Consider the following 230,686-nt stretch of genomic DNA (forward strand, 5'->3'; position numbering starts at 1 on the left):
ACGCGGACGAGAACCTCGGTCGGGCGGGGCGGGGCAAGTGTAACCTCTTCGAGCAGGAACGGCCCCGCAGCTTCGCGAACCAGCGCCGCGCGCATCGGGCGACCTTCGACTGTGTCTTGCATGATGTGTCTCCTGTCAGGCGGTCGGCCGCACCATGCGACTCTATCGCCGACCGCCGACATATGCGGATGATCATGGTTCTTCAATGCGTAACGTATTTGACATTGCGTAACTTGATCCTATTTGAAGACCCGGCCCCCGAGGGTCGACGACTCGTCGAGCCGCCTTCCTCGCTTGGCTGCAATGATCGGCGGCGCTGCCGCCCACGCGATGGAGAAGCGCAATGGACGTCCGTCTGGTAATCGATAACGAAGCGGTGGATGCCGGTTCGGGCCGCGTGTTCGAGCGGCGCAACCCGGTCTCCGGCGAGGTCGTGACACGCGCCGCAGCCGCCAACGTCGCCGACGCGGTGCGCGCGGCGGACTCGGCACAGCGCGCCTTCGGGCCATGGTCGAAGGCGGGGCCCACCGAGCGCCGTCGCATCCTGCTCGCCGCCGCCGACAGGCTGGAGGCCAAGCGCGAGGCGATCGCGGAGGCTATGGCCGCCGAAGTGGGCGCCTCGGCACTCTGGGCCAATTTCAACGTATCGGGTTCGGCGGCGCTGTTGCGCGAAGCTGCCGGCCTTACGACGCAGGTCCAGGGCGCGACGATCCCGACCGACAAGCCGGGTACGCTGTCGATGACGCTGCGTCAGCCAGTCGGCGTCGTGCTCAGCATCGTGCCGTGGAACGGCCCGATCCTGCTGGCCGCGCGCGCGATCGCCTATCCGCTCGCCTTCGGGAATACCGTGTTGTTCCGGGCCTCCGAGGCTAGCCCGCGGACCCACTCGCTGGTCGCAGAGGCCTTTTACGAGGCTGGCCTGCCCGCCGGCGCGCTCAACTTCATCGTCAACGCGCCCGAGGATGCGGCCGACATCATCGACACGCTCATCGCGCACCCCGCGGTTCGTCGCGTCAATTTCACCGGCTCGACCAAGGTTGGCCGGATCATCGCCGAGAATTGCGCGAAGAATCTCAAGCGCTGCCTGCTCGAACTCGGCGGCAAGGCACCCTTCGTGGTGCTCGACGACGCCGATCTCGACGGAGCTGCGAACGCCGCCACCTTCGGCGCGTTCATGTACCAGGGCCAGATCTGCATGTCGACGGAGCGCTTCGTCGTCGACGACTCGATCGCGGACGCCTTCCTCGAAAAGTTCGTGGCGAAGGTCGCGGCCCTGCCTGCCGGCGATCCGGTGATCAATCCCGGTACCGTCATTGGGCCCTTGGTCGATTCCCGGTCCGGCACGCGGATCAACGGGCTCATCGCGGATGCGCTGGCAAAGGGTGCTGTCCTCGCGATCGGCGGCAAGGCCCAAGGCGCTGTCATGCCCGCGACGATCGTCGATCACGTGAAACCCGGCATGGCGATCTATGACGAGGAGACCTTTGGTCCGATCACGACGATCGTCCGCGTCAAGGATACCGAAGAGGCCATCAGGGTCGCCAACGACACGCCGTATGGCCTGTCGTCGGCCGTGTTCGGCCGCGACGTGACGCGTGCGCTGGACGTGGCATCGCGGATCGAGGCGGGTTGCGTCCACATCAATGGCGCAACCGTCCAGAACGAGCCTCAGGCCCCGTATGGCGGCATGAAGCAGAGCGGCTATGGCCGTTTCGACGGCGATGCCGTGATCGAGGAGTTCACCGAACTCAAATGGGTCACGATCGAGCAGGCCAACCAGCCTTACCCGTTCTGATCCACCTGTTCTGATCGCCCGTTCTGATAACCTTGCGCGCGGCCGTTCGACACGGCCSCSCGCCACTTCACGATAAGAGACGACCCGAACCCCATGGCTCGCTGCGAACGCCATCTGTCCCCCATGCTCGCCATCACGGTTGCCTTGTTGGCAAGCGGTTGTGCCAGCGTGCCGCATGTCGCGCCCGGCCCGGTTATACTGGCGCCGTCGGATCTGCATGGGGGGAAGATGCTGACCGCGTTTGCCGTCGACTGGCCGACGGACACATGGTGGCAACGGTACCGCGATCCTCAACTCGACACGCTGGTCGGTGAAGCGATCCTGAGTTCGCCGACGCTGGAGGTCGCTGCCGCCCGCGTCCGCCGTGCGGAAGCGATGACCTATCAGGCGCGTTCCGCCGATCTTCCGCAACTGACGCTGGGCGCTTCGTTCGCCGAGGCCAAGGCGAGCTACTGGAACGGCGTGCCCTTTACGGGCGTGCCCAAGGGCGTGAACGATGCCGCGGGCGTACGGCTCGGGCTCGACTGGAACCTCGATTTCTTCGGCCGCAACCGCGCGGCGATCGCAGCGGCGCTTTCGGCGACCGACGCGTCGCGGGCCGACGCCGCGCAGGCGCGCCTCGTCCTGACGACCGCGGTTGCCAGTGCCTATGCCGATCTTCTCGGCCAGATGCGCGACGTCGATCTGGCGACCGACACCGTCGGCGTGCGCGAACGCACCGCCGATCTGGTGACCCGGCGCCGGGTGGAAGGCCTGGAGACGCTGGCGTCCCAGGGTCAGGCGCAGAGCGCGCTGGAAAGCGCTCGCCAATTGCTCGGTGCTTCCAACGAACTGGTCGACCTCACCCGCCTGCGGATCGCCACGCTGCTGGGGGCAGGACCGGACCGTGCCGAAACCATCACGCGTCCGGCCGACCCTGCGCTGGCGGTGTTCGGCCTGCCCTCGAACGTTCCGGCCGACCTCATCGGCCGCCGACCCGACGTCCGCGCCGCGCGCTACCGGGTCGAGGTGCGTGCGGCGCAGATCAAACAGGCGCGCGCGGGCTTCTATCCGAGCATCAACCTGTCGGCCTTCATCGGCCCGCAGGTGCTGGGGCTCGGACAATTCTTCAATTCGCAGTCGATCGCGGGCAACATCGGCCCGGCGATCAGCCTGCCGATCTTCCGCGGCGGCGCGCTGTCGGCCAATTACCGCGGATCGCGCGCCGACTATGACGAGGCGGTCGCAAGCTACAACGACGCGTTGATCCACGCATTGCAGGACGTCGCGCAGGTGACGACGAGCACGCGCGCACTGGCCGAGCAGCTGGGTCACGCGCAGGCGGCGCGCGATGCCGCTGGCACCGCCTACCAGGCCGCGACGCTGCGTTATCGCGGCGGATTGCTCAGCTACATCGCGGTGCTGTCCGCCGAAAATACGTTCATCTCGGCCCGTCGCGCGGTGTCGCAACTCGAAACACGGCGCTTCGCCCTCGACGTCGCGCTCGTGCGTGCGCTCGGCGGCGGCGCCTGATTACCAGGAAGACCGACACAGACATGGCCGACGCCGCACCTGCACACTCGAACGCCACCGAAACGACGTCATTGCCCGGCGAGCGCCGCTGGGTGCGCCTGGTTCCCTGGATCATCCTTGCCCTCGTGATCGGCGCGATCGCCTTGGTCTCGGTGCGCTGGAACAGCTTCGAGGCCGATCGGGTCATCCAGACGACCGACAATGCCACCATCCAGGCCGATTCCGCGGTCATCGACGCCAAGGTCTCGGGCTATGTCCGCGCGGTCAATTTCGTCGATTTCCAGAAAGTGCGGGCGGGGGAGCTTCTCGTCCAGATCGACGATCGCGAGTTTCGCGCCAGCGTCCTCCATGCCGAGGCGGCGCTCGCCAAGGCGCAGGCGATCCTCGACAACCTCGATCACGAGGTCGCGGCGCAGCGCGCGACGATCGCGCAGGCAAAGGCGAGCGTCGACAGCAGCACGAGCAAGCTCACGCTCGCGGTCGACGACGACCGGCGCTTTGCGGCACTGGCGAGTTCCGGCGCGGTCACGGGGCAGGAGGCCGACAGCGCACGATCGAACGCCGCCGTCGTTCGCGCAAGCCAGGCGGGCAACCTTGCCGCGGTCGATCTCGCAAACCGCCAGCGCGACGTCCTCGAAGGGCAGCGTGCCCAGCGCGAGGCGGACGTGCTCGCCGCTCGCGCCACCCTGGATTCGGCGAAGATCGCGCTGTCCTATACCCGCATCATCGCCCCGGCGGATGGAACCATCGGCCAGCGCGTCGTCCAGCCCGGAAGCCTGTTGAGCCCGGGCGCCGCGGTCGTGACCTTCGTCGCGAAGACGATGCCCTATGTCGTCGCCAACTATAAGGAGACGCAGCTGTCACGGATCGCGCCGGGACAATCGGTCGAGATCCTCGTCGACAGCCTCCCCGGCGTACGGCTGCACGGTCGCGTGTCGCGCCTGGCGCCCGCGAGTGGCGCGACCTTCGCCGCGCTGCCGGCCGACAATGCGACCGGCAACTTCACGAAGGTGACGCAGCGCATTCCCTTGCGGATCGACCTGACCCCGGCGCAGCCGATCGTCACGCGGTTGCGGGCGGGCATGTCCGTCACCACGCGGATCGATACGCGTGGCTGAACGGTCGGTGCGACCACACCGGTTGCCAGCCTTTGCCAGCCTGAACTTCTGGCGCGTGCTGGCGTCGGGCAACATCGAGGCGCGTCCGGTCGGCTGCGTGATCGCCGTCCTGCTCGGCACCTTCATGACGAGCCTGTTCACGCGCGATTTCGGCATCTCGCTGGCCGACATCCGCGGCGCCTACGGCCTCAGCGTCGACCAGGGGGCCTGGCTCAACACCGTCACCAACGCCGCGCAGCTGCTGTCCGCGCCGGCGGTGCCGCTGATGGTGGTGATGTTCGGCGCACGCCGGATCCTCGTCACGTCGGCGGTGGCGTTCATCGTCACGACGCTGCTGACACCGCTCGCCTCGGGCATTCCGGCGATCTTCGTGCTTCATGCGGTGGACGGATTCCTGCTCGGCTGCTTCGTGCCCGCGACGCTGGCGATCGTGTTCGGCAATCTCTCGCCGCGCTATTGGTTGATCGCGCTCGGCCTCTATTCGGTGCGCCTGACGCTGGCGCTGCACACCGGCGTGTCGCTGAGCGGCTGGTTCGTCGAGGATCTCGGCTGGCAGGCGATCTACTGGCAGGCGACGCTGTTCGGCGTGGCGTTCCTGGCGCTGTCGCTGGTCAGCTTCCCCGATCGTCCGCCCAATCGGGACCTCTGGCAGAAGACCAACAAGGGCGAAGTGATGATGTACTGCGTGGGGCTGACGTTGCTCTATGCGGGCCTCGATCAGGGCAACCGGCTCGACTGGCTCGCCTCCGGGCCGGTCATCGCGCTGCTGGTGGGCGGTATCGCACTCGTCGCCGCCGCGGTCGTCTGGCAGTTCATCTCGCCCGTGCCGTTTGCGCATCCGGCCGCGCTGCTTCGCCGCAACATCTATCTGCCGCTGCTCATCGTCATGATGTTCGGGATGATGAGCGGCGCGACCTCGCTGCTGATCCCGAACTTTCTGGCGACCGTGGGGCAGCTCAAGCCGGCGCAGTCGGGCCATGCGCTCTGGTGGATCGACCTGGTCCAGCTTGGCGCGATCCCGCTCACGATCTGGTCGATCCGGCGTGGCGACATCCGCCTCAGCCTGGCGATCGGGCTCGTCCTGGTGATGATCGGGTGCTGGCTCGGCACCGAACTCACGCATGTCTGGCGCGCCGACGACTTCGCGTTGATGAGCATGCTGATCGGTGCGGGAAACTCGGCCGTGCTGCTGACCTGCATCGCGATCACCGTCGCCAATTCCGCCCGCGAGGAACTGATCAGCCTGGTCGCCTATATCCAGGTCCCCCGCGTCGTCGGTCCCGAACTCGCCGCCGCGGTTCTCACCACGTTGATCCGGAAACGCGAGGCACTGCATTCGGTCCTGCTCGGTAGCGGGGTCGATCGGGTCCGCACCGGTGCGCTCGGCCATAGCGCTGCCTCGCTAGCTGGCGGCATCCGGCATGAGGCCTATGTGCTCAGCTACATCGACGCCTATCAGTTCTGTTTCTGGATCGCGGCGACATGCCTGCTACTTGCGGTTTTCCTGCGTCGCACGCCGCCTCATCCGCTGGCGAACTTTCCGCCCGTTGGGAACGCAGCTTGATGTGTTGCGTGTTGAAGCAGGGCGCGCTTTGCCGTTAGGCCGGTCTGATCGAGGAGTGCGACGAGTTGGCAGACGACGATGATACCGGCGGCGATACCGGGAGCACGACCCGACGTCGCGGCATACAGTCGATCGAGATCGGCATGCGGATCCTCGAGGCGCTCGGCGCGGCGGGAGGCGCATCGCCGCTAAGTGCTATCGCCCAAGCCGTCGGCATGCCCGCGCCGCAGGTCCATCGCTATCTGCAAAGTCTGATCACGTCGGGCATGGCGCGGCAGGATGCTGCGTCGGGACGCTATGATCTCGGCTCGGCCGCGCTGCGCCTCGGCCTTGTCGCACTGGCGCGAACCGACGCCTTCAAGATCGTCGATCGCGTGATCGATGGGTTCGTCGAACGAACCGGACAGACCGTACAGATTTCCGCGTTCGGTCCGATGGGGCCGACGATCGTGAGGCTCTACAATGGCCGCCCGGCGCTACTGACGACGTTGCATGTCGGGTCCGTCCTGCCGCTTTTGGCCTCTGCGACTGGGCGTGTCTTCCTAGCCTTCATGCCGCGCTCTGAAACCGCCAGCCTCGTAAACGCCGAGCAAGACCAGGCAGGCTCTGCCAGCCTGACGATCGAGATGCTCTGTGCCGCGGTAAAGGCCGATGGCATGGCGATCGAAACCGGCACCGTCATCCCGGGCCTTCACGCGACCGCATTCCCGATTCTTGATCTGCAGGGACGCGCGACGCTCGTCGCGACGGCGCTGGTGTCTCAGGCTGCCGAAGCTGACCGCAAGGACGCGGTCGCCGAACTGGGCGAACTATGCCGGCATATCAGCAAGGAAATGGGATGGCTGAACGCCCAGCCGCGGACGAGCTGATCGAGCGTTACCTTTCCAGAAGGCGGATATCGGAACGACCGTTGCTGCCGAATCCTTCGGTGGCCATCACCTGATAGTCCAGCGCGCCGAGCTTTAGGCCCAGCTTGCGCCAGGCGGCGACGTGATTGCCGAACGTGATCGTGGCCGTGCCGCCGACCGGACGCTTTACGCTTCGCACGCTCCAATATTGGGAGAAGGTCGCAGTGCCCGCGATAGACGGCTGATCGATCCGCCGTGTGCGATACAGGCGATACGTGCCGCCATCGCTGGTCACTGTACCGAGGGAAACGGCGTCGCCACCGGGCGGGGTGAAGTCGCCCCAGTTTTCCACGACGTAATATTCGACGAGAGGATCGGTCGACCAACCGTACAGCGCGAGATATCCGTTCGTGCCCGGTACGAAGGCGTTTGCCCGATACCGGACGACACGGTCGAGCGTGCCTTTCACCCAGCCTTTCCCGGCCACGAGATTGCCGCCCTTGCCCAGCTGCCACTCGACGCCGTACCGCCCGCCACGGTCGAGGGTCATGCAGCCCGCGCCCGTATCATGCCAGAAGGTATAGAAATGCCCATGGTCCGACCCGGTGGCGTTGCCGCATACTTTTGTCGCATCTGCGCCAAGCGACAGGCCGGCGATCACCGCCAACGCGGATCTAATAAGAAGCAGCATGTCGTGACCTTTCACTGGCGCAATAGCGTGAATGCGACCGCCTGACGGCGACCGAGCGGCAAATCTCGTGGGGATACATTATGGCAGGACCGCGCTGCGACTGGTGTCTCGGGCGCTCATCATCCCGACGATCCCCCGGCGAAATCGGACGGCGTCAAATTCAATGAACGGCCAGCCGACAGCGTTACCCTGCGAGCGACTCCATTCGATAGGATCGTGCGGGCGCCGTCTCGATCCGGGCGCAGCACGGCGCGATCCAGCCGCCCGGCACTCCACCACATATCCAATCCGCATGCGCCGCGAAGGCGAAGCCCGGTCACGCTGCCGGTCGGGTAGTCGCGCGGCAATGCCGGGAGCAGGTGCACGGTGTCGGCGTAACTGTGCACCAGCATCTCGAGGATCGCCGCGGCACCGCCGAAATTGCCATCGATCTGGAATGGCGGATGGGCGTCGAACATGTTCGGATAGGTGCGTTCGGGCGCAAGCAGCAGCTTCAAAATCTTGTGCGCACGCTCGCCATCGCGCAGCCGGGCCCACAGGTTGATCCGCCATGCGATCGCCCAACCGGTGGCCATGTCGCCGCGGATCTCCAGCGTGCGCTTTGCCGCCTCGGCGAGCGCAGGCGTGCGCTCGACGCTGATCTGGTTGGACGGATAGACGCCGTACAGATGGCTGACATGGCGATGATGCTGCTCGGGGGCGCCACCGTCCCAGTCGTCCTGCCATTCCTGAAGCTGCCCTTGCGCTCCGATCCTGTAGGGTGCCAGCCGGTCGCGGGCCGCCTGCATTTCGATGATCAGCGCTTGATCGACATGCAACACGCCGGCGGCGGCGATCGTCTGGTCGAACAGGTCGCGCAGGATGCCCATGTCCATCGTCGGCCCAGCCGCCAGCGATCCGCCGTGGCCATGTGGGTTTTCGGGGCTGAGCGAGGGATTGGTGACGAGAAAGCCGGTATTGGGATCGCGCTGCAGCGTGTCGAGGAAGAACCGCGCCGCGCCCGCCATCAACGGATACACCGAACGCAGGAACTCCAGGTCGCGCGTGTAGTCGTAATGCTCCCACAAATGCGTGCACAGCCACGCCCCGCCGGAGGGCCACAAGCCATATTGTGCGCCGTCGATAGGCGCGGTCGCGCGCCACAGATCGACATTGTGATGCGCGACCCAGCCGCGCGCGCCGTACATCTCCCGCGCGGTCCGCTCGCCGGTTTCGGCGATCTCGCGCACCAGTTGCACCAGCGGGGCGATGCATTCGGCAAGGTTTGCGGGATGGGCGGGCCAGTAGTTCATCTGGGTATTGATGTTGATCGTGTACTTGCTGCCCCAGGGCGGCTTGAGGCTGTCGTTCCACAAGCCCTGCAGCGTCGCGGCCTGACCGCCCGGCTGCGAGCAGGAGATCAGCAGGTAGCGCGCATATTGCAGGTACAGCGCGGCGAGCGCGGGATCGTCGGTCGATTGCGACGCGGCAATGCGCCGGTCGGTCGGTTCGGATGCCGCGGCGGACCGGCCGAGATCGATCGTCATCCGGCGGAAAAGCGTGCGGTGCCGCGCCGTCGCGTCGGCGGCGATACGCGCAAACCCGCGCCGGGTCGCGCGGGCGATGGCATCGGCGGTCAGCAGTTCCGGCTTGCCCGACACATCGTCGAAGCGACGATAGCTGGTCGCCATCGCGACGAGCACCGTGACCGCATCGGCACCGCGCACCTCGATCGCGGCGTCGTCGCGAACCGTCACGCGCCCGCCGTCTGCCTGCACCGACACCCGCGCGGCAAACGTCAGTCCTCCCGCGATCCCGTCGGCGGCGCCGTTGGTCCCGGTCATGAGCAGCTGTGCCGTCCCGATCGCGCGCGTAATGGCGCCGAGCTGGGGCGAGGAAAGCCGGATATCGACGTCCAGCCCGCCGCGGGGCGCCGTCAGGCGGACGGCGATGACGCGGTCGCCGGGCGAGGCGATCACGTGTCGCTCATGTTGCCCCCCTTGGGCCGTGAACTGCGTCGTCGCGATCGCGGAATCGAGGTCGAGTTGGCGATGATAGCCGGTCGTCTCGCCCAGCCCCGGAAAATCGAGCAGCAGGTCGCCGAGCGCCTGATACGGCATCTGGCGCAATGGCCGGGCCATCAGCTTGGCGTTCGCAAGCCGCTCGGCTTCGGCAAATTTGCCCGCGAAGATCAACGCGCGCACCTGCGGCAGTGCCGCCTTCGCGTCGGGATTGACCGGGTCGTAGGGCTGGCCTGCCCACAACGTCCCCTCGTTCAGCTGCAGGCGTTCGTGCCCGATTCCGCCGAACACCATCGCGCCGAGCACGCCGTTCCCGATCGGCAGCGCCTCGGTCCATGTGTCGGCGGGCTGGCGATACCACAGCGTCGTCGCCGATGGTGCCGGCGTCGCCCCGCGGGTAGTGCCAGCAAGCGTCGTCGCAAGCGCGCCCGCTGCCGTGGCCTTGAGCGTCTGACGGCGGTTCAATGCCATTCGACGGTGCTCCTTGGGATCGGCGGAAGGCGGACCATCGCCGTTACCGTGCCGGTCCGGCGGTGACCGTGAGCGGTCCGAAGGCGACGGTGCGGGCCTCGTCGTTCAGCTGCACGGATACGCGCGTCACGCCCGCTGCCTGGCTCGATCCGGCGGGGAACTGCACGCGAAAGGGCGTCCAGTCGGTTCCGACCGCGAAGCCTCCGCTGCCGATCTCGCTATAGGGCGCCTCGATCAGGGAGACCGCGACCTTCAGCGTCGTGGGCTTGCTGGTACGTGCTGTTCCCGACACCGTGATCGTCTCACCCTGCTGGTACGCGCTGGTCAGCCGGTAGGACACGTTGGCGGAGTATTTCGAGTTCTTGCCGGTCGAGGTCATCTCGATCGCCTTGCCGCCCGGGACCGCGGCGTCCTTGATAGTCTTGCTGGCCTGCTCGCTGCCGCCCGGCGTCCAGAACTTGCCGGCGTCCAGAAGCGCGSGGKCGCCAGACTGGGCGACCGCGACGGTGCCGGCCAGGCCTGTGGTGGCAACAGCGGCGGCGGCGGCAAGGATCATCCTGAACATGCGCTCTCTCCCTTTGGCCCGAGCGAGGTCGCCCGAGGATTGAAAACATACGGCCCGACCACCGTGCCGACGAACCCGCCCGCTCGCTCTGTCGTCAGCAATGCCGCATCCAGATCCGCCTTGAGCGTCACGGTGCGACCCTCGCCGACGCGGTAATCGAACGACCATGTGCCGGCGTTCGCGCGGATCGCCAGCGTCACCGACCCGGAAGGATCGACCGGAGCGGACGCGACCAGCGTGTCGATGTCGGTCTTGTCGCGGGTGTACAGCGCCACCATCGGTTTTCCGGCAATGCGGCTCAACCCGAAGAACAGGCTGCTCTGGTCGCTCTGCACCGCCGCCAGCCCGGCGCGCGCACCGTCCTCGGTCGGGACATAGCGGAGCGTCGTCGTGAAGGACGCGATGTGGTGCTGCTGGCGTCGCCCGACGAATGCCGGCACGCCCTTCAGGTCGCCGATCGCCGCGCCGCCGTCCAGTTCGAGCCCGCCGTTCGCCAGGCGGTAAACCGGCGTCTTCGGGGTGCGGATGCCGATCCACTGCTTGGGCAGGACGCAGCCGTCGAACGCATCGGTATAGCCGAAATCCCCGCTCGTCGGCGGCACGGACGGTCGTGCCGTCGGTAATCGAGGACGCTGAACGGCGAACGGGATTGCCTTGCCGTGCTCCAGAATACTCGGCCAGCCGTTTCGCCATGTAACCGGCAGCAGGAACGTCTCGCGCCCGATCGTGTAGCGATCGCCGGCATAGGGCCTGACCGCGAGGAAGGGCGCCCACCATTCGCCGTTCTGCGTCTCTATCAGGTCCGCATGTCCCGCCGCGCTGATCGGGTTTGCGCGATCACGCGGCAAATCGCGCTGCGTTAGGATGGGATTGCCGGGATTGGGCACGAACGGCCCGCGCAGGCCGTTCGACCGGAACACGACCTGCGAATGGTTCACGCCGGTTCCGCCCTCCGCCGCCGTGAGATAATAGAATGCACCGCGTTTGAAGATGTGCGGCCCCTCGATCCACACCGGCTTTTTCGCGATATCGGTCCCGCCATTGATCAGTTGCGTGCTCTCGCCCAGCATCCTGCCGGCACGCCAGTCATATTCCTGCAGCCAGATCGCGCGGTGTCCCTCGTAGCGGGCCGGCTCGTCGGGCGCGCGGTTGTTGACGATATAGGCGCGGTCTCCCTCCCAGTAGATCGACGGATCGATGCCCTCGACCGTGGGTAGCCAGATCGGGTCCGACCAGGGCCCCTGCGGGGTCTTGGCGGTGATGACGAAATTGCCTTTGCATCCGACACAGGTGGTGACGATGTAGAAAAGGCCGGCGTGGTAGGAGATGTCGGGTGCGAACACCCCCTGCGAGATCGCGCGTCCGGTCAGGTCGAGTTGTCCGGGGCGATCGATCGCGTTGCCGATCTGCGTCCAGTTCACGAGGTCGATCGAATGCCATATCGGGATGCCCGGAAAATAGGCGAAGGACGAATTGACGAGGTAATAGTCGCCGCCGACACGGGTGATCGAAGGGTCGGGATAATAGCCGGACAGGATGGGATTGCGGTATTCGCCGGCTTTCACGCTCACCTGCTCGGGCGAGCGGCCCCGATAGGTGAACCGTTCGAAGCGCGCGGTCTGCGCGGTCGCGGGAAAAGCCGCGGCGATGGCGAGCACCAGCGTGAAGGCACGTATCATCGTTGTGCTCCCTGTTGCGCCGCGACGGGGCCAAGGTAGCTCCGTGGCAGATCGCCGGTGTAGAGCACCAGCTTCTGGACCGGCATGTTGTCGTCGATCCGCCACAGCTTCACCGTGTGGCGGCCGGCGGGCAGGCCCGGGAACTTCGCTTCCAGTGCAACGGCGTTGTCGCGCACGGCCTGGCTCCAGGCCTTGCCATCGACCTTCAGGTCCATGGTCAGTATCTGGACCGGCCGCGCGTCGATCGACACGCCGATCTTCATGCCGTTGCCGCCGCGCGTGTCGAGCGTCGGAATCATGTAGAGCCGCAGCGTCGCGTCGCCCGCTTCGGCAAGGGTCATGTCGTAGTCGACGCGGACATCGTCGGTTGGCGTCGTCGCCGGCCGTCCCTGTGGCAACGCGACGATCGCGCCCTCCGTCCGACCCAGCCGGGGGATCGCGGACCATTGCAGTCCCCTGGCGACGGTCGCACGCGTGAAGCGTGGCGCTTCTGCGACCGCGATCCGCGGCCCTTCGGTTGGCGGCGTGCTGTGCAGAGCAATCGGCGGGGCGGTCCCGGCAGGCCCGGCGACCCGCTTCACCGCGGGCATCATGTCCGCTTTGGGATCGTTCCACGCGGTATAGCCGATATGGGTCTGCAGCATCATGCCGTCCCATTTGCCGCCGCTCACGGCGTGGTATGCCGCCGACAGCGCCTTGTCGTGCGCGAACGCGGCCTCGGCCCGGGTCGCGAAGACGTTGGCGTGCGGATCGTTGGCGGCCGCCAGCCTGCGGTTCCACGCCACCGCGTAGTAAAGCTGGTAGAAATTCGTCGCGGCCGCAATCGGATGCTCGACCAGCTGCAGGAAAGCGGCGCGCTGATCCGGAGCGATCCTCGCACGCACCGCGGTCATGCGCTGTAGCAGGGCCGTCCATGCGTCGACCATTGCGCCGAATTCGCCGCCGTCGAGCGTGGTGGCGGTCATCGCGCCCAATGCGAAGACGTCGGCATCGACCAACTCGGGCTTGCGGCGTGCAGCGAGGCGCGAATAGTCGCTAACCAGGTCGCCGATCGCAGGGGCGTCAGCGGTGCCGAACGTTTTCGATGCCCAGTCCCGCGGAAATGCCGTCAGCGCAGCTGGTGTCATGGCCTCCGGATTCCACGCCATCTTCAGGAAGAAGTCGATCGGGAATTCCATCGGCTTGATGTCGCCGACATTGACCACCCACAGCTGCCTCGCGCCGCGTCGGTACGACAGGTCCATCTGCTGCCAGGTCTTCTCGATCTGGTTGGTATTGAGCCACTTGTAGCTGCGCGGGCCACCGACATAGTCGAAATGATAATAGGCGCCGTAGCCGCCGGGGCGGTCGAGATCGCCGGTCGGCAGGCGCCGCATCGCGCCCCAATTGTCGTCGGCGAACAGGAGCGTCACGTCGTCGGGCACCTTCATGCCCTTGCTGTGATAATCCTGCACTTCCTTGTAGAGCGTCCAGACCTGCGGGGTCATGTTCGCAGGTCGCCCGGTCACGTCGGCGATGATCCGGCGCTGGTCGTCGACGATCCCCTCCAGCAGTTTGGTGGCGGTACCCTCGCTCATCGGCTCGTCGCCGTCACCGCGCATGCCGACCGTGACGAGCTGTTCCATGGGCTGGCCGCGGTGGCCCGCCTTCATCATCCGCTCGATCCCGCCGCGCCAGAACTCACGCAGAGTGTTCGCGTTGCTCGTATAGTCCCACTTGCCCCCGGCTCGACCGCCCTGGCCGTCGCCGCCTTGCCCATCGCGGTGCCATTCGGATTGGGCGCGCGTCATCGGTTCATGGTGCGACGTGCCCAGGATGATGCCTTTCGCATCGGCGAGCGGCATGGAGGCGGGATCGTCCGCGCCGATCGCCTTGCCCCACATCGCCGGCCACAGATAATTGCCCTTGAGCCGGAGGATCAGGTCGAACACGTGGGTGTACATCCTGGCGTTGATCCCGCCGAACTTGCGCCGCGCCCAGGTGCCGAAAGCGGGCTCCTCATCGTTGATGAAGATGCCGCGATACTTGACGCGGGGGGCGTCGGCGCGCTGGCCGGCTGTCAGCCACAGGTTCGCCTGGCGACGGACCGGCACGTCCGCCCACCAGCTCCAGGGCGACATGCCGATCTTTTCCGAAAGGTCATAGGTGCCGAACACCGCGCCGCGTCGGTCGGAACCGACGATCACCAGCGCGCGCGACACGCCGGGGAAGGGCTTGTCGACGACGATCTGGCGAAACGCCTCCCACCGGCCGGCGACATCGTCCGTGGGAATGCGGCCGGCCTTGACCAGCGAATCGATCAGCTGGCTCTGACCGAACACTCCGACAATTACCGCCTCGCCGCGCGAGGGAAGCGTTGTGATCGCCGGTCCGGGAGCTGTTCCACCGACGCGGGCGAGATCGCCTGCAAAGGCCGTGGCAGCGTCCCGCACGGCGGGGTCGGCGTTCGGTTCGACAACTACGGCCACGGCGTGCCCGTCTGCGATCAGCCGCAAGGCGCTCGACGTCGGCTTGCCACACACGCTGACCGGGCGCTCGCATGCCGCGGCGGGCGCGGCGCCCATGACCAGCATGGCCCCGATACCAAGCAAGGCGGGCGTGGTGCTGGTCATGCTGGCTCGCTCGCCCGCATCGCGGCTCTCGACCGGGCGATGCCCATTTCGAGCCCGCGCAACTCGGCCAGGCCGCGCAGGCGACCGATCGCCGTATAGCCGGCATTGCTGCCCGTCTTGCGCAGGTCGTCGAGCATCTGGTGGCCGTGATCGGGCCGCATCGGGATACGCCGCCCCTCCTTCACCGACAGCGCGTGGACCGCGGCCACCACCGCATACATGTCCGCCGATCCGTGCAGATGATCGGACTCGTGGAACGCGCCCGGTGCATCGCTCGCGACATTGCGCAGGTGGAGAAATCCGATCCGGTCGCCCAGCCGCTCGACCATGCCTGGCAGGTCGTTGTCGGGGCGCACGCCAAGCGACCCGGTGCACAGGCAAAGGCCGTTGGAGACGTTGGGCACTCGCGCGAACACGGCGGCGATCTGCTCTTCGGTACTCACCACGCGCGGCAGGCCGAACAGCGGGAAGGGCGGGTCGTCGGGGTGGACGACCAGCCGAATGCCGAGTTCGTCGGCAACCGGGCACACCGCCTGCAGGAACGCGACCTGGTTGTCGGCCAGCATGCCCGTATCGATATCGGCATAGGCGTCGAGGGCGCGGGCGAAATCGTCGGTGGTGAAGCTCTCCTCGCTACCCGGCAGACCGGCGATGATGGTGCGCTCCAGCAGGTGCACGGCAGCGTCGTCCATCGTCGCGAACCGGCGGGCGGCGCGCTCCAGTGTCGCGGCGTCATAACTGCGCTCCGCCCCCGCTCGCCTCAGCACATGCACGTCGTAGGCGGCGACGGCGTCGAGTTCGAAGCGCAGCGCCCGTGCCCCGTCGGGCAATTCCCAGGCAAGGTCGGTACGCGTCCAGTCGAGCACCGGCATGAAGTTATAGGTGACGACGGTGATCCCGCACGCCGCCAGATTGCGCAGGCTCTGGCAGTATAGTTCGATATACCGTTCATGGCCGGCACCACGGGTCTTGATCGCCTCGTGCACGGGCAGGCTCTCGACCACGGTCCAGTGCATCCCTGCGCGCTCGATATGCTCGCGACGCGCCTGGATCGCATCGAGGCTCCACACTGCGCCCACCGGCACGTCGTGCAACGCGGTCACCACACCGCTGCACCCTGCCTGGCGGATATCGGCCAGCCCGACCGGGTCGGATGGGCCGAACCATCGCATCGTCTGGATCATGAGCCCCTCGGAAGCGTCAGAGGCTGGTTGAATGCACGACACACTATTCTCGCAAGTTAAGGGGGAGGCACCGTGCCCGAACGGGACCGCGTCCGTGCTTGTTTCATGGGGCGGCCAGAAAAAAAGCGGGACGGCCTACCAGCATGGCCGTCCCGGGAGAGGAGCGTCAGAAGTTGGCGCGCAGGCCGACCACGTAATTACGCCCCGCATATTGCGCATTGTACGGACGCGCTTCCTGCTTGGCGTTCCGGCTCAGCGACACCTGCTGCAACACGTTCTGCGCCTGCAGCGTCAGCACCGCCTTCGGGTACCACGGCACCGGAATGGTGAGCTGACCGTCGAGATAGTTGGTCGCGACGGTGTACCGGTCGCCGGGCACGTTGTCGCACGGGCAAACCGTGTTGATGTTCTCGTCACGGTGCACGAACGACAGCCGGAACTGGAACGCCTTCGTCTCGTAATAGGCGGTCGCGTTGTAGGTCCATGGCGCCAGTCCGGCCAGCAGGGCGTTGGGACTGAGCCCCGTCGGGACGTTGCCCTGCAACGACTGCTTGATGTGGGTGACGTTGACGTTGAAGCCGGTGCCGCGGAGCAGGAAGTCGGTAGGCTGAGACCATGCCGCCTCCTGACCTGCGAGTTTGATCACGAGGTCGGTATTCTCGCGCTGCTCGACATTGATGACGTAATTATAGGGGTCGCCACCAACGCCAACGGCGTTCTGGATGTTGTTGCGCTGGACGTCGGTCAGCCGTGTGAAATCGAGACCGGTCTGACGCAGCGATTGCTGGGTCCGCAGGATATAGGGATAGTTGAAGAGATTCTTCCACCAGGCGTTGAAGGTGATCACGCTGCGCGAGCGGGGATACCATTCGATGCCGATATCGAAATTGTCGGCGTAGAACGGCTGCAGCTTCGGGTTGCCACGAGTGTAGGTCGATCCGTCCGTGGAGACCGAAAGGCCTGGCAACAGATCGGAAGGACTGACCCCGGTCACGGTCCGTGCTGCCGCGCCGCGCAGAAGCAGGTTCCGGGTCACGAAATAGGCCAGGTTCACGCTGGGCAGGAAATTGTCGTATTTGTTGCTGAAGCTCTGAATGCTGACGCCGGTTCCACCCAGCAGGATGGCGTCGTTGACGCGGCCGTTGGCGCTCTGGAACGTGCTGGCATAGCGGACGCCGACGTTGAACCGCAGCTCACGATCAAAGATGTCCTGCCGCCCCTCCGCCATCACGTAACCGGCGGTGGTATCCTCCTTGAGATCGCGGCGCGCATAGGAGTTGAGGTAATTGGCGGCGGTGTTGCCGGGATTGATGCCTTCCTGGAAATAGTCGACGTTCACGCGCGACCCGATCTTGTCGAAGTCGGGCGCCAGCCAGCCGCCGTTGAAGCCGGCGTTGAACGGTGCGCCCTTGAAGAGCGGAACCGACGGCAGCGGGCTCAGGATGCTCGCGATATCGCTGTTCGGGATGGCCTCGAGCAGCGACTTTTCCGAGTTGATGAAGGTCGAGCCGCAAACCCCGCGCAGGAAGCAGTTCGCCGTCAGCCCGCCGCCGTAAGACTCGATGCGGCGATCGAATATGTTCTTCATGAAGCCGGTCGACAGCTGGAACGTGTCGGCGTTTCCGCCAACCAGGTCGAACCGGTAAGCCTGTTGCTCCAGCCGCTGCCGCGAGACGCTCACGCTCGCCCCGTTCCAATAGTAATTGCTGAAGTTCGAGAAATCGACGTTGCTCTCGATCGATGGGGTGAGATCGCCCGCTGTGTAAGTGTAGATGCCGTATTGGCCGGTCGTGACCGGGACGAGGTCGACGCCGGTGATGTTGACCTGGGGCCGACCCGCAGGACTGAACCCGCCGGGTACAGCGACCCCTCCGGCCGTGCCATTGGGGACCCGGCCCGGCGCGGACTGCAGAGTATATTCCGTCGCTTCGTTCAGCAGCCGTCCGCTGTTGCGCATGCCGGATGCCGAGAACCGGAAGTCGGGCGCGATGTCCCATTCGACGCCGCCGGACCGATAGAACAGCTTCGACGGCGTGTTGCCCTGCTGGGCCTGATTGAGGAAATAGGTGTTGGCGAAGGTGCCAGACGTAATCACGTGGTCCTCGTTCTGCACGAAATCGACGGGGACGATGTTGTTGTAGCTGCGCGTCACCATCATCAGCTGGTTCTGACGGAAGCGGTTCTTGACGTCGCTGAAGAGCACGTCGGTATGGAACCGGAGCTCGGGGAACGGGCGGTATTCCAGATTGAACGAGCCACCGAGCCGGCTGCGGTTGCCGATCGTCTGCTCGGCCCGCATGAGGCGCGGGATCAGCAGGTAGCTGAGATCCTGGCAGCTGAGCCCGGACGTTCCGCCGGGCGTATTGTTGAGGCACGGAACCAGCCGTGATCCGGCGGTGCCCGCGTTCAGGCTTCCGGGAATATTGGCAGGCACGTTGGTCGGCACGCCCGCGCCGCCCCCATAGCCGCCCGTCAGGATGTTGCGCGTGTTGCAGCCCGAGATGGTCGCCGTCGCGACCGCCGGGCAAAACGTGTTGACGTTGAGCGTGGTCCACCCGATCGTATCGAAGCTTTCGCTCCGATAGTCGCGCTTGGCGTATGCGACCGAGCCGAGCACGCCGAACTCGCCGATGCCGGTCTGCCAGCGGTCGCTGACGATCAGCGCGCCGCGCGGCGTCGTGGTGCCGTTCGCGTCCTGATACTGGCCCTGCGCCTGGAGGCTGACATTGAAGCCCTTGCGGTCGAATGCGCGCAGCGGTTGCAGGTCGACGACCCCGGCGGTGCCGCCCTCTACCGTGCTGGCAGTCGGCGACTTGCTGAGTGTCAGCCGACGAAAGATTTCGTTCGGCAGTACGTCCAGCCCGGAGCCGCGCCCCTCGTTGCCCGAATAGGCCGAGGTGGTCGTGTTGAAGCCGTTGATCGTCGTGACGGTAAAGCCGGCGCTGAGGCCGCGGACGTTGATCGTCGTGCCTTCACCCCCGCGGTCGCGATCGATCTGGACGCCGGGGAGGCGTTGCAGCGACTCCGCGAGGTTGAGATCCGGAAACTTGCCGACGTCCTCCGCGTAGATCGAGTCGATGAAGTTCGTGGCGTTCTTCTTGGCGTTGGCGGAATCCTCCAGCGACTGGCGATAGCCCGTGACGATGATGTCCTGGCTGGATCCTGCCGCGTCGACCGGGGACGTGGGCAACCCACTGCTCTCCGCGGAACCGCTATTGTCCTGATTGGCAGGAGCGGGAACCGGGGCCGGCACGGGCGCCGCCTGTGCTCCCGCGCGCACGCCCGTCGCTGGCTTTGCCGTCTGTCCGCCTGCCTGTGCCGCGCTTGGCGATGCATTGAGGGCGATTGCCATCGATGCCGTGCCCAACCACAACGACGCGTTGAATTTCTTAATGCCCCTCAAGCGAATCATAGCCCTCTCCCTGTCGCTGTTTACCAGCCTGTCTGACAGGTGATGTCACCCTGTTTGACCAGAAGCAAGGAAATGTTGGTAGCGATATCATCGAGGGGCATTGCGAGAAGTGCGCGTCTTTGGAGCTTATGATGAAACGACTATACGAGACCGTGTTTACAGACCTCGCCCAGCGCATCTTCACGGGCGAGTTTCCGGTCGGCTCCCGCTTGCCAGCCGAGCGCATCCTGTCGGAACGGTACGGCGTATCGCGTCCCACCATTCGCGAAGCCATGATCGCGCTGGAGGTCGACGGCCTCGTCAATGTCCGCATGGGCCTGGGCGTCTTCGTCATCGCCGAAGCGCCGAAAGGCGGGAGTGCCGCGCCGGTGGACATGGGGCCCTTCGAACTGCTCGAAGCGCGGCGCGCCATCGAAGGCGAGGCATGCGCGATTGCGGCATCGCGGATCACCGATACCGAACTGGCTCTGCTGGACGAGCTATTGACCGTGATGCAGTCGAGCGATGGCGCGGTCAGCGAAGAGGCCGACGAACGCTTTCACCTCACGATCGCCCGGGCGTCCGAGAACAGCGGGATCAGTGCGGCAATCGATATGCTGTTCAACGCGCGGCATCGTTCCCCGCAATATCGGCTCATGAGCGATAAGGCGCATCAGGCGGGTGTCTATCCGCGTGTCGAGGAGCACCGGGCGATACTTGTCGCGCTTGGCGATCGTAACGGCCCGGCCGCGAGGGCGGCCATGCGAAAGCATCTGAACCGCGTCCTGGAAAGCTTCATGGAGACCACGAAGGTCCTGGAGATGGACAAGATCGACAAGACGCTCAAGGCGCACAAAATCCGATTTGTCGAGTGATCGCGCCATGGCGTCCCCACGCTTCCTGACCCGTCGCGGATAGGCGGCGAAAGTCGTCGGGCAGCAGGATGATTGCGGTAACTTTAATGGTGGCCGGAGCGTGCTCGCACACTCGAAATAGCGGGCGCCGACGCTCCGATCGCGAACCCGGCCGCGGCGCCAAACAGCGCCAGTGGCACCGCCTCGCCCATGACGCGATACCCCGTTTCCGAAGGGTGAAGATGGTCGCCTGAGTCGAACGCGGGCAACAGCCGGTCGAGGTGACTGGGATCGCGCATCACCTGATCGAAATCGATCACGGCGTCGAATATGCCGGATGTGCGGATGAACGTGTTGATCGCCTGCCGGTCGGCCTCGTTGGCGGCGTCGGGGTGGTAATAGGTGTTGCCCCCGAACGGCATGATCGTGCCGCCGATGACCGTGATCCCATGCGCATGGCCTCGCGCGACCAGCTGCATGAAGCCGGCCTTGAGCTGGGCGACCAGCGCGGCGTGCTGTGCAGGCGTGGCAGGCGCATCGCGGGTCAGCACGCCGAGATCGTTCACGCCCTCCAGCACGATCGCCCAGCGCACGCCGCTGCGCGCGACGACGTCGCGGTCGAAGCGCGCGAGCAGATTGGGACCGAGACCGTCGAGCAGCACGCGATTGCCGCCGATCCCCGCATTGACGACGCCGATCGCCTGCGTTGCAGGTCGCGCCCGCAGTCTTTGCGCCAGCACGTCGGGCCAGCGGGTGTTGCGTTCGGGCTTCACGCCATAGCCGTCGGTGATCGAATCGCCGATCGCGGCGATCGTCGCTGCGATCGGTGCCCCCGTGACCTCGACATCCGCGAGCGCATACCAGTGTATCGTCGGCGTCGCGCCCGCCAGCGTTGCGTCCGCGACCGCGTTGCCGGCCAGCGTGAAGCTCGTCGCGCGGGAGCCGGGATGCCCGGTCTGCGGGCTGGCGGCGTCCGGGAGATACAGGCTGACGGCGAGATCGGCCCCGGCGGCGACACGGAGCGCGATCGGGTCGCTGTAGATTTCCGCACCGGCCGGGATCACCGCGTCGTTCTGCCCCGAAAAGGTCAGCCGGGCGCCGCCCTCGATCCGCGGCGTGCCGGGAGCTACCGACCGGGCGAGGTGCGCCCCGCCGATCGCCAGCGGGCGCGTGCCGAACGCGTTGGAGAGCCGGATACGTACGCGCTCACCGCCGGCCGACACGCGTACGACCTGCCGCAGCGTGATCGCGCCAGCCCGATCGGCAGGGAGCGCGTTGTCGCCCTCGACGATCATCTGCGACGATCCCCAGGTCGCGATCCACCGCGTATCGCGCGCCGGCGCCGTGTCCCGCGCGCCTGCCGGCACAGTGTCCCGCGCGCCTGCGCCCGTCACGATCAGGGCGCTCAACATCAGCGCCAACGGCCACCGTCTCATCATCGCGTCCTCGTCCTTTTATCTAGTGTCAGTGCGCTGTTATTGCGGGTTGCCGGGCGCGTACGGAAAACGCTGCGCCTTGTACCATGCCAGGTCATGCGCTGGTGCCGCGACGCCCGCCGGCAGCGGCAGGTCGTTGACCGACATCCAATATGCTAGGCTCGCGTCGCGCCACCACCGCGCTTCGTGCTCCTGCACCGCCAGATACGTCGCGGTCTTCGCCCAGCGCTCGGTATCGACCTGCGTTTTGAGCCCATCCCATCGGCGGCGCATGTCCGCCACATAGCCGACGCCAGAGTCGTAATCATGGACCATCTCCGCCCACAGGGTCCGCCCCGAGGCCATCCGCCGATCCCAGGCGACATGGTGGAACCACAGCAACTCGCGCTCCGGCGTCGTTGCCGGATCGGCGAGCTTGCGGGCTAGCGCAGGGGCGTATTGCGCGACCGCGTTGCTGCCCGTCTTGGTCCGGTCGAAGCCGATCCCGGCCTTGTCGGCGCGGTGGTAATAGACCGGGTTCCATTCGGGACGCTTGAGGTCCGCGATCCACGGGCCTGGGCCGTAGTGGTGGCCCGTCGCCATGACGTGCGCCAACCCGAGCGGCGTCATGTAATCGACCACCGCCTCGCGCGATCCCATCATGATCGCGACCACCGGATCGACGACCCTGGGGGAGGGGGCAAAGGTCATCGCGGCCCATTCGCGCGCGACCGGTGCGGCGCCAAGCGTGGGGTCCCACGCCATCCGCCCGAACGCATACCAGTTCGCCTGGTTGAAGGTGGAGCCTGCCCAGTCGCGGTCGCGACCGATATTGGCGACGCCCGCCATGCCGGTCTGCGCGTGCCCCTCGACCGATCCGTCGACGACCTTGGCGACGGTCTCGCCGGGCGTCCGCATCGTCTCGCTCGCCAGCGTTTCGGCGAACATCGGCCCGAGATAGGCGAGGTGAGTCGCGAAGCCGAGATACTCCTTGGTGATCTGGAATTCGATCATCAGCGGCGTCTTGGGCATCGCCCCGAAAAGCGGGTGGAACGGCTCGCGCGGCTGGAAGTCGATCGCGCCGTTCTTGACCTGGACGATGACGTTGGGCGCGAACTTACCGTCGAGCGGCTTGAACTCGGTATAAGCCTGTTTCGCGCGATCCTCCGGGTCGGTCTCGGCATAGACGAACGCGCGCCACATCACGATTCCGCCATGCGGCGCGACCGCGGCGGCGAGCATGTTGGCGCCGTCCGCATGGCTGCGGTGATAGTCGCGCGGGCCCGGCTGGCCTTCGCTGTTCGCCTTGACCAGGAAGCCGCCGAAATCGGGGATCGCACGGTAAATCTCGTCGGTCTTCGCCTTCCACCACGCCGCGACCTGCGGGTCGAGCGGGTCGGCGGTCTTCAGCCCGCCGAGTTCGATCGGGGCGGAGAAGCGCGCGGCAAGGTACACCTTGATCCCGTACGGCCGGAACACGTCGGCGAGCGCCGCGGCCTTGGCGATGTGCGGCGCGGTCAGGCTTTCGGCCTTCGCGTTGACGTTGTTAAGGACGGTGCCGTTGATCCCGATCGACGCGTTCGCGCGCGCGTAATCGGTGTAGCGCGGATCGCGGAGATCGGGGAGCGTCCACCAGTCCCACAGCGACGCGCCGGCATAGCCGCGCTCGACCACGCCATCCAGATTGTCCCAATGGTCGAGCACGCGCAGCTTCACGCGGGGGCTCGAGGTGAGGTCGATCCGGTCGAGGCTGCCACCGGTCTGGAGATGCCGCAGCAGCGCGAAGCTGCCGTAGAGCACGCCGATGTCGGTATTGCCGGTGACCAGCGTCACCTTGCGGTTGCCGAGCGAGACCCGGCGGACGAGATACCCCTCGGCTCCCAGCGGCGCGAGCGGCAGATGCAGCATCGCTACGTCGCGATTCTGTGCCGTGGCGAGCATGATGGCCGGCGCGCGCGCATCGGCGACGGGCGCATTGCCGGACAGGCCCGCAAGGCCACGGCGTATCTCGTTGGCGCTGGCCGTCAGGGCCGGCGATGCGCCACGGACCTCTATCGTCCGGGCGCCGCCGACCCGCGCCGCAGCGTCTGCTGCCGGCAAGGTGCGATAGCGTAACCAAAGATCATATCCGTCCTCGGCATGCGCCGGGGCGGTCATGGACGTGGTCATGCCTAGTATTGTCGCGACCATCGTCGCGATCTTACCGATCCCTCGGCCGAATGCCGTCATAATCCTCTCCCGCCGTTCCGCGCTACATTGACAGCGTCGCGGATGATCAGCCATGTTATCGCTATCACGACGACGGCTTCGACAGCAATGCCGCGTTTCAGTTCAGGAGATGATGGTGCCCGTCAGACAGACAGCAACGATCGCGCCCGCCGATAGCCCGTCGATCACGCCCACGCGGCGCGATCTTCTGGGGTTGCTCGGCTCGGCTTCCTTTGTCGGGCTCATTCCCGGTGTCGCGCAGGCCGCGGCGGCGACCCCGATCTACCGCGACGCCCGCGCGCCGACCGATCTTCGCGTCCGCGACCTGATGGCGCGGATGACGCTGGAGGAGAAAGTCGGCCAGACCATTTCGCTGTGGGCGACCAAGGCGGACGTGATGACTGCCGGTGGCCTGACGTTCGATCCTGCGCGGGCGACTGCGGCGTATCCGGCTGGGTTCGGGCAGGTGACGCGCCCGTCGGACCTGCGCGGCGGGCCGTCGGTGGCGGCGGTGGCAGGCGGCACCGGTGCACGGTTCCGCGGCTCGGCCTCGACGATCGCGTTCGTCAACGCGGTTCAGCGCTGGGCACGCGGCACGCGGCTCGGCATCCCGGTGATCTTCCACGAGGAATCGCTGCACGGTTATATGGCGCCGGATGCGACGATGTTCCCGCAGGCGATCGGTATGGCAGGCAGCTTCGACCGCGACCTGATGCGGCGCGGACAGGCGATCATCGGCCGCGAAGTGCGCGCCCACGGCAGCCACCTCTCGCTGTCGCCGGTCGTCGACATCGCGCGCGACCCGCGCTGGGGCCGGATCGAGGAGACGTTCGGCGAGGACCCGTATCTGTGTGGCGAGATGGGCGTCGCCGCGGTCGAGGGGCTGCAGGGCGACAGCACGACGCTGGCGCCCGGCAAGGTCTTCGCGACGCTGAAACACATGACCGGCCACGGCCAGCCCCAGGCGGGCAACAATATCGGCCCGGCACCGATCGGCGAGCGCGAACTCCGCGAGAGCTTCTTCCCGCCATTCCGCGCGGTCGTGACGCGGACCGGGATCGGCGCGGTAATGCCGTCGTACAACGAGATCGACGGCGTGCCGAGCCATGCGAACCACTGGCTGCTCGGTGACGTGCTGCGCGGCGAATGGGGATTTTCGGGCGCGATCGTCAGCGATTACGGCGCGATCGAGGAACTCGACACGATCCATCACGTCGCGCGCGACCTGAACGGCGCGGCGCGGCTGGCGTTGGCGGCGGGCGTCGACAGCGCGCTGCCGGACGGGATGGCGTTCCGGACATTGCCGGCGCAGGTACGCGCGGGGACGGTGCCGATCGCGCAGGTCGACGCGGCGTGCGCGCGGATGCTGGCATTAAAGTTTCGTGCCGGGCTGTTCGAGGACTCGGCGGTCGATGCACGCGCCGCCGCTCGGCTGACCGGCAATGCCGAGGCGCGGGGCGTCGCACTTGAGGCCGCGCGGCAATCGATGTGCCTGCTGACCAACGACGGTACGCTGCCGCTCGCGCCCACGGGCAAGATCGCGGTGATCGGACCCAATGCGGCGATCGCGCGGCTCGGCGGCTATTCCGCGCCACCACGCCAGACGGTGTCGCTGCTCGATGGCGTTCGTGCGTTGGTCGGTGGCGGCGCGACCATCGTCCACGCGCAGGGCGTGTTCATCACGCAGAGCGAGGACAGGTCGCAGGACGAGGTGCTGCTCGCCGATCCCGCCAGGAACCGCGCGCTGATCGCCGAGGCGGTCGAGGTCGCGCGCGGGGCGGACACGATCATCCTGGCGATCGGCGATACCGAGCAGACCAGCCGCGAGGGGTTCTCGGCGAACCATCTCGGCGACCGCACCACGCTCGACCTGCTCGGCGAGCAGAACGCGCTGTTCGACGCGCTGCATGCGCTGGGCAAGCCGATCGTGATCGCCGCGATCAACGGCCGTCCGCCGAGCTGGCCGACCGTGATCGCGAAGGCGAACGCGGTGCTCGAATGCTGGTATCCGGGGCAGGAGGGCGGCACGGCGATGGCCGAGGCGCTGTTCGGGCGGATCAATCCGGGCGCCAAGCTGCCGGTCACCGTGGTGCGCGAAGTCGGGCAGGTGCCGTTATATTACAACCGCAAGCCGTCGACGCAGCGCGGCTATCTGTTCGCGGAGACGGCGCCGCTGTTCCCGTTCGGCCACGGGCTTAGCTACACGCGCTTCGACGTCAGCGCACCGCGGCTGTCGGCGGCGAAGATCGGCATTGCCGGCAGCGTCGGGGTCGAGGTCGACGTCGCCAATACCGGGCAACGCGCCGGCGACGAGGTCGTGCAGGTGTACGTCCGCGACCAGGTGTCGTCGGTCGCGCGGCCGGTGATGGAGCTGAAGGGGTTCGAACGCGTGACGCTGGCACCCGGCGAGCGACGGACGTTGCGCTTCACGCTCGGCCCCGACGCGTTCGCTTTGTGGGACGTCGACATGCGCGAGGTCGTCGAGCCCGGCCTGTTCACGATCATGGCCGGCCCGAGTTCGGCGCAGCTGAAATCCGCCATCCTCGAAATCGCCTGAAGGATCCGCGATGCCTAGAATCGTTTCCGCCCGCGTCATCGTCACCTGTCCGGGGCGTAATTTCGTCACGCTGAAGATCGAATGCGACGACGGCACCTATGGGCTCGGTGATGCGACGCTCAACGGCCGCGAGCTGAGCGTCGCGAGCTATTTGACCGATCACGTCGTGCCGTGCCTGATCGGCCGCGATGCGCACCGGATCGAGGACGTCTGGCAGTATCTCTACAAGGGCGCGTATTGGCGGCGCGGCCCGGTGACGATGGCGGCGATCGCTGCGGTCGACACCGCGCTCTGGGACATCAAGGGCAAGCTTGCGGGCATGCCGGTGTACCAGTTGCTCGGCGGCGCGTCGCGCGATGCGTGCATGGTTTACGCGCACGCCAACGGTACCACGATCGAGGATACGATCGCCGTCGCCAAGGCCGAGCAGGCGAAGGGGTACAAGGCGATCCGGCTGCAATGCGGCGTACCGGGGCTCGCCTCGACCTATGGCGTCGCCAAGCATGGCGCGCGCTACGAGCCCGCCGATGCCGACCTGCCGAGCGAGAGCGTGTGGTCGACGGAGAAATACCTCCGTGTCGTGCCCGAGCTGTTCAAGGCGGCGCGCGAGGCGATGGGCTGGGACGTGCACCTGCTCCACGACATCCACCACCGGCTGACCCCGATCGAGGCGGGGCGGCTGGGCAAGGCGCTCGAGCCGTATAACCTCTTCTGGATCGAGGATCCGACGCCGGCCGAGAACCAGGAGGCGTTCAGGCTGATCCGCCACCACACGACGACGCCGATCGCGGTGGGCGAGGTGTTCAACTCGATCTGGGATGCGAAGGACCTGATCCAGAACCAGCTGATCGATTACATCCGCGCGACCGTCGTGCATGCCGGCGGCATCACGCATCTGCGCCGGATCGCGTCGCTCGCCGACTTGTATCAGATCCGTACCGGGTGCCACGGCGCGACCGACCTATCGCCGGTGGCGATGGCGGCGGCGCTGCATTTCGGGCTGTCGGTACCCAATTTCGGCGTGCAGGAGCATATGCCGCACACCGAAGAGACCGATGCGGTCTTCCCGCATGCGTACACCTTCGACGACGGCATGATGCATCCGGGCGAAGCGCCTGGGCTCGGCGTCGATATCGACGAGGATCTCGCCGCGACCTACGACTATAAGCGCGCGTATCTTCCGGTCGCGCGGCTGGAGGATGGCACGCTGTGCAACTGGTGACCGCCGCCGCCGCGACCGAGAAGCCGCGCGGGAAAGTGCGGTGGATCGTCTGCGCGCTGCTCTTCGCCGCCGTCGCGCTAAGCTATATCGACCGGCTCGTGCTGCCGGTGCTCAAACCCGAACTCCAGGCGCGCTATAACTGGAGCGAGCAGGGCTATGCCGATCTCGCGATCGCGTTCCAGGCCGCATACGGCATCGCCTATGTCCTGTTCGGTCGGTTCGTCGACCGGGTGGGCGCGAAGATCGGTTATGCGGTTGCGGTGACGCTGTGGACGATCGGCCATGTCGCGCATGCGCTGTTCACCAGCGCCGGCATGATGATCTTCGCGCGTATCCCGCTCGCGATCGGCGAGGCCGGGGCGTTCCCGGCCGCGCTTGCCGCCGCCAACGAATGGTTTCCGCAACGCGAGCGTGCGCTGGCGATCGGCATCTTCAACGCCGGCTCGAACGTCGGGGCGATCCTCACGCCGTTGATCGTGCCGGTGATCGCGGTGACGTTCGGCTGGCGGATGGCGTTCATCGCGACCGGCGCGCTGACCGTGCTCTGGCTGGTCGCCTGGCTCGCCTTCTACCGATCGCCGCGCAAGCACCCGCGCGTCACGCCTGAGGAACTGGCCTGGATCGAGGCCGACCCTGTGCCCGCCGCCAAGCCGGTTCGCTGGCGCACGCTGCTGCGCCTGCGCCAGACCTGGGCGTACATGCTTGGACGGTTCCTGATCGATCCGGTGTGGTGGACCTTCCTGTTCTGGCTGCCCGATTTCTTCAACCGGCAATACGGCGTGAAGATGCTCGATTTTGGGCCGCCGCTGGTTGCCGTGTACGTGCTGGCCGATGTCGGATCGGTCGCGGGCGGCTGGTTCTCGTCGCGGCTGCTGGCGCGCGGCCAGACGCCCAACCGCGCGCGGAAAACGGCGTTGTTCGCCTGCGCACTATTCGCCTTGCCGATCATCTTCGCCGCGCAGGCACCCGGATTGTGGTGGGCGGTCGCGGCGATTGGACTAGCGTGCGCCTGCCATCAGGGCTTCTCCGCCAACGTCTATGCGATCCCCGGCGACCTGTTTCCGCGCGGCATGGGCGGATCGGTGATCGGTCTCGGTGGGCTGGCGGGCGCATTCGGCGGCATGCTGATGGCCAAGTTCGCGGGCACCATCCTCGCCGGCGTCGGCAGCTATGGTCCGATCTTCGCGGTCGCCGGGTGCGCCTATCTCGTCGCGTTGCTGGTGATCCACCTGCTCGTACCGCACTATACTCCGGTCGATCCGGAACGCCTTGGCTGATCGGTCCGCTATGTCTCCGCACCATCGCCACGAACAGCATACCCCTCGGCCTGGATGGTCGAGCCGCTCGCCAGCCGCGCGGCGATGAAGTCGACGAATGCCTTGATCCTGGGAACTGATTGACGGCTCGACGGCCAGAGGATGCAGAAGGTCCGATGGTCTTTCACATGATCTTCGAGGATCGCGACCAGCCGACCGTTCGCGATCGCGTCTGCGACCAGGAAGTCCGGCAGGAACGCGATGCCCAGCCCGGCCTCGGCCATGACCGACAGCGCGTCGACGGTATTGGTGGTCGCCGATTCCGGCAGGTCGACCACGACGGCCTCGCCATCGGCCACCAGAGGCCACGGCGCGAGCTTGCCGCTGGTGGGATAGCGGTAGCGCAGGCAGGCGTGGCCGGCGAGGTCCGACGGCGCGGCGGGCATCCCGTTTCGAACGAGATAGGACGGTGCCGCGACCAGGCGATGGTGATAGCCGTTGAGCTTGCGGATCGTCAGGCGGGAATCGCTGACCTCCCCGATCCGCATCACGGCATCGAACCCCTCGTCGATTAGGTTCATCAGCCGGTCGCTGAAATCCAGTTCCAGTTCGATCTCCGGATACTGTTGCTGAAAAGCGATCAGATGCGGCATCAGGTGGATGCCGAGCTGTGGCAGGCCGATCCGCAGCTTGCCGCGTGGCGTGCCTGCCGCCTCGGTCAGTTCCAACCGGGCCTGATCGAACTCGCCGATGATCCGGTAGCAACGCTGGAGGAACAGGCTGCCCTCCGCCGTCAGCCGGATCGACCGGGTCGATCGGTGGAACAGGCGCACACCCAGTTCCTCCTCCAGCCGCGAAACCGCCTTGCCGATCGCCGAGGAGGACAGGCCGAGCCGCTGTCCGGCCTGCGTGAAACTGCGCGTTTCCGCCGATTGCACGAACGCGCCGAGCGCCCCGAAATGATCCATCGCCGCTCCGACTCCAGCGTTTTATTCCGATATGATCGGAACTCTAGCCGGCTTTTCCAAGGCGGGCGAGGTCATATCTCTGGACTCGACGCAGCGCGCGAAGGCGCCACGCCGACGAAAGAGGAAGACCAGACCGATGCCGACGACTGCCGTTCCGGCGCTTGCGCCCGAACTCGCCGCACACCGCGGATATGGCCGCCTGTTCCAGCCGGGCCATCTGACCTTCGGGTTCATTGCGCCGCTGGAAAGCTATCCCAACAGCGTCGGGCCGACGCTTGCCGGGCACGCCGAAATGGCACGTAAGGTCGATGATGCCGGCTTTGCCGCGATCTGGCTTCGTGACGTCCCCTTCTACGATCCCAATTTCGGCGATGTCGGCCAGGTCCTCGATCCACTGATCTATGCCGGATATCTGGCGGCGGTGACGCGACAGATCACGATCGGGACCGCCGGTATCGTGTTGCCGCTGCGTGACCCGCTGATCGTCGCAAAGCAGGCGGCGACGATCGACCAGTTGCTGGGCGGGCGCTTCCTGCTGGGCCTGGCGACGGGTGACCGGCCGGTCGAATATCCGGCGTTCGGCATGGATTTCGCCAATCGCGCCGATCGTTTCCGCGACGCGCTGGCGCTGATCCGCGCGGCCACCGAAAAGGCTTGGCCGGTCCACGCCTCGCAATTCTACGGCACGCTCAACGGCGGACTGGATCTGATCCCCAAGCCGGCAGCGACGCGGCTGCCCAGCATCATCATCGGCCATGCCGGCCAGACGCTGGAATGGACCGCGCAGAATACCGACGGCATCCTGTCCTACATCGCCGATCCAGCGCGCATCCCGCTGATCATAGACCAGTGGCGCGCGGCGTGCGGTCCGGGCGTCTTCAAGCCCTATGGCTATGGCACCATGTTCGACCTCGACCGCGATCCGGACATGCCGATCCAGCCGGGCCGTATCCTGCGCGGCGGCCGCAAGGCGCTGCGCGAGTTGTGGCTTACCCAGCAGGAGCAGGGCGTGAGCCACGTCGCGCTCCACTTCAAGCCGCAGCGTCGGCCGGCATCCGAGGTTATCGACGAACTCGGCGAGCATCTGCTGCCGCTGTTCCCCAGCCTCGTTCCAGCACTCGAAGGCGCAGGCGAAGGAGCCAATGCATGACGGCCCCCCTCGATCATATGGACTTCATCTTCCAGACCAAGCTCGGCACCTATCCGCTCGCGGCGCAGTGCGAGATGATGGCCGAGCTCGGCTATCAGGGGATCACCGTCTCGGCGTGGAGCAAGGAACTCGCGCAGTTGCCGCGTGTGAAGCCGGACTACGGGCTCGACGTGGCGGGGATCTATCTGATCTACCGCGCGGGCCTAGAGGCGTTCGTGACCGAGATCTTTGAGAGCGTCGAGGGCTGCACCACCATAGAACTCGCGCTGCATTCGGGCGACCACGTGACCGATCCCGACCGGCGCATGATCGAGCAGCTGCTGCCGATCTGCGAGCGACGCGGCATCGACATCGCGCTGTATCCTCATGTTCGCTACGGCATGCAGACCACGTCCGAGGCGGCTGCGCTGTGCCGGCAGTTCGATCATCCGCGCCTCGGGATCGTGTTCAACGGCTATCACTGGTTCGCAACGCAGGAACAGGCGCTCGAGCAGCGGCTCGACGCGATCTGGCCGTGGCTGCGCAAGGTCAATCTCGCCGGATGCCGGATGTCGCCGCTCGGCTGGGGCGGCGTCGCGACAATCGAACCGCTCGACGAGGGCGAAATGGACAATTTCGTGCTGCTCGGCGCGCTGGCCCGCCGCAATTATGCCGGTCGCTTCGGCGTGCTCGGCTGGGAAAGCATGGGTGGCGACGTCTATGGCAATCTCCGCCGCTCGCAAGAAGCCTTCCGGTCGATGGAGACCCGGCTCGCCGCGCATCCCGACTGGTCGGTGATGACCGAAATGCCGCGCTGATGGCGCATCCGATCCATGCGCTCGACTCGTTCTTCTACACCTCGATGGGGGTGTACGCGTTCGAATCCCAGTGCGAGATGCTCGCCGAACTCGGCTATGACGGCATCACCGTTTCGGCCTGGAGCGGGCAGCCGCTTACCGACCTGTCGCTGCTGCCCACGGTCAAGGCGCGCCACGGCCTGAACATCGCCGCGCTCTACACGGTGCTGCACGAGGGGCGTAACGACGCGCTCCTGCGCCGCATCTTCGAGACGGTGGAGGGCGTCGAATTGATCGAGCTCGCCGTCCAGACCAGTGTCAACGGCGCCGATGCGATCAAGCGCAGCATCGCGTCGCTGCTGGCGATCGCCGAGCGCCGGGGGATGCGGATCGCGCTCTATCCGCATCTGCGGCATGTTACGCACACCACGCAGCAGGTGGTCGACCTGTGCCGCTATTTCAATCATCCGCAGCTCGGCGCGTCGTTCAACGGCTATCACTGGTATGCCGGGCAGGAAGGTCAGCTCGAACAGCGGCTCGCCGCAATGAAGCCCTGGCTGATGCAGGTCGTGGTGTCGGGCAGCGCATTGTCGCAGCTCGGTTGGGGTGGGGTCGCGACGATGGAGCCCCCCGACCGCGGCGAGCTGGACAATTTCGCGCTGGTCGGCGCGCTCGACCGGCTCGGCTACCAGGGCAGCATCGGCATCCTCGGCTGGGATTATGGCGGCGACGTCTATCTCAAGCTGCAGCGTTCGCTGGAGGCGATGCGCGCGATCGATTCACGCCTCGCGCGCCACCCCGACTGGGCTGTCGCGGCGACGTGAGCACCCACCATTTTCCACCGCAATCAACAATGGAGACTATCATGACTCGTTTTTTAGGAAAAACCGTACTCGTCACCGGTGCAGCCTCGGGCATGGGACGCGCAGCAGCCCGCCGCTTCTCCGATGAAGGCGCGAACGTCGTCGTCCTCGACCTCGACCGCGCAGCGCTGGAAAAGGCGTCGGCCGAACTGCCGCAGGACCGCCTGCTGATCCAGCCCGGCGACACCACGGACATGGCCGCAGCGACGGCTGCGGTGAAAGCCGCAGTCGACCGGTTCGGCGGGCTCAACGTACTTATCAACAATGCCGGGATCTTTCGCGCCGGCACGATCGCCGAGACGAGCGAAGCCGATTTCGAGCGGATGATGGCGGTCAACGTCTCCGGGTATTTCCACATGGCCAAGGCGGCAATGCCCGAGCTGGCGAAGACCAAGGGCTCGATCGTCATGACGTCGTCGGTGTCCGGGATCGGCGGCGACTGGGGCATGTTCGCGTACAACACCTCGAAGGGTGCGGTGACCAACATGGTCCGCGCGATGGCGCTCGACGCAGGGAAAGACGGCGTTCGCGTCAATGCAGTCAACCCCAGCCTGACCGACTCCGCGATGACCAAGGACATGCAGGCCAACCCCGAACTGCTCGCCAAGTTCAACGAGCGCATGCCGCTCGGCGGGCCGATCCCGTCGGAGGGTATCGCTGCGGTGATGGCGTTCCTCGCCAGTGACGACGCGCGCTACGTCACCGGCGTCAACCTGCCGGTCGATGCGGGCCTCACCGCTTCCAACGGACAGCCGGCGGGCTAAGGAGAAGGCGTTGTGCCGGTGCCGCGGAGCCTAGGGCTTGGCGGCACCGGCAAACGCGTGGACGGAGCGCTTAGCGCGGCGCGCTCTTCAGATGACCCTCGATCCACTGGTGAACGGTCGGGCGGCTCGGGCGCCAGCCGAGTGCAGGCGTGCGAACGCTGCGGACGCGGCTGTTGGATGCGAGCGAATAGCGCGTTCGCGCGCTGCCCCAGCGTTCTTCTGCGACACCGACCGTTATCGAGACGGGTTCGCCCAGATGCAGACCGTCGGCGATCGACTGCGCCATGTCGCGGAACGAGGCTTCGCCGCTTTCGACGAAGGCGAACGTCTCGGCCGGCGCCTGCTCTAGCGCAAGCAGGTAGAGATCGACCACGTCGGCGATGTGCACGGTCGACCAGCGGTTGAGGCCCCGACCGATATAGGCCGCGCTGCCGGTCTCTCGTGCCCAGTCGATCAGCAGCGGGAGTTGAACGCTCCGCGCTTTCGGACCGAGCGCGTCGCCGTACACCAGGGCGTTGCACAGCACGATGGACCGCACGCCGGGTGCCGACAGCACGGCTTGGTCCAACGCGACGCGCGCCGCCTTTTTCGGGGTCGGCGTCGGGAGATGATCCTCGTCGAAAACGGTATCGCTCGGTTCGCCATTGGCGTGATCCGCCACGATGCTGCTGCCGCTCGTATGCAGCAGCGCCTTGCCCGAACCGGCGAGCGCAGCGAGCATCGCGTCGATAGCAGGTCGATCGTCGCTGCTCGCGGCATTCACGACCGCATCGGCGCCGCGCGACTCCGCGGCCAGCAGGTCATGGTCGGCGAGCGTGCCGTGGACCGGAACGATACCGAACGCTTCACACAATCGGGCTTTTTCAGCGGAGCGCACCAGTCCACGAACCTCGTGGCCGCGCCGAACCGCTTCCGCGGCGAACGAGCCGCCGATAAACCCGCTCGCGCCGGTGACGAAAATCTTCACGTTGCATTCCTTTGCATCAAAAGCCTTCGATCACGGGTTCGGTGTCCTGGTCGACAGTTCCCGATCACACGCGGTAGCGCGTTTCCAACAGATCGAGTTCCCGGATGAGCTTCTGCGCGGTGACGCTGCCGATCTGTCGCTCGCGGACACGCTCGACCACCGCTGCGCGCTCCGCCTTGATGCCGGCCAGCCGAAACGTCCGTTCCAGCTTGTCCTGCAGCCGAGCCTCCGCGGTCGCCTTTGCCGAGCCGCTCCGGCTCTCGATACGTTCGCGGTACAGGTCCATCACGCGGGTCCCGGCGGCTGCGAAGAAGTCCGCATTGCCGTCCCGTTCCGCGAGATCGTGCTGGGCACGTTCGATCGCGCAGATCGCCGCCTCGGCAGCCGCGACCCGCGCTGCGTCCTCCTCGGCTTGCAACGAGGGTTCGGGAGGCATGGTCAGCCCGTTCAGGAGGATCGGCAGGGCGATGCTAGCGAGCACCAGCGACACGATGATGACCCCCGCCGCCAGGAAGATGGCGAGATCGCGGGCAGGGAAGGGGGATCCATCGGTCAGCGTCAGCGGGATGGTGAGCACGCCGGCGAGCGTGATCGCGCCCCGGACACCGGCCAGCGACATGGCCGCGACGAGCCGCCAGTCGGGGCTTTGCAGCGTCGCACCGCTTCTATGCCGGCGCCGAAGCAGCGTCAGGCGGAACGAGACCCAGACCCATCCGAAGCGCAGCAGCGCGAGACCGGCGACGATCGCCAGCACGTACAGGCCAAGCCACGCCGGTCCGTGATGCCCGGTCAGCAGAACGGTCGCCTTGGCACCGGCGAGGATGGCGGGAAGCTGTTCGCCGAGCAGCACGAAGATGATGCCGTTCAGCGCGAACTGGATCGTATCCCACACCGAATTGCGCCGCATCCGGGTCGTCGCCAGCGCCTGGCGCGAGCGCTCGGCAAAGGTCATCGTGACGCCCGCCGATACCGCGGCCAGGATGCCCGACGCATGGAGATGTTCGGCGAGGAGATAGGAGCCGAACGGGATCAGCAGGCTGACCAGGATCTGCGAGCCGGGTTCTTCACCGAAGCGCCGCGAAACCCACGCCTTGATGTTGGTCGCGACCAGCGTCACGACGATGCCGACGACGAGACCGGCGCCCGCCACCCAGACGAAGCTGGTGGCGGCGGTGGTGGCCGAGAACGTGCCCGTCAGGACCGCTGCGATCGCGAACCGCAGGCACACCAGCCCGGAGGCATCGTTGAGCAGCGATTCCCCCTCCAGGATGTGCATCATCCGCTTCGGGATCGGCACGCGCGCAGCGATCGCCGAGACCGCGATCGGATCGGTCGGCGACACCACCGCCGCGAGCGCGAAGGCGACGGCGAGCGGCATCGCCGGGATCATCCAGTGGATGAACAGGCCCATGCCGATCACCGTCAGCAGGACGAGGCCGAGCGCCAGTTCGACGACCGTCGACAGATCCTTGAGAAGCTCGTCCTTGGGTATCCGCCAACCGTCCAGAAACAGCAGCGGCGGCAGGAACAGCAGCAGGAAAAGCTCGGGATCGAGCTCGACGCGGTACGAGGTCGATAGTCCGATCACTGCGCCGAGGAGGATCTGAACCAGCGGGGTCGGTACCGATACCGGCACCATGCGGGACACTGCGCCGCTCGCCACGACGGCGAGCAGAAGGACTAGTACAATCGATACGGCTTCCAAGCGATACTCCCCGGGTTCACGGGTATCATTACCGGGTTTGGCATCCGAGAACACCCCGCGCTTCGCCGCGCATGAGATGACCGGGATCCGGTGCGCACCGGTCACCCGCGGTCGTCGCGCCATATTGCGCAGGCCTGCCGGGCGGTGGTCTCGCTTCGGGAGCGACAGAGATTGCCAAATCCGCAGGCCGCCGATATGTCCGAGTAATAGATGGAGGATGGTTTCGTAGACGGGCCCATACCCTCGCGGCGAACCGCAAAGCGGCGTCGATCATGGTGGAGAGAGAAGGATGATTTTGCGCGCCCCGCGGCATCGTCGGCCCGATGGCACGCGATCGGAGATTGGCAGCACCGCGCTCACCGCGGCGCGACCGTCCACACGGGTGATGATGGCGGCGTCGTGCGGGTGAGGGGGTTCGCGATCGCGGGTGCGATACTGGCGTTCGCACCGATGCTGGGGGCGGCAAACGCTCCCTCGCCGGCGTCGCTCACGGGCGATATCGCGCCGGTCCACGATCCGGTGATGATCCGCGAGGGCGACACCTATTACGTGTATGGCACCGGCCTTGGCGGGCAGATGCTGAGCATGCGGATGTCGCGGGACCTGATCCACTGGACGGCGGGCACGCCGCCGCTGGCGGGCCTGCCCGACTGGGCGCTCAGCGCGGTGCCGGGGACGAAGGGTATGTGGGCGCCCGATATATCGCGGGCGGCGGACGGCCGATACCGGCTCTATTATTCGGTCTCGACGTTTGGATCGAACCGGTCGGCGATCGGGCTGGCGACCAGCGCCACGCTGGATCCGGCAGCGCCCGGTTATGGCTGGCGCGACGAGGGGCTGGTGGTGGCATCGTCGCCCCGCGACGATTTCAACGCGATCGATCCGAACCATGTCGTGGACGCCGACGGCAGGCACTGGCTCGCGCTCGGCAGCTTTTGGACCGGGCTGAAACTGTTCGCGCTGAACCCGAAGACCGGCAAGCTGCTCGACCCCGCCGAAAAGCCCTATGCGATCGCACGCCGCCCGGCGCCTGTCGGCGGCCCGGCGCCGATCGAGTCGCCGTTCATCATCGGCCATGGCGGGTATTACTGGCTGCTCGCGAGCTACGACTATTGCTGCAAGGGCACGAACAGCACCTATTATACCGTCGTCGGCCGATCCAAGGCGATCACCGGGCCGTATCGTGGCAAGGACGGCAGCGCGATGATGCAGGGCGGCGGGACGATCTTCCTGCGCGCCGACCTCCAGGAAAAACAGCGGTTTCGCGGGCCGGGTCATCCAGGGGTCCTGCACGACGCGGACGGCACCGATTACGTCGTCTTCCATGCCTATGATTCGAGCAACAAGGGCACCCCTACGCTGCGTATCGCACCCATCGTCTGGGGTGCCGATGGCTGGCCCATAGCGGAGTATCGACCATGACCTATCTCACGCGGCGCCTGTTCCTGGCGGGTGCCGGCGCAGCCTCGGCCAGCGGCGCGCTTGCCCGCCTGCCCGGACGACCGCGGCAGGTCGATGCGACGGTTCCAAGCAACCCGCTGGTCCGCCAGCGTGCCGATGCGCAGGTGTTTCGCCATAGCGACGGCTGGTATTACATGACCGGATCGGTGCCCGAATACGACCGTCTGGTGCTGCGCCGGTCGCGCACCATCGCCGGGCTGTCGACCGCGAAGGAACGCGTGCTGTGGCGGCATCCGCCGACCGGGCCGATGTCGGGCTTTCTATGGGCGCCCGAACTGCATCTGATCGATGGCCGCTGGATCATGTATTTCGCCGCGGGGCCGAGCGGCGGCGGCGAGGACGTATTCCGTATCCGCACGTTCGCGGTCGTCTGCGACGGGGCCGACCCGATGGCTGGTACGTGGCAGGTGCTGGGGCAACTGCAGACCGCATGGGACAGCTTCACGCTCGATTCGACCAGCTTCGTGCACCGCGGCACGCGGTATCTTGCCTGGGCGCAGCGTGAGCCGGGGATCGACACCAACAGCAACCTGTATCTGGCGCCGCTCGCGACCCCGCTGACGCTGGCCGCCAAGCCGACCCGGTTGACGATCCCGACGCTCGATTGGGAAACCCGCGGGTTCAAGGTCGCCGAGGCGCCGGCGCTGCTCGCGCGGAATGGTCGCCTGTTCATGACCTATTCGGCGAGCGCGACCGACGCGCGCTATTGCCTGGGCATGCTGACGGCGAAGGACGATGCCGACATCATGGATCCGGCGGCATGGTCCAAATCGCCCGAGCCGGTGTTCAAGTCCTCGCCCGCGCACAAGGTCTGGGGGCCGGGTCACAACAGCTTCACGGTCGACGAGCGCGGCCGCGACATGCTGGTCTATCACGCGCGGGATTATGAGGCGATCAAGGGCGACCCGCTGTTCGATCCCAACCGCCACACGCGGGTGCAGCCGATCGCGTACACGGCGACCGGCGTCCCCGCCTTTGGTGAACCGGTCGCGAACGGAGCATCGCGATGAGCGGCCTCGATCGACGCGCGTTTCTCGCGGCCGGCGGTGCAGCGATCCCGGCAGCGGCGGTCGGCATGCGGCCTTCGGGGCGATCCGCGAAAGCGTCGCTCGCGCCGACACCACCGATGGGGTGGAACAGCTGGAACAGCTTTGCGGTGACGATCACCGAGGCACAGGCCCGCGAGACCGCGCGGATCATGGCGCGCGACCTGCTGCCGGCGGGGTATTCGATCTTCACGATCGACCTGCAATGGTATGATCCACGCGGCAAGGGATATGACTACAACACCGACATCGTGCCGGTGATGGATGGCTTTGGCCGGTGCCAGCCCGATCCGGTCCGCTTCCCGTCGAGTGTCGGCGGGCGCGGCTTCGCCCCGCTGGCGGCCGACATCCACGCGATGGGGCTCAAGTTCGGCATCCACCGGATGCGCGGGATTCCGCGGGCGGCGGTGGAGGCCAATCTGCCGATCGCGGGTACGCCGTATCGTGCGCGCGACATCGCCAACACCGCCGACATCTGTTCGTGGAACGTCGACATGTACGGCGTCGACATGCGCAAGCCCGGTGCGCAGGCCTATTATGACGGCGTGTTCGCCGAATATGCGCGCTGGGGCGTGGATTTCGTCAAGGTCGACGACCTGAGTCGCCCCTATGACGCGCATGCGCCCGAGATCGAGGCGATCGCGCGCGCCATCGCGCGTTCCGGCCGCCCCATGATCCTGAGCATGTCGCCGGGCGAAACGCCGGTGATCCGCGGCGAGCATGCCCGCACTTATGCGCAGATGTGGCGGATATCGGACGATTTCTGGGACGAATGGCCCATGCTCGAGGCACAGTTCACGCGGTTCGAGAACTGGAACCCGTTCATGGGCAAGGGTTGCTGGCCCGATGGCGACATGCTGCCGCTGGGGCTGCTCGCGATGGGCAAGCGCACCACGCGCTTCACGCCCGACGAGCAACGCACGCTGATGACGCTGTGGTCGATCGCGCGCTCGCCGCTGATCATGGGTGGCGATCTGCGCCGTCTCGACGCCGCGACCCTGGCGTTGCTGACCAATCGCGACGTGATCGCGGTCAATCAGGCTAGCACCGGCAACCGCCCGCATTTCGTCGAGGACGGAGCCCGGATATGGTCGGCACGCGAGCCGCGATCGGGCGATCATTATGTCGCGCTGTTCAATACGGGCAAGACGGCGCGCGTGGTCGGGATCGATCTGGCTATGCTCGGGGTGACCGGCCGGGTCGGCGTGCGCGATCTATGGACGGGCGGCAGCATGGCAGCGGCCGACTGTCGCTTCGTACAGACCATCCCGGCGCATGGTGCAGGCCTGTATCGGCTCACGGCCTGACCCGCCGATCCGCGGTCTCCGCGCGCCCTGTCGCTCAGCGCGGGGCGGGCACCACGCCTTTCGGGGCGGCGGCCAGCGTACGGATCAGGTCGGTCTCCGCACTGCGATAGGGCGTGCCGTCGCCACGGAACACCTCGTGGAACCAGATCGTCGGCTCGTCGAACGTGTAGGGCTTTTTCCAGCTGTCCCAGGGCAGCCGGGTCTGCGTCTTGCCGTCGACGAAGCCCCAATTCATCATCGCGATGTTCAGGGCCTTGGCGATCGGCAGCGATCCGTCGAAGGTCGAGCCGTTGCCGCGGGCCATATATTCGGTGCAGAAGACCGGCCGCCCATAGCTCAGCATCTGGCGGGCACGCTTCGCAAACGTCTCGGGCCAGCTGTAATCGTGGAAGCTCACCACGTCGGACCGCGATACCTGGATGCGCTCGACCGGATCGAGCGTCGCGGGCTTGTCCCAGCTGTCGCCGATCCACACGCCGGACGTCAGCGGCTGGATCGGATCGACCGACTGTGCCCAGTCGAACACCTGGCCAAGCAGCCCGGCGACCAGGATCTTCTTGTCCGGCGTGGCTGCGTAATTGCCGCCGCCTTCGTTGTTGGGCTCGTTCCAGACGTCCCAGCCGAGGACGCGCGTGTCCTTGGCAAAATGCCCGACCACGTCCTTCACATAGGCCTGCAGCGCACCGTATCGCGTGCGATCGGCAAGACGCGCGGCGCCGGGGCCTTGGACCCAGCCGGAATTGTGCACGCCCGGGATCGGCGGATGCTGTGGCCCTGCGACCGGGTCGGGGTCCCAGCAGCTGTCGAACAGCACGAACAGCGGGCGGATCTTGTGTTTGGCCGCGATCGTCAGGAACTGGTCCATCCGGCGCTTCAGCCCTTCCGGATCCTTTTCCCACACGAGGTTATGGATGAACACGCGCATCGTGTTCATGCCGATCGACTGCGCCCAGCCGAGTTCCTGATCGATCGTGGCAGGATCGAACGTGTCGCCCTGCCACATCTCGAGCTGGTTGATTGCAGTGCGCGGCGTATAGTTCGCACCGACCAGCCAGGGCTGTTTCGCATACCAGGTCGCGGCGGCCGGCTTGGTCCAGATCTCGCGGGCCTCAGACGGCGCCGCGATCGTCAGCGCTGCAATCGAGGCAAAGGCAAATCGCAGTGCGCGAGCCGGCGTCATGCGACCGGTTCCGCGTGTGTTCGACGACACTCTCGCCATCTCATCCTCCTCCATTGCGGCGTGACATTGTCCACGCTTCTCGTGAAACGGATACCAAAGCTCGGACTAATGCCAAGCCAATTATCGGGGTGGAGCGGTTCCGGGGCAGGGTTCTCCGCCGGGTCTGCGTGTCAGGATCAGCGTGACTATCGCGCGGGGCGGGGCGGTGGTTCCGCTGGCACAGGCCACGTTCCGGGTCGCATCGGTGACGAGCATCCGGGCCGTCCAGCCGCGCGGCAGAACCAGCCGGCGGGGCGTGATGCCGGCGTTGACATGGACCAGCACGAGCGTCCGCCGATCCGCAGACAGCGCCCCGGCGGTATCGAGGTCGTCGATCGGAACCAGCCGGTACCCCGGGCGGATGAAGCGGCTGAACTGTGCCATCGCGTAGTATTTGCGCGTGACATGGATCGGATGCGTGCCCGTCGGACCGGCGAGCAGGTCCGCCTTGACCAGACCCCAGTTCGATCCCTTGCCGCCCTTCAGCGTGCTGAGATGCTCGACCGCCTGCCAGAACACCCAGGCGGATGGTTCCAGACGCTTGAGGTCCATGACGACATGCTCGGCAAAGGCCAGCGGTGTGGCCATCCCGGTGAAATCCTCGGCATCCTTTTCGAGCGGGGTGTCGTCCTCGCTCATCCACAACCGGATGCCGGCAGCGCGGGCGATGTCACGCACCGCGGTCTGATGCGTGGTACCATAGCTGTGGACGTTGAGCTGTCCGATCCGCGCGCGCGTTGCCGGTGGATAGCCCGCCCAATCGGCGGCAAACAGCAGCGCGTTGGTCTCGTCCGGCGCGGCGACCGTCGTCTTCAAGCCGCGCGTCTGCAAGGCCGCATGCGTGGCATCGATCATGGCCGCCTGCCGCGCCGGGCTCCAGTGCGCGCCTTCCTGCGTATTGGCGGCGTACCAGTAATCGGTATTCGGCTCGTTGACGGGGGAGAGCGTGCGGAAGCCGATGCGATGGCGACGCTGCAGCTCGTCGACCGACCGCGCCAGATAGGCCGCGAACGCGCCTTCCTGGCCGGGGCGCAGGTTTTCGTCGGTTCGCGCTTCGGCACCCGATACGCGCCCCGAAACGGTCATGAACCAGGGCGGCGAATTCGAGAACGCCTCGAAGATGGGGTGTTTCACGCGCGCGCTGATCGCATCCAGCCACCAGCGCTGGTTCGTATCCTGCGACCAGTCCCACACCGCCTCGTCGTCGGCGCGCCACCAATCCTTGCAAGTCGCGCCGGACGGACGCCGCCAGAAGCCCGGCACCGCGGCACCCTGACGGAGATAGGGCGGCGTCTCGGCGCTGTTGCCGCCCCCGATATTGTACCGCGCGATCGTCCAGCCGAGCCCGTCGGGGCCATAGAACAGGTCCGCGAGCCGTTGCCGCTCGGCGTCGGGCCAGCCACCCGTGACGTTGGCGAACCAGGCCAGCGCGGTGCCCCAGCCTTCGAACACCGTCGATGGCCGGTCGATCGCGGGATGCAGCGCGACGGTGACGGCCGCGGGGGCCGCCGGAGCGTGCGTCTGTGCCAAGGCCCCTCCCGCAGACAGCAGCAGGGCGGCGGCGGTGGCGGCGCGGATCATGCTACCGGTGCCGTGGACGGCTCGCCGGCGTCGGCGGCCAGCATTCGCACTTCGTAGATATCGATATCGCCGCGCTGGCTGGTGAAGGTGACGATCGCCTGCGCCTTGCCCTGCTCACCCGCTGATCGCAGCGGATAGTCGACTTCGACGAACCCTTCGGTCGCCGGTACGCTGCGTGTTTCGGTGGCGAGCAAGGTGCCATCGACGCGGATCGCCAGCGACCGGTCACCGACATCGGTCCCCCAATAGACGATGCGGAGCAGGGCCGGGCCGGGGCGGCGCTGCAGCGTCAGGCTCAGCGTATCGCCGCGGCGCAGCTTGCGCGCCGAGCGGCCATGAAGCTGGACCGTCTCGGCGCGGGTCGCGGTGAAGCCGTGGTCGCGTTCGGGCTGCATTTCGCCGAGATAGACGACGTCGACGGTGCGCCGCGCGAACGCCTGGCGTTCGGACTGCGCTTTCAGATAGCCGTCTTTCGCCGACGCCCAATCGGCCGGGCTGAAGGTCGGCAGATACACCGCGGTGCGACGGTCATATTGCGCAAAAAACGGCTTGAACTCGAGGCGTTCGCCGAGCGCCGACTGCGCGAAAAACTGGTGCGGCGCCGACCCTGCACGCAATGCCGCGGTCGCCGCGCCATCGGCGATCAGGGCGGGGCCCAGCTCGTCGAACGGCTGCGACGCGGGACCCATATCGGCGGCGAGCACCAGCGGACCGTTGGTAAAGGCGACCAGCGTCGGATCGTCGGGTGTCGGCTCGGCGCGCAGCTGCATCGGCATTGTCACGCGCAGCCGATCGCCGGCCCGCCAGCGGCGATCGACTACCGCATAGCCGTCGCGCATGATCGGCACGATCGCTTCGCCGTTCAATTCGAGCGTCGGCCCGCGCGCCCATCCCGGCAGGCGAAGCGCGATCGCCTGCGATCCTTGCGGGGCACGACGGATGCTCAGCGTCGCCTCGCCCTCGATCGGCATGCCTGTGTCCAGATCGAGCGCAAGGCCGCGGTCCGCCCAGTCGAGCGTGCTCGGCACGTACAGGTTCACGTACAGCGTGCGCGCATCCTGCCAGAAGATCGAATCGGCGTGCTTGGCGTGGCTTTCCATCCCCGATCCGACACAGCACCAGAAGCTTTCCTCCGCGGTCGAATAGCTGCGCCGTGCGCCCGCCGACAATGGCATGAAATAGACGAACTGGCCGGTATCGGGGCGCTGGTGCGCGAGTATGTGGTTCAGCTGGACGCGTTCATAATAGTCGAACCAGCGCGCATGCGGTTCCCAGCCGTACAGATGCCGCGTCAGTTTCAGCATGTTGTAGCTGTTGCACGCCTCGCACGTCGCCTCGGTGACGCGTTTCGCCAACTGGTCCGGCGCGCCGAAATGTTCGCGCTCCGAATTGCCGCCGATCACATAGCTGTGATGGTTGGTCACCCGATCATGGAAGAAGCGCGCCGCCGCCGCATGGTTGGGGTTGCCGGTCAGCTCGTGCAGCCGGGCCAGCCCGATCAGCTTGGGAATCTGGGTATTGGCGTGCAGTCCCTCCAGCCGATCCTGTTGCGCGGTCAACGGGTCTAGCACCGCCTTGTGGCGGATCGTCTCCGCCATCCGCAGCCAACGTGTGTCGCCGGTGAGCGCATAGGTTTCGGCATAGCTTTCGTTCAGCCCGCCATGCTCGGCGCGGAGCACCTGCTGGACCTGCATATCCGACAGCGGCTCGAGCACGCCCGCGAGATACCCCGCGAGCGCCAGCGTGATCGGCAGCGCGCGTGGGTTGCCGGCCAGTACATGCGCATCGAGCAGCCCGGCATGGATCTTGTGCCAGGTATAGAGAGGGACCCATCCGCCGTTGAGGTCGAAGCCCTGGGTCCGGATGTCGCCGCGGCGGACCTCCTCGAACACGATCTTGCCGTCGATCGTCTTGCCGTCGCGCTCGACGGTGGTGCCGCCGAGATACCCGTCGCCATGCGCCGCTTGGATCCGCGCCATCTCCGCCAGCGCATGGTCGAGCGTCGCGGCCACCGCCGGATCGCCGGTATTGGCGACGACCAGCGCGCAGGCCGAGAGCCAGTGACCGAGCGAATGCCCCGCGATCCCCTGCGCTTCCCATCCGGTGTAGACCGGCTTCAGGGCAGGCAGCCCCGCGGACTGGTAGAAATTATGCAGCAGCCGCTCCGGATCGAGCGACAACAGATACCGGCGGTTGGCGGCGAACGCGTCGGCAAAGGGCGAAGGCTTCAGGCGGACATGCCGCATGGGGACCGGCGTGACCCGGCGGGCGGGGCTGGCGACTATCGGCTGCACCCGCCCGGCAAGCGCGGGTGCCGCGAAGACGAGCAGGCTGGCACTGGCTAGCAGGCGCCGGCGGGTGGGATGCATGACGCTCAATTCCCGGCACCGCGTGCCGGTTCGCGCAGGATTTCAGTCATCTTGGCACTCCACGATATGCCGGGGACGACTGCGATGCCGTCACATGTGTGATCGTCGCGCAGGCGTCGCGCGCCAACGAAGCGACTGGTATCGCCATTGCCTTCTCCTATCGCTGCCGCGTCATTCTTGGCGTCATGACGTCGACATATCTTATTATGTCAGACTAGATTTGGTGGATTGATCGGTCAACGCGCAATGCGATGGTTTCAGGACGTCGGTGTTCTCGACCTTTAGCGATTTTGCACAAGGGCCGGTGTTCGGTCCGCTATGCGGGCATTCGTCGGTGCTCGTTCGCGACAATCCGTTCGCGGATTTGCAGTATCGCTACCGCACAGCCCTCCAAGAAATTAGCCTTTGCATGCTTGCACAATCGGATCACTCCGGTATTGTCCGACAAGATGCGGAGCATACCGCACAGGGACTTTTTTGGGGGAATCGAGTGCAGGACGCGTTGGTCTCCGCAGGCGTGCCAGTCATTGCTCTGCCGCCACATGAGGCCAAGCGTGATAACGCATTGCCGATCCGTCCTGTGCAACTCTCCGACCTGATCCGTCCGGATTGCGGAACTCCTGTAGTCGCTGCGCACCGTGACGCGATCGCGAACGCGCGGCTACGAAAATCCCTGACATCTTCATCAATCCGCTTCGCGATCTCCACGCGGTCGCCGCTCGCTTTTCCTTTTTCGCCGGCGTGGGAGCGATCCCCGATAAGACGCGTCCGGCGCGCGCAACGGAGACTGAATAGATGCGTATGATGCTGAGTGCGCTCGCACTTGTCCTGGCCACGCCTGCGCTGGCGCAGCAGGCTCCTCCCGTCGATGGTGCCCCGGCGACGGTGACCGTGCACGGCGATGCGCCCGCGCCGAAGTTCGACAAGCGCCTGTTCGGCCAGTTCGCCGAGCATCTGGGCACCGGGATCTATGGCGGGATCTGGGTCGGCAAGGGCAGCCGCATACCCAATACGAACGGCTATCGCACCGATGTGCTCGATGCGCTGAAGGCGATCCGCACGCCGGTCATCCGCTGGCCGGGCGGCTGTTTCGCGGACGAATATCATTGGCGCGAGGGCGTCGGTCCGCAATCGAAGCGCAAGGTCAAGATCAACACCAACTGGGGTGGCGTGACCGAGGACAATGCCGTCGGCACGAACGAGTTCATGAACTATTCGGAGATGGTCGGCGCAGAGCCGTATGTCTCGGGCAATGTCGGCAACGGCACGCCGAGCGAGATGGCGGAATGGGTCGAATACATGACCTCGCCATCGGGATCGAGCCTGGCCAAGGAACGCGCCGCCAATGGTCGAAAAGCACCGTGGACGCTGCCGATGTTCGGTATCGGCAACGAGTTATGGGGCTGTGGCGGCAACATGCGGCCCGAATATGCGGCGGACCTGACCCGGCGATATTCGACCTTCATCAAGATGCCCGAGGGGCAGCACGTGATGAAGATCGCAAGCGGCGCGAACGTCGACGATTACAACTGGACCGAGGTGATGATGCGCGACGCCGGCAAGCATTTCGACGGCATCGGCGTGCATTACTACACGATCCCGTACGACTGGGCGAAGAAGGGCGCGGCAACCGGCTTCGACGAGGATGCTTGGGCACGGACGCTCGCCAAGACCGTGAAGATGGACGAGTATATCGCGGGCCATGCCAAGCGCATGGACAAATACGATCCGGGCAAGCGCATCGCCTTGCTGGTCGACGAATGGGGCACCTGGTACGATCAGGAGCCGGGCAGCCATCCGGGCTTCCTCTATCAGCAGAACAGCCTGCGCGACGCGCTGGTCACGAGCCTGAACTTCGACATCTTCGCACGCCACACCGATCGCCTGCGCGGCGCCAACATCGCGCAGATGGTCAACGTGTTGCAGGCGATGATGTTGACCGACGGCGCCCGCATGGTGAGGACGCCGACCTATTGGGTGTTCGATCTCTACAAGGACTATCAGGACGGCGTCGTGCTGCCGGTCGACGTGCAGTCGCGGTGGTACAGCAAGAACGAGTGGGTGCTGAAGGCGGTCAGCGCGAGCGCGGTGCGCGGCGTCGACGGCGCGGTCCATATGGGGCTGACCAACGTCGATCCGAACCAGCCGGCGACGGTATCGGTCAAGCTCGACGGCGTTGCGGGGGCCGGCGTGACCGGACGCATCGTCACGGCGGCGACGATCGATGCGCACAACACGTTCGACGCCCCCGACGCGGTGAAGCCCGCGGCGTTCACCGGCGCGACGCTGTCGGGCGGGACGCTCACCGTGACGCTGCCGCCGAAGTCGGTGGTGATGCTCGACATCCGCTGACTTGGAGCCCGGACCGCTCGCCCTCGTCGTGGCGGGGGCGAGCGGGCGGGCCATGGTGCATCCCTCGACATAGAGGCGCGCATCTCGCCCTGCGGATGCGCGCAAATGTCGGCCTGATGGTAAGCCGGCTGCCAACGACAAGCCGAGCGTCGATCGGATAGCGGTTTCCAGCGCGCGTCCTGCCGGGACGCCTGCGCGAAAGTCGAGATCATCGCCGGGTCGCAGCGCTTTCGCTGCCGTAGAGCTGATCCAGATCAAGCGCCCATACAGGGCGGAATGGGCATGTCGATCGCGGTGTCTTCGCGTCCCTCGATACGCACTTGACAGCATTTAACTAGTCGGACAAATAACGTTGGATTGCGGATCAGAACCGGCGCTAGCCGGTCACCGTTACAAAGGGGGAGGATATCATGACGCGCTTTTCGTTGCTCGTTTCCGTGGCACCGTTCGCACTGGTGGCGGCACCGGCCTTCGGGCAGGCTGCGACCAGCCAGGAGAAACAGGAGGCTGCCGCTCCCGATGCTTCGATCGAAGCCCAGGCGCCGGTCGCGCAGGAGCGCGCGACGAAGTCCGCCAAAGGCCGCAGTCCCGGTGTCGGCGCCACCGAAAACCTTCCGGCCGGTACGAATGCCGAAGCCGCGGACGCGAGCGCCAGTCCCCGTTCCGACAGTGACATCGTCGTCACCGGCTATCGCGCCAGCCTTGGCAGCGCGCAGGCGATCAAGCGCAATTCCGACGCGATCCTGGACGCGATCGTCGCGCAGGATATCGGCAAATTGCCGGACAATACCGCTGCCGAGTCGATCGCGCGCATCACCGGTGTCCAGGTCAATCGCTTCAGCGACGAAGTCAGCCAGGTGATCGTCCGCGGTCTGCCCGACGTAGCCACCACCTTCAACGGGCGCGAGATCTTTACCGCCGAACTTCGTCGGTCGCAGCTGCAGGATTTCCCGGCGGGCGCATTGGCGGGCCTCGAAGTGTATAAATCCGGCACCGCCGATCTGCTGGAGCCGGGGCTTGCCGGCCTCATCAACGTCCGCTCGCGGCGCCCGTTCGACTTCGCCGAAAAGTTCGTGGTCGCCGGCGGTATCCGCGGCACCTACAACGACCAGAGCAAGAAATACGACCCGCTCGGCAATATCCTGGTGAGCGCGCGCGCCGATACGGCGATCGGTGAGATCGGCGTGCTCGTCAATGCGTCCTATGCCCAGTCGCAATATCGCAACGCAGCCCGCTGGAGCAGCGGATTCGTCCCCACGACGATCCCCGACTCGGTGTCGGTCACTCCGGCATCGGCCGGTCGTGCCTTCCGTATTCCCGAGCGCGTCGGCGTCTATAACGACAGCGGCAAGCGGTGGCGTCCAGCAGTCAACGGCAGCGTGCAGTGGAAGCCCGCCGCCAATCTCGAACTCTATTACGACTTCCTCTATCAGGGGTATCGCGGTCGCGGCGCCAACGACCTGTTCGAAGCGTCGTTGCTCAACAACAACGCCGCGCTGTCGAACGTCGTATTGCGCGAGGGCAAGCCGGATCAGGTCCAGACCCTGACGAAGACGGGCGGCGAGCGCGGGCAGGGTTATCGCAGCACCAACGTCAACAACACCGATACCTACCAGGCGGCGGGCGGGTTCAAATGGGACGTCGGCCGCGCGCATATCTCGAGCGACCTTGCCTATACCCGCAGCCACTATGATTCGAACGAATACAGCTTCGACATGTCGCAGACGACCGCGCCGACGATGGACGTAAACTTCTTCGTCGATGGCGGCACCGCCTTTGCCTTGCCGGGCTATGCTCGCGACAACCCCGCCAACTATAAATGGCGCGGCTATTACGAAAGCGTCTACCGGGTGAAGGGCGCGGGCTGGCAGTGGCGCGGCGACGTCGACCTGGACACCGACGTCTCGCTGTTTCCCAAGCTGCAGTTCGGCGTCCGCTACACCGATCGCGATGCATCGCTGCAACGCGGCGGGCGCTACGCCTATACCGAAAACCTCAATATCCCGCTGGCCGACACCCCCGCCGGTGCGCTGGAACTGACTCCGAATGCGTTCCGTGGCGATACGCAAGGCTGGACGAGCTGGTTGATGCCGAGCCGTTCCGGGATCGAGGGCAATGCCGAAGCGCTGCGCCAGTTCTCGCTGCTGCAACTCCAGAAACTGGTGGCCGCCAATCCGACCGATGCCGGTTACCGCGATGCGTTGCGCCTGTTCTCGACGCCGACCGTTCAATATGATCCGCTCGCGGCCTTCCTCGCCAAGGAGCAGACCTATGCTTTTTATGGCCAGACGAAATACGAGTTCGATATCGGATCGGTAGGGATAGACGGCCTGATCGGCGTCCGCGTGGTCAACACGGTAGGCCGGTATAGCGGCCAGGGGACGGTGCCGGTGGTGGTGAACGGGGTGATCCAGCGTGACGCGAACGGCATTCCGATCACGTCGTCGCAGCCGGTGACCACTAATGCGAACTACGTCGACATCCTGCCGAATGCGAGCCTGCGCATCCGCCCCACCGACAAGCTGCAGATCCGCTTCGGCTTTACCGAGACCCGTACGAAGCCGGACTTCGGCGCGCTCAACCCCGCCGTGTTCCTGACCCCGAACGTGTCGCCGACCACCAATGCCGATGGTTCGCCGATCACGATCCTGAACGATCCGCGCTTTGCCGCCAGTCTTCAGGGCCGTCCGAACTATTACGGCAATGGCGGCAATCCGAACCTCGTCCCGCTGACGTCGAAGAACTACGATGCCACGATCGAATATTATTTCTCGAAGAACTCGTCGCTGACCGCAGCCGTCTTCTACCGCGATCTGTTCGGCTTCCTGTCGAGCTATACGCAGCGCTTCCAGGATCCGCTGTACGGCTTGATCGAGGTGAATGCCCAGGCGAATGCCGGTGCGGGCAAGATCAAGGGTGTCGAGGTCGGTGGACAGACGTTCCTCGATTTCCTGCCGGGTGCGTTCAGCGGCTTCGGTATCCAGGGCAACGTCACCTACCTCGAAGGCAAGCAACGGTTCCCGGTCGATTTCAGCGCCGCCAATACGACGCCGCCATTCGTCGGCATTCCACAGCTTTCGAAGTGGAGCTATAACGTCGCGCTGTTCTACGAGAAGGACAAGATCTCCAGCCGCCTGTCGTACAACGGACGATCGCGATTCCTGAACGGCAATCTGGTCGTGAACGGCGTGTATTTCGGCGAGGGTACGGAGAACGTCACCCGCCTGGACTATTCGTTCAACTATACGCCGATCAAGGCGATCACGCTGACCTTCGACGCGTCCAACATCCTGGCGCAGCCGTTCCGCAACTATGCGCAATATGACGACAACCGGTCCTACCCGCGCGATGTGCGCGACGAGGGACGGTATTATGGACTTGGCGCACGGTTCCGCTTCTAGCCGGTGGCCGGCGCGTGCAAAGGGGCGGCTTCACGGCGTTGCGGGTGATGGCGCGTGACCTGAAGCGCTCGTGTCACATTGGGCAGGTCGATGGCGACCTGCCCAACGGCCGCCGAGGGTGCCTGAGGCGTCACGGTAGCTGTTCGCGGTTTGGTGCACAGGCACCTTGCGGAAACCACTTATGGAGTTCGGTTTTGCACTCCCCCGGTCGCCGAGCGATTACGACACGAGAGTCTCAGCAGGTCGCCGAATGGGCGATCATAGTCCGCCGAGCCTAAGGTCAGCGTGTAGGCGCCGTCCTCGCCGCGTCGCGAGATCACGGTTGCCGGGCCTTGCGACGCGGTCGTGAACTGGCTGGGAGAGAGAGTCGTCACTGTGGCGTATCGCTCCAGCAGATAGCGTTCGGCCGTTGACGCGGTGCTTTCGCTGACACGGTAGAAGGGCCTGTCGAGGAGCGCAGGCGCGAAATAGATGATCGCGAGCGGATTGGTATCGTCCGTGAAGACTATCGGGCCGCGACATGCCGGCTCGTGTGCGATCGCACCGACCAGGCCGGGCCAATGCTCGTTATCCTGTCGGAGCAACTGGATCGCCAAGGCGGTGGTGAGACCGAGGATTGCTACGCCGATGGCCGCTTTGCGTAAGCGATCGAAGGGGATCGCCGACAGCCCGGCGGCTAGCGCCATCGTTCCCGGTATGCAGAGCCATTCGGCATACCGCGGTACGAGCAGCGGGCGGTGCAGGCTCATGATGGCCAGCAGGCCGAACGCGGTGCCGGGCAGGACGATCAGCGCCCAGAAGACCGGCGAGGAAACGCCGTAGCGTCGGACGATGCCGAGCGCGGCGAGCGCAAAGACGGCGACGACGCCCTCGCCGCGGTACGGGAACGCGGCCAAACCGAGAAATACGTTTCCGACGAAGTGCAGCAGGGCGCGCGGGGTGGTCGGCTGGATCCAGGCGATGTTGGCCGATTGCGACAACGACATGGCGGATATCAGCGGAACAGCGATGACCGCGGCGGTCAGTGCGCCGGTCCCGATCCAGATCGCCAGCGCCGATCGCGGTAGAGGGCGGCGGCACACGAGCGCGAGTCCGGTGGCGATCAGGGCCGCGGCGATCAGGAACAGCACGGTGTAATGGAGCACGAAGGCGACGACACAGCTGGCCACGAACACCGCGGCCCAGCCAACGAGCGCGCCGCTGCTCCGGCTGGGCCTGTATGCCGCGGTTAGAAACCCGGTGGCGCCCAGCATCACGAACGCCGCGGCCAGCTCGACCGCGCCATAGGGTCTCGCCTCATGCGCCATTGCGACCGATAACGGCGATACCGCGAGCAGAACCGCACCGAGCAAAGCGGTCGATCGATTCAGCAGGCGGCGTCCGATCGCATATTGCACCGCCACGGCGCCGGCCGACGCAACCGCGGACGGCAATCTGACCGACCACGCGGAATCGCCCGCGATCGCGATCCATGCCTTCAGGACGAGGAAATGAGCGGGCGGATTGGTTTCGATCCGCGTGCCCTCGCCGATCAGGAAAGGACTATCGAACCGCGACCACAGGATCGAGAACAGCTCGTCGCGCCATAGCGGCTGATGCCCGAGCCAGACCAGCCGGATCGCCAGCGCGAAACCGAAGATGCCGAGATAGGCTGGCCATACCCGATGCCGTGCGTGGCTTTCCCGGTGCGGATCGGCTTGAACTCGGGTCACCTGGCACTCCTTCGACGCCGCCGCTTAGGAAGCAACGGTTAACAACCGGCTTGCGGCGATGCGAGGGCAGGGCGTCGGTATCATGCCGGACGGTACGGTGCGGGGCTTCGGTGATTTGCTATGGCCGCCGGGAAGGGGCCGGCGGCCATAGCGGGGTAACAGGCGTGGGGGTATCAGGCTGCTTCTTCCCAGTCCTTGGTCTCTTCGGCGGGCAGGCGGATCAGGTAATCGAACGCCGACAGCCCGGCCTTCGAGCCTTCGCCCATCGCGATGACGATCTGCTTGAACGGCACGGTCGTGACATCGCCCGCCGCGAAGATGCCGGGCTGCGACGTGTGACCGCGGTGATCGATCTCGATCTCGCCGCGCGGGGTGAGAGCGATCGCATCGCGCAGCCATTCGGTGTTCGGGACCAGGCCGATCTGTACGAAGATGCCCTCCAGTTCGACCTGGTGCACCGTGTCGTGATTGCGGTCGCGGTACGACAGCCCGGTCACGCGGTCCCCGTCGCCGTGGACCTCGGTGGTCAGCGCCGAGGTGATGATGCGGACGTTCGACAGGCTCGCCAGCTTGCGCTGCAGCACCGCGTCCGCGCGCAGGTCGCTGTCATACTCGACCAGCGTGACGTGCGCGACGATTCCGGCAAGGTCGATCGCCGCCTCCACGCCCGAATTGCCGCCACCGATGACCGCGACGCGCTTGCCCTTGAACAGCGGACCGTCGCAATGCGGGCAATAGGCCACGCCCTTGTTCTTGTACGTGTCCTCGCCCGGCACGTTCATCTCGCGCCAGCGTGCGCCGGTCGACAGGATGACGGTGCGCGCCTTCAGCGACGCGCCGCTCTCGAACACGACCTCGTGCAGGCCGCCTTCGCCGGTCGCCGGGATCAGCTTTTCGGCGCGCTGCAGGTTCATGATGTCGACGTCATAGTCGCGGACATGGCGCTCCAGCTCGGCGGCGAGCTTGGGGCCTTCGGTGTGCGGCACCGAGACGAAGTTCTCGATCGCCATCGTGTCGAGCACCTGGCCGCCGAAACGCTCGGCGGCGATGCCGGTGCGGATGCCTTTCCGCGCGGTGTAGATCGCCGCGGCGCCGCCGGCGGGTCCGCCACCGATGACGAGCACGTCGAACGCATCCTTCTGCGAGATCTTTTCGGCGATGCGGGTGGTAGCGCCGGTGTCGAGCTTGGCGACGATCTGCTCCAGCTCCATCCGGCCCTGGCCGAATGGCTCGCCGTTGAGGAAGATCGTCGGCACCGCCATGACCTTGCGCTCGGTGACCTCGTCCTGGAACAGCGCGCCGTCGATCGCGGTGTGCGTCACGCCGGGATTGAGCACGGCCATCAGGTTGAGCGCCTGCACCACGTCGGGGCAGTTCTGGCACGACAGCGAGAAATAGGTCTCGAAGTGGAATTCGCCGTCGAGCGCCTGGACCTGTGCGATCAGATCCTGCGCGGCCTTCGATGGATGGCCGCCGACCTGGAGCAGCGCCAGCACGAGGCTGGTGAACTCATGGCCCATCGGCATGCCCGCAAAGCGCACACCGATATCGGTGCCGGCGCGGCGGATCATGAAGCTCGGCTTGCGCTTGTCGTCGGCTTTGACGACCGTGATCTGGTCCGACAGGACGGCGATCTCGTCGATCAGCTCGCCCATCTGCTGGGATTTGGCGTCGTCGCCCAAGCTGGCGACCAGTTCGATGGGCTGGCGGATGTTGACCAGATAGGCCTTCAGCTGCTGCGTCAGATTGGCGTCGAGCATGGGGTAAACTCCGATATTTCTATGTCTTGCCCGCGACCGGGTCATAAACGCGAACGGCCCGGGAGGATGCGTTCCGCCCCGGGCCGCCTTCACTCAATTCCCTGAAGGGAGCCGAGAAAGTTTAGATCTTGCCGACGAGATCCAGGCTCGGGGCGAGCGTCTCTTCACCCTCTTCCCACTTGGCGGGGCAGACCTCGCCCGGATGCGCGGCGATGTACTGCGCGGCCTTGATCTTGCGCAGCAGTTCGGTCGCGTTGCGGCCGACGCCTTCCGAGGTCACTTCGATCAGCTGGATGACGCCGTCCGGATCGACCACGAACGTGCCGCGATCCGCCAGGCCCTGGCCTTCGCGCAGGATGTCGAAGTTCAGGCTGATGCTGTGGTTCTGGTCGCCCAGCATGTAGTAGTTGATCTTGCCGATCGCCGGCGACGTGTCGTGCCATGCCTTGTGGCTGAAATGCGTGTCGGTCGAGACGCTGAACACTTCGACGCCCATCTTCTGTAGCGTCGGATACACGTCGGCGAGGTCCTCGAGCTCGGTCGGGCACACGAACGTGAAATCCGCCGGGTAGAAGAAGAACACCGCCCACTTGCCCAGCACGTCGGTGTCGCTGACGGATACGAACTTGCCCTGCTTGTAAGCCTGGGTGGTGAACGGCTTAATCTTGCTGCCGATAAGGGCCATGTGTCGTCTCCGGTTGATTGGGTCGTCCCGGATATAGGCGCAAATGCTGCATTGCAAAATTGATCTGTTTTAACGAAGTGATCGCTTAAGTCGATCACAGGTCCATTTTACCGAGGCGGGAAGGTCGCGGCGCCCGTCTGCTGGCCATGGCGCATTTTGCCGAACGCTGCGGTGCAACACGAACCAAGGCGCGGTCTCGGTCGCCATGGCTGGGTCGCCTGCAGCCAAGTGCTTGTAGTTTCAGGGTTTGGCGAGGCCGGGTTTTGCAGGGTTGATGTCGGCGGCGACGTCGTCGCCCGGGCCGCGGTCGCCTGGCTGATAGCGGATGGTCCATTGCGGATGGCCGCCCGGCGCCATGACGATGTCCGGCAGGCCGACCGGGTCGCTGCCCGTCTCGATCCAGCCGGCGCCGTGGCATCGGTCGCAGGCCATGCGCTTGCAGCGAAAACTCACCAAGTCGATCTCGGTGTTCCACTGGCCGCGCCCCTGGCAGACCGGGCACAGGGCATCGAGGCTGCCGTTGCGCGGCTGGAGCGGGACGATGTCGAATGCGTGAGGGCTGTCCGGACCGTCGCAATAGACGATGTTGCTGGCGTGAGGCATGCCGCCTCCCTCCTCATGATCGCCGTGAAAAGCAAGGCGGCCGTTAGTGTTCGCTGGGGCATCGGCATTCGCGCGCGGAAACACACCGCTCCTCATCGTCATCGAATAATATCGGAGCTCGGCAAACATGATATAGGGTAGTGTTATTACCCTAGCTCGACGTCTGAAAGAGAAGGCGTGAGATAGCCTGTGGCGTATCAAATATTTAGCGCGTAACGTACGCCGACAAGTACGTTTAAAACGACTTTCATTCGGTCAGAACCCTTGCCGATGGACGAAATCGTCTCCGGTCTAGGCTCATGAATATGCGCGATATATTCGCTTCGTCCGATCTCGATCAATGCGCGCGCGAGCAGATCGCGTTCCTCGACCATGTCCAGAGTTTCGGCTTTCTAATCGCGCTCGCCAACGATTGGACGATCACCCGCGCATCGGCAAACCTGCAGGTGTTCCTCGGCACCGAGGCGGCGCAGGCGATCGGGATGAAGGTGGATCGCCTGGTCGCGCAGACCGCCCTGCATGACGTGCGGAACCGGCTGGCCGGGCTGTCGGGGAATAACGGCACCGAACGTCTATACGGTGTCCGGCTGACGACCGATCGGCGGCTGTTCGACCTGGCGATGCATTATTCCGGCGACGTACTGATCCTCGAAGGGGAGCCGTGCAGCAGCGATCAACCCGCCGAAGCCGCGACGCTGGTCCGATCGATGATGGCACGTCTGCAAGTGCATTCGGCGATGCCCGCCTTCCTCCGCGATGCCGCCCGGCAGGTTCGGGCGATCACCGGGTTCGACCGGGCGATGATCTATCGCTTCCACGACGACGGGGTCGGCGAAGTCGTGGCCGAGGCCGCGCGCTCCCCGGCCGATTCGCTGCTGGGGCTGCATTATCCGGCCTCGGACATCCCGGTGCAGGCGCGGGCGCTGTACCTGCGCAATCCGTTTCGGATCATCGCCGACGTGCACGCCGAGACCGTCGCGATCCTGCCCCGGACCAAGTCGCTGCGGCCGCTCGACCTGTCGCTGGCGGTCACGCGCGCGGTGTCACCGGTCCATATCGAGTATCTGCGCAACATGGCCGTCGGCGCGTCGCTGTCGATCTCGATCATCGTCGAGGGGCGGTTGTGGGGGCTGATCGCCTGCCACCATCAAACCGCACGGACCCCCAGTTTCGTGATGCGCAGCGCCGCCGAACTGTTCGGCGCGATGTTTTCGCTGAAGCTCGAAAGTCGGCTGCGCTCGGCCGCGGTCGTCGATGACGATGATGCGAGGAGCCTCGCGGATCGCATCATCCTGACGGTTGCGAGCAACCCTGCGCTGCTGTCCGATCCAGCATGGCTGATGGATAGCATCGGCGACATGATCGATTGCGATGGCGTGGCGGTCTATCTTCGCGGCGAGTTGAACGCCGGGGGGATCACGCCCGATCGTCCGCGGCTGCTGGAGATCGCGCACTATCTCGACACGATGCCGGCCAGCCGCGTGTTCGATACCGACGGCATCGCCGCGAGCCTGTCCGACGATGGCCGGGTTGGCGGCAGCAACGGTGGCGACGATGAGGCGGAGTTGGCGCCAGGACTGGCGGCCGGACTGTTGGCGATCCCGATCTCGCGGACGCCGCGCGACTATGTCATGCTGTTCCGGCGCGAGCGTATCGAAGCGGTCCAGTGGGGCGGTAATCCCGACAAGCCCACGGTCACCGACGACACCGGCCGGATCAGTCCGCGCAAAAGCTTCGAGGCGTTCAGGAAGACCGTTCGCAACCGATCGGTACCGTTCACCGAACGCGATCGCCGGGTGGGGGAGACGATCCGCGCCGCCCTGATCGAGGTCATTCTGCGGCTGTCGGAGGAGACCGTCGGCGATCGGGATCGTGCGACCAAGCAGCAGGACGTGCTGATCGGCGAGCTCAACCACCGGGTGCGCAATATCCTGGCGCTGATCCGCGGGCTGATCACCCAGACCAATGCGCCCGGCATCACGACGGCGGCCTATGTCGAGGCGCTGAGTGGCAGGGTCCAGGCACTCGCGCGCGCGCACGATCAGGTAACGCTGCAGAATTGGTCGCCGGCGCCGCTTGCGACGCTGTTCGAGGCAGAGGTGGCCGCGTTCATGCCGGACCGCCACGATCGCTTTCGGATCGAAGGCCCGACGGTCCTGCTGCGGCCCGAAGCCTATTCCTCGATGGCGCTGGTCGTGCACGAGCTGGTGACGAACAGCATGAAATATGGTGCGCTGTCCGATGGCGGATCCGTCGAGGTGATGCTCGACTACCAGGCTGGCAAAGGCCTGTACCTGACCTGGCGCGAGGTGGGTGGCCCGCGGGTCCAGCCGCCGACGCGGGTTGGCTTCGGAACGGTGATCGTCGAGCGTACCGTACCGTTCGACCTGCAGGGTACCGCGGCGGTGCGCTATCCTCCCGAGGGCTTCGAAGCGGATTTCTTCATTCCCGCGCGCCACCTTGCCAGCCGGTCGGACGAAGCGACGACAAGGCTGCGGGATCCGCATGCGCCAAGTTCGCGGACCAAGAGCGACAAGGGTGCGCTGCCGCTGAAGGGCATGCGCATCCTGCTGCTCGAGGACAACATGATCGTCGCGCTTACCGCCGAGAATCTGCTCGAGGATCTGGGCGCGACGTCGGTCTGGACCGCCGCGCATATCGCGGGCGCGGAGGACATCCTGGGTCGGGAAACCATCGATCTGGCGATGCTCGATATCAATCTCGGCGAAGAAACCAGCGTCGGACTTGCGATGCGCCTGCGTTCGGCATCGATCCCGTTCTTCTTCGCCAGCGGCTATGGCGACGATTCCGGCTTGAACGCCGAACTGGCGGGGAGCGTCATCGTTCGCAAGCCCTATGGGCTGCAGGATTTGCATGATGCCGTCGTGACGGTCCTGCGGGCCTGATCCAGCGTCGCCCGGCGCCGCTTCCGGACCGCGATGGGCGTCCGGATCGTGCTGCCGATCGGCGATAAAACGAACGCCGGCGCTATCACCGCTTGCCATGGTGCGATTATTTATCATACCACGATGACAATCGTTTGCAGGCCGTACCGGACCATGCAGCACAGGGAGCAGGGCATGCGCAAGATGGGGTTCTTCCTCACGTCGGGGATATTGGCGACGTTGGTCCCCACCACGGCGCAGGCCAAGGTAACGGCCCCGGCCGGCGCGAAGATATTTCGACTGGATGGCGCGGGCGTAACCTACGCGATGGGGGTCGACGAGAAGGGCTATCTCCAGCCGCTATATTGGGGCGCGCCGCTCGCCGCCGGCGATCCGCTGGTCTCGACGGATCCGGTGAAGACCGGGGACCCGGTGCTGGTGAAGGCACCCGGCGAGCTGTCCGGCTTCGATCCGGCGGGTTCTGTCACGCTGCAGGAATATCCGGGGCAGGGTGAGGGGCTCGTCAACGATCCCGGCATCAAGACGATCTTTGCCGACGGCAACCGCGATCTCGTGCTCAAATACCGCTCGCACTCGGTCCGGGGCGAGACGCTGATCGTCGAACTGGCGGACATCAAGCGCCCGCTGACCGTCACCCTGCGGTACACGATCGATCCCGAAACCGGCGTCCTCGCGCGCTCGGCGTCGGTACGCAATGGCGACAACCGCCCCGTGCGTGTCGACCAGATCGCATCCGCCGTGTTCACGCTGCCGGTCGGCGACGATTACCGCCTTCATTACCTGACCGGCCGGCATGCCGCCGAATGGCAGAAGAAGGACGTCGCGATCACGCCGGCGCTGACCGTGCTCGAAAGCCGCCGCGGATCGACCGGCCACGGCAACAACCCGTATTTCGCGATCGGCCGGGAAGGCGTGACCAGCGAGGAGCACGGCCCTGTCTGGTACGGTGCGCTCGCGTGGTCGGGATCGTTCCGGATCAGCGTCGGCCAGGACAATCTCGGCCGCATCCGCGTGATGGGCGGGTATAATCCCTATGATTTCTCGTGGAGCCTGAAGCCCGGCGAAACGCTCGATACGCCGATCTTCTATGCCGGGTATTCGAACGCCGGCATGGGCGGCGCCTCGCGTACGTTCCACAAGTTCGAGGTCGCGCACATCATGCCGGGCGGCGAAAAGGCCAGGCTGCGCCCGGTACTCTACAATAGCTGGGAGGCGACCGCCTTCGACGTGACCGAGGCCGGGCAGGAGGCGCTTGCCGAGAAGGCCGCGCGGATTGGCGTCGAGCGGTTCGTCGTCGACGATGGCTGGTTCGGCGCACGCAACAGCGACAAGGCCGGGCTCGGCGACTGGACGGTCAACCGGACGAAATTCCCCAACGGGATGAAACCGCTGATCGACAAGGTGCATGCGCTCGGCATGGATTTCGGGCTGTGGGTCGAGCCGGAGATGGTGAACGTCGACAGCGACCTGTACCGCGCGCATCCCGACTGGGTGCTGAACTATACCGGTCGGCCGCGGACCGAGGGGCGCAACCAGCTGGTCCTCAACCTCGCGCGCAAGGACGTCCGCGACCATCTGCTCGGCGTGCTCGACAAGCTGGTCAGCGAGAACGACATCGCGTTCCTCAAATGGGACTACAACCGCAACTGGACCGAGGGCGGCTGGCCCGAAATGCCGGTGCAGGACCAGCAGCGCGTCTATGTCGACTATGTCCGCAATCTCTATCACATCCTGTCGGAGCTGCGGCGGCGGCATCCCAAGCTCGAGATCGAGGGCTGCTCGGGCGGCGGCGGACGCGTCGATCTCGGTATCCTCGGGCTGACCGACGAAGTGTGGCCATCGGACAATACCGATCCCGCCGACCGGCTGATGATCCAGGACGGCTTCACCCAGGCCTATCCGACATCGGTGATGATGGCATGGGTGACGGATAGTCCGAACTGGGCGAACACCCGCACGACGTCGCTCGACTACCGCTTTCTGTCGTCGATGCAGGGCGGACTCGGCATCGGCGCCAATCTCGACAAGTGGCAGCAGGAGGATTTCACGACGGCCTCGAAATGGGTCGCGGCGTACAAGACGATCCGCCAGACGGTGCAGCGCGGCCAGCTGTATCGGATCGACCCGCCCTCGAACGACAATGCATCGTCCGCGACCATGTACGTCTCGCAGGACCGCCGGCAGGGGGTGATGTTCCAAATGCTGCATTCGTCGATGTGGCGCGACAATCCGACGCCGAACCATCCGAAGGGCCTCGATCCGAGCGCGACCTACCGCGTGTCGGTGCTGGGCGGCGGGGTACTGCCGGACGGTGTGCCGGCAAGGGCGAGTGGCGCCTATTGGATGGAGCGCGGCCTTCGCGCGCCGCTGAAAGGCGACTTCGTGGGGACGGCGTTCGTGTTCGACGTAGCGGGGTGACGCGGTCGGGCGGTCCGCAGTTGGTGAGCGCGGACCAGCCTTGACCGCATAGGGCGGGCTGTCGTCCGGGCAACGCGCTTTCGCGGGGGAAGGCCGCCCGAGCCACCCCCTGACCGACGATGCGGACCGGCTCAGAGGCCGTCGTCGTGGGACAGGCGCGCGATGCGCAGCCCGCGCGGACTTCGGGCATTGTGCAGCTGGCACAGGCGCTCGACCTGGACGAGCGACGACGCCAGCAGGGCGGCGAATGCGAGTGCGCCGCTGCGGTGCATCTGCAGGACGCTGGCATCGGGCAACTGCATCAGCGCCTCGCTACCGATCGTGTACAGCCCGTCGATCACGTGATCCTGCCCGTCATCCTCCTGAACCACGAGGTGGAGCGGGCGGATCAGCCGCTGCGTGGCATAGCCATCGACCAGATCGCGCGCCGCGCCGATGTCGGCGATCAGGCGCTGCAGTGCCGTCGCGACGTTGGCCAGGATCGGCGCCGGTTCGCCGTCATGAAACAGGGGTTCGCCCGCGCTGCCGATCGCGGGATCGGCCTCGTCGACGGCCAGCCCTGCGACACCGGCTGCATCCAGCCGAAACCCGGTCAACTGCAGCGCGCGCGGGCAATAGGTCGCGTGGAACCGCTGCGCCTCGACGAACAGGTTGACCGGATCGACCAGCCCGACGAGCGCGACCAGGTTGAACCGGCCCGTATTGGCATCCTTGGCGAGGCAGAGCGGCATGTCCGCGGCGGCCAGCGCGATTTCGGACACGCCGATCTGGACGATCCGCTGGGCCGGGCCGACCACGCGGGGATCGAAGTGGAGCGTTCCGTGATCGGCGCGGTCGAGGGGGCGGAGCTGCGTCATACCAGTTGCAGCCCATGCTCGCGTACCGCCCGCAACAGATCGCGGTGCCGGGGCAATTTGTTCACCAGGTCCGCGCGGATACGATCGTTGCGGTTGACGAGCGCGGCGACCGAGGCGCCTTCCGCGGTGTTGGCCTGCCCCCGGTAGCGGCTTCCGAACCGCATGCCGTGGAGGACATACTGGTAGCTGGGCCAGGAGAAGACTTCGCGGGCATGCGCGAAATCCTGCGGTGCCGGCGAGTGGTGCGTCCACAGATCGAGCCGTTCGCGTAATCCCTCGGGGATCGACGCCGCCGCGACATGGTCCCGCCAGAAGTCGGTGTCGCGGCGCTGCGTGATCACATAATGGAGTTTCAGGAATTCGATGATCCGTAGCCAGTGATGGCGGAAGGTGACGTTGAACTGCTGCGCGACCGAATCCATCGTCGCCCTGGTCTGCGGCAATCGATCGACCAGCGCATCGAGCGAGGTTTCGATCAGCATCAGCGCGGACGCCTCAAGTGGCTCGAGAAACCCGGCGGACAGGCCGATCGCGACGCAATTGTTCTGCCAGAACGTCTCGCGGTGACCTGGATCGAAGGCGATCCTGCGGACGGGCAGGGCGTCGCCGGCGGGGCCGACATAGCGGCGCAGCGCGGCTTCCGCGGCGTCGTCGCTGGTGTGCGCGCTGCTATAGACATGGCCGACGCCGCGCCGCGTCCACAGGCCGATGTCCCAGATCCAGCCGGCATCCTGCGCGGTGGAAATGGTATGGCAGGCGATCGGATCGTCTTCGCTTGCATAAGGCACCTGCATCGCCAGCGCGCGATCGGCGAACAAGACGTCGCGACAGCTTCGGAACGGTATCTTGTAAACGCCCCCGATCAACAGCGCTGCAAAGCCCGAACAGTCGACGAACAGATCGCCCTGCAACACGCGCCCATCGGCCAGATCGAGCGTCCGGATATCGCCGTTGTCGGCCTGGTTCGTGCGAACGACATCGCCCACGATGTGCGCGACGCCCAGGTTGGCGATGGCATGATCGCGCAGCAGAGTCGCGAACTTGCCCGCGTCGAGGTGATACGCATAATTGGCCTGGCCGCCATATTCGGGCGCGGTGATCGCCTTGGGTGCAAGCCCTGCGTCGCACAGCGCCGCCTGGTAATCGACCCAGTCCGCAAAGCTCGCACCATCGGCGTCGGACTGGCCGAGCCAATACGGTGCGAGGTCTATGTCGCCCATGCCGACCGGGGGGTTGAGCGGATGATAATAGGCGTCGTCGGCGCTTCCGTCGGTCCACCCGACGAAGCGGGCGCCCTGCTTCAAGGCGGCGTCGCACGACCGGATGAATGTGGTTTCGCTGATGCCGATCTTGCGCAGCGTGTTGCGCATCGTCGGCCAGGTGCCTTCGCCGACGCCGACGCTCGGCACCGTCGCCGACTCGACCAGCGTGACCGAAACGCCACTGCCGGTCTGGCGCGATCGGGCCGCAAGCCGGCATGCGGAGAGCCAGCCGGCGGAGCCACCCCCGACCACCACTACGGACTGGACCGCGCCCTGCGTGCCCTCAGCGTTCGACATCACGTCTCCTGTTTCTGCAGCGTCGTGCAACGCTATTTTTCTCGATTGTATTTGTAAGATAATACTGTAGCAAACGATTTAAATTCGCCCAATCGAGGCGGGTCGAGAACTGGATAGAACGGGAGAGCGATGATGATCAAACAGGGTCGACTGAAATCGAGGCACCTTTACACCGCATGCGGACTCGCCAGCGCGCTTGGCGCATTGATCGCGGCCGTTCCGGCGATCGCGCAGACCGTGCCCGCTCCCAGCGGCCAGACCGCCGACGGCCAGCTGCCGCGTGACGAGACGGCGGTGCTGCCGAACCAGGGCGACGGCACCGAGGCGGACATCGTCGTGACGGGCATCCGGCGCAGCATCGAATCCTCCGCCGCCCAGAAGCGCGACGCGACCGGCATCCTCGATGCGATCTCGTCCGAGGACCTCGGCAAGTTCCCCGACGCCAACGTCGCCGAATCGCTCCAGCGTATCCCGGGCGTCGCGATCGACCGCAGCAATGGCGAAGGCCAGTCGGTCACGGTCCGCGGGCTCGGCCCGAACTTCAACACGGTGCTGTTCAACGGCCGCAGCTTTGCCTCGGACAATTACAACCGCGCATTCTCGTTCGATCTCCTCCCCGCCGAACTCATCAGCGGCGCGCAGGTCTACAAGAGCGCGCAGGCGCCGCTGCAAAGCGGCGGCATCGGCGCGACGATCAACCTGCAGACCCCCAAGCCCCTGGCGCTGAAGGGCTTCAAGGGCGTCTTCACCGGCAAGGCGAATTACGAGAAGAACAGCGACAAGTTCACGCCGCAGCTGTTCGGCCTGCTCAGCGACACGTTCGCCGACGGCAAGCTGGGCCTGCTCGGCTCGCTGTCGTACCAGCGCCGCAAGGCTGCGGTGACGTCGATCACCACCGACGGCTATATCCCGAACACGACCGTCGGGCCTGCCAACGCGCCGCTGTTCACCAACGTCTATGCCCCGCGCAACCAGGACGTCGGCACCACGACCGACGACCGGACCCGGCTCGGCGCGACGCTGGTGGCGCAATACGCGCCCAGCGACGAGCTGACCTTCACCGTCGACGGCCTGTTCAACCGCTTCAAGAGCGACACGACGCGCCGTGCGCTGGGCAGCTGGTTCGAGCCGTCGAACTACACCGCGGCGACGATCGACGACAATCGGTCCGTGACGTCGCTGACGACCAACGGCAATGCCGACTTCATCGCAGGCGGTTCGGTCCGCGAGACCACGACGTACGAGGCGGGCTTCAACACCGAGTGGCGGCCGAGCGACACGGTGCACATGGTGTTCGACGCCACCTGGTCGCGCGCGAAGAACGCCGGCGGCGGCAAGACCTATTTCACGGTCATCGGTACGCCGACACGCTATTCCTTCTCCGCGGCGGGGGAAAACGACATCCCCTCGACGTTCGGCTACGACGCGGGTGCGCTGACCGATCCGTCGCGCGGACGGACGCATGTCGCCGGGATCAACGGCAACGACGTGACCGAGAAGGTGACGGAATATCGCTGGAACACCGACTGGAAGCCCGGCTGGGGCGTGATCGATACGCTGCGCTTCGGCCTGACGCGCACCTCGCGCGACAAGAGCAACGTGCCGATCACCTCCGATCCGAACGTCGGCTGCCTGTACTGCGGCTATTCGACCGCGGTCGACCCGACGCTGTTGAGCCCGTACACGCTGAAGTCGCTCGGCGCCGGCAGCGGCTCGGTGCCGACCCAGTTCCTGAGCTTCGACGCCAATCGGTACTTCGCGTTCCTGACCAGCGCATCGGCGGCGGCGGCGCTGGACCGCGCCCGCAATCAGCCGATCGGCACCACCGCGGCACAGTTCGCGGCGACCAACGGCTATGCGGTGTCGCGCCAGCCCTCCAATCGCGTCAAGGAGGTGGTGTATGCGAGCTACGCCGACATGGACATCGATGGCGACGTTGCCGGCATGCCGTGGTTCGTCAACGTCGGCGCGCGGTACGAATATACCGAGCTGCAGTCGGGCGGCCAGCAGCTCCTGTTGACCGATCTGCTGCCGGTGCCGGGCGATCCGACCACCTATACCGGCGTCTTCGCCAACAACCGCGCTGCGCTGTCGGTCAACCAGCGCTCGTCCTACAATAATTTCCTGCCTGCGCTGAACGCGAAGCTGAGCTTCACGCCGAAGTTCCAGCTCCGTCTGGCGGCGTACAAGACGCTGACCCGCCCAGCGATCGGCGATCTCGCGCCGAGCCTCAACTACGACACGCTGCGCCCCGCCACGCTGACCGCGAGCGGCGGCAATCCGGACCTCAAGCCATATCGTGCGACGAATTACGACGCGTCGCTGGAATGGTATCCGACCCGCACCACCACGCTGTCGGCAGCCGTGTTCCACAAGACGATCGACGACTTCATCGTGCAGAGCTTCGGCGAGGAACTGGTGCCGATCGCCAATGCCGGCAACCTGCCCGTCGGCGGCCTGATCGTCGGCCCGAACACCGCCAAGTTCAGCGTTCGCCGGCCACGCAACGCGCAGTCGCTCAAGGTCAAGGGGCTGGAACTCAACCTCGTCCATACGCTCGACTGGTTGCCCGGCATCTTGAGCGGCTTCGGCGTGCAGGCGAACGCCACTTTCGTGAAGACCAATCGTGAGTTCGACGTCACGCAGGTCGGCCAGTCGTTCGCCGCGGAGGGGATCGGCAACTCGCAGAACGGCACGGTGTTCTACGAGAAATACGGCATCTCGGCACGTCTCGCCTATAACCGCCGGGAGCGCTTCCTGCAGACCTTGGCTGGCGGTCCCGGCAACGAGCCGATCTTCGTCCGTACCTACGGCCAGTTCGATGGCAGCGTCGCGGTCAACGTCACGCCGTTCGCGCAGGTTTTCCTCGAAGGGACCAACCTGTTCAATGCGAAGTACGTGACCACCGGGCGGTTCGACAATCAGGTGCTGACGTACCAGAATTTCGGGCCACGCTACGACGCAGGGGTGCGCTTCTCTTTCTGATACCAGAACGCGGGCGGGATCCGGTGACGATCCCGCCCGCGCCGTATAGGCTCGGTGTGCGAGCGGCTGACAAGGACCAGATCTCGGCATGAAAAAATTCGGTTTCCTAGGTGCGGTCGCGATCATCGCGATCGGTGACTTTGCCGCCATCGGTGCCGCCAGCGCACAGGTTCCCGCCGGCGTTCCTGCCGAACTTCCCGCCGAACTTCCCGGGGCCCAGCCGCCACGGGTCCAGCCGGTCCAGGTCGATCCGGCGCGTCCCGACTGGGAAAACCCCGCGGTATTTGCGCGCGGCAAGATGCCGGCACGCGCCACGGGCTTTCCGTTCGAGACACGCGCCGCCGCGATCGCCGGGGATCGCGCCAAGTCTGCGCGGTTCATGTCGCTGAACGGCGCGTGGCAGTTCCAGTTCTCGCCGAGTTCGGACGCGGTGCCGACCGGGTTCGAGCGGCCCGACTATGACGCTTCTGCGTGGAAGACGATCAAGGTTCCCGCCGACTGGCAGACCGAGGGCTATGACCAGGCGCGCTACAACAACATCACCTACCCGTTTCCGGCCAATCGCCCGCTGATCCCGCACGCGACCAACCCGGTCGGCTCCTATCGTCGCGACATCGAGATCGCGCCGAGCTGGCAGGGGCAGGACGTCATCCTCCATGTCGGCGCCGCGGGGTCGGCCTATCAGGTCTGGGTGAATGGCCAGAATGTCGGCTATTCGGAAGATTCGAAGCTGCCGAGCGAGTTCGACGTCACCCGCTATCTGAAGCCGGGCAAGAACACGATCGCGATCCAGATCCATCGCTGGTCCGACGGCAGCTATCTGGAGGACCAGGATTTCTGGCGCGTGTCGGGGATCGAGCGCGAGGTGTTCCTGATGGCCGCGCCGCGCACCCGCGTACGCGATGTCTTCGTCCATGCCGGACTGTCCGACGATTACCGCGACGGCGTGCTCGGCGTCGATGTCGCGGTGACGCCGGGTGCCGCGACCAGCGCACGCTATGTGCTGACCGATGGCGACCGGCAGGTGCTGGAGGGCCGCATTGCCGTGCCCGCGGGCAAGGAAGAGCGCACCGTCACGCTGAACGGCCGGGTGCCGGCGGTGAAGCCGTGGACCGCCGAGACGCCCAATCTCTACCGGCTGCTGGTCGAACTCTACGACGCCAAGGGGCAGGTCATCCAGTCGACCGCGCAGTCGATCGGCTTCCGCACCGTCGCGATCCGGAACGGGCTGGTCAGCGTCAACGGCAAGCCGATCACGATCCGCGGCGTCAACCGCCACGAGCATGATCCGGAAACCTTCCACGTCGTCAGCCACGAGTCGATGGAACGCGACATCAAGCTGATGAAGGGCGCCAACATCAACGCGCTCCGCACCTCGCATTATCCGAACGATCCCTACATCTACGAACTCGCGGATCGCTATGGCCTCTACGTGATGGACGAGGCGAACATCGAGAGCCACGCGTACATGGAGCAGGGCAACCGGCACCCTGAGGCCCGCGCGAAATTCCAGGTCGGTTTCGATCCTGCGTGGAAGGACGCGCATGTCAGCCGTGTCGCCAACATGGTCGAGCGCGACAAGAACCACCCGTCGATCATCTTCTGGTCGCTCGGCAACGAAGCCGGCATCGGCCCGAACTTCGAAGCCGCCGCGGCTGCTGCGAAGGCGCGTGATCCGAACCGCCTGATCAGCTATCTCGGCTGGGGCACGTGGGACGGCGTCAGCGACCACCGGCCCAACTGGTTCGCGGACGTCTATGCGCCGATGTACGACCCGGTCGTGAAAATGGAGGACTACGCCACCAACTGGACCTTCAAACAGCCCATGATCCAGTGCGAATATGGGCACATGATGGGCAATTCCGGCGGCAATCTGAAGGAATATTGGGACACGATCTACGCGCATCCGAACAAGCTGCAGGGCGGGTTCGTGTGGGACTGGGTCGACCAGTCGATGTATCGCTACACCAAGGACGGCAAGCGGTACTGGGGCGACGGCGGCGAATACGGCCCCAACCCGGGCGGCGACATCGAGTTCGGCGATGGCCTGCTGCAGGCCGACCGCACACCCAATCCCGCCTTCTACGAATTGCGCAAGGTGTATGCGCCGGTGCAGTTCGACGGCTTCGATCCGGCCAGCGGCAAGGTGACGGTGCGCAACCGGCATGATTTCCGCGACTTGTCGGGCTTCGACATGGACTGGACCGTGGAGGAGAACGGCGTCGCGGTCGCGTCGGGCAAGCTGCCCGGCCTGACCACCGCCGCGCGTTCCGCAGAGACGATCACGCTGCCGCTTTCGACGGTTACGCGCCGTCCCGGTGCCGAATATTTCGTCACGGTGACGGTGCGCGCCAAGGACGGTTCGGTGCCGCTGGTGGCCGGCGGCACGGTGATCGGGTTCGAGCAGTTCGCGATGGCGCCCGTTCCGGCACCCGTGGCGACCGCCCCGACGAACGCGGTCGCGGTGCGCCAGGCGGGTGGCAGCATGACGCTCGCCGCGGGTGGTGCTTCGCTCGAGATCGATCGCAAGACCGGCCTGGTGGTCGGCTACACCAAGGACGGCCGCACTCTTGCCAGTGGTGGCCAACCGCATTTCTGGCGGGCCCTGACCGACAACGACATCGGTATCGGCACCGACAAGCAACTGGCGATGTGGAAGACGATGAGCGACGCGCGCACGGTCCGCTCGGTCACCGCCGATCGCGGTACCGGCGGGATCGTCGTCGCGTACGACCTCGGCCAAGGCACGGCGGCCTTCGAGACGCGCTATACGATGGCGGCGGACGGATCCGTCGGGGTCGCGGGTCGCTTCACGCCGATCAAGCAGGACCTGCCGGGGCCGTTCCGCGTCGGACTGGCGTTTGCGATGCCGACCGAGATGAAGACGGTCGAATGGTATGGTCGCGGCCCGCACGAGAGCTATGTCGACCGCAAGACCTCGGCCCCGATCGGCCTGTGGCGCGGCGCGATCGCGGCGCAGAACCATGATTACATCCGCCCGCAGGAGACTGGCAACAAGGTCGACGTGCGCTGGATGGAGATATCGGGTGCGGCCGGCGGCGTTCGCGTCGAGGGCGACCGGCCGTTGATGATGAACGCGCTGGCCTTCCCCTATGCGGATCTCGACCGGAAGACGCCAGGCACCTGGAAGTCGACCGACGTGGTGCCGCATGGGCAGGTCACGCTGCTGGTCGATGCCGCGCAATGGGGCGTCGGCGGCGACACGCAGTGGAGCGAGTTCGGCAAGCCGCTCGTCGCCTACCGCATCCCGCACGCGCCGATCGCCGTGACGTTCCGCCTGACCCCGTTCGCCGGGCAGGGAACGACCCCCGACAAGGCTCGACCGGCGACCGCGGTGACGGGGGAATGAGGCACAGGGTCACGAGGTCGCCGGAGAGGGTGATCTCGTGACTTTACCTAGGGACACGGTGTTTTACTGCTGCTGAACTATCGGCAGTACCCGGGCGCGTCGAGCGGAGGGTGCTGCAGTCATGACGTCACCGCACTCGATCAATGCATCGACGCGCGCAAGAAGATGTAGCGTTTCGGCCTCATGGCAGTCGTGTGACGTCAATAGATCTCGCCGCCGGCAACTTTGCTTTCGGCAGGAGATCGTCCTGCCGTATTGATGCCGCCCGCGCCGGATCGACCAGACGGTGCCTTGAATCGTGCACGACTATTCCGCTTGAATGGAAGTGGGTTAGGGCGCTTAGAAGGCGGGAGCCCCGGGGGAGGGGGCAATGCCGGATGCTGGACCATGCGAACGACGTTGCGGCAGTCGGCCGTATCGATGCCGTGCCGACGATCCTGGAAACCGTGGCGCGCGTTACCGGCATGCGGTTTGCCGCGATTGCACGGGTGACCGACCAACGGTGGATCGCTTGCAGCGTCCGCGACGAGATCAATCTCGGCTTGGTACCGGGCGGCGAGCTCGACCTAAGATCGACGATCTGCCATGAAATCCGGACGTGCGGCGATCCGGTGTTTATCGAAGACGTCGTTACCGACCCGGTCTACGCCGCCCATCATACACCGTCGATGTACGGATTTCGCAGCTATGTGTCGGTGCCGATCCGGTTTCCCGACGGCCAGTTCTTCGGCACCTTGTGCGCGCTGGACCCGGAACCACGGCGGATCGGGCAGACCGAGATCGAGCTGTTCGGCCTGTTCGCCGAGATCATCGGCGCGCAGCTCGATCAGGCCGACCGGTTGAGCGCGTCCGAAGCGAGTGTGGTCCGGCACGTCAGCGACAGCGAATTGCGCGAGCAGTTCATCGCCGTGATCGGCCACGACCTGCGCAATCCGCTCGCCAGCGTCCAGGCAGGCGTCACGCTGTTGCGCAAGGGGCAGCCTGCGGAGCGCACCACGGCGATCATGGACGGCATGCAGACCAGCCTCGACCGGATGGCCGAGATGATCGCGAACATCCTCGATTTTGCGCGCGGCCGGCTTGGCGACGGGCTGACCCTGCAAACCAGGATGGTCGAGCTGGAACCGTTGATCGAGCAGGTGGTTGACGAGCTTCGCAGGGCGTATCCGAACCGCGAGATCGTCCACCACTGCACCACCGATGCGCGCATGGCGTGCGATCCGATGCGGATTGCGCAATTGCTGTCGAACCTGCTCGGCAACGCGCTGACGCACGGCGCGATCGATCGACCGGTCGAGGTGACGTGCGCGGTGGAGGCCGAGCGGTTCACGCTGTCGGTCAGCAACGGCGGCGCGCCGATCACGCCCGCGACGATGGAGCGGCTGTTCCACCCGTTTTCCCGCGGGCAGGTGGAAACGGACAGGGAAGGGCTCGGCCTGGGTCTCTATATCGCGTCGCAGATCGCCCAGGCCCATGGCGGAAAGCTGTCGGCCACCTCCGACGCCAGGCGTACGTGCTTCACGTTCGAGATACCGACGATCGTCTGATCGGACGGGCTATCCGACGGCGCGATCCGGTGGTCACGATCGGGTCGTCGCGCGCGGGTGGTCGCGATCCCGCTCGGGTGGTCGCGATCCCGCTCGGGTGGTCGCGATCCCGCTCGGGTGGTCGTTTTGGGCGGCTCGAAACCGGATGCCGTTCGTTTGCGCTCTCTGTCGGGAGTAACGCGTTGGACCACGTACTGATCATCGAGGACGAACCGCTGATCGCGCTGTCCATCCAGATGACGCTGGAGGACGAGGGGGTGACGAGCTTCGATATCGCCGCAACCGAAGCCGACGCGGTCATGCTCGCCAGCCGGCACCGTCCGACGTTCATCACCTCGGACGTGGCACTGCTCGAAGGCACCGGGCCGAGCGCCGTCACCGCGATCCTCGCACGGTTCGGGAGTATCCCCGTGTTGTTCCTTACCGGAAACCCCGAAGATTGCGTTCCGGTGACGCCGCCGGCGGTGGTGCTGACCAAGCCGTTCGATGCCCGGCAGGTCGCATTGACCTACCGGGCACTGACGTGACGAGGGTGCCTTCAAGGGTGGGCGAGCGGCGCCTCAGGCGGCCTTTGCGGCCGTACGTGCGGCGAGCTTCTCTTCCTCGGTCCAGACCTTCCGCTCGCGCGGTGCCTTGGCGGGCTTGATCTGCTTGACCGGGCCACCGCCGAGTACGGGTGCGCGCTTGGTCGAGTGGCGGGCGACTTCGCAGTGCCATTCGTGATCGTCCTGAACGGTCAGCGTGCGACCGATCTCGCGTTCCACGTCATGCAGCCAGGCACGCTGCTCGGCGTCGCACAAGGTGATCGCGAACCCGCTGCGCCCTGCACGACCGGTGCGGCCGATGCGGTGGACATAGCTTTCCGGCAGGCTCGGCAGATCGTGGTTGAAGACGTGCGTCACGGTGTCGACGTCGATCCCGCGCGCCGCGATATCGGTTGCGACCAGGACCTGCACGGTGCCCGCGCGGAACGCGTCGAGCGCGCGCTCGCGCTGGCCCTGCGACTTGTTGCCGTGGAGCGCTTCGGCGGTGATGCCCGCCTCGCCGATGAACGCGCAGACGTCGTTCGCGATGTTCTTCTGCAGCGTGAAGACGACCGCCTGGCCCATGTTCGGCGTCTGCAACAGTGCCAGCAGCGCCGCCTTCTTGTCGGCGGCGTCTAGGAACATCACCGACTGGTCGATCCGGTCGACGGTGGTCGAGGGCGGGGCGATCTCGACCTTGGCCGGATCGCGCAACAGGCTCTCGGCCAGCGCGGCGATCGACTTCGGCATCGTCGCCGAGAACAGCAGCGTATGGCGATCCTTCGGCAGCGTCGCGACGATCCGCTCGATCGGCTTGGCGAACCCCATGTCGAGCATCTGGTCGGCCTCGTCGAGCACCAGCGCCTCGAGTTGCGACAGGTCGCAGAGGCCCTGCTCGACCAGATCCAGCAGGCGGCCCGGCGCGGCGACTATGATGTCGACGCCGGCCTCGAGCGCCTTGACCTGGTGGAACTGGCTGACGCCGCCGAAGATCGTCATCACGCTCGGCTTGATGTGGCGGCCGAAGCTCTCGAAGCCGGCGGCGATCTGCGACACCAGTTCACGCGTGGGCGCGAGGACGAGCACGCGCGCGCCGCCTTTCGGCGCCGGGCGGGGGTTCGTGGCGAGGCGGTGGAGCAGCGGCAACGCGAACGCGGCGGTCTTGCCGGTGCCGGTCTGCGCCATGCCGAGCATGTCGCGACCTTCGAGCAGCATCGGGATCGACTGTGCCTGGATCGGCGTCGGGTGGGTATAGCCTTCGTCTGCTAGCGCCTGCAGCAAGGATGGCGCGAGCGAGAGATCGGCGAAAGTCATGGTCATCGTAACGCGGCGCCTCCAGCGCTGAGCAAGGCTGCGCCGGAACGGGCTTAGCGTCGTGAGCGCGCGCTGTTAGGTTTTATGCTGCACTGCGTCAACGCGGAAAGCCGTGGCGGGTCGATCGGCCTTACGAAAACGGCCGATCAAACGGGGCGATGGATCCGCCCGCGCCCCTTATTGGTAGCGCCCGGTCTTCTCGAAGCCGTCGTTCGTCTTCACCATCTTGATCAGCTTGCGGATGTACGCGCGCACGTGACGGTCGAAGCGCGTATCGTCGTACACCCCGCGGCAGACGTATTCGTCACGATCGAGCAGCGCACGAAGGTCTTCGGTTAACGCCTTCGGATCGTCGGTCGAGGGCTTGGCCTGGAACATCGTGCAGACCATCTCCTCGGCCGTTGCGACATCGCAGGCATCCTGCTGCCCCCATCCGGCGCGTTCGGCCACGACCTGATCGGAGCGAGCGGCGGCGACGCGACTGGCGAGCCATGTACGAACGATCGCGCCGTCCCATGCCTTCGGAACCGGTTTCGTCATTGCATGACTGTCCGTCGATCGGCATGGCGCGGACCTTGCCGGGCCGGTCGAGCCGATGTCGTTGCCACGGAAATCATCGCTGTTTCTTCGTCGTCGTGGCGGTGAAGTCGGGATCCTTGTTCGCGACCCAATCGACGAATTTGCGCACGGCGGGATTGGCCAGCAGGCCCTCCACATCCAGCGCATGACGCTGGAGCTCGGAATTGGTGAAATTCGCGGTCAGCGTCTGCTGGCAGATCGGATGCATCGGCACGACGTCGCGACCGCCCCGGCTCTTCGGCACGGGGTGATGCCAGACGACGATCTTGCCGGTCGGTCGGCCGCAGAGCCAGCATGGCGGCACGACCACGGGAGCCTCGTCGTCGACGTGCAGGTCTTCGCCAAGACCGTGTTTCGAATGCTTGCGCGCCATTATGTGTCGAATTCCCCGTTTGCAGTGCCGCCTCTAACGGCGCGATAGCAGATTACCAGCCGATGCGACGTGCCAGCGCGATCGTGGGCAAACGATATCCGGCGCTTGCGGCAACACTCGCCGCATCCTACCCCCGGGCCGTCGCATCCGAAGGAACCTGCCTTGTCCGCGAAACTGTTGCTCGCTGCCGTATTGTCGTCCGTTCTTCCCACTGCTGCCACAACCGCGCAGGCGTTGCCGCCGCCCGTCGCGCAACGCGGCGAGAGCGCTGACGATACGCGGCTCAAGCGGCTGTTCTACGACAGCGACGAGGCGAGCCTGAAGCGCAATCCGATCGAGGCGATCTTCCGCGGCGACCTGCGCTATGCGGACCGGCTCGGCGATTATCTGACCGATGCGTATCTCGCCGCCGAACGTGCGGCGATCGAGCATGACCTCGCGGCGCTGAAGACGATCGACCGGACCAGGCTGACCGCGACCGACCAGATCGCGTACGACGTGTTCAAGACGCGCAACGAGACCGATCTCGCCGGCTACACGCCTGCGATCCTCAAGGTACAGCGCGACCTGCCGATCGACCATTTTCAGGGGTTCCAGACTTTCTATCCGGACTTCGCGTCGGGCAAGGGCGCCGCGCCGTTCAAGACGCTCGCCGACTATGAGAACAATCTCAAGCGCAGCGCGCAATATGCGGTGCTGCTCGACCGTGCGATCGGCCTGTTCCGCCAGGGCATGAAGGACAGGATCGTCCAGCCCAAGCTGGTCGTCACCAACATGATCCAGGAATTCGACAATTTGATCGCGGAAGGGGTCGAGGGTTCGACCTTCTATGGCCCGGTGAAGACCTTCCCGGCGACGATCCCGGCGGCTGATCAGGCGCGCCTGAAGGCGGCCTATGCAAAGCAGATCCGCGACGTCATCACGCCCGCGCACCAGCGGATGCGCGATTTTCTCGCCAAGACGTATCTGCCGGTCGCGCGCGACACGGTCGGACTATCGGCGCTGCCCGGCGGCGATGCCTATTACACCTATCTGATTCAGCAGCGCACGACGCTGCCGATGACCGCGGAGCAGGTTCACCAGCTCGGCCTGTCCGAAGTCGCGCGGATCCTGAAGGGGATGGAAGCGCAGAAGCAGGCTGTCGGTTTCAAGGGCGATCTGCCCGCGTTCTTCACGTTCCTGCGCACCGACAAGCAGTTCCAGCCGAGCTCGGTTGCGCAGCTTCGCGACGGCTATCAGGCGATCGAGAAGCGCATCTATCAGCGGATTCCCGAGCAGTTCTCGCTGACGCCGAAGACCGCGCTCGAAATCCGCCCGGTCCCTGCATTCAAGGAAAAGGGCTCGGCTGGCGGTTCGTACGAAGGCGGTACGCCGGACGGATCGCGGCCGGGCGTGTTCTATTACAACAGCTACGACCTGCCCTCGCGCTACATGTGGGAGATGGAGACGCTGTTCCTGCATGAAGGCGTGCCGGGGCATCATTTCCAGATCAGCCTCGCGCAGGAGAACACCGCGCTGCCCGCGTTCATGCGGTTCGGTGGCAACACCGCCTATGTCGAGGGCTGGGCGCTCTATGCCGAGAGCCTCTGGAAGGAGCTCGGCATGGAGACCGACCCGTACCAGCGCATGGGTGGGCTGAACGACGAGATGCTGCGCGCGATGCGGCTGGTGGTCGACAGCGGCATCCATGCCAAGGGTTGGACGCGCGATCAGGCGATCGACTACATGCTCGCCAATTCGCCGATGGCGCGGACCGATGCGACCGCCGAGGTCGAGCGCTACATCGCGATTCCGGGGCAGGCGCTGGCCTACAAGATCGGCCAGCTGACGATCGCGCGGACCAAGGCGAAGGCGCAGGCGGCACTCGGCGCGAAGTTCGACCCGCGCGATTTTCATGCGCAGGTGCTCGACACCGGATCGCTGCCGATGCCGGTGCTCGAACGCAAGATCGACGCCTGGATCGCGGCGGGCGGCGGGGCTGCGCGCTAACGTCCCCAAGGAAACGGTGCGCAGGCAATTGCGCAGAATTGAACAGCACCCGAATGTGCGATCGACAGGAGATTTACATGCGCCTCGCCCTTACTCTCATGCTGCTGTCGACGGTCCCGATCGGTCAGGCAGGCGCCCGATTGCCGGTGCAGGATCAGCGTCCGGCCGCCACGCCGGGCCAGGATACGGCGGCGCAGGACCGCGCGCTGCTCGCATTCCTCGATACGGCCTATGACCAGCAGCTCGATCTCAGCCCTGAATCGCTGACGCAGCTCGGGTTGAAGACGCATTACGACCGGCTCGACGATTATACCGAGGGTGCCGCCGTCCGCGCGCAGGCGCTGTCGGAACGCCAGTTGAAGGCGATGCGCGCGCAATTCCGCCCTGCGCTGTTGGGGGAGAGCGCGCGGGTCAGTTTCCGGCTGTTCGAATATGAGGTCGAACGCGGCCGCCAGTCGCTCCAGTTCCGCATGCTGCGCTTTCCGGTATCGACCAACGGCAGCCCGGCCGGCGACATCCCGGTGCTGCTGATCAACAATCACAAGGTCGACACGGTCGCCGACGCGCAGGCCTATATCGCCCGCCTGCGCGAGACCGAGCGCGTGATGCGCGAAGTGACCGCGACGATGCGCCAGCAGGCGGCGGCGGGCATCATCCCCAACAAGGTGAACTTCGCGCCCGCCCGGGCGGATGCACGCGCGGTCGTCACCGGGGCGCCGTTCGATACGGGCGCGGATTCGACCGTCATGGCGGATTTCCGCAAGAAGGTTGCCTCGCTGGACGCGCCAGCCGCGACCAAGGCGGCGCTGTTGCGCGATGCCGGCGCGGCCCTGACGGGGCCGTTCAAGCGCGGCTACGACATGCTGTTCGCGGCGCTGGACGAGATCGAGCCCAAGTCGAAGGGCAATTTCGGCGCGTGGAGCCTGCCCAACGGTGCGGCCTATTACGCCGACCGGTTGCGGAATTCGACCACCACCGATCTGACCGCGGACCAAATCCACGCGCTCGGCCTGAAGCAGGTCGCGGCGATCCGGCAGGAGATGGAGGCGGTTAAGCGCGAGGTCGGCTTCACCGGCACGCTGGAGCAGTTCTTCGATAAGATCCGTACCGATCCCCAGTTCAAATATCCGAACACCGCAGCGGGTCGCGAACAGTATCTGGAGGATGCGCGCGGCGTGATCGCATCGGTCATGGTGGCGGCACCGCGCTATTTCCGGACCTTGCCCAAGGCGCCGCTGGAGGTGCGCGCGGTCGAGAAATGGCGTGAAGGCACCGCGTCGACCGCATTCTACAACCCGCCATCGGCGGACGGATCGCGACCGGGAATCTATTACGTCAATCTGGTCGACATGACCCAGACGCAGAAGGTGCAGGTCGCCGGCATCGCCGCGCACGAGGGCGCGCCGGGGCATCATTTCCAGATCGCACGCCAGCAGGAGCTGACGGGGATTCCAAAGTTCCGCAAGTTCGGCGGGTATGGCGCCTATGTCGAGGGCTGGGGGCTGTATTCGGAGCGGCTGGCGAACGAGATGGGGGTGTACAAGGACCCCTATGCGCGGTTCGGCATGCTGTCGCTGCAGGTCTGGCGCGCGATCCGGCTGGTGCTCGACACGGGCATCCATTCCAAGCGGTGGACGCGCGAACAGGCGATCGCGTATTTCAAGGCGAACAGCTCGATCTCCGACACCGATATCGCGCGTGAAGTGGACCGGTATTTCAACTGGCCGGGGCAGGCGACCAGCTACATGGTCGGCCAGCTCAAGATCGCCGAACTGCGCGCGCGTGCGGAACGCGAGCTGGGACCGCGCTTCGACATTCGCGACTTCCACGAGGCGGTGCTGGATCAGGGCGCGCTGCCGCTGGACGTGCTGGACGAACAGATCGGGCGCTATATCGCCGCGCATCGGCAGTAAGCGGTACGGTAGCGCAGACGTCTTCGGTCACCGCGGTATCGCCGGCGTGATGCCGCGGGGCCGCGAGCGCCTCGCCGATCAGCAACAGCGAGGGATCGTCGTCGCTGATCGTCTCGACCAGGAAGGCGAGCGCGGACAGACGGCCGCGGAGGATACGTTCGGTCGGGAGCGAGACGTTGACCGCGACCATCACCGGCGTATCGGGTGCGCGACCCGCGGCGATGAGTTCGCGCGAGACTTCGGCGGCGGCGGCGCGGCCCATATAGACCGCCAGCGTCGTATCGGTGGCGGCGAGCGAGCGCCAGTCGAGGTCGAGCGTCTCGCCGGCGCGCGCGTGCGCAGTGACGAAGGTGAGTTTTCGCGCAAGGCCACGCAGCGTGAGCGACGCGCCGCCCGAGGCCGCGGCGGCGCTGGCGGCGGTGATGCCGGGGCACACGCGCGCTGCAACCCCGAGCGAGGCGAGATGCGCGATCTCCTCCGTCGAGCGGCCGAAGATCGATGGGTCGCCGCCCTTCAACCGGACGACGCGCTGGCCCGACAGGGCGGCCGCCGCGATCAGGGCGTTGATCGTGCGCTGATCCTTCGAATGGCGGCCGGAGCGTTTGCCGACGCCGACGCGCTCGACATGCGCCGGGATCAGGTCGAGCACGCCGGGCCCGACCAGCGCGTCGTAGAAGACGATATCGGCGGCGGCGATCAGGCGTTCGGCCTTGCGGGTCAGCAGGTCCGGGTCGCCGGGCCCTGCGCCGACCAGCCAGACCATTCCCGGTGCGAAGTCATGCGGCATGGGTCGAGCCTTCCGGTACGAGGAGCTTGGCGAGCGCGGGGCGGCACGAACCGCAATTGGTGCCGGCACCGAGCGCGGCACCGATCGCGGCGACGTCGGTGAGGCGCTGTTCGGCGATGGTGGCGAGGATCGTCTTCATGCCGATATCGAAGCACGCGCAGACGATCGGCCCGCGATCGACCTGCACGCCGGGTGCGCGGCCGGCGAGCAGCGTCGGCGCGGCGACCGCTTCGGCGAGTTGCGCGACGAGCCAGTCGCGCGGCGGGAGCGTGCCGTCGCGCGTGACGAACAGCGCAGCGGCCAGCCGTCCGTCGTCGAGGATCGCGATGCGGCGGCTACCCCGGGCGGCATCGATCGCCTCGATCCGCTCGCCGTTCGGGAGCAGCGCGTCGAGCGCCGCCGGATCGCCGTTGCCCGCCAGATCCCAGGCGGTGCCGCAGGGGACGGCGACGCGCGTTGCCCACAGGCAATCGGGACGCGCAAGCGCTTCGCCGCGCAGGATGACGAAACCGCGCCATGCCGTCGCCACCGCCGCGATGCGCGCAGGGGTGGCCTTGAACCCGGGCTGGCCGGAAACCGGGTCGGCGAGGGGGCGGGGCAGAAGGCCGGAGCGGCCGCCGGTCGAATTGCGGTCGGTCCAGTGGATCGGCACGAACAGGTCGCCCGCGCGCTGCGTCGTGACGATCGTCGCGCGGTAGAGGCTTTCGCCTTGGGGAGTGGCGACGCGGGCGAGGCCGCCGTCGACGATGCCGAGCCGGGTGGCGTCATCGGGGTGGATCTCGACCAGCGGCTCCTCGCGGTGGCGGGCGAGTTTCGGCGACAGACCGGTGCGCGTCATCGTGTGCCACTGGTCGCGGTAGCGCCCGGTATTGAGCGTCATCGGCCAGCGTTCGAGCGGGGCGGAGACCGGCTTTTGCGCGACCGGGATCAGTCGCGCGCGGCCGTCGGGTGTCGAGTAACGGCCGTCCGCAAACGGCGTGCCGCCCCAGCGGAACGGGGTCATCTCGGCATAGTCGGCGTTGCCGCGCGAGGCCTGGCCGGGCAGCGCGAACAGGCGGGCGCCGTCGTTCTGATAGGTCGAGAGGCGGCAATGTTCGCGCCAGATCTCAGCGGGGCGATCGTAGGAGAACGCGCTTTTCCAGCCCATCCGCCGGCCGACCTGCGCGACGATCCACCAGTCGGGTCTGGCCTCGCCCGGCAACGGCAGGAACGCGCGCTGGCGGCTGACGACGCGTTCGGAATTGGTGACGGTGCCGTCCTTCTCGCCCCAGGCGGCGGCGGGCAGGCGAACGTGCGCGTGGACGCCCGTATCGGTCTCGGCAATCACATCGGAGACGACGACGAACGGGCACGCCGCCAGCGCCTCGCGGACCTTGCCGGCGTCGGGCATCGAGACCGCGGGGTTGGTCGCCATGATCCACAGCGCCTTGATCCGCCCGTCGCCGACCGCGCGGAACAGGTCGACGGCCTTCAGGCCGGGTGCGGTGGCCATCGTCGGCGCGGCCCAGAAGCGGCCCACGCGCGCGACGTTGTCGGGGGCGAAGTCCATGTGGGCGGCGAGGCTCGAGGCGAGCCCGCCGACCTCGCGGCCACCCATCGCGTTGGGCTGGCCGGTGATCGAGAACGGCGCGGCACCAGGCTTGCCGATGCGGCCGGTGGCGAGGTGGAGGTTGGTGATCGCGTTGACCTGATCGGTGCCGGCGAGCGACTGGTTCACGCCCTGGCTGAACAGCGTGACGGTGCGCGGCGTCGCGGCGAAGAGTTCGTAGAAACGCTTGAGGTCGGCGGGCGGCACGTCGCAGGTGCGCGCGGTCGACCAGAGATCGTTGCCGTCCGCGATCTGGTTCCAGAAGGCGTCGGGCGTCGCGACGTGCCGCGCGAGATACGCGTCGTCGACCACGCCCGCGTCGCGGCACCAGGCGAGCAGGCCGTTCATCAACGCGACGTCGGTGCCGGGGCGGAGTGCGATGTGGACGTCGGCTTCGTCGGCGGTTTCCGTGCGGCGCGGATCGATCACGACGAGCTTTGCGCCGGCGTCACAGCGTGCGCGGATCCGCTGGTAGACGATCGGATGGCACCAGGCGGTGTTCGATCCGACCAGCACGATCAGGTCGGCATGGTCGAGATCGTCATAGCTGGCGGGGACGATGTCCTCGCCGAACGCACGGACGTGCCCGGCGACCGCGCTGGCCATGCAAAGCCGCGAATTGGTGTCGATGTTGGCCGAGCCGATAAAGCCCTTCATCAGCTTGTTGGCGACGTAATAATCTTCCGTGAGGAGTTGCCCGGAGACGTAGAAGGCGACGCTGTCGGGGCCGTGCTGCGCGATGGTGTCGCGGAAGCGCCTGGCGACGAGGTCGAGCGCCTTGTCCCACGATGCGCGGCGCTGGCCGATCATCGGGTGGAGCAGGCGGCCGTCGAGACCGATCGTCTCGCCGAGGTGCGTGCCTTTGGAGCAGAGCTTGCCGCTGTTGGCGGGGTGGTCGAAATCGCCCTGGATGCGCGCGGTGCGGTCGCCGGTGGGGGTGGCGACGATGCCGCAGCCGACTCCGCAATAGGCGCAGGTGGTGCGGATATCCTCCCCGGCACGGGGAGGGGGACCATCCGAAGGATGGTGGAGGGGGGCTTCCACAGGCGCCTCCCTTCGTGGAGGCCCCCCTCCACCGCCTGCGGCGGTCCCCCTCCCCGTGCCGGGGAGGATCACGCGGCCGCCTTCATCGTCGAGGTGCGGCAGATCAGTACCCGGCCGCCACTCACCTTAACCGGGATCACCGGCGTACACCCCTTGTCCTCGCCTAGCGCCTCGCCGGTCGACAGCGAAATCCGCCAATTGTGCAGCGGGCACGCGACCGCGCCGCCGTGGACGATGCCCTGGCTCAGCCGGCCATGCTTGTGCGGGCAGCGATCGAGCAGCGCGAAGACCTTGTTCTCGCCGGTGCGGAAGATCGCGATGTCGTCGCCGCCTGCGACCTGCACCGTACGACTGCCGCGGACCGGGATTTCGCCGACCCAGCCGATATCGAGCCATTCGCCGGTCATGCCATTTCTCCCCCGACCAGGTCTTTCCGCGGACTGAACACCGCCATCGGCGCGTGCTGTTCGCGGTCGGCGCCTTGGACGCGCGCTGCCCAGGGATCGTCCTGCATGAACTGCTGCGAGAACAGGAAACGCGCCGCCAGCGCATCGCGCAACGCCGCGTCGTCGGCGATCCGCTCGCGGATATAGGCGACGCCGACGCGCTCGATCCACGGCGCGGTGCGCTCGAGATAGCGTGCCTCCTCGCGGTACAATTGCACGAACGCGGCGCAGTAATGCATCGCCTCGGCCTCGGTCTCGACCTTGCAGAGGAAGTCGGTGGCGCGGACCTTGATCCCGCCATTGCCGCCCACCGACAGCTCGTAGCCGCTGTCGACGCAGACGATGCCGAAATCCTTGATCGTCGCCTCGGCACAGTTGCGCGGGCAGCCGCTGACCGCGATCTTGAACTTGTGCGGCATCCAGCTGCCCCAGGTCATCCGCTCGACCTTGACGCCGAGCCCGGTCGAATCCTGCGTGCCGAAGCGGCACCACTCCGAACCGACGCACGTCTTCACCGTGCGCAGCGACTTGCCATAGGCATGGCCGGAGACCATCCCGGCGGCGTTGAGATCGGCCCAGACCGCGGGCAGATCCTCCTTCTTGATGCCGAAGATATCGAGCCGCTGGCCGCCGGTGACCTTGACCATCGGCGCGTTGAACTTGTCGACGACGTCGGCGATCGCGCGCAGCTCCTTCGGCGAGGTCAGCCCGCCCCACATCCGCGGCACGACCGAATAGGTGCCGTCCTTCTGGATGTTGGCGTGGAGGCGTTCGTTGACGAAGCGGCTCTGCTGGTCGTCCTTGTAATCGCCCGGCAGCGCGCAGAGCAGATAGTAGTTGAGCGCCGGGCGGCACGACGAACAGCCGTCGGGGGTCGACCAGTGCAGCTTCTGCATCACCTCGGGGATCGAGCGCATGCCCTGCGCGACGATCTCGCGGCGGACGTCGTCGTGACCGAAGCTGGTGCATTTGCACATCGTCTTCGGCCCCGCCTCGACCTCGCCGCCGAGCGTCAGAGACAAAAGCGTCTCGACCAGCCCGGTGCACGCGCCACAGCTGGCCGACGCCTTGCACCCGGCACGCACCGCGTCGAGGCTGTGCGCGCCCGCACCGATGCACGCGACGACCGCGCCCTTGGTCACGCCGTTGCAGCCGCAGATCTCCGCCGAGTCCGCCAATGCCGCAACGGCCGCCTTAGGGTCCGAAGCGCCCCCTCCCGAGGCGAAGGACTGGCCGAAGATCAGCATGTCGCGGATCGGCGCAATGTCCTCGGCCCGTTTGAGCAGGTCGAAATACCAGCCGCCATCCGCAGTGTCGCCGTACAGCACGGTGCCGACGATGCGGTCGTCCTTGACCACGACGCGCTTGTAGATGCCGCGCGACGCATCGCGCAGGACGATGTCCTCCGCGCCGTCGCCGCCGGAGAAATCGCCCGCCGAGAACACGTCGAGTCCGGCGACCTTCAGCTTGGTCGAGGTCACCGAGCCGCGATAGCCGGTGTGCGCCTCGACCAGCCCGTCGGCGAGCGCGCGGCACATGTCCCACAAGGGGGCTACGAGGCCGTAGACGTTGCCGTCATGCTCGACGCATTCGCCGACCGCGAGAATGGCGGGGTCGGAGGTCACCATGTGATCGTCGACCTTGATCCCGCGGCCGATCTCCAGGCCTGCATCGCGGGCGAGCGCGACTGAGGGACGGATGCCGACCGCCATGACGACAAGGCTTGCGGGGATCAGCGTGCCGTCCTTCAGGCGAACGCCCTCGACGCAGGTCTCGCCGACGATCTCGGCGGTGTTGGCCTCGGTGAGAATGACCTGGCCGCGCGATTCGAGCGCGGATTTCAGCAGCCACCCCGCCGCTTCGTCGAGCTGACGCTCCATCAGTGTCGGCATGAGGTGGATCACCGTCACCTTCATGCCGCGCAAGGTGAGGCCGTGCGCCGCCTCCAGCCCGAGCAGCCCGCCGCCGATCACGACCGCACTGCCACCAAGACCTGCCACGGCGAGCATGTGGTCGACGTCCGCCATGTCGCGGAAGGTGATGACGCCGGGCAGGTCCTTGCCCGGCACCGGGATGATGAACGGGTCCGAGCCGGTCGCGATCAGCAGCCTGTCATAGGATACGGTCAGCCCGGACCGTGCGGTGACCGTCTTCGCGGCGCGGTCGATCGCCTGCACCGGATCGCTGACGATCAGCTCGATTCCGTTGGTCGCGTACCAGGCGCGGTCGTTGATGACGATCTCGTCGAAGGTCTTCTCGCCCGCCAGCACCGGCGACAGCATGATGCGGTTATAGTTCACATGCGGCTCGGCCCCGAAGATCGTCACGCGGTAGCGGGTCGGATCGCGCGCGATCAGTTCCTCGACCGCGCGACATCCGGCCATGCCGTTGCCGATCACGACGAGGTGTTCGCGGGTACAGATGGGGTTGGTATCGATGGTGGTCATCAGCTTGCTCCGTTCGCTCGCGTTCAGATCCGGACGCCGTCGGCGGCGGTCCAGGTCCTGCGCCATCCGTTCTTGACCAAGGTCAGCCCGGCGAGGGCGAGCACCGCCAGCGCCGCGAAGATCAGGAAGCCGGCCTGAAAACTGCCGGTGAGTTGCTTGGCGATGCCCAGCGACGAGGCGAGGTAGAAACCGCCTATCCCGCCGGCCATGCCGACCAGCCCGGTCATCACGCCAAGTTCTGCGGAAAACCGCTGCGGTACGAGCTGGAACACCGCGCCGTTGCCGGTGCCGAGCGCCAGCATCGCGATCACGAACAGGACGAGCGCGGCGGTGACGCTGGCGGCGCCGCCAACCCCGGCCAGCGCGACCGCGGCGACCAGGAACAACGCCGACAGCGTCTTGATGCCGCCCACCTTGTCCGCCAGCGCGCCGCCCATCGGCCGCACCAACGATCCGGCGAACACGCACGCCGCGGTGCAGTAGCCGGCGGTCACAGTCGACAGGCCGAACCGGTCGGTGAAGTAGATCGGCAGCGATGCCGCCAGCCCGACGAACCCGCCGAACGTGACCGCGTAGAACCCCATCAGCCACCACGCATCGGCCTGTTTCAGCGGCGTGAAATACTGGCCGAGGCTTTTCGGCGGCGGTGCGTTGGGCGCATCCTTCGCCAGGATCAGGTACGCGACCAGCACCAGCGACAGCGGGATGCAGGCAAGCCCGAGCACCGTGTTCCAGCCGAACAGCTTGGCGAGCGTGGGCGCGAACAAGGCGGCGAGCACGGTGCCCGAATTGCCCATCCCGGCGAGCCCCATCGCCTTGCCCTGATGCTCGGGCGGATACCAGCGGCTGGCCAGCGGCAGCGCGATCGCGAAGCTCGCGCCGGCAAACCCGAGGATCACGCCGAGCACGAGCGTGCCGATGAAACTGTCGACGCCGAGCAGCCAGGCGGAAAACATCCCGCCGATCACGATCATCTGGCTGATCGCGCCCGAGCGCTTCGGCCCGATCCGGTCGACCAGCAGGCCGTTGACCACGCGGAGCAGCGCCCCCGCGAGCGTCGGCACCGCGACCATCAGGCCCTTTTCGGTGGGCGTCAGCGCCAGCGACTTCGCGATATCGGGCGCGAGCGGCCCGAGCAGCACCCAGACCATGAAGGCCAGGTCGAAATACAGGAACGCCGCGATCAGCGTCGGCGTGTGGCCGCTCGCCCAGAACCCGCTGCGGCCTTCGGTCTTTTCGTCGCTCCAGAAACTGGTCGCCATGTTCGTGCCCCCATCTGCGATGGACAAAGAAAAAGCCGCCCCGACGGCGGCCTTGCGGGCGCATCGGAGCGGCTTCGTTGCCGGTGACGACCATCCGGTCGTCCGACGCGAACTGATCCCGCCATTGGAATCGGTTCGCGGCTATATCGTGTCGGGCTTCATCGCCTGACTAGCCGAAGATGACCGATTCGGTCCCAATGCGCAAGCGGCATTTCGCAAGTGCGAGATGAGAGGCAAAATCGAGCTATAGTCGACAACCCCGCCGACAATTGCACACCACCTCGGCCTGCGCAGGTGTGATTGACTTGACGCCAGCCCGTCAGGGCAACGAAGCGAGATACTGCGGGATGTCGTCGGGATCGAACGCGCGGCCGTCGAAGAACTGGTCGCGACCGAGGATCAGCCGGCCCTGCGTCGATCCGGCACCAAGCGAGGTGCCGTCGATCGCGCCCTCCAGCTTCGAACTGGCGCTCGGCAGCGGCGCGCCCGAACCGGCGAGCGCGGCGCGGTAGATATCGGGACGGAACACGCTCTCCGCTGCGGCCGCGTCTTCCGGCGAATAGGGCGTGCCGTCCCAGCGGACCATCTGCGAATAGAGCCACGCCGCCTGGCTGCGCCACGGAAAGTTCGCCGCTTCGCGGTACTGGAACATGAAATCGGGAATCTCGACGGGTGCCGCGCCCTGGACGAGGCGCACCCAGTCGCTGATCGCGCGGGCGATCGGATCGACCGGGGCATCCAGGTATTCGGGGCGGGCGAGGATCGCCGCACTGTCGTTCCGCGTCGCGGGATCGATGAAGTGCGCAGCCGCGGCGTGCAGCGCGCGGACCAGTCGCCGGACGAGGTCGGGATCGCGGTCGACCGTCTCGGCGCGCATCGCCAGCACCTTCTCGACGCCGCGTCGCCAGATCTGCGCGGTCACCAAGGCGATCCGGCCGACCCCGCGATCGACCGCGATGCTGTTCCAGGGTTCGCCAACGCAGATCCCGTCGATCTCGCCCGCCGCCAGCGCATCGGCGGCGAATGGCGGGCTGGTGGTGACGATCTCGACATCGACATCGGGACGGATGCCGACCGCGGCCAGCCAGTAGCGGAGCATGTAGTTATGGCTCGAATAGCGATGCACCACGCCGAACCGCAGGCGCTTGCCCGCCGCCACCCGCGCGAGCGCCACCGCCCGCAGGCGTCCGCCGAGCATCACCGGGTCGCCCAGCGAGTCATCGTCGAGCACCTGTTCCGCCAGCGGCACCGCCAGCGTGATCGCATTGCCGTTCAGCCCCAGCACGAACGGCACCGCCATCGGTACGGCCGGGCGCCCCCGTCCCAGCGCGGTGGCGATCGCGAGCGGCGCGACGAGATGCGCGGCATCGGTATGCCCGTACAGGAGACGATCGCGCACCGTCGCCCAGGTCATGTCGCGGACCAGTTCGATCGCCAGCCCCTCGGCCTCGCCAAACCCCTGTTCGCGCGCGAGAATGGGCAGGGCTGCATCGACCAGCGGCAGGAAGCCGATGCGGATCGTGTCGAGGCTCACGGCAAATCTCCCATCAGCGCATCGCTGGTGATCAGCGCATCGGCCACCTCGGCGATCCGGCGGTTCGATCGCATCGCGTGCGCGCGCAGCAACGCGTAGGCGGCGGGTTCGTCGACGCCGCGGCGCTTCATCAGGATCGCCTTCGCCTTGTCGATCGTGACGCGATCGGCCAGCGCGCTCTTCGCCTCGTGCAATTCCGCCTGCAACCGTGCGAACGCCTGGAAGCGACGGATCGCGAGGTCGATGACCGGCTTGATGCGCTGTTTGGCGAGGCCGTCGACGATATAGGCCGATACGCCCGCGTCGACCGCGGCGGCAGTGGATTCGGCATCGCTCTGGTCGACGAACATCGCGATCGGTCGTGCCAGCGCGCGTGAGACTGCGAAGAACTCCTCGAGCACGTCGCGGCTGGGATTTTCGAGGTTGATCAGCACGACTTCGGGGGCGGCCTGCTCCAGCGCGGCGACCATGCCCAGCGTATCGTCGATCACGACGATATCGGTCAGCCCAGCCTCGCGCAGGCCATCCGAGATGATCGCCGCCCGCGTCGTGCTGGTGTCGATGATCGCGATCCGCATGACGCGCTTTTACGCGACGCCGCACCGGATGGCGAGCCGTCTTGAGCCGGATCGACGCCTGTCCGACCCGTAAGACGGCCGAAGATGGGATATCGTATATTATATATTGACTCGACAGCGTGGTCATGATGGATTGCCGCCACACGAAACACGGGGCGGGCATCCATGAATCACAGGGTCGGAAACTATCGTCATCGGTCGGGCATCGGTGCGGTGCTGGCGATGCTGCTGTCCACGGCGGCACATGCGCAGGTTGCTCCGGAGCAGGTGGCTGCACCGACCCCGACGCCAGCTGCGACAGGTTCCGATACCAGCGAGGAGGCGATCACCGTCACCGGCACGCGCATCCGGCGCCCCGACCTGGCGAGCAACAGCCCGATCACGTCGGTGACCGACCAGGAGATCAAATATCAGGGCGCGGTCAACGTCGAGAGCGTGCTGAACCGCCTGCCGCAGTTCACCGCCGACGCGAACGAGAACGTCTCGAACGGGTCGGACGGCACGGCCAATATAAACCTGCGCAACCTGGGCTCGAACCGGACGCTGATCCTGCTCAACGGCCAGCGGTTGCTGCCGCAGCAGGCGATCGATCTGAATTTCGTGCCGTCGGCATTGATCGACCGGGTCGACGTGGTGACCGGCGGCGCGTCCGCCGTGTACGGGTCCGATGCGGTCGCGGGCGTCGTCAACTTCGTGTTGAAGGATCATCTCGACGGGTTGCGCATCGACGTGCAGTCCGGGCTTGGCGTGCACACCAACGACAACAGCGCGGTGCGTGATATCATCACGACGCGCGGCTATGCCAACGCGCCGCACCGCGTCGCCGATGGCGGCAAGCAGGATATCAATGCGGCGTACGGCAAGAACTTCGCCGATGGCCGCGGCAACGTCACCGTCTATGGCGGGTATCGTCACACCGAGCCGGTGTTGCAGGCGAACCGCGACGTTTCGGCCTGCGCGTTGAACCAGGCGGACGATGCCGGCACAGGTCTGGTCTGTGGCGGATCGAGCAATTCGCCCTATGGTACGTTCGCGCCGCTCGGCGGGCCGAATGCCGGCAAGACGCTGACCAACAACATGAACGGCACGCAGACCTGGGTGCCCTACACGTCGACCTACGCCTATAATTACTCGCCGACCAACTACCTCCAGCGGTCCGACGATCGTTACATCGGCGGCGCGTTCGCCAAGTTCGAGATCGCGCCGATCGCCGAAGTCTATGGCAGCTTCATGTACATGAAGGATCACACCTTCTCGCAGGTCGCGCCATCCGCGCTGTTCCTGGGCACGAGCTTCACCGTGCCGTGCAACAATCCGTTGATGAGCACGGCGCAACAACAGTCGCTATGCGGACCGACCGCCGGGACCTCGGCGACGCAGGACACGCTGATCGGCTACCGGCTCGGCGACGGCCAGTCGCGACGCGACGACCTGCGGCACCAGGATTATCGCTATTCCGCCGGTGTGCGCGGCGATCTCGGCCACGGCTTCCAGTACGACGTGAACTACCTGCATTCGCTGGTGAAGTTCAACGAGACGTACATGAACAACGTGGACAACGTGAAGGCGCAGCGCGCGCTCGACGTAGTCAACGTCAACGGCGTGGCGACCTGCCGATCGGTGATCGACGGCAGCGACCCGGCGTGCGTCCCGGTCAACGTGTTCCAGCCCAATGCGATCACCGACACGCAGGCCGCCTATCTGTTCTCGGAGAGCAACACCGCGTCGCGCAATGCGCTCACGGTGATCTCCGCGAACGTCAATGGCGACCTCGGCACGTTCGGCATCACCAGCCCCTGGGCAAAGCGCGGCGTCAACATCGCGCTGGGCGCGGAACGTCGCCGCGAGACGCTCAACTACACCGCGGACGCGGTCGCCGAACAGGGCGGCGTGACCGACTCCGACGGGCGCATCACCGTCAACGAGGCTTACGGCGAGATCGAAATCCCGATCCTGCAGGACCTGCCGTTCGCGCATGCGCTGACGATCAACGGCGGCCTCCGCTATTCGGCGTATCGCAACGATCAGCAATCGACTGGCCTGAAGTCGAAATACAACGTCTGGACCTACAAGGGCGAAGCGAGCTGGGCGCCGTCGCAGGATGCGCGCCTTCGCTTCAGCTACAACCGCGCGATCCGCGCACCCAATATCGCCGAGCTGTTCGGATCGCGATCGATCGGCAACGTCGCCGCACAGGATCCATGCTCGGGCGCATCGCCGACCGCGTCGTTCGACGTCTGTCGGCTGACCGGCGTGACGCAGGCGCAATATGGCAGCATCATCGAATGCCCCTCGGATACGTGTTCGGCACAATATGGCGGGAACGTCGCGCTGAAGCCCGAAAAGGCGGACACCTATACGGCGGGTATCGTGCTGACACCGCGGATGCTGCGCAACTTCACGCTGACCGTCGATTATTTCCACGTCAAGGTGAAGGACTATATCAGCTCGGTCGATCCGTCGCTCGCGATCAGCCAATGCGTGGCCGGTGGCGATCCGTTCTATTGCGGACTGTTCACGCGCGATCCGCGCTCGGGCGCGATCTTCGGGACCAACGGCTATATCGTGTCGACGACGTACAATACCGGATCGCTGACGACCTCCGGCGTCGACATCACCGCCGATTACACGCTCGGTATCGGCGCGCTCGGCAAGCTCAATCTCAATATGGTCGGCACGCGCCTGATCGAGCAGGCCGCCGAACCGCTGGCGGGTCTTGGCAGCTACGACTGCAAGGGGTTGTACGGCTATACCTGCGGCCAGCCAAATCCGACGTGGCGGCATGTGATGCGGACGACATGGCAGATGCCGCAGGGCGCATCGGTATCGGTGTCGTGGCGTCATACCGACTCGGTCAAGCTGTCGTCGCTGTCCGACAATACGTTCCTCGCCGGCACGCCGAGCGTCATCAACAAGAAGATCTCGGCCTATAATTACATCGATCTTGCCGGCACCGTCGCGGTCGGGGAGGGGCTCCAGCTGCGGGCGGGCGTCAACAACCTGTTCGACAAGGATCCACCGGCGATCGCGGCCGGCATCCTGTCATCGTTCGGCAACGGCAACACCTATCCGGGGGTGTACGATACGCTGGGGCGGACGCTGTTCGTCGGCGCCACGGTGAACTTCTGACGGTGACGACTAGGGTAATGACATGACGAGCTTGGTCCGCCGCGACGTTTTGAAGACGGGCGGCGTGACCGCGCTTGCCGCGATCGTCCCCGCAGTACCGATCGGCGCGGCGGGGGCGCCTCCCTCGGCCGGTCCGCGCGAGATCGTCCCGCTCGGGATCGGGTGGCGGTTCCATCTCGGCCATGCGAGCGATCCGGCGAAGGATTTCGGCTTCGGTCGTTCGCACGATACCTATGCCAAGTCGGGCGACGTCGGCACGCCGGTTGCCGAAGCGAAATTCGACGACAGCGCCTGGGACGCGGTGACGCTGCCGCACGACTGGGCGGTCGACCTGCCGTTCGAACAGTTCGGACCGGCGGGGAGCGAGGCGGACCGCACCGGGTCGTTCCAAGGGTTCAAGCCGGTCGGGCGGATGTGGCCGGCGACCAGCGTCGGCTGGTATCGCCGGGTGATTGGGTTGGCCAAGGCGGATGCGGGGCGGCGGTTGTTGCTCCAGTTCGATGGCGTGGCGCGCGACTGCATCGTGATCCTCAACGGCTTCGTCGTGGGATCGAACGAGAGCGGCTATGCACCGTTCGAGATCGACGTCACCGACTTCGCCAAGCCGGGCGAGGACAATGTTCTCGTCATCCGCTGCGACGTGAGTCTCGGCGAGGCTTGGTCGTACGAGGGGGCTGGGCTCTACCGCGACGTGCGGCTGGTGAAGACCGCGCCTGCGCATTTGCGGCGCTGGGGCGCGACGGTACGCTGTTCGGTCGACGCCGATGGTGCGACCGTGCGGGTCGCTACCGAGATCGACAATGACGGTCCCGCCGCCAGCGTGCGTGTCCGGTCTACGGTCGTGGGGCCCGATGGGAAAACGGTCGCGGTGCTGTTTGCAGACGCGCTGAAGTTGCCCGCGTGGGGAAAGGCGACTGCGGCGCAGGAAACGCGTGTCGGTTCGCCTGCGCTTTGGTCGCTGGAAACGCCGCATCTCTACACGCTGGTCAGCGAGATCCTCGTCGACGGCGCGGTGGTCGATCGCGACACGTCCACCTTCGGTATCCGCACGATCCGGTTCGACGCGGACCGCGGCTTTTTCCTCAACGGCAAGCCGGTCAAGATCAAGGGCACCTGCAACCACCAGGATCACGCCGGGGTCGGCTTCGCGGTGCCCGACAGCCTGCACGTCTGGCGGCTCGAACAGCTGAAGGCGATGGGCAGCAACGCGTATCGCTCGACGCATCATTCGCCGTCGCCCGCGATCCTCGACGCGTGCGATCGGATGGGCATCCTGATGATCGACGAGACGCGGCAGATGTCGAGCAATGCCGAAGGTTTAGGGCAACTCGAACGGATGGTGCGGCAAGGGCGCAATCATCCGAGCATCATCCTGTGGAGCATCGGCAACGAGGAAATCCATCGCGGCACCGAGACCGGCGCGCGTATCGCCGAGACGATGAAGCGCAAGGTGTACGAACTCGACCGGACGCGGCCGGTGACGGAGGCGTTCAACGGCAAGTTCGGCGAGGGGGCGTCTCGCGTGCTCGACGTGATGGGGTGCAATTACTACCTCGACGCGATCGACCCGTATCACGCGGCGTACCCCGACATGCCGATGATCGGCACCGAGACGGGCAGCACGGTGATGACCCGTGGCGAATATGCGCGCGACGACAAACAGGGCTTCGTACCCGCGTATGATCGCGAGTTCCCCAAATGGGCGACGACCGCGGAGACCTGGTGGAGTTTCTACGACGCGCGGCCGTTCCTGAGCGGCGGGTTCGTCTGGACCGGGTTCGACTATCGCGGCGAGCCTACCCCGTTCGAGCGCTGGCCCGAGAACGTCTCGAACTTCGGCCAGATGGATCTGTGCGGCTTCCCCAAGGACAATTATCATTATTACCGCGCGTGGTGGAGCGAGGAGCCGGTGCTGCATCTGTTCCCGCACTGGAACTGGGCGGGGCGCGAGGGCCAGCTGGTATCGGTGTGGGTCCACAGCAACTGCGATGCGGTCGAGCTGGTCCTGAACGGGCGAAGTCTCGGGCGGCAGTCGGTGGTGACGAACACGCATCTCGAATGGCAGGTGCCCTATGCGCCGGGGCGGATCGAGGCGCACGGGTATCGCGGTGGCAAGCGCGTGATGCACGCGGTGCGCGAGACGACGGGGGCGGCCGCGCGGATCGGGCTGACGAGCGATCGGCGGCAATTGGCGCCGGGTGAGGTCGCGGTCGTCCGTGTCGCGATTCTCGATGCGAAACGTCGCGAGATGCCGACAGCGTCGGATCGCGTGACGTTCACGCTGTCCGGCGATGCGAAGCTGCTCGGCGTCGGCAATGGCGATCCGCGGAGTCTGGAGCCCGATCATGCGACGTCGCGTTCGGCGTTCAACGGCTTGTGCATGGCGCTGGTGCAGGCGGGTGCGAAGGGCGGACCCGTTCGGCTCGAAGCGCACGGGGCGGGGCTCGCACCGGTGATGCTGCCATTGATTGGTCTGACCAAGGAAACCCGGCCGCTCTAGGGTTCGAAGATGGCGTAAACGGTGAGTTGAGAGTCGCCGGTGGCTTCATGGATTGGAGCTTCATGGCGAGCCCCCTCGATAACCGCTGGGCGTTCCTAGCTAGAGCCGCGGAGGCGAACCGCTTTGCCCACACTAAACCCCGAGAGCCATGCAAACCGTTCCGCGAGCGCGGCCTCTCGCGCAAAGGGACATACCTTGGGAAGTCCATCAGCGGAGCGCCCAATTTTCAGACCGGCTTCGTAAGCAGCGCGGAGTTTTTCCGTGTGGGGCATTGAAGCCCAACGCGTCAAAGCTATGGCGTGACCCCCCGGCTAGATAAAATTTAGGACCAGGTCTGCCTAAAGTCCCGGATAGCTGTCGGATATCATCACGCTCGCCGTTTCGGCATACACCTTTTCCCAGGCTTGGCGGGCTTCGGCCGTGAAAGCAGACCCGAGAATTTCCGCAAACGTGTCGATCAATACCGCTCCCACGGCCGCGTATTGGTACGCCTTCACGCCATAGGTAACGTGTCTTTTTGCTAAATCGGTCAGCGCCGGACGCAAGGACGGGAAATTCTCAACGTGCTCGACGAGGGTATCGATCGTCTTTTCAAACACGAAAATCTGGTGCGTCATGTCGTCGGGAAACAGTGCCCGCGCAAAGGGGTGTCGCAAGAGCAGCTGATCGTAGAACATCTCCGAGTATCGAGAGGGTGAGCGTCCGATCAACGCATAGCTTTCCGTCACCAGTCTAACCTGTTCTGCCGTCAAAGACACGTCACCCCTCCCGACGGGAACTTGCTTGAATCGCCAGTTATTTTGGCTGACACGGCATATGCTGCCGTCTCAGCGTCATGAAGCCAAGCGCAATCGGTTTCTACCGGCGTTTTTCGCCTCGTAGAGTGCGACATCGGCCCGCTTGAGGATCACCTGCCCCGCTTCCCCCACCTTTGCGGATGCGATGCCCAAGCTCACGGTAACCTTCGGCTGTCGGTCGGCGCTGGAGGATTCGATCCTCGCCCGCACGCGTTCGGCGATCTGCAATGCCATATCCGCGTCGGTTTCAGGCAGGATGATGACGAACTCTTCGCCGCCATAGCGGCCGATGAGGTCGGTACTTCGCAGCCCCTCGGTCGCGGACGATGCCACGCGTTTCAGGACCTCGTCGCCGACGTCATGGCCGTACCGATCATTGACGGCTTTGAAATGGTCGATGTCGAACAGCACGACCGAGAGCATGGCCTTTGCGGTATCCGTGCCTGCCAGCGTCACATCGAGGCATTCGACGATCCGGCGACGGTTCGCAAGGCCGGTCAAAGCATCTGTCGAAGCAAGGACCATTGCTGCCTCCGCGCTTCGATCAGCGGCATCACGGGCATCTTGCAGCACTTGCCGTGCCTCGATCTGCTCGGTGACGTCACGGATCAGGCCGAAGAGTCCGATAGCGTCGTCACGCGAGGAGTAATCGCGCTCACCCCGCGACGCGACATGCCGGACGGTGCCATCGGGGCGAACGATCCGCGCCTCGAACGCAAAGGGGTGCCCATCGGCGAGCGCGTGTGCGACGATCTGCGAAACACGCTCTCGATCATCTTCGTGATACAGGGCGATAGCTTGATCCAGCGCCGGCGGCTGGCCCTCTGCAAGGCCGTGCATACGGAAGATTTCCGGCGACCAGAACACAGCCTGGTTCACCGGATTGATACGCCAATGCCCGATCTGGGCGGCGGCCTCCGCCTGATCGAGAAGGCGAATACGCTCGAGGAGATTGATCCTCAAACGATCACGCGCCGCCAGCAGCGTTGCCATTGGCAGTGCCGACACGAACAGCGACAAGAGATAGAACTGAAAAAACAGGATCCGCGTCTCTTGCGCCGACCGGATCAGAAAGATCGGTCCGGTACCCCACCCGAGAGCGATCGATCCAAAAATGACGACCACGATCATGCTGATGATCCCGCCCAGCATGCCGCTGCGCAGAACGGCGATCACGATGACCATCATCGGCACGAACAGCATCGGGTAATGGTTCTGACCGAAGGTTGCGCCAGCGGCGAGCATCGTCAGCACGACTATGCCAATCAGGTTCAACGCGTCGCGCTTCGATACCGGCTGTCTTGCCGATCCCGATATTTCAAATATTGCGAGCAACAGCGGCGTGACGAGCAACATGCCCAGCCACACCGTACTGAACCACGAGAGAATAAACCCGCGGCCCGACTCGGGGGAGATACAGGCCGCCGCTCCGGCACTCACCAATGCCGCGATCAACGAGGCAAAGAAGAACGCCGATAGGCCCGTCGGGTTTATGAAGGACACGCGCCCTCCCGAACGCCGTCGCAGAAGAAGCGCGGCGACCATCGACTCGAGACCGTTGGCCGCCGTGAATCCGATGGAAAGGCGAAGACCGGACCCGGCGAGGAAGTTCGCCACGAAACTCGCGACGATCGCTGCCACGACGAACCGCCAGACCGCACGGCGGGGCACCGTCAGCAGCGTGGCCAGGAGAATGCCGCTCGGCGGCCATATCGCAGCGATGCCGTGCGCGCCGCGCGTCGCCAAGAGGGACAGCATCGCAAAGGCGAAATAGGCAATGCCGAGAAACAGCGGACCGAGCGGCGAATCTCCCAACCGTGCAAACATTCCTCGCATTGCAATCGATTAGCACAAAATCGTTAACGACGAGGGTAGCGTTCAAGCTTCGCATTGAGCGGGCGGCTCGGTTGGCCTGGACATGGATGCCATAGGATTCTGGAAAATTCGTCGGCGGTTGAACGTCGAGTGATGTGACGGCGTACAGGGGGCCGGCATAGTCATAGCTAGGCGCAATCCAGATCGGTCTTGAAGAACATTGCAAGAACACCGTCGTCGTGCGAGTGTTGGGACGACGATTTGAGGGACGCCAATGACCGAGCATTACGACGACCAGCAGGAGCCGAAGCCGACGTTCGGCCAGTGGCTTATCACGCAGAAGGACCGAAGCGATCTCGTTGGTCAGCTTGCGATCGGGGCCGTTGCCGACCGCCGTTTCCCGCGTAACGGGGATCCGGAAGCCGTCCGTAAGCACCTCAGTGCCATGCAGGCCGAAGGCGACATGTTCGCTGCGGTCGACGACGCCGAGTCCGACTGGCTGTCGGCTTGATGCAGGACGCATGGGAACAGGCCTTCGCGCTAATGGCGGATCATGGCCAGATGGGTGCCTGCAAGATCGTAGCGTCCGGTATGCAGAAGACGCCGCCAGGGCAGCCGGAGCAGTTCCGGCAATGGGAGGTGTTGGCCGACTGCCTGAACGCCGTCGCAGATGCGAGCCGGACGAAACACTGATCCGCGTGGCAGATTCCCGAAGGTATTTTTAGGGCCGATGCAGGGACATGCGTTCTGCGACATGCGTTGTACGACATGCGTTGTGCCGTGCGTTCAGTTGGCCCGACTTTTGAGGACATCCTTTGCCTAAATTCCTAGTCGCCGAGAGCGAGACAGCAATCGAACGTGACGAACGGCGCAAGCATGCCGGTAAAAGCTCCGGTGAGACCTACGCCGCCACGCTCAGCGAGTTGCGGCCAAAAGCCGACATCACGATCGTCGCGCCGGCGGATGCGGATGCGACGCCGCTCACCCCATCCGATCTGGCTCGATACGACGCCGTGTTCATCACTGGCGCCCCCCTCCACGTCTACGACGATAGCCCGGAAGTTCGGCGACAATTGGCTTTCATGACGAGCGTCTTTGCCTCCGGAACGCCATCGTTCGGCTCGTGTGCCGGGTTGCAGCTGGCCGTCGCTGCTGCGGGCGGGACAGTCCGGAAAATGGAGCGGATGGAAGCGGGCATTTCGCGCCGCATCGTTCCGACCGAAGAGGGTCGCAGTCATCCGCTGCTGAGCGGACGGGGGCCTTGCTGGGACGCCCCTGCGATTCACGGCGACGAGGTGGCAGCGCTGCCGGTGGATGCAACGCTGTTGGCGAGCAACGCGGTCAGCAAGGTACAGGCCGTCGAGATACGGCATGCCGGTGGTATCTTTTGGGGCGTTCAATATCATCCGGAACTGGCACCCGGCGAGATTGCGGTGGCGCTACGTCGCCAGGCCTCGGAGATTGTCGATGCCGGGCTTGCGGAGACGGTGGAAGATGTCGAACGCCGCGCGGATCAACTCGATGTGTTGCAGCATGACGCGGGCCGAACGACGGCGCTTTGGGCGCTCGGGGTAGATCACCGGTTTGCGGAAGAGGAAAGCCGCCGACTTGAGCTGGCGAACTTTCTCGAGCACCTCGCCAGATGCTGATTGTGCTTATCGCTGCCGCGTGATTCTCCTGCACGGTGACGCGGTTCGCCTTCACGATGACGCGCGTTCGTGACGGCGTCAGGCTTCGAGAGCGCATCACCGTTTCAAACCGCCTCGGGAGCATCACCTATTGCCGGTCAGCGGACAAAACGCCGACATCCCGACCATGGGCGATCATTGCACACGGATAACCAGCCGCGGTGACGAAGATCCTGAGTTACCCTGCCGCCCAATCGAACTCCGAAGATCAGAAAGGATAGGCAGGCGGCGTGCCCTTGATCGTCGTCCACTGCCAGTGCGTGAATTCTTCCCAATTGGCGGGACCGCCGATCGAGCTGCCGTTACCCGATGCCCCGACGCCGCCGAACGGATTGACCACGTCGTCGTTGACGGTCTGGTCGTTGATATGGACCAGCCCCGCGTGGAGGCGGTCGCCAATCGCCATGCCGCGCCCGACATCGCGGGTGAGTATCCCGGCGGACAGGCCGTATTCGGTGTCGTTGGCCAACGCGACTGCCTCGTCGTCGGTCTCGAACGGGACGATCACCGCGACCGGGCCGAAGATTTCCTCGCGGAAGGCCGGCATGTCCTTCGTCACGCCGGTCAGGACGGTGGGTTTGAAGAACAGCCCATCGGACGTTCCGCCCGCGGCGATCGACGCGCCGGCGCTGACGCTGCTGTCGAGCAGTTTGCGGGCATGGTCGACCTGCGTCTGGTTGATGATCGGGCCGACCGCGACCTGTCCCGACATCGGATCACCGACGGGGAGCGCGTCGGCATGCTGCGCGAGGCGCTTGGCGAAGTCTTCGGCGATTGTGGACTGGACGAGGATACGCCCCGCCGACATGCAGATCTGCCCTTGGTGAAGGTAGCTCGCCCAGGAGGCGTTGCGCGCCGCGAGATCGAGGTCGGCGTCCTCGAGCACGATCAGCGAGTTCTTGCCACCGAGTTCGAGCGATACCTTCTTCAGGTTTTCGCTCGCCGTCCGGCCGACCATCCGACCCGCGGCGGTCGATCCCGTAAACTGGATCATCGCGATGTTGGCATCGCTGCAGAGCGCCTCGCCCGCGTCGCCGCGCCCCGGAAGGACGTGGAGCACACCGGCTGGCAGCCCGGCGAGCTCGAAGAGGCGGGCGATGACGAAGCCGCCGCAGATCGCGGTGCGTGGGTCGGGCTTGAGTACCACCGCGTTGCCGACCGCGATCGCCGGTGCGACCGCGCGCATCGCGAGATAGAGCGGGAAGTTGAACGGGGAGATCACGCCGACCACGCCGAGCGGCCGACGCCGGGCAAGACTGATCCGGCCGCGCTCGCTCGGCAGCACGAGGCCCTGCGCCTGATGCGGCATCGCGCCGGCGAGGTTGAGCGCCTTGATCGTGATCGACAGCTCGAATTCCGCCTTGGCGCGGACCGATCCGCTTTCGCGCATGATCCATTCGACGATCTCGTCCCAGCGCTCGGTCGCGACCCGGACTGCCTTGGGGAAGATCGCCGCGCGCGCATCGGGCGCATCGGCCGCCCAGTCGCGTTGCGCGGCTCGTGCCGCGGCGGCGGCGGTGGCGATACCCGCAGGCGTCGTCATGCCGATCCTGCCGAGGACCGCGCCGGACGCTGGCTCGATCACGTCCGCGCTGTCGGCCGGACGTGACCAGCCACCGTCGAAGATCGACCCATCGAGCTGCGCGTCGCCGATCAGCTGCGTACCGTCCGTCATCATCGCTCTCCTGCGTTTATCGCTTTACGCTGATCTAGGAGCGGCGGGTTTGTGACGCAAAGACCGTTGCGGTGAAATGCCGATACCCGTTTGGTATGACATGAGGTTTCCGGCGCAAACGCAATCAGGTTGATCGCGATGTCCCCCAATGTCTCGATCGGTCCGGCGATCCGCCAACCTTCAGGGTATCGATCGAATACGGCATCTGTATTGGACTGCCGAACTTTTCGCTCGGAAGTTCCGTGGCATCGACACGCTCACTGGCGGCGATGCGGTCGGCTTGAGCCGGTCGACACTAACGACGTGGCCTTGAAGCCGCGAGGGAGAGGATCGATGACAGACACCACAGGCCCGTCGGCGCTCGATGCCGTACTTGCGGCCGAGAATGCGCTGATCCAGGGTCGGATCGAGCGCCGCCAGTTTCTCCACATCGCAGCCCTTGCCGGGATCGCGTCGAGCGGCGCGATCGGACGAGCCGCCTTTGCGGAGGCCGCGCGCGACAACCAGATGCAGCTCGGCGCTGCGCTCCGGAAACAATATGACTATATCATCTGCGGTGCGGGCTCGTCCGGGTCGGTCGTCGCGCGTCGTCTTGCCGAGAACCCTGCGGTCCGGGTGCTGTTGCTCGAAGCCGGCGGCAGCGATCAGGTCCCCAGCGTCACCAACCCCGGCATCTGGTTCACCAACCTCGGCAGCGAGCGCGATTGGGGCTTCAAGGGCGAGCCGAACCCGAAGATCAACAACCGCCAGATCCCGCTGTCGATGGGCAAGGTGCTCGGCGGAGGCTCGTCGATCAACGTCATGATCTGGTCGCGTGGCCACAAGAACGACTGGGATTATTTCGCGAGCGAATCCGGGGATCAGCGCTGGAGCTACGAGAACGTGCTCGGCATCTATCGCCGGATCGAGGACTATCAGGGGCCCGCGGACGCGCTCCGTCGCGGCAAGGGCGGGCTCGTCTATGTCGGCGAGACCCCGAACCCGTCGCCGATCGCGCCGGCGATGCTGGAATCGTGCCGCGGCGTCGGCATCCCGACCTTCCCCGACCAGAATGCGGTACTGATGGAAGGGGTCGGCGGCGCGGCGATCCCGAACGTGCGGTACAAGCCGGGCGAGCGGCTCAACGTGTTCGGCACCTATGTCCGTCCGATCCTCGATCGTCCCAACATCACGGTGCTGACCCATGCCGCGATCCGCAAGCTGACGATCAAGGGCACGCGCGTCACCGGCGTCGAATTCACCTATGGCGGCAAGCTGGTGACGATCGCGGCGTCGCGCGAGGTGATCCTGTCGACTGGCGCGATCAACACGCCGAAGATCCTGATGCAGTCCGGGATCGGCGAGGCGGCGCAGTTGCGCAAGCATGGCATCCCGGTGGTCGCGGACCTGCCCGGCGTCGGCAAGAACTTCCAGGATCACGTGATGGTCGCGGGCTGCGTGTGGGAATATAACCAGCCGATCGCGCCGCGTAACAATGCCGCCGAGGCGACCTTCTTCTGGAAGAGCGATTCCAGGCTCGACACGCCCGATCTGCAACCATTCCAGATCGAGATCCCGTATGTCAGCGAGGTTACCGGCAAACAATATAACCCGCCCGCCGGAAGCTGGTCGCTGTCGCCCGCCGTGGTCCGGCCGAAGAGCCGCGGCGAGGTGACGATCTCGGGGACGAATCCCGACGATCCGGTGCGGATCGCCGCCAACACGTTCGCCGAGCCCGACGACATGACCGCGATGCTGCGGTGCATCGAGCTCTGCCGCGAGATCGGCAATTCGGGCCCGCTCGCCAAATTCAACAAGCGCGAGGTGATGCCAGGGAAGATCACCGGCGCCGACCTGCAGAATTTCGCGCGCGATGCCGCCGTCACCTACTGGCACCAGAGCTGCACGGCAAAGATGGGGCGAGACGCGATGTCGGTCGTCGACGGGCAATTGCGTGTTCACGGAATCCAGGGACTGCGGATCGCGGACGCCTCGGTGATGCCGCGTGTCACCACCGGCAACACGATGGCCGGCTGCGTCGTCATCGGCGAGCAGGCCGCGACCTTCATCAAGGGCACAAGCGCATGAAATCGGGCAATAAAAGGGGAGTATCGATGGCGATCAGAACGATGATCCGACACGCACTGGTAACGTCGGCGGTGACATCGGCGGCCGTGCTGGGTCTTGTAGCAGCAATGCCTGCCCAGGCGCAGACGGCAGTCGATCCGGGCGACTACACGCCGCTTCCGCCAGGAACCGATCTCGCGCTGGTCTATGGCCAGTTCATCAACCGCGACGAACTCAAGCTGCCCGGTGGGACGACGTTGAAGGACGACACCAACCTCAACACCTCGGTCGCGCTGTTCCGCTATGTCCACTTTACTAAAATCGGGCCGTTCGTGGTCGATCCGCAGATCATCGTGCCGGTTGGATCGGTCCACAACGCGCATGTCGGCGGCCAGGATCTCGGCTCGTCGACCGGTATCGGCGATGCGGTGGTCTTCGCGACGATCTGGTTCGTCAATAAGCCATCGCCCGACCACGCGACGTTTTTCGGCTTCTCGCCGATCGTCGGGATCCCGACCGGAACCTATGATCGCAACAATGCCGTGAATTTCGGCAACAATCGCTGGTCGTTCGATCCGCAGATCGGCTTCATCCAGGGTCTCGGCCGGAACGTGACGCTCGACCTGTACGGCGACGTCAATTTCTTCACCGCCAACGACGATGTCGGGCGGCTGAGCCAGCGGCTGACCAAGAAGCCGGTGTTCCATGTCCAGAGCTGGCTGCGCTATGCCTTGCCCGACAAGAAGACGAGCCTCTCGATCGGCACGGCGAGTTTCTGGGGCGGCAAGGAGTCGCTCGACGACGTCTATACCGGCACCCGCACCGAGCATCAGCAGATCCGCGTCGCGGTTCAGAAATTCGTCGCACCCAAATGGCAGCTCGAACTGATCGGCGGTCGCGACGTCCAGGCGCGCGAGGGCTTCCGCGAAGCCGCCCGCGTCCAAGTCCGCGTGCTGAAGATACTGTGATCGCCGGAGAATGATTACGGAACGTGCAGTCCACGCATACGTGGGCGGTCGCGCAACGAGGGTGGCATGAAATGCCAAGTCTTCACGCCACGTCTGCGCTGGTCCGTATCGTGCGTCGCACTTGGCGGGAGCTTCGGCGGCGACCGTCCAGAACGCGCCCGCCTCGCCGTCGGTGGAGGCGGGAACTTCCGCCGCGCATGTTCACGATCGAGGAGATTTTCAATTTCTGAAGCGCCGCTTCGACCGACCCGTCCCAATCTCGTCACGGTCGCTCCGCTGCTGTTCGTCAGCATCGGGGCGACCGGTTTCGCGATCGTGACGCGCTCGTGACGAACCCGGAAATATCTCATGATGGAGACCCGAGATGAAGATCGCGATTATCGGTGCCGGGATCGGCGGACTGGCGTTGGCGCTGGCGTTGCGAGAGCGCGGGCTCGAAGCGACCGTCTTCGAGCAGGCGTCTCGCCTGACGGAGATCGGGGCCGCCATCGCGCTGTCGGCCAACGGGACGCGCGAACTGCGTCGCCTTGGCCTACTCGACGACCTGCTGGCGCTCGCAATCGAGCCGACCGAACTGATCTACCGCGACGGCATGACCGGTGACCGGCTGGCGGCGCATCCGATGTCCCTGGAGCATGCCTATCAGGACCGCTTCGGCGCGCCGTATCTCGGCATCCACCGCGCCGACCTGCAGAAGGTCATGGGGGCCGCGGTCGGTGTCGAGACCATCGCGCTCGATCATCGGCTCACGCGTATAGAGGAGTCGGCTGATGGCGTGATGCTCCATTTCACCGATCGCGACCCCGTTTTCGCCGATGTCGTGGTCGGGGCCGACGGCGTGAGGTCGATGGTGCGCGATCATGTCACCGGCGGCCGTCAGGCGGTCTATTCGGGTACGAGCGCGTATCGCGGGATCGTCCCGACCAGCCGATTGTCCGCGCTGCCCGATCCCCAGGCCATCCAGTTCTGGATCGGCGAAAACGCCCATATGCTGCATTATGCGATCGGGCCGGAGGGCGGGGACGTCAACTTCTTCGCCGTCGTCGAGGGGCCGACGACATGGCCGAGCGAGACGAGCTGGGTCGTGCCGGCGACCCTGGCGGAGGCGCATGCGGGGTTCGCGAGATGGCATCCGGCGATCGCCCAGATGCTGGAAGAGGCCGCGGTCGACAAGCGCTGGGGACTGTTCGTCACGCCGCCGCTCCGCCAGTGGCACAAGGGTCCGGCGGTGCTCATCGGCGATGCCGCGCATGCGATGCTCCCCCATCACGGGCAGGGGGCCAACACGTCGATCGAAGACGCCTGTATCCTCGCGGGGATGCTCGAAGACCTGACCCCACTCAACCGGGAGGAGCGGTTCGCGCGCTACGAAGCGCTGCGCAGGCTCCGGACGCGAAAGATCCAGCGGAGCGCCTGGGATGCAAACGCCGCGCTGCATACGGTGGCAGCAGGGGCTTCCAAGCGACGCCAGGCCACTTTGGCGAGGTTTCCGGAGCGGTTCGCGTGGATCCATGGATATGATGCGCGCACCGTCGATGGTCGCCTCGATCCAGTACCGGAATGACGCCGCGAGGAAGCTTCAGGGCAGATCCACCGTCAGGTTAGGCTCGGTATAAGGGCCCTGACCCACGCCGATGCACATGAAGGCCATCGCATAGCGGCCCCCGGTGCGGTGCAGTTCCTCCACCGCACTCATCACGATACGCGCACCGGACATGCCAAGGGGATGGCCGAGTGCGATCGCGCCGCCGTTGCGGTTCACCCGCGGATCGTCCGGCGCGATGCCCAGATCACGCAGCGTCGCGATCGCCTGCGAGGCAAACGCCTCGTTCAGCTCGATCACATCGCGCTGGTCGAGGCCGATACCGGTGATATCGGGATCGCGGCGAGATCGTCGGCGCGTACCGTGGCTAGGGTGCCGTTGAGCCGGCCGATGGGCGCGCGGATCGCGTCGCAGATGAAGGCGTCGGGCATGGGACCTCAGGCGGCTAAGTCGATGATGGCGGCGGCGAGCGCATCGGGTACCTCGAGCGGTGCGAGATGTGCGGCGTCGAGCGCGATATGCCGAGCCCCGGGAATGCGGCTGACGAGATGCTCGCCATGCCCTTCGAACGGCGTGGAGGTGTCGCGGTCGCCGCTGACGACGAGGGTGGGGCAGGCGATGTCGCCAAGTCGGTCCGCCAGCCGCATGTCGCGAATAGCGGCCGCGCAACCGGCATAGCCCTCGGATGGCATGTCGATGAGCCCGCGGCGTATCGTCGCGGCGACGTCCGGTTGCGCATCGCAAAAGTCTGGCGACAGGAAACGCGACATGGCGAGATCGACGATCCCTTCGACACCGTCGGTGCGAACCTTTTCGACGCGCGCGGTCCATGCCGTGCGGTCCATCGTCGCCGAGGTGCAGACAAGCGCCAAGCCATCGACCCGTTCGGGCGCGTCGAGCGCCAGTTGCATCGCGATCATGCCGCCGAGCGACACGCCGGCGATCATGGCTGCGTCCAGCTTCGCGGCATCCATCGCGGCGCCGACATCGCCGGCCAGGATGGCCATGTCATAGTCGCCGGCCGGTGCATCGGATGCGCCGTGGCCGCGCGTATCAATCCGCAGCACGGTGAAATGACGGCGCAGTGCGGGCAGGGCGGCCGCCCACAAATCCATGTCGGTGCCGATCGAGTTCAGCAGCACGAGCGGTGGATTGCCGGGCTGGCCCTCGACCTTCCAGTAGATGTCGGCACCATGCGATCGGACGAAGGGCATCAGGCGGCCTCTTCCAGGATGCCGTCCGCCGAAAACGGCGCACCGGTCTTCGCGCGTATTTCATCGAGCGTCACGCCGGGGGCGAGTTCGATCAGCCGCAGGCCCGGCTTGTCGCAGGCCATCACGCACAGGTCGGTGACGATCAGGTCGACGCACGCCTTGCCGGTCAGCGGCAGCGTGCAGGCGGGCAGGATCTTCGGCTCGCCCGCCTTGTTGGCGTGGTCCATGACGACGACCACACGCTTGACGCCCGCGACCAGATCCATCGCGCCGCCCATGCCCTTCACCATCTTGCCGGGGATCGTCCAGTTGGCGATGTCGCCGCCCGCGCTCACCTCCATCGCGCCGAGCACCGCCATGTCGATATGGCCGCCGCGGATCATCGCGAAGCTGTCCGCCGACGAGAAGAAGCTCGACGTCGGCAGCGCGGTGATGGTCTGCTTGCCCGCGTTGATCAGGTCGGGATCGACCGCGTCACGAGTGGGGAAGGGGCCGATGCCGAGCATGCCATTCTCCGACTGGAGCGTAACATCGAGGCCATCGGGAACGTAGTTCGCCACCAGTGTCGGAATACCGATGCCGAGGTTCACGTAGAACCCGTCCTGCAATTCCTGCGCGGCGCGCGCGGCCATCTGTTCGCGGGTCCAACCCATCATGCGGTCTCCGTTTCGCGAACCGTCAGCTTTTCGATGCGCTTCTCGTTGATGGTCGACAGCACGATCCGGTCGACGAAGATGCCCGGCGTGTGGATGCAGTCGGGGTCGAAGCTGCCCGCCTCGACGATCTCCTCCACCTCGACCACGGTCACCTTGCCGGCGGTCGCCATGTTCGGGTTGAAGTTGCGCGCGGTCTTGCGGAACATCAGGTTTCCCGCAGGATCTGCGCGCCACGCCTTGATGATCGACAGGTCGGCGCGGAGCCAGGTTTCGCGGACATACTCCTCGCCGCCGAACGTCTCGACCGGCTTGCCTTCGGCGACGACGGTGCCGACGCCGGTCTTGGTGTAGAACGCCGGGATGCCCGCACCGCCCGCGCGGATCCGCTCGGCCAGCGTGCCCTGCGGCGTCAGTTCGAGTTCGAGATCGCCGTTCAGATATTGCTGCTCGAACAGCTTGTTCTCGCCGACATACGACGAGATCATCTTGGCGATCTGCCGGCTTTCCAGCAGCATCCACAGCCCGAAGCCGTCGGCACCGGCATTGTTCGAAATGACGGTCAGGTCCTTCACACCGGCCGCGCGGATCTCCGGGATCAGGCTTTCGGGATTGCCCGACAGGCCGAAGCCGCCCGACATGATCGTCATCCCGTCGAACAGGACACCCTCCAGTGCGGCGGCGGGGTTGTCGTAGATCTTGGACTTCATGAGGTTTCCTCGCGCGCGACCTGGAATCCGGCGAACGACTGGCTCACCGGCATGATCTCCAGCCGATTGACGTTGAGATGGGGTGGCAGCGTCGCGATCCAGAGGATCGTCGCGGCGATATCCTCCGCGGTCATCGGGTTGGCGCCGCCATAGATCGTGTCCGACGCCGCCCGGTTGCCGCCGGTGCGGACCAACGTGAACTCGGTCTCGACCATGCCGGGATCGATCACGCTCACCCGGACGCCGGTACCGTGCAGATCGGAGCGCAGCCCGAGCGACAATTGCTGCACGAACGCCTTGGTCGCGCCGTACACGTTACCGCCGGTGTAAGGGTAGGTGCCCGCGACCGAGGCGATGTTGACGATCGCGCCCTTGCGCGCGATCAGCTGCGGCAACAGGTGATGCGTGATCGTCACGAGCGCGCTGACGTTGGTGTCGATCATCGTATGCCACTGGTCGAGGTCCGCGGATTGCGCCGGCGCGGTGCCGAGCGCGAGGCCGGCGTTGTTGACCAGCAGGTCGATCCCGCGAAACCGCTCGGGCAGTCCGGCGATCGCGGCCTTGATCGCGTCGGCATCGCGGATGTCGAACACTGCCGCGTGGACATGATCGCCCAGCTCGCCAGCCAGTGCTTCGAGGCGGTCCGCCCTCCGGCCGGTCGCGACGACCTGCCAGCCGGCGCTGGAGAGCGCGCGCACGGTCGCCTCGCCGATACCCGACGTCGCGCCGGTCACTATTGCTGTCTTCATGATGCGGTCCTCAGCCCAGATCGCCGCCCGCGACGGGCAGCACCGATCCGGTGATATAGGATGCTTCGTCGGATGCCAGAAACAGGATCGGGGCGATCTGTTCATCGAGCGAGGCGTAGCGTTTGACGAAGGTGGACGCGGTCACCTGATCGACCGCGTCCGCCATCCATGCCTGCTCGCGTGCGTCGTCGCCATCCGGATTGCGCGGCACGATCCGGGCCGGCGCTTGTGTGCCGCCCGGCGCGGTAGCGACGACGCGGATGCCGGCCTCGCCATATTCCATCGCCAGGCTCTGGGTCAGCGCGTTGATCCCGCCCTTGGCCGCCGAATAGGGGACTCTGCGGATGCCGCGCGTCGCGTTCGACGAGACGTTGATAATCGTCCCGCCACCCTGCCGCAGCATGAGGGGGAGCACCGCGTGGCAGCAATAGAGCGTCGGCATCAGCGAGCGGCGGATCTCCGCGTCGATCTGGTCGGGTTCGAACTCGGCGAACGGCCGCATGCGGATGGCGCCGCCGACATTGTTGATCAGGATGTCGACGCGCCCGAACGCCGCTTCGGCTTCGCGGATCGCCGCCGCTGCGCCGGTGTAGGTTTCGAGGTCGCAGCTGAAGGCCCGCGCGCCGTTGCCGGCTTCCGCAGCGACATCGGCGACGAAGTCTACCTTGTCGACCAGCAGCACCTGCGCGCCTTCCGCGGCTGCGCGCAACGCGATGCCGCGGCCGATCCCCTGCGCCGCGCCGGTGACGACGATGACCTTGTCGCTGAAACGGCCGGCGAAGATCATGCCGCCACCGTCTCGCTGGGCGCGAACTTCTCGTAGTGGAAATGCTTCGGTGCGACGCCCTTGTCGCGCAGGAAGGTCCGTACCGCCTCGACCATCGGCGGCGGACCGCAGAGATAGATGTCGCAGTCGCCTGCGTTCAGATGCGCGTCGGTCAGATGCTGCGTGACATAGCCTTTCAGCGGCTGGCCGGTCTCCGGATCGGCGACGCACGCCGCCCAGGTCATCGTCGGCAGACGTGCCGCAAGCGCCTCGATCCGGGCAAGCTCGACCAGATCGCCGTCCTTGGTAACGCCGTAGATCAGGTGGACTGGATGCTCGGTGCGCTGGTCCGCCAGCACTTCGAGCATCGACAGGATCGGGGCGAGCCCGGTGCCGCCGGCGAGCATGATCGTCGGCCGCTCGACCGCACGCAGGAAGAAGCTCCCCTGCGGCCCGACGAATTTCATCGGCGAGCCCTCGGCGCCATCGCTCGCAAGCCACGTGCTCATCGCGCCGCCGGGAATATTGCGGATCAGGAAACTCGCTTCCTCCGCACCGGGCTTCGAGCTGAACGAATAGGCGCGGTGCTGGCCGGTGCCGGGGACGGTGAGGTTGACGTACTGGCCCGGCAGGAAGCCGAGCGCGGCGGGATCGTCGGGGCGTAGCTTCACGATGATCGTGCTGTCGGAGACGAACTCGACGCTCGACACCGTGCCCGTGTGTTCCGCAGGCTTGACCTTGCATGCCGAGGCCGGGACCGGAACCGCGATGACGCAGTCGGACGACACCTCCATCTGGCAGGTGAGCACCAAGCCCTCCTCGGCCTCGTCCTCGGTCAATGCGTCGTCGATATACTCGTCGCCGAGATCGTAGTCGCCCTGCTCGCAGCGGCATTTGCACGTGCCGCACACCCCGTCCGAACAGTCCATCGGCAGGTTGATCTTGTTGCGGAAGGCGGCGTCGAGCACCTTCTCGCCTGCGTTGCAGTCGATGAAGCGCGTGGCGCCGTCCTCGAAATTGAGTGCGATGCGGTAGCCCATGCTGATCCTCTCGCCGCCAGGCCGCTCAGACGTGGTAAACGTCGATGACCTGGCGGATATAATCGTTTTTAAGGATGATCTTCTTGTTCGTGATGCGCGGCTGATCACTGGTCGCATCGATTGTGTAGAACGACGTTCCGAAGAAGCTCAGCGTCTCCTTGTAGCGATGGCTGAGCGTGTGCCAGTTGAACCGCAGCTCGATGCTCCCGTCGCGCTCGCCGAGAATCTCGACGTTGTTGATCTGGTGGATCGTCCGCGGCTCGGGCATGCTCGCACCCGACCGTTCGGTCTTGATGCGGAAGACACGATCCTCCAGCCCGTCGCGGTTGGGATAATAGATCAGCGAGATCTCGCGCTGCGGATCCTCGACGAGCGTGTCGTCGTCGTCCCAGGCCGGAATCCAGTAGACCGCGTCGGGCGCATAGCATTCCAGCCACGCGTCCCAGTCGCGATCGTCGAGCAGCCGTGCCTCACGGTAGAGAAAGTCGACGACCTGCTGATAGACCATTGTCATGCGGCCACCTTCAGCCGGTCGACGGGGCGGGCGCTGCTACCACCATTGCCGTCATCGTCCTTGTCGAGGCCGGCGATCAGCGTTTGCGCCCAATATTCATGCTGGCGCACGAACAACCCTTCGTCTTCGCTGCGCTCGCCGCTCAGGATCGGTTCGAGACCCATCGCGCGCGCATTCTCGTCCGGACCGGCGATCCAGTGCGTTGCGCCGCGGCTCAGGTCGTTCCAAAGGTCGCCGGCACCCTCATACGCGGTCTGGCAGGCGCGGAATTCCTCGAGGTCGTCAGGCGTGCCGAGGCCGCTGACATTGAAGAAGTCCTCATACTGCCGGATGCGCAGTGCGCGCTCGGAATCCGCTTCGCCCTTCGCGGCAAAGCAGTAGATCGTCACTTCGGTGCGATCGACGCTGATCGGGCGGACGACACGGATCTGCGTCGAGAACTGGTCCATCAGATACACGTTGGGGTAGACGCACAGGTTGCGCGTCTGCTCGACGATCAGGTTCGCGCGCTCCTGGCCCAGTCGTTCGGCGAGTTCCTCGCGGTGCGCGTAGACCGGGCGAACCTCGGGGTTTAGCAGCCGCGTCCAGAGCAGGATGTGGCCGTTGTCGAACCCGTAGACGCCGCCCACGCTCTTCGACCAGCCGTTCGGGTCGACCGCCTTGGTCGCCTCTTCCTTGCGACGGCCGGTGGTCGCCGAGTAGTTCCAGTGCACCGCGCTGACGTGATAGCCGTCGGCGCCGTTCTCCATCTGGAGCTTCCAATTGCCGTCATAGACGTAGGACGAGTTGCCGCGCAGTACCTCGAGCCCCTCGGGTGCCTGATCGACCATCTGGTCGATGATCACGCGAGTGGTGCCGAGATGCTCCTCCAACGAGACGACGTCGGGATTGAGGCTGCCGAACAGGAAGCCGCGGTAATTCTCGAACCGCGCGACCTTGGTCAGGTCATGCGAGCCTTCGGTGTTGAACGTCTCGGGATAATCGCCGGTCTTGCCGTCCTTGACCTTCAACAGCTTGCCCGCGTTGCTGAACGTCCAGCCGTGGAACTGGCAGGTGAAGCTGCTCTTGTTGCCATGTTTGCGGCGGCACAGCATCGCGCCGCGGTGCGCGCAGGCGTTGATGACCGCGCTGAGCTCACCGCCCTTGTCGCGGGTGATGATGATCGGCTGGCGACCGATGAAGGTCGTGAAATAGTCGTTGTTCTCGGGGATCTGGCTCTCGTGCGCGAGGTACACCCAGTTGCCCTCGAAGATGTGCGTCATCTCGAGCTCGAACATGTCGGGATCGGTGAACACGTCACGACGGCAGCGAAAGATGCCGGCATCGGCGTCTTCGACGACGGAGGTTTCGAGGCGTTCGCGCAGCGCGCTAGTGGACTGGGTCATCACAGGTCTCCCGTGGAAATTTTAGGCAACCGCCAGGCGGGCGCGATGGGAAAGGGCTTCGTCGCCGCGTTCGTCGGCGCGCTGCAGCTGGAAATCGAACGCGATGTGCGCCGTGTTGCCCTGCCGGTTGGGTACGGGGAGCAACCCCTCGCGCGTGCCGAACGCAAAGTCGTCGGCCGCGAACGGATCGTCGCCGAAATTAATCTGCGTCGTCAGCTGGCGATAGCCGGGTGCCTCGATGAAGAAATGGACATGCGCCGGACGATTACCGTGGCGGCCGAGCATCGTCATCAGCTTGTCCGATGCACCACCGGGCGGCACGCTGTAGCCACTCGGCATTTTCGAATGGAAGGCGTAGCGGCCGTCGCTGCCAAGGCGAAGCCGGCGGCGATTGTTGAATGGAGTCTGGTCGCCGGTCGGATCGAAGTGCGAATAGAAGCCCTTCGAGTTGGCGTGCCAGACATGAAGGATCGCGTTCTCGACCGGCTCGCCGTCCGGTCCCGTGATCCGGCCGGTCATGTAGAGCGTCTCGGTGTCGTCGGGGTCTGACGTCAGATTGGCGTCGTTATCGACCAAGGGAGCGCCCTCGACATAGAGCGGCCCCTCGATCGTCCGCGGGGTGCCGCCGGTCTTGCCGGCTTCCGCGTCCTTGGCGTCGAGATACAGATCCATGAAATGCTCGAGACCCGAGCCGGGCATCAGCAAGCCGAACTCGCCCGCACTGTTCTGCAGGAAGTTGACCGCACCCCAGGCTTCGTTCTCGGTGATGTCGTGGCGGACGATCAGGGTCATGAGCGACTCAACCAGATCGCGCATGATAGCCTTGACCCGTGGGTTGCCAGCGGACGATTCCGCGCCAGCGACGCGATCGAGCAACGACTGGATTTGCGGCGTCTCGACAAAGCTTACGTCCATTATACTCTCCTAAGTCGCTTTAAGTGCGCCGCCTTGGGACGGTCGCTTTTGGATCGCGTCTCAGCGATCGTCGTCATGCAGGGACGAGGGATGTCGGCACAGCGCAGTCACCCGGATCGTCATGAAGGGGTAGAGCGGCAGGCTCATCAGGATGTCGTGCAGGTCGGCATTGCTGCCGACGTCGAAGATGCTGACGTTCGAATATTGCCCGACGACGCGCCAGATGTGGCGCCACGTTCCGGCGTGTTGCAGTTCCTGGAACCGCGCCTTTTCCGCCGCCTTGAGCCGCGTAGCCTCTGCGGGATCGAAGCCCAACGGGATATTCACGTCCATTTCGACCTTGAACAACATGGCGATCAGGCCCTTTCTGCGACGACGTGGAGGGCCGGCGCGGTGCGATCGCGCCGGAAGAAGGCGAGCCGGTCCTCGTCGAGCGATATGCCGAGCCCTGGTCCGGTCGGCACCTCGAGTTCGAAATCCGCATAGCGAAGTGGTTCGGCAAGGATGTCTTCGGTCAGCAGCAGCGGGCCGAACAATTCGGTGCCCCAGGCGAGCGATGGCAGCGTCGCGCACAGATGCGCCGACGCGGCCGTTCCGACACCGCCTTCGAGCATCGTACCACCGTAAAGACCGATCCCGGCAGCCTGCGCGATCGTCGCGACGGCATGCGCGGGCAACAGCCCGCCCGACTGCGCGATCTTCACCGCGAAAATGCGCGCGCCCGCGCGTGCCGATATGGCGAACGCATCGGCGGGGCCGTGCAGTGCCTCGTCCGCCATCAGCGGGACGATGTGCTTGGCGGACAGCCGCGACATCGCCGCCAGATCGTGTCGCGCTACCGGTTGCTCGACCAGATCGACGCCCGCATCCTCCAGCAGCCGCATGCCGAGATCGGCCTGCGCCTCGCTCCAGTTCTGGTTGACGTCGACGCGGACGCTGCCGCGGTCACCGACGGCGCGCTTGATCGCAGCAACGTGCGCCACGTCGTCACGGACCGCGCGCTTGCCGATCTTGAGCTTGAAGATGTTGTGGCGGCGCAGGTCCAGGACGCGCTCTGCTTCCTCGATATCGCGTGCGGTGTCGCCGCTCGCCAGGGTCCAAGCGACGGGGAGCCGGTCACGCACGCGCCCGCCGCCGATCAGTTCGGACACGGGCACGCCGAGCCGCTTGCCCGCCATGTCGAGCAGCGCCGTCTCGACCGCGCATTTGGCGATGTGGTTGCCGACGACGCTTTTCGCGACGCACGCCATCGCAGCGCCGATCCGCGCCGCATCGCACGTCTTGAGGATCGGCGCGATATAGGCGTCGATCGCAAGCTTGATGCTCTCCGGGCTTTCCTCGCCATAGCTCAGGCCACCGATCGTCGTGCCTTCGCCGATCCCTTCGATCCCGTCGGCATCGCGCATTCGCACCAGCACGATCGACTGGTGATGCATCGTCGCCATCGCCAGCACGTGCGGACGGATCGTCGGTATATCGACGATGAAGGTATCGATCCGGACGATCGCAACCATGACCTTGGCACATCCTCGCTTTTCTAGTTTGCAAGGCTAAGCTATGCCTTACGCCCGAGTGCCGCAAAGATCATTGTGGTCTATGGCCGATACTCTGAAGGTATATCGACATGGATCTGCGGCAATTGCGCTACTTTGCGATGGTCGCCGCCGAGCGGAATTTCAACAAGGCCGCGGAACGGCTGCACATGGCGCAGCCGCCGCTGAGCCGGTCGATCCAGCAACTGGAGGCCGAACTCGGCACCGATCTGATCGACCGGACCAGCCGCCCGTTGAGCCTGACGCCGATGGGCCAAATCTTCCACGATCAGGCGATTCAGGTGCTGCGCCGGATGGACGACATGCGGGCGATGATGCAGGCGGCGGTGGCCACCGAAAAGCGCCGCTTCACGATCGGCTTCGTCGCTTCGACGATCTACGCACGGCTGCCTGCGCTGATCCGTGAGTTCCGCGCCGCGTTGCCCGACGTCGAACTGACGCTGGTCGAGAGTACGACGCTCGACCAGATCGCCGCATTGAAGGAGGGGCGGATCGATATCGGCTTCGGGCGTATCCGGTTCGAGGATCCCGCGGTCCGCCGGACGGTGCTGCGCCGGGAACCGCTGATCGCCGCGGTGCCGCTCGGCAGTCCGCTCGGGCGGGACGGCAACCCGGTGTCGCTGTCGGTCCTCGCGCGCGAGAAGCTGATCCTCTACCCAAGCGCCCCACGCCCGAGCTATGCCGATCAGGTCCTGTCGCTGTTCCATGACAACGGCTTGACGCCAAACGTCGTCCACGAGGCGCGCGAATTGCAGATCGCGATCGGGCTGGTCGCCGCCGAAGAGGGGATCGCGATCATCCCGGAATCGGTACGGCGAGCCCGAACCGACGACGTCCGCTATCTCGAACTCGCCGAGCCCGCCTATTCGCCGATCATCATGAGCCACCGCGTCGGCGACTTCTCGCCCGAGATCGTCGCCTTCATGCGGATCATTGCGCGCAAATACAGCGACTGGAATTATGCGGTACCGGAAGCGCTGATCGCCGAATAGCGCGCGAGTGCAAAGATGAACTAAGCGCCAATCAGCACCGTTGGAACATGCTTCTCAATTCCCCCGAAGGCCGTCGTTCAGCAGTCCGGCTCGTCTTTACGTTGGCCGGTTTTCTGGTTGGGCCAGACAACTTCCAGACGGGAGCGGCTGATACGCCAGTCGCCATCGATCCGCTTATACTCGTCTCTATAGAGGCCGAGCAGCAGCAAAGGGTTTGGATCGGGCTTCGACGCGGTCTCGAAGTCGAGGAGGTAGCAGCTGCCTTCCGCAGCGTCCGGCCCGGTGAATCGGATCCAGTGATTGGCGATCGCATGAAGGAACGGGTAGCGCCCTGCGCCGTCGCGATCATATAGCGCGAACGCGTCGGTCAGGCCCGCCCGGATTTCGTCGATCCCTTGCAGGACTCCTACCGTCACTTCCACAACCGCGTCGGTCGTGAAGACTTGGTCGAGCGCGGCGATGTCGTTGCCGTCGAGATGATGCGAATATAGGATTCGCAGATCGCGGATCGCTTCCTTGTCGAGAAGCGCCTGAAGCGGGTCGGTCATCGCAGTGTGTCCATGATTATGGGTGTAGTCCGACGGGCCGGACGCATCCGGCCCGCTCGATCCTTCAAGCTGCGGCGTATGGAGGATAGTCGATGAACCCGTGCGCACCGCCGCCATAATAGGTGCTCTTGTCCGGCGTCGTCAGCGGCAGGTCGTGACGCAAGCGCGCGACCAGATCGGGGTTGGAAATGAACGGCTGGCCGAAGCCCGCGAGATCGATCGTCCCGTCCGCGATCAGGCTGTCGGCGCGTTCTCGGGTCATGCCGCCGGCAAGGATGATCGCGGTGGCCGGCAGGCTCGTCCGGAAGACGCGGAGTAGCCGCTGGATCTTGGCCGAAACCGATTCGCCCTTGGCATCGCCCATGCCGAAGCCGGACTGGTCCATCACGTGGACATAGGCGATGCGGCGCTCGCCAAGCGCGGCCACCAGCGCGGTATAGGTCTCCTCGATCTCGTCGTAATGCGCCATGTCGAAGAGTTGGCCGAACGGCGATAGCCGGATGCCGACCCGCTCGCGACCGACTCTCGCGATCGTCGCGTCGACCACCTCGAGCGCGAAGCGCAGCCGGTTCTCCATCGTGTCCGCGGCATAGTGATCGCCGCGATCGTTGACCGTCGGGTTGAGAAACTGCTCGAGGAGATAGCCATTGGCGCCGTGAATTTCGACGCCGTCGAACCCGGCTTCGACCGCATTGGCGGCAGCCTGCGCGAAGTCCTCGGCGACGCGCGATACCTCGTCGGTGGCGAGCTGGCGCGGTGTGGAGGCCGCAACGAAGCCGGGCTTGCCTTCCTCGTCATAGCCGAACGCGGTCGCGCCTGCGGCAATCTTCGAACTGCCACTGACCGGCGCTTCGCCGTTGGCCTGGATCGACGGATGCGACACTCGCCCGACGTGCCAGATCTGCGCGAAGATCCGCGCGCCGACCGCGTGGACAGATTGCGTGGTCAGGCGCCACCCGGCGATCTGCAGCGTCGTGAAGATGCCGGGGTTGAACAGATAGCCCTGGCCCTCGCGCGAGATCGGCGTGCCCTCGCTGACGATCAGCCCGGCGGTGGCGCGCTGCGCATAATAGAGCGCGATCGTCTCGGTGGCGACGTCATTGGGCGCGCGAGACCGGGTCATCGGCGCCATTACGACGCGATTGGCGAGCGGTACGCCCGAAAGGTCGAAGGGAGAGAATAGGTCGGTCATGGTGCGATCCCGTGCAACGATGTTCGACGATCCATGTAGCGGACGGGTGACGAATAATTCAGAGGCTGCAATTCCGATCATTGCGGCGCATAGCGCTCCAATGCCCGAACCGATCGACAGCCTTGCTGCACTCCGCGGCTTCGTCGCCGCAGCCGACACGCGCAGCTTCAAGGCCGCGGGGCAGATGCTGGGGGTTTCGTCCTCGGCGATCGGCAAGGCGATCGCCCGGCTAGAGGTGCAGTTGGCCGTCACATTGTTCCATCGCACGACGCGGACGATATCGCTGACCGAACCCGGTGCACTCTTCCTCGTGCGCGCACGCCGCATGCTGGAGGAACTCCGCGAAGGTGAGATCGAGCTCGCCGAGGCCTCGGGCAGCCCGCGCGGTCGGCTGCGCGTCGCTCTGCCACAGGCGGGAAATCTATTGACCAGGGGGCTAGCGGCGTTCGTCGCGGCCAATCCGCTGGTCGATCTTGACCTCGACTATAGCGACCGCCTCGTCGACATTGTCGAGGAAGGCTTCGATGTCGCGATCCGGACCGGCGATACGGGGGATTCACGACTGTTGCACAAGACGCTGTGTCGGTTCGGCTGGAAGCTCGTCGCCTCGCCAGCCTATCTTGAGCAGCATGGCCGTCCAGCGGCAGTCGAGGATCTGTCGAGCCATATCTGCTTGCGGCAAAGGTTCTCGTCTGGTCGACTGGTTACATGGCCGATGGCGTCCGCGTCCGGGGTGGAGGTGCCGGTCAGTCTGGTGAGCAGTTTGATCGATCCGTTGTTGGGCCTGGCGCTTGCCGGTGCAGGGATCGCGTCGTTCCCCGAATTCCTCGTTCGCGATGCACTCCGTACCGGCTTGCTGGCCCCGGTCCTTGAGGGGCATAAGAGCATGGAGGGCGTGATGACGATCTTGTGGCCCGCCAGTCGGTTCCGCGTACCGAAGGTCCGGGCCTTCGTGGACTGCATCGCCGAGCACATAGACATGTGATCGGCGACGTAGCGGCTCTCGATCCACGTCGCGCGACACACCGTCGGCCAATCTGCTGCCGCTCAAACCTGGCCGTACGAACTCAGATTGTCAGCCCCGGAAGCCACCGCACTCTCCTCAAGATCGGAGGTCCGGGTATCTGAACTCAGGCCTCAGCTTCGATCGGCAGACATCGCCGCCTCGCGCTGCTGCTCGATCTTCTCGAGCCGATCCGCCAGCGCGGACATGATCGAAGCATAGGCGGTGCTGCCCAACGCAAGCCGGAGCGCTGGCCGTTCGGCATCGGCGGCGGCGATCATGGCATCGGCGCATTTCGCGGCATCGCCCTTGATCGCGAAGCTGCCGTCGGCAACGCCGCGCCGGACCGCGCCGGCGGGCGTATCGTCGTAGATCTGCATCGGTACGGCATCGTCCATGGTGGTGGCGAAGCTCGTAGCAGTGGGGCCCGGCTCGACCAGGATGAAGTCGATCCCGAACGGCGCCACTTCCTGGGCCACCGCTTCGACGAAGCCCTCGATACCCCATTTGGTCGCGTGATAGACGCTGAAATTGGGATAGGCGATCTGGCCGCCTTCCGACGAAACCTGCATGATGCGGCCGCCGCCCTGCTCGCGCAGGTGGGGCAGGCTCGCGCGGATCACCTGGATCGATCCGGTGAGATTGGTGGCGATCTGTCGGTCGATCTGCGCATCGCTGACCTCCTCGGCTGCTCCCAACAAGCCATAGCCGGCATTGCTGACGACGACGTCGATCCGTCCCATCGCGATGAACGCGTCTGCGATCGTGGCGCGCACCGCAGCGGTATCGGTCACGTCGAGCGTCACGATCCGCAGGCGATCGCCGTAGCGCGTCGCGAGATCGTCGAGCGCCCCGGCACGGCGCAGCGTACCGACCACGCGGTCGCCGCGCTCGAGCAATTTCGCCGTCATCAAACGGCCGAGTCCGGCCGAGGCGCCGGTAATGAACCATGTCTTCTGCATCTGCGTAACTCCTGAGCAACTGCGGACGGAGATAGGCTGGCGCGATTGATCGGAGTAGGGAGGCCAATCGGCATGACCTAGTGAAAGATCTGCACCAATGTCCAAGCCAAGCCTGGCCGATCTCACGGCCTTCGCCAGCATCGCCGAGCACCGCAGCTTCCGTCGCGCCGCCGATGCGCTGGGGGTGTCGCGCTCGTCGCTCAGCCACGTGATGCGCACGCTCGAGCGGACCCTGGGTGTACGGCTGCTTCATCGCACGACCCGCAGCGTCGCGCCGACCGAAGCGGGGGAGCGTCTGTTGCAACGCCTGGCGCCGGTGCTTCGCGACCTCGACGAGGCGCTGGATGCCGTGTCCGACGACAGCGGTCAGCCGAGCGGTACGCTGCGCATCAACGGCAACGAGGCCGCGGCGCGCCTGCTGCTGGGGACGGTCGTTCCGCTTTTTCTCGCGCGCTACCCGCAGATGGCGCTCGATCTGGTAAGCGAAGGGCGATTGATCGACATCGTCGAGCAAGGGTTCGATGCGGGCATACGGCTCGCGGAGTCGGTGCCGCAGGACATGATCGCGGTGCGCTTGGGTGGCGACATGCGCTTTGTCGCGGTGGCGTCCCCTGCCTATCTCGCTGCGAACTCGACGCCAATTCATCCTGACGATCTTCGTCGGCACCGCTGCATCCGGCAGCGATTACCGAGCGGCAAGCTGTATCGCTGGGAGTTCGCCAGATACGGCCAGGAGATTGCGATCGACGTGCCGGGGGTGCTGACGCTCGATCACAGCGGCCTGATGGTGGAGGCGGCGATCGACGGACTCGGTATCGCTTTCGTTCCCGAGCACGTTGCCCGTGCAGGGCTGGATGACGATAAGCTGGCCATCGTGCTGGCGGACTGGTCGCCAGCGATCCCCGGTCTGTGCCTCTATTGCCCGGGCAACCGGCACGTTCCGGCTGGGCTTCGTGCGTTCATCGACATGGTGAAGACCTTCGCCTTTGAGCCAAGTGCCGTGGGTATGTGACGGAGCGGCTGAAGATCGGCTTCAAAGCGATGGGTTTCCGGCAAAACCGATCCGGCCGGGCGCGGTCGTGCCCCGATCATGATACCCTGAGTTAAGTTTCCAAGTCATTTTGTCAAAGCGCCGCGCGCGTCCCCGATCTCCAGCCAATAGCCGTCGGGGTCCTGCGCATAGATCTGGCGGACGCCGTCGAACCGGACCTGCATCGTGCGCGGCTTGCCCGCTAGATCGGTCCAGACGATGCCATGTCGGTCCAGCCACGCTGTGACGGTAGCGAGATCGTCGACGTGCAGCGCCAGATGCTCGTTCCGGTTCGACGGCTTCGGTGCGGTGCGCCCGTCGAGGATGTGGAGCGCCAGCCCGTTGCCGAGGTCGAGCCAGCGGCGGTTCTTGAGCGGCGTTGGGATGATCCGCAAGCCGAACGCCTCATGGTAGAAGGCTGCGCTGCGATCGATATCCGCCGCCTGGATCGCGACATGCTCGGCTTTGGCGACGGGCGCGACCGCCGCTTGCGGTGCTGCCAGTATGAGAAGAACGGACTGCACGATCATGAGCGGTGATCCTCGAAACGAGTAGGAGTGGTATGGGCCGATGTTCGGGGGATCGTCATCTGCCTCTGCACGACGTCAGTTCGGTTGCGCATCTTCCAGGTTCGGCAGCAGAAGATGGGCGATGGCAAGCGCGACGAAATAGGCGATGCCGGCCCAGACGAACACCGGGACGTAGCTGCCGACCGTTTCGAGCACGTGCCCGACATAGCGCGCCATGATCATCCCGCCGACCGCCCCGGCGGCACCGCCGATGCCCATGACGGACGCGACCGAGCTCTTGGGAAACGTGTCGGAGACCATCGTGTACAGGTTCGACGACCAGCCCTGGTGCGCGGCAGCGGCGACGCCGATGATCGCGACCGCGGCAAACAGGCTGGAGACGGTGCTGGCCAGCATGATCGGCAGCACGAGTATGGCAGAGGCGAGCAGCGCCAGCTTGCGGCCGGCATTGACGCTGTAGCCGCGCTTGATCAGCGCCGACGACAGCCACCCGCCGCCGATGCTGCCGACGTCCGCCAATAGGTAGACCGCGATCAGCGGCGGACCGAAGGTCTTGAGGTCGAGGCCGTGGCGCTTGGCGAAGAAATCCGGCAACCAGAACAGGAAGAGGTACCAGACCGGATCGGTCAGGAACTTCGCCACGACGAAGGCCCAGGTGCCGCGATAGCGGAACAGGCGACGCCACGGGATCGGCGCGGTGCCCGCATCATTGTCCTGATCGGCGCGGATATAGGCAAGCTCCTGCGCCGAAACCCGCGGGTGATGTTCGGGCGCGCGGTAGAAGATCAGCCACGCCGCGAGCCACACGAACCCGAGCATGCCCGTCACGATGAACGCCGCGCGCCAGCCATAGGCGAGCGTGATGATCGGCACGACGATCGGCGTGGCGATCGCGCCGACATTCGCGCCGGCGTTCAGGATGCCGGCCGCGAGCGCGCGTTCTTTCTTCGGAAACCATTCGGCGACCGACTTAATCGCGGCCGGAAAGTTCGCCGCCTCGCCCAGCCCGAGTGCGAAGCGGGCGATCGAGAAACCGCCGGGGTTGCGGACGAAGGCATGGAACAGCGCAGCCACGCTCCACACCGTGATCGCCGCGGCATAGCCCATCTTCGAGCCGATCTTGTCGATGATCGGCCCGCAGGCGAGCAGGCCGATCGCATAGGCTGCCTGGAACCAGAACACGATCATGCCGTAGTCGACCTCGGACCAGCCCAGTTCGCCCTGCAGCGTGGGCTTCAGAATGCCGATGACCTGGCGGTCGATATAGTTGATCGTCGTCGCGAAGAACAGCAACGCGCAGATGACCCAGCGGACGTTGCCGCCGGCCTTTGGCGGGCCGGGATCCGTCGCCTGTGTTGAACCGTCCACGCTCGCTCTCCCCTCGCGGTTTGTCCGCTTTTATCGGCTGTCGAATGCTGCCACTTTGTCGGCCAGCGTCACGCGGCCCTGCAGGCACGTACGCCAACCACCGAATCGACGATGCCGTCGCGCCCTGCCGAGTCCCACGCCGCTGGAGAACAGTCGATCGCGCGAGAGGCGAAGCGGGCGGCTCAAGCGCGCGCCGCCATATACGCGATCCCGCGCTCGAGACCGCGCAGTTCGGCAAGGCCGCGCATCCGCCCGAGCAGCGAATAGCCGGGCAGCGTGTGCTTCGAGAGGTCGTCGAGCATCTGGTGACCATGATCGGGGCGCATCGGAATCGAGCGGCCCTCGCGCGTCTGAAAGGCATGAATGGCGGCGACCAGTGCGACCATGTCGGCATCGCCGTCGAGATGCGCTGCCTCGTGGAAGGCGCCGTTCGGCTCGCGCTGGACCGATCGCAGGTGAAAGAAGCCGATCCGGTCGCCAAGCCGCTCGATCATGCCGGGCAGGTCGTTGTCCGCACGGGCGCCGAACGAGCCCGCGCAGAAACACAGACCGTTGGAGCGGTTGGGCACTCGCGCGAACAGCGTGGTAACATCGGCCTCGGTACTGACCACGCGGGGCAGGCCGAACAACGCGAAGGGCGGGTCGTCGGGATGCACCACCAGCCGCATGTCGAGTGCGTCGGCCAGCGGACAGACCGCCTCCAGGAACGCGATGTGGTTGGCGCGAAGTCCCTCGGCATCGATCGCGTCATATTGCGCCAGGGCGTCGCGAAACCGATCGGCGGTGAAGGTCTCCTCGCTGCCGGGGAGCCCTGCGATGATGGTCTTCTCGAGCAGGCGGCGCGCGTCCGTATCCATGGCAGCGAACCGGCGGCCGGCGCTTTCGACCAGCGCTGGGGAATAATCCTGTTCGGCCCTCGCGCGCCGCAAAATATGGATGTCGAAGACCGCGGCCGCCTCGAGTTCGAAGCGAAGCGCACGCGCGCCGTCGGGCATCGCCCAGGCCAGGTCGGTGCGGGTCCAGTCGATGACCGGCATGAAGTTATAGGTGACCGTGCGGATGCTGCACGCGGCCAGGTTGGTCAGGCTCTGGCGATAATTGTCGATCAGCCTGTCCCGGTCGGGGCCGCGCGTCTTGATCGCCTCGTGCACCGGCAGGCTCTCGACCACCGACCAGACGAGCCCCGCCGCCTCGATCTCGGCTTGCCGCGCGGCGATCGCGTCCTGCGGCCAGACGTCGCCATTCGCAATCTCGTGCAGCGCCGTCACGATGCCGGTGGCACCAGCCTGGCGTATATCGCGCAACGTTACCGGATCGGAGGGGCCGAACCAGCGCATCGTCTCGATCATCGGCACCTAGCGTCCTCTCTTGATTGCGCGGACCTCATGGCCTCGCTGTCGTTCGTTCCTGTCTAGCGATCCGGAATCTAATAGGCCAGATGCAATAAAGTGGTCAGGCCATTTTGTAGTGCGACAATCGGTCAGTTTCGGCAAAGGTTGCGGCCGCCAAGGGAGGCTGATCGGAGGGACGCGATGGCGCCAAAGTGGCTGCTCTGAGGCCGCGGAAATCGCCGCTGCGTCGCGCTCGAATAGAAAAGCGGGTGCGCCGCGATACCGTGCGGCGCACCCTGAGTTGGTCGGCATCGGCAGGGGGGCGCCGATGTCGATGGGGGGAAGGGGGTATTCAGAACTGAAAGTTGACCGCCAAGGCGTAGGTGCGGCCGAAATAGGAGGTGTAGAGCGGATCCTTGCGCACCGTGTCGACGGTCAGGCGATTGGTCTCGTTTGTGACGTTCGAGACTTCGGCGATCAGCTTGATATGCTCGTTGAGATTATACGAGGCCGATGCGTCGACGAAGATCGAGCTCGCGTTCGACGTCGAATCCGCGTCGACCGAGCCGCTGGGAACCGCCGTCAGGAACGCCGCGCGATAGTTCACCGTCGATCGGATGCTGAACTTGTCATCCTCGTAATACAGCGTCCCGCTTGCCGTTTCCGGCGACAGCCCGACCAGCGGCGCCGTGCGGGACAGCGTCGGCGATATGACGTAGTTGATGTTCGAACGGACGCGCGTGAAGTTGCCAAGTGCGCCGAAATTGCGGAGCACGCCGGGCAGGAAGGTGAAGGGCAACTGGACGTTCACCTCGAACCCGCGCAGCGGCCCGCCCTCGGTATTGTTGCTCCGCTGGACCGTGAACACGTCGGTCGGGCGAAGCTGCGTACCGTTGAGCAAAGTCAGCGGCAGGCCGATATCCTGGAACGCCACCGCCTGGCTTGTCGTCTGGATGTAGCTCTCGATATTCTTGTAGAAATACGCGACCGAGATCAGCGAACCCTTGGCGAAATACCATTCGAGCGCCGCGTCGAACGTATTGGCGCGGATCGGTTCGAGGAAGGGATTGCTGAACGCTGCGGTCTGGATCACGAGGTTTGCGGAGCCTGCGGGAATCAACTGGCCGTAGGCTGGCCGTGACATGACCCGCGCCACCGAAGCGCGCGCGATCAGATCCGGCGTGATGTCCAGCGCGAGGTTCGCCGACGGCAGCCAGTCGTCATAGCTGCGGCTGACCTCCGATATCACGAAACGCGAGGGATAGAGCGATCCGGCGGGGGCGGCCGAGGTGATCGGGCCATAGGTGCTGAGGCTGGTATGGACATAGCGGACGCCGGCATCGCCGCGCAGCGCGAAGGGCAGGGTGTCGGCGGTGTTGAACTTCACCATTCCATAGCCCGAGGCGTATTTCTCGGAGACGCCGCCAAACGTGCCCTTTGCGCATTCGATGCTGCAATAGACGTAGCTGTCGAGGCCGACCGCATCGCGGAACTTGTCCGGATCGATCGAGACGAAATCCTGCAACAAGCCGTCCAGATTGCTGCCGACGCCCTTCGTCACATTGGTCAGGCTCGCGAGCGTGACCCCCGTCGGCAGGGCGAGCGGCGTGTTGGTGGCAAGCTGCCGCTCGCGTGCGGTATATTTGTTCGTGCGATACTGGCCGCCGACCTGGAGCGTGAAGCCCTGCGCCGCCTCCCATTCGCCGTTGAGTTCGAAGGTCTTGCTGGTGATCGTGTTGCGGCGGATGAAATTCGACAATTGTCCGCGCTGGTCGCCGTTCGCGAGCGGCGGCCCGTATTGGAACAGCGCGGGATTGGTCGTGTCGATCCCGTAGCCGATCTTCGGAATGTCGGGATTGTCGCGAAAATCGATCGAGAAATTCCGCGTATCGTTCGCATCGATCGCGACTTGCAGGCGGTCGACATCGAGCCGCGACTGGTTGATGCCGGCCAGGCCGTAAACCCGAACCGTGTCCGAGAAGCGCTGGTCGAAGTTCAGATTGACCTGGCGATAGGTCGAGGTGAACTTCTCCTGCTGCATTTCCGACCGCAGATCGACGCCGTCGAACAGGCCGTGGACCAGCGACCCGTTATCGTCGACTTCGATCTCGCGGACCGAGGTCAGGGGCTGGCCGTTGTTCGAGATCGCGCGCCCGAACGAGCGCGCATCGAACATCTGGTCTAGCCGGTCGACCTTGAAGCGCGAATACAGGCCGTCGAGCGATATGTCGGTATTCGCGCTGGGCTTCCACTGCAGCGTCAAGGTGCCGGCGAGACGCTCCTGATCCTGGCTGCTTTTCACCGGGCGCGGCAGGCGCGGCAGATAGACACCGCCGCCCGGGCGACCGTTCACCCCGGTACGGCTCATGATATAGTCATAGGCCGCAGCCGTGCTGGTACGCGGATTGCCGGTGCTGCAATTGTTGGCGTCGGCGCCGATCGGCGTCCCGTTGGGCTGGGTGTAGCCGCCGACGGGGCTGTTCGTCGCGGCCCCACGATAGCTGTAGCCGACGGGCGTGCAGAATGGGAAGATCACGCCGGCGTTCGCAGTGCCGGCGGGCTGCGCCTGACCGTAAACCGTGGTCGGCACGACATCGACCGCCGAATAGGCATATTCGTCGATATGCCGCTTCGAATAGGCGATGCTGCCAAGTATGCCGAACGTGTCGCCGAACTTCTTGGAGACGAGCGCGGACAGGCGCGGATCGGCCTTTTTGCTGATGTCGTTGTAGATGCCGCGCGCGGTACCGGTGAGGACGAAATCCTTTTTCTGGTCGAACGGCTTGGGCGCGCGAAGATCGACCGTCGCGCCCAGCGAGCCTTCCTCGACATCCGCCGACAGCGTCTTGCGGACCGAAAGCGCGGAGAAGATCTCGGTCGGGAAGGTCACGAAGTCGAACGAGCGACCGGTCGCGACGCCGCCGCGGATGTCGCTGCCGCTGACCTGCGACACGCCTTCCATCCCGTTGATGCGCACGCGCGTGAACTGCGAACCAAGACCGCGAACCGAGATGTTCCGGCCCTCGCCGCCGTCGCCGCGCGAGAGCGCTACGCCGGGGATGCGCTGCATCGATTCGGCAAGGTTGGAATCGGGGAACTTGCCGATATCCTCCGCGACGATGCTGTCGATCGCGGCGGTTTCGTTACGCTTCTGGTTCAGCGCGTTGTTCAACGCGGCACGAAAGCCGGTAACGACGATATCTGCGTTATCCGCCTCGTTCTCGGGTGCCGCCTGAGGGGGGCTGGCGGGATCGGGCGGGCTCGTCTGGCTGTCCGCAGGCTGCGGCATCTGGCTGCCCGCGGTCTGCTGGGCCATGACAGGCGCGGCGATGAATAGGCTGACGATGCTCGTCGAGATAAGCAGTTTCCGCTTATCGAAGCTCTTACGGCTCAAAGACCCTCTCCCGATAGGCCGGGCGCATTGAGTTGACGCTTCCCGACATTTTGCCGCCCTAGCTTTCTAAGGTCGGCGTAATTCGTCAGGTATCATTGCTATTTTAGTATGACAATGCAGAATCATTTGGTCAGGCAGATTGTTTGGCCACTAGGATCCCGGTCTGGCCCTATCATACTGTGATAGGCTGAAAACAAAGATGACAGGCATGTCCCGGCGGCGGGCACGGCTGGTCGTCAGGTCAGACCGAGCGTCGGGCCAGCGCGCGGCGGCGCTGGTCGGTGGCAGCGCGTGCGCGCTCCACGGCTTCGGTTTCGGTAACGTCGAGCAGGTGATCGATCACGCGGGCGAGATGATCGCGCATCGCATTGCGTGCGTCGATCGGCGAGCGGGCCTCCAGCGCACTCAGGATCCGGCCATGTTCGATCATGCGGTTCTCGGTGCCGAGGCTTCCCGCCTTCGCCAGCACCTCGCGCGCCAGCGGCGAGCGGAACCGCATGTCCCAGAAGTCGGTGACGGCGGAAATGATGACGGCATTGCCCGTCGCCTCCGCGATCGCGATGTGAAAACGACGATCCGCGTCCTCCGCCGCCACGGTATCATCTTGGTTCATCTGCCCCAGCAGGCCGCGCAATTCGAGCAGCTGCTGTTCGGTTATCTCGGTCGCGGCGACCGCGGCAACCTCGCCTTCGAGCATGCGACGCGCCTCGGTGATCTCGAACGCGCCGATGTCGAGCTCTTGCTCCGAGTCGTTCGACGAGGAGGCGAGCACGAACACGCCCGATCCCTTGCGGGCCTCGACCATGCCCTTCATCTCGAGCGCGATCATCGCCTCCCGGATGGTCGGGCGACTCACCTGGAACCGCTCGGTCAGGTCGCGTTCGGCGGGCAGGCGCGCGCCGACCTGGTATACGCCGGCCGTGATGTCCGCGATGATCGCCTGCACGATCTTGCGATAGAGTTTGCCGCCGCCTTCAGTGCCTTGCATTGCATTCCTCGTTCGATCCGCGCCCGCTAGAGCGATGGCGCCACCTTTTACTTCGCGCTGCGTAAAGCATCGTCAAGCCTGGTGCAGCCGAAAAGCGTGCGCTGGTCGGATTAAAATGCCTTACAATCCTGTTGCATGTGGCCCGACCACAATTTAAGACCTAGTTCAGGAGAGGCCGTACGACAGCGACATGTCGGCGGGAAACGATGCGAGACGACCGGACCCGTCCGGATAGGGTTGCCCGACCCGCGCTCGCAGAAAAGAGAAAAGGGGAGGCGAATGGCTCGAGCGCTCGCAATTCTGACCTTGGCGGCCGTGCCGTTGATGGCGCAGTCTTCGGTCAATGCTGCACCGACGCAGCAATCCTCCACCCATCAGGCCCTCACCAATCAGGCAAAGGCGCCGTGGCGCGATGTTACTCCGCGCGAAGGCTTGGCCGGCTGGCGCGCGACCGGCGGCAAGGCGAGCTATGCGTTCGAGAATGGCGAAGTCATCGGACGCGCCGAGCCCGGCAAGACCAATAGCTGGCTCGTATCCGAGGCGCAGTATGGCGACTTCATCGTCGAATTCGACGCGAAGACCGATCCGGCGCTCAATTCCGGCATGATGATCCGCGGCCAGAGCCGACCCGATTATCGTGACGGCGTGGTGTATGGGTACCAAGCGGAGATCGATCCGTCGTCGCGCCGCTGGAGTGCCGGGCTGTACGACGAGCAGCGGCGGCAATGGCTCTATACGCTGGGGCGTAACGAAGCGGCACGGCAGACCTTCCGCTCGGGCGACTGGAACCACTACCGCGTCGAGGCGATCGGCACCCGGCTGCGGACGTGGATCAACGGCGTACCCGCCGCCGATGTGGTCGACGACATGGACTCACGCGGTTTCATCGCCTTCCAGGTCCATGCGATCCCCGACGCCGAGGCTGCACGGCACCCTGAAGTGCGGTTCCGCAACGTCCGGATGATCACGGATTCGCCGGCCCGGTTCGCGATGCCCGCGACGGCTCTCCCGGAACAGGGATGGTTGACCAATCGCCTGTCCGGCGGTGAACAGCGCGCTGGTTGGAAGCTGCTGTGGGACGGCAAGACCGGCGCCGGCTGGCGTAGCGTCAAGGGCCAGAAGTTTCCGGCATCGGGGTGGTCGATGGCCGATGGTGCATTGCGTGTCGATGGTGGCGGTGGTGGTGGTGGCGGCGATATCGCGACGACCCGCGACTATCGCAATTTCGAACTGTCGATCGATTTCAAGCTGACGCCCGGCGCCAATAGCGGGATCAAGTATTTCGTCGATGGGGGCCTGCTCAAAAAGGGCGAGTCGATCGGGTTGGAATACCAGTTGCTCGACGACGAGCGGCATCCCGATGCCAAGATGGGACGCGATGGCAACCGGACGCTCGGGTCGCTCTATGATCTGATCGCTGCGAAAAACCTCTCCGATCCCGACAGCCCGGGCAAGCGGATCAATCCGCCGGGCTCCTGGAACCGCGCGGTGATCGTGGTGCGCGGGGCGCATGTCGAGCATTGGCTGAACGGCTTCAAGATGGTCGAATATGACCGCGGATCCCCGGCGTTCCGTGCGCTGGTGGCGCAGAGCAAATACGCCGGCGTGCCCGGCTTCGGCGAAGGCAAGCAGGGACCGATCCTGCTGCAGGATCACGGCGACCGGGTCGAATTCCGGTCGATCAAGCTGCGCGAACTCTGAGGGGGATGGATCGATGGACCGTCGGACGATGATCAAGGGCGCGGGCGCCACGGTAGGGCTGGGGCTCGGCGTGGCGATGAGCGCGCGCAGCTATGCGCGGATCAAGGGCGCGAACGATCGGCTCAGCGTCGGCATAGTCGGGGTGAACGGGCGCGGGCAGGCGCATATGGGCGCGTTCACGAAGGTGCCGAACGTCGAGATCACCCATTTCTGCGACGTCGATTCGGTGGTGCTCGCCAAGCGTGCAGGTGAGTTTGCGGCGCGCGGCAATCCGGCGCCGAAGACCGAAGGCGATTACCGCCGCCTGTTCGACAACAAGGCGGTGGACGTCATCACGATCGCGACGCCGGACCATTGGCATGCCAAGCTCGCGGTCGATGCGATGAAATCGGGCCATCACGTCTATTGCGAAAAGCCGATCGGCATCGCGCCTGCCGAGGGCGAGGCGATGATCGCCGTGCAGAAAAACACCAAGCGTGTCTTGCAGGTCGGCAACCAGCAGCGATCGAGCCCCGAGACGCGGCAGCTGCTCGCGCTCGTCCAGGCCGGCGAGCTGGGCGACATCTACGAGGCGCAGACCTGGTACGCGAACGATCGCAAGACGATCGGCAAGGGCCATGTGACGACGCCGCCGGCAAATCTCGATTGGGACATGTGGCAGGGGCCACGGCCGCGCGCGCCGTATCGGTCGAACCTGGTCCCGTATAACTGGCACTGGTTCTGGCAATACGGGACCGGCGAACTCTGCAACAACGCGATGCACGAACTCGACGTCGCACGCTGGATGATGGGGCTGACCTATCCGAAGACGGTGTCCGCGCAGGGGGCGAAGCGCTTCCACGCCGGCGACGATTGGGAAATGTACGATTCGCTCGCGCTGGACCTGACCTACGACAACGACCGGGTGATCCGCTGGAACGGCGAGAGCTGCAACGCGATGCTGACCTATGGGCGCGGACGCGGCGTCCTGCTGCTCGGCACCAAGGGGTCGGCGGTGGTCGATCGCAACGGCTTCGAGCTCTACGATCTGGCAGGCAAGTCGATCCGGCAGGTGATGGCCAAGGCAACGTCGGAGACGACCGGCACGGTCGGCGAGGGCATCCTCGACGTCTATCACGCAGCCAATTTCGTCGACGTGATCCGCGGCCGCGCGTCTGCGCTCAATTCGCCGATCGCCGAGGGGCATATCAGCACGACGCTCTGCCACCTGGGCAACATGGCCTATCGCACCGACAGCGTGCTGACCCTCGATCAGACGACTGGCAAGCCGAGCAGCGCCGAGGCGATGAAGCTGTGGTCGGTCGCGTATGAACCGGGCTGGGAGGTCAAGGCCTGACGTGAGCATCGCCGCGCAGGTCGAGCGCTTCGGTGCGATGGGAACGCGGGTCGAGCTGCACGTGTTCGGCGGCGGGTTTGCGCATGCACTGGTCGCGGCGCGGCGGGCGATCGAGAACGTCGACGATGCGTTGACCATCCATCGACCGTCGCCGACAACCGTAGTCAATGACGAGCTTCTCGCCGGGCGAGACGTCGCGATCGACGATCCGGTGCTGACCGAGGCGCTGATCGCGATCCAGGACGTGCACGCGCTGACCGACGGGTTGTTCGATCCCGCCATCGATCACCGGTTCGCCGGGGCGGGATGGGGCGACATCGTTTTTGATCCGCGCACGGCACGGATCGCGGCGACGCGGCCGCTCGCGCTGGATTTCGGCGGCTTCGGCAAGGGGTTCGCGCTCGACCGGGCCTGCGCGGCGTTGCGCGATGCGGGCATCGTCTCGGCGTGTCTTTCGGCAGGCGAGAGCTCGCTGGCGGTGATCGGCGAGCATCCGCTCGGCGGTGGCTGGCCGTTCGCGATACCCCATCCGTCTCAGGCCTGCGCGGTGCTGGTCGAGCTCGAACTCCTCGACGAGACGCTGTCGATCTCGACGACGGTGGGCGCGGGCACGCACGCACCCGAGCGTGCGGCGATGATCCGCCCCGGCGACGGTGCGATCGTCACCGCGGCACGCTGTGCGGTGGCGGTCGATCGCAGCGGCGGCAGGGCGGAGGCGCTGAGTACGGCGCTGCTGGTCGCGGACGACGCTGGCGCGCGACGACTGCTGGAGGGCGGGCCGACCCGGCGTTTCCTGTTCGATCTTTCCCAAGAGGCGGCGCCGACCGTCGACGTAGCGAGGATGCACGCGGCATGACCGACAAGGATTTCGACCTCACGCGGCGATCGTTCATCGATCGCGTGATGATGGCAACCGCGGGCGCGGGGATGGCGGCGGCTGCGCCCTGGGCGGCATCCGCGGCATCGGCGGCGGATGCCGATCCGGTGAAGACCAACCCGGTCCGGATCGGCGTGATCGGCACCGGCGACCGCGGCCGCACGCTGATCCAGAACATCGCCAAGACGCGCAACTGCACGGTCGTGTCGATCGGCGACACTTATGCGCCGAACCTCGCCAAGGCGCGGCAATGGGTCGGTCCGACGACGCGCAATTTCAGCGATCACCGCGCGATGCTCGACGCGGGCGGGATCGATGCGGTGGTGATCGCGACGCCGCTCCACCTGCACGCACGCCACAGCTTCGACGCGTTCGACGCGGGGCTGCACGTGTGGTGCGAAAAGGCGATGGCGCGCACGATCGCGGATTGCGGCGCGATGGTGACCCGCTCGCAGGCCGCCAACAAGGTACTCCAGATCGGCCACCAGCGGATGTTCCACCCGACCTATCTCAACGCCCTGAAGCGCGCCAAGGCCGGCGAGATCGGCTCGCTGACCCAGATCCGTGCGAGCTGGCACCGCAACAATGCCTGGCGTCGTGCGGTGCCTGCCGACGCGACCGATCGCCAGATCAACTGGCGCCTGTACCGCGACAGCTCGGCGGGGTTGATGACCGAACTGGCGACGCACCAGCTTCAGGTCGGCAACTGGTTCTTCGACGCGCCGCCGACGCGGGTAATGGGGTCGGGCAGCATCTGCTTCTGGAAGGACGGCCGCGAAGTCTACGACCATGTCGCGCTGATCTACGAATATGCCGGCGGGCGGAAATTCATCTACACTTCGCTGCTGAACAACGCGCGCTACGGCTGCGAGGAGCAGATTCAGGGTAGCAAGGGCACGATCGAGCCCGAACTCGGCCGGATCTATCAGGAAGTACCGGCCAAGGTGCTGGCGCTGCAGCGGATGCAGAAGGACGTCGCGCGGGGGCACAAGCGCACCGTGCCGATCGGCGGCGCGACTTGGTTCCCCGAATTGCCCGTGACGACGCCGGGCGAGTCGCTCGGCTGGGGCGAATATGACGAGACGATGCTGCAGTTCGAAGGGTTCGGCGCCGCGGTGCGTGCGGGCAAGCCGCTGCCCGGCCTGCTGCGGCAGGCCTATCAGGCGAGCGTCGCGTCGTTGCTCGGCGAACAGGCGATGGACCGCGGCGAAGCGATGACCTGGCCGACGAATCTGGTCGCGATCTGACAAGGGGAATAGCTGTGACCGATACCAACCGACGCGGGATCCTCGGGCTTGGCCTGACCGCGGGCCTAGCCGCCGGGTTCGCCGCCGACGCGTTCGCGCAATCCGCTACGCGGGGCGACGCACCGACCGAAGGCGCAGTCGCGCGCCCGGCACCGGAGGCGAAATACCGCCTGCCGTTCGCGGTGATCGGCATGGATCACAACCATATTTACGGCATCACCGATGCGATCATCCGCGGCGGCGGCGTGCTCACGACCTTCTACGCAACCGATCCCAAGCAGATCGCGATGTTCCGAAAGCGCTACGGCGACGTGAAGCTCGCCCGGTCCGAGCAGGAGATCCTCGACGACCGCGCGATCAAGCTGGTGTGCAGCGCGGCGATCCCCAGCCTGCGCGCACCGCTGGGCATCCGAGTGATGCGTGCCGGCAAGGATTACCTCAGCGACAAGGCGGCGGTGACGACGCTGAAGCAACTCGCCGACGTCCGCCGCGCGATCAAGGAGACCGGGCGCAAATACGGGATCATGTATTCCGAACGGCTCGAGGTGCCTGCCGCGGTGATGGCGGGGCAACTCGTCCATGACGGCGCGATCGGGCGGGTGATCCAGACCGTGAACCTCGCACCGCACCGGCTGTCCGCCGCGAGCCGTCCCGACTGGTTCTGGGACCCGGCGCAGAATGGCGGCATTTTGACCGACGTCGGCAGCCACCAGGCCGACCAGTTCGTCTACCTGACCGGCAGCAAGCGCGCGCAGGTGCTCGCCTCGCAGACCGGCAATTTCGGCAATCCCGCGCATCCCAAGTTCGAGGATTTCGGCGACATGATGCTGAGCGGCGATGGCGGCGCCGGCTATGTCCGCGTCGACTGGTTCACCCCCGACGGCCTGCCGACCTGGGGCGACGGCCGCCTCTTCATCCTCGGCACCGAGGGCTATATCGAACTGCGCAAATATGTGGACATCGCCGGGCGGCCGGGCGGCAACCACCTGCTGATCGCCGACAAGAAAGGCACGCGTTATCTCGATTGCTCGAAGGTGCCGTTGCCGTTCGGGCCACAGTTCGTGACCGACCTCGTCGAACACACGTCGATCGCGCAGGATCAGGAGGGTGCGCTGCTCGCGGCCGAACTCGTGCTGACCGCGGAGGCACGCGCGACGCCGGCAAGACGCTGAACCGATAGGGGGCGCTGGCCGACCGGTGCATGGCGTCCCAAGGTGTCGCTATGGGCGATCGGTTTCGGCGCAGCGCCGCACAGGCACGGCCCTGGATCGGCCAGGACGCGTTCCGTTCAGCCAGCATCTCGATCCGATAGTGTGTCTGCAGGTCGTGCTCAGGCAGCCGCGCGCATCGCGGCAATTCCTTGATCCCAACTCGTTACGGGCGCGTAGCCAAGCTCGGTGCGGGCGCAACGATCGGAGATGGTGAAGTCATAGCCCACCATCCGCAGCATCTGCCGCGTCAGCGGCGGCTGGCCTGCGCGCCCGAAGGTCCGCCAGACGAACTCCATCACGCTCGCCATGAACCATGCCACCCCAAGCGGCGCGCTGCGGGCCTTGATCGCGACGCCCTTGGTCTCGACCAATGCGGTGATCACCGCACGCATCGACTGATCCTGTCCGTCGGTGACGAAATAGGCCCGGCCGCCGGGCGATTTCTCGGCGGCTAGGATCGCGCAAACGCAGACATTGTCGACATGAGCAGTCGACATGATCTGCTGGCCGCCGGCGGGCCACGCGAAACGGCCTGCCTCGACATCCTCGGCCATGTGGTCGAGCATCGGCATGCCTGCACCCCAGATGAGTGGCGGCAGGATCACGGCCGTGCGCATCCCCCCGGCTTTGTCTGCGTCGAGAACCAGTTTCTGGGCGCGCGCCTTGGAGCTGAGGTAAGGTGCCCAGGATGGATAGGCGAGCGGCGTGTCTTCGGAGATGTCGGTCATCGGCCTACCGTCGCCCATCACGACGCCTGCAGCACTTATGTAGACGAAGCGCGTTACGTGCTCCGCCTGCGCGGCTGCCAACATATTGCGCGTGCCTTGCACATTGGCGCGTTCGAAGTCGGCTGCCGGTGCCCACAGCGTGAACAAAGCGGCCGCGTGAAACACGACATCGGCATCGACCATGCCCTGCCGAAGCATGGCGGGATCATCGAGATCGCCAGCGATTGGCTCTGCGCCAATCGCGTGCAGCTTGGCTGCGTCATGAGGACTGCGATGCAGCGCACGGACCGTCCAGCCTTCCTGCACAAGCCGTTTGACGAGGTTACCACCGAGAAGCCCCGTAGCGCCGGTTACGAATGCAATCGCCATTGCCATCTCCTTGCGAGTCGATGGACGTATCACACCGGTTTAATTGAATTACAACATATGAAATATGTAACCTGAATATTGTCAGGTCGTCTAGCTATGGCTATGGATCAGGCATGCGAGATTTACCCGTGCAGCCGCTTTCGGCCTCGAACATCCTGGAAAGCGCCAAGGCGCAGGTTCGTCGGTTTGGCGAGGGCAAGACCAACGTGACCGATGTCGCGCGTGACATGGGGGTGAGCCACGCTGCGCTGTACCGGTTCTATCGCTCGAAAAGCGGCATGATGGACGCCATCGTCCAGGAGGCGATGGACGACGAGGGCAGACTGGCAGAAAGGCATGTGACGGCCGAAGGACCGCCCGCCGAACGACTGGCGGCGATGCTGCTCGATCTGCACCGGCACAAGCGCGCGCGCTTTGTCGGCGACCGCGAGATTCACGATCTCTATCGCCGCATCGTCGTCGAGCGACCCGACATGATCGCGACCTATGCCGATCGGATCACTGCGCTGATCGCACGGGTCATCGAGACTGCGGTTCTGCGCGGCGAATGGACCGTCGACGACATCGGCATTGCAGCCGGCGTGGTTCGGGACGCGGCCATGGTCTATGTTCATCCCGCCTTCGTGGCTCAGCTCGTCACTGCGGGCGCGCCGGTCGAGGATATGTTGCGCGCAACCGTCACGACGCTCGCTCGCGCGTTCGAAAGCGGCGTGATTTACGGCCGCCCGGAAGAAAGCGCCGTCGCAGCGCAGGCAGAGGTCTGACATGGCACGATCGAATCCCTATTATAACGGACCCCGGAGCGACCATTTCGACGGTCTGCGTTTCTTCAACCCAGGCGAACCCGACACCGACCGTGGTCTGCGCGACGTGCTGCGGTGGCGACGGGCGGCTCCAGACCATCGCTGGCCGCAGGTGGTCGAGGTCGTTCCGGTGATTCCGGAACAGCGGATGGAACCACTGACGGTGACGATGGTCGGCCACGCGACAATGCTCATCCAGGTCGCGGGGCTCAACCTGCTGACCGATCCGGTATGGTCGGATCGGGCAAGCCCTTTCCAGTTCGCAGGTCCAAAGCGCGTCACGGCGCCGGGGATCCGGATGGACGACCTGCCGCCGATCGACGTGATCCTGCTGTCGCACAACCATTACGATCACCTCGACATCGCTACGCTACGCGAACTCGAGACGCGCCATTCGCCGCGTATCGTGACCCCGCTGGGCAATGACGCGATCATAAAACGGCATATCCCCCAGGCGCGGATCGAGACGGGGGATTGGGGCGACGCTATCTCCCTTGGCCAGAATACGGATATCCATATCGTCCGGGCAAACCACTGGTCGTCTCGTGGATTGAACGACCGGCGCATGGCGCTATGGGGCGGCTTTATGATCAGGGTGGGCGGAACGCTGATCTACTTCGCCGGTGACACGGGATATGGCACCGGAGCGATCTTCCGAGACCTGCGCCAACGGTTCGGATCGCCCGATCTCGCCATCCTGCCGATCGGTGCCTATGATCCGCGCTGGTTCATGGCTGCCCAGCACGTCGATCCAGAGGAGGCCATCCAAATTCTGTGCGATCTGGACGCTCGCCAGGCACTTGGCATGCACTGGGGGGTATTCAAGCTGACGGACGAGACGAGAGACGCCCCGGAAAATCGCTTGGCGGCGGGACTTGCAGCCCGTGGCATTGCCCCCCGGCGTTTCAAAGCGATGCGGCCTGGCGATGAGGTACGCATCGCTTGAAATGAGTCACTGGCTATTGGCCACCTGGACCCAAGTTTGCAGGCAATGGTCGTTCGCCGTTAGGTTTTCGGGAACTCACGCGCCAGTTGATAAGATCGATCGCCCGGCCGCTGCTTGTCGGCCAATGGGCAGAGATATTAGCTGGCCGCAATCGGCGGCGGTCTCAGCGCGCGGACAGTCCCAGCAGCGCGCGGGTCGAGTGGAGGGCTCGCTCGAACGGATCCTGCGTGCGGCCGATCTTGACCATCACGCTGGCGCCCAGCCACAGATAATATAGCGCTGTCGCAAGGTCTGCCGGTGCTTCTTGCACGCCGACCGAGCCGTCCTCGATGCCGCCCTCGATCGCCCGGGTCATGCGCGCGATGATGCCGCTCGTTCCGGTCTTCAGCGCAAGCCGCATCGGCTCCGACAGATCGGCCACCTCGGCGCCGAGCTTTACCGCGAGACACCGCCCCTGACAGTCGAGCGCCCCCTGATTCTCTCGCCAGGCTGCGAAATACAGCATCAGCCGTTCGGCCATGGTGAGGCCCGGCTTTGCGAACAGCGCATCCATATCGGCATGATAGCCCTCGAAATAGGCCAAGAGCATAGCTTCGCCGAACGCATCCTTGGAGGCGAAATAATGGTAGAACGATCCCTTGGGGACGCCGGCGTCCTTCAGGATTTCGGTCAGACCGACCCCGGAGAATCCCTTCCGGCTCATGATCCGCTGGCCAGCAGCCAAGATCGTCGACCGCGAATCATTGTCTTGAACTGCGAGTACCATGCCGCTTCATACGGCTGATTAGACCAGTCGTCTATATAAAGAGGTGGCTGCCGTCTCGCAGTTTACGTGGCACCAAACTTCCGAAAATCTAGGCATAGGCCAAAACCCCCTCGCGCAAAAAATCACTAGACGACCGGTCTAATCAACCCTAGATGAGGGGTATCGGCGCTGCAGCGGAGATACCTCCGGGCGGCAAACCGACCCAAATCAGTAGACGACCGGTCCACTGAAATCGCTTCACCCGTCGGCCGTTCGGTCGCCTGCCAATTCGAAGGAAGTCTCATGAAGATCCTGATGGTCCTGACCTCGCACGACACGCTCGGCACCACCGGCTGCAAGACCGGCTTCTGGCTCGAGGAACTCGCCGCACCCTATTACGCGTTCAAGGATGCCGGCGCCGAGATAACCCTCGCGTCGCCCAACGGTGGCCAGCCGCCACTCGATCCGAAAAGCAACGAGCCCGACAGCCAGACCGACGCCACCCACCGTTTCGAAGCGGACGCCGAGGCTATTGCAGCGCTGGCGAAGACCGTGAAGCTGTCGGACATTTCCCCGGCCAATTTCGACACCGTATTCTACCCGGGCGGCCATGGTCCGCTGTGGGATCTCGCCGAGGACAAACTCTCGATCGATCTGATCGAAGGCTTCCTGGCCGCCGACAAGCCGGTGGCGCTGGTGTGCCATGCACCCGGTGTCCTGCGCCACGTCAAGACGCCCGCGGGTCGTCCGCTGGTCGAGGGCAGGAAGGTCACCGGTTTCGCCAATTCGGAAGAAGAGGCGGTCGGTCTCACCGACGTGGTGCCGTTCCTGGTCGAGGACGAATTGACGGCCCTCGGCGGGGTCTATTCGCGCGGCCCGGACTGGGGCTCGTACGTGATCGAGGACGGCCTGCTCATCACCGGCCAGAACCCCGGTTCCTCGGCCGCCGCCGCCCGCGCGCTGATCGACGCGCTGAAGGTAAAGCAGGCCAGGTAAAAGCAGCCGCCGAGGTCGCGCGCCTTATCGAGTCTGCCGGCGATCAGTTGCCCATGCGGATCGAGCATGCGTCTGGACCAAAATTGACACCGTACGAGGGCAGTTGTACTGAAAGGTACAACTGCCCTCGGTATCAAGGTTCAGCGATGTCACGCGCCCCGTTTCCACCGTTCACGCTCGAAACTGCAACGCAGAAGGCCCGCATGGCCGAGGACGCCTGGAACAGCCGCGACGCCGAAAAGGTATCGCTCGCCTATACCCCCGACAGCGTCTGGCGGAATCGTGGCGAGTTCCTGGTTGGCCGCGACGCCATCGTCGCGTTCCTGACGCGCAAATGGGAGACGGAACGCGACTATCGGCTGATCAAGGAAGTGTGGGCGCATCACGGCAATCGGATCGCGGTGCGGTTCGCGTATGAATGGCATGACCGCAGCGGCGCCTGGTTTCGTTCCTATGGCAACGAGAATTGGGAGTTTGACGAGGTCGGGCTGATGGCGCGCCGCATCGCCTCGATCAACGATCGCCCGATTGTAGAAAGCGAGCGCCTGTTCCACTGGCCGCTCGGCCGCCGGCCGGACGATCATCCCTCGCTCAGCGACCTCGCGCTCTGAGCGCAAAACGAACCCTGACCGATCGCGCCGCCGCGCTGCCTGCGTTGGCAGAGGCGTTTCGCGCGCACGGCTTCGAAGGCGCGAGCCTGTCGATCATTGCCAAGGCGACCGGGCTGGGAAAGGGCAGTCTCTACAATTTCTTCCCCGGCGGGAAGGAAGAGATGATGGCGGCCGTCCTCACCGACATCGACCAGTGGTTCGACCGCGTCGTCTTCGCGCCGCTGGAGCAGGCCTCCAATCCGGCGGCGGCGATCGTCGCGATGATGCGCGACGTCGAACGCTATTTCCAATCCGGCGGCAGGGTCTGCCTGGTCGGCTGGATCGGGTTGGGCGCCGCCCGCGATCCGTTCGCACAGCAGGTGAAGGGATATTTCACCCGCTGGATCTCGGCACTGACGCATTGCCTGGAAGCTGCACACGTCCCGGCATCTGCGGCCGCGCAATTGGCCGAAGAGGCCGTGGCCGGCATCCAGGGCGCGATCATTCTTTCGCGGGCGTTGGACGATAGTGGTGCGTTCACCCGGCTTGCCCGCCACCACCAGGCCTGCCTGCTCCAGGCCGTGGCAGGTCGGATCTCGGCTTAGCGGCAGTCGAGCATGGCTTCGTCCAGCCGCTACGGCTACTGCTCGTCGCGATCAGCCGCGTCCGCAAAGTTGCAGCAGTCGCACCATTGCCAGCACGATCAGCACGACGCTCGCGACCGCGCCGATGCCCATTTGCTTCACCACGCCGGTCAGTCTTTTTCCCGGCGCGGCGATGCGCAACGCACAGATCAGCGTACCGGTGACCGAAAGCGCGCTGAGCATCGTGCCGAACAGGAACCACAACAGCTTGCTCGGCAGCCCGCCCCAATTGCCGAAATGGAGCGGGTCGGCGGCTTCGGATACGCGCTGATAGGCGGACATGCCGGTTGCATCGTGGGTGCCCAGCACGCGGCCGTCGCGGGCGTCGAACCACGCCTGGTTGGCGCGGTCGCGGACCAGCATAGCGCCCGCCTGGCCCTGCAAGGTCAGGCGGCCGTTATCGAACGCGATCCCGCGCACGTCGAAATCGGGCCAGCGTGCGATCGCCCCTGCGATCATCGCGTCGATCGCCACGGCCGAGGGCGGGCGCGCCGTCGCCGCGACGGCAGGGCCTTCGGGTTCGGGCGGTCCGGCGCCGAGCCGGTCCGCGAGATACCACAACCCCGTCACGCCGATCAGCGCGATGAACCAGATGCTCCATAGCCCCGCCAGCCGGTGCAGATCGCCGATATAGCGGCGCGCCTCCCTGGGGTGCCGCATCGGCCGCGGCCAGCGGACAAAGCCGCGCCACCATTTCTTGTAGACCTTGAACGCGGTGGCGAGCGTCAGCAACAGCGGCACGGACAGCACGGTGACCAGGATGATCCCGATGTCGGTCGGCAGCATCAGCGCGCGGTGCAGGTCGCGCACGACGTCCTGCACGGTGCCGGTCGAGGTCACGCCCTGTACCCTGGCGGTCCACGGATCGATGTGAACGAGCCGTGCTTCGCCGTCGGCGTCCTCGCCCTTGGCGCGCACCGCGAACCCCGGTTCGATCGGCGCCGACACCTCCTCGACCGTGAAACCGGGGACGCCGGCGGCGGCGGCGTGCCAGGCACCCCAACTCGCCATAGGCCCTGCCTCGGAACGCGCGCGCATCGCCGGCTGCACCATCCAGTCGATCTCGTCGGCGACGGTGGCGATCGTACCGGTGATCAGCACGAAGCTGAGCAGCAAGCCAAGCTTCAGCCCGGCCCAGTGATGCACGATCCACCAGGCCGATCGATGCGGCTTGGCTCGCGGGGGCGGAACGGCGGCCATCAGACGTGGAATTCGACTGGCACCACGAGTTCGATCCGCTGCCCTTTTACGTCCTCGGGTGGCCCGGGCAGGGGAGAGGCACGTTTGGGCAGCGCCAATGCTTCGCGGTCGAGGAGCGCGAAACCCGAGCTCTGCTCCAGCGTAACGGCCAGTACCGTGCCCGCGCGGTCGAGCGTGAAGCGGATCAGCACCACGCCCTGCTGGCGGCGTGCGCGCGCGGACGACGGATAGGATTTTACCGCATTCAGCCGTCCGAGCACGCGCGACTGCCAATCGGCCGGCCGTTCGGATGGGGCGCTCGCCACGGGGCGCGGCGGCGGGGTCGGTGCCGGCGGTGCGGCAGCCGGCGCGGACGGCGTTGGTGCGATGGTGGCGGGAACGGGAACGGTCGGCGCTGGAGCGGCCGTCGGTGCCACCTCCGGCGTTGCGATGGACGGTGCTGGGGACAGTGCTGGGGACGGCGCTTCGACCGGCTCCACAAAATCCTCGGGTACCGTCTCTGCAGGTGCTTCGGGCGCGGGGACGTCGAACACCGCGAGCGGGGCGGTGGGCGCGATCTGCACCAGTGCGGGTTGCCACACCCATAGCGCGATCACGACCGGGATCGCCTGCACGAGCAGCGTCAGCCCGAGCGACAGCGGCGACCACCGCCTTTGGCGATAGCCGCTGGGCATCGCATCCACCGTCGTGTCCGTAGTCGGGGAGGCGACTGGTCTTGCGATCGTCATGTGCACGCTCATGCCGGCACTCCTAGAAGCGCGTCCGGATCGTGCCGACGACGCGCCGCGGCGTGCCCGGGTAGAGGTTGCTCTCGCTCTGCACGCCTTCGATGTAGAAGCTGTCTGCGAGGTTCTCGGCGTTGACGGAGGCTTCCCAATGCTCGTCGATCGCGTAGCGGAGCGATGCGTCGAAGGTCTCATAGCCCTCGATGGTGAAGCTGTTGGCGAGATCGATCTGCCGCTTGCCGACCACGCGGATGCCGCCCGCGAGCGACAGGCCCTTCAGCGCGCCGCCCTGGACACTGTAGCTGGTCCACAGCCGCCCGCTGAGTTCGGGAACGCCGGTCAGCTGGTTGCCGACCGCAAAGACGTTGTCGCGGGTGATCCGGGTGTGGAGATAGCTCGCATTGGCGATCACGCTCCAGCCGGGCAGGATGTCGCCGGTCAGATCGAGCTCGACGCCGCGCACTCGTTGCTCGCCGGTCAGGATCGAGAAATCGGAATCGGTGGGATCGTCCGTCGCGACGTTCTGCTTGGTGATCTGGAACACCGCGCCGGTCAGCGACAGGCGATCGGGGACGACGTCGAGCTTTACGCCCCCCTCGAACTGCTCGCCCTTTTCCGGGTCGAGCGGCGAGCGGTCGACCAACTGGCCCTGCTGCGGCCGGAAGCTCTTGGTATAGCTGCCATAGAGCGAAACGGCAGTTGTCGGCTGATAGACGAGCCCCGCGCGCCAGGTCAGCGCATCGTCATCGGTACGGGTCTGTTCGGCGTTGAACAGGTCGTCCGTGAAACTCTTGGCGCGATCGTAGCGCAGTCCGGCGAGCGCTTTCCATTTCTCGCCGAGGCTGATCTGGTCCTGAAGATAGAAACCCCAGTTGCGGACCGCGTAGTCATAGCGCGCATTGGCACGCGTCACGGGGATCGGCGTCGTGCCATAGACTGGCGCGTACAGGTCGATCGCCCCGATGTTCGCGCGCGCCGAGCGGAACAGGAAATCGCCGCGGCTGCGCTCCACGCCCATCATGATGCGGTGCTCGATCCCGGCGGTGAAGACGTCAGCCAACGCGTCGAGGCGCATGGTCAGGTCTTCAGGCGCCTCGGTGCGCGTCGTCACGCGGCGGCGCAGCGTGCGGCCATCGTCTTCCAGGCCCTGGAGGTCGACGGCGTTGCTGTCGTTCGAGGTCGCATCGGTATACCGCCCGGTCGCGCGCAGCATCAGCCAGGGCGTCACCTGCCGTTGCGCCGCAAGCCCCAGCACCAGCTTGTGCGCGGCGGTGATCGACCAGCGCTCGCCAAGATAATTCCCCGCATCGTGCGGATAGTCGCCGTTCTCGTCGGCATAGAGGCCGCGATCGAACGGCTGCTTCTGGTTCACATAGTCGGCGGTCAGATCGACGCGGGTCAGCGCATCGGGCTCCCAGCGCAGCGCGCCGGCACCGAACACGCGTTCGCTGGCGCGTGCTTCGTCGCGAAAACCACCATTGGTCTGGATCGCGCCGGTCGCGCGGGCGCTGAGCGTCCCCGAGGCGTTGAGCGGTCCGCTGACCGACAGTTCGCTGCGGAAGAAATCGAAACTGCCGCCCTGCACCGCGGCGTCGAACGAGAAGGTCCGGCTCGGCGCGCGCGTGACGATGTTGATCACGCCGCCGGGATCGGTGAGTCCGACCATCACCGATGCCGGCCCCTTCAGCACCTCGACGCGCTCGACATTGGCGAGATCGAGAAAGGCCTCGGGCCGCTCGGCGGCGCTGCTCAGGGGGAACCCGTTTATCGCATATCGCGACGCGACGAAGCCGCGGATAGTGTAGTTGTCGGCACGATTGCCCGCGGTACCGTTCAGCTGCACGCTGGATACGTTCTGCAGCACGTCGGTCAGCCGCGTCGCCGCCTGATCCTCGATCACCGAGCGCGGCACGACCTGGATCGACTGCGGCACGTCACGGATCGCCGTGTCCGTGCGGGTGGCGGTGGCGGTCAGCGTCGCGCGGTAACCGGGGACGGCGCCGATGGCGGTCTCGATCGGCGTGCGGGCGGAGCCGGTGCCGGCATCGGCCTGGACCCGGACGGGGCCGAGTTGTGTCCCGCTGCTGGCGCGCGAGATGCGCTGCAGCCGCACCGCGGTGCCGCCGGTCGAGCGATAGGTCAGGCCCGCGCCGCCGAGCAGTTGCGACAGCGCTTCGCCGGTAGTCCGTGCGCCGGACACTGCGGCAGACGTCTGCCCTGCGACGTCGGCGGGCTCGTACCCGACCTGGACGCCGGACTGGCGCATATAGGTGAGCAGCGCGCTCTCCAGCGACTGCGCGGGAATGTCGAAGCTGCGCACGGACTGCGCCTGCGCGGTACCGGCGACGAGCACAGCGGCCGGCGCCGCTCCGCCCAGCAGGAGTGCCGGCAGAACCGACCGTGAAAGCGAAACCATATATCCCCCGAGAGCGTCTTGATCCTGTGTTGCATTCGCAACAGCGTCATGGCTCTGACGATCGGCGGAGGGGGGTACCCAAGCATATGCGCGAATTTATTTGTCTGCGGTCCCTGCGCGTACGATCAGGATGCCGCCGGGCAGGCGGATCGTGTCCAGCCCGCGCATCACGACCAGCGTCGCCAACGCATCGTCGGCCCGGCTCGCGCGAAAGCTGCCGCTCACCGGTGCTAGCGCGGAGAGATCACCCCAGACATAGACGGGCGCCGCGCGATATCGCGCGATAGCGTCGATTGCGGCGGGCAGGGGCGTGGCACGGAACAGCAGTTCGTCATTCCGCCATGCCGCGATCGTCGCGGGATCGGTGTTCGCCGACCGTCGTGCGGGCTCCCCGGTGCGATAGCGCGCCTGGTTTCCCGCCGACAGGAGGAGCGATCCGCCCTGCTTGGTTGTCACGCGGACCAGCCCCTGCGTCACGCCGACGCGCACCGCATCGTCCGTGCGGTCGACGGCGAAGGCCGTGCCGACATCCTGTATCACGCCGTCCCGGGCGAGGACGCGGAACGGTCGGCGGTCATGCCGCACGTCGAACCACACGCGCCCCTCAAGCAAAGTCACCAACCGCCCGCCACTGTCGAACGCCACGGACACCGCGGAATCGGCATCGAGTATCGCGCGCGAACCATCGGCGAGCGCGATCGCCTGGGGCCGGGTGGCGGGGCTACGATAGTCAGCCTGGAGCCAGAGCCACGCTGCCGGTATCGCTATGATCGCGGCCAGCCCCGCAGCGACGGCAAGGCCGGCATGGACCGGACCAAACGCGCGGAGTGGCCGGTGCGCCGGGGCCATGGCCAGTGCGTCGGCGGCGAAGGCATCTTCGATCGCGGCTAGGTCCTGCCAGGTGCGGCGTTCGCGCTGGAACGCGGCACGATGCGCGTCGTCGGCGTCGAGCCAGGCGTGCAACTGTGCAAGGTCTTCGGTCGCCACCGCCGCCGACGCCAATCGGGTGATCCAGCGGCGGGCTTCCCCGGCTGCATCGTCCCGATCATTGGCGGCGTACTGCTCCATCGATTACCCTCTCCCTGCGCACCGCTTAGGTGTTCCATTCTATGACGTGTGTCACCCGACCGGACCCCAATATGTGAGCGAAAAATTCTTTCGCCCGCGGACGTTAGCGGTCGCCGTCGCGCGCCTTCGCCAACAGATCGAGCGCGCGGCGGACATGGTTTTCGACCGTCGTCGTGCTGATGCCCTGGCGTTCCGCGATCGTCGCCTGGCTCAATCCTTCAAACCGGTTCAGCCGAAAGATGGTGCGCGCTGGTTCGGGAAGCGCCTGCGCGGCGGCACGAACGCGCCTGAGAGTGATGATCGAGTCGACGATCCGATCCGGTCCGGGCGCATCATCTTCTTCCATCAGCAGCGTGCGGACCTGCGCATGGACTTCTGCCTGCCGCGTGCGGCCGCGACGTAGGTCGAGCGCGAGGTTGCCAGCCAGGCGGAACAGGAACGCCCGTTTACGCAGGATCGGCGGATCGTCGCCGACCCGCTGCACCCGAAACCACAGCGTTTGCGTCACCTCTTCCGCGTCGGCACGATTGCCGACAATGCGCTCGACCCGTCGCAGGAGAAACGCACGCTCGCTGATCATCAGGCTGGAAAGGTTGGCGGCGGTTGAACTCATGGCAAGGTCAGCGGCTAGGGTATTTGCAAACGGCTCGCAACAGTCGGTTACGATTGGGCAAGTTTGCTCGTCAGATGGAGACGAGTGATGCGGCGAGGCCGATTCACCGATGTTCAGATCATTGGCGTGCTTTGCGAGCATGAGGCAGGCGTGAAGATCGCCCAACTGTGCCGGAAGCACAGGGTCAGCGACGCGCCGTTCTACAACTGGCGTCTGAAGCTGATTCACGGTGGGCCAGTCGGATGATATGTAGCGTTAAGACCTACGAGCTCGAGCCTTCCGGCTTTCATGCAAGGCCCGGCCGCCATGAGCGTTGAGGAGGATCTAAATTTTGCGCAACCTGGACTTCAGTTCCTGGCAGAGCCTTCTGGCGACGCTGTTCGGCATCATCCTGGTCACGCTACTCGGTGTCGGCATTCGCCTGCTGACGCAGATGACGTTCCAGCAGCGCCGCGAGCGGATGAACCGGCAGATCAACGAGCGTCTGCGCACCTTGATCGCGGCGTACAAGGTCTTGGGTGGATCATTCACAGGCGATCTGACCGTCGATCCGACCCACAAACGGGACCTCAGGAGCTTCGATCCTCCGGCACCTGCCGAGCCGATGGCCCAGCTCGACCTCAGCGCCGAGACCGCGTCGAAATCAGACCGGACGCGGCGCATACGAGACGCGGTGGAAGCGGCACTTTCTGACATCATTCTTCTGGGTACGGAAGAGCATGTGAGACTTGCCGACACAGCGGTTCGGGAACTGGTAGCCGGGCATCCCGTGCACACCCATGATCTCGTGGTGTCGCTCCGCAATTTCGTTCGGGAGGCCCTCGATCTCGACCCCGTACCTGCTGACCTCGAGATACCGATGCAGGAGCCGACACGGCCGGCGTCATCGGGAGGGGGGGGCTAAAAACGCTGGCGGAAGAGGCGAAGGTGCCAAAACAGGCGGTGGCGGTGGCGGTGGCGGGATGGCGCTGCAGGATCCGGTGATACCGGTATTGGCAGTCTCGATGCGTCCCATACCGACCCACATCACCAGACCTGACCTAATCCGCAGCAAACGACGCCCAGCATCGTCGCCATAGGTTGTCACGGAACAACCGACATCTGTGGCGACGATATCGGGCGCGGCGGCGGGCGGGCGGAGCACGCTCAACGCGCTGCTGTTCCACGGCGATTTCTACAAGGTCGGGGTAGCCTATGCCGGGTGCTACGACAACCGGATAGACAAGATCAGCTGGAACGAACAGTGGCTCGGCTGGCCGGTCGACGCTAGCTATGCCGCGGCATCGGGCGTCGATCATGCCGCGCAACTCACGGGCAAACTGCTGATGATCGTTGGCGAGCAGGACAGCAACGTGGACCCGGCTTCGACGATGCAGGTTGCCGATGCGCTGATCCGCGCGGGGAAGGATTGCGAGCTGCTGGCGGTGCCGGAGGCGAGCATAGCGTCGGGCGCTCGACCGGGCCGGTCGATTATGGCGCGCGGCGGCAGTTCGGGTTTTTCGTGCGGGAGCTTGGCGGTGAGGCTTTGCCGGATTGGAATGGGGTGAAGTGAGGGGGAGACGTCCCTAGCTCGTGAGCGCTCCACCCCAGCGGAGGCCGGGGCCCAATTGGGCGACGTTGCTAACGTAGGGCACCGCTTCATCACGTTGACATTTCCAATTGGGCCCCGGCCTTCGCCGGGGTGGTATTCCAGCTATCGAGGCGCCAAACTGACCTCGACTGGTGTCGATCCCAGTGGAACGGTGTAGCCGCCGCGTTCGATGTGCGCTCCCTTTGCGGTGTACGGGCGGCCGGTTTTGGTCGTTGTCTCTGCGAAGACACGGGCTACCGGATTGATCTTCGTCGCTGCATCGAGCGTCAGCGTGATCGCCCCCGTAGCCGGCACAAACGTCACGCTCGCGATCTTTCCCGCCTCCAGCGTGATCCACAACCCGGCGGGGGCGATGAACAGGCGGGTGCGGGCGCCGTCTTTCGGGATGATGCTCACTGCCCCAGCCGACTGGGCGACATTGCCGCCGAAGCCGAGCCAGCCGAAGGTCGGGTCGTTCACCAGATAGCTCGCGGCGGTGATCGCGTGGCCGTAGAAGCCCATGCCGTAGTCGCCGCTATACGGATCCCACCGCATCATGTCGGGCGCGGAGTGGAACGCGGCCGACGAGAAGCCGTCGCGGTCGATGTTGGTGATGCCGCCCATCATGCCGCCATACGCTATCCGCAATAGCCGCAGGTCGGTCGGGTCGGCGCGATAGGCGTCGAACAACGGTACGGCGTTGAGCGTCGAGCCGTAGTGATGCAGCTGGCGTTCGATCCGCGGGTATTTGCCGCCGTAGAGGAAGTCCCAATAGCGGCGGGCATTGCCGTTATAGCCCCAGCTCGGAATCGTCGGATCATAGGCCAAGATGACTTGGCGCGTGACGTCGGCCTGTGGCTGGTATCCGAAATAGCGCATCCAGGCGTAGACTTCGGGCTGGCCGGTGGAGTCCCAAGCCATCTCGCTGCCGAACGGATAGCGCAGCGTCCGCCAGTGATCGGCGCGCTGTTTCATCAGGCGTTCCATCTCGGTCGCCTCCGCGGTCAGGCCCTCGCGCTTCAGGTCCTTGAGGATATCGACGAACACGTCGCCCTCCATCAGCCCGAACTGCGTGTAATAGGGCGCGTCACGCATCATCGCGGTGGTTGTCTGGTACGCGTGGTCGAGATACCAGCGCCACGGATGCGCGGTGACGAGGCCGGGGTGGTTCCGCGCGACGCGGTACAGCACCCAGTGGCCGATCGCGACGTGCGGGTAATTGTACGCGCGACCGAGATCGCCGGCATCCTTCTTCGACCAGGAGGTCCAGGTCTTCCAGTCGACGGTCGGGTCGTAATAGCCGGGGTATGCGGCGGGGTCGTAGTAGAACAGGCTCTTCCGGACCGCGCCGGCGTGCGGGCCGTCGGGAACTTGCAGGTTGCCCCGGATGGTCTCGTCGGCGAGGCGTTGCAGCTTGGCGATCTCGGCCGGGTCGGGGTTGTCGAGCTGCTTCGCAATCGCCGCGACCCAGCTGCCCGCACCGCCTTCGTCGCTCATGCCCGAAATCCAGACGCGCGGGTCCTGCGTCACGACTTTCCCGGCCTCGCGGTCGTAGGTGAGGATCGCGGGGTTCCGACCGAACGGGTCCGCCTTGTCCTCGTACCATTGGTTCGTCGTCGAGAAGCGGCCGAGGTCGGCCATCGTCTGGTCGAGCGGTTTGGTGATGTAATAGCTGACCGTCTGGACGCTGCCGTCGGCGTAGGTGATCGCGAGACTCGCACGGCCCCAGCCCTTGCCGCGGACGGTGTAGCGGGCCCAGCCTTTCGCGCTAGCGATCGGCGTTGCGGTGAGCGCGCCAGCGGGCAGGCTTTCGACCTTGGCGATCGGTTGCGGGGTCTTGAGGAACAGCGACGCTTCCTGGTCGGTCGGGACGACGTAGCCGGGGATGCCGACCGCGACCGGGCGGTGGTTGGCGATGAGCGTGTCCTCGATCGCGGCGATCGATGGCGCGGTGACGAAGCGGACGCCGATCGTGCGCGCTGCGCCGGGGGCGAGCGTGAAGCTGGTCGGCGTGTTCCATTGTTCGCCGGCCTTCGCCCATTCCTTCTCGGCGAAGGCTTTGCTGGCGACGGTCCAGTCATAGAAGCCTTCGGAGGTCTGGCTGCGCTTGCTTCGATCGGTGAAGATGTCGCCCTTGGGCGCCTTGGCGGCTTCGAGGATCGGGCGATAGGCTTCGAGCGGGGTGCCCTTTTCGGGGAGGACGAGCAGCGCGGGGCCGGCGCCGTTGAGCCGGGTGACCTGGAGGTAGCCGGCGTCGCGGCCGATATAGGGGTCGACGAAGCTCGCCTGCGCATGCGCCTGTTCGAGGCTGCGGTCGGTGATGATGTTGTCGAACACCATCGGCAGCCCAAGCGCGCCGATCTCGACGGGGGCGCTCGTGGTGTTTGTCAGCGTGAAGCGGAGTGCGAGGACGCCGTGGTCGTCGATCCAGCGGCGCTCGACGCGCAACGGGCTGGCGGCCCCGAGCGAGGCTGTGATGTCGGCGGCGGCGAGCGTCGGACCGGTCGCGGGCAGGCGGCGAATCGCCTTGCGGTGCTGCGCGGAGGCGAAGTCGGTCCACGCGCCGCCGGGCTGCCGCACGCGGAGGTGGATGTCGCCGATATGGACATAGCCGTCGCCCACGCGCTCGGCCTCGCGGGCGCCGGGGACGAAGTCGAAGCCGGGCTCGGCGGCGGGCGACAGCCGGGCGAGCGTCTGGGTGTCGGCACGGAGCGCGAGGCGGAAGGCGGGGGTGCGGAGCGCGGTCTGCGCGATCGGGCGGAATATTGGCTTGGCGGGCTTCGGCTGCGCATAACCGGGCAGCGTGGCCGTTCCGAGCAGGAGGAGCGCGAGGACGGGGCGGAATGCGGTCATGAATGGCTCGCTCGGGCTCGACGGTGGGTGCGAAATGGCGCTTGCACCACTTCCCTGGAGGTATAGTATACGATATCCGAATGGAGATAAAGATGTTCGCAAACCGCCGGGATGTATTGATGGGGACGACGGCGGTGGCGCTGTTGTCGGTGGGCGAACAGGCGTTTGGCAAGGGGGCGGTGACACTGCCGGCTAGCGCGAAACCCTTGCCATTGTCGGCGGTGCGCTTGCTCCCGTCCGCCTATGCGACGGCGGTCGAGGTCAATCGCGGCTATCTGCTGCGGTTGAGCGCAGATCGGTTGCTGCACAATTTCATGGTCTATGCGGGCCTGCCCGCGAAGGCGCCGATCTATGGCGGGTGGGAAAGCGACACGATCGCCGGGCATACGCTAGGCCATTACCTGACCGCGCTGGTGCTGATGCATGCGCAGACCGGCGATGCGGAGTGCCGTACTCGCGCGGATTATATCGTTGCCGAACTGGCGCGGGCGCAGGCGAAGCGCGGGACGGGATATGTCGGCGCGCTCGGGCGCAAGCGGAAGGACGGCGGGATCGTCGACGGCGAGGAAATCTTCCCTGAGGTGATGCGCGGCGAGATCAAGTCGGGCGGGTTCGATCTCAACGGGTCATGGTCGCCGCTGTATACGGTGCACAAGGTGTTCGCGGGGCTGCTCGACGTGCATGCCGCATGGGGCAACACGCAGGCGCTGACCGTGGCGAAGGGACTCGCGACGTATTTCGCGAAAGTGTTCGCGGCGCTCGACGATGCGCAGATGCAGATTTTGCTCGGGTGCGAATATGGTGGGCTGAACGAGAGCTATGCCGAGCTGTCGGCGCGCACCGGGAACAAGCAATGGCTCGACGTTGCGGAGCGGCTCTACGACCGGAAGATGCTCGATCCGATGGTCGCGGGCGAGGATAAGCTCGCGAACTTCCACGCCAATACGCAGGTGCCGAAGCTGGTCGGGCTCGCGCGGATTCATGAACTGAACGGCAAGCCCGCGCCCGCCAACGCCGCGCGGTTCTTCTGGAACACCGTCACGCAGCATCACAGCTATGTGATCGGCGGCAATGCCGACCGCGAGTATTTCTCCGGGCCCGATACGATCGCGAACCACATCACCGAGCAGACGTGCGAGCATTGCAACAGCTACAACATGCTCAAGCTGACGCAGCATCTGTACGGCTGGCAGCCCGACGGCGCGCTGTTCGATTATTACGAGCGTGCGCACCTGAACCACGTGATGGCGGCGCAGAACCCGAAGACGGCGGGGTTCAGCTACATGACGCCGCTGATGACGGGCTCGGTGCGCGAGTATTCGACGCCGAAGGACGATGCGTTCTGGTGCTGCGTCGGCAGCGGGATGGAGAGCCATGCCAAGCACGGCGAGGCGATCTTCTGGGAGGGCGACGGCACGCTGCTGGTCAATCTCTACATCCCGGCGGAGGCGCGCTGGCAGGCACGGGGCGCGGTGCTGACGCTCGACACGCGCTATCCGTACGAGCCGGAATCGCGGCTGACGCTGACAAAGTTGGCCAGGCCGGGGCGTTTCCCGATCGCACTGCGCGTGCCGGGGTGGGCTGCCGGGCGTGCGACGGTGACGGTCAACGGCGCGGCGGTCGAGCCGGTGCTGGCGAAGGGCTATGCGATCGTCGAGCGACGCTGGAAGGTGGGCGATGTTGTCGCGATCACCGTACCGCTCGATCTGCGGCTGGAGAGTGCGCCGGGCGATATCGATACGGTGGCCGTGCTGTGCGGGCCGATGGTGATGGCTGCCGATCTCGGGCCGACCGAGGCGAAATGGGAGCAGGCGGATCCGGCGATGGTCGGCGCAGACCTGCTCGCCGCGTTCACGCCGACCGATCGCGCGACCTATGCGACGAAGGGGATCATCCGTCCGGCGGACCTGAACTTCGTGCCGTTCTACAGCCAGCATGACCGGCGCAGCGCGGTGTATTTCAAGCGCTTCAGCGAGGCGGCGTGGAAGACCGAGGAGGCGGCGTTCCTGACCGAACAGGCGCGGCTGAAGGATATCGCCGCGCGGTCGGTCGACGTGATGCACCTTGGCGAGATGCAGCCCGAGCGCGATCATGCGCTGACGTCCGAAATATCCTATCCGGTCAGCTATCGCGGGCGGAACGGGCGCGATGCGCGGTCGGGCGGGTATTTCGAGTTCGCGATGAAGACGCGCGCCGGGCCGCTGGTGTTGCAGGCGACTTATTGGGGCGACGAACGCGCACGCGATTTCGATATTCTCGTCGACAATGTGAAGGTGGCGACGCAGCATCTGGAGGCGGACCAGCCGGGCAAGTTCTTCGATGTCGACTATCCGCTGCCGATCGGGCTGACCAAGGGTAAGGCGAGCGTGAAGGTGCGGTTCGTGCCGCATGACCGCTCGTCCGTCGGGCCAGTGTTCGGGGTGCGCATGGTGACCGCCAAGCCGGGTGCGACCGCGTGAGCGACGACGTGCGGATGACGCTCGACGAGGTGCGGGGGCTCGCGCGGACAGTGCTGCTCGGGGTGGGCCTGTCGCGTGTGCATGCCGAGGCGGTGGCGGAGACGATGGTCGCGGGCGAGCGCGACGGTTGCGCGAGCCACGGGATCTACCGGTTGCTCGTCGCGGCGAACAGCATCGCCAAGGGTGTCGTTGCGGTCGATGCCGAGCCGGTGGTGAGCGAACCGGCGCGCGCGCTCGTGCGGGTCGATGGCGGCGGCGGGTTCGCGCAACTCGCGTTCGAGCGGGGCCGGCAGCGGCTGGCGGTGAAGGCGCGGGGATATGGGATCGCTGCGCTGGCGCTGAACAACGTCGTGCATTTCGCCGCACTGTGGCCCGAGGTCGAGGCGCTGGCGGAGGAGGGGCTGGTTGCGCTGGCGGTGACGCCCAGCCACGCCTGGGTCGCGCCGGCGGGGGGAACGCAGCCGGTGTTCGGGACCAACCCGATCGCGTTCGGCTGGCCGCGCGCTGGCGGGCATCCTTTCGTGTTCGACTTCGCGACGAGTGCGGTTGCGCGTGGGGAAATCGAGCTGCATCGGCGCGCGGGGAAGGCTGTGCCCGACGACTGGGGTTATGATGCGGGCGGGCAGCCGACGACCGAGGCGGCGGCGGTGTTGAACGGTGCGATGCGGACGTTCGGGGGGCATAAGGGATCGGCGCTGGCGGCGATGGTCGAGCTGCTCGCGGGGCCGCTGATCGGCGACATGACCAGCCGGGAATCGCTGGAAGCCGACGCCGCGCGTGGCGGATCGCCGATTGGTGGGGAGTTGATCATCGCGATCGATCCTGCCGGGTTCCTCGGCGATGCGGTTGCCGAGCACCTTGCGCGGGCGGAAGCGATGTTCGGGGCGATCGAGGGGCAGGGGGCGCGCCTGCCGTCGCAGCGACGGTACGCGGCGCGGGCGCGCAGTCTGACCGAGGGTGTGGTGATACCCGCCGCACTGTACCGCGACATCATGGCGCTGGTTCCAGGAGAATGACGATGAAGGCTTTGATCCTGTTGCTCGCGCTCGGTTCGACGGCTGTGGGGGCGGTGCCTCCAAGGGCTCCGAAGACGGCGGCGGCGACGTCTGCGGATGCGCGGTTCAAGGCGCTCTACACGGCGGAATATGCGTGGCGGCAACTCCAGTTCGCGCAGGGCGAGGACAATCCGACCGCGGCGGCGCGCCTGCCCGATGTCGGCCCTAAGGCGCAGGCGGACCGGCTCGCGCGCTGGACCGACGTATCGCGGCAACTGGCGGCAATCGCGCCGGCCAGCCTGTCGCCCGCCAACCGCATCAACTACGTGGTCTATGCGCAGCAGATCAACGCCTTGCTTGCCGAGCAGCGCTTCCGCGATTACGAGAAGCCGCTGACCGCCGACACCAGCTTCTGGGGCGACGTTGCGGAGAGCGCGCGCGACAATTTCAAGTCGGTGAAGGACTATCGCGACTACATCGCCGTCATGCGCCAGATCCCGCGCTATTTCGACCAGCAGACCGGCAACATGCGTGCGGGGCTCGCGCGCGGGTTCACGCCGTCGCGCGTGACTTTGACGGGGCGCGACAACGGGGTCGCGCAGGTCGCGGAGGCGAAGACGCCGCAGGAATCACCGTTCTACGAACCGTTCAAGAGCTTCCCGTCGACGATCCCCGCCGCCGATCAGGCTGCGCTGAGGGCGGAAGGCACGGCGGCGATCTCGCAGGCGGTTGCACCGGCCTATGCGACGCTGCTGAAGTTCCTGCGCACCGAGTATATCCGGCACGCCCGCGAGGGGCTGGCGGCGTACGACCTGCCCGACGGCAAGGCGTACTATCTGTCGAAGGTCCGCGAATACACCACGCAGGATATCACCCCCGAGCAGATCCACGCGCTCGGGCTCGCCGAGATCGCCAAGATCCGCGGCCGGATGGACGGCGTGATGCGGAGCGTGAAGTTCCAGGGTGATCTGCAGGCGTTCTTCGACCACCTGCGGACCGATCCGCAATTCTATCCCAAGACGCCGAGCGAACTGCTCTACCGCGCGGCGTGGATCGCCAAGACGTTCGACGGCAAGGCTTCGTCGTGGTTCGGGCATCTCCCGCGCAGCCGGTTCGCGATCAAACCGGTGCCGGCCGACATCGCGCCGTTCTACACCGGCGGGCGCGGCGGGCCGGGAATCTATCTGGTCAACACCTACGACCTGCCGTCGCGGCCCTTCTATTCGCAGGCCGCGCTGACGTTGCACGAAAGCGCGCCCGGCCACGCGTTCCAGATGCCGCTCGCGTCCGAGAACAAGACCCTCCCGGCATTCCGGCGCGACACGTACCTGTCGGTGTATGGCGAGGGCTGGGCGCTGTATTGCGAGACGCTCGGCGAGGACATGGGGATGTACGAGACGCCGTACGACCTGTTCGGGATGCTGAGTTACCAGGCGTGGCGTGCCGCGCGACTGGTGGTCGATACCGGCATCCATGCGAAGGGCTGGAGCCGGAAACAGGCGCAGGATTATCTGCACGACAATACCGCGCTGTCGAACCACGAGATCGAGACCGAGGTCGATCGCTACATCGCGTGGCCGGGGCAGGCCTTGTCCTATTACATGGGGCAGATCGCGTTCCAGACCGCGCGGAAGAAGGCGCAGGACAAGCTAGGGGCGAAGTTCAATATCCGCGCGTTCCACGACGCGATGCTGGAGATGGGATCGGTGCCGGTGCCGGTGATCGAGGCGCGTACGGATGAGCTGATCGCGGCGGGTGGCAGGGGCCTTATCCCGACGAGGAGTGAGTGCGGGCTCCCCATCATCCCGGCCCCGTTATCTCCGCCCCGTCATCCCAGCGAAAGCTGGGATCCAGAGCCACGAACGCTGGCTTGCGTGGCTCTGGATCCTGGGTCGAGCCCAGGATGACGGAGGGGTGCGCGCTGCTCGCGATTAGCCGAACGGGCGGTCGATCGAGGGTTGCGGGTCGGTGAACCAGGCGGCGCCGGTGTCGGTGACGTGGAAGTGATCCTCCAGCCGGATGCCGAAGCGGTCCGGCACGACAATCATCGGTTCGTTCGAGAAACACATCCCCGGTGCCAGCGGCGTGCGGTCGCCACGGACCAGATAGGAGGGTTCGTGGATCGACAGGCCGATGCCGTGGCCGGTGCGGTGCGGCAGGCCGGGGAGGCGATAGTCGGGTCCTAGTCCGGCCTTTTTCAGCACCGCGCGGGCGGCGGCGTCGATCGCTTCGCACGGGATTCCGGGTTGGACCGCGTCGAACGCGGCGGCTTGCGCTTCGTGTTCGATGTCCCAGATCGCGCGTGCCTCTTCGCCGACTTGGCCGAAGGCGTAGGTGCGCGTGATGTCGGAATGATAGCCCTCGACCTGGCAGCCGGTGTCGATCAGCACGAGTTGGTCCTCCTCGAGCAGTTGATCGCCGGGCAGGCCGTGCGGGAACGCCGTCGCGCGACCGAATTGGACGGCGCAGAAATACGAGCCCGACGAGCCGATCGCTCGGTGTGCGTCGTCGATGAAGCGGATGACCGTGCTGGCTGCGATGCCGGGGTGGAGGATGCGCGCGGCGCGGCGCTGGATGTCCAGCGTCATCGCCTTGGCCTGCGACAAAAGCGCGAGTTCGGCGGGGCTCTTGATCATCCGGCACCCGTCGATCACCGATGCGCCATCGCGGATATCTAGCGCGGTGGCAGCGAGCGCGGTTGCCATGCCGTAGGGGAGTTGCGGGTCGAGCAGCAGGCGGCCGCTTACGGCATCGGCGACCAGCGCATACGGGCTCTCGTCCTCTTCCCAGAGGCGCAGGTCGGCGTCGATCTCGACCGCGGCCTCCAGCGAACCCTGTTCGAACCGCGGGCAGATCAGGATCGGCTGGCCCTTCACCGGCAGCAGCAGCGCGACCAGCCGCTCGGTCGCGCCCCAGGGTACACCCGCGAAATAGCGCAGGCTCGCCCCGGCGGCGATCAGCAGCGCGTCGGCGCCCGCCGCCTCGGTCAGTGCGCGCGCCTTGTCGAGACGCGCGGTACGCTCCGCCGACGTGATGCGCGGCGCGCGGTCCGCCCAAGGGGCGACGGTCGCGAGTTCGTCGGCTATCGAAGATCCGCCGATGGTCATGCGTGAGGTCCTTTTTTACCGAAGCGGTCGAGATCGAACGGCGCGAGCGGCACCGCCGGGGTCTCCCCCGCCAGCATCGCTGCGACGAGCATCGCGGTCACCGGCGCCAGCGTCAGCCCGAGATGTTGATGACCGAACGCATAAGCGAGATTTACGTGATGCGTCGAGCGGCCGATCGCGGGGAGATAGTCGGGCAGCGTCGGCCTGGCCCCTATCCAGCGTGTGAACGGCCCCTCGATCGGCAGGCCGAGCGACCGGACGTGATGCTCCAGCCGGTCCCATTTGCGCGGATCGGGCGGACCGTCGGGTTCGCCGAGTTCGACGAAGCTCGCCGCCTGCACGCAATCGGCATATTGCGTGACGATCATCGAGCGGTCCTCGAACACGACCGGCGGCAGGTCGGCGGGCCAGCCGTTGGCGCGCGCACGGATATGATAGCCGCGCTCGGCGATCATCGGCACGCGGTAGCCGAGCGGTTCGAGCAGCGCGCGAGACCGGACGCCTGCGGTTACCAGCACCTGATCGACGTCATGGTTAGGGATGAGGATCCGATCGGCGTCTTCCACCAATCGCGCCGCCTGGCGGACGATCTGGCCACCCCGGGCTTCGACCGCGGCCTCAAGCGTCGTCGCAAGCTGGCGCAGGTCAGTAATCTGGCCGCTGCCGGTGAAGCGGATCGCGCCGCCGACCGGATCGGCGAGGAAGCCGAGCCGGTCCAGCAATTCGGGTTCGGCATCGACGATTCGCGCGGTTCCGATCGCGGTTTGCGACCAGCGCTGCCGGCCGGTTCGTGCGCTCGCGGCCGAATCCCAGATGACGATGTTGCCGTCTTCCCGCAGCAGATCGGTGGCGTCGAGCGCTCTAACCAGATCGCGCCACGCTGGCATTGCTCCGGCGAGCAAGGGGGTCAGCGCAGCCGTTCCCGCTATGAACTTCGCCGGTGTCGACGCCGCGATCAGCCGCGCGGCGAACGGCAGCCATTGCGCTGCCATCGACAGCGGCAGCGCGAGCGCACCACCCGCACTGAACAGTCGCTTCGGCACCGATCGCAGCGCGGCGGGCGAGGCGAGCGGCTCGACCTGTTCGACCGCGATGTGCCCGGCATTGCCCCAGGATGCGGCGTTGTAATCGGTGTCGCGTTCGAACACACTCACGCCATACCCGCGATCGAGCAGCGCGGCGGCGCAACTGAGGCCGACCACGCCGCCTCCCACGATGCCAATCGTTTTCAACCCATTTCTCCTGTTGCACCGCACCCATCGATTTCGTATACGGTATATATATTGAAACGCAGGAAGGTCGATACCGAATGTCTGTCGAATGGAAGGGCGTATTTCCGGCCGTAACGACGCAGATCCGGGAGGATATGAGCGTCGATCTCGCTGACACCCAGCGCGTCGTCGACGACCTGATCCGCGACGGCGTGACCGGGGTGATCGCGCTCGGCACGGTCGGCGAGAATAACTCTTTCGACTATGATGAAAAGGTCGAAGTGCTGACCGCGATCGTCGAGGCGGTTGCCGGCCGCGTGCCGGTCATCACCGGTGTCTCCGAATATGATACGCGCCGCGCGGTGCGTTACGCGCAAGCGGCGGAAAAGGTCGGTGCGGATGGCCTGATGCTGTTGCCGCCGATGGTCTATGTGCCCAAGTCGCACGAACTGGTCGAGCATTTCAGGGGCGTGGCGACCGCGGTCGGCCTGCCGATCATGCTCTACAACAACCCGCCTGCCTATCGCACGCTGATCGACAACGACGTGCTCGCCGCGCTGGTCGATGTCGCGAACATCGTCGCGGTGAAGGAATCGGCACCCGACACGCGGCGTTTCACCGACGTGAAGACCGCGTTCGGTGATCGTTACGTGCTGTTCGCCGGGCTCGACGACGTCGCGCTCGAGGGGCTGTATCTGGGTGCGCAGGGCTGGGTCTCGGGGCTTACCAATGCATTCCCGCGGGAATCGGTAGAGCTGGTCAACGCATTCGCGCGCGGCGATCATGCCAAGGCGATGGAGATCTATCGCTGGTTCATGCCGCTGCTCCATCTCGATGCCGAGCATGACCTGGTGCAGTCGATCAAGCTCGCCGAGCAGGTCATGGGGCGCGGCTCCGAGCGCGTTCTGCCGCCGCGCTATCCGCTGATCGGCGAACGGCGCGCCGAGGTGATCGCGATGGTCGAGAAGGCGGCCGCGACGCGCCCGACTCTCTCGAACTGATGCGCCACACCTTCTTCTGCATCGACGGCCACACCGCCGGCAATCCGGTCCGCCTCGTCGCGGGCGGGGCGCCGTTGCTGAAGGGCGCGTCGATGTCGGAGCGGCGGCAGGATTTCCTGACCCGGTTCGACTGGATCCGCACCGGGCTCTGCTTCGAACCGCGCGGGCACGACATGATGTCGGGTGGGTTCCTCTATCCGCCGACGCGCGACGATACCGATATCGGCATCCTGTTTATCGAGACGAGCGGTTGCCTGCCGATGTGCGGGCACGGCACGATCGGAATGGTGACGTTCGGGCTCGAACATGGGTTGATCCAGCCGGCCGTGCCAGGCCGGTTGCGGATCGAGGTGCCCGCGGGCGTGATCGACGTGGCGTACGAGACCGAGGGCGCGAAAGTGACGTCGGTGCGGATCATCAACGTGCCGGCATATGTCGCGGCGCGCGGGATCGCGGTGGACATCGAGGGTATCGGTCCGCTCCGCATCGACGTCGCCTATGGCGGCAATTACTACGCGATCGTCGAGCCGCAGGGGCGCTATACCGGGCTCGACGACCTCGGCGCGGCGGAGATCATCGCGCTCAGCGGCCGTGTCCGCGAGGCGGTGCGGGCACAGTTCGAGCCGGTCCATCCGCTCGACCCGACGATCCGCGGCGTCAGCCATGTGCTGTGGGCGGACGTGCCCCGGGGTGACGGGGCGGACGGTCGCAACGCGGTATTCTACGGCGACAAGGCGATCGACCGCAGCCCGTGCGGCACCGGTACATCGGCACGGCTCGCGCATCTGGCGGACAAGGGCCGCTTGGCGGTCGGCGACCGGTTCGTCCACGAAAGCTATATCGGCAGCCGCTTCATCGGCCGCGTCGAGGCGGAAACGTCGCTCGGTGACACCGCCGCGATCATCCCGTCGATCGAGGGATCGGCGATCGCGACCGGGTTCAACACGATCTGGATCGATCGCGACGATCGTTTCTGGAACGGTTTCCAAGTTTCATGACATTTCGGCTATGCTGGTGCGGTATTCCCGTTTTCGGAGCCGTCCATCCATGAGCATCGTCGTCCGCACCCTGTCCGAGCAGGTGTTCGAGATCGTCCGCGAGCAGATCGTCACCGGCAAGCTCGCCGGCCATACCGCGATCCGCCAGGATGCGCTGGCGACCGAACTCGGCGTCAGCAAGATCCCGCTCCGCGAAGCACTCGCAAGGCTCGAGCAGGAGGGCCTGCTGACCAGCCACGCGAACCGGGGGTATTCGGTCCAGCCGATGTCGGCGGACGAGGCGGACGATATCTTTGCGCTGCGCCTCAGCATCGAACCGCAGGCTGCCGCCTACGCGTCCACGGTTGCGAACGATGACGACCGGGCGACCGCGATCCTAGCGTTCGAGGAACTCGACAGCGCAGCGAGCGAGCGGCTCGCCGAGGTCGCGATCCGCAACCGCGTGTTCCACACCGCTTTGGTCCGGCCGGGCCGTCGCCTGCTCACCACGCAGATGGTCGAGCGGCTGGCGATCCTCGCCGAGCGCTATGTCGTCGCGCATCTGCGGCCGGCTGGGCGCGAGGACCGCGCGCATCTGGAACACCGCCAGCTGCTCGACGCCTGGCTCGCGCGCGACGACGATCGCATGCTGACGCTGCTGACCAGCCATATTCAATCGACGCTGACCGATCTGCGTGCGCAGTTCGATTCCGCGCGCGAATAACGATCATATCACCGGGGATGGGCAATGTTTGGACCGCGTAAATCGTTCGAATCGTCTGCCCATAGCCGCGAACACAGCCTCGCCAAGACGCTGAGCTGGCCGCATCTGATCGCGCTCGGGGTGGGTGCGATCGTCGGTACCGGGATCTACACCTTGGTCGGCGTTGGCGCCGAGCGGGCGGGGCCGGGGGTGATCCTCGCCTTCGTGATCTGCGGCGTGATCTGCGCGTGCGCGGCGCTTGCCTATACCGAACTCGCGACGCTGATCCCCGCCGCGGGGAGCGCGTATACCTTCAGCTATACGGCGCTGGGCGAGGGTATCGCCTGGGTGGTCGGCTGGAGCCTGATCCTCGAATATTCGCTGGCGTGCTCGACCGTCGCGGTCGGCTGGTCGGGCTATCTGGTCGGCTGGATCGAGGCGGCGGGGATCCATTTGCCGCACGCGTTACTGGTCGGGCCGCATGGCGGCGGCCTCGTCAACATGCCCGCGGTGCTGGTGTCGCTCGCGGTGATGGGGATGCTGATCCTCGGCACGCGGCAGAGCGCGACGCTCAACATCGTGCTGGTGCTGATCAAGCTCGTCGCGCTGACCATTTTCGTCGTCTACGCGGCGCCCGCGTTCAAGGCCGACAACCTTCACCCGTTCATGCCGTACGGCTTCGGCTCGACCGAGATCGGCGGGCACAAGCGCGGCGTGATGGCGGCGGCGGCGATCGTGTTCTTCGCCTTCTACGGCTTCGACGCGGTCGCGACCTCGGCGGAGGAAACCAAGAACCCCAAGCGCGACCTGACGATCGGCATCGTCGGCTCGATGCTGGTCTGCACGGTGATCTACATGGCGGTGGCGGTCAGCGCGATCGGTGCGCTGCCGTTCACGCAGCTCGCCAATTCGCCCGAGCCGCTCGCACTGGTGCTGCGCCAGTTGAGCCAGCCATTCGTGGCGCAAATCATCGCGCTGGCGGCGGTGATCGCGCTGCCGTCGGTGATCCTGGTAATGATGTACGGGCAGAGCCGGATCTTCTTCGTGATGGCGCGTGACGGGCTGCTCCCGCGCGGTCTCGCCAAGGTGAGCAAGCGGACCGGGTCGCCGACGCTGATCACGCTGCTGACCGGGCTGTCGATCGCCGCGGTCGCCGGGTTCTTCCGGCTCGACGAGATCGCCGAGCTCGCCAATGCGGGCACGTTGATCGCGTTCATCTCGGTCGGCGTGTGCCTGATGGTCCTGCGCCGGTCCGCGCCGCACCTGCCGCGGCTGTTCCGCTGTCCGGCCGCCTATTTCGTGGGCACGGTCACCGTGTTTGGCTGCCTGTATCTGCTGGCGAGCCTGCCGACCTCGACGCTCGTTCGGTTCGTCATCTGGAATGCCGTCGGGCTGGGGCTCTATTTCGCCTATGGCCGCCGCAACAGCGCAGTCGCCGACCCTGCGCCGTGATACGCGCCGGCGCGATCAGGCGATGATAGCGGCGAGCGCCTGTCCGGAGAGCCAGGCCGCCTCGACACGCGGACCACCGACCCAGTCGCCGCATACCCCCAGGCGGCGATCCGCCAGCCACACCGGCCCCTGGTGGGGTACGCCGGCCTTGGCATAGCGCCAGCGGTGCGTGCTGGTCGCGATCGTCGAGGGCATCGCTGCGCCGATCTCCGCTGCGAACAGGGCGAGGATCGCAGCCTCGACGCTGGCCGGATCGTCCTCCAGATGCGCGCGCGACCAGTCCGCGTCGGCCTGCAGCACCCAGGCCTCAGGTCCGCTGCGGCCCGGCTTCGCCGAATTCCGGACGGCGGAGGCCAGGCCGTTGCGGTCGACCAGCCGGTCCCGATCGATCGGCACGCGGCCGTCATAGGCGGCCATCACCGTCCAGCAGGGATCCGAGCGCGTCGCACGGGCCATCGCCGCCGTCGCCGGGTCGTGCGGCTCGATCAGCGGCGCCACCTGCTCGGCCGGCACCGCGACGACCGCGGCATCGAACGAGCCCGCATCGATGCCGTCGCCGCGCAGGTGCCAGCCAGCCTCGTCCAGCTCCAGCATGTCGATCCGCGTGTTCCAGCGCACGTCGGCATCGTCCGCCATCGCCCGCACCGGCGCGTTCATCGCCGGCGTACCGACCCAGCCATCGCTGCCGGCATCGGGCCAGCGCGCGACATGACCGGCCTGCGCCCATGAGTCGACCTGTGCGACGAACGCGGGGTCGCGCGCGGTCAGGAACTGCGCGCCGTGATCGAAACCGACCTCGCCCGAAGCGGTCGTCAGCCGGCGCGTCGACATGCGCCCGCCGGGGCCGCGCCCCTTGTCGAACAGCACGACGTCATGCCCCCGCCGCTTCAGCGCCGCCGCGCAGGACAGACCGGCGATTCCCGCCCCGATGATGCCGATCCGCATGTCCGTTCCTTCGTCCTTTTGCCGCGGGATCGCGACGTGCCGCGCTTAGCGCAAGGCGATCCCGCTTCCCAAGCCGCAAGGTGTTCGAAGACCAGCGAAGTATCGTGCGATGGCGCGCGCGAAGGGTCAGTCCGCGGTAGTCAGCGCCTCGAACCAGGCGGCATAGGGTGTGTTGGCCACCATGTGGCGATTGAGATCGGGCGCGCCGTCATTCCACCACACGGGGCCGCGTTCGCCGAGCGCGACCTTCGCGCGGTCGACGGCCGCGCGTGCTTCGGCGAGATTGGGTGTATCGCCGGCCCGCAGTGCAACACCGACCGCGCGTCTTGCCCGCATGAGATCGGCCACCAGCGCAGCCCGCCGATCTTCAGCCAGCGCCGGGTTCGATCGCCGCCACAGCCGTCCGCGCACGACGAAATAGCGCCCGTCGGGGGTCACGGGATACGCATCGCCACTCATCCTGGCGGACCGATCAGAGCATGTCGAGCGGGCGACGCGCCCGTGGACGCGGGAACGCGGTGTCGAGCGCGGCGAGGTCTTCGGTGGAGAGGACCAGATCCGCTGCCGCTCGGTTCTCCTGCACATGCACCACGGTGCCGGCCTTCGGGATGGCGATTACATCGCCGTGGTACATGACCCAGGCGAGGGCGACCTGCGCCGGGGGCGCACCGATCGTCTTCGCCACCTGCGCGAGCGTGCGATCCGCGAGCAGCCGCCCCTGTTCGACCGGGCTATACGCCATGACCGGCATCGCCCGCGCCCGCAGCCACGGCAGAAGATCATGCTCGGGCCCGCGCCGGCCGAGGTTATAGAGGATCTGGTCGGTCGCACAGCCGTCGCCGCCCGCCGCGATCAGCGCTTCCATGTCGTCGGTATCGAGGTTGCTGACACCCCAGTGGCGGATCTTGCCCGCGGTCTTCAACGCCTCCATCGCCTCGATCGTCTCGGCAAGCGGTACCGATCCGCGCCAGTGGAGCAGATACAGGTCGAGTCGATCGGTGCCGAGCCGCTTCAGGCTGGCCTCGCAGGCCGTTGCGAGCCGCGCGCGCGAGGCGTTCTGCGGATAGGCCTTGCTGACAAGGAACAGCGAATCCAGAACCGGTCCGAGCGCCTCTCCGACCAAAGTCTCGGCCGCGCCGTCGCCGTACATTTCGGCGGTGTCGATCAACGTCATGCCAAGCTCGACGCCGGCCCGCAGCGCGGCGATCTCATCCGCGCGGCGGGCGGCGCGCTCGCCCATCGTCCAAGTGCCCTGGCCGAGCGCGGGCACCGTCTCGCCATCCGTCAACGTCACGATTTTCATGTCCGTCAAACGCCAGGCGGACAATTACGCCGCATCAACCCATTCGAAATCGCGCAAATACACGTCAGGCTAGCGGCACCCGGTGGTCAGGCGATCTCTTCGAGTGGCCGTTCGGGCTTGCCGGCGATCGCGCGGAACCGCTTCACGCTCGCCTGTTCGAAGGGTTTCGTCAGGACCGTCGATACGGTTCGGAAGTCGGCGATCGCCTCGGTCGGGGTCAGCGTCAGGAGGATGAACCCCTTGCGATCCTGATCGCAGAAGCGGACTTCGTCGTTCGCGTCGGCGATATGCGCGCCGATCCCGGGCAGGAGCGATCCGTAGGACGGGCTGGTGATCGCCGTCGCGCCGAACTCGACCGCGACCAGGCGACCGGAATCGTCGTGCAGGTCGTTCGCCCACGCCGCATGGCTGTCGCCCGAGAGCACGATCGGCCGCGATTTCGCCCGCCGGAATGCCGCATACAGCCGTTCGCGGGCGGGCGGATAGCCGTCCCAGCTGTCGAAGTTGAACGGCAGGCCGGCGCGGTAGGAGGCGATCCCCGCCGCCAGCCGGTCGCGCCACATCTCCGGCAGTTTCGCCATCGTCGCGGCAAAGCGTTCCGGGCCCATCTGGCGCTCCAGGTCGGGTCCGGCGACCTTGGCCATGACGACCTGGTTGCCGAGCACCTGCCACGGCTTGCCCGTCGCGACCGAACCGGCCATCGTCCGCTCGACCCAGCCGAGCTGTGCCGGCCCGAGCAGTTCGCGATCCGACTGCGCGCGCTCGGCCATCATCGGCGCGTATTCGGCAGGTGCGATCGTGGCACCTTTGCTCGCGACCTGCTTGCTGCGCGCGAGCAGCCGGGTCTCGACCATCACGATCGTCGCGAGATCGCCGAAATCGAAGCTGCGGTTGATCGCCTCCCAGGGCTGGCCAGGTTTGGGATCGCGGATCGGCATCCATTCGAAATAGGCCTGCATCGAGGCGGCCTTGCGCGCCTTCCAGTCGCCTTCGGTGGCCGGATCGTGATTTTCCGCGCCGCCCATCCAGTCGTCGTTGGCGACCTCGTGATCGTCCCACACGCAGATGAAGGCGGCACGGGCGTGCGCGGCCTGCATGTCGGCATCGCGCTTCACCTGCGCATGGCGGGTGCGATAGTCGGCGAGCGACAGGATCTCGTGCGCAGGCTCGACGATCCGGCCGATCTTCTTCGCGACGTCGGCACCGAAGCCCTCGGGGCCGTATTCGTAGATATAGTCGCCGAGATGGAGGACCGCGTCGAGCCGGTCGAGCCTGGCGATCGCGTCATAGGCGTTGAACAGCCCGCCGCCATAAAGCTGGCACGATACCGCGGCGATCACGACGTCCGCGGTGCGGCCCTTGGGCAGCGTGCGGAACCGGCCGGCGGGAGAGCGGCTGGTGCCCGCCGTGAACCAGTAATGATAGTCGCGGCCGGACTGGAGGCCGGTCGCTTCGACCTTGGCGGTGAAGTCGCGCGCGGCGCGGGCCTTGATGCGGCCCGAGCGGATCGACGGACCATCCGCTGTGTCCGCGACGTGCCATTCGAGCGCGATATCGCCGGTGTGGGCCGGATCGGACGGCGTCGCGCGGGTCCACAGGATCGCACCGTCGGCGCCGGGATCGCCGCTCGCCACGCCGTGGACGAACCGGACATCGGCTACCGCTGCGGCCTTGACCGCGGACATCGGCAGACTGGCGGCGCCCGTTCCCAGAAGAGCGAGTGCATCGCGGCGGTTGATCGTCATGGCAGGCACCTCAAGAATGAAGCCGCCTGCTAGCGCCGCTTCGCGACAGCCGCGTGGCAGTGATGTTACGCGATCGTAACGTAAGCGTCACAGGGATTTCATCGCCGTGACGCGGGGGCGTCATCCGGCCAGACTAGGTCGGCGACAACGACACGGGGGACACAATGACACGCATCTTCACGCGGCTCGCGCTTGCGACGCTCGCCACTACCTGCTCGACCATGGCGTTTGCGCAAGCCAGCATGCCGGCCGCGCCTCAGGCCGCTACCCCTGCCGACGACTCTGCCGCCAACGACGAGATCCTCGTCACCGCGCAGAAGCGCGAGCAGCGGATTGCCGACGTTCCCGTCACCGTCACCGCGGTGACGGGGGCCAAGATGGCCTCGATCGGCGTCAATTCGCTGTCGGAAGTCGCCGCCTATATTCCCGGCCTCCAGATCCAGGAGCAGAGCGCGAACAACCCGGGCTTCGTCATCCGCGGCATCACCTCGGACAATGGCTCGTCGCAACAGGGCGCGCGGGTCACGCTGTATTATAACGGCATCGATATCAGCCGGTCGCGTGGTGCGTACCAAGACCTGTTCGACCTCGAGCGGATCGAGGTCGTGAAGGGCCCGCAGGCAACGCTGTTCGGCACTGCCGCTGCGGTCGGCGCGATCAGCCTCGTCTCGGCGAAGCCCGAGCCCGGGTTCTCGGGGGCGATCAACGGCTCGTACGGCAATTTCAACCGCACGCAGGTGTCGGGCTTTCTCAACGCTGGCAACGACGTGCTCGCTGGGCGGATCGCTTTCGGCTACAAATACCGCGACGGCTATGTCCGCAACATCGCCGGCGATGCCAACGTCCCCAACCAGAACCAGGGCGGCGTCGATCAGGACGATCTGAACGGGCAGGACCAGCGCGGCCTTCGCGGCTCGCTGCGCTATCGCCCGAGCGACAGCATCACCGCCGACCTCGTCCTCACCTATGACGGCCAGCGCAACCCCGGCACCGCGTTCAAGAGCCGCGCGCACGCCCCGACCGGCGGCCAGACCGGCGACTATGGCTATGCCGAACTGTCGGGCTCGCCGTACAGCGAGGCCGTCCTCGGCGCGCGCAAGCTCGGCCTGACGCGGAACGTCTACGACGCCAACCTGACGATCACCGCGGACCTGTCGCCGGGGATCACTTTCACCACCGTCAACGGTTATCGCCGGTTCGATTCGAACGAGGTGTTCGACGCGGATGGCGGCCCTGCCGCCTATCTGGAGTTCGCAGAGGACGCGAAGGGCGACCAGTGGAGCCATGAGAGCCGGTTCGCGTTCGAGGGGCCGAAATATCGCGCCTCGGTGGGCTGGAATGCGTTCTTCGAGAACGGCTTCCAGCGGGTGCCGTTCGCGACCGAAGAGGGGACGTACCTCGCCTGCTCGGTCGCCCCTGCCTATGTGAAGATCCGGGACGCCCTGAACGGCGCGGGCCTCCCGACCGGTACGGCGTGCGTCGCGGCCAACCGCACGATCCCCGCCACCCGCGCGACTGGCCTGCTGACAGGAGGACGTGCAACCGCAATACCTTACGCCGCGGAGTTCACGAACTACGGCAACAATGACACTTACTCGATGTTCGCCGACGCGACCTATATCCCGGTGCCGGCGCTCGAACTCACCGCGGGCGCGCGTATCCTGATCGAGGATCGCCAGTCGGGCTATTCCTCGATCCAGCCGAACTCGGTGATCCTGGCCGGTCTGGGCACGCAGACCAGCCTGCTCGGCACCGTCAATATCAACGGTAACAAGTTCGTCGCAGAGAAGAGCTTCACCGCGATCCTGCCGCGCTTCAATGCGCTGCTGAAGCTGAACGATGGCGTCAATCTCTACGCGACGATCAGCAAGGGCCGCCGTTCGCCGGTGGTCCAGCTTGCCGCGCAACGCACTGCATTCGGCGTCGGTCCCAATCTGCAGATCGTGCCCGAGGAGAAGGTCTGGAACTACGAGGGCGGGATCAAGGGAAGCGTCGGACCGTTCAGCGGTGCGGCTTCGGTGTTCTACCAGACCTATGACGGCTTCCAGGTATCGGTGACCAACAACGGCGTCACCACCACGCAGAGCGCAGGATCGGCGAACAATCTCGGCGTCGAGCTGGAAGGTAATCTGAAGATCGCTTCGTATCTATCGGTATTCGGGACATTTGCGTACATCGATGGCGGCATTGGCGACGACGCCGCGAACGGCGTCTTTGCAGGCAACCGCTTCCGTCTCCAGCCCGAGACGACCGCATCGGGTGGCGCCATGCTCCGCCTGCCGGTCGGCAGCGCGATGCTCTATGCCACGCCCAGCGTCAATTATCGCACCAAAGTGTTCTTCGAACTGCCGAACAACCCGGCGATCAGCACGCCGGGCTACACGCTGGTCAACGTCCGCGCCGGCCTCGAGTTCGCGCAGGGCCGCTACAGCGTCGGCGGGTTCGTCCGGAACGCGACCAACAAGCGCTACCTGATCGACGCGGGCAACACCGGCGGGGGCTTCGGCATCCCGACCTACATCGCCGGCGAACCGCGCTTCTACGGCGTCGAGCTGGGCGCCAAATTCTGAAGCCACATTCGATCGCTACCGATTTCTCATCCCCGGGGGGACACCACATGACGTTCGAAACCATCTATACCGACGGCGATATCGACGCCAATCCGACCGCCAATCCGCATCTGAACGACCTGATCGACGTGCGCTATTCGCGCCGCCAGACGCTGCTCGGCGGCATGTCGGCAACAGCTGCGGCAGTGTTCGGCGGGATGCTGCTGACCGGATGCGACGATGATGATGACGGCAATGGCGCAAGCCCGGTCACGGTGACGGCGACCGCCGGCGGCAGCTCGTCCGCCGGCCGCGTCGCGACGCTGACCGGCGCCGCGATCGGGCAGGTGGACAGCGTTAGCTGGACGCAGACCGCCGGTCCCGCGGTAACGCTCGCCGGCGCGACGACCACGGTCGCGACGTTCGTCGTGCCGGGTGCCGCGACGGGCACCGTGCTGAGCTTCTCGTTCACCGCCGTCTCGGCAAGCGGATCGGTCGTCGCAACCACCAGCGTAACGGTCGGTGCGGCCTCGCTCGGGTTCACGGCGGTTGCCAAGAGCCTCGCGGATGTCGTTGCTGTACCTACCGGATATGCCGTGACGGTGCTCTACCGGCTCGGCGATCCGATCGGCAGCGGCGTCGCCGCTTATGCGAACGACGGCACCGACGCGACCTTCTCGAAGCGCGCGGGCGATCATCATGATGGCATGAGCTATTTCGGCCTGTCCGCCAGCGGCACGCCCGATGCGAACGGCAACACGCGTGGGCTGCTCGTGCTCAATCACGAGAACATCACGCAAGGCTATCTGCACCCGAACGGCCCGACCACGACCGGTGGCGTCCGTCCCGAAGCCGAGGCGCTGAAGGAGATGGAATGCCACGGCGTCTCGGTGATCGAGGTCAACCGGACGGCCGCGTGGAGCTATGCCGCCACCTCGTCGTTCAACCGCCGGATCACGCCGCTGACGCCGATGAGCTTTTCCGGCCCGGTGCGCGGTGCCGACAGCCTCAAGACGCGTTACTCCCCGGATGCGACCGCGGGGCGGGGCACGATCAACAATTGCGCCAACGGTACAATGCCTTGGAACACATACCTCACGAACGAAGAGAACTGGGTCGGCTATTTCAAGCGTGAAGTCGGTGACGGGGCGCGGCGCGCAGCCTCCGGTCCGGTCGGCGTGAAGGCCAACACCTCGCTTGCACGCTACGGCAAGAGCGAGAGCAATACCGGGGGCAATTACGGCTGGTCGACCGTCACGCCGGCGGACACGACAAGCACCGCCTATTCGCGCTGGAACATCACCGCACAGGCCGGCGCTCCCGCAGACGGTACCGGCGACTTCCGCAACGAGATCTTCCAATATGGCTGGGTGGTCGAGATCGACCCGTTCGATCCTGCGTCGACGCCGCGCAAGCGGACCGCACTCGGTCGCATGAACCATGAAGGCTGCGAGATCGGCCGGACCATCGCCGGCGTGAGGCCTGCCTTCTATATGGGGGACGATGCGCAGAACGAATATATCTACAAGTTCGTGTCTGAAACGCCGTGGTCGGCGGCCGATGCGACCGCGACCAACCGACTGGCCGTCGGGGACAAATATCTCGACAAGGGCACGCTTTACGTCGCGAAGTTCGCAGCCAATGGCAGTGGGCAATGGCTCCCGCTGACGTATAATGTCGGGCCGCTGACCGCCGCCAATGCCGCTTATCCATTCGCCAGCCAGGTCGACGTGCTGATCAACACGCGGCTCGCGGCGGATGCGCTGGGCGCGACGCGGATGGATCGGCCGGAATGGACCGCGGTGAACCCCGCGACTGGCGAGATGTACTGCACGCTGACCAACAACTCGTCCCGCACCGTGGCCACCGCCGACGCACCGAACCCGCGGGCCTATGTCGATCCGAAGACCACCGGGGGGCAGACGACGGGCAACGCCAATGGGCACATCATCCGCCTGCGCGAGACCGGCGATACATCCGAAGCGCTGACCTTCGCATGGGACATCTACGCGTTCGGTTCGGGCGCCGATCTCGACGCTACCAACATCAACCTGTCCGGTCTGGATGCGACCAACGACTTCTCGTCGCCCGACGGCCTTTGGTTCGGCCTGCCGAGCAACGCCTCGGGCACGGTCGCACCGGTGATGTGGATCGAGACCGACGACGGCGCCTATACCGACGTCACCAACTGCATGCTGCTCGCGTCGGTGCCGGGGATCGTCAACGACGGCGGCACGCGGACCGTCACCAACACGATCGGCGCGACCACGGGAACCGTGGCGACGCGGATCGGCAAGGCGCCGGGTGCGACGCTGCGCCGCTTCCTGGTCGGGCCGAAGGAATGCGAGATCACCGGCATCCACTCGACCCCCGATGGCCGCTCGCTGTTCGTCAACATCCAGCATCCGGGCGAAGGCGGCGGGCCGACCAACATCACCAGCAGCTGGCCGGCGAACCAGGCGGGTGCGGTCGCGACGCCCTCGCGCCCACGCTCGGCGACGATCGTGATCACCAAGACCGACGGCGGCGTCGTCGGGCTCTGACGCGGGGGGAGACCGGGTTCGCCCGGTCTCCAACCCGTCTGGCCGTCCGTGGCTGGCGGCAGGCGGAAGCCGTTCGCGTCGATTGCCTGGCGCGGCTCGTCCCGGAGTCTAGAGCCGGCTACTTGGTCGTGGACGCCACGTGATTTTTCGGGGTTCGATACCGGGAAACCCGATAAAACGGCAATGGTCGGGGCGATAGGATTCGAACCTACGACCCCTGGACCCCGAGACCAGTGCGCTACCAGACTGCGCCACGCCCCGACAACATTGCCGGTGAGCCCACTAGCCGCGACACGGAATCCGATCAAGACAAATATCGGATGGGTTAGCGATCTATCGCGTACGAACTGTCACTGCTAGGAGCGCGCCATGACTCCGCTCGACCGCATCCGCAATTTCTCCATCATCGCCCATATCGACCATGGCAAGTCGACGCTCGCCGACCGGCTGATCCAGGAAACTGGCGGCCTGACCGCGCGCGAAATGTCCGAGCAGGTGCTCGACAACATGGACATCGAGAAGGAACGCGGGATCACGATCAAGGCGCAGACCGTGCGGCTTGCGTATCACGCGAAAGACGGCCTGGATTACGTCCTGAACCTGATGGACACGCCGGGGCATGTCGACTTCGCGTACGAAGTGAGCCGCAGCCTCGCCGCGTGCGAGGGCGCGTTGCTGGTGGTGGACGCCGCGCAGGGCGTCGAGGCGCAGACGCTCGCCAACGTGTACCAGTCGATCGAGCACGACCACGAGATCGTGCCGGTGATCAACAAGATCGATCTGCCCGCGGCCGAGCCCGAGAAGGTCCGTAAGGAGATCGAGGATGTGATCGGCATCGACGCGTCCGAAGCGGTGCTTGCGTCGGCGAAATCGGGGATCGGTATCGTCGAGATCCTAGAGGCGATCGTCACCAAGATCCCGCCGCCCAGCGGCGACCCGGAGGCGCCGTTGAAGGCGATGCTGGTCGACAGCTGGTACGACCCGTATCTCGGCGTCGTCATCCTCGTCCGCGTGATCGACGGCGTCCTGAAGAAGGGGCAGCAGATCAAGTTCATGCAGACCGGCACGATGCACCTGGTCGACCGGGTCGGCTGTTTCCGCCCTAAGATTGAGCAGCTGACCGAACTCGGTACCGGCGAGATGGGCTTCATTACCGCGCAGATCAAAGAGGTTGCGCAGACCCGCGTCGGCGACACTATCACCGATGCGAAGCGGCCTGCGCTCGAAGCTCTCGCGGGCTTCAAGGAAGTCCAGCCGGTGGTGTTCTGCGGGATGTTCCCGGTCGATGCCGCCGAGTTCGAGAAGCTGCGCGAGAGTATCTCGAAGCTGCGGCTCAACGATGCGAGTTTCTCGTTCGAAATGGAAACGTCGGCGGCGCTCGGCTTCGGCTTCCGCTGCGGCTTCCTGGGGCTGCTCCATCTGGAGATCATTCAGGAGCGCCTGACGCGCGAATATGACCTGGACCTGATCACGACGGCGCCCTCCGTCGTCTACGAGATCGAGCTGACCCACCCCGATCCGTCCGGCACGACGCATATCGAGCTGCACAACCCCGCCGACATGCCTGAGCCCAACAAGATCGCGACGATCAGCGAGCCGTGGATCGAGGCGACGATCTACGTTCCCGACGAGTATCTCGGTAGCGTCCTGAAGCTCTGCCAGGATCGCCGCGGGATTCAGAAGAACCTCACTTATGTCGGTGGTCGCGCGCAGGCGACCTACGAACTGCCGCTGAACGAAGTCGTGTTCGATTTCTACGATCGGCTGAAGTCGATGTCGAAGGGCTATGCGAGCTTCGATTATCACCAGATCGGCTACCGCGAGGGTGATCTCGTCAAGATGGGCATCCTCGTCAACGAGGAGCCGGTTGACGCGCTGAGCATGATCGTCCACCGCGGCACCGCCGAGGTGCGCGGTCGCGGTATGGTCGAGCGGTTGAAGGAGCTGATCCCGCGCCATCTGTTCAAGATCCCGATCCAGGCGGCGATCGGCGGCAAGGTGATCGCGCGCGAGACGATCAGCGCGATGCGCAAGGACGTGACCGCCAAATGCTATGGCGGCGACGCGAGCCGCAAGAAGAAGCTTCTGGAAAAGCAGAAGAAGGGCAAGCTAAAGATGCGCGAATACGGCTCGGTCAGCATCCCGCAGGAGGCGTTCATCGCCGCGCTGCGGATGGGTGACGACGCCTAGCGGGCACGGGTCGCGTTATGCCGGGTTGCGCCGTAACCTGACGGGGCATCGACCTTCCCAATCTGCTTCGTTATACCGGATCGGCTTGGCTGCGAACCCTTCCAGCATGGAAGCTTGTTTTCCCGCGAAGGCGGGGACCCAGACTGGGCTCCCGCCTTCGTGGGAGAACAAAAATATGGCAGCGACCGAGTTGGCACGCCTGACAGGCATCGCTGCCAGCAGGTTTCGGGTGGCAGCGGTTCCCAAACCCGATTGTATCGATCTCTCGGGTCCGTGGATGCCGGAACCAGCCCGCCTGACGGACATCGATCGGTCCGTCGATCCAAATGGTATGTCGATCCGTCTAAGCGTTGTTGCGGTGGGTGTCAGGGGGGCAGCGCTTTCGCGGCATGCCCCCCGTCAAGTCACGCGTGGATCAGCTCGACCGCTACTGCCGTCGCCTCGCCGCCGCCGATGCAGAGCGCCGCGACGCCTTTGCTCAGGCCGCGCAGTTTGAGTGCGGCGACCAAGGTGGCGATGATCCGCGCACCGCTGGCGCCGATCGGATGGCCGAGCGCGGTCGCTCCGCCGTTGACGTTCAGTTTCTCGCGCGGGATGCCGAGCTCGCGCATCGCGATCATCGCAACGGTCGCGAACGCCTCGTTCACCTCGAACAGGTCGACGTCCTCGACGCTCCAGCCGGCGCGATCGAGCACTTTCCGGATCGCCGAAACAGGCGCGGTCGTGAACAATGCGGGGGCATGCGCGTGCGCGGCGGTCGCAACGATCCGCGCCTCCTGCGACAGGCCGAGCTTTGTCGCGACGCTGGCGCGCGTCAGCACAAGCGCGGCGGCACCATCGGAGATCGAGGCGGAGGTGGCTGCGGTGATCGTGCCGTCCTTGGCAAAGGCGGGGCGCAGACCGGGGATCTTCTCGGGCCTGGCCTTGCCGGGCTGCTCGTCCTCGCTGACGACGACGTCGCCACCGCGGGTCTTGACGGTGACCGGCACGACCTCGTCGGCAAAGCCGCCGCCGGTGATCGCGGCGCTGGCGCGTGTGAGGCTCTCGATCGCGAACGCGTCTTGGTCCTCGCGGCTGAACTGATAGTCGCGTGCGGTGTCCTCGGCGAACGCGCCCATCGGCTTGCCCTTGTCATAGGCATCCTCGAGGCCGTCGAGCATCATCGAATCGGAGACGACGTCATGGCCGATCCGAGCGCCGGAGCGGTGCTTGGCAAGCAGGAACGGCGCGTTGGTCATGCTCTCCATGCCGCCCGCGATCACGACGTCGACGGTGCCGGCCATCAGTGCCTCGGTCGCCATGATGGTAGCCTGCATGCCCGACCCGCACATCTTGTTGACGGTGGTTGCCTCGACCGAATCGGGCAGGCCGGCACCAAGGGCGGCCTGGCGCGCGGGGGCCTGGCCGAGCCCGGCGGGGAGGACGCAGCCCATGTAGATGCGGTCGATGATCGCGGGATCGACCTTCGAGCGATCGACTGCGGCGCGAACTGCGGTGGCGCCCAGCTCGACCGCGGTGACGCCGGACAGCGCGCCCTGGAATCCGCCCATCGGCGTACGGGCATAGCTGGCGATGATGATGGGATCGTCGGACATCGGTCTTCCTTCGTCGATTCAGGGCGCGGGGGCGATCGCCGCCCGCTGGATACCAGCCCTGCAGGACCGAGGCGGATGCCCGCGGACATCACGCACCGGGTAAGTGGCTGCGAAGTCGAGGTCGGTGCGCGTCATTGCCGTACGATCCGGGCTGCATGCTGAGGCTCTCAGCTGTGCCCGATGCCGTCCTCTGTCAAGAACACGGACGCCCGCCCGGCCCGGAAAACCGGGCCTTGCGGGGTGTCCTTCGTTGCAACCTCTAACGCCCATGCGGGGGTCAGAGCTGCACGTTAACCCCGAACGTCACGGTGCGTCCGATCCGTGTCTCGAACAGCGTGTCCTGGCGGACGCTGTCGCTGTATAGCCGGTTCTGCTGATCGGTCAGATTGGTACCCTCGACGATCAGTTTCACATTGTCGGTGACCGCGAACGAGGCGGAGGCGTCGACAAACAGCGTGCTGTCGTTACCCTGCAGGTCGCTGCCGGGGGAGGCGGGGATGCCGCGGATGAAGCCCGAGCGATAATTGGCGGTGCCGCGGATGCTGAACTTGCTGTCCTCGTAATACAGCGTGCCCGATGCGGTGTCCTTCGACAGGCCGACGAGGTTGGCGGTGGTCGTCACGGTCGGCACGCCGTTCACGCTGGCGAGGATATAGTCGATCCGCGAGGTTACGTGCGTGTAGTTCGCCAGCGCGCCGAAATTCCGGAGGAAGCCCGGCAGGAAGGTGAAGGGCACCTGCGCGTTTACTTCGACCCCCTTCAGCGGACCGCCCGGCGTGTTGAGCGGCTGCGCGATCGTGAACAGTTCGCTCGGCAGCGTGTTGGTGCCGGCCAGCAGCTCGTTGGGCAGACCGAGGTCGCTGAACGGAACCAGCGTGTTGACGTTCTGAACGTACGACTTCAGGTCCTTGTAGAAGAACGCCGCCGACAGCAGTGCGCCGGGGCGGAAATACCATTCGATCGCCGCATCGAAGGTGTTGGCGCGGATCGGGTCGAGCTGCGGGTTCTGGATGCTGCCGTTGCGCGTGATCGCGTTGACGCCGCTGGTGGGGGTCAGCACGCCCAGCTCGGGCCGGGCAAGCACCTTGGCGCCCGAGAAGCGGAACAGCAGGTCGTCAATCGGCTCGATCACCAGGTTCGCGGACGGCAGCCAGTCGCTGTAGCGCTTGGTGGCGGTCGCGAACCGGCCGGTCACGCCGGTCGGCGAGCTCGCCAGCGCGACCGAGATGAACCCCGACGACAGCTGGTCGGTGTGCACGAAGCGGACGCCAGCGTCGCCGCGTACGCCGATCCCGCCGAGCCGGTCGCCGAGATCGAACGCCGCCATCGCATAGGCCGACGACACCTCCTCGAGCACGCGGCTCGACTGCGCGCCGCATTCTGTGCCGCAGTAGCGGACTGCGGTGAGGTTGAACGTGCTGATCAGCTTGTCCGGATCGAGCGATACCCAGCTTGCCGGGGCGCCATCGCCCCACAGATTGCCGACCCCGGTGATCTGGTGCGTGATGCTGGCGAGCGTGGTGCCGGCGGGAAGCGCCTTGGTGATCGTGTCCGCGGTGTACGGAATGACGTTGCGGATCGTGAAGTCGCTGCGGCGATACTGGCCCCCGGCCTTCAGCGTCAGCACGTCGGCGACCTTCCAATGGAGGTTGGTTTCTGCGGTCAGCCCGTTGTTGATGTTGGTCGAGGGGCGCCCCTGGAAATTATAGCCGCCGCGCACCGTGCCGTCGGCCAGCGCGGGCGCATAGTTGAAGCGGGTCGGATCGGCCACGTCGAACCCGAAGCCGAGCTTGGGCGTGCTGCCGCCGTCACGATAGTCGATCGAGAAATTGGGCGTGTCGATCGCATCCATGAAATACTGGAAACGCTGTTTGCCGAACGACTTGGCCTGGTTCAGCCCGACGAGCGTGGTGATGCCGAAGCTGTCGTTGAAATCGTGCTTGATGTTGAGATTGGCCTGCTTGAACGTCGAGGTGAAATCGTCGACTAGCCCCTCGGAGCGGATGTCGACGCCGTCGAACAGCCCGTAGACGAGCCCGCCCTGCGGGGTGAGCACGACGTCCTTGATTGACGTCACCGGCTGGCCGTTGTTCGCCGCCGACCGCCCGAACGAGATCGCCTCGATGTAATTGTCGCGGCGGACGACGTGGAAGCGCGAGTAGAGCAGGTCGAGCGAGATGTCGGTCGCAGCATCGGGCTGGAACTGGAAGCTGAGCGTGCCGCCGAGGCGCTTCTGCTTCTGCTCCGAATTCAGATAGCGCGGGATGCGCGGGAAGAACGCGCCGCTGCCCGCGACATTGGGCAGATCGGGACGACGCGCGGCGAGAACGGTGTTGAACGCCGCCGCCGTGCTGGTGCGCGGCGTGCCGGGATAGCAGTTTGCCGCGTCGGCGCCCTTGCTGCCGATCGCGGGCGTGGCGGGGGCGAAGCCGACCGGCGAGCAGAACAGACCGTTGGTGTTGGCGGAGAGGATGTCGACCGCGGAATAACCGACCTCGCGGATGTCCCGTTCCTGGTAGGCGACCGAGCCGAGGATACCGAACCGCCCGTCGTCGAACTTCTTGGCGACCAGCAGCGATGCGCGCGGGTTCACCTTCTTGGCGAGTTCGCTGTAGACGCCGCGGACGGTGGCGCTGAGCGTGAAATCCTTCTTGCCGGACAGCGACTTGGGTGCGGACAGGTCGACCGTGGCGCCGAGCGAGCCCTCCTCGACATCGGCGGACGGGGTCTTGCGGACCGCGAGCGACGAGAAGATCTCGGTCGGGAAGACGTTGAAATCGAAACTGCGACCGTTGTTGCCGCCGCCATAGATGTCCGACGATCCGGTCTGCGACGTGCCTTCCATGCCGTTGATGCGAACGCGGGTGAACGCCGCGCCGAGCCCGCGCACCGAGATGTTGCGGCCCTCGCCACCGTCACCGCGGGCAAGCGCAACGCCGGGAATGCGTTGCATCGATTCGGCCAGGTTGGAATCGGGAAACTTGCCGATATCCTCGGCGACGATGCTGTCGATCGCCGCAGTCTCGTTGCGCTTCTGGTTGATCGCGGTGCTGAGCGACGCGCGGAAACCGGTGACGACGATATCGGGCGCGAGCGCATCGTCGGTCTGCGGGGCCGGGGAGGGGGCCGTCTCGGGGGGCGGGGAGGAGGCTGGGGCATCTTGCGCGAAGGCGGGACTTGCGAGCCCTGCCAGCATGCCCGCCAGAGCGAGCGCGAGCGGCGATACGCCGCGTCGGATATGAGCGTGATGACGTGAATGGTGCATTCCGGTCCTCCCCTTTGGTGTAGAACCGCTCTATGGCGTTTTCCACATTGTAAGATGAGTCGCCACATAGCATAGTTGTGTCGCTGGCGTATCGGCTTTTCTCGTTCGCATGGTGGGATCATCTCCAAATTGTGCAGAACGCCGGAAATTTCACCGGCTGGATGCAGTCGGCGTTTGACGCGAACCTTCCCATCAGATAATTGCCTGTCTCATAAAATGAGAATTATGCCCGGTTGAGCGGGGTGACGAGGAGGGTCGAGAGTGCCGATTACGTCTTTGCCGAAAATCAAGCATGTCCGCGCGTTTACGGTTCGCGGCGGCGGGGCGGATTATCACGACCAGGGTGCCGGCCACTGGATCGACGATCATATCGCGACGCCGATGAGCCGCTATCCCGAGTACCGCCAGTCGCGACAGAGCTTCGGCATCAACGTGCTGGGCACGCTGGTCGTCGAGATCGAGGCGGAGGATGGTACGGTCGGCTTCGCGGTCACCACCGGTGGCGAGCCCGCGGCGTTCATCGTCGAGAAGCACCTCGCGCGTTTCCTCGAAGGGCGATCGCCGACCGAATACGAGAAAATCTGGGACCAGATGTACTTCTCGACGCAATATTACGGCCGCAAGGGGCTGGTCGTGAACGCCATTTCCGGCGTCGATCTCGCGCTGTGGGACCTGCTCGGCAAGCTGCGACAGGAGCCGGTCTATCACCTGCTCGGCGGTGCAGTGCGCGACGAACTGCAATTCTACGCTACCGGTGCGCGGCCCGACGTCGCCAAGGAGCTGGGCTTCATCGGTGGCAAGATGCCGCTTCACCACGGCCCCGCCGAGGGCGCCGAGGGCATGAAGAAGAACATCGCGATGATCGCCGACATGCGCGAGAAATGCGGGCCCGATTTCTGGCTGATGCTCGATTGCTGGATGGCGCTCGACGTCGACTACGCCACCCGCCTCGCGATCGCCGCGCACGAACACGGCCTGAAGTGGATCGAGGAAGCGATCAGCCCCGACGACTACTGGGGCTATGCCGAACTGAAGCGCAACGTGCCGAAGGGCATGCTGGTCACCACCGGCGAGCACGAGGCGACGCGCTGGGGCTTCCGCATGCTGCTCGAGATGGACTGCTGCGACATCATCCAGCCCGACGTCGGCTGGTGCGGCGGCGTGACCGAGTTGCTCAAGATCAGCGCGCTGGCCGATGCGCACGGCAAGATGGTCGTGCCGCACGGGTCATCGGTCTACAGCTATCACTTCGTCATCACGCGCCACAATTCGCCGTTCGCCGAGTTCCTGATGATGCATCCGGGACCGACCGAGGTGGTGCCGATGTTCCACCCGCAATTGCTCGGCGAGCCCGTGCCGCAGAACGGCCGGATGAAGGCGAGCGCGCTCGATGCGCCGGGGTTCGGCGTCAGGCTCAATCCCGAGATCGTGATGCACCGCCCCTACACGCATTGATCCAGTCTCTCTCTTCGCCATTCTCTTTTCCGAAAGCCTCCTCATGAAACTCTGCCGCTACGGCCAACCCGGCCAGGAAAAGCCCGGCATCGTCGATGCCGACGGCGCGATCCGCGACCTGTCCGGCATGATCGACGACCTTACCGTCGATACGCTGGCGCAGGCGCTCGCGGCTGATCCTGCGTCGCTCCCGGTCGTCGAGCGAACGCCGCGCTACGGCGTGCCGATCAAGGGCATTGGCAAGATCGTCGCGATCGGCCTCAACTACCGCGACCACGCGATCGAATCCGGCCTGCCGATCCCGACCGAACCGATGATGTTCATGAAGCCGCTGTCCAGTCTCAGCGGCCCGAATGACGACGTCGTATTGCCGCGCGGTTCGACGCATGGCGACTGGGAGGTCGAGCTCGGCGTGATCCTCGGCAAGACGTGCCGCTATGTCTCCGAGGACGAGGCGCTTGACAAGGTTGCGGGCTATGTGCTGGCCAACGACGTGTCGGAGCGTTTCAACCAGAAGCAGCGCGGGTCGCAGTGGAGCAAGGGCAAGGGGCATGATACCTTCTGTCCGGTCGGCCCGTGGCTGGTGACGCCCGACGAGATCGGCGATGCGCAAGACCTCGACATGCATCTCGACGTCAACGGCACGCGGATGCAGACCGGCAACACCAGGACGATGATCTTCGACCTGAAGCAGCTCATTTCGTACGTCAGCGAATACATCACGCTGTATCCGGGCGATCTGCTGATCACCGGCACGCCGCCGGGCGTGGGCGAGGGCAAGAAGCCGGAGTCGATCTACCTGAAGGCCGGCGACGTGATGGAACTCGGCATCGCCGGGCTCGGCACGCAGCGTCAGTCGGTCGTCGAATGGCGCCATCTGGGTGAGGGTTCGATCGCATGACGATCTATGGGGGGCGGTTTGCCGGTCGCTGCGCGATCGTCACTGGCGGCGCGTCGGGGCTCGGCAAGGATGTCGCCAAGCGGATCGTCGCGGAGGGCGGCAGCGTCGTGCTGTGGGATCTCGACGCCGCCAAGCTCGCGGTGGCGAAGGACGAGGTCGGTGCGGTGCACGTCGTCGCGCTCGACGTGTCCGACGTCGATGCGGTCGTCGCGGCGGCAGAGGAAAGCGCGGGCGTGCTCGGCAAGGTCGACATCCTGATCTGCTCGGCAGGCATCACCGGGGCGACCGCGCCGGTCCACGAATACCCGCTCGACAGCTGGAAGCGCGTCGTCGACATCAATCTGAACGGGCTGTTCTATTGCTGCCGGACGGTCGTGCCGCTGATGCTGGCGAATGGGTATGGGCGGATCGTCAACGTGTCGTCGGTGGCGGGCAAGGAAGGCAACCCGAATGCGTCGGCCTATTCGGCGACCAAGGCGGCGGTGATCGGGCTGACCAAGTCGCTCGGCAAGGAACTCGCGGGCAAGGGCATCATCGCCAACGCGCTGACCCCGGCGACGTTCGAAAGCCCGATCCTGGAGCAGCTTCCGGCGAGCCAGGTCGAATATATGCGCTCGAAGATCCCGATGGGGCGGCTGGGCGAAATCCCGGAATCGACCGCGATGGTGTGCTTCATGGCGTCGGAGGAGTGCAGTTTCACGACGGCGTCGACGTTCGACACGTCGGGGGGACGGACGACGTTCTAGGGGGGTGTTTTGTATCCTCCCCCGCCGGGGGAGATGGCTGGCTCTTGCCAGACGGAGGGGGAGGAAAGGGAGAACCGCTGTTCCGCATCCTCCCCCTCCGTCGCCTTCGGCGCCACCTCCCCCTGGCGGGGGAGGATCGTTCGGACGGTAATCCCCCTTCCTCAGCCAAAGCCGCCCGGTACGAGGCGGCATGGCGATCATATCCCAGGAGAGAAGGCGATGATCCCGTTCGTAGATGCGCACATCCATCTGTGGGACCTGAACCACATCCGCTATCCGTGGCTGTCGCCGCCATTCGCCGATGACGGCCCCAACGGCAGCGTCGAGCCGATCGCGCGCGACTTCGGAATCGCCGAGTACCGTGCAGCGCTCGCGCGGTGGAATGTCGTCGGCGCGGTGCATATCGATGCGGGCGCGGACCCGGTGCAGGCACTCGACGAGACGCGCTGGCTGGAGGGGATCGCCGCCGAGCACGGCTTGCCCAACGCGATCGTCGCGTACGCACCGCTGGACGATCCCGACGTCGACACGCATCTCGCCGCGCAGATCGCGTTCCCGCACGTCCGCGGCATCCGCCAGATCGTCAACTGGCACGCCGATCCGGCCCGCAGCTACACGTCGCGCGACCTCACCCAGGACGCCCAGTGGCAGGTCGGCTACGCATTGCTCGGCAAGCACGGCCTGTCGTTCGACCTGCAATGCTATCCCGCGCAGATGCTGGGCCTCGCGTCGCTGATCGCGCGCCATCCCGAAACGCCAGTCATCATCAATCACCTCGGCATGCCCGTGCTCTCCAATCCCGATGGCATCGCCGAATGGCGCGACGGTCTGCGTGCGCTCGCCGCGCTGCCGCATGTCGCGATCAAGCTGTCGGGGCTTGGCTTCATCGCTCGCGACTGGACCTTCGAAAGCGTGCGGCCCTTCCTGCTCGAAGCGATTGACCTGTTCGGCACCGATCGCTGTCTGTTCGCCAGCGACGCGCCGACCGACACGCTGTTCGCACCGATCGATCGCTATCTCGAAACCTACCACGCGCTGGTCGCCGATTTCTCCGAAGGCGAACGTCGCGCGCTGTTCGGGGGTAATGCGAACCGGATCTACCGGCTGGGTCTCGACCTGTGAACCCGCTGCTCGGGGTGTTGTATCACTGGCTCGGCGGGCTCGCGTCGGCCAGCTTCTACGTGCCCTATCGCGGGGTGAAGCGCTGGTCGTGGGAGATTTACTGGCTGACCGGCGGCGTCGTGTCGTGGCTGGTCGCGCCGTGGTTCTTCGCGAGCCTGCAAACGCACGACCTGCTCGGCGTGCTCGGTCGCGCGCCGTCCAGCGCGTTCTGGTGGCCGATGGTGTTCGGCGTGCTCTGGGGCTTCGGCGGGCTCGGCTACGGGCTCGTCATGCGCTATCTCGGGCTGTCGCTCGGCATGGCGGTGGTCCTCGGACTGTGCACGGTGTTCGGGACGCTGATCCCGCCCGCGTTCACCGGCGAGTTCCACGAAAAGCTGCTTGCGACCACCTCCGGCAACATCGTCCTCACCGGCATCGGCCTGACGCTGGCCGGCATCGTCGTCGTCGCGATCGCCGGCGCGATGAAGGACGCGCTGCTGACGCCCGAGCAGAAGCTGGCGGTCGTCGCCGAGTTCGATTTCCGCAAGGGCATCGTCGTCGCGATCGGCGCCGGGATCATGTCCGCGTGCTTCGCGTTCGGGCTGGCTGCGGGCGAACCGATCAAGGCGCTGTCGGCAAGCGCGGGCACCGGGCCGCTCTGGACTGGGCTTCCCGTGTTGTGCCTGATCATGGCGGGAGGGCTCGTCACCAACGGCGCGTGGTGCGCGTGGTTGATCGTCAGGAACCGCAGCGCCGCGCAGTGGATCGGCCGCACCACCGACGGCGACCGCCCGCCGCTGATGCGCAACTACGCGCTCAGTGCGCTCGCCGGCGTCACCTGGTATTTCCAGTTCTTCTTCTACACGATGGGGGAGAGCCAGATGGGCCGCCTGGGCTTCTCGAGCTGGACGCTGCACATGGCGAGCATCATCATCTTCGGCACGCTGTGGGGCTTTGCGTTCCGCGAGTGGAAGGACGCCGGTGCGTGGATCAAGGCGGTGGTCTGGGCCGGCGTCGCGCTGCTGCTGATCGCGACCGTGGTGATCGGCTATGGCAACAGCATCGCGGTGGAGACAGTGGCATGACCCGGATCGCACATCTGATCGCCGTCGGTCTGCTCGCCCTCGCGGGTGCGGCGCCGGCAACCCCGCCGCCGGCTTTCGACGCACCTTTGGTGATGACCGCGATGCACCTCCACGATCCGTGGATCGTCGCCGACAAGTCCAGCCGCACCTATTACCTCTTCACCCGCAACGAAGTCGCGATGACCGGCGACACGCGGCTGGGGACGATGATGTATGCGAGCCGCGACCTGAGGCACTGGACCCGGCCCAAGCTCGTGTTCGTGTTGCCCGGCGACGTCTGGGCGAAGGCGGGAAGCTGGGCGCCTGAAGTGCACCGCTGGAAGAACCGGTGGTATCTCTTCGCGACGTTCCACGATCCCGCGTCGCCGCTGACGCCCAATGGCAAGCGCGCGACCTATCGTCGTGGCACCGTCCTCGCGGTCGCGGACAAGATCGACGGGCCCTATGCGCTGGTCCGGAACGGCGAGCCGATCGTGTCGAAGGACCGGATGACGCTCGACGGCACGCTGTACGTCGATCCGAAGGGCAAGCCGTGGCTCGTCTATGCGCATGAATGGTGGCAGACGACGATCGGCACTATGGACGCGGTGCCGCTGAACGACGACCTCTCCGCGGCGGGCTCGGCGAAGCGGCTTTTCGCTGCGAACGAGGCCGCGTGGGTGGTGGGCCAGGAACAGCCCGATGGCGACACGGTCTACGTCACCGATGGCCCCGAACTGTATCGCAGCAAGACGGGCGCGCTGCTGATGCTGTGGTCGAGCTATGGCAAGAAGGGCTATGTCGAGGGGCAGGCGCGGTCGCGATCGGGTGGCATCGAAGGTCCTTGGGAGCAACTCGGCCCGCTCGTCGAACGGGACAGCGGCCACGGCATGCTGTTCCACGCGTTCGACGGCCGGCTGATGATGATCCTCCATCGGCCGTTCAATTTCGCGCTCGGCAAGCTGTACGAGATGCGCGACGAGGGCGATCGGCTGGCGGTGGTGCGCGAGGCGACCGAACTCGATGGCGAGGCGTATCCGACGCATCCCTGCACGCCGGGGCACTCGTCGTTCGACAATGCGAAACCGGGGTGCTGACGATGCTGGGTGCGGATGATGTGTGGCCGCTGTGGGCGGACGCGCCGGCGGTGACGTTCGAGGATTCGTCGGGCGCGTCCGAGGTCGCCGTCGTCACGGCGGTCGACCAGCCGGTGCTGCTCGGGTTCCGTGCCGCCAAGCCCAATGGCCGGGCTATGCTCGTGCTCGGCGGCGGCGGCTACACGCAGTTGATGGCGGGCAGGGAGGGGGTGCAGGTCGCCGCCTGGCTTACGGGGCTCGGCTACCACGCATTCGTCCTGATCCACCGCTTCCCGAACGCCGCCGACGGTATCGCCGCGCCGCTAGACGACGCACGCGAGGCGATGCGGATGGTCCGTGCGAGCGGTCTGGCGCCGGCAGGGTTGGGCGTGGTCGGGCTATCGTCGGGCGGTCATCTCGCCGCCTGCCTCGCCGCAGCCTATCCGGACGAATGGACGCCGCCCGCGTCGCGTCATCCCGACGAGTTGACGCGGCCGGACCTGCTGGTCGTCGGCTATGCTCCGATCTCCACCAATGCGGCGGGGCGGACGATCATGCCGGACAAGCCGCCACTGCCGCCGGTCGAGAAGCAGGCGATGTACGACCGCCTGCAACCCGATGCGCAACTCCTGCCGTCGCCGCCGCCCGCGTTCATCGTCTATGCCGGCAACGATCCTGTCGTCCCGGTTGAGAACGCGCGCCGGCTCCACGCGGCGTGGCAAGTGGCGGGCGGCTCAGCCGAACTTCACGTCTTTGCTGACGCGCCGCATGGTTTCGCGCTGGATACGCAGGGGTTGCCCGTGTCGATCTGGCCGACACTCTGCGAAGCCTGGCTCCGGCAGGTCGGCTTTCTCGACCGCGCTTAGCGCGTGCCCGCCGCCGCAACGGGGTTGTTCCCCCACAGCTTGTCATAGGACCAGCCCGACAGATCCTCAACCACGCGCGCATTCTCCGGCGTGGACGGCGTCCGTTCGCCGCGACGCAGATGCTCGATTTCTTCCAGCAGGATCGCATGCGTGCCGGGCGTCAGCCGGAAGCGCGTCGACACGAGCACGCCGAAGATGAGCATCGCGATCGTCCCGGCGCCGAGCACCGCGACGATCGCGTAAATCGCCTGGGGGCTCTGCTCGGTCGCCTTCGACACGAAGCCGGACGCCTGCATCACCTGCCCGACGAGGATCACCGCCAGCGCCTGGCTCATTTTCCGCACGAACGTCATGACGCCCGCGAACGCGCCCTCGCGCCTGCGCCCGGTGACGATCTCGTCGACATCGGCCATGTAGTTGTACGTCGCCCACGGGATGTAGTTCAGCGCGCCGCGCCCCAATCCGGCGAACACCACCGGCAGCCAGAACAGCGCCGACGTCGCGGTATAACCCGCCGCGTACATCGCGAGGAAGATCACCACGCCGATCGCGAAGCTGAGCGCGGCGAACCGGTACGCGGCGGCGGGCGACAGGCGCAGCGCGAAGTTGATCGCCAGCACCACCGCGACGAGCTGGACGATGTACGTCACGCCGACGAGGTTCGCGACCACCGCGGTCGATCCGGCGAGCGCGAAGATCACGAAATAGGTGAACGCCGCGTTGTAGATGTCCTGGCTGATATAGCCGCCCAGATACATGCCGAGATGCAGCCGGAATGCGCGGATCCGCAGCGTCGAGAACAGGTTACGGTAGAGCGCCTTGAACGCCGCGCCGAGCGACGCTTTCTCGACCGGCTGGACCTCGTCGAGGCCCTCGGGCCGCTGCCGTTCCCAGCTGAACGCGTACAGCAATCCGGCCGCGCCCATGAACAGCACCGAGAAGATCATGCCCATATACAGATACGTATCGGGCGAATCCGGGCCGAGATAGGCGATCAGCCAGCCCGGCAGGAAGGCCGCGGCGATCGCCGAGCACTGGCCACACAGGATGCGCGCACCGGCGAACTTCGCCTTGGTCCGGTAATCGGTCGCCATCTCCGACGCGAGCGTCTCGTACGGGATGATCTCCATCGCATAGACCATCTCGAACAGCACGTACGTCACGAGGTAATACCAGAAGCCCTGGCCTGCGACCCACATGATCGCGAACGACGGCAGCAGCGGGATCGCGGCGAGGATGAAGAACCGCCGCCGCCCGAACTTGCGCCCCAGCCAGCTCCGCCCGAGATTGTCCGACAGGTGGCCGATCGTGGGGCTGGTGAACGCATCGAGCACGCGCGCGACGCCGAAGATGATCGTCGCCTGCGCCGCGGACAGGCCGCAGAAGCTGGTGTAGAAGATCAGGATCCAGGTGCTGATGACCGCCATCGACCCCGCGCCGAGCACGTCGTTCGAGCCGTAGGCGAGCAAATTGTACCAGCGTACCGGACGGGCGGGCGCGAGCGGCATGGCTGGACGGGCGGCGATCGGATCAGTGGCCATGCGAAAGTCCTTGGGTACCGGCGGTGGCTGAGGATGGGGCGGGGTCGGAAAGCGGATCGAAGCGGAGCGCGTCGAACAGGATCGCGGGGTCGTCGATACCGATCGACACGGTGTGTGGGCCGGCTGAGAGCGGTGTCGGCAGCGCGAGGTGGAGGCGGTTGTCGAGCACCGCGAGCGCCCATGCGCGGTCGCCGGTCTTGCGGGGGACGCCGACGCGCACGGGCTTCCCGCCGTCGATCGCGACCGATACGGCGAGGTCGGCGCCTTCGTTGGTCGGGTAGGTCGGCAACACTTCTGCCGCGAGCTGCCAGCGACCGGCGGGTAGCGTGACGGTGTAAGACAGCGTTGCTGGCGCCGCCGCGGCTATCGCTACACCGTTGCGGCCGAGGCCGTCGATCACGCGCCAGCCATTACGCGGGCTCTCCGAAGTCTCCGCCTCAATCACGATCGTCGAAGCATGCAAAACTGCCCGGTTCCCCGGCGAAGGCCGGGGCCCAGTTGGAACGGCCGAGGTAACGAAGGGCGACGCGATCTCACCGGGGGCATTCCACCTGGGCCCCGGCCTCCGCCGGGGAGGTGTAGCTGGGGCGGGCAGGATGGGAGGCGACAAGCGATAGCGACGCCACTGCCCGTCGGCGGGTTCGACTGCCATCATGCCCCGCCACTTCCCACCGGCGATCTCATTATTGTAGCGAATAGTCCGCGCGGTGATTTCAGCATCCGCTGCACGCGATCGTTCGCCAGCTACGGCCGCACTATCCGCATCGGTGTCGCGCAGGCGATCATGCATTTCGGCGTCGAACACGCGCGTGTTCGCGAGCGCCGCCGCGGTCACCGGATAGTCGACCAGCTCGAAGAACGCGTCGCGTCGGTGGGGCGCAATGCGGGGCGCGATCGAACGGACGCGTGTGCGTAGTGCGTCGAACGCGGTCAGGCGCGTGGAGACTTCGGACGGTGTCAGCGGACTCGGCTTCGGCACCTCGCCGGGTAGCCACCATTGCAGATGCTCGGACCGACGCTGGAAATTCAACCGGTGATGCTCGGCCATGATCGCCGCGATCTCGGGCGCGACATCGGCGCCGATCGTACCCCCCGCCCAGTCCGTGACGACAGTATCGATCGGCTTAGCGCGCACGCCCGGCACGTCCCACGCAAGCTGCATGAAATAGTCGGTGGCGAGTTCCGCGGGCTTCAGATCGCCGACATTGGCGACCCACATCCGCCGCGCACCCGCATCCCAGGCGCGTCCCAGTTCCTCGCGGATCAGTGCAGGCGGGGTGGTCGACAGCCAGAGATACGACAGCGGCGCGCCGAGATAGGACAAATGGTAATAGATGCCAGCCCCGCCCGACCGCGCGCGCTCGGCGGCATCGGGCACGTGGCGGATATAACCGAAATTGTCGTCGGGCCACATCAGCGTGACGTCGTCGGGCACCTTCAGCCCGCCGCGGTACACGTCCAGGACTTCCTTGTACGGCGTGAAGACCTGCGGGACGCGTGTGAAATTCCGGTTCACGCCGTTCGCCAGCATCGCGCGCTGATCGGCGAATACGCGTTCGAGCAACGACCGGCGCGCATCGTCCGTGGTCGGGCCGACGATGCCGCTGTCGTGGATGCCGCGCATTCCGAGCGTCCAGACGCTCTCGTATCTGCCGTTCGCCCGGACGCGCGCTTTCCAATAATCGGCGACGCCCGCGGGGTTGGTGAGGTAATTGAAATCCGCCGCCGGTGCCGACCATTCGCCGACATTGTTGCGCAGCATCGGCTCGGCATGGCTCGATCCCATGACGATCGCATAGCGGTCGGCGAGCTGCGCATTCTCGGGGTTCGCGTTGAACGGCGCGGTGACCTTGTGCATCGCGGGCCAGACGAGGTTCGCCTTCAGCCGCAGCATCAGCTCGAACAGTTTCGCGTAGGTCTTCGGCCCGATCGTCCCGGCGTCGGGCTCGAAGGTTTCGGCGGCCCAGGGTTGCAGCCCCCAATCCTCGTCGTTGAGGAAGATCCCGCGATACTGGACCGAGGGCGGCCCGAAGCGGTGAAGTCCGGCCGGCGCATAGATCGCGGCGTGATGCTCGGGCGTGACGTCGGCCCACCAATGCCAAGGCGACACGCCGATCGCGCGCGACAGTTCGTATGCGCCGAACGCCGTGCCCCGACGATCGCTGCCGACGATGACCAGCGCCGCCGCAACGCCGGGCGTGGGGTTGGCGACGGTGGCGATGACGAAGCTTTCCCACGCACCGCGCAGTTTCGAGACGTCGAGCGTGCCGCGTCGGACCAGCCGGTCGATCGCGGCGCTGCGGCCGAGCGTACCGAGCCAGATCTGCGTGCCGTTCGCGGTCGTCGCGCCGGTGACACGCCGGAGATCGTTCGTCAGGTCCGCGGCGGCGATCCGGACGACCGCGTGATCGCCCGGCGCCGTCACCACGCGCGCGATGCCTTGCGCATCGGCCAGCGGGAGACCCGCCCCCGGCTCGAACGCCACGAGACGTGCGACCGGCTCGGCCGAGGCGGGCGCCCCGAGCCAGAGCGCAGCCGCAAACAAGGCACGCCGCAGGGTCAGATATAGGTCCGCAGGAACTCGGCGAGCGCGACCATCGCGAGGCTCTGGCCGTAGGGCATCGAGGTGAGCGCGATGTCCTTGTAGAATTGCTGCGTGTCGCCCATCGCGGTGCCGAAGCTGACCTGCTTCAACTCGCCGGCATCGTCGATATTGGCGAGCACTCCTTGCACGGCCTTGATCCCGACCGCCTCGTAATGACGCGGCAGATAGCCCTTCCGGACGCCCTTCAGGATGCCGTACGCGAAGCCCGCGGTCGCCGACGCCTCGAGATAGCTGGTCGGATCCATCACCAGCGTGTGCCACAGCCCGCTCTCGTCCTGCGTCTCGGCGAGCGTCTTCACCTGCGCTGCGAGCGTGTCGATCAGGAAGGTGCGGAACGCGTCGCCGACCGGAAGGTCGAGGATCTCGATGATCTCGGGAATTGCGATCGTCACCCAGCAATTGCCGCGCGCCCACAGCGCCTCGGCGAAATTGTGCCGGCCGTTGAAGTCCCAGCCGTGGAACCAGAGCCCGGTCTTCTTGTCGAACAGGTATTTGATGTGGACGAGGAACTGCCTTTTGGCTTCCTCGACATAGTGCGGACGGTTCAACAAAAGCCCGATCTTGGCGAGCGGCAACACCGACATCATCAGCGTGTCGTCCCACATCTCGCCGGGGTTTTCGTCATTGTAGACGATGTGCTGGAACCCGCCCTCCTCGGTCTTGGGCAGGCCGTCCGGCGCCATCAGCCACTCGGCCCAGGTGTCGAGATAGGGGATGTAGCGCGGATCCGGCTCGCGCTCGTAGAGATAGGCGAGCGTGATGAACGGTGCGACGGTGTTGATGTTCTTGGTCGGCGTGCCCTCGGCGAAGCGATCCTCGAACCACTGCTTGATGATCGCCAGCGCGCCCGCATCGCCGGTCTGCTCGTAATAGCGCCACATGCCGAACAGGCCGACGCCGTGGGTCCATTCCCAGCCGGCCCAGCCCTTGGTGTCGATGACCCGGCCGTCTTCGAGGCGCAGCAGGAACTCGCCGGTCTCGTCCTTGATGTTGACGAGGTTGTCCATCAGCTTGGCGATCGCGGCGGTCACGTCCGCGCGCGGCACATTATGGGTGAGGGCAGCCACTTATAGTCTCCTGTTGGGACGCGCAGGGCTGAGCCCATAGTCGCGCGCCATCGTCCGATAGAGGGTGAGGAATTCGGGGTCGGCGTCGTAGCGACCGCCATGACCGGTCGACGGTGTCGTGCCGTTCGGCGGTGTCGATGCGGCCGGTTGTGCGACCGCGCCGGGTGCCTCGGCGGCGTTGATCCCCTGCGAGAGAAGATCGGGCTTGGGCCCTTCGCCGGCGGGCGTGCCGTTGTGCGTGAAGATCGCTTCCTGGTGCCGCGTCGGCTCCCAGATGAAGCTGCCCCAACCGTGCGGCTGGGCGTGGACGAGGTCGTTGACGTATTTTTTGCGCGACGAATATTCGAGCGCGAGGAAACCGTGGTCGGGATAGGCCTTGGCGAACTCGGTAAAGGTTCGCGCCCAGTCGCCCTGCGCCTGTTGCTGGTAGCAGGAGAAGCCGGTGGCATCGAATGTCACGCCGCGCTGGAGCAGATTGTCCATCCAGTGACGGACGATCGGCCAGTGCCGCCCGAGGTGATTGTGCACCGCCACGCGCGCTTCGGGCGTCGCGTCGCGTGCGCCGGCGATCCCGGCCTTCAGCAGCATCGCGAACCGATCGTATCCGCCTGCGCCGGGGACGTTCATGTGCACCGCATCGGTCTGCGGATTGCCGGTCGGGATGGTCAGCGGCACGCGCCCGTCGGGCCAGAGCATGCCGAAGGTCGTCTCGTTGCCGATCACGACAAGGTCGGGGGCGGCGCCCGCGCGCTTCATCGCCGACAGCGCGTCGACGGTATGGCGGTGGACCGCCTCGACCAGTTGCGGAAAGGTGAGCGCGGCCCAGGCGGCGGGCTTGTCCTGATGCTGCGGGTCCGCCCAGGTGTCAGAATAGTGCAGCGTCAGCGACAGGTGGAAGCCGGCTGCCTTGATGCGCTTGGCGAACGCGATCGTGCGCGGCAGGTCGCACCACGGCCCGCCCGGCTTGCCGGTCGAATAGCCTTGCGCAGGATCGACGAAGAGCCGCAGCTTGATCGCGTTGAAGCCGGCATCGCGGAGGATCACGAGCGGGTCCTTGGCGATGCCGTTCTCGAAATACGTCGCACCGGCGAACTCGTCCTCGGGGATCCACGACACGTCCGCGCCGATCAGGTACGGCCATGGCCTCGCGCCGTTTGCGACCTTGGCCGCGGGAGCGATGCTGGCGAGACAGGCCGCCCCAGCGCTTGCGCCGAATGTCCTGCGCGTGATCATTGCGCGGTGCCCAACCGGTTCGGTGCCGCGACCATCTGTACCGGCACGCCACCCTTGACCGAGCGCATCGTCATCAGCCGGACCTGCTCGATCGCATCGCCGGGCGCGCCGTCGGACGTGACCGCGAGCGCGACGGTGTTCGCGCCGTGGTGGTTGAGGATGCCTTCGGGGATCGGGAACACGCGCTGTGGGCCGACATGCGCGATGAATTGGCCCATGTTCCAGCCGTTGACGAACAGCAGCGCGCGGTAGCGGGCGACCGAACGCGGGGTTGCTGTGTCACCGAATGCCAGCGCGATCGTCGTGTCCTGGCCCTTCGGCACGGCGAGATCGAAGTGGGTACGATACCAGGTCGTGCCGGGCGTGGCGGTCGCGGCGGGGATCGTCGCCGCGGCCCAGGCCTTGTCGTCAAAGCCGGGCAAATGCCAGCCGAACCGCTCGCCATATTGGCCGCCGTTGTTGGCGGGCCCGCGCGCCGAATCGGGCAGGTCCTCGCCGCCGAGCTTGCCCTGGATCTTCCACGCGATCGGCACGCCGAAGCTGCGTCCGCCCGGCGCCTCGATCGACGCGGAGACCAGCCCGCGCGCTTCCTTGTGATAATCGTCGGAATCGAGATCCCAGTTATGGCCGTTGTTGCGCACCATGACGCTCACGACATGCTCGCCAGCGACGCGTGCGGAAGTGGGCAGGTCGAACCGTGCGAGGCCGGTGGTGATCGGCCGCGGCAGGCCGCTGGGGAGTTCGTTCTGGCCGACGAACTGGCCATCGATCCAGACCTGCACCATGCCGGAGCCGCCCGCCCCGTAGAACAGCGCGATCTGCTTGGCGTCGGGCGTGCCGGTGAAGCGGCCGCGATACCAGACGTCGCCGTCGTGGAAGCCGTAGGAGTCCATCGTCAGGTTCGGCTGGCCATCGGGCTTCGCGGTCGTCGTCGCACTCCCGCGGCCGTCGATGGCCTGCCAGCCGCTGTCGTCGAAGCCGGGTGCGGCTTCCGGGGAGCCTTGCGCCGTCCGCCAGCCGGTCAAAGCCGGGAGTACGACCGGGGCGGGACCGGACAATGCCGTCGTCGCGCTTCGGCTGCCGATCGCGGTCGCCTTCGTCGCAACCGTTGCCCCGTTCCACCGCACCGACCGCAGCGCGGCCGGAGCCCAGAGTTCAAGCGACGTCGCCTCGGCAGTATCGCCGGTCAGCGCCAGCGTGCCGCCGGTCGCTTTGGTCGAGCGCAGCAACGCGGGGCCGCGCACCAGCACCGCGTCGCTGCCGCGCCAGTAGCGTACCGCCTCGGCTTCGTCGGCAAGGATCAGCGTGAGGGCAGGGCGCCCGCCGCCGGTGATCCGAACGACCGATCGGCCTTCGAGCGTGTAATTCAGCCGAAGATCGCCCTTCGCCGCGTCGAATGCGCTGGTAGCGGTGCCTTCGAGGACGGTCACCGTCGGCGCGGCCGTGTAGCGCAACACGGTCTCGCCGGTCTCGCCTGCGCGACCGTAGAGCAGCATCACTTCGCCGCGATCGATCGTCAGCGCCGTCTGCAATTCGGACGTCGAATAGACCAGCCGCTGGCCGCCGAGGGTCACGCCCGCGACCAGCCACTTCGCATCGAAGCCGTTCAGCCGCATCGGTTCGGCTTGCGGGAAGGTGTAGCGCCCATCGGGCAGGTCGGCGGTGATCGTGAAGCGGTCGTCGGTCTGCCCGTTGGACGGCTTGTGCGTAACCATCAGGAAGCGCGCATCGCTCTCCGGGCTGCGGTTGTGATACGCCTGCACGTTCGGCGACGACACCTGCACCGGCGCGGCGGGGACCATGCCCGCGAGATCCGGCACCGCGGCGATCAGTCCGCCGAGCTGTTTCATCTCCTCGGCCTTGGTCCGCACCTCGCGCGCTTCTGAGATCGCTGCGCCGTAATCGTAGCTCGTGAATACGACGGGGGCGGGCAGCCAGCCCCAGCTCGTCCCGCCATAGCCCATGTAGAAGCTCTGGATGTCGATGCCGTTGGCGAGATTGGTGCCGTAGAACACGCGCTGGAACCGCTTGCCGCGCTGCACCGCGTTGCACTCGTAGCCGCCGTTCGAGCCCCAATAATCGAACCATCCGCCACCGAACTCCGCGAGGAATGCCGGTGTATCGGGCGAGGCGGATGCGCCGCCCTTCGCGCCGCCGGGACCGTAGAACCCCCAGTCGGGCGCAGCGACGCCGCGCGTGGGTTTGCCCGCGACGGTGCAGGTGCCGCCGGGATAGCCGTCGAACGCGTAGAGATCGCCCGGCCCCTTCACGACGTTCGCGACGGTCGAGCTTTCGGGTACCCAATAGCCGTTGCGTCCCTGGTCGTTGTGGAACAGCGGCACGGTGATGCCGTCGGCGCGCGCCTTGACGTAGAGATGGTCCATGTAGCGGCGCTGCGCCGGCGTGGTCAGCGCGAGTTCGTTCTCGATCTGGTGGAGAATGACGCTGCCGCTATGGCCCTTGCCGTCGCCGTTGATCTGGTGGCGCGCGATGATCGCGTTGACGTGGGTGAGCCACTCGTCCGACGCCGCGAGGTACGCCGGATCGTCGGTCCGCGCGCGACCCTTTTGGTTGACCAGCCAGCCCGGAAACCCGCCGCGCGACAGCTCCGCGTTCACGTACGGCCCGGCGCGGGTGATGACGTAGAGGCCTTCCTCCTGCGCCATCGTCAGCACGCGCTCGACGTCGCGGATCCCGGTGAAGTCGTACACGCCCTGTTTGGGGCTGTGATAGCCCCAGTCGAAATACAGCGCGACGGTGTTGAAGCCGCTCGCCTTCATCTTCTGCAATATGTCGCGCCACAGATCGGGGCTGGGCAGGCGGAACGGGTGGAATTCGCTCGACCAGATCACCTGACGCTTGCCGTCGATCATCAGCGACCGCGCGTCGTACGATACCCGCCCGAACGTCTTGACCGGCGCGGCGAGGTTCTGCGTCGGGCGTGCGACCTGCGCCGTCGCTGGGACCGGGGTCACCGCAGTGGCAAGCGCCAGCGCGATCAAGCGTTTGCGATCAATCATGATGAAAGATCAGCGGGAGCGACCATTCCTTTGGCCGGTTGTCATCCTCGACCTCCATCAGCGGCGCCATGTGATCCCACCAGCGCTTCATCACCGGGTGATCGGGCAGAGCGGCGCGGGTGTTGGGTTCGGCAAGCTTCAGAACCGCGAACAGCGACAGCGTCGCCTCATCGAGGAAGATCGAATAATCGTGGATACCGCTCTCGGTCAGCAACGCGGAGAGCTCGGGCCAGATCGCGTCGTGGCGCTTGCGGTATTCGTCGACGACGCCGGGTTTCAGCTGCATCCTGAACGCATGGATCGACATCGCACCCTCCCCAATCCACTATGTGGTATTGCTCTGTACGATTTGGTAAAGCCGTTCCGCGCTCAGGTCAAACGCTAACCGCGCCAGAGTGGCGTCCGGGTGACCGAAAGTCCGGTCGCGTTCTCGATCGCGAACGGCGGCCGGGCGTCGGGCGTCATCGTATCGAGGGTGAGGCGGTCGATCGCGAGGCCCTTAGCGTGCCGGACCCACAAGCCCCAGGCGGGCAACATGCCGAACATGCTTGGCTCGGGATAGGCACCCGCGAGCTCTTCGGGCCTGCGAGCGGCATCTTCGGGAGTGCCGCCGCCACGATAGGACAGGCGGATGCGCGACAGCGTGACGTCCTCGACCGGGTGGCCGGGCAGTCCGGCGATCGCGGCGGCGAAGCGATGGTCGATCCCGGTGGCGTCGATGTCGCTAAGCGCCACGCGGCGGATTGCGCCGACCCCGGTGCCGGCCGGGCCACGCCGCCGGTCGCCGATCCGCAGGAACAACGGCGCGGTGGTCACGTCGCGCATCGTGATGCGGCGGACGACGACATCGTCCATCACGCCGCCATCGACCGTCTCCAGTGCGAGGCCGCGGCAATGCGTGAAGCTGCAATCCTCGATCAGGATGCGCCGATACCCCCCGTTGCTTTCGGTCCCGAGCTTGATCCGCCCGGTGACGCGGTCGCGGTCGGGCGCGAGCAGTTGCGTCGTCTGCCGCGTGTCGTCGAGCATCGTGCCGAGATCATAGCCCGACACTGCGCAGTGCCGAACGGTCACGTCCTCCGAAGCGACCGCGCGACCGAGTGCGAAACTGCTCTTGATGACGATCGCATCGTCGTTGGGCGTGTTGACGCGGCACCGTTCGACGACCGTGCGCTGGACGCAATCGAGGTCGATCCCGTCGCGGTCCGTGTCGATCGTGAGGTCGTGGATGTGCAGATCGCGCGTGCCGGTCGCGAGGATAGCGAAGTGGCCGCATCTTAGCATCGAGAAGCCGGACAGGCGGATGTTGCGGCCGTTCCTGAACGCGATCGCCTTGTTGCCGAGCCCGTTCATGCGCGCGGCATCGGGTTCGAGCCGGGCGATCTCGGCCACGGTCATCTGGCGCATCGACAGCGGCCGCTCGCCGGTCTGTGCCTTCCATCTTGCGCCGGGACCATCGCGGGTGAGCCCTAGGCCGTGGATCAGGCCGGGGCCGGTGATCGCGACGTTCTCGACATCCTCGCCCCAGAACAGGCTGTTGCGCCAATGGCTGTGGCCGAAATCCTGATAGAGTTGCTCGGCATTGTCTTCGGGCAGGTCGTAGCGCCCGGTGTGCCGTGCAGGATCCGCCGCTTCGATCAGCACACCCTTGGCGAACTGGATCGTCACGTCGCTCTTCAGCCGGATCGAGAAGCACAAATAACGCCCCGCCGGGATCAGCACGGTGCCACCGCCAGACCGCGCGGCGGCAACGATCGCCGCGTTGATCGCGGTGCTGTCGATGGACCGCCCGTCGCCGCGCGCACCATGATCGCGCACGTCGATCATCGTCGCGGCGTGGGCGGGGAAGGGAAGCAGCATAGCGCCGAGCCCGAATCCGACGTCGCGACGTGTCACCGACGAGGCGCCGGGCGCGCTTATTGGAGGTTCACGTACATGCCGCCGTCGACCAGCAGCGAGGCGCCGGTGACGTATTGCGCGAGATCCGAGGCGAGGAACACGGTCGGTCCGACTAGATCGTCGGGCTTGCCCAGCCGGCCGAGCGGGATGCGCTTTTCCATGTACGACCGCTTGGCCTCGTCGGCGAGATCGTCCTTGTTGATGTCGGTCAGGATCGTCCCCGGGAACAGCGAGTTGCAGCGGATATTGTGCTTGCCAAGCGCGATCGCGACCGACTGCATCAGCGAATGGAGCCCCGCCTTGGTCGGCGTGTAGTGCGTCTGATACTCGCCGCCGACCAGCGCCGAGATCGACGACATCGCGATGATCGACCCGCCATCGCCCTGCTTCACCATCTGGTTCGCCACCGCCTGGACCATGTAATAGGCGCCGTGCAAATTGACGCGCATGGTCCGCTCGAACGTCTCGACGGGCATGTCGAGGAACGCGTGGAACGGGCAGATCCCGGCGTTGTTGACGAACACGTCGACCCGCCCGAGCGCGGCCACCGCCTTGTCGATGAAGTCGCGCGCGGTATCCGGATCGGCGACGTCGCCCTGGATTGCCACGGCTTTCCGCCCGAGTGCTTCGATCTCCGCGACCGCGCTCTCGGCACCCGCCACGTCGCGCGCGAAATTCAGCGCGACGTCGGCGCCGTGTCGCGCACAGCCGATCGCGACCGCGCGGCCGATCCCTGCCGATGCGCCGGTCACCAGCACGGTCTTGCCTTCGAGCAACATCTTTCTCTCCCAGTTAGTCGGTTGGCGGCTCGAAACCGAGCTCGCGGCTGATCGCGCCGGCGGTGCCGCGCACCTCGTCGGTCAGCGTCGTCATGCGGTCGTCGCTCATATATTGCGCGGCGCTCGACACGCTGATCGCGCCGACGATCTTGCCGGCCGCGTCGCGGATCGGGGCGGCGACACAGCGGATCTGGTCCTCGTTCTCCTCGAGATCGAACGCACGGCCGCAGGTCGCATAGCCCTGCATCCGCTCTCGCCACACTTTCGCATCGGCCTTGGGCGCACCCGCCGCCTGGTCCGCATCGAAGCGCTCCTGCCAATAAGCGGGTGGGGAATCGATCATCAGCGCCTTGCCGAGGCCGGTCGAGCTGAGCGGCTGGCGATCGCCGACCCGGCTCGAGATCGTGATCCGTCGGCGCCCCGGCACCTTGTCGAGATACAGCGCGAAATCGCCGTCGAACACGCCGAGATGGACGGTGTCCTCGGTCGAAGCGGCCAACTCCTCGAGATACGGCCGTGCGACCTGCACCAGATCGGCCTGCGCCTGCGCGAGCGTGCCGAGCAGCAGCAGCTTCGGGCCTAGCCGGTATCCGGAGCGCGGCGTGAACGCGAGATAGCCGCGATCGACCAGCGCGCTCAGCAGGCGGTGCGTGGTGCTCTTGGTCAGGTCGAGCTTCACCGCGAGTTCGCTGAGCGTCAGGACCTCGTGGCTGACCGCCTCGATCAGGTCGAGCCCGCGCATGAGCGTCTGGCTGCCGGCGCCGACCGCGCCGGCCGACTCCGTCTTGTCGATATTCGTCGTGGAAGTGTTCATGCCCACTCCATAAGACGGCCTCCTACATGCTGGCAATCGGCGAATCTCGACGGATGTCGGTTGCGCTACGCGACTGGGATATCGAGGAAAAATGGCCGACCGTCCTGCGACGGTCGACCAGGGGGGAGACCGTGCGTCAGAACTTCAGCTGGAGGCCCGCGAAGAAGCGTTGGCCAGCGTAATAATATTCCACCGGTCGTGCCTTGTCGATGTAGCTCTTCGAGGACTGTTTGTTGATGTTCTGGATTTCCATGAACAAATTGGTGTGCTGCTCGGGGAAGCGGAACGTCACCTTGGCATCGATAAAGCCCTCGGCCTTTCGGTAGATCGGGCTGTTGTCGAAGTTTATGTCAGCGACGGTCACCAGCCAGTTCGACCGGTAGTTGTAGTTGACGCGTAGGTTCAACCAATCCTTGTCGTAGAAGATACTGGCATTGGCGGTCCATTTCGACAGGCCGGGATAATCGTCGAGTGGCTGCCCGGTCGCGAGGTTCGTCAGGTTGGTGCGGATCGCGCGTGCGAACGTCGCATTGCCGCTCGCACCGAGTCCGTCGAAGGGGGCGGGCAGGAAGGTGAAGGCGGTCTGCGCGCTCGCTTCGATCCCGTCGAGCAGCGCGCCGAAACCATTGGCCGGCTGGCGAACGGTGAACAGATTGCCGTCCTGGAACAGGTCGACGTTTGGCCGCGTGATGTTCTGGATCACGAAGCTCTTTTCGTATTTCTTGAAATAGCCGATGCTGATCGCGGTATCCTTGTTCGGGAACCAGCCGAGGTTCACCTCCCATTGATCCGCACGATACGGCAGCAGGTCGGGATTGCCCGATACGCAGGCGTCCTGGAGCCCGGTGATGTCGGTCACGTCGTCGACGCAATTGATGTTCGGGACGAGATCGGTCGGCTTGGGACGTGCGAGGTTGCGCGCCCAATTGGCCCGGAAGGTCAGGTTCGGCGTGATGTCCAGCGCCGCGTTGAACGCCGGCAGCCAATCGCTGTAGCTGTTTTTAAGCGAGAGCGAGTTCGCGCCCAGGATCACGGTCTCCACGACCGCGGGGATGCCGGGCACGCCGGTGCCGGGACGAACCCGCGTCTGGCGGCTGACATTGGTCCCAGTGCCCTCGTCGATCGTCTTGACGTAGCGGACGCCGGCATTGCCGCTCAGTCGCATGCCGAACAGGTCCTGCTCGAAATTGCCCTTGATATACGCCGCGGCCACCCGTTCCTTGATGAACACCGCCGGGATCTGGGACAGCCCATCGGCGTTGCGGATCAGATCCTGATCGAAGCCGGACAAATCGTAGATTTGGCCGAGCCGACTATAATCGATGATCGGCACCGACAATTGGGAGGGTAACCCGCTGGGCGCGCCATTGAGCCCGGTAAACAGCGGCGCGCCGGGCAACGATCCGGTGTTCGCGGCAACGAACTGCGCATATTGCGCCTGCGTCATGTAATAGGTGTTGGGCGCGCGTACCGCCGGCGGCGTGTCGGTGACCACGGTAGTGTACGACACGTTGGCGCTCGTCTGATACACTGCGGGAACCGCGGCGGTACCGGTCGACGGGTTCGCCGAGACCGCAGGCGTCAGGATGCGGGTGCCGCCGCCCGCGTAGTTCTCATATTCCTGCCAGCGGAACTGGCCACCATATTCGATGCTCTTGAGGAACGGCAGGTTGGTTTCCCAATCCGCGTCGAGCTTGAGATGGTCTTCCTTGTTGTTGTTGTCGTTGGGGCGATACTGGACCGTCGGCCCCGCCTGGCGACCCGCGAGATTGACCCCGCCCGGCCGGACATACGCGCTGGTCGAGGTTGGATCGAAATTCTCGGGAAACACGAATACCGGGATGCCCAGGTCGTTGCGGCGATCGATCGTGATCCCGCTGATGCCCGTCGAATAGGCAAGCAGGTTGGTCTCGCCGACCGTCCGCCCGGTCGAATGCGACGCCAGCGCCTTTATCTGGAGGTCGTCGAACGTCCAGTCGAACCCGGTCAGGTAATAGCGCGTGCGCTGATCATATTCGAAGTCACGGCGCTGTACGCCGAGGATGTTGCTCGCGCCGTTCCAGATCGGCGCGGCGGCGGTGCCGACATTGACCGAGTTGAGCGCGGTCAGCGCACTGGTGACGACGTGGTTCTCGCTGGTCGAGGTGCCGGCGGTGATCTGCGGACGCGACGTGGCGCCGTTGAGCCCGGCCGGCAGCGCCGCGTCATAATTGAAACGTTCGAATCGGCCGAGATCGAGCGAGTAGTTGACGTCGTTCAACTGCTGTTTGCGGTTGGTGAGCGTCGCCTCGGCAAAGGCGCGGAAATTATGGGCGAACTCGTACTGGACCTGGAAATCAGCCGACAGCCGCTTGTCGTCGATCCGGCGTTGCCGAAGCCGCGGCACGGTCGGCACCCAGTCGAAGAACTGCGTCTCGCACGCTAGCCGCCGCGCCGTTGCTGCCGGGGCATTGGCGCCACCGACTCCCGCACAGCTGCCATAGGTGTTGAAATTGGCGTAATCGGGATTGGCGACAGTCTTCTCGTTCGACCGATCGAAATCGGCGATCCGTTTCCAGTTCGTGTTGCTGATGTAATCCTGGCGAAGCTGCTTGTCGTCGTAGGTGACGTTGGCGAGGACGCCGAGCCCGTCGATCAGGAAATGCGGCGTGCCGATCACCGCGGTGATACGCGGCCGCCAGTTCTGCGTTGTCTCGAGATGCTGGGCCGATACGACCAGCGTGCCGAGCGCCTTCTTCAGTTCCAGCGGGCGGCGCGTCTCGATGCTTACCGTACCGCCGAGACCACCCTCGGTCAGGTCGGCGCTATAACCCTTGTAGACGTCGATCGACTTGACCAGTTCGGTCGCAAGATCGCGGAAATCGCCCGAACGGCTGCCGTCGGCGCTTGCTTGGGTGACGCCGTTGACCTCGACGCGGTTGAGATCGGGCTCGACGCCGCGGATCGACACTTTGACGCCCTCGCCGAAATCACGATCGAGCTGGACACCGGTGACTCGCGCCAGCGAGTCACCGACGTTCTTGTCGGGGAAGCTCGCGATGTCGTCGGCGACGATCGAGTCGACGACGGTGCCGGCCTTGCGCTTGCGGGCGATCGCCGATTGCAGCGAGGCGCGCGTGCCGACGACCAGGATGTCCTCCGGGCTGACCTCGGGCGATACCGACTCCGGTGCCGTCTGCGGCGCCGTCTGCGGGGCCGTCTGTGGGGCAGGTGGCACCGGTGTCACCGGCGCGCCGGTCTGCGCGGCGGCGGGTGTCATGCAGCCGAGCATGAGCGCTAGCGCGGACGTGCCGACTGCCAGGCTGTGTATCGTGCGATGTGTGCTGTAGCGCGTCCCGGTCATCATCATCCCCTCTTGTCGGCGCGGTAGTTACCGTCGCCAGTGTCGACCCCATGTTCGACACAAAACCACATTGTGAAGCTCTGTTCCGTTATTAGTTTGCCATTTCCTGAAGGGCAATCATAATAATTGGGATAAACGCGATAAGGGGCGCGGCCCCGTGGGAGATGATGATGAAGCTATCCGGCCCCGCCATGCTGGCGTTGATGATCGGCGTTTCGCTGCCTGCACTAGCGGCACCGCGCGCCCGTCCGGTCGAACGACTCGACCGCGGCGTCGTCGCGACCCCGGCGAAGGAGGGCGGGTGGCTGGTCGGCTGGCGCCTGCTCCGCGACGATGCGCCCGCGACCAGCTTCGACGTCTACCGCGATGGGCGCAAGCTGACGCCCAGGCCGATCGTCGAGGCGACGTCGTTCGTCGATCGCGACGGGAGCGCCAGTGCGCGCTACACGATTCGTCCGGTGGTATCTGGAAAGGCCGGCGCGGCGAGCGGACCTGCGCTGATGGCACCGGGCGGCTATCTGTCGATCCCGCTCGTACCGCCGCCCGGCGGTACGACGCCCGACGGCGAGGCGTTCACGTACACCGCCAACGATGTGAGCGTCGGCGATCTCGATGGCGACGGGCGGTACGAGCTGATCCTGAAATGGGATCCGACCAACAGCCATGACAACAGCCAGGCGGGCTATACCGGCAGCGTCTTCGTCGACGCCTATACGCTCGACGGCAAGCGGCTCTGGCGGATCGATCTCGGCCGCAACATCCGTGCCGGCGCGCATTATACCCAGTTCCAGGTCGCCGATTACGACGGCGATGGTCGCGCCGAGATCGCCATGAAGACTGCGGACGGCACCGTGGATGGCGTCGGCACGGTCATTGGCGATGCGAAGGCCGACTGGCGCGGGCACGGCGGTGAGGTGCCGCAACCCGACAAGACCGGCGCCAAGCTGTTGGCGGACGGCACCAAGGTCGCGCAACTCGTCGGACGCATCCTGAAGGGTCCTGAATATCTGACCGTGTTCGACGGCCGCTCGGGCAAGGCGCTCGCCACCGCGCCTTATGATCCGCCGCGCTATCCCGGCGGCAATCCGAGCTTCGAGCAGATGCGCGACACCTGGGGAGACGGTTACGCCAACCGCGCCGACCGGTTCCTCGCGGGCACCGCCTATCTCGACGGACGACTGCCCAGCATGATCTTCGGCCGCGGCTATTATGCCCGCACCGCGATCGCCGCGTGGGATTATCGCGGCGGCAAGCTGACCAAGCGCTGGCTGTTCGACAGCGCCGCACCGGGCAACGCCGCCTATGCCGACCGCGGCAACCACCAGCTGAGCATCGCCGACGTCGATGGCGATGGCCGCGACGAGGTGATCTACGGATCGATGGCGGTCGATGACGACGGCAAGGGACTGTGGACCGTGCCGCTGTTCCACGGCGACGCGATGCATGTCGCCGATCTCGATCCGCTGCGGCCGGGCCTCGAGAAATGGGGCGTCCACGAACAGGTGAAGACCAATGGCGGGATCGGCTCGGCGCTGCTCGATGCGCGCACCGGCGCGATCCTGTGGACCAAGCCGGCCGATACGGACACCGGTCGCGGTCTCGCCGCCGATATCGATCCGCGCCATGTCGGCGCCGAGCTATGGGGGTCTAACAGCCGCGAGTTGTTCGACGTGAAGGGCAGTGCGATCGGTCCGGCGCCGCGCCAGACCAATTTCGCGCTCTACTGGGATGGCGACCTGCTCCAGGAACTGCTCGACGGCACCACGATCAGCAAATGGGACTGGAAGACGGGCACCGCCACGCCGCTGCTCCACCCGACCGATGTCGCCTCGAACAACGGCACCAAGGCGAACCCGGCGCTGCAGGCGGATATTCTCGGCGACTGGCGCGAGGAAGTGGTGTGGCGCTCGGCCGACAACCGCGAGCTGCGGATCTACGTGACGCCGTACCCGACCACGCACCGTCTCGTGACGCTGATGCAGGACCCGATCTATCGTGCCGGCGTCGCGTGGCAGAACACCGCCTATAACCAGCCGCCACACCTCGGCTATTTTCCGGGGAACCTGAAGCCGTCGGAAACGGGCGACTGAGGCGCTCCGACCCTCAGGGCCGGGCCTTGGCGATCTCCACCGCGTAGATCGCCGCCTTGCCCTCGATATTCGCACGGAAAATCAGCCATTTGCCGTCGGGCGAGAACCGCGCGTTCGGCTCCAGCTTGTAATCCTGCCTGCTCATGTCGACGAGCTTCTCGGTCGCGAACGTCCCCGCCGCGATCAGGCTGTCGGCATTGTCGACACGGATTCCGGCAACATCGGGTACGGGCTTGGGACGGAAGAGGTACATCCATTTCCCGTCCGGGGCGCGCGCGACCATCTCGCTGTCGCCGCCATCGCCGGAGAACAGCGTCTGGTCCCCCGAGACGTTGTAGTGCACCGACCATTCGTTGCGTTCGAGGTGGTACCAGCGGCGCTTGGCGGTCGCGACGTCGTACCCCGCGAGCCAGAAATCCTCACCGCGCGGGGTCTGCAGATCATACCAGATCGTCTTGCCGTCGGGCGACCAGAACTCGTGGCCGGCAATCTCCATGTTCATCGTCCGCGTGTGGACCTTCGTCATCTGGCTGCCATCGGTGCGGATGGTCCAGATCCGGTCGACCTTGTGCCACGGCCCCTCGTGGCAATACATCAGCAGCGTCGGGTCGGTCGGCGAGAATTGCAGGTGATTGAGCCAGTCGGTCGCCTTGACCACGCTGCGCCGCTGCCCGGTCCTCACGTCGACGGTGAAGATCTCCATCGGGATCTTGGCATCGAGCCGCTGGTTCAGCCGGAACTCCTTGGCATCGGCATAGGTCATCGGCCGGCCATCGGGCCAATTCGCCGCATAGGCGGTTTGCCCGGTCTTGACGTCGACCCCTGCCGCGTTGGGCTGGAGCGGCATGTCGCGCGCGGCGATCTGCCCGGCGAGCAAAGTCTCGTCGGCATTGATCGTGTCGATCCGGCTGCCCTTCGGCACGTCGGCGATCTTGCGTACCTTGCCCGTGTCGATGTCGCCGGCATAGATCGTGATCGGCGCGTCGGCATTGCCCTTGGCCTGTTCGGAGAAATAGGCGGTGCGGGTCCGGTGCCCCGCGAACAGCAGATGCAGCCCCGGCCGGTGCAGCAACGGCTTCACGACCCAGCTCTTGGTATCCGCCACCGATATGCCGTCGGCGGTCTGGAAGATCATCAGGTCGCCCTGCGGCGTGTAGGCGTTGTAGTTGAAATACAGCGCGTAGTTGCCCGGTGCGTCGGACAGCCGCAGGATCCTGTGGCCGGTCTTCGCGTCGACCCAGCTCGCCGGTGTCGCGATGACTGTCGGGGCGACTGCGGCTGCAATCGCTGGCGAGATCACCGCCAGCGAAAGGCCCATCCAAAGTGCTTTCATGCGCAACGTCCTTGCTAAGCGGGCCAGCCATGGTCGCGCGACCAGGCGAGGAAGAGGTCCATCCACGGCACCGGCAATCCGTCGCGGTGTGCGGCAGGCGGACCGTGGCCGCCTTTTTCGAAGATCATCAGTTCGGCGGGGATCTTTGCGGTATGCAGCGCCTCGTACATCAGCACGGCGTTGCGCATCGGCACGACCGGATCGTCGCCGTTGCACGCGACGAAGGTGGGCGGCATGTCGGCCGGCAGGTCGAGCTGCGCTGCATAGCGGCGTTGCCAGGCCGGATCGGCAGCATGCGTGCCGAGTAGCTCCTCGCGCGAATGGCGGTGCACGCCGTCGTCGAGCATCGTCACCACCGGATAGAAGAGTCCGGCGATCGAGGGCCGCGCGGACTGGCGGTCCGCTGCGTCGGCTGGCGTATAGGTCGGCAGCGCGGAGCGTGAAGCCAGCCGTGCGGCGAGATGCCCGCCCGCTGAAAAGCCGGTCACCGCGACGCGTGCCGGATCGACCGTCCAGCGCGTGCCCGTACCCGCGCGGATCACGCGCATCGCCCGCTGTGCGTCCTGCAACGGCGCATCCGGCCCCGCTGCCCAGCCATCGTGCGGCAGGCGATAGAGCAGCTCGAACGCGGTGATGCCGCGCGCCGCGAAGTCCCGCGCGACGCCGCCACCCGTCCGCCCGACCGCCACGCGGGCATACGCGCCGCCGGGGCAGATCAGCACCGCGGCACCATTCGGCTTGGCAGGTCGGGCCACCGTCAGCATCGGCGTGGCGACATGCGGCCAAGCGATGTCGTCCGCTGCGCCGGTCGGCGAACGCTTGACCCAGGCATCGACCACCGCCGGCGTCGGACTGCCGGGCGCCGCACCGGGCCAGAGCGCGAACCGCTCCACCGCGAGTTGCGTAGCTTGAGCGAGAGAGGGGAGCGGCAACAGGCTGGCCAGCCCCCCCGCGAGGATCGTGCGTCGCGTCGTCATCTCAGTTCCCGTCCGGTCGCGTGGAGTCATGGACCACGCTCGGCGCTAGCCGGAACGTGGCGGGGTCGGGCGGATGGCCCGCATCGAACGCCGCCAGGTCCGGCTTCAGATGCCCGGCGAGCGGCAGTTTCGCGTCGGCGATCCCCGCCGCGACTGCCCGCGCGAGCACCCAGGCGCCGTAATTGTCGTGATGCGTGGCGTCCTTGCCGCCATCGTTGAACGCGAGCGGCGCGCGGGTCGGGCCGAGCGCCTCGTAGAACCGGATGCTCGCGGCATTCAGGTCGATCACCGGCACGCGCAATTCCTCGCCGACTGCCTTAACTGCCGTCGCATAGTCGGCCAGCGTCGGACGGATCCGGTCGCCCGTCCACATCCGCCGTTCGGGCGACGTCACGAGGATCGGCGCGACGCCGCGCCGCCGGAATTCCGCGATCCACGCGCGTAGATAGTCGCGATAGGTCGTCTCGGCGGCGGCATAGGTTTGCGGCCACTGCACCTTCTGGTCGTTATGCCCGAACTGGATCAGCGCGAAGTCGCCGGGTTTCGCGGATTCGAGCACTTTAGCGAAGCGCAATTCGGTCATGAACGACTTCATCGTCTCGCCCGATTCCGCATGATTGGCGACGGCGATGTCAGGGCGGAAGAAGGCGGGGAGCATCTGCCCCCAGCTCGCGGCAGGCTCGGCAGGCTGGTCGGTGACGGTCGAATCGCCGAGCAGGAATATCGTCGGCACGCTCACCGGCTCGATCGTGATCGCGGTGACGCCGGGCTTCGTGCCGAGCATCTCTAGCGTCAGCCGGTCGTCCCAGCTGAACGAACCGCGCTCGCGCGGCTTGAGCGATACCGCCGTTCCGCCCGGCGCATTCAGCGGCGGCGGGGTGAGCGCGGCGTCGCGGACATTGACCACGAAGCTTTGCGTGATCGACCGCCCCGCCGGCACGACGACCCCATCGAGCATCAGCCGCCGCGACTCCGCCTTGATACTGGTGTCGGTACGGATCTTGGGCAGGCCGAGCGTCACCGTCACCCGGTAATTGCCTGGCGGCACCGCCACCGAAAACAGCGCCGGGTTACCGCCTTCAAAGCCGAAGCCGTCCGCATAGGTGCGCCCGGTCGGCACCGAGACGGCGCCATTGGGGGCCGCGCCACCGCCGAACACGAACCGCCGCACCTGCGCTTCGGCTGGCATACTTATAAACGCGATCCCAAGCGCCAGTGCGCCGATCAGCCGCACGACGGGCCGCCCGCGGGTGTCGCTCGCGTCAGGGCAGGCGTCCCCGGGGTCACGTAGCGCGCGATCGGCAGCTTCAGCCGGTGCAGCCCGGTCGCTACCAGATCAGCGACCCGCCGCGCGCCGATCTCGCTGAAATGCGTGTCGTCGGCGACACCGGCGGGATAACCCGGCGCTCCCGCCGCCCCGGTATAATGGAGGTAATAGCCCTTGGCCGCATCGGGTCCGGCGGCCTGCACCCAGGCCTGCGACGTCTTGCCGAGATCGATCAGCGGCGTCCGTGTCTCGCGCGCCACCTGACGTGCGGCATCGGCATAGGTCGGAAAGCTTGGCTGCTCGACGCCGTCCTTGAAGTCGCGCCGCGCGACCGGGGTCAGGATCACCGCCTTCGCACCCGCCCGGCTGGCGACGTCGAGGAAGCGGCGAAGGTTGGCGCGATACTGGTCGATCGTCGTATAGCGCTCGGGCTTGTCGATGCTTGCGTCGTTGTGGCCGAACTGGATCAGCAGCGTGTCGCCCTTGCGCAGGTCCGCGGCGATCGTGTCGAGCCGGCCTTCGCGGATAAAGCTGTTGGTGCTGCGACCGCCGATCGCGCGGTTCTCGACGCTGACGTTCGGCGCGACCGCGCACCGCAGCATCGTGCCCCAGCCGGACTGCGGATAGCGCTCCGGCTTGTAATCCTGCGCGGTCGAATCGCTGGCGATGAAGATCCGCATCGGGGCAGGGGAGGCAGGGGCGGCTCCCATGATTGCGGGCGCAACCAGAGCGATGGCCATCAGCATGCCGTTTCTCACCCACACTCTCCCATGTCGTCTTTCCCGTATGATGCGACGTCGTTCCGCAAAGAGCAACCGGCATCTCGATGAAATAACCATCATGTGGAATGCGTAACTAATATTCGGCACGAACTTGGCGGCGGCGATTTCGCAGCCTATGCAGTGGCGGAGCGCGGCGACAGCGCAGGGGAGGGCACGGCATGCGCAGGAATGCACAGCTTCACATCGCAGCGGGCATGCTCGCCACCCTGCCTTCGTCGGCGATCGCCCGCCAGCCGCTCGCCGAGTGGGTCGTCGAGGCCGAGGACTCAGCGGCACGTGTCACCGAACGCGCCGGCATCATCGACATCGATACCGCCAAGGGCCTGACGCTCTGGTGGCGCAAACCCGTTGCCGCCCCGGTCGTGATCCGGTTCGAGGCGATGGCGGTATCCGAAGGCGGCGCGAACGACAAAGTCAGCGATCTCAACGCGTTTTGGATGGCACGTGACGCCGACGGCGGATCGGTGCTCGCCCACCGCCGCAGCGGCGCCTTTGCCGACTATGACAGCCTGCGCACCTATTATGTCGGCATCGGCGGCAACCGGAACAGCACGACCCGGTTCCGCCGCTATGTCGGCCGCACCGGCGATCGCCCGCTGTTGCCCGAGCACGACAAGCGCGATGTCGCCGACATGCTCGTGGCCAATCGCTGGACGACGATCCGGCTGGTCGCGGACGGGCGGACGATCGCGGTCGAGCGCGACGGACGGCGACTGTTCACGCTCGACGATCCCGCGCCCTACGCCTCCGGCCAGTTCGGACTGCGGACCACGTGGAGCCACCTGCGCATCCGCCACCTGTCGATCACACGCCGCTGATGGAGACGACCATGATCCCGATGAACACTACGCGGCGTGAGACACTTAAGGTCGCCTTGCTCGGCGGTGCGACCGCGTTGCTGCCGGTCCGGCTCGATGCGGCGCCCGCGCCCGCGTTCCAGCCTGCCCCGATCCGCTGGATCGACGGTGCCGCGCCGGCGATGCACACCGGGCAGACGTTCGGCGTCGCGTGGCCGCGTGGCGTGCTGAAGCGCAACACCACGCTGGCGGTCCGCACCAGCGATGGTGTCGACGTGCCTGCGCAGACCTGGACCACCGCGACCTGGCCCGACGGCTCGATCAAGTGGAGCGCTCATGCCGTCCCTGCCGACGTCGCGCCTGCTGGCCTGGTCGTCACGCGCGGTCGTGCGACGGCGCCTCGGCAACCCGTGAAGGTCAGCGAATCCACCGACGCCGTGCTGATCGAAGTGGGCGACCTGCGCTGGGAGATCGGCCGGACCGGCCCCGCGCTCGTCCGCTCGGCCAGCCAGTCCGGACGCCCCGTGCTCGGCGCGGTATCCCTCGTCGGTTCGGTCAAGTCCGATCCGCTCCACGGCGAACCCGTGTCGTTCGCCGGCGAGATCGAGCGGGTGACGATCGAGCAACGCGGCCCCGTCCGTGCGGTCGTCAAGATCGAGGGGCGCCACGTCGTCGGTGATCGCCGCTGGCTCCCGTTCACTGTGCGGCTCTATGCCTATGCCGGCTCGGCGGCGTTGCGGATCGTCCACAGCTTCGTGTTCGACGGCAATGCGGGGCATGATTTTCTTGCGAGCCTCGGCGTGCAGGCGTCGGTGCCGATGCGCGGGGCACTCTACGATCGCCATGTCCGTATCGCCACCGATGGGCAGATGTTTGCGGAGGGCGTGCGGCCGCTCACCGGCCTGCGCCGCGATCCCGGCCGGGCATTCCGTGAGGCGCAGGTCGCCGGCCGGGCAACGCCGCCGCTTGCGACGATGGCGCCCGCAGTGCGCGACACGCTCGAACGGATTCCCGCCTGGGGTGACTTCCGGCTCGAACAGCCCAACGCCCATGGCTGGCAATTGGCCAAGCGGACCGCGCCGGGCCAGGGCTGGATCGATGCGGACGAAGGGCACCGTGCCCCCGGCCTCGCCTATGTCGGCGGCCCGGATGGCGGCGTCGCGCTCGGCCAGCGCTATTTCTGGCAGCGTCATCCGACCGCGCTCCACATCGACGGCGCGGACGGCGACGCGGCGCGTCTAACTGCGTGGCTGTGGTCGCCCGAGGCACCCGCGATGGACCTTCGTCCCTATCACGGCGCGATGGGGATGGAGGGATATGCCGCGCAGAACGAGGGGCTGTCCGTCACGTACGAGGATTACGAGCCCGGCTGGGACGACGCGTCGGGCATCGCGCGAACCAGCGAACTGACGCTATGGGCGCTCCCCGCGACGCCCGATACCGCCACGCTCGCCAAGATGGCGGAGGCACAGGCGACGCCGCCGCAGCTGATGGCGACTCCCGAACATCTCCACGCCGCGCGCGTGTTCGGCGACTGGGGCCTGCCCGATCGGTCGACGCCGAACCGTACCGCGATCGAGAACCAGCTCGACAATCTGATCGACTTCTACGCTGGCGAGGTGGACCGCCGGTCTTGGTACGGGTTCTGGAACCACGGCGACATCATGCACACCTACGACAGCGACCGGCATCGCTGGCGCTACGACATCGGCGGCTTCGCGTGGGACAACAGCGAACTCTCTCCCGATTTGTGGCTCTGGTATTCGGTCCTTCGTACCGGTGACGCGCAGGCGTTCCGCTTCGCCGAGGCGATGACGCGGCACACCGGCGAGGTCGACGTGTATCATGGCGGACGCTTTGCCGGCATGGGCACGCGCCACGGCGTCCAGCATTGGAGCGACAGCTCGAAACAGCCGCGCGTCAGCAACGCGAGCTATCGCCGCATCTTCTACTATCTGACCGCGGACGAGCGGGTCGGCGACCTGATGCGCGATCTGCTTACCTCCGACCAGACGCTCCAGCAGGTCGAGATCGGGCGGAAGGTGCCGGGTGCGAAGAAATCGACGCTGCCGGCGGGCACGATCGAGATGACGTTCGGGACGACGTGGTGTCCGCTCGCCGCGGCGTGGCTGACCGAATGGGAGCGGACCGGGGACACACGCTGGCGCGACCGGATCGTCGCCGGGCTCGACAGCATCGGACGCCTGCCGCACGGCTGGATGACCGGCGGCGCGCCGTTCGATCTCGCCTCGGGGCGGTTTATCGGTCCGAATGCGCCGATCCGGCTGTCGCACCTCAACGCGGTGTTCGGTGCGGTCGAGGTGAGTTCTGAGCTGATCCGCCTGCTCGACGTGCCACGCTATCGCACCGCCTGGCTCGACTATTGCCGGTGGTACAACGCGCCCCAGGCCGCGTATCTCGCGCAGTTCGGCGCGCCGTTCGGACCCCGCAACTTGCGCGAGGGCCATTCGCGCCTGACCGCCTATGCCGCACATGAGCAGGGAGACGCCGCACTCGCGGACCGGGCCGCGTTGGAGTTCCTGTCGGGCAACGCGGGGCTCGGGACGTGGCCCAGCGACCCGCGACGCAGCGTCGATGGCGTGGCGGAATGGCCCGGGGTATCCACCAACGCCGCCGCCCAATGGGGGCTGGCCGCGATCCAGTGCCTCGCGCTCGTCCCGGCGGCGCTAGACCGCGCGACGATCGTATCGCCCGACACGCCCAACCGCCGCCGGCTCGGCGACGCGGGGCGCGACTGAAAACCTGCGGCGGCGTCAGCGGGCGTAGAGGAACGTGCCGCACAGCCCCGCGTCGCTTTCGCCCTTGGGCTGCCGTGCGCCGGAGAAGGCCGCGAGGTTCAGCATCTTGCCGGCGTCGGAGCGATACACCGCGATCCATCGCACCGGTGCCGCGCCGCAGAGCCGATTGCCGTTGCGGAGCACGGGATTCACTCGCTTCGTTATGCGCAGGAGACGTGCTGCCTGCGGCCCCCGCGCGGTCCCGAACGTCGTGACGTCGGCGACGACGGCCAGTGGAAAAACCTTGCCCGCCGCCATCAGCCGCGTCGGCGACAGCGTGATGTCGCCGGTGATCGCCATCGCCGTCGTGCTGGTGGCGGACCAGCGTTCCTCGCCCGCGCGTGCCGATGCAGCGGCCGGCAGTAGTGACGCCCCCGCCAAGGCAAGCGCGCACATCCCGTAGCCAAGGTGCGCAATGGGTGCACGCCGCGCTTTGTCGAACGTCATACGGATAATCCTCTCATTCACGGTCTTGCCTGCCCGCGCCGTGATACCCGGGCCCTGAACGTAACATTTTGTAACGGCGCGGGTGCCGTGGTTAGATTGCGGCATGCACAAAACCATCCTTCTCCCGCTGTTCCTCGCTAGCCCGGCATTTGCCCAAAGCGGGAGCCGGGTCGCAACCGCGCCGATCGATGCGGTCGATCCGATGATCGGCACCGGCGGGGAGGGTCATACGTTCCCCGGCGCGACGGCACCGTTCGGCATGGTCCAGCTTTCCCCTGATACCGACACCGGGTGCGAACTGCGCGCCTGTTACGGCCATGCCGCCGGCTATCGCTACGAGGACCCGACGATCCAGGGGTTCAGCCACACGCATTTCTCGGGCGCGGGGCATTCCGATCTCGGCGACGTGCTGGTCGCGCCACAATCGGGCGCGGACGTGAAGCTGGATCCCGGCGATCCGGCGCGGCCGGGATCGGGCTATCGATCGCGGTTCGATCACGCGACGGAGACGGCGAAGCCCGGCTATTACGCGGTGACGCTCGCCGATCAGGGTATCCGGGCCGAGCTGACCGCGGGAACGCGCGTGGGCGTGCATCGCTACACCTTCCCGGCGGGGCGACCCGTACACCTCGTGATCGATCTCCGGTCGTCGCTCTATGATTATCCGGGCAAGATCCTGTGGTCGGGGCTGCATCTCAGGCCCGACGGGACGCTGACCGGGTTTCGCGAGACGCGCGGTTGGGCACCGGGGCGCAAATTGTATTTCGCGATGCGCTTCTCCGCGCCGCTCACCGATCACGGCTTCGTCGATCGCGATGCGGCCGTGCCGTACAAGGGGTTTCAGGGGCCGGGCCGGGGCAGCGACGCGGTCGCGGAAAAGCTCGGCCGCGCGCTCGAAGCGCGGCTCGATTTCGGTCTCCTGGCCAGACCGCTCGAGGTGACGGTGGCCTTGTCGGGCGTCGACGAAGCCGGCGCGGTCGCCAATCTCGAGGCGGAACCTGGCGGCTTCGACGCGATCCGCACGCGCACCGCTGCTGCCTGGGCGGAGGCGCTCGGCGCGGTCGAGATCGAAGCGCCGGCACCGATGCGGCGTACCGTCTATACCGCCTTGTATCACACGCTGCTCGCGCCGAGCGTCTGGAGCGATGCCGACGGCCGATACCGCGGGCCGGACGATCAGGTGCATGCGGCCAAGGGCTTCACCTTCCGCTCGACCTTCTCGCTATGGGACACGTTCCGCGCCGAGCATCCGCTGCTGACATTGGTCCAGCCCGAACAGACCACCACCGACATCGTCCGCTCGCTGGTCGAGAGCCGGCAGCACAGCCCGCATGGTATCCTGCCGGTGTGGCAGTTCGCCGGGCGCGAGACGTGGACGATGATCGGTTATCACGCCGCGCCGGTGATCGCCGATGCCTATATGAAGGGGATCCGCGGGTTCGACGCCGATGCCGCGCTCGACGCGATGGTCGCGAGCGCCAGCTACGCCCCCTATGGCGGGCTCGGCGGCTATATGGCGCGCGGCTACGTCCCGATCGACAAGGAACCCGAGGCCGCCTCGAAGACGGTCGAATATGCCTATGACGACTGGACGATCGCACGGATGGCGCGCGCGATGGGGCGGACCGAAATCGCCGATCGCTTCGACAAGCGCGCCGGCAACTGGCGCAACAGCTTCGACGCGAAGACCGGGTGGCTGCGCGCGCGGCTGTCGACCGGCGGATTCCGTACCCCGTTCGATCCGACCGCGATCAACTACGGCTCCGATTATACCGAGGGCAATGCATGGCAATATAGCTGGTTCATGCCGCAGGACGAGGCGGGGCTGATCCGGCTGCTCGGCGGCGATGCCAAGGCAGTCGCGAAGCTCGACGCGATGTTCGACTTCGACACCTCGAAGGTCGACTACAGCCATGCCGAAGACATTGCCGGGCTGATCGGCCAGTATATCCACGGCAACGAGCCGAGCCATCACGTCGCCTATCTCTACAGTTACGCCGGCGCGCCGTGGCGCACGCAGGAGCGGCTCGCGCAGATCGTCGGGTCGCAGTACAAGCCGACGCCCGATGGCTTGGCGGGCAACGACGATCTCGGCCAGATGTCCGCGTGGCTCGTGTTCACCGCGCTTGGCTTCTATCCGGTCGCGCCGGGATCGAACGAATATGTCATCGGTCGGCCGTTCATCGATCGGGCGGTGCTCAACCTGCCCGGCGGCAAGCGCTTCGTCGTGGTGGCGGACGGCCTGTCGACGGCGAACCGCTACATCGCGCGGGTGACGCTCAACGGTGTCGCGCTGGACCGAAGCTATATCCGCGACGGCGAGATCCGGGCGGGCGGCGAGCTCCGCTTCACGATGGCGACGACGCCCAATAAGCGCTGGGCGACGGGCAAGACAGCGCGGCCCTTCTCGATATCGTCGTCGCCAAAGCCGGACTGATCGGTATAGCGATCCCGTTCGGCCGTGGGCCGCGGTAGAGGAAATGGATCATGACGGCGATCGGTGCACGGGTTGACGAAGCGGGTACGCTGGTACGCGACGGCGGCGCCTTCTATCTCCAGCGCGATTCCGGTGGCCGCTATCAACTCGAACTGCACCGCACGCCCGTCGATCTGGTCGAGAAACGCGTGCGGGTCGTCGGTACGCTCGTCGGGCCAGACCTGCTGAATGCCGACGGTGTCGCCCCCGCCTGATCTGGCCCATTTTCAGGCCGGCGGGAGCGCCTTCACCAACGCCAGCACCCGCTCGGCCAGTTCGGCGCGGCAGATCAGCAGGTCGGGCAGATACGGATCGGCGCAGTTGTAGATCAACGGCGCGCCATCGACCCGGCTGACGTGCAGCCCTGCCGCCTGCGCCACCGCGATCGGCGCGCAATTGTCCCACTCATATTGCCCGCCGGTATGCAGGTAGATCTCGGCCTGGCCGCGAACCACCGCCATCGCCTTCGCCCCCGCCGAGCCCATCGGCACCAGGGTCGCGCCCATCGCCTCGGCGACGGCGATCGCCTCGCGCGCGGGGCGGCTGCGGCTGACCAGCATACGCAGCGGATCGCTCGCCGGCTCCAGCGGCTTCGGCGCGCCGGAGGTCAGCGTCAGTCCCAGCCCCGGCAACGCCACCGCACCGACGGTGGCGACGCCGTCGATCGCCAGCGCGACGTGCACCGCCCAATCGGTCCGCCCCTCGCCATATTCGCGCGTGCCGTCGAGCGGATCGACGATCCACGCGCGGCGCACCGAACAGCGATCGCCGGTGTCCTTCTCTTCCTCGGACAGGATCGCGTCGTCGGGCCGCGCCGCGCGCAGCTTGCGCATCAGATAGGTGTTGGCCTGTTCGTCGCCAGCCTTGCCGAGCTCCTTGCCGGTCAACCCGCCGTTTGCCTGCAACCCGAGCAGGATCGCGCCGGCTTCGGTCGCGAGGCGTTCGGCGAGACGGACGTCGCTTTCGATGACGGTCATTTAAGCGGCATGATCTGGCGGACGATGAATTCGGCGGCCTCGACCGACGTCATCGCGACCGTGTTCACGCGGATCTCAGCGTTCAGCGGCGCCTCGTACGGGCTGTCGATCCCGGTAAAGTTTTTCAAGTCGCCTGCGCGTGCCTTTTTATAGAGCCCCTTCACGTCGCGACCTTCCGCCACATCGAGCGGCGTGTCGACGAAGATCTCGATGAACTCGCCTTCGGGCAGCATCGACCGGACCATGTCGCGCTCGGCGCGGAACGGCGAGATGAACGCGGTGAGGACGATCAGTCCCGCATCCGCCATCAGCTTCGCCACTTCGCCGACGCGCCGGATATTCTCGATCCGGTCGGCCTCGGTGAAGCCCAGATCCTTGTTCAGCCCGTGGCGGATATTGTCGCCGTCCAGCAGGAAGGTGTGGCGGTTCATCAGGTTGAGCTGTTTCTCGACCTCGTTGGCGATCGTCGACTTGCCCGCGCCCGACAGCCCGGTGAACCAGAGCACGGCCGGCTTCTGGTTCTTCAGCCCAGCATGCGCGTCGCGGCCGATGTCGGTCGCCTGCCAGTGGACGTTCTGCGAGCGGCGCAAGCTGAAATGGACCATGCCCGCCGCGACCGTCGCGTTGGTGATCTTGTCGATCAGGATGAACCCGCCGAGCACCTTGTTCGGTGCCGCGTTGCCTTGCGCATAGGCCTCGAATACGATCGCGCGGTCCGTCGTGATCTCTGCGACCCCGATCGCATTCAGCTCGAGCGTCTTGGTCGCGAGCCGCTCCATCGTGTTGACGTTGACCTGGTATTTCGGCTCGCGCACCGTCGCCGACACCATCTGCGTGCCGAGCTTCAGCCAATAGGAGCGGCCGACGATCAGCGGCTCGTCGTCCATCCAGACGATCGTCGTCTCGAACTGGTCGGCGGTCTCGGGCGGCGCATCCGATGCGGCGATGACGTTGCCGCGCGAGCAGTCGATCTCGTCGGCGAACGACAGCGTGACGGACTGCCCCGCGACCGCCTCGTCGAGGTCGCCGTCGAGCGTCGTGATCCGGCTGATCGTCGAGGTCTTGCCGCCCGGCAGGACGCGGATCGCGTCGCCGGGCTTGACCGTGCCCGCAGCGATCTGGCCCGAGAAGCCCCGGAAATCGAGGTTGGGGCGGTTGACCCATTGCACGCTCATGCGGAACGGCTTGGCCTGGTCGTCGTCGAGGTCGACTTCGACCGCCTCGAGATGCTCCATCAGCGTCGGGCCGGTGTACCAGGGCATGGTTTCGGAGGCGATCGAGATGTTGTCGCCCTTGAAGCCCGAGATCGGCATCGGCGTGAACGCGGTGATGCCAATGCTTTTGGCGAACGCCGAATACTCCGCGACGATCTCGTCATAGCGCGCCTGATCATATCCGATCAGGTCCATCTTGTTGACCGCGAGCACCACGTTGCGGATGCCGATAAGGTGCGCGAGATAGCTGTGGCGCTTGGTCTGCGTCAGCACGCCCTTGCGCGCGTCGACCAGGATCACGGCGAGGTCGGCGGTCGAGGCGCCGGTCACCATGTTGCGCGTATATTGCTCGTGGCCGGGCGTATCCGCGACGATGAACTTACGCTTTTCGGTCGAGAAGAAGCGATAGGCGACGTCGATCGTGATGCCTTGCTCGCGCTCGGCGGCGAGCCCGTCGACCAACAGCGCGAAATCGATTTCCTGCCCTTGCGTACCGACGCGCTTGCTGTCCGCTTCGAGGGCTGCGAGCTGATCCTCGAAGATCATCTTCGAATCGTACAGCAAGCGGCCGATCAGCGTCGACTTGCCGTCGTCCACCGACCCGCAGGTGATGAAACGCAGCATCGTCTTGTTGCGATGCTGGTCGAGATACGCGTCGATATCCTCGGCGATCAGCGCTTCGGTCTGGTAGGCGGACATCAGAGAACTCCGTCATTCCAGCGAAAGCTGAAATCTTTCGTGATCGTGAGCGTGCCCATGCGGCACGAGATCCCAGCTTTCGCTGGGATGACGGTTGAGGGTAGGGCCGAGAGCGTTTGTGGGCGCATCAGAAATACCCCTCCTGCTTCTTCTTCTCCATGCCCGCGCCGCCGGCATCCTTGTCGATCGCACGGCCCTGGCGCTCGCTCGTCGTGGTCAGCAGCGTTTCCTGGATGATCTCCGACAACGTCGACGCCGTGCTCTCGACCGCGCCGGTCAGCGGGTAGCAGCCGAGCGTGCGGAAGCGGATCGAGCGGTCGACCGGGACTTCGCCGGGCTGCAACGGGAAGCGGTCGTCGTCGACCATCAGCAGCATGCCGTCACGCTCGACCGTCGGGCGTACGCCCGCGAAATAGAGCGGTACGATCGGCACGTCGTTGAGCTGAATATATTGCCAGACGTCGAGCTCGGTCCAGTTTGAGATCGGGAACACCCGGATGCTCTCGCCCTTGGATTTGCGGGCGTTGTAGAGGTTCCACAATTCGGGCCGCTGGTTCTTCGGGTCCCAGCCATGCGTGGCGGTGCGGAACGAGATGATGCGCTCCTTCGCGCGCGACTTCTCCTCGTCGCGCCGCGCGCCACCGAACGCCGCGTCGAACCCGTGCAGGTTGAGCGCCTGTTTCAGCCCTTCGGTCTTCCACATGTCGGTGTGGAGCGCGCCGTGGTCGAAGGGATTGATCCCGCGCGCGATGGCCTCCGGGTTCTTGTAGACGAGCAACTCCATGCCGCTCTCGGCCGCCATCCGATCGCGCAGCTTGTACATTTCCTGGAATTTCCAGGTCGTGTCGACGTGCAGCAGCGGGAAGGGCGGCGGAGACGGATAGAACGCCTTGCGCGCGAGATGCAGCATCACGGCCGAATCCTTGCCGACCGAATACAGCATCACCGGCTTGTCGGCCTCGGCGACGACTTCGCGCAGGATGTGGATCGCCTCGGCTTCGAGCCGTTCCAGGTGAGTGAGTGTCTTCGCCATCATGTGTCTCCGCGGCGCCGTTTGCCCGCCGCCGGGTGGTTCGGGCAATCAATGCATTCTTCGGCACGGGAACGCTTCGCTATCTCGCGACGATCGAGAGCCAGGTCGCTTTGGACGGGACGGTCGGTAATCCACACCGGAGGATAGGCATCGCCCGTAACCCCGCGCAATCCACTGTCATCATACCAACACAATCCCCGCCTAACCGCCGGTCCGGGGAGTGAGCGTCGCGAGGCGTCGTCGTTCCGTCCGGGGAGGGCGGTCGATGGCGGGTAGCGGCGTTTCGTATTGGGATGTGCGGTCGGTCGTCAGGGATGGCGCCGCACGATTGGGGAATGAAACTTTGAAGATTTCGGTCGTTAAGTCGGCGCTGATGCTCGGCGTCGCGTTGGGGTCCGTGCTGGGTGGTTCGGCGGCGTTCGCGCAAGACGCTGCGCCCGTCCAGGAACAGGCTGCTCCAGAGGACGGTCTCGGCGATATCGTCGTCACCGCCGAGCGTCGTTCGGAAAACCTCCAGAAGGTGCCGCTGTCGGTCGGCGTCGCATCGGGCGATGCTTTGCGCGCCTACACCGCCGGCGGCGACGATACGCTGCTCGCGCTGTCGGGTCGCGTCCCCGGCCTGTACGTCGAATCGACCACGGGCCGCATCTTCCCGCGCTTCTATATCCGCGGCCTCGGCAACATCGATTTCTACCTTGGCGCCTCGCAGCCGGTCACGATCATCCAGGACGACGTGATCCTCGAGCACGTCGTGCTGAAGTCGAACCCGGTCTACGACGTTCGCCAGGTCGAAGTGCTGCGCGGTCCGCAAGGGTCGCTGTTCGGGCGGAACACCACCGCCGGCATCATCAAGTTCGACACGAACAAGCCGACCAACCATTTCGACAGCCGCGCATCGGCCTCGGTCGGCAGCTACGGCAGCGTCAGCCTGGACGCCGGTGTCGGCGGCCCGCTGATCAAGGACCTGTTGTCGATCCGCCTGTCGACATTGATCCAGCACCGCGAGAACTATGTCGACAACGTGTTTGCAGGCACGAGCCTCGACAACACGGCGACGCCGCGCAAGGACGCGATGGGCGGCTTCGACGACCGCAACGTCCGCGTGCAACTGGCGCTGACCCCCGGCGAACGCTTCACGCTGGACCTGTCGGGCCATGCCCGCTGGTATGACGGCACCTCGACGCTGTTCCACCGCGGTGCGCTGAAGAAGGGCTCGAACGACGTTTCGGCCGAGCCGCGCAACGTGGTGTCGTACGACGAAGCGAACGACAACCCGCAGAGCTACAACACCTATGGCGGCTCGGTGCGTGCGACGTACGACTTCGGTCCGGCGGCGCTGACCTCGATCACTGCATACGAGACGACTTCGGGGATCAGCCGCGGCGACACCGATGGTGGTGCGGCGGTCAATTTCGCGGGCCGTCCGTCCTATGGCCAGAGCCAGGGACAGATCCGCGACCTCGATCAATGGTCGCAGGAGGTCCGGCTGGCGGGAACGCCGGGTGGACGGTTCAACTGGCAGATCGGTGGCCTGTATTTCGACAGCCGCGACATCACCGACTTCTACCAGCGCGCGTTCTTCCTGACCGCGCCCGACCTGAACGGCACGCAGCCGAACCCCAACAACTGGGTGCGCCTGCATGACGTCAACACATCGTGGGCAGGCTTCGGCCAAGTCAGCTACGAGCTCGCGCCGAAGCTGACGATCAGCGCGGGTGGACGCATCACCGAGGACAAGAAGCGCACCGAACTGCTGAAGACCGCGAACACTGTGACGAACGGCGTCACCTATCGCGGCCGGACCGACGTCACGCTGAAGGCGACCAAGCCGAGCTGGGATGCGAGCGTGCTGTATCAGGTGAACCCCGATATCAGCCTGTATTCGCGCGTCGCCCAAGGCTTCCGCGGGCCGACGATCCAGGGTCGGTCGGCGGTGTTCAACGCGGACTTCACGACCGCGAACTCCGAGACGATCCTGTCGTGGGAGACGGGCATCAAGACGCGTCTGCTGAACAACACGCTGAGCCTCAACGCGACGGTGTTCGGCTACCGCGTCAAGGATATCCAGCTCAACGGCAACGACGTGAACGGCAATGGCGTGCTGTTCAACGCCGACAAGGCCGAGGCGTACGGCATGGAGGCCGAGGCGAACTGGAAGCCGGTGCCGAACCTGACGCTGGGGGCGGGGCTGAGCCTGTTGCACAGCGCGATCCGCGACAAGAACGTCTATGCGCAGGTCTGCATCCTGAACGGAGTGGTGGTGTGCACGGTCGAGGATCCGACGATCAAGGTGGGCGCCAATACCTTCGCGCAGATCGACGGCAACCCGCTGCCGAACGCGCCGGAGTATAACGTTGACCTGACGGCGCGCTACGACCAGCCGCTGGGCAATGGCGGTCGCGCGTTTATCGCGGGCGACTTCAACATCCAGGGCTATACGCAGTTCGTGCTGTACAAGACCAAGGAGTTCACCGCGAACGGCAACTTCGAGGGCGGCCTGAAGATCGGCTATTCGGCGCCCGACGACGCGTACGAACTGGCCGTATTCGCGCGCAACATTACGGGTGAGAAGAACCTGAAGGGCGTCATCGAGAACTACATGGCGGCGGTGTTCAACGAACCGCGGATCATCGGCGTGTCGCTCAGCGGCAAGTTCCGCTGATCTAACTTCCCCCCTCCCGCGTGCGGGAGGGGTCGGGGGTGGGCTCGCGCTGTCACCGGCGGCAGCGCTCGTACAAGCCAGGCGCCCACCCCTCGGTCCCCTCCCGCTTGCGGGAGGGGATGCAGTAGTAGCCGCGTCGCTACCTAAACTATGCGTGACGCATTTTTCAGCAGCGTTCCCACGCACGGCATTGTAGCGAAACATTGCGGCGAGTTGCCGTTTTCCTTCGGCCGGTTGATACTCGCTCCATGTCGCTCAATCCCGTCTTCTACGATGCTAGTGGCCGCCGGCGTCGGCGCTTTACCTTTGGCGTCGCCGCCTTCATCGCCCTGCTGTTGTTATCGATCGCAGTGTTCGCCGTCTCGATCGGCGCGGTGCCGACCGCACCGCTGCTGCCGATCGAGCCCGAGCATCCCGCGCTCCACAAGCTGCCGGCGCCGCGGGGCGGCATCCTTCGCGAGACGCGGCGCGACCTCAATTACTACGCCAAGCAATTGTTCGGCACGAGCGCGGCCAAGCCCGGTGTCGGCAATGGCGCCAACCCCGCGCTCGCGATCGCCTTTCACGCGCCGTGGGACGAGGCGAGCACCGCCAGCCTCGCGCGACATGTCGAACAGCTCGACTGGCTGATCCCCGGCTGGGTCTCGGTGACCGGTGCGGATCATCGCATCACCGTGTTCCGCGATCAGGCGGGGCGCGACATCCTCAACAAGGCAGTCCACCGTCCGGTGATCCTGCCAATGGTGCAGAACGCGGTCGACGGGAACTGGGACGGCGCCGGGAGCGCCGCGCTGTTCGCCGATCCCAAGGCGCGCGCGGCGTTCCTCGACAGGCTCTTGCCGTTCCTGAGCGCGAACCATGCCGGTGGCGTGTTCTACGATTTCGAAGACCTTCCCGCATCGGCACAGACCAACTACCGCACGTTCCTCGCAGAGACGCGCGCGCGCTTCGCACCGCGCGGCTGGGTCGTCGCGATCGCCGCACCGGTCGCCAACCCCGATTGGAACCTGCCTGCCTATGCCAAGGTGACCGACAAGGTCTTCCTGATGGCGTATGACGAGCACGAGACGAGCGGTGCGCCCGGCCCGATCGCGTCGCAGCGCTGGTTCGCGCGCATGGTCGCCGATGCGGCGCGCGGTATCCCCCCCGCCAAGCTGGTCGTCGCAATCGGCTCCTATGCCTATGACTGGCACGCCGGCGCCGAGAGCGGCAACGGCGATGCGCTCGACGTCGAGGAGGCGTGGCAGAACGCCGCGGACTCGGGCACCGTGCCGACCTTCGACAAGACCAGCGGCAACAGCAGCTTCGCCTATTCGGAAGGCGGCACGCAGCACCAGGTCTGGCTGCTCGACGCGGCATCGGCGTACAACCAGATCGCGTTCCTGCAAAAGGCGGGCTTGGGCAGCGTCGCGCTGTGGCGGCTCGGCTCGGAGGATCCCGGACTCTGGTCGATCTGGGGCCGCAACCACCGCAAGCTGCCACCGCCCGCCGCGATCGACGCCATGCCCGCCGGCACCAACGTCGATATCGAGGGCAGCGGCGAGATCCTCAAGATCGGGGCCGAGCCCGTCACCGGGATCCGCGACGCCGTGCCCGCCAAGGACGGTACGATCGCCGACGTCGTCTTCAGGCGGATGCCGTCGCCCTATGTGGTTGACCGCACGGGCTATCGCCTGAAGCAGCTCGCGCTGACCTTCGACGACGGGCCCGATCCCGAATGGACGCCGCAGATCCTCGACATCCTGAAACGCGAACACGCACCCGCGACGTTCTTCGTGATCGGCGAGAATGCGCTGACCGAACGGCCGCTGCTCGAACGGATGGTCGCCGAGGGGCATGAAATCGGCAGCCACACCTACACGCACCCGAACCTCGCGAACGTCTCGCCGCGCCAGGTGAAGTACGAGCTGAACACCACGCAGCGGCTGTTTCAGGCGTTCACCGGGCGCTCGCTGAGACTCTTCCGTGCGCCCTATTTCGGTGACGCCGAGCCGAGCACCGCCGACGAGATCGTGCCCGCGCTCGAAGCGCAGAAGCGCGGCTATATCTCGGTCGGTCTCCACGTCGATCCCGACGACTGGAAGCGGCCGGGCGTGCAGGCGATCATCGACCGGACCATCGCCGGCGTCGAGGCGGGCAATCCCGAGCGCAGCGGCAACGTCATCCTGCTCCACGACGCGGGCGGCAACCGCGCGCAGACCGTCGCCGCGCTGCCGGTCATCATCAAACGACTGCGCGGCATGGGCTATAGCTTCGTGCCCGTCTCGACGCTCGCCGGCCTGTCGCGCGATGCGGCGATGCCGGTGATCTCGTCGAGCGACCGCGTCGCGGCGGTCGCGGATCTCGCGTTGTTCAGCACGCTCGGCGGCATCGTCGTCGCGCTGCGCTGGATCTTCGGCATCGCGATCACGATCGGCATCATCCGCGCTTTGGCACTATCGGCGCTGGCGCTGATCCAGGCACGGCGCGAGCTGAAGACGGTGTTCCCCGAGATCGACCCGTCACGCTTCGTCACGGTGATGATCCCGGCGTTCAACGAGGAGCGCGTGATCGTCCGCGCGGTGCAGGGCGTGCTGGCGTCGGCCGAGGTCGCGATCGAGGTGATCGTGATCGACGACGGCTCCAGCGACGGCACCAGCCGCGTCGTGTCCGAGGCGTTCTCAGGCGACGAGCGCGTCCGCCTGTTGACGCTGGAGAACGGCGGCAAGGCACGCGCGCTCAACCGCGGGCTCGAACTCGCGCGCGGCGAGATCGTGATCGCGCTCGATGCCGATACGCAGTTCGAGCCGATGACCATCGCCCGCCTCGCGCGCTGGTTCGACGATCCGAAGCTCGGCGCGGTCGCAGGCAACGCCAAGGTTGGCAACCGCGTCAACCTCGTCACCAGGTGGCAGGCACTCGAATACATCACCGCGCAGAACCTGGAACGCCGCGCGCTCGCCCGGCTGAACGCGATGACCGTGGTGCCGGGTGCGGTCGGCGCGTGGCGGCTGGAGGCGATCCGCAGCGTGGGCGGTTACCCCGACGATACGCTCGCCGAGGACCAGGACCTGACGATCGCGATCCAGCGCTATGGCTGGACCGTCCAGTACGACCAGTTCGCGATCGCCTGGACCGAGGCGCCCGAGACGATCCGTGCGCTCGCCAAGCAGCGGTTCCGCTGGGCGTTCGGGACGTTGCAGTGCCTCTACAAGCATCGTTCGGCGATCGGTCGCTCGCGCCCACGCGGGCTCGGCTGGGTCGGCTTGCCGCAGGCGATCGTGTTCCAGATCGTGCTCGCCTCGATCTCGCCGATCATCGATCTCGCGCTGCTGGTCAGCTTCGCCTCGACCTATGTCGCGGTGCAGGCGCATGGCTGGGAGCAGACGAGTCACGACGTCTATACGATGCTCGCCTATTGGCTGATCTTCACCGCGATCGACCTGCTGGCGGCAACGATCGCGTTTGCGCTGGAGCGGAAGGAACGCTGGCGGTTGTTGTGGCTGCTGATCCCGCAGCGGATCGGCTACCGGCAGGTGATGTATTATGTCGTGCTGAAGGCGATCGCGCAGGCGTTGCGTGGACCACTCGTGGGATGGGGCAAGCTGGCGCGCACCGGGCGGGTCACCGCGAACTGACGTGCAACGCTTCGGCGGCTATGGCGTTATGGTGTGCCCCTATATATCGTAGGGTCATAGACCCTCGAGGTGATCGAATGCGGTATCTGATGTTGGCGCTGGCGGTTCCGGCAACCCTGGCGGCGGGTGGCGCACAGGCCCAGCAGCGCGCACCGCTGGTGCTGGCCGCCGCATCGCTGCAGGAGTCGCTGACCGCGGCCGCCGATGCATGGGCGAAGCAGGGCCATGTGAAGCCGACGATCTCGTTCGCAGCCTCCTCCGCGCTGGCAAGGCAGGTCGAGTCCGGTGCGCCGGCCGACCTGTTCGTGTCCGCCGACGAGGATTGGATGAACGAACTCGCGAAGAAGAACCTGATCGTCGCGTCCACCCGCGTGACGTTCCTCGGTAACCGGCTTGTCGTTGCGGCGTCAGCGGGGAGCAAGGTCCGCATTCCGGTCCGTCCGCCCGCGGCACTCGTCCGGGTCTTGACCGCCGGGCCGCTCGCGATGGCGGATACCGCAGTGCCTGCGGGCAAATACGGGCAGGCGTCGCTGGAGAAGCTCGGCGTCTGGGCGCAGGTTTCGCCGAGGGTGGTGCGTGCGGAGAATGTCCGGGCGACACTGGCGCTGATCGAGCGCGGCGCTGCACCCCTCGGGATCGTCTATGCCACCGATGCAAAGGCGTCCGCCAAGGTACGGATCGCAGGCGTTTTTCCCGAAAGCACGCATCCCGCGATCACCTATCCGATTGCGCGCCTGAAGGCATCGACCAAACCCGAGGCGGAGGCGTTCCGGCGGTTCCTGGTGTCGCGCGCGGGCAAGGCGATCTTCGTGCGGTACGGATTCTCTGCGCGTTAAATGCTCGATGCGACCGAATGGGCGATCGTCGGGCTGTCGTTGAAGGTCGGCGGCGTGGCGATGGCGGTGACCCTGCCGATCGCCTTCGCGCTGGCGTGGCTACTCGCGCGCGTCCGGTTTCCGGGTAAGGTCGTCGTCGATGCGGCGATCCATTTGCCGCTGGTCGTGCCACCGGTCGTCACCGGCTGGCTGCTGCTGCTCGCGTTCGGGCCCAATGGTCCGATCGGCGGGTGGTTGCAGGACTGGTTCGGCGTGACGGTGCTGTTCCGCTGGACCGGCGCGGCGATCGCGGCGGGGGTGATGGCGCTGCCGCTGATGGTGCGCGCGATGCGGATCTCGATCGAGGCGGTCGACCGGCGGTTGGAGAATGCCGCCCGAACTTTGGGGGCAGGGCCGTGGCGCGTGTTCTGGACGCTGACGCTGCCGCTCAGCATCCCCGGCGTGCTGGCCGGCGCGGTGCTCGGCTTCGCGCGGTCGATCGGCGAATTCGGTGCGACGATCACCTTCGTGTCGAACGTGCCGGGCGAGACGCAGACCTTGCCGTTGGCGATCTACTCGGCGTTGCAGCAGCCGGGGGCGGACGCGCTGGTCTGGCGATTGTCAGCCGTTTCCGTGGGGTTGTCGCTGGTTGCTCTGATCGCGTCCGAGCTCTTGACCCGGCGTGCCGGACGGGGGCTGCATGTCCTTTGAGATCGATGTCGAGAAGCGCCTCGGCGATGCGCGGGTGTCGCTGACGCTGGAGGCGGGAGAGGGCGCGACGGTGCTGTTCGGACCCTCCGGGGTCGGCAAGTCGAGCATCCTGAACATGGTCGCCGGGCTGCTCCGACCCGATCGCGGACGGATCGCGATCGACGGCGAGATGCTGTTCGGCGACGGTATCGACGTCCCGCCCGAACGTCGCCGCGCCGGCTATGTCTTTCAGGAAGCACGACTGTTCCCGCACATGCGGGTCCGCGCGAACCTGCTCTATGGCGTACGCGGCGAGGCGGAGCGGTTCAAGGATATCATCGGCTTCCTCGGCATCGGCCATTTGCTCGATCGCTGGCCGCGCACGCTGTCGGGTGGCGAGGCGCAACGCGTGGCGATCGGCCGCGCGTTGCTGAGCCGCCCGCGCTTCCTGTTGCTCGACGAGCCGCTGTCGTCACTCGACCGGGCGCGCCGCGAAGAGATCATGCTGGCGATCGAGCATGTCCGCGACGTGCTCAAGCTGCCGATCCTGATGGTCACGCACGACCCCGAGGAGGCCGAGCGGATCGGCACGCGGGTCGTGCGGATGTAAGTTGTCTTAAACGAGTTCGAAGCTTTGTTTCTCGCCATTGGTCGAACTGGTTGCGACCCAGAGATCGAACACCCCCGGCTCGATCACCCAATCGCCATCGCCCCAGAAGCGGAGGTCTTCGCGCTTCAGCGTCAGCGTCACGCGTTTCGATGCGCCCGGCGCCAGCGCAACGCGCGCGAACCCCTTCAGCTCGCGGACCGGGCGGGTGCGACTTGCGACCCGGTCGTGGATGTAGAGTTGCACCACTTCATCACCCGCCCGCGCGCCGGTGTTGGTCACCGTGGCTGTGACGGCAAGCGTATCGGTCATCCGCGCCGGCACGACGACGTTCGAGAGCGCAAAGCTCGTGTAGCTCAGGCCGTGCCCGAACGGATAAAGCGCCTCGTTCTTCGTCTCGCGGTACCGCGACTTGTATTCCTGGCTGCCCGTATCCGGCGCCGGGCGGCCGGTGTTCTTGTGGTTGTAGAAATAAGGCTCCTGCCCGCTTTCGTTGGGGAAGCTGGCGGACAGCTTTGCGGATGGATTGACGTCGCCGAACAGCACGTCGGCGATCGCATTGCCGCTTTCGGACCCGAGGAACCAGGTCGCGACGATCGCAGGCGCGTCCTTGACGGCGCCGTGGAGCGCGAGCGCGCGGCCGTGGCGAAGCAGGACGATGACCGGCTTGCCAGTCGCGGCAACGGCTTCGGCGAGCGCCATCTGCGGCGCAGGGATGGTGATCTCGGTGCGCGACTGCGCCTCGCCCGACATGAGTTGCGATTCGCCGACCGCGAGCAGGACGATATCGGCGGCCTGCGCAGCAGCAACGGCTGCGGCGATCCCGCCGGGCAGGGGCGCCTCGATGTCCGATCCCTGCGCCGTCGTCACGGTCAGACCCCGTGCGCGGAGGCCTTGTGCGATCGAGATGTTGAGCTTTTCGTCGGCCATGAATGCCCAGGTGCCGACGACGTTCTTGCGGTCCTCCGCGAACGGACCGATCAGCGCGATACGGCCGGGGTTCTTCTTCAAGGGCAACAGGTTGCCGTCATTTTTTAGCAACACGATCGAACGCGCACCGGCCTCGCGGCTGAGCTTCAGCATCGCCGGCGTCGAGACGCTGGTGCGCTCCGCCTTCTGGCTGACCGATCGGTAAGGGTTGTCGAACAGTCCGATCGCGTCCTTCAGATGGAGCACGCGGCGGACGCCTTCGTCGAGCCGGGCGAGCGGGACTTCGCCTTTCTCGACCAGATCGGGCAGCCACAGATTGAACAGGTTCGACTGCATGGCCATGTCCATGCCCGCCATGAAGGCCTTCTTCGCGGCATCGCGGCCGTCGCTGGCATAGCCATGCGCGATCAGTTCCTCGTCCGCGGTGTAGTCGCCGACCACCATGCCCCGGAACCGCCATTCGCCACGCAGGAGATCGGTCATCAGCCAGTGATTTCCGCTGGAAGGAACGCCGTCGATCTCGTTGAATGCGCTCATCAAAGTCGCGACCCCGGCGTCGACCGCCGCCTTGAACGGCGCAAGATGGACCTCGTGCAGCGTGGCCGGCGAAATCTCGGTGAAGTTATAGTCCTGGCCGCCGGAAACCGCGCCGTACGCCGCGAAATGCTTGGCGCAGGCGGCAACGCGGGTGGGATCGCGGAGGTCGTCACCCTGGAAACCGCGGACGCGCGCGCGTGCCAGCTGGATGCCGAGATACGGGTCTTCGCCAGAGCCCTCGGCGACGCGGCCCCAGCGCTGATCGCGGGCGACGTCGACCATCGGCGCGAAGGTCCAGTGGATCCCGAGGGCAGTGGTCTCCAGGGCAGCGGCACGCGCGGTACGTTCGGCGAGATCGGGATCGAACGCGCAGGCCTCGGCGATCGGCAGCGGATACGCCGTGCGCAGGCCATGGATCACGTCGCCCCCGAAGATCAGCGGGATCTTGAGCCGGGTGGCAAGCGCTGCATCCTGTGCCGCCTTGGCACCCGCATAGCCGACGCCGTTGAACAGCATGCCGATCTGCCCGGTCTTGATCCGCGCGATCTGCTCGGCCGCACCGCCGGTGGCGAGGCCCGGGTTGAACGGCACGCCGATCGGGCGGATCTGGTCGGAGAAGCAACTGAGCTGGCCGGCTTTTTCGGCCGGCGTCATCTTCGCGATCAGGCTCTCGATCCGGTCGCTCTGCGCAAACGCGGCGGTCGAGCCGAGCGACAGACCGGCGATGGCCGCGCTGCCGGTCAGCATCTGGCGGCGGTCTAGAATGGGCGACATTTCCTGCTCCTAAGTCTTTGGAGCGGACTAGTCGCTGGACCACGGTTCCGCAAATCTGTGGAACCGTGGTCGAGGGGCTTATCCCAGCGCGCGGTCGAACAGGCGTGAAAGACGAGCCGAGAAGGCGCGCGCGTCGACCGGGCGCTCGCCGTCGGCGATTTGCGCTTCGTCGAACAGCAGGTGGGCCGCATCCTCGCGCAGGCTCGCCTCGTCATCGCCGAGCGCCGCAAGCTTCGCGACCAGCGGGTTGGTCGGATTGATCTCAAGCACCGGCTTGGCCGCGGGCGGCGCCTGGCCGCTCATGGCGAGGATGCGTTCGAGTTGGCGGTCCATGCCGCTGTCCGCTGCGACGAGGCAGGCCGCACTGTCGGTGAGGCGTTCGGAAGCGCGCACGTCGGACACGGCGTCGGCCAGCGTCGTCTTCACGAACGCGATGAAGTCCGCGACCTCCGGGGCGGCATCGGACTTGGGCTGTTCGGCACCATCGACGAGCGGGATCAGGCCGAGATCGGCGGCGCCCTGCGTGACCGACTTGAACGGCTTGCCGTCATGGTCGATGCCTGCGGTCACCCAGAAGCCGTCGACCGAATCCGGCAGCAACAGGACTTCGATCCCACGGGCGCGGAATCCTTCGAGTTGCGGCGAGGCTTCGAGGCGGTCGAGATCGGTGCCGACCGCGTAGTAGATCGCGGTCTGGTTGTCCTTCATCGCCGCGACGTAGTCCGCGACCGAGCGCCACGCGCCGGCCGACGTCGTGGTCTTGAAGCGGGCCAGCTTGAGCAGCGCCTCGCGGCGTTCGAAATCCTCGTACAGCCCCTCCTTCAGGACTGCGCCGAAATTCTCCCAGATCTTCGCATACGCTTCCGGGTCGCGCGTCGCGAGCTTGTCGAGTTCGCCGAGCACGCGCCCGGTCACGCCCTTGCGGATCGCGGCGAGCATCGGGCTCTCTTGGATCATCTCGCGCGAGACGTTTAGCGGCAGATCGGACGAATCCACCAGTCCGCGCATGAAGCGGAGGTAGCGCGGCAGGACTTCGGCGTCGTCGGTGATGAAGACGCGCTTCACGTACAGCTTCATGCGGCCATTGCGGTCGGGATCGAACAGGTCGAACGGCTTGGCGCCCGGCACATAGGCGAGCACCGAATATTCGTGCAGCCCTTCCGCGCGGTAGTGCAGCGTCAGCGCGGGCTCGTCGAACTGGCCGGAGACGCTGCGGTAGAAATCGGCATAGTCCTCGGTGCTGATCTCGGACTTCGGCTTGGTCCACAGCGCAGCGCCATCGGCGATGTCGACGGGTTCGGCATCGGGCTTTTCGCGCAGGGTGATGGGAACGGGAACGTGGCCCGACTGGTCCTTGATCAGCCGCTCGACGGTATAGCGCTCGGTGAACTGGGTCGCGTCCTCGAGCAGGTGCAACACGACGCGGGTACCACGCGCCGGCGCTTCCGCGGTGTCGACGGGCGCGATCGTGTAGGTGCCGAGGCCGTCCGACGACCAGATCGAGGCGGTGTCCGCCCCGGCGCGGCGCGAGACCACGTCGACCTTGGCCGCCACCATGAACGCGGAATAGAAGCCGACGCCGAACTGGCCGATCAGCTGCGCGCCTTCGGAGCCGCTGGAGGCGGCGATGCGATCCATGAACGCCTTGGTGCCCGAGCGCGCGATCGTGCCGAGCGCCTCGCCCATGTCGTCGGCGGTCATGCCGATGCCATTGTCCTCGATCGTCAGCGTCTTCGCGTCGGGATCGAGCGTGATCGCGATCTGCGTGCGGGTCTCGTCGCCAAGCAGGTCGGGGGTGCTCAGCGCCTCGTACCGGAGCTTTTCGCAAGCATCGGCGGCGTTCGAGATCAGTTCGCGCAGGAATACGGTCTTATCCGAATAGACCGAATGCACCATCATGTGCAGTAGCCGCGCCACGTCCGCCTCGAAGGCGTGGGTTGCCGGTGCGGAAGCGTCGGGTGCGGTTTCGGTCGTCATGGGCAAGGCGGCTCTCTCGAAGAATGGATCGAGCCAAGAGTTGGCCGGGCGGCCGCGGGAATTCAAGGGTTGGCGTTCTGTGCGGTGCATTCGAGGCGCGACCTGGGTCCGGCCGAGAGTCCGGCCGATAGTTCGAGCGGGCGCCGCGAAGATTTCATTTGCGTTACAGCAGCAAGCGATGTTCAATCCGAAACGTTCAGTCAGAAGATGAGACGTGTCGAATTGCCACGTGAAGAAGAACATGATGTTCTTTTTCACTAACTGGCTGCTGTCCATCGTGATTGTTGGGGGATGATGACCTCGCAAGGTCGCTGCCGGGGTATATCCGGCGGCGTTTCTGATGCTCGGCA

167 protein-coding genes, 1 tRNA gene and 4 pseudogenes (1 of these 172 only partly in view) are annotated in these 230,686 nt (G+C 65.9%); 79 read left to right on the forward strand and 93 right to left on the reverse strand.

Annotated elements, in window-relative coordinates; translation table 11 throughout:
* Nucleotides 1–122: the start of an NAD(P)-dependent alcohol dehydrogenase gene (locus VH567_RS09190; RefSeq protein WP_423325323.1), read on the reverse strand. The gene continues 1,021 nt to the left of window position 1, outside the view; 122 of the gene's 1,143 nt are visible here — the first part of the coding sequence; it begins with the start codon at nucleotides 120–122; its stop codon lies off the left edge, out of view.
* Between the two features lie 221 nt (nucleotides 123–343).
* Here VH567_RS09190 and VH567_RS09195 point away from each other — a divergent pair, with 221 nt between their 5' ends.
* The 5 genes from VH567_RS09195 to VH567_RS09215 all read left to right on the forward strand — a co-directional run bounded on the left by VH567_RS09195 (nucleotide 344) and on the right by VH567_RS09215 (nucleotide 6,858).
* Nucleotides 344–1,795, forward strand: coding sequence for an aldehyde dehydrogenase (locus VH567_RS09195; protein ID WP_423325325.1), 1,452 nt, complete (start codon nucleotides 344–346; stop codon nucleotides 1,793–1,795).
* Between the two features lie 123 nt (nucleotides 1,796–1,918).
* Nucleotides 1,919–3,307 (forward strand): efflux transporter outer membrane subunit, encoded by a 1,389-nt coding sequence (locus tag VH567_RS09200; RefSeq protein WP_423325327.1) that lies wholly within the window; start codon nucleotides 1,919–1,921, stop codon nucleotides 3,305–3,307.
* Nucleotides 3,308–3,330: 23 nt separating this feature from the next.
* Nucleotides 3,331–4,425, forward strand: coding sequence for an HlyD family secretion protein (locus VH567_RS09205; RefSeq protein ID WP_423325329.1), 1,095 nt, complete (start codon nucleotides 3,331–3,333; stop codon nucleotides 4,423–4,425).
* Nucleotides 4,418–5,989 (forward strand): MFS transporter, encoded by a 1,572-nt coding sequence (locus VH567_RS09210; protein WP_423325331.1) that lies wholly within the window; start codon nucleotides 4,418–4,420, stop codon nucleotides 5,987–5,989. Before VH567_RS09205 ends, VH567_RS09210 begins: the two co-directional genes overlap by 8 nt.
* A gap of 65 nt (nucleotides 5,990–6,054) precedes the next feature.
* Nucleotides 6,055–6,858, forward strand: a complete 804-nt coding sequence (locus VH567_RS09215; protein WP_423325333.1) for an IclR family transcriptional regulator — start codon at nucleotides 6,055–6,057, stop codon at nucleotides 6,856–6,858.
* A gap of 7 nt (nucleotides 6,859–6,865) precedes the next feature.
* Here the strand turns inward: VH567_RS09215 and VH567_RS09220 are convergent, their stop codons facing one another.
* The 7 genes from VH567_RS09220 to VH567_RS09250 form a co-directional block, all read right to left on the reverse strand.
* A complete protein-coding gene (locus VH567_RS09220) occupies nucleotides 6,866–7,498 on the reverse strand; it encodes a glycoside hydrolase family 11 protein (RefSeq protein ID WP_423325876.1) in 633 nt (210 codons plus the stop codon).
* A 149-nt stretch (nucleotides 7,499–7,647) separates the two neighbouring features.
* Nucleotides 7,648–9,999, reverse strand: a complete 2,352-nt coding sequence (locus tag VH567_RS09225; RefSeq protein ID WP_423325335.1) for a glycoside hydrolase family 95 protein — start codon at nucleotides 9,997–9,999, stop codon at nucleotides 7,648–7,650.
* A gap of 43 nt (nucleotides 10,000–10,042) precedes the next feature.
* Nucleotides 10,043–10,564 carry a hypothetical protein gene (locus VH567_RS09230; RefSeq protein ID WP_423325337.1) on the reverse strand — a complete coding sequence of 174 codons (522 nt, stop codon included), beginning with the start codon at nucleotides 10,562–10,564 and terminating at the stop codon, nucleotides 10,043–10,045.
* Nucleotides 10,552–12,243 (reverse strand): glycoside hydrolase family 43 protein, encoded by a 1,692-nt coding sequence (locus tag VH567_RS09235; RefSeq protein ID WP_423325339.1) that lies wholly within the window; start codon nucleotides 12,241–12,243, stop codon nucleotides 10,552–10,554. The genes VH567_RS09230 and VH567_RS09235 overlap by 13 nt, the downstream gene beginning before the upstream one ends.
* Nucleotides 12,240–14,855: a glycosyl hydrolase 115 family protein gene (locus VH567_RS09240; protein WP_423325341.1), complete on the reverse strand. Its 2,616-nt coding sequence runs from the start codon at nucleotides 14,853–14,855 to the stop codon at nucleotides 12,240–12,242. The genes VH567_RS09235 and VH567_RS09240 overlap by 4 nt, the downstream gene beginning before the upstream one ends.
* Nucleotides 14,852–16,039: a mannonate dehydratase gene (gene uxuA / locus VH567_RS09245; RefSeq protein ID WP_423325343.1), complete on the reverse strand. Its 1,188-nt coding sequence runs from the start codon at nucleotides 16,037–16,039 to the stop codon at nucleotides 14,852–14,854. The genes VH567_RS09240 and uxuA (VH567_RS09245) overlap by 4 nt, the downstream gene beginning before the upstream one ends.
* Before the next feature lie 166 nt (nucleotides 16,040–16,205).
* Nucleotides 16,206–19,229: a TonB-dependent receptor gene (locus VH567_RS09250; RefSeq protein ID WP_423325345.1), complete on the reverse strand. Its 3,024-nt coding sequence runs from the start codon at nucleotides 19,227–19,229 to the stop codon at nucleotides 16,206–16,208.
* Between the two features lie 353 nt (nucleotides 19,230–19,582).
* Between VH567_RS09250 and VH567_RS09255 the strand changes: the two genes are divergently transcribed.
* Entirely contained in the window at nucleotides 19,583–20,305 is a 723-nt protein-coding gene (locus VH567_RS09255) for a FadR/GntR family transcriptional regulator (protein WP_423325347.1), read from the forward strand.
* An 83-nt stretch (nucleotides 20,306–20,388) separates the two neighbouring features.
* On the opposite strand, the gene VH567_RS09260 is transcribed toward VH567_RS09255, so the two are convergent.
* Both VH567_RS09260 and VH567_RS09265 read right to left on the reverse strand, forming a co-directional pair.
* Nucleotides 20,389–21,723, reverse strand: a complete 1,335-nt coding sequence (locus VH567_RS09260) for an SGNH/GDSL hydrolase family protein (protein ID WP_423325349.1) — start codon at nucleotides 21,721–21,723, stop codon at nucleotides 20,389–20,391.
* A gap of 36 nt (nucleotides 21,724–21,759) precedes the next feature.
* Nucleotides 21,760–23,868 carry an alpha-glucuronidase family glycosyl hydrolase gene (locus tag VH567_RS09265; protein WP_423325351.1) on the reverse strand — a complete coding sequence of 703 codons (2,109 nt, stop codon included), beginning with the start codon at nucleotides 23,866–23,868 and terminating at the stop codon, nucleotides 21,760–21,762.
* 223 nt (nucleotides 23,869–24,091) lie between these two features.
* Between VH567_RS09265 and VH567_RS09270 the strand changes: the two genes are divergently transcribed.
* Genes VH567_RS09270 through VH567_RS09280 form a run of 3 tightly spaced genes read left to right on the forward strand, consistent with a single transcriptional unit; the run spans nucleotide 24,092 to nucleotide 28,963 of the window.
* Nucleotides 24,092–26,464 carry a glycoside hydrolase family 3 N-terminal domain-containing protein gene (locus tag VH567_RS09270; protein WP_423325878.1) on the forward strand — a complete coding sequence of 791 codons (2,373 nt, stop codon included), beginning with the start codon at nucleotides 24,092–24,094 and terminating at the stop codon, nucleotides 26,462–26,464.
* A 10-nt stretch (nucleotides 26,465–26,474) separates the two neighbouring features.
* Nucleotides 26,475–27,686: a D-mannonate dehydratase ManD gene (gene manD / locus VH567_RS09275; protein WP_423325353.1), complete on the forward strand. Its 1,212-nt coding sequence runs from the start codon at nucleotides 26,475–26,477 to the stop codon at nucleotides 27,684–27,686.
* Nucleotides 27,674–28,963, forward strand: a complete 1,290-nt coding sequence (locus VH567_RS09280) for an MFS transporter (RefSeq protein ID WP_423325355.1) — start codon at nucleotides 27,674–27,676, stop codon at nucleotides 28,961–28,963. The genes manD and VH567_RS09280 overlap by 13 nt, the downstream gene beginning before the upstream one ends.
* A gap of 8 nt (nucleotides 28,964–28,971) precedes the next feature.
* On the opposite strand, the gene VH567_RS09285 is transcribed toward VH567_RS09280, so the two are convergent.
* Complete coding sequence (locus VH567_RS09285; RefSeq protein ID WP_423325357.1) at nucleotides 28,972–29,910, reverse strand: LysR family transcriptional regulator; 939 nt, start codon at nucleotides 29,908–29,910, stop codon at nucleotides 28,972–28,974.
* 136 nt (nucleotides 29,911–30,046) lie between these two features.
* Between VH567_RS09285 and VH567_RS09290 the strand changes: the two genes are divergently transcribed.
* Genes VH567_RS09290 through VH567_RS09305 form a run of 4 tightly spaced genes read left to right on the forward strand, consistent with a single transcriptional unit; the run spans nucleotide 30,047 to nucleotide 33,463 of the window.
* Nucleotides 30,047–31,060: a TIGR03571 family LLM class oxidoreductase gene (locus VH567_RS09290; RefSeq protein WP_423325359.1), complete on the forward strand. Its 1,014-nt coding sequence runs from the start codon at nucleotides 30,047–30,049 to the stop codon at nucleotides 31,058–31,060.
* Nucleotides 31,057–31,857 (forward strand): sugar phosphate isomerase/epimerase family protein, encoded by an 801-nt coding sequence (locus VH567_RS09295; RefSeq protein ID WP_423325361.1) that lies wholly within the window; start codon nucleotides 31,057–31,059, stop codon nucleotides 31,855–31,857. Before VH567_RS09290 ends, VH567_RS09295 begins: the two co-directional genes overlap by 4 nt.
* Nucleotides 31,857–32,660, forward strand: coding sequence for a sugar phosphate isomerase/epimerase family protein (locus VH567_RS09300; protein WP_423325363.1), 804 nt, complete (start codon nucleotides 31,857–31,859; stop codon nucleotides 32,658–32,660). Before VH567_RS09295 ends, VH567_RS09300 begins: the two co-directional genes overlap by 1 nt.
* Nucleotides 32,661–32,701: 41 nt before the next feature.
* Nucleotides 32,702–33,463, forward strand: a complete 762-nt coding sequence (locus VH567_RS09305; RefSeq protein ID WP_423325366.1) for an SDR family NAD(P)-dependent oxidoreductase — start codon at nucleotides 32,702–32,704, stop codon at nucleotides 33,461–33,463.
* A 70-nt stretch (nucleotides 33,464–33,533) separates the two neighbouring features.
* Here the strand turns inward: VH567_RS09305 and VH567_RS09310 are convergent, their stop codons facing one another.
* Both VH567_RS09310 and VH567_RS09315 read right to left on the reverse strand, forming a co-directional pair.
* Entirely contained in the window at nucleotides 33,534–34,430 is an 897-nt protein-coding gene (locus VH567_RS09310) for an NAD-dependent epimerase/dehydratase family protein (RefSeq protein WP_423325368.1), read from the reverse strand.
* A 64-nt stretch (nucleotides 34,431–34,494) separates the two neighbouring features.
* Complete coding sequence (locus tag VH567_RS09315) at nucleotides 34,495–36,135, reverse strand: Na+/H+ antiporter (RefSeq protein ID WP_423325370.1); 1,641 nt, start codon at nucleotides 36,133–36,135, stop codon at nucleotides 34,495–34,497.
* Nucleotides 36,136–36,585: 450 nt separating this feature from the next.
* Here VH567_RS09315 and VH567_RS09320 point away from each other — a divergent pair, with 450 nt between their 5' ends.
* The 3 genes and pseudogenes from VH567_RS09320 (at nucleotide 36,586) to VH567_RS09330 (ending at nucleotide 39,949) form a co-directional block, all read left to right on the forward strand.
* Complete coding sequence (locus tag VH567_RS09320) at nucleotides 36,586–37,557, forward strand: arabinan endo-1,5-alpha-L-arabinosidase (protein WP_423325880.1); 972 nt, start codon at nucleotides 36,586–36,588, stop codon at nucleotides 37,555–37,557.
* Nucleotides 37,554–38,594 (forward strand): annotated as a pseudogene (locus VH567_RS09325) (family 43 glycosylhydrolase); the annotation flags it as partial. The gene VH567_RS09320 and the pseudogene VH567_RS09325, both read left to right, overlap by 4 nt.
* 8 nt (nucleotides 38,595–38,602) lie before the next feature.
* The gene (locus tag VH567_RS09330; RefSeq protein WP_423325372.1) at nucleotides 38,603–39,949 is read left to right on the forward strand and encodes a glycoside hydrolase family 27 protein; all 1,347 of its coding nucleotides are present in this window, start codon (nucleotides 38,603–38,605) and stop codon (nucleotides 39,947–39,949) included.
* A 34-nt stretch (nucleotides 39,950–39,983) separates the two neighbouring features.
* On the opposite strand, the gene VH567_RS09335 is transcribed toward VH567_RS09330, so the two are convergent.
* From VH567_RS09335 to VH567_RS09345, 3 genes are all read right to left on the reverse strand, one after another.
* Entirely contained in the window at nucleotides 39,984–41,129 is a 1,146-nt protein-coding gene (locus VH567_RS09335; RefSeq protein ID WP_423325374.1) for a cellulase family glycosylhydrolase, read from the reverse strand.
* 120 nt (nucleotides 41,130–41,249) lie between these two features.
* Nucleotides 41,250–42,749: a glycoside hydrolase gene (locus tag VH567_RS09340; protein ID WP_423325375.1), complete on the reverse strand. Its 1,500-nt coding sequence runs from the start codon at nucleotides 42,747–42,749 to the stop codon at nucleotides 41,250–41,252.
* Nucleotides 42,746–45,118: a beta-L-arabinofuranosidase domain-containing protein gene (locus VH567_RS09345; protein ID WP_423325377.1), complete on the reverse strand. Its 2,373-nt coding sequence runs from the start codon at nucleotides 45,116–45,118 to the stop codon at nucleotides 42,746–42,748. Before VH567_RS09345 ends, VH567_RS09340 begins: the two co-directional genes overlap by 4 nt.
* 795 nt (nucleotides 45,119–45,913) lie before the next feature.
* On the opposite strand from VH567_RS09345, the gene VH567_RS09350 reads away from it, so the two are divergent.
* Together VH567_RS09350 and VH567_RS09355 are read left to right on the forward strand one after the other, a co-directional pair.
* Nucleotides 45,914–47,470, forward strand: a complete 1,557-nt coding sequence (locus VH567_RS09350; RefSeq protein WP_423325379.1) for an alpha-N-arabinofuranosidase — start codon at nucleotides 45,914–45,916, stop codon at nucleotides 47,468–47,470.
* Between the two features lie 410 nt (nucleotides 47,471–47,880).
* On the forward strand, nucleotides 47,881–50,871 hold the full coding sequence (locus tag VH567_RS09355) for a TonB-dependent receptor (protein WP_423325381.1): 2,991 nt from the start codon (nucleotides 47,881–47,883) through the stop codon (nucleotides 50,869–50,871).
* Between the two features lie 179 nt (nucleotides 50,872–51,050).
* Here the strand turns inward: VH567_RS09355 and VH567_RS09360 are convergent, their stop codons facing one another.
* The 4 genes from VH567_RS09360 to VH567_RS09375 all read right to left on the reverse strand — a co-directional run bounded on the left by VH567_RS09360 (nucleotide 51,051) and on the right by VH567_RS09375 (nucleotide 55,631).
* Nucleotides 51,051–52,583 carry a glycosyltransferase family 39 protein gene (locus VH567_RS09360; protein WP_423325383.1) on the reverse strand — a complete coding sequence of 511 codons (1,533 nt, stop codon included), beginning with the start codon at nucleotides 52,581–52,583 and terminating at the stop codon, nucleotides 51,051–51,053.
* 173 nt (nucleotides 52,584–52,756) lie between these two features.
* The gene (gene ahpF, locus VH567_RS09365) at nucleotides 52,757–54,343 is read right to left on the reverse strand and encodes an alkyl hydroperoxide reductase subunit F (protein WP_423325385.1); all 1,587 of its coding nucleotides are present in this window, start codon (nucleotides 54,341–54,343) and stop codon (nucleotides 52,757–52,759) included.
* A gap of 121 nt (nucleotides 54,344–54,464) precedes the next feature.
* The gene (gene ahpC, locus VH567_RS09370; RefSeq protein WP_423325387.1) at nucleotides 54,465–55,028 is read right to left on the reverse strand and encodes an alkyl hydroperoxide reductase subunit C; all 564 of its coding nucleotides are present in this window, start codon (nucleotides 55,026–55,028) and stop codon (nucleotides 54,465–54,467) included.
* 240 nt (nucleotides 55,029–55,268) lie between these two features.
* The gene (locus VH567_RS09375; RefSeq protein ID WP_423325389.1) at nucleotides 55,269–55,631 is read right to left on the reverse strand and encodes a hypothetical protein; all 363 of its coding nucleotides are present in this window, start codon (nucleotides 55,629–55,631) and stop codon (nucleotides 55,269–55,271) included.
* A gap of 305 nt (nucleotides 55,632–55,936) precedes the next feature.
* Between VH567_RS09375 and VH567_RS09380 the strand changes: the two genes are divergently transcribed.
* Both VH567_RS09380 and VH567_RS09385 read left to right on the forward strand, forming a co-directional pair.
* Complete coding sequence (locus VH567_RS09380) at nucleotides 55,937–58,537, forward strand: HWE histidine kinase domain-containing protein (RefSeq protein ID WP_423325391.1); 2,601 nt, start codon at nucleotides 55,937–55,939, stop codon at nucleotides 58,535–58,537.
* Nucleotides 58,538–58,711: 174 nt separating this feature from the next.
* On the forward strand, nucleotides 58,712–60,955 hold the full coding sequence (locus tag VH567_RS09385; protein ID WP_423325393.1) for an alpha-galactosidase: 2,244 nt from the start codon (nucleotides 58,712–58,714) through the stop codon (nucleotides 60,953–60,955).
* A gap of 131 nt (nucleotides 60,956–61,086) precedes the next feature.
* Here VH567_RS09385 and VH567_RS09390 read toward each other — a convergent pair whose 3' ends face one another.
* Together VH567_RS09390 and VH567_RS09395 are read right to left on the reverse strand one after the other, a co-directional pair.
* Complete coding sequence (locus VH567_RS09390) at nucleotides 61,087–61,812, reverse strand: SapC family protein (protein ID WP_423325395.1); 726 nt, start codon at nucleotides 61,810–61,812, stop codon at nucleotides 61,087–61,089.
* Nucleotides 61,809–63,371, reverse strand: coding sequence for a tryptophan halogenase family protein (locus VH567_RS09395; protein ID WP_423325398.1), 1,563 nt, complete (start codon nucleotides 63,369–63,371; stop codon nucleotides 61,809–61,811). The genes VH567_RS09390 and VH567_RS09395 overlap by 4 nt, the downstream gene beginning before the upstream one ends.
* 129 nt (nucleotides 63,372–63,500) lie before the next feature.
* On the opposite strand from VH567_RS09395, the gene VH567_RS09400 reads away from it, so the two are divergent.
* The 4 genes from VH567_RS09400 (at nucleotide 63,501) to VH567_RS09415 (ending at nucleotide 71,800) form a co-directional block, all read left to right on the forward strand.
* A complete protein-coding gene (locus VH567_RS09400; protein ID WP_423325400.1) occupies nucleotides 63,501–66,356 on the forward strand; it encodes a TonB-dependent receptor in 2,856 nt (951 codons plus the stop codon).
* An 88-nt stretch (nucleotides 66,357–66,444) separates the two neighbouring features.
* On the forward strand, nucleotides 66,445–69,726 hold the full coding sequence (locus VH567_RS09405; RefSeq protein WP_423325402.1) for a glycoside hydrolase family 2 TIM barrel-domain containing protein: 3,282 nt from the start codon (nucleotides 66,445–66,447) through the stop codon (nucleotides 69,724–69,726).
* 377 nt (nucleotides 69,727–70,103) lie between these two features.
* A complete protein-coding gene (locus VH567_RS09410) occupies nucleotides 70,104–71,273 on the forward strand; it encodes a GAF domain-containing sensor histidine kinase (protein ID WP_423325404.1) in 1,170 nt (389 codons plus the stop codon).
* A 182-nt stretch (nucleotides 71,274–71,455) separates the two neighbouring features.
* Nucleotides 71,456–71,800, forward strand: coding sequence for a response regulator (locus VH567_RS09415; protein ID WP_423325406.1), 345 nt, complete (start codon nucleotides 71,456–71,458; stop codon nucleotides 71,798–71,800).
* A 33-nt stretch (nucleotides 71,801–71,833) separates the two neighbouring features.
* Here the strand turns inward: VH567_RS09415 and VH567_RS09420 are convergent, their stop codons facing one another.
* The 3 genes from VH567_RS09420 to VH567_RS09430 form a co-directional block, all read right to left on the reverse strand.
* Nucleotides 71,834–73,117, reverse strand: coding sequence for a DEAD/DEAH box helicase (locus tag VH567_RS09420; RefSeq protein ID WP_423325408.1), 1,284 nt, complete (start codon nucleotides 73,115–73,117; stop codon nucleotides 71,834–71,836).
* A gap of 171 nt (nucleotides 73,118–73,288) precedes the next feature.
* Complete coding sequence (locus VH567_RS09425; protein WP_423325410.1) at nucleotides 73,289–73,651, reverse strand: hypothetical protein; 363 nt, start codon at nucleotides 73,649–73,651, stop codon at nucleotides 73,289–73,291.
* A 73-nt stretch (nucleotides 73,652–73,724) separates the two neighbouring features.
* Nucleotides 73,725–74,063: a hypothetical protein gene (locus tag VH567_RS09430; RefSeq protein WP_423325412.1), complete on the reverse strand. Its 339-nt coding sequence runs from the start codon at nucleotides 74,061–74,063 to the stop codon at nucleotides 73,725–73,727.
* Between the two features lie 162 nt (nucleotides 74,064–74,225).
* Between VH567_RS09430 and VH567_RS09435 the strand changes: the two genes are divergently transcribed.
* The gene (locus VH567_RS09435; RefSeq protein WP_423325414.1) at nucleotides 74,226–76,052 is read left to right on the forward strand and encodes a DUF885 domain-containing protein; all 1,827 of its coding nucleotides are present in this window, start codon (nucleotides 74,226–74,228) and stop codon (nucleotides 76,050–76,052) included.
* Nucleotides 76,053–76,129: 77 nt separating this feature from the next.
* Nucleotides 76,130–77,965 carry a DUF885 domain-containing protein gene (locus tag VH567_RS09440; RefSeq protein WP_423325416.1) on the forward strand — a complete coding sequence of 612 codons (1,836 nt, stop codon included), beginning with the start codon at nucleotides 76,130–76,132 and terminating at the stop codon, nucleotides 77,963–77,965.
* A gap of 58 nt (nucleotides 77,966–78,023) precedes the next feature.
* Here the strand turns inward: VH567_RS09440 and cobA are convergent.
* From cobA to VH567_RS09465, 5 genes and pseudogenes are all read right to left on the reverse strand, one after another.
* Nucleotides 78,024–78,752: pseudogene (gene cobA, locus VH567_RS09445) on the reverse strand (uroporphyrinogen-III C-methyltransferase); the annotation flags it as partial.
* Complete coding sequence (locus VH567_RS09450; protein WP_423325418.1) at nucleotides 78,742–81,384, reverse strand: molybdopterin-dependent oxidoreductase; 2,643 nt, start codon at nucleotides 81,382–81,384, stop codon at nucleotides 78,742–78,744. The gene VH567_RS09450 and the pseudogene cobA, both read right to left, overlap by 11 nt.
* A 68-nt stretch (nucleotides 81,385–81,452) precedes the next feature.
* On the reverse strand, nucleotides 81,453–81,791 hold the full coding sequence (gene nirD, locus VH567_RS09455; RefSeq protein WP_423325420.1) for a nitrite reductase small subunit NirD: 339 nt from the start codon (nucleotides 81,789–81,791) through the stop codon (nucleotides 81,453–81,455).
* Nucleotides 81,788–84,277 carry a nitrite reductase large subunit NirB gene (gene nirB / locus VH567_RS09460; protein ID WP_423325422.1) on the reverse strand — a complete coding sequence of 830 codons (2,490 nt, stop codon included), beginning with the start codon at nucleotides 84,275–84,277 and terminating at the stop codon, nucleotides 81,788–81,790. Before nirB ends, nirD begins: the two co-directional genes overlap by 4 nt.
* A 23-nt stretch (nucleotides 84,278–84,300) precedes the next feature.
* The gene (locus VH567_RS09465) at nucleotides 84,301–85,539 is read right to left on the reverse strand and encodes a nitrate/nitrite transporter (protein WP_423325424.1); all 1,239 of its coding nucleotides are present in this window, start codon (nucleotides 85,537–85,539) and stop codon (nucleotides 84,301–84,303) included.
* 19 nt (nucleotides 85,540–85,558) lie between these two features.
* Between VH567_RS09465 and VH567_RS09470 the strand changes: the two genes are divergently transcribed.
* A complete protein-coding gene (locus VH567_RS09470; protein WP_423325426.1) occupies nucleotides 85,559–85,708 on the forward strand; it encodes a hypothetical protein in 150 nt (49 codons plus the stop codon).
* A gap of 150 nt (nucleotides 85,709–85,858) precedes the next feature.
* Here the strand turns inward: VH567_RS09470 and VH567_RS09475 are convergent, their stop codons facing one another.
* Together VH567_RS09475 and VH567_RS09480 are read right to left on the reverse strand one after the other, a co-directional pair.
* On the reverse strand, nucleotides 85,859–87,073 hold the full coding sequence (locus VH567_RS09475) for a CmpA/NrtA family ABC transporter substrate-binding protein (protein ID WP_423325428.1): 1,215 nt from the start codon (nucleotides 87,071–87,073) through the stop codon (nucleotides 85,859–85,861).
* Nucleotides 87,070–87,651 carry an ANTAR domain-containing response regulator gene (locus tag VH567_RS09480; RefSeq protein ID WP_423325430.1) on the reverse strand — a complete coding sequence of 194 codons (582 nt, stop codon included), beginning with the start codon at nucleotides 87,649–87,651 and terminating at the stop codon, nucleotides 87,070–87,072. The genes VH567_RS09475 and VH567_RS09480 overlap by 4 nt, the downstream gene beginning before the upstream one ends.
* Nucleotides 87,652–87,816: 165 nt before the next feature.
* Between VH567_RS09480 and VH567_RS09485 the strand changes: the two genes are divergently transcribed.
* Nucleotides 87,817–90,780, forward strand: a complete 2,964-nt coding sequence (locus VH567_RS09485) for a TonB-dependent receptor (RefSeq protein ID WP_423325432.1) — start codon at nucleotides 87,817–87,819, stop codon at nucleotides 90,778–90,780.
* A gap of 22 nt (nucleotides 90,781–90,802) precedes the next feature.
* Entirely contained in the window at nucleotides 90,803–93,280 is a 2,478-nt protein-coding gene (gene galA / locus VH567_RS09490; protein WP_423325434.1) for a beta-galactosidase GalA, read from the forward strand.
* A gap of 338 nt (nucleotides 93,281–93,618) precedes the next feature.
* Here galA and VH567_RS09495 read toward each other — a convergent pair whose 3' ends face one another.
* The gene (locus VH567_RS09495) at nucleotides 93,619–93,957 is read right to left on the reverse strand and encodes a globin domain-containing protein (protein WP_423325436.1); all 339 of its coding nucleotides are present in this window, start codon (nucleotides 93,955–93,957) and stop codon (nucleotides 93,619–93,621) included.
* A gap of 156 nt (nucleotides 93,958–94,113) precedes the next feature.
* Nucleotides 94,114–95,904: a diguanylate cyclase gene (locus VH567_RS09500; protein WP_423325438.1), complete on the reverse strand. Its 1,791-nt coding sequence runs from the start codon at nucleotides 95,902–95,904 to the stop codon at nucleotides 94,114–94,116.
* 262 nt (nucleotides 95,905–96,166) lie between these two features.
* Here VH567_RS09500 and VH567_RS09505 point away from each other — a divergent pair, with 262 nt between their 5' ends.
* The 3 genes from VH567_RS09505 (at nucleotide 96,167) to VH567_RS09515 (ending at nucleotide 97,541) form a co-directional block, all read left to right on the forward strand.
* Nucleotides 96,167–96,403: a YozE family protein gene (locus VH567_RS09505; protein WP_423325440.1), complete on the forward strand. Its 237-nt coding sequence runs from the start codon at nucleotides 96,167–96,169 to the stop codon at nucleotides 96,401–96,403.
* On the forward strand, nucleotides 96,403–96,585 hold the full coding sequence (locus VH567_RS09510; RefSeq protein ID WP_423325442.1) for a hypothetical protein: 183 nt from the start codon (nucleotides 96,403–96,405) through the stop codon (nucleotides 96,583–96,585). Before VH567_RS09505 ends, VH567_RS09510 begins: the two co-directional genes overlap by 1 nt.
* A 122-nt stretch (nucleotides 96,586–96,707) precedes the next feature.
* Nucleotides 96,708–97,541: a type 1 glutamine amidotransferase gene (locus VH567_RS09515; RefSeq protein ID WP_423325444.1), complete on the forward strand. Its 834-nt coding sequence runs from the start codon at nucleotides 96,708–96,710 to the stop codon at nucleotides 97,539–97,541.
* Nucleotides 97,542–97,788: 247 nt separating this feature from the next.
* Here the strand turns inward: VH567_RS09515 and VH567_RS09520 are convergent, their stop codons facing one another.
* On the reverse strand, nucleotides 97,789–99,255 hold the full coding sequence (locus VH567_RS09520) for a benzaldehyde dehydrogenase (RefSeq protein ID WP_423325446.1): 1,467 nt from the start codon (nucleotides 99,253–99,255) through the stop codon (nucleotides 97,789–97,791).
* Nucleotides 99,256–99,588: 333 nt separating this feature from the next.
* Here VH567_RS09520 and VH567_RS09525 point away from each other — a divergent pair, with 333 nt between their 5' ends.
* The 4 genes from VH567_RS09525 (at nucleotide 99,589) to VH567_RS09540 (ending at nucleotide 103,833) form a co-directional block, all read left to right on the forward strand.
* Complete coding sequence (locus VH567_RS09525; RefSeq protein WP_423325448.1) at nucleotides 99,589–101,322, forward strand: GMC family oxidoreductase; 1,734 nt, start codon at nucleotides 99,589–99,591, stop codon at nucleotides 101,320–101,322.
* Between the two features lie 26 nt (nucleotides 101,323–101,348).
* The gene (locus VH567_RS09530) at nucleotides 101,349–102,269 is read left to right on the forward strand and encodes a transporter (protein WP_423325450.1); all 921 of its coding nucleotides are present in this window, start codon (nucleotides 101,349–101,351) and stop codon (nucleotides 102,267–102,269) included.
* 66 nt (nucleotides 102,270–102,335) lie between these two features.
* A complete protein-coding gene (locus tag VH567_RS09535; protein WP_423325452.1) occupies nucleotides 102,336–102,599 on the forward strand; it encodes a hypothetical protein in 264 nt (87 codons plus the stop codon).
* A gap of 34 nt (nucleotides 102,600–102,633) precedes the next feature.
* On the forward strand, nucleotides 102,634–103,833 hold the full coding sequence (locus VH567_RS09540) for an FAD-dependent monooxygenase (protein WP_423325454.1): 1,200 nt from the start codon (nucleotides 102,634–102,636) through the stop codon (nucleotides 103,831–103,833).
* Between the two features lie 15 nt (nucleotides 103,834–103,848).
* Here the strand turns inward: VH567_RS09540 and VH567_RS09545 are convergent.
* From VH567_RS09545 to VH567_RS09605, 13 genes and pseudogenes are all read right to left on the reverse strand, one after another.
* A pseudogene (locus tag VH567_RS09545) lies at nucleotides 103,849–104,136 on the reverse strand (hypothetical protein); the annotation flags it as partial.
* Nucleotides 104,109–104,243 (reverse strand): hypothetical protein, encoded by a 135-nt coding sequence (locus VH567_RS09550; RefSeq protein WP_423325906.1) that lies wholly within the window; start codon nucleotides 104,241–104,243, stop codon nucleotides 104,109–104,111. The gene VH567_RS09550 and the pseudogene VH567_RS09545, both read right to left, overlap by 28 nt.
* Nucleotides 104,244–104,249: 6 nt before the next feature.
* Nucleotides 104,250–105,026 carry a 3-oxoadipate enol-lactonase gene (pcaD, locus tag VH567_RS09555; RefSeq protein WP_423325456.1) on the reverse strand — a complete coding sequence of 259 codons (777 nt, stop codon included), beginning with the start codon at nucleotides 105,024–105,026 and terminating at the stop codon, nucleotides 104,250–104,252.
* Nucleotides 105,026–105,679: a 3-oxoacid CoA-transferase subunit B gene (locus VH567_RS09560; protein ID WP_423325882.1), complete on the reverse strand. Its 654-nt coding sequence runs from the start codon at nucleotides 105,677–105,679 to the stop codon at nucleotides 105,026–105,028. The genes pcaD and VH567_RS09560 overlap by 1 nt, the downstream gene beginning before the upstream one ends.
* Nucleotides 105,679–106,389 (reverse strand): CoA transferase subunit A, encoded by a 711-nt coding sequence (locus VH567_RS09565; RefSeq protein ID WP_423325458.1) that lies wholly within the window; start codon nucleotides 106,387–106,389, stop codon nucleotides 105,679–105,681. Before VH567_RS09565 ends, VH567_RS09560 begins: the two co-directional genes overlap by 1 nt.
* A complete protein-coding gene (locus VH567_RS09570) occupies nucleotides 106,386–107,138 on the reverse strand; it encodes an SDR family NAD(P)-dependent oxidoreductase (protein ID WP_423325460.1) in 753 nt (250 codons plus the stop codon). Before VH567_RS09570 ends, VH567_RS09565 begins: the two co-directional genes overlap by 4 nt.
* A 10-nt stretch (nucleotides 107,139–107,148) precedes the next feature.
* Nucleotides 107,149–107,925 carry a benzoate diol dehydrogenase BenD gene (gene benD / locus VH567_RS09575; RefSeq protein ID WP_423325462.1) on the reverse strand — a complete coding sequence of 259 codons (777 nt, stop codon included), beginning with the start codon at nucleotides 107,923–107,925 and terminating at the stop codon, nucleotides 107,149–107,151.
* Nucleotides 107,922–108,944: a benzoate 1,2-dioxygenase electron transfer component BenC gene (benC, locus tag VH567_RS09580; protein WP_423325464.1), complete on the reverse strand. Its 1,023-nt coding sequence runs from the start codon at nucleotides 108,942–108,944 to the stop codon at nucleotides 107,922–107,924. Before benC ends, benD begins: the two co-directional genes overlap by 4 nt.
* A 25-nt stretch (nucleotides 108,945–108,969) precedes the next feature.
* Nucleotides 108,970–109,458: a benzoate 1,2-dioxygenase small subunit gene (benB, locus tag VH567_RS09585; RefSeq protein ID WP_423325466.1), complete on the reverse strand. Its 489-nt coding sequence runs from the start codon at nucleotides 109,456–109,458 to the stop codon at nucleotides 108,970–108,972.
* Nucleotides 109,455–110,843, reverse strand: a complete 1,389-nt coding sequence (locus VH567_RS09590) for a Rieske 2Fe-2S domain-containing protein (protein ID WP_423325468.1) — start codon at nucleotides 110,841–110,843, stop codon at nucleotides 109,455–109,457. The genes benB and VH567_RS09590 overlap by 4 nt, the downstream gene beginning before the upstream one ends.
* 21 nt (nucleotides 110,844–110,864) lie before the next feature.
* The gene (locus tag VH567_RS09595; RefSeq protein ID WP_423325470.1) at nucleotides 110,865–111,758 is read right to left on the reverse strand and encodes a dioxygenase; all 894 of its coding nucleotides are present in this window, start codon (nucleotides 111,756–111,758) and stop codon (nucleotides 110,865–110,867) included.
* Between the two features lie 60 nt (nucleotides 111,759–111,818).
* Entirely contained in the window at nucleotides 111,819–112,109 is a 291-nt protein-coding gene (gene catC, locus VH567_RS09600) for a muconolactone Delta-isomerase (RefSeq protein WP_423325472.1), read from the reverse strand.
* Between the two features lie 5 nt (nucleotides 112,110–112,114).
* Entirely contained in the window at nucleotides 112,115–113,272 is a 1,158-nt protein-coding gene (locus VH567_RS09605) for a muconate/chloromuconate family cycloisomerase (RefSeq protein ID WP_423325474.1), read from the reverse strand.
* Nucleotides 113,273–113,382: 110 nt separating this feature from the next.
* On the opposite strand from VH567_RS09605, the gene VH567_RS09610 reads away from it, so the two are divergent.
* Nucleotides 113,383–114,303, forward strand: a complete 921-nt coding sequence (locus VH567_RS09610) for a LysR family transcriptional regulator (protein ID WP_423325476.1) — start codon at nucleotides 113,383–113,385, stop codon at nucleotides 114,301–114,303.
* A gap of 77 nt (nucleotides 114,304–114,380) precedes the next feature.
* Here VH567_RS09610 and VH567_RS09615 read toward each other — a convergent pair whose 3' ends face one another.
* Together VH567_RS09615 and VH567_RS09620 are read right to left on the reverse strand one after the other, a co-directional pair.
* Complete coding sequence (locus VH567_RS09615; RefSeq protein ID WP_423325478.1) at nucleotides 114,381–114,968, reverse strand: nuclear transport factor 2 family protein; 588 nt, start codon at nucleotides 114,966–114,968, stop codon at nucleotides 114,381–114,383.
* The gene (locus VH567_RS09620; protein ID WP_423325480.1) at nucleotides 114,916–116,043 is read right to left on the reverse strand and encodes an alkene reductase; all 1,128 of its coding nucleotides are present in this window, start codon (nucleotides 116,041–116,043) and stop codon (nucleotides 114,916–114,918) included. The genes VH567_RS09615 and VH567_RS09620 overlap by 53 nt, the downstream gene beginning before the upstream one ends.
* 100 nt (nucleotides 116,044–116,143) lie before the next feature.
* Here VH567_RS09620 and VH567_RS09625 point away from each other — a divergent pair, with 100 nt between their 5' ends.
* A complete protein-coding gene (locus VH567_RS09625) occupies nucleotides 116,144–117,028 on the forward strand; it encodes a LysR substrate-binding domain-containing protein (RefSeq protein WP_423325482.1) in 885 nt (294 codons plus the stop codon).
* Between the two features lie 152 nt (nucleotides 117,029–117,180).
* Here VH567_RS09625 and VH567_RS09630 read toward each other — a convergent pair whose 3' ends face one another.
* Nucleotides 117,181–118,008, reverse strand: a complete 828-nt coding sequence (locus VH567_RS09630; protein ID WP_423325484.1) for an SDR family oxidoreductase — start codon at nucleotides 118,006–118,008, stop codon at nucleotides 117,181–117,183.
* Between the two features lie 97 nt (nucleotides 118,009–118,105).
* On the opposite strand from VH567_RS09630, the gene VH567_RS09635 reads away from it, so the two are divergent.
* Nucleotides 118,106–119,020 (forward strand): LysR family transcriptional regulator, encoded by a 915-nt coding sequence (locus VH567_RS09635; protein WP_423325486.1) that lies wholly within the window; start codon nucleotides 118,106–118,108, stop codon nucleotides 119,018–119,020.
* 104 nt (nucleotides 119,021–119,124) lie between these two features.
* Here the strand turns inward: VH567_RS09635 and VH567_RS09640 are convergent, their stop codons facing one another.
* From VH567_RS09640 to VH567_RS09660, 5 genes are all read right to left on the reverse strand, one after another.
* A complete protein-coding gene (locus VH567_RS09640; protein ID WP_423325488.1) occupies nucleotides 119,125–119,568 on the reverse strand; it encodes a VOC family protein in 444 nt (147 codons plus the stop codon).
* 75 nt (nucleotides 119,569–119,643) lie between these two features.
* Complete coding sequence (locus VH567_RS09645; RefSeq protein WP_423325490.1) at nucleotides 119,644–120,936, reverse strand: MFS transporter; 1,293 nt, start codon at nucleotides 120,934–120,936, stop codon at nucleotides 119,644–119,646.
* Nucleotides 120,937–121,118: 182 nt separating this feature from the next.
* Nucleotides 121,119–122,285, reverse strand: a complete 1,167-nt coding sequence (gene uxuA, locus VH567_RS09650) for a mannonate dehydratase (RefSeq protein ID WP_423325492.1) — start codon at nucleotides 122,283–122,285, stop codon at nucleotides 121,119–121,121.
* Nucleotides 122,286–122,619: 334 nt separating this feature from the next.
* Nucleotides 122,620–125,661 (reverse strand): TonB-dependent receptor, encoded by a 3,042-nt coding sequence (locus VH567_RS09655; protein ID WP_423325494.1) that lies wholly within the window; start codon nucleotides 125,659–125,661, stop codon nucleotides 122,620–122,622.
* A gap of 241 nt (nucleotides 125,662–125,902) precedes the next feature.
* Complete coding sequence (locus VH567_RS09660; protein ID WP_423325496.1) at nucleotides 125,903–126,649, reverse strand: FadR/GntR family transcriptional regulator; 747 nt, start codon at nucleotides 126,647–126,649, stop codon at nucleotides 125,903–125,905.
* Between the two features lie 279 nt (nucleotides 126,650–126,928).
* Here VH567_RS09660 and VH567_RS09665 point away from each other — a divergent pair, with 279 nt between their 5' ends.
* From VH567_RS09665 to VH567_RS09685, 5 genes are read left to right on the forward strand one after another with little or no spacing between them, the layout of a single operon-like run.
* On the forward strand, nucleotides 126,929–128,350 hold the full coding sequence (locus VH567_RS09665; protein ID WP_423325498.1) for a 3-keto-disaccharide hydrolase: 1,422 nt from the start codon (nucleotides 126,929–126,931) through the stop codon (nucleotides 128,348–128,350).
* 13 nt (nucleotides 128,351–128,363) lie between these two features.
* A complete protein-coding gene (locus tag VH567_RS09670) occupies nucleotides 128,364–129,686 on the forward strand; it encodes a Gfo/Idh/MocA family protein (RefSeq protein ID WP_423325500.1) in 1,323 nt (440 codons plus the stop codon).
* Nucleotide 129,687: 1 nt separating this feature from the next.
* On the forward strand, nucleotides 129,688–130,542 hold the full coding sequence (locus VH567_RS09675; RefSeq protein ID WP_423325502.1) for an FAD:protein FMN transferase: 855 nt from the start codon (nucleotides 129,688–129,690) through the stop codon (nucleotides 130,540–130,542).
* On the forward strand, nucleotides 130,539–131,810 hold the full coding sequence (locus VH567_RS09680) for a Gfo/Idh/MocA family protein (RefSeq protein ID WP_423325504.1): 1,272 nt from the start codon (nucleotides 130,539–130,541) through the stop codon (nucleotides 131,808–131,810). Before VH567_RS09675 ends, VH567_RS09680 begins: the two co-directional genes overlap by 4 nt.
* A gap of 14 nt (nucleotides 131,811–131,824) precedes the next feature.
* Nucleotides 131,825–132,982 (forward strand): Gfo/Idh/MocA family protein, encoded by a 1,158-nt coding sequence (locus tag VH567_RS09685; protein ID WP_423325506.1) that lies wholly within the window; start codon nucleotides 131,825–131,827, stop codon nucleotides 132,980–132,982.
* 158 nt (nucleotides 132,983–133,140) lie between these two features.
* Here the strand turns inward: VH567_RS09685 and VH567_RS09690 are convergent, their stop codons facing one another.
* Nucleotides 133,141–134,124, reverse strand: coding sequence for an NAD-dependent epimerase/dehydratase family protein (locus VH567_RS09690; protein WP_423325508.1), 984 nt, complete (start codon nucleotides 134,122–134,124; stop codon nucleotides 133,141–133,143).
* Nucleotides 134,125–134,231: 107 nt separating this feature from the next.
* On the opposite strand from VH567_RS09690, the gene VH567_RS09695 reads away from it, so the two are divergent.
* The gene (locus tag VH567_RS09695; protein WP_423325510.1) at nucleotides 134,232–134,882 is read left to right on the forward strand and encodes a TetR family transcriptional regulator; all 651 of its coding nucleotides are present in this window, start codon (nucleotides 134,232–134,234) and stop codon (nucleotides 134,880–134,882) included.
* Between the two features lies 1 nt (nucleotide 134,883).
* A complete protein-coding gene (locus VH567_RS09700) occupies nucleotides 134,884–135,867 on the forward strand; it encodes an MBL fold metallo-hydrolase (RefSeq protein ID WP_423325512.1) in 984 nt (327 codons plus the stop codon).
* 163 nt (nucleotides 135,868–136,030) lie between these two features.
* Here the strand turns inward: VH567_RS09700 and VH567_RS09705 are convergent, their stop codons facing one another.
* Complete coding sequence (locus tag VH567_RS09705; RefSeq protein WP_423325514.1) at nucleotides 136,031–136,633, reverse strand: TetR/AcrR family transcriptional regulator; 603 nt, start codon at nucleotides 136,631–136,633, stop codon at nucleotides 136,031–136,033.
* Between the two features lie 282 nt (nucleotides 136,634–136,915).
* Between VH567_RS09705 and VH567_RS09710 the strand changes: the two genes are divergently transcribed.
* The 3 genes from VH567_RS09710 (at nucleotide 136,916) to VH567_RS09720 (ending at nucleotide 138,803) form a co-directional block, all read left to right on the forward strand.
* Entirely contained in the window at nucleotides 136,916–137,608 is a 693-nt protein-coding gene (locus tag VH567_RS09710; RefSeq protein ID WP_423325516.1) for a type 1 glutamine amidotransferase domain-containing protein, read from the forward strand.
* 146 nt (nucleotides 137,609–137,754) lie between these two features.
* On the forward strand, nucleotides 137,755–138,219 hold the full coding sequence (locus VH567_RS09715) for a DUF1348 family protein (protein ID WP_423325518.1): 465 nt from the start codon (nucleotides 137,755–137,757) through the stop codon (nucleotides 138,217–138,219).
* A gap of 44 nt (nucleotides 138,220–138,263) precedes the next feature.
* A complete protein-coding gene (locus VH567_RS09720; protein ID WP_423325520.1) occupies nucleotides 138,264–138,803 on the forward strand; it encodes a TetR/AcrR family transcriptional regulator in 540 nt (179 codons plus the stop codon).
* Nucleotides 138,804–138,854: 51 nt separating this feature from the next.
* Here the strand turns inward: VH567_RS09720 and VH567_RS09725 are convergent, their stop codons facing one another.
* From VH567_RS09725 to VH567_RS09745, 5 genes are all read right to left on the reverse strand, one after another.
* A complete protein-coding gene (locus VH567_RS09725) occupies nucleotides 138,855–140,042 on the reverse strand; it encodes a PepSY-associated TM helix domain-containing protein (RefSeq protein ID WP_423325522.1) in 1,188 nt (395 codons plus the stop codon).
* Nucleotides 140,042–140,782, reverse strand: coding sequence for a TonB family protein (locus tag VH567_RS09730; protein ID WP_423325524.1), 741 nt, complete (start codon nucleotides 140,780–140,782; stop codon nucleotides 140,042–140,044). The genes VH567_RS09725 and VH567_RS09730 overlap by 1 nt, the downstream gene beginning before the upstream one ends.
* 10 nt (nucleotides 140,783–140,792) lie before the next feature.
* Nucleotides 140,793–143,183 carry a TonB-dependent siderophore receptor gene (locus VH567_RS09735; RefSeq protein WP_423325526.1) on the reverse strand — a complete coding sequence of 797 codons (2,391 nt, stop codon included), beginning with the start codon at nucleotides 143,181–143,183 and terminating at the stop codon, nucleotides 140,793–140,795.
* Nucleotides 143,184–143,279: 96 nt separating this feature from the next.
* Nucleotides 143,280–144,251 (reverse strand): FecR family protein, encoded by a 972-nt coding sequence (locus tag VH567_RS09740; RefSeq protein WP_423325528.1) that lies wholly within the window; start codon nucleotides 144,249–144,251, stop codon nucleotides 143,280–143,282.
* A gap of 103 nt (nucleotides 144,252–144,354) precedes the next feature.
* The gene (locus VH567_RS09745; protein ID WP_423325530.1) at nucleotides 144,355–145,005 is read right to left on the reverse strand and encodes an RNA polymerase sigma factor; all 651 of its coding nucleotides are present in this window, start codon (nucleotides 145,003–145,005) and stop codon (nucleotides 144,355–144,357) included.
* Here VH567_RS09745 and VH567_RS09750 point away from each other — a divergent pair.
* From VH567_RS09750 to VH567_RS09760, 3 genes and pseudogenes are all read left to right on the forward strand, one after another.
* Nucleotides 144,952–145,083, forward strand: a pseudogene (locus tag VH567_RS09750) (transposase); the annotation flags it as partial. The gene VH567_RS09745 and the pseudogene VH567_RS09750 overlap by 54 nt on opposite strands.
* 112 nt (nucleotides 145,084–145,195) lie before the next feature.
* Complete coding sequence (locus tag VH567_RS09755; protein WP_423325532.1) at nucleotides 145,196–145,768, forward strand: hypothetical protein; 573 nt, start codon at nucleotides 145,196–145,198, stop codon at nucleotides 145,766–145,768.
* Nucleotides 145,769–145,967: 199 nt separating this feature from the next.
* Nucleotides 145,968–146,411, forward strand: coding sequence for a prolyl oligopeptidase family serine peptidase (locus VH567_RS09760; protein ID WP_423325534.1), 444 nt, complete (start codon nucleotides 145,968–145,970; stop codon nucleotides 146,409–146,411).
* Between the two features lie 146 nt (nucleotides 146,412–146,557).
* On the opposite strand, the gene VH567_RS09765 is transcribed toward VH567_RS09760, so the two are convergent.
* Complete coding sequence (locus VH567_RS09765; RefSeq protein WP_423325536.1) at nucleotides 146,558–149,287, reverse strand: DUF5695 domain-containing protein; 2,730 nt, start codon at nucleotides 149,285–149,287, stop codon at nucleotides 146,558–146,560.
* A 92-nt stretch (nucleotides 149,288–149,379) separates the two neighbouring features.
* On the opposite strand from VH567_RS09765, the gene VH567_RS09770 reads away from it, so the two are divergent.
* The 3 genes from VH567_RS09770 to VH567_RS09780 are packed head-to-tail and all read left to right on the forward strand — an operon-like array spanning nucleotide 149,380 to nucleotide 154,648.
* Complete coding sequence (locus VH567_RS09770; RefSeq protein WP_423325538.1) at nucleotides 149,380–151,746, forward strand: beta-L-arabinofuranosidase domain-containing protein; 2,367 nt, start codon at nucleotides 149,380–149,382, stop codon at nucleotides 151,744–151,746.
* Between the two features lie 14 nt (nucleotides 151,747–151,760).
* Complete coding sequence (locus VH567_RS09775; protein ID WP_423325884.1) at nucleotides 151,761–152,762, forward strand: Ldh family oxidoreductase; 1,002 nt, start codon at nucleotides 151,761–151,763, stop codon at nucleotides 152,760–152,762.
* A gap of 2 nt (nucleotides 152,763–152,764) precedes the next feature.
* On the forward strand, nucleotides 152,765–154,648 hold the full coding sequence (locus VH567_RS09780) for a DUF885 domain-containing protein (protein ID WP_423325540.1): 1,884 nt from the start codon (nucleotides 152,765–152,767) through the stop codon (nucleotides 154,646–154,648).
* A gap of 24 nt (nucleotides 154,649–154,672) precedes the next feature.
* Here VH567_RS09780 and VH567_RS09785 read toward each other — a convergent pair whose 3' ends face one another.
* Nucleotides 154,673–155,848 carry a M24 family metallopeptidase gene (locus VH567_RS09785; protein ID WP_423325541.1) on the reverse strand — a complete coding sequence of 392 codons (1,176 nt, stop codon included), beginning with the start codon at nucleotides 155,846–155,848 and terminating at the stop codon, nucleotides 154,673–154,675.
* Entirely contained in the window at nucleotides 155,845–157,080 is a 1,236-nt protein-coding gene (locus tag VH567_RS09790; RefSeq protein ID WP_423325543.1) for an NAD(P)/FAD-dependent oxidoreductase, read from the reverse strand. Before VH567_RS09790 ends, VH567_RS09785 begins: the two co-directional genes overlap by 4 nt.
* Nucleotides 157,081–157,157: 77 nt before the next feature.
* On the opposite strand from VH567_RS09790, the gene VH567_RS09795 reads away from it, so the two are divergent.
* From VH567_RS09795 to VH567_RS09810, 4 genes are read left to right on the forward strand one after another with little or no spacing between them, the layout of a single operon-like run.
* Nucleotides 157,158–158,060 (forward strand): dihydrodipicolinate synthase family protein, encoded by a 903-nt coding sequence (locus tag VH567_RS09795; protein WP_423325545.1) that lies wholly within the window; start codon nucleotides 157,158–157,160, stop codon nucleotides 158,058–158,060.
* Nucleotides 158,060–159,058, forward strand: coding sequence for a 4-hydroxyproline epimerase (locus VH567_RS09800; RefSeq protein ID WP_423325546.1), 999 nt, complete (start codon nucleotides 158,060–158,062; stop codon nucleotides 159,056–159,058). Before VH567_RS09795 ends, VH567_RS09800 begins: the two co-directional genes overlap by 1 nt.
* 49 nt (nucleotides 159,059–159,107) lie before the next feature.
* Entirely contained in the window at nucleotides 159,108–159,761 is a 654-nt protein-coding gene (locus VH567_RS09805; protein WP_423325547.1) for a GntR family transcriptional regulator, read from the forward strand.
* Nucleotides 159,762–159,785: 24 nt separating this feature from the next.
* A complete protein-coding gene (locus VH567_RS09810; RefSeq protein ID WP_423325549.1) occupies nucleotides 159,786–161,192 on the forward strand; it encodes an amino acid permease in 1,407 nt (468 codons plus the stop codon).
* A 15-nt stretch (nucleotides 161,193–161,207) separates the two neighbouring features.
* Here the strand turns inward: VH567_RS09810 and VH567_RS09815 are convergent, their stop codons facing one another.
* From VH567_RS09815 to VH567_RS09830, 4 genes are all read right to left on the reverse strand, one after another.
* Nucleotides 161,208–162,137 (reverse strand): NAD(P)/FAD-dependent oxidoreductase, encoded by a 930-nt coding sequence (locus VH567_RS09815; RefSeq protein WP_423325551.1) that lies wholly within the window; start codon nucleotides 162,135–162,137, stop codon nucleotides 161,208–161,210.
* Nucleotides 162,138–162,263: 126 nt separating this feature from the next.
* The gene (locus VH567_RS09820) at nucleotides 162,264–162,596 is read right to left on the reverse strand and encodes a hypothetical protein (protein WP_423325553.1); all 333 of its coding nucleotides are present in this window, start codon (nucleotides 162,594–162,596) and stop codon (nucleotides 162,264–162,266) included.
* Nucleotides 162,597–162,609: 13 nt separating this feature from the next.
* Nucleotides 162,610–163,440 carry an aldo/keto reductase gene (locus VH567_RS09825; protein ID WP_423325555.1) on the reverse strand — a complete coding sequence of 277 codons (831 nt, stop codon included), beginning with the start codon at nucleotides 163,438–163,440 and terminating at the stop codon, nucleotides 162,610–162,612.
* Nucleotides 163,441–163,526: 86 nt separating this feature from the next.
* The gene (locus VH567_RS09830; protein WP_423325557.1) at nucleotides 163,527–165,185 is read right to left on the reverse strand and encodes an alkaline phosphatase D family protein; all 1,659 of its coding nucleotides are present in this window, start codon (nucleotides 165,183–165,185) and stop codon (nucleotides 163,527–163,529) included.
* Between the two features lie 164 nt (nucleotides 165,186–165,349).
* Here VH567_RS09830 and VH567_RS09835 point away from each other — a divergent pair, with 164 nt between their 5' ends.
* Both VH567_RS09835 and VH567_RS09840 read left to right on the forward strand, forming a co-directional pair.
* On the forward strand, nucleotides 165,350–167,755 hold the full coding sequence (locus tag VH567_RS09835) for a TonB-dependent receptor (RefSeq protein WP_423325559.1): 2,406 nt from the start codon (nucleotides 165,350–165,352) through the stop codon (nucleotides 167,753–167,755).
* A 47-nt stretch (nucleotides 167,756–167,802) separates the two neighbouring features.
* Nucleotides 167,803–170,277 carry an alkaline phosphatase PhoX gene (locus VH567_RS09840; RefSeq protein WP_423325561.1) on the forward strand — a complete coding sequence of 825 codons (2,475 nt, stop codon included), beginning with the start codon at nucleotides 167,803–167,805 and terminating at the stop codon, nucleotides 170,275–170,277.
* 184 nt (nucleotides 170,278–170,461) lie between these two features.
* Here VH567_RS09840 and VH567_RS09845 read toward each other — a convergent pair.
* Nucleotides 170,462–170,538, reverse strand: a tRNA-Pro gene (locus VH567_RS09845).
* A gap of 108 nt (nucleotides 170,539–170,646) precedes the next feature.
* On the opposite strand from VH567_RS09845, the gene lepA reads away from it, so the two are divergent.
* A complete protein-coding gene (gene lepA / locus VH567_RS09850) occupies nucleotides 170,647–172,467 on the forward strand; it encodes a translation elongation factor 4 (protein WP_056049136.1) in 1,821 nt (606 codons plus the stop codon).
* Between the two features lie 404 nt (nucleotides 172,468–172,871).
* On the opposite strand, the gene VH567_RS09855 is transcribed toward lepA, so the two are convergent.
* Together VH567_RS09855 and VH567_RS09860 are read right to left on the reverse strand one after the other, a co-directional pair.
* Nucleotides 172,872–174,062: an acetyl-CoA C-acyltransferase gene (locus VH567_RS09855; RefSeq protein ID WP_423325564.1), complete on the reverse strand. Its 1,191-nt coding sequence runs from the start codon at nucleotides 174,060–174,062 to the stop codon at nucleotides 172,872–172,874.
* Between the two features lie 277 nt (nucleotides 174,063–174,339).
* Complete coding sequence (locus VH567_RS09860; RefSeq protein WP_423325566.1) at nucleotides 174,340–177,327, reverse strand: TonB-dependent receptor; 2,988 nt, start codon at nucleotides 177,325–177,327, stop codon at nucleotides 174,340–174,342.
* Nucleotides 177,328–177,588: 261 nt separating this feature from the next.
* Here VH567_RS09860 and rhmD point away from each other — a divergent pair, with 261 nt between their 5' ends.
* From rhmD to VH567_RS09895, 7 genes are all read left to right on the forward strand, one after another.
* On the forward strand, nucleotides 177,589–178,782 hold the full coding sequence (gene rhmD / locus VH567_RS09865) for an L-rhamnonate dehydratase (protein ID WP_423325568.1): 1,194 nt from the start codon (nucleotides 177,589–177,591) through the stop codon (nucleotides 178,780–178,782).
* Nucleotides 178,783–178,825: 43 nt separating this feature from the next.
* On the forward strand, nucleotides 178,826–179,683 hold the full coding sequence (locus VH567_RS09870) for a fumarylacetoacetate hydrolase family protein (RefSeq protein WP_423325570.1): 858 nt from the start codon (nucleotides 178,826–178,828) through the stop codon (nucleotides 179,681–179,683).
* A complete protein-coding gene (locus tag VH567_RS09875) occupies nucleotides 179,680–180,429 on the forward strand; it encodes an SDR family NAD(P)-dependent oxidoreductase (RefSeq protein ID WP_423325572.1) in 750 nt (249 codons plus the stop codon). Before VH567_RS09870 ends, VH567_RS09875 begins: the two co-directional genes overlap by 4 nt.
* Nucleotides 180,430–180,648: 219 nt before the next feature.
* Nucleotides 180,649–181,551, forward strand: a complete 903-nt coding sequence (locus VH567_RS09880) for an amidohydrolase family protein (protein WP_423325574.1) — start codon at nucleotides 180,649–180,651, stop codon at nucleotides 181,549–181,551.
* Nucleotides 181,548–182,615 (forward strand): L-rhamnose/proton symporter RhaT, encoded by a 1,068-nt coding sequence (gene rhaT, locus VH567_RS09885; protein ID WP_423325576.1) that lies wholly within the window; start codon nucleotides 181,548–181,550, stop codon nucleotides 182,613–182,615. The genes VH567_RS09880 and rhaT overlap by 4 nt, the downstream gene beginning before the upstream one ends.
* Nucleotides 182,612–183,691, forward strand: a complete 1,080-nt coding sequence (locus VH567_RS09890) for a glycoside hydrolase family 43 protein (RefSeq protein ID WP_423325578.1) — start codon at nucleotides 182,612–182,614, stop codon at nucleotides 183,689–183,691. Before rhaT ends, VH567_RS09890 begins: the two co-directional genes overlap by 4 nt.
* A 2-nt stretch (nucleotides 183,692–183,693) precedes the next feature.
* A complete protein-coding gene (locus VH567_RS09895; protein WP_423325886.1) occupies nucleotides 183,694–184,536 on the forward strand; it encodes an alpha/beta hydrolase in 843 nt (280 codons plus the stop codon).
* Here VH567_RS09895 and VH567_RS09900 read toward each other — a convergent pair.
* The 10 genes from VH567_RS09900 to VH567_RS09945 form a co-directional block, all read right to left on the reverse strand.
* Complete coding sequence (locus VH567_RS09900) at nucleotides 184,533–186,077, reverse strand: MFS transporter (protein ID WP_423325580.1); 1,545 nt, start codon at nucleotides 186,075–186,077, stop codon at nucleotides 184,533–184,535. The genes VH567_RS09895 and VH567_RS09900 overlap by 4 nt on opposite strands.
* Complete coding sequence (locus VH567_RS09905; RefSeq protein WP_423325582.1) at nucleotides 186,067–188,622, reverse strand: glycosyl hydrolase 115 family protein; 2,556 nt, start codon at nucleotides 188,620–188,622, stop codon at nucleotides 186,067–186,069. Before VH567_RS09905 ends, VH567_RS09900 begins: the two co-directional genes overlap by 11 nt.
* A 14-nt stretch (nucleotides 188,623–188,636) precedes the next feature.
* Nucleotides 188,637–189,749 (reverse strand): glycoside hydrolase family 88/105 protein, encoded by a 1,113-nt coding sequence (locus tag VH567_RS09910; RefSeq protein WP_423325584.1) that lies wholly within the window; start codon nucleotides 189,747–189,749, stop codon nucleotides 188,637–188,639.
* Complete coding sequence (locus VH567_RS09915; protein ID WP_423325586.1) at nucleotides 189,750–190,982, reverse strand: glycosyl hydrolase 53 family protein; 1,233 nt, start codon at nucleotides 190,980–190,982, stop codon at nucleotides 189,750–189,752.
* Nucleotides 190,979–194,002: a glycoside hydrolase family 35 protein gene (locus VH567_RS09920; protein WP_423325588.1), complete on the reverse strand. Its 3,024-nt coding sequence runs from the start codon at nucleotides 194,000–194,002 to the stop codon at nucleotides 190,979–190,981. The genes VH567_RS09915 and VH567_RS09920 overlap by 4 nt, the downstream gene beginning before the upstream one ends.
* Entirely contained in the window at nucleotides 193,995–194,309 is a 315-nt protein-coding gene (locus VH567_RS09925; RefSeq protein WP_423325590.1) for an L-rhamnose mutarotase, read from the reverse strand. Before VH567_RS09925 ends, VH567_RS09920 begins: the two co-directional genes overlap by 8 nt.
* A gap of 74 nt (nucleotides 194,310–194,383) precedes the next feature.
* On the reverse strand, nucleotides 194,384–195,862 hold the full coding sequence (locus VH567_RS09930) for a rhamnogalacturonidase (protein WP_423325592.1): 1,479 nt from the start codon (nucleotides 195,860–195,862) through the stop codon (nucleotides 194,384–194,386).
* A gap of 56 nt (nucleotides 195,863–195,918) precedes the next feature.
* Nucleotides 195,919–196,680, reverse strand: a complete 762-nt coding sequence (locus VH567_RS09935; protein WP_423325594.1) for an SDR family NAD(P)-dependent oxidoreductase — start codon at nucleotides 196,678–196,680, stop codon at nucleotides 195,919–195,921.
* A 13-nt stretch (nucleotides 196,681–196,693) separates the two neighbouring features.
* Entirely contained in the window at nucleotides 196,694–197,494 is an 801-nt protein-coding gene (locus VH567_RS09940; RefSeq protein ID WP_423325596.1) for an IclR family transcriptional regulator, read from the reverse strand.
* 136 nt (nucleotides 197,495–197,630) lie between these two features.
* A complete protein-coding gene (locus tag VH567_RS09945; RefSeq protein WP_423325598.1) occupies nucleotides 197,631–200,840 on the reverse strand; it encodes a TonB-dependent receptor in 3,210 nt (1,069 codons plus the stop codon).
* Between the two features lie 167 nt (nucleotides 200,841–201,007).
* On the opposite strand from VH567_RS09945, the gene VH567_RS09950 reads away from it, so the two are divergent.
* The gene (locus VH567_RS09950; RefSeq protein ID WP_423325600.1) at nucleotides 201,008–202,927 is read left to right on the forward strand and encodes a rhamnogalacturonan lyase; all 1,920 of its coding nucleotides are present in this window, start codon (nucleotides 201,008–201,010) and stop codon (nucleotides 202,925–202,927) included.
* A 13-nt stretch (nucleotides 202,928–202,940) separates the two neighbouring features.
* Here the strand turns inward: VH567_RS09950 and VH567_RS09955 are convergent, their stop codons facing one another.
* The 4 genes from VH567_RS09955 to VH567_RS09970 are packed head-to-tail and all read right to left on the reverse strand — an operon-like array spanning nucleotide 202,941 to nucleotide 207,244.
* Nucleotides 202,941–204,260, reverse strand: a complete 1,320-nt coding sequence (locus tag VH567_RS09955; RefSeq protein WP_423325602.1) for an oligogalacturonate lyase family protein — start codon at nucleotides 204,258–204,260, stop codon at nucleotides 202,941–202,943.
* Between the two features lie 14 nt (nucleotides 204,261–204,274).
* Entirely contained in the window at nucleotides 204,275–205,237 is a 963-nt protein-coding gene (locus VH567_RS09960) for an alpha/beta hydrolase (RefSeq protein WP_423325604.1), read from the reverse strand.
* A gap of 1 nt (nucleotide 205,238) precedes the next feature.
* Nucleotides 205,239–206,471 (reverse strand): rhamnogalacturonan acetylesterase, encoded by a 1,233-nt coding sequence (locus VH567_RS09965; RefSeq protein WP_423325606.1) that lies wholly within the window; start codon nucleotides 206,469–206,471, stop codon nucleotides 205,239–205,241.
* On the reverse strand, nucleotides 206,462–207,244 hold the full coding sequence (locus tag VH567_RS09970) for a rhamnogalacturonan acetylesterase (protein WP_423325608.1): 783 nt from the start codon (nucleotides 207,242–207,244) through the stop codon (nucleotides 206,462–206,464). Before VH567_RS09970 ends, VH567_RS09965 begins: the two co-directional genes overlap by 10 nt.
* 200 nt (nucleotides 207,245–207,444) lie before the next feature.
* On the opposite strand from VH567_RS09970, the gene VH567_RS09975 reads away from it, so the two are divergent.
* Together VH567_RS09975 and VH567_RS09980 are read left to right on the forward strand one after the other, a co-directional pair.
* Nucleotides 207,445–208,104: a DUF6250 domain-containing protein gene (locus VH567_RS09975; RefSeq protein WP_423325610.1), complete on the forward strand. Its 660-nt coding sequence runs from the start codon at nucleotides 207,445–207,447 to the stop codon at nucleotides 208,102–208,104.
* Nucleotides 208,104–210,842 carry a Tat pathway signal sequence domain protein gene (locus VH567_RS09980; protein WP_423325612.1) on the forward strand — a complete coding sequence of 913 codons (2,739 nt, stop codon included), beginning with the start codon at nucleotides 208,104–208,106 and terminating at the stop codon, nucleotides 210,840–210,842. Before VH567_RS09975 ends, VH567_RS09980 begins: the two co-directional genes overlap by 1 nt.
* Before the next feature lie 15 nt (nucleotides 210,843–210,857).
* Here VH567_RS09980 and VH567_RS09985 read toward each other — a convergent pair whose 3' ends face one another.
* Complete coding sequence (locus VH567_RS09985; RefSeq protein ID WP_423325614.1) at nucleotides 210,858–211,328, reverse strand: hypothetical protein; 471 nt, start codon at nucleotides 211,326–211,328, stop codon at nucleotides 210,858–210,860.
* 103 nt (nucleotides 211,329–211,431) lie between these two features.
* On the opposite strand from VH567_RS09985, the gene VH567_RS09990 reads away from it, so the two are divergent.
* Complete coding sequence (locus tag VH567_RS09990) at nucleotides 211,432–213,765, forward strand: GH92 family glycosyl hydrolase (protein WP_423325616.1); 2,334 nt, start codon at nucleotides 211,432–211,434, stop codon at nucleotides 213,763–213,765.
* 50 nt (nucleotides 213,766–213,815) lie between these two features.
* A complete protein-coding gene (locus VH567_RS09995; protein ID WP_423325618.1) occupies nucleotides 213,816–214,019 on the forward strand; it encodes a DUF5818 domain-containing protein in 204 nt (67 codons plus the stop codon).
* A gap of 12 nt (nucleotides 214,020–214,031) precedes the next feature.
* Here the strand turns inward: VH567_RS09995 and VH567_RS10000 are convergent, their stop codons facing one another.
* From VH567_RS10000 to cysD, 3 genes are all read right to left on the reverse strand, one after another.
* The gene (locus VH567_RS10000; protein WP_423325620.1) at nucleotides 214,032–214,781 is read right to left on the reverse strand and encodes a 3'(2'),5'-bisphosphate nucleotidase CysQ; all 750 of its coding nucleotides are present in this window, start codon (nucleotides 214,779–214,781) and stop codon (nucleotides 214,032–214,034) included.
* Nucleotides 214,778–216,694, reverse strand: a complete 1,917-nt coding sequence (gene cysN / locus VH567_RS10005) for a sulfate adenylyltransferase subunit CysN (protein ID WP_423325622.1) — start codon at nucleotides 216,692–216,694, stop codon at nucleotides 214,778–214,780. The genes VH567_RS10000 and cysN overlap by 4 nt, the downstream gene beginning before the upstream one ends.
* 127 nt (nucleotides 216,695–216,821) lie before the next feature.
* Entirely contained in the window at nucleotides 216,822–217,727 is a 906-nt protein-coding gene (cysD, locus tag VH567_RS10010; RefSeq protein WP_423325624.1) for a sulfate adenylyltransferase subunit CysD, read from the reverse strand.
* 373 nt (nucleotides 217,728–218,100) lie between these two features.
* Between cysD and VH567_RS10015 the strand changes: the two genes are divergently transcribed.
* The 5 genes from VH567_RS10015 to VH567_RS10035 all read left to right on the forward strand — a co-directional run bounded on the left by VH567_RS10015 (nucleotide 218,101) and on the right by VH567_RS10035 (nucleotide 226,121).
* On the forward strand, nucleotides 218,101–220,389 hold the full coding sequence (locus VH567_RS10015; protein WP_423325888.1) for a TonB-dependent receptor: 2,289 nt from the start codon (nucleotides 218,101–218,103) through the stop codon (nucleotides 220,387–220,389).
* A 248-nt stretch (nucleotides 220,390–220,637) separates the two neighbouring features.
* Entirely contained in the window at nucleotides 220,638–224,006 is a 3,369-nt protein-coding gene (locus tag VH567_RS10020; protein WP_423325626.1) for a polysaccharide deacetylase family protein, read from the forward strand.
* A gap of 77 nt (nucleotides 224,007–224,083) precedes the next feature.
* Nucleotides 224,084–224,842, forward strand: a complete 759-nt coding sequence (gene modA, locus VH567_RS10025; protein ID WP_423325628.1) for a molybdate ABC transporter substrate-binding protein — start codon at nucleotides 224,084–224,086, stop codon at nucleotides 224,840–224,842.
* Entirely contained in the window at nucleotides 224,843–225,532 is a 690-nt protein-coding gene (modB, locus tag VH567_RS10030) for a molybdate ABC transporter permease subunit (RefSeq protein WP_423325630.1), read from the forward strand.
* Complete coding sequence (locus tag VH567_RS10035) at nucleotides 225,522–226,121, forward strand: ATP-binding cassette domain-containing protein (protein ID WP_423325632.1); 600 nt, start codon at nucleotides 225,522–225,524, stop codon at nucleotides 226,119–226,121. Before modB ends, VH567_RS10035 begins: the two co-directional genes overlap by 11 nt.
* 6 nt (nucleotides 226,122–226,127) lie before the next feature.
* Here the strand turns inward: VH567_RS10035 and VH567_RS10040 are convergent, their stop codons facing one another.
* Both VH567_RS10040 and htpG read right to left on the reverse strand, forming a co-directional pair.
* Nucleotides 226,128–228,359, reverse strand: coding sequence for a glycoside hydrolase family 3 N-terminal domain-containing protein (locus VH567_RS10040; protein ID WP_423325633.1), 2,232 nt, complete (start codon nucleotides 228,357–228,359; stop codon nucleotides 226,128–226,130).
* Nucleotides 228,360–228,437: 78 nt separating this feature from the next.
* Nucleotides 228,438–230,336 (reverse strand): molecular chaperone HtpG, encoded by a 1,899-nt coding sequence (gene htpG / locus VH567_RS10045; protein ID WP_423325635.1) that lies wholly within the window; start codon nucleotides 230,334–230,336, stop codon nucleotides 228,438–228,440.
* Nucleotides 230,337–230,686: the final 350 nt, after the last annotated feature.

The organism is Sphingomonas sp. 4RDLI-65 (genome assembly GCF_049472435.1).
GTDB lineage: Bacteria > Pseudomonadota > Alphaproteobacteria > Sphingomonadales > Sphingomonadaceae > Sphingomonas.

What these genes read in the sequence shown, in the direction of transcription:
- VH567_RS09615 (WP_423325478.1), bottom strand. Translation starts at nt 114,968, where the DNA reads ATGGCGGCGGTGCGCACGGGTTCATCGACTATCCTCCATACGCCGCAG.
- htpG (WP_423325635.1), bottom strand. Translation starts at nt 230,336, where the DNA reads ATGACGACCGAAACCGCACCCGACGCTTCCGCACCGGCAACCCACGCC.
- VH567_RS09920 (WP_423325588.1), bottom strand. Translation starts at nt 194,002, where the DNA reads ATGATTGATCGCAAACGCTTGATCGCGCTGGCGCTTGCCACTGCGGTG.
- catC (WP_423325472.1), bottom strand. Translation starts at nt 112,109, where the DNA reads ATGTTGTTCAAGGTCGAAATGGACGTGAATATCCCGTTGGGCTTCGAT.
- VH567_RS09785 (WP_423325541.1), bottom strand. Translation starts at nt 155,848, where the DNA reads ATGACCATCGGCGGATCTTCGATAGCCGACGAACTCGCGACCGTCGCC.
- ahpF (WP_423325385.1), bottom strand. Translation starts at nt 54,343, where the DNA reads ATGCTCGACGCCAATCTGACGCAGCAGCTGAAGGCCTATCTGGTCAAC.
- pcaD (WP_423325456.1), bottom strand. Translation starts at nt 105,026, where the DNA reads ATGCCCTTCGTCCGATCGCATGGTGCCGACATCTACTGGAAGGTCGAG.
- VH567_RS09735 (WP_423325526.1), bottom strand. Translation starts at nt 143,183, where the DNA reads ATGGTTTCGCTTTCACGGTCGGTTCTGCCGGCACTCCTGCTGGGCGGA.
- VH567_RS09875 (WP_423325572.1), top strand. Translation starts at nt 179,680, where the DNA reads ATGACGATCTATGGGGGGCGGTTTGCCGGTCGCTGCGCGATCGTCACT.
- VH567_RS09710 (WP_423325516.1), top strand. Translation starts at nt 136,916, where the DNA reads ATGAAGATCCTGATGGTCCTGACCTCGCACGACACGCTCGGCACCACC.
- benB (WP_423325466.1), bottom strand. Translation starts at nt 109,458, where the DNA reads ATGACAATGGTCTATCAGCAGGTCGTCGACTTTCTCTACCGTGAGGCA.
- VH567_RS09345 (WP_423325377.1), bottom strand. Translation starts at nt 45,118, where the DNA reads ATGCATCCCACCCGCCGGCGCCTGCTAGCCAGTGCCAGCCTGCTCGTC.
- VH567_RS09985 (WP_423325614.1), bottom strand. Translation starts at nt 211,328, where the DNA reads ATGACGTTCGACAAAGCGCGGCGTGCACCCATTGCGCACCTTGGCTAC.
- VH567_RS09295 (WP_423325361.1), top strand. Translation starts at nt 31,057, where the DNA reads ATGACGGCCCCCCTCGATCATATGGACTTCATCTTCCAGACCAAGCTC.
- VH567_RS09200 (WP_423325327.1), top strand. Translation starts at nt 1,919, where the DNA reads ATGCTCGCCATCACGGTTGCCTTGTTGGCAAGCGGTTGTGCCAGCGTG.
- VH567_RS09570 (WP_423325460.1), bottom strand. Translation starts at nt 107,138, where the DNA reads ATGAAGACAGCAATAGTGACCGGCGCGACGTCGGGTATCGGCGAGGCG.
- VH567_RS09560 (WP_423325882.1), bottom strand. Translation starts at nt 105,679, where the DNA reads ATGGGTTGGACCCGCGAACAGATGGCCGCGCGCGCCGCGCAGGAATTG.
- VH567_RS09825 (WP_423325555.1), bottom strand. Translation starts at nt 163,440, where the DNA reads ATGAAAATCGTGACGTTGACGGATGGCGAGACGGTGCCCGCGCTCGGC.
- VH567_RS09975 (WP_423325610.1), top strand. Translation starts at nt 207,445, where the DNA reads ATGCGCAGGAATGCACAGCTTCACATCGCAGCGGGCATGCTCGCCACC.
- VH567_RS09390 (WP_423325395.1), bottom strand. Translation starts at nt 61,812, where the DNA reads ATGACGCAGCTCCGCCCCCTCGACCGCGCCGATCACGGAACGCTCCAC.
- VH567_RS09425 (WP_423325410.1), bottom strand. Translation starts at nt 73,651, where the DNA reads ATGACGAAACCGGTTCCGAAGGCATGGGACGGCGCGATCGTTCGTACA.
- uxuA (WP_423325343.1), bottom strand. Translation starts at nt 16,039, where the DNA reads ATGATCCAGACGATGCGATGGTTCGGCCCATCCGACCCGGTCGGGCTG.
- VH567_RS09765 (WP_423325536.1), bottom strand. Translation starts at nt 149,287, where the DNA reads ATGACCGCATTCCGCCCCGTCCTCGCGCTCCTCCTGCTCGGAACGGCC.
- VH567_RS09820 (WP_423325553.1), bottom strand. Translation starts at nt 162,596, where the DNA reads ATGAGTGGCGATGCGTATCCCGTGACCCCCGACGGGCGCTATTTCGTC.
- VH567_RS09795 (WP_423325545.1), top strand. Translation starts at nt 157,158, where the DNA reads ATGTCTGTCGAATGGAAGGGCGTATTTCCGGCCGTAACGACGCAGATC.
- VH567_RS09195 (WP_423325325.1), top strand. Translation starts at nt 344, where the DNA reads ATGGACGTCCGTCTGGTAATCGATAACGAAGCGGTGGATGCCGGTTCG.
- VH567_RS09335 (WP_423325374.1), bottom strand. Translation starts at nt 41,129, where the DNA reads ATGACGCCGGCTCGCGCACTGCGATTTGCCTTTGCCTCGATTGCAGCG.
- VH567_RS09630 (WP_423325484.1), bottom strand. Translation starts at nt 118,008, where the DNA reads ATGCAGAAGACATGGTTCATTACCGGCGCCTCGGCCGGACTCGGCCGT.
- VH567_RS09465 (WP_423325424.1), bottom strand. Translation starts at nt 85,539, where the DNA reads ATGGCGACCAGTTTCTGGAGCGACGAAAAGACCGAAGGCCGCAGCGGG.
- VH567_RS09860 (WP_423325566.1), bottom strand. Translation starts at nt 177,327, where the DNA reads ATGCACCATTCACGTCATCACGCTCATATCCGACGCGGCGTATCGCCG.
- VH567_RS09830 (WP_423325557.1), bottom strand. Translation starts at nt 165,185, where the DNA reads ATGACGATCAACCGCCGCGATGCACTCGCTCTTCTGGGAACGGGCGCC.
- ahpC (WP_423325387.1), bottom strand. Translation starts at nt 55,028, where the DNA reads ATGGCCCTTATCGGCAGCAAGATTAAGCCGTTCACCACCCAGGCTTAC.
- VH567_RS09995 (WP_423325618.1), top strand. Translation starts at nt 213,816, where the DNA reads ATGACGGCGATCGGTGCACGGGTTGACGAAGCGGGTACGCTGGTACGC.
- VH567_RS09715 (WP_423325518.1), top strand. Translation starts at nt 137,755, where the DNA reads ATGTCACGCGCCCCGTTTCCACCGTTCACGCTCGAAACTGCAACGCAG.
- benD (WP_423325462.1), bottom strand. Translation starts at nt 107,925, where the DNA reads ATGATCTTCGCCGGCCGTTTCAGCGACAAGGTCATCGTCGTCACCGGC.
- VH567_RS09705 (WP_423325514.1), bottom strand. Translation starts at nt 136,633, where the DNA reads ATGGTACTCGCAGTTCAAGACAATGATTCGCGGTCGACGATCTTGGCT.
- VH567_RS09300 (WP_423325363.1), top strand. Translation starts at nt 31,857, where the DNA reads ATGGCGCATCCGATCCATGCGCTCGACTCGTTCTTCTACACCTCGATG.
- VH567_RS09395 (WP_423325398.1), bottom strand. Translation starts at nt 63,371, where the DNA reads ATGTCGAACGCTGAGGGCACGCAGGGCGCGGTCCAGTCCGTAGTGGTG.
- VH567_RS09405 (WP_423325402.1), top strand. Translation starts at nt 66,445, where the DNA reads ATGAAAAAATTCGGTTTCCTAGGTGCGGTCGCGATCATCGCGATCGGT.
- VH567_RS09530 (WP_423325450.1), top strand. Translation starts at nt 101,349, where the DNA reads ATGGCGATCAGAACGATGATCCGACACGCACTGGTAACGTCGGCGGTG.
- VH567_RS09355 (WP_423325381.1), top strand. Translation starts at nt 47,881, where the DNA reads ATGACGCGCTTTTCGTTGCTCGTTTCCGTGGCACCGTTCGCACTGGTG.
- VH567_RS09725 (WP_423325522.1), bottom strand. Translation starts at nt 140,042, where the DNA reads ATGGCCGCCGTTCCGCCCCCGCGAGCCAAGCCGCATCGATCGGCCTGG.
- cysD (WP_423325624.1), bottom strand. Translation starts at nt 217,727, where the DNA reads ATGGCGAAGACACTCACTCACCTGGAACGGCTCGAAGCCGAGGCGATC.
- VH567_RS09815 (WP_423325551.1), bottom strand. Translation starts at nt 162,137, where the DNA reads ATGCGGATCGGCATCATCGGGGCGGGAATCGCCGGTCTGTCCTGCGCG.
- VH567_RS09400 (WP_423325400.1), top strand. Translation starts at nt 63,501, where the DNA reads ATGATGATCAAACAGGGTCGACTGAAATCGAGGCACCTTTACACCGCA.
- VH567_RS09410 (WP_423325404.1), top strand. Translation starts at nt 70,104, where the DNA reads ATGCTGGACCATGCGAACGACGTTGCGGCAGTCGGCCGTATCGATGCC.
- VH567_RS09375 (WP_423325389.1), bottom strand. Translation starts at nt 55,631, where the DNA reads ATGCCTCACGCCAGCAACATCGTCTATTGCGACGGTCCGGACAGCCCT.
- VH567_RS09935 (WP_423325594.1), bottom strand. Translation starts at nt 196,680, where the DNA reads ATGTTGCTCGAAGGCAAGACCGTGCTGGTGACCGGCGCATCGGCAGGG.
- VH567_RS09955 (WP_423325602.1), bottom strand. Translation starts at nt 204,260, where the DNA reads ATGAAAGCACTTTGGATGGGCCTTTCGCTGGCGGTGATCTCGCCAGCG.
- VH567_RS09660 (WP_423325496.1), bottom strand. Translation starts at nt 126,649, where the DNA reads ATGCAAGGCACTGAAGGCGGCGGCAAACTCTATCGCAAGATCGTGCAG.
- VH567_RS09835 (WP_423325559.1), top strand. Translation starts at nt 165,350, where the DNA reads ATGACACGCATCTTCACGCGGCTCGCGCTTGCGACGCTCGCCACTACC.
- VH567_RS09420 (WP_423325408.1), bottom strand. Translation starts at nt 73,117, where the DNA reads ATGACCATGACTTTCGCCGATCTCTCGCTCGCGCCATCCTTGCTGCAG.
- VH567_RS09855 (WP_423325564.1), bottom strand. Translation starts at nt 174,062, where the DNA reads ATGTCCGACGATCCCATCATCATCGCCAGCTATGCCCGTACGCCGATG.
- VH567_RS09290 (WP_423325359.1), top strand. Translation starts at nt 30,047, where the DNA reads ATGCCGACGACTGCCGTTCCGGCGCTTGCGCCCGAACTCGCCGCACAC.
- VH567_RS09690 (WP_423325508.1), bottom strand. Translation starts at nt 134,124, where the DNA reads ATGGCAATGGCGATTGCATTCGTAACCGGCGCTACGGGGCTTCTCGGT.
- galA (WP_423325434.1), top strand. Translation starts at nt 90,803, where the DNA reads ATGACGAGCTTGGTCCGCCGCGACGTTTTGAAGACGGGCGGCGTGACC.
- VH567_RS09960 (WP_423325604.1), bottom strand. Translation starts at nt 205,237, where the DNA reads ATGACGACGCGACGCACGATCCTCGCGGGGGGGCTGGCCAGCCTGTTG.
- VH567_RS09840 (WP_423325561.1), top strand. Translation starts at nt 167,803, where the DNA reads ATGACGTTCGAAACCATCTATACCGACGGCGATATCGACGCCAATCCG.
- VH567_RS09695 (WP_423325510.1), top strand. Translation starts at nt 134,232, where the DNA reads ATGCGAGATTTACCCGTGCAGCCGCTTTCGGCCTCGAACATCCTGGAA.
- VH567_RS09640 (WP_423325488.1), bottom strand. Translation starts at nt 119,568, where the DNA reads ATGATCGTGCAGTCCGTTCTTCTCATACTGGCAGCACCGCAAGCGGCG.
- VH567_RS09260 (WP_423325349.1), bottom strand. Translation starts at nt 21,723, where the DNA reads ATGATGAGACGGTGGCCGTTGGCGCTGATGTTGAGCGCCCTGATCGTG.
- VH567_RS09970 (WP_423325608.1), bottom strand. Translation starts at nt 207,244, where the DNA reads ATGGCCATCGCTCTGGTTGCGCCCGCAATCATGGGAGCCGCCCCTGCC.
- VH567_RS09480 (WP_423325430.1), bottom strand. Translation starts at nt 87,651, where the DNA reads ATGCGGATCGCGATCATCGACACCAGCACGACGCGGGCGGCGATCATC.
- VH567_RS09565 (WP_423325458.1), bottom strand. Translation starts at nt 106,389, where the DNA reads ATGAAGTCCAAGATCTACGACAACCCCGCCGCCGCACTGGAGGGTGTC.
- nirB (WP_423325422.1), bottom strand. Translation starts at nt 84,277, where the DNA reads ATGACCACCATCGATACCAACCCCATCTGTACCCGCGAACACCTCGTC.
- VH567_RS09540 (WP_423325454.1), top strand. Translation starts at nt 102,634, where the DNA reads ATGAAGATCGCGATTATCGGTGCCGGGATCGGCGGACTGGCGTTGGCG.
- modB (WP_423325630.1), top strand. Translation starts at nt 224,843, where the DNA reads ATGCTCGATGCGACCGAATGGGCGATCGTCGGGCTGTCGTTGAAGGTC.
- VH567_RS09950 (WP_423325600.1), top strand. Translation starts at nt 201,008, where the DNA reads ATGAAGCTATCCGGCCCCGCCATGCTGGCGTTGATGATCGGCGTTTCG.
- VH567_RS09625 (WP_423325482.1), top strand. Translation starts at nt 116,144, where the DNA reads ATGCCCGAACCGATCGACAGCCTTGCTGCACTCCGCGGCTTCGTCGCC.
- VH567_RS09700 (WP_423325512.1), top strand. Translation starts at nt 134,884, where the DNA reads ATGGCACGATCGAATCCCTATTATAACGGACCCCGGAGCGACCATTTC.
- VH567_RS09240 (WP_423325341.1), bottom strand. Translation starts at nt 14,855, where the DNA reads ATGACCAGCACCACGCCCGCCTTGCTTGGTATCGGGGCCATGCTGGTC.
- benC (WP_423325464.1), bottom strand. Translation starts at nt 108,944, where the DNA reads ATGGGCTACCGCATCGCACTCAATTTCGAGGACGGCGCCACGCGCTTC.
- VH567_RS09305 (WP_423325366.1), top strand. Translation starts at nt 32,702, where the DNA reads ATGACTCGTTTTTTAGGAAAAACCGTACTCGTCACCGGTGCAGCCTCG.
- VH567_RS09520 (WP_423325446.1), bottom strand. Translation starts at nt 99,255, where the DNA reads ATGACGGACGGTACGCAGCTGATCGGCGACGCGCAGCTCGATGGGTCG.
- VH567_RS09470 (WP_423325426.1), top strand. Translation starts at nt 85,559, where the DNA reads ATGGACAAAGAAAAAGCCGCCCCGACGGCGGCCTTGCGGGCGCATCGG.
- VH567_RS09940 (WP_423325596.1), bottom strand. Translation starts at nt 197,494, where the DNA reads ATGAACACTTCCACGACGAATATCGACAAGACGGAGTCGGCCGGCGCG.
- VH567_RS10000 (WP_423325620.1), bottom strand. Translation starts at nt 214,781, where the DNA reads ATGACCGTCATCGAAAGCGACGTCCGTCTCGCCGAACGCCTCGCGACC.
- VH567_RS09610 (WP_423325476.1), top strand. Translation starts at nt 113,383, where the DNA reads ATGGATCTGCGGCAATTGCGCTACTTTGCGATGGTCGCCGCCGAGCGG.
- VH567_RS09340 (WP_423325375.1), bottom strand. Translation starts at nt 42,749, where the DNA reads ATGATCCGCGCCGCCACCGCCGCCGCCCTGCTGCTGTCTGCGGGAGGG.
- VH567_RS09945 (WP_423325598.1), bottom strand. Translation starts at nt 200,840, where the DNA reads ATGATGACCGGGACGCGCTACAGCACACATCGCACGATACACAGCCTG.
- VH567_RS09870 (WP_423325570.1), top strand. Translation starts at nt 178,826, where the DNA reads ATGAAACTCTGCCGCTACGGCCAACCCGGCCAGGAAAAGCCCGGCATC.
- VH567_RS10015 (WP_423325888.1), top strand. Translation starts at nt 218,101, where the DNA reads ATGCTCGGCGTCGCGTTGGGGTCCGTGCTGGGTGGTTCGGCGGCGTTC.
- VH567_RS09930 (WP_423325592.1), bottom strand. Translation starts at nt 195,862, where the DNA reads ATGCTGCTTCCCTTCCCCGCCCACGCCGCGACGATGATCGACGTGCGC.
- VH567_RS09780 (WP_423325540.1), top strand. Translation starts at nt 152,765, where the DNA reads ATGAAGGCTTTGATCCTGTTGCTCGCGCTCGGTTCGACGGCTGTGGGG.
- VH567_RS09915 (WP_423325586.1), bottom strand. Translation starts at nt 190,982, where the DNA reads ATGATCACGCGCAGGACATTCGGCGCAAGCGCTGGGGCGGCCTGTCTC.
- VH567_RS09730 (WP_423325524.1), bottom strand. Translation starts at nt 140,782, where the DNA reads ATGAGCGTGCACATGACGATCGCAAGACCAGTCGCCTCCCCGACTACG.
- VH567_RS09440 (WP_423325416.1), top strand. Translation starts at nt 76,130, where the DNA reads ATGCGCCTCGCCCTTACTCTCATGCTGCTGTCGACGGTCCCGATCGGT.
- VH567_RS09525 (WP_423325448.1), top strand. Translation starts at nt 99,589, where the DNA reads ATGACAGACACCACAGGCCCGTCGGCGCTCGATGCCGTACTTGCGGCC.
- VH567_RS09800 (WP_423325546.1), top strand. Translation starts at nt 158,060, where the DNA reads ATGCGCCACACCTTCTTCTGCATCGACGGCCACACCGCCGGCAATCCG.
- VH567_RS09635 (WP_423325486.1), top strand. Translation starts at nt 118,106, where the DNA reads ATGTCCAAGCCAAGCCTGGCCGATCTCACGGCCTTCGCCAGCATCGCC.
- uxuA (WP_423325492.1), bottom strand. Translation starts at nt 122,285, where the DNA reads ATGATCGAGACGATGCGCTGGTTCGGCCCCTCCGATCCGGTAACGTTG.
- VH567_RS09535 (WP_423325452.1), top strand. Translation starts at nt 102,336, where the DNA reads ATGAAATGCCAAGTCTTCACGCCACGTCTGCGCTGGTCCGTATCGTGC.
- lepA (WP_056049136.1), top strand. Translation starts at nt 170,647, where the DNA reads ATGACTCCGCTCGACCGCATCCGCAATTTCTCCATCATCGCCCATATC.
- VH567_RS09550 (WP_423325906.1), bottom strand. Translation starts at nt 104,243, where the DNA reads ATGCCCGACGCCTTCATCTGCGACGCGATCCGCGCGCCCATCGGCCGG.
- VH567_RS09805 (WP_423325547.1), top strand. Translation starts at nt 159,108, where the DNA reads ATGAGCATCGTCGTCCGCACCCTGTCCGAGCAGGTGTTCGAGATCGTC.
- VH567_RS09330 (WP_423325372.1), top strand. Translation starts at nt 38,603, where the DNA reads ATGAGCGGCCTCGATCGACGCGCGTTTCTCGCGGCCGGCGGTGCAGCG.
- VH567_RS09880 (WP_423325574.1), top strand. Translation starts at nt 180,649, where the DNA reads ATGATCCCGTTCGTAGATGCGCACATCCATCTGTGGGACCTGAACCAC.
- VH567_RS09205 (WP_423325329.1), top strand. Translation starts at nt 3,331, where the DNA reads ATGGCCGACGCCGCACCTGCACACTCGAACGCCACCGAAACGACGTCA.
- VH567_RS10020 (WP_423325626.1), top strand. Translation starts at nt 220,638, where the DNA reads ATGTCGCTCAATCCCGTCTTCTACGATGCTAGTGGCCGCCGGCGTCGG.
- VH567_RS09775 (WP_423325884.1), top strand. Translation starts at nt 151,761, where the DNA reads ATGACGCTCGACGAGGTGCGGGGGCTCGCGCGGACAGTGCTGCTCGGG.
- VH567_RS09990 (WP_423325616.1), top strand. Translation starts at nt 211,432, where the DNA reads ATGCACAAAACCATCCTTCTCCCGCTGTTCCTCGCTAGCCCGGCATTT.
- VH567_RS09505 (WP_423325440.1), top strand. Translation starts at nt 96,167, where the DNA reads ATGACCGAGCATTACGACGACCAGCAGGAGCCGAAGCCGACGTTCGGC.
- VH567_RS09485 (WP_423325432.1), top strand. Translation starts at nt 87,817, where the DNA reads ATGAATCACAGGGTCGGAAACTATCGTCATCGGTCGGGCATCGGTGCG.
- VH567_RS09255 (WP_423325347.1), top strand. Translation starts at nt 19,583, where the DNA reads ATGAAACGACTATACGAGACCGTGTTTACAGACCTCGCCCAGCGCATC.
- VH567_RS09665 (WP_423325498.1), top strand. Translation starts at nt 126,929, where the DNA reads ATGGCTCGAGCGCTCGCAATTCTGACCTTGGCGGCCGTGCCGTTGATG.
- VH567_RS09235 (WP_423325339.1), bottom strand. Translation starts at nt 12,243, where the DNA reads ATGATACGTGCCTTCACGCTGGTGCTCGCCATCGCCGCGGCTTTTCCC.
- VH567_RS09890 (WP_423325578.1), top strand. Translation starts at nt 182,612, where the DNA reads ATGACCCGGATCGCACATCTGATCGCCGTCGGTCTGCTCGCCCTCGCG.
- VH567_RS09350 (WP_423325379.1), top strand. Translation starts at nt 45,914, where the DNA reads ATGCGTATGATGCTGAGTGCGCTCGCACTTGTCCTGGCCACGCCTGCG.
- VH567_RS09430 (WP_423325412.1), bottom strand. Translation starts at nt 74,063, where the DNA reads ATGGCGCGCAAGCATTCGAAACACGGTCTTGGCGAAGACCTGCACGTC.
- VH567_RS09745 (WP_423325530.1), bottom strand. Translation starts at nt 145,005, where the DNA reads ATGCTCGCAAAGCACGCCAATGATCTGAACATCGGTGAATCGGCCTCG.
- VH567_RS09680 (WP_423325504.1), top strand. Translation starts at nt 130,539, where the DNA reads ATGACCGACAAGGATTTCGACCTCACGCGGCGATCGTTCATCGATCGC.
- VH567_RS09380 (WP_423325391.1), top strand. Translation starts at nt 55,937, where the DNA reads ATGCGCGATATATTCGCTTCGTCCGATCTCGATCAATGCGCGCGCGAG.
- VH567_RS09770 (WP_423325538.1), top strand. Translation starts at nt 149,380, where the DNA reads ATGTTCGCAAACCGCCGGGATGTATTGATGGGGACGACGGCGGTGGCG.
- cysN (WP_423325622.1), bottom strand. Translation starts at nt 216,694, where the DNA reads ATGTCCGCCTACCAGACCGAAGCGCTGATCGCCGAGGATATCGACGCG.
- VH567_RS09510 (WP_423325442.1), top strand. Translation starts at nt 96,403, where the DNA reads ATGCAGGACGCATGGGAACAGGCCTTCGCGCTAATGGCGGATCATGGC.
- VH567_RS09670 (WP_423325500.1), top strand. Translation starts at nt 128,364, where the DNA reads ATGGACCGTCGGACGATGATCAAGGGCGCGGGCGCCACGGTAGGGCTG.
- VH567_RS09605 (WP_423325474.1), bottom strand. Translation starts at nt 113,272, where the DNA reads ATGGTTGCGATCGTCCGGATCGATACCTTCATCGTCGATATACCGACG.
- VH567_RS09900 (WP_423325580.1), bottom strand. Translation starts at nt 186,077, where the DNA reads ATGGCCACTGATCCGATCGCCGCCCGTCCAGCCATGCCGCTCGCGCCC.
- manD (WP_423325353.1), top strand. Translation starts at nt 26,475, where the DNA reads ATGCCTAGAATCGTTTCCGCCCGCGTCATCGTCACCTGTCCGGGGCGT.
- VH567_RS09590 (WP_423325468.1), bottom strand. Translation starts at nt 110,843, where the DNA reads ATGACCCAGTCCACTAGCGCGCTGCGCGAACGCCTCGAAACCTCCGTC.
- VH567_RS10040 (WP_423325633.1), bottom strand. Translation starts at nt 228,359, where the DNA reads ATGTCGCCCATTCTAGACCGCCGCCAGATGCTGACCGGCAGCGCGGCC.
- VH567_RS09225 (WP_423325335.1), bottom strand. Translation starts at nt 9,999, where the DNA reads ATGGCATTGAACCGCCGTCAGACGCTCAAGGCCACGGCAGCGGGCGCG.
- VH567_RS09620 (WP_423325480.1), bottom strand. Translation starts at nt 116,043, where the DNA reads ATGACCGACCTATTCTCTCCCTTCGACCTTTCGGGCGTACCGCTCGCC.
- VH567_RS10035 (WP_423325632.1), top strand. Translation starts at nt 225,522, where the DNA reads ATGTCCTTTGAGATCGATGTCGAGAAGCGCCTCGGCGATGCGCGGGTG.
- VH567_RS09265 (WP_423325351.1), bottom strand. Translation starts at nt 23,868, where the DNA reads ATGACCACGTCCATGACCGCCCCGGCGCATGCCGAGGACGGATATGAT.
- VH567_RS09500 (WP_423325438.1), bottom strand. Translation starts at nt 95,904, where the DNA reads ATGTTTGCACGGTTGGGAGATTCGCCGCTCGGTCCGCTGTTTCTCGGC.
- VH567_RS09320 (WP_423325880.1), top strand. Translation starts at nt 36,586, where the DNA reads ATGCTGGGGGCGGCAAACGCTCCCTCGCCGGCGTCGCTCACGGGCGAT.
- VH567_RS09895 (WP_423325886.1), top strand. Translation starts at nt 183,694, where the DNA reads ATGCTGGGTGCGGATGATGTGTGGCCGCTGTGGGCGGACGCGCCGGCG.
- VH567_RS09925 (WP_423325590.1), bottom strand. Translation starts at nt 194,309, where the DNA reads ATGTCGATCCATGCGTTCAGGATGCAGCTGAAACCCGGCGTCGTCGAC.
- VH567_RS09810 (WP_423325549.1), top strand. Translation starts at nt 159,786, where the DNA reads ATGTTTGGACCGCGTAAATCGTTCGAATCGTCTGCCCATAGCCGCGAA.
- VH567_RS09980 (WP_423325612.1), top strand. Translation starts at nt 208,104, where the DNA reads ATGGAGACGACCATGATCCCGATGAACACTACGCGGCGTGAGACACTT.
- VH567_RS09740 (WP_423325528.1), bottom strand. Translation starts at nt 144,251, where the DNA reads ATGGAGCAGTACGCCGCCAATGATCGGGACGATGCAGCCGGGGAAGCC.
- VH567_RS09595 (WP_423325470.1), bottom strand. Translation starts at nt 111,758, where the DNA reads ATGGACGTAAGCTTTGTCGAGACGCCGCAAATCCAGTCGTTGCTCGAT.
- modA (WP_423325628.1), top strand. Translation starts at nt 224,084, where the DNA reads ATGCGGTATCTGATGTTGGCGCTGGCGGTTCCGGCAACCCTGGCGGCG.
- VH567_RS09385 (WP_423325393.1), top strand. Translation starts at nt 58,712, where the DNA reads ATGCGCAAGATGGGGTTCTTCCTCACGTCGGGGATATTGGCGACGTTG.
- VH567_RS09495 (WP_423325436.1), bottom strand. Translation starts at nt 93,957, where the DNA reads ATGTTCTACGATCAGCTGCTCTTGCGACACCCCTTTGCGCGGGCACTG.
- VH567_RS09285 (WP_423325357.1), bottom strand. Translation starts at nt 29,910, where the DNA reads ATGGATCATTTCGGGGCGCTCGGCGCGTTCGTGCAATCGGCGGAAACG.
- nirD (WP_423325420.1), bottom strand. Translation starts at nt 81,791, where the DNA reads ATGACCGGCGAATGGCTCGATATCGGCTGGGTCGGCGAAATCCCGGTC.